At 47.2% G+C, this 224,896-nt stretch carries 180 protein-coding genes, 7 pseudogenes and 1 riboswitch (2 of these 188 only partly in view); of the genes and pseudogenes, 141 read left to right on the top strand and 46 right to left on the bottom strand.

The window, feature by feature from the left end:
• The 12 genes and pseudogenes from G7035_RS11925 to G7035_RS11975 form a co-directional block, all read left to right on the top strand.
• A protein-coding gene (locus tag G7035_RS11925) for a non-ribosomal peptide synthetase (RefSeq protein ID WP_044786320.1) crosses the window boundary here: on the top strand, window positions 1-1,896 show its 3' portion. 1,413 nt of this gene lie to the left of the window's left edge; only the last 1,896 of its 3,309 coding nucleotides appear in the window; the start codon falls outside the window, past its left edge; its stop codon occupies window positions 1,894-1,896.
• Window positions 1,886-3,712: an ABC transporter ATP-binding protein gene (locus G7035_RS11930; protein WP_019688691.1), complete on the top strand. Its 1,827-nt coding sequence runs from the start codon at window positions 1,886-1,888 to the stop codon at window positions 3,710-3,712. The genes G7035_RS11925 and G7035_RS11930 overlap by 11 nt, the downstream gene beginning before the upstream one ends.
• Window positions 3,709-5,442: an ABC transporter ATP-binding protein gene (locus G7035_RS11935; RefSeq protein ID WP_029514286.1), complete on the top strand. Its 1,734-nt coding sequence runs from the start codon at window positions 3,709-3,711 to the stop codon at window positions 5,440-5,442. Before G7035_RS11930 ends, G7035_RS11935 begins: the two co-directional genes overlap by 4 nt.
• 230 nt (window positions 5,443-5,672) lie before the next feature.
• Entirely contained in the window at window positions 5,673-18,326 is a 12,654-nt protein-coding gene (locus G7035_RS11940) for a non-ribosomal peptide synthetase (RefSeq protein ID WP_230877848.1), read from the top strand.
• Window positions 18,251-23,026 (top strand): non-ribosomal peptide synthetase, encoded by a 4,776-nt coding sequence (locus G7035_RS27905; RefSeq protein WP_230877849.1) that lies wholly within the window; start codon window positions 18,251-18,253, stop codon window positions 23,024-23,026. The genes G7035_RS11940 and G7035_RS27905 overlap by 76 nt, the downstream gene beginning before the upstream one ends.
• A 540-nt stretch (window positions 23,027-23,566) precedes the next feature.
• Complete coding sequence (locus tag G7035_RS11945; protein ID WP_017425612.1) at window positions 23,567-24,205, top strand: glycoside hydrolase family 11 protein; 639 nt, start codon at window positions 23,567-23,569, stop codon at window positions 24,203-24,205.
• 103 nt (window positions 24,206-24,308) lie between these two features.
• Window positions 24,309-24,467: pseudogene (locus tag G7035_RS11950) on the top strand (SUMF1/EgtB/PvdO family nonheme iron enzyme); the annotation flags it as partial.
• Window positions 24,468-24,598: 131 nt separating this feature from the next.
• Window positions 24,599-25,603 (top strand): LacI family DNA-binding transcriptional regulator, encoded by a 1,005-nt coding sequence (locus G7035_RS11955; protein ID WP_019688688.1) that lies wholly within the window; start codon window positions 24,599-24,601, stop codon window positions 25,601-25,603.
• 163 nt (window positions 25,604-25,766) lie between these two features.
• Window positions 25,767-27,092, top strand: a complete 1,326-nt coding sequence (locus G7035_RS11960) for an ABC transporter substrate-binding protein (RefSeq protein ID WP_016820424.1) — start codon at window positions 25,767-25,769, stop codon at window positions 27,090-27,092.
• 60 nt (window positions 27,093-27,152) lie between these two features.
• A complete protein-coding gene (locus G7035_RS11965) occupies window positions 27,153-28,037 on the top strand; it encodes a carbohydrate ABC transporter permease (RefSeq protein WP_016820423.1) in 885 nt (294 codons plus the stop codon).
• The gene (locus tag G7035_RS11970; RefSeq protein WP_019688687.1) at window positions 28,037-28,864 is read left to right on the top strand and encodes a carbohydrate ABC transporter permease; all 828 of its coding nucleotides are present in this window, start codon (window positions 28,037-28,039) and stop codon (window positions 28,862-28,864) included. The genes G7035_RS11965 and G7035_RS11970 overlap by 1 nt, the downstream gene beginning before the upstream one ends.
• Window positions 28,865-28,899: 35 nt before the next feature.
• Complete coding sequence (locus G7035_RS11975; protein ID WP_019688686.1) at window positions 28,900-30,363, top strand: glycoside hydrolase family 32 protein; 1,464 nt, start codon at window positions 28,900-28,902, stop codon at window positions 30,361-30,363.
• A gap of 75 nt (window positions 30,364-30,438) precedes the next feature.
• Here G7035_RS11975 and G7035_RS11980 read toward each other — a convergent pair whose 3' ends face one another.
• Window positions 30,439-31,638 carry a macrolide family glycosyltransferase gene (locus G7035_RS11980; protein WP_019688685.1) on the bottom strand — a complete coding sequence of 400 codons (1,200 nt, stop codon included), beginning with the start codon at window positions 31,636-31,638 and terminating at the stop codon, window positions 30,439-30,441.
• 238 nt (window positions 31,639-31,876) lie between these two features.
• On the opposite strand from G7035_RS11980, the gene G7035_RS11985 reads away from it, so the two are divergent.
• The 8 genes from G7035_RS11985 (at window position 31,877) to G7035_RS12020 (ending at window position 40,732) form a co-directional block, all read left to right on the top strand.
• Window positions 31,877-32,071, top strand: coding sequence for an H-type small acid-soluble spore protein (locus G7035_RS11985; RefSeq protein ID WP_016820419.1), 195 nt, complete (start codon window positions 31,877-31,879; stop codon window positions 32,069-32,071).
• A gap of 18 nt (window positions 32,072-32,089) precedes the next feature.
• The gene (locus G7035_RS11990; protein WP_013373210.1) at window positions 32,090-32,260 is read left to right on the top strand and encodes a hypothetical protein; all 171 of its coding nucleotides are present in this window, start codon (window positions 32,090-32,092) and stop codon (window positions 32,258-32,260) included.
• A 252-nt stretch (window positions 32,261-32,512) separates the two neighbouring features.
• Window positions 32,513-33,745, top strand: a complete 1,233-nt coding sequence (locus G7035_RS11995; protein WP_019688684.1) for a sensor histidine kinase — start codon at window positions 32,513-32,515, stop codon at window positions 33,743-33,745.
• Window positions 33,742-34,392 (top strand): response regulator, encoded by a 651-nt coding sequence (locus G7035_RS12000; protein ID WP_016820417.1) that lies wholly within the window; start codon window positions 33,742-33,744, stop codon window positions 34,390-34,392. Before G7035_RS11995 ends, G7035_RS12000 begins: the two co-directional genes overlap by 4 nt.
• 173 nt (window positions 34,393-34,565) lie before the next feature.
• Window positions 34,566-35,987 carry an efflux RND transporter periplasmic adaptor subunit gene (locus G7035_RS12005; protein WP_019688683.1) on the top strand — a complete coding sequence of 474 codons (1,422 nt, stop codon included), beginning with the start codon at window positions 34,566-34,568 and terminating at the stop codon, window positions 35,985-35,987.
• A complete protein-coding gene (locus tag G7035_RS12010) occupies window positions 35,984-39,094 on the top strand; it encodes an efflux RND transporter permease subunit (protein ID WP_019688682.1) in 3,111 nt (1,036 codons plus the stop codon). The genes G7035_RS12005 and G7035_RS12010 overlap by 4 nt, the downstream gene beginning before the upstream one ends.
• Window positions 39,095-39,246: 152 nt before the next feature.
• Window positions 39,247-39,708 (top strand): MarR family winged helix-turn-helix transcriptional regulator, encoded by a 462-nt coding sequence (locus G7035_RS12015; RefSeq protein WP_016820414.1) that lies wholly within the window; start codon window positions 39,247-39,249, stop codon window positions 39,706-39,708.
• On the top strand, window positions 39,695-40,732 hold the full coding sequence (locus G7035_RS12020) for a threonine aldolase family protein (RefSeq protein WP_019688681.1): 1,038 nt from the start codon (window positions 39,695-39,697) through the stop codon (window positions 40,730-40,732). Before G7035_RS12015 ends, G7035_RS12020 begins: the two co-directional genes overlap by 14 nt.
• 227 nt (window positions 40,733-40,959) lie before the next feature.
• Here G7035_RS12020 and G7035_RS12025 read toward each other — a convergent pair whose 3' ends face one another.
• On the bottom strand, window positions 40,960-41,799 hold the full coding sequence (locus G7035_RS12025; RefSeq protein ID WP_016820412.1) for a helix-turn-helix transcriptional regulator: 840 nt from the start codon (window positions 41,797-41,799) through the stop codon (window positions 40,960-40,962).
• Window positions 41,800-41,986: 187 nt separating this feature from the next.
• On the opposite strand from G7035_RS12025, the gene G7035_RS12030 reads away from it, so the two are divergent.
• On the top strand, window positions 41,987-45,304 hold the full coding sequence (locus G7035_RS12030; RefSeq protein ID WP_019688680.1) for a pectinesterase family protein: 3,318 nt from the start codon (window positions 41,987-41,989) through the stop codon (window positions 45,302-45,304).
• Between the two features lie 220 nt (window positions 45,305-45,524).
• Window positions 45,525-46,742, top strand: coding sequence for a macrolide family glycosyltransferase (locus G7035_RS12035; RefSeq protein WP_019688679.1), 1,218 nt, complete (start codon window positions 45,525-45,527; stop codon window positions 46,740-46,742).
• A gap of 131 nt (window positions 46,743-46,873) precedes the next feature.
• Here G7035_RS12035 and G7035_RS12040 read toward each other — a convergent pair whose 3' ends face one another.
• Entirely contained in the window at window positions 46,874-48,100 is a 1,227-nt protein-coding gene (locus G7035_RS12040) for a sugar efflux transporter (RefSeq protein WP_019688678.1), read from the bottom strand.
• A 105-nt stretch (window positions 48,101-48,205) separates the two neighbouring features.
• Entirely contained in the window at window positions 48,206-48,988 is a 783-nt protein-coding gene (locus G7035_RS12045) for an alpha/beta fold hydrolase (RefSeq protein WP_196478900.1), read from the bottom strand.
• A gap of 191 nt (window positions 48,989-49,179) precedes the next feature.
• On the opposite strand from G7035_RS12045, the gene G7035_RS12050 reads away from it, so the two are divergent.
• The 4 genes from G7035_RS12050 (at window position 49,180) to arsC (ending at window position 53,025) form a co-directional block, all read left to right on the top strand.
• Window positions 49,180-50,772, top strand: a complete 1,593-nt coding sequence (locus tag G7035_RS12050) for an alkaline phosphatase family protein (RefSeq protein WP_019688676.1) — start codon at window positions 49,180-49,182, stop codon at window positions 50,770-50,772.
• Window positions 50,773-50,852: 80 nt separating this feature from the next.
• A complete protein-coding gene (locus G7035_RS12055; RefSeq protein WP_016820406.1) occupies window positions 50,853-51,203 on the top strand; it encodes an ArsR/SmtB family transcription factor in 351 nt (116 codons plus the stop codon).
• An 87-nt stretch (window positions 51,204-51,290) separates the two neighbouring features.
• Entirely contained in the window at window positions 51,291-52,580 is a 1,290-nt protein-coding gene (locus G7035_RS12060) for an arsenical efflux pump membrane protein ArsB (RefSeq protein WP_019688675.1), read from the top strand.
• 25 nt (window positions 52,581-52,605) lie between these two features.
• Entirely contained in the window at window positions 52,606-53,025 is a 420-nt protein-coding gene (arsC, locus tag G7035_RS12065; RefSeq protein WP_019688674.1) for an arsenate reductase (thioredoxin), read from the top strand.
• A gap of 155 nt (window positions 53,026-53,180) precedes the next feature.
• On the opposite strand, the gene G7035_RS12070 is transcribed toward arsC, so the two are convergent.
• From G7035_RS12070 to G7035_RS12080, 3 genes are all read right to left on the bottom strand, one after another.
• The gene (locus tag G7035_RS12070) at window positions 53,181-54,431 is read right to left on the bottom strand and encodes an ABC transporter permease (RefSeq protein ID WP_019688673.1); all 1,251 of its coding nucleotides are present in this window, start codon (window positions 54,429-54,431) and stop codon (window positions 53,181-53,183) included.
• The gene (locus G7035_RS12075; protein WP_019688672.1) at window positions 54,415-55,734 is read right to left on the bottom strand and encodes an HlyD family secretion protein; all 1,320 of its coding nucleotides are present in this window, start codon (window positions 55,732-55,734) and stop codon (window positions 54,415-54,417) included. Before G7035_RS12075 ends, G7035_RS12070 begins: the two co-directional genes overlap by 17 nt.
• 136 nt (window positions 55,735-55,870) lie before the next feature.
• On the bottom strand, window positions 55,871-56,404 hold the full coding sequence (locus G7035_RS12080) for a MarR family winged helix-turn-helix transcriptional regulator (protein WP_019688671.1): 534 nt from the start codon (window positions 56,402-56,404) through the stop codon (window positions 55,871-55,873).
• Window positions 56,405-56,644: 240 nt separating this feature from the next.
• Here G7035_RS12080 and G7035_RS12085 point away from each other — a divergent pair, with 240 nt between their 5' ends.
• Window positions 56,645-57,820, top strand: a complete 1,176-nt coding sequence (locus G7035_RS12085; RefSeq protein WP_019688670.1) for an alanyl-tRNA editing protein — start codon at window positions 56,645-56,647, stop codon at window positions 57,818-57,820.
• A 12-nt stretch (window positions 57,821-57,832) separates the two neighbouring features.
• Here the strand turns inward: G7035_RS12085 and G7035_RS12090 are convergent, their stop codons facing one another.
• Together G7035_RS12090 and G7035_RS12095 are read right to left on the bottom strand one after the other, a co-directional pair.
• Window positions 57,833-58,534: a YoaK family protein gene (locus tag G7035_RS12090; RefSeq protein ID WP_019688669.1), complete on the bottom strand. Its 702-nt coding sequence runs from the start codon at window positions 58,532-58,534 to the stop codon at window positions 57,833-57,835.
• A 193-nt stretch (window positions 58,535-58,727) separates the two neighbouring features.
• On the bottom strand, window positions 58,728-59,246 hold the full coding sequence (locus G7035_RS12095) for a DJ-1/PfpI family protein (protein WP_017425587.1): 519 nt from the start codon (window positions 59,244-59,246) through the stop codon (window positions 58,728-58,730).
• Between the two features lie 149 nt (window positions 59,247-59,395).
• Here G7035_RS12095 and G7035_RS12100 point away from each other — a divergent pair, with 149 nt between their 5' ends.
• The gene (locus G7035_RS12100; RefSeq protein ID WP_016820397.1) at window positions 59,396-59,788 is read left to right on the top strand and encodes a winged helix-turn-helix transcriptional regulator; all 393 of its coding nucleotides are present in this window, start codon (window positions 59,396-59,398) and stop codon (window positions 59,786-59,788) included.
• Window positions 59,789-59,955: 167 nt separating this feature from the next.
• On the opposite strand, the gene G7035_RS12105 is transcribed toward G7035_RS12100, so the two are convergent.
• A complete protein-coding gene (locus G7035_RS12105; RefSeq protein WP_013312049.1) occupies window positions 59,956-60,291 on the bottom strand; it encodes a winged helix-turn-helix transcriptional regulator in 336 nt (111 codons plus the stop codon).
• A gap of 256 nt (window positions 60,292-60,547) precedes the next feature.
• On the opposite strand from G7035_RS12105, the gene G7035_RS12110 reads away from it, so the two are divergent.
• The 6 genes from G7035_RS12110 to G7035_RS12135 all read left to right on the top strand — a co-directional run bounded on the left by G7035_RS12110 (window position 60,548) and on the right by G7035_RS12135 (window position 69,672).
• A complete protein-coding gene (locus G7035_RS12110; RefSeq protein WP_019688668.1) occupies window positions 60,548-61,645 on the top strand; it encodes an FAD-dependent monooxygenase in 1,098 nt (365 codons plus the stop codon).
• Window positions 61,646-61,728: 83 nt separating this feature from the next.
• A complete protein-coding gene (locus tag G7035_RS12115) occupies window positions 61,729-62,493 on the top strand; it encodes a GTP cyclohydrolase II (protein ID WP_016820395.1) in 765 nt (254 codons plus the stop codon).
• A complete protein-coding gene (gene ribD / locus G7035_RS12120; protein ID WP_019688667.1) occupies window positions 62,490-63,590 on the top strand; it encodes a bifunctional diaminohydroxyphosphoribosylaminopyrimidine deaminase/5-amino-6-(5-phosphoribosylamino)uracil reductase RibD in 1,101 nt (366 codons plus the stop codon). Before G7035_RS12115 ends, ribD begins: the two co-directional genes overlap by 4 nt.
• Before the next feature lie 563 nt (window positions 63,591-64,153).
• Window positions 64,154-67,078 (top strand): glycosyl hydrolase, encoded by a 2,925-nt coding sequence (locus G7035_RS12125; protein ID WP_019688666.1) that lies wholly within the window; start codon window positions 64,154-64,156, stop codon window positions 67,076-67,078.
• Window positions 67,079-67,120: 42 nt separating this feature from the next.
• Complete coding sequence (locus G7035_RS12130) at window positions 67,121-67,750, top strand: class I SAM-dependent methyltransferase (RefSeq protein WP_019688665.1); 630 nt, start codon at window positions 67,121-67,123, stop codon at window positions 67,748-67,750.
• Between the two features lie 803 nt (window positions 67,751-68,553).
• Window positions 68,554-69,672, top strand: coding sequence for a slipin family protein (locus tag G7035_RS12135; RefSeq protein ID WP_016820390.1), 1,119 nt, complete (start codon window positions 68,554-68,556; stop codon window positions 69,670-69,672).
• A gap of 56 nt (window positions 69,673-69,728) precedes the next feature.
• Here G7035_RS12135 and G7035_RS12140 read toward each other — a convergent pair whose 3' ends face one another.
• A complete protein-coding gene (locus G7035_RS12140; protein ID WP_017425579.1) occupies window positions 69,729-70,142 on the bottom strand; it encodes a chemotaxis protein CheW in 414 nt (137 codons plus the stop codon).
• Between the two features lie 274 nt (window positions 70,143-70,416).
• Between G7035_RS12140 and G7035_RS12145 the strand changes: the two are divergent.
• From G7035_RS12145 to G7035_RS12210, 14 genes and pseudogenes are all read left to right on the top strand, one after another.
• Window positions 70,417-71,143, top strand: a pseudogene (locus G7035_RS12145) (sugar-binding transcriptional regulator).
• Between the two features lie 210 nt (window positions 71,144-71,353).
• Window positions 71,354-72,016: a deoxyribose-phosphate aldolase gene (deoC, locus tag G7035_RS12150; protein ID WP_016820387.1), complete on the top strand. Its 663-nt coding sequence runs from the start codon at window positions 71,354-71,356 to the stop codon at window positions 72,014-72,016.
• Window positions 72,017-72,046: 30 nt separating this feature from the next.
• Window positions 72,047-72,442, top strand: a complete 396-nt coding sequence (locus G7035_RS12155; protein ID WP_016820386.1) for a cytidine deaminase — start codon at window positions 72,047-72,049, stop codon at window positions 72,440-72,442.
• Window positions 72,443-72,517: 75 nt separating this feature from the next.
• Entirely contained in the window at window positions 72,518-73,696 is a 1,179-nt protein-coding gene (locus G7035_RS12160; RefSeq protein WP_016820385.1) for a NupC/NupG family nucleoside CNT transporter, read from the top strand.
• A 29-nt stretch (window positions 73,697-73,725) separates the two neighbouring features.
• Complete coding sequence (gene deoB / locus G7035_RS12165; protein ID WP_019688663.1) at window positions 73,726-74,910, top strand: phosphopentomutase; 1,185 nt, start codon at window positions 73,726-73,728, stop codon at window positions 74,908-74,910.
• Between the two features lie 90 nt (window positions 74,911-75,000).
• Complete coding sequence (deoD, locus tag G7035_RS12170) at window positions 75,001-75,708, top strand: purine-nucleoside phosphorylase (RefSeq protein ID WP_019688662.1); 708 nt, start codon at window positions 75,001-75,003, stop codon at window positions 75,706-75,708.
• 32 nt (window positions 75,709-75,740) lie between these two features.
• Window positions 75,741-77,042: a pyrimidine-nucleoside phosphorylase gene (locus G7035_RS12175; RefSeq protein ID WP_019688661.1), complete on the top strand. Its 1,302-nt coding sequence runs from the start codon at window positions 75,741-75,743 to the stop codon at window positions 77,040-77,042.
• Window positions 77,043-77,196: 154 nt separating this feature from the next.
• Window positions 77,197-78,246 (top strand): leucine-rich repeat domain-containing protein, encoded by a 1,050-nt coding sequence (locus G7035_RS12180; RefSeq protein WP_019688660.1) that lies wholly within the window; start codon window positions 77,197-77,199, stop codon window positions 78,244-78,246.
• Between the two features lie 47 nt (window positions 78,247-78,293).
• Window positions 78,294-78,791, top strand: coding sequence for a hypothetical protein (locus G7035_RS12185; protein WP_019688659.1), 498 nt, complete (start codon window positions 78,294-78,296; stop codon window positions 78,789-78,791).
• A gap of 116 nt (window positions 78,792-78,907) precedes the next feature.
• On the top strand, window positions 78,908-79,588 hold the full coding sequence (locus G7035_RS12190) for a hypothetical protein (RefSeq protein ID WP_016820378.1): 681 nt from the start codon (window positions 78,908-78,910) through the stop codon (window positions 79,586-79,588).
• Between the two features lie 367 nt (window positions 79,589-79,955).
• Entirely contained in the window at window positions 79,956-81,020 is a 1,065-nt protein-coding gene (locus tag G7035_RS12195) for a sulfate ABC transporter substrate-binding protein (protein WP_019688658.1), read from the top strand.
• 79 nt (window positions 81,021-81,099) lie between these two features.
• Complete coding sequence (gene cysT, locus G7035_RS12200) at window positions 81,100-81,933, top strand: sulfate ABC transporter permease subunit CysT (RefSeq protein WP_019688657.1); 834 nt, start codon at window positions 81,100-81,102, stop codon at window positions 81,931-81,933.
• Between the two features lie 73 nt (window positions 81,934-82,006).
• Entirely contained in the window at window positions 82,007-82,882 is an 876-nt protein-coding gene (gene cysW / locus G7035_RS12205; protein WP_013373166.1) for a sulfate ABC transporter permease subunit CysW, read from the top strand.
• Window positions 82,883-83,044: 162 nt separating this feature from the next.
• On the top strand, window positions 83,045-84,175 hold the full coding sequence (locus G7035_RS12210) for an aminotransferase class V-fold PLP-dependent enzyme (RefSeq protein ID WP_019688656.1): 1,131 nt from the start codon (window positions 83,045-83,047) through the stop codon (window positions 84,173-84,175).
• 85 nt (window positions 84,176-84,260) lie between these two features.
• Here the strand turns inward: G7035_RS12210 and phnE (G7035_RS12215) are convergent, their stop codons facing one another.
• The 4 genes from phnE (G7035_RS12215) to G7035_RS12230 all read right to left on the bottom strand — a co-directional run bounded on the left by phnE (G7035_RS12215) (window position 84,261) and on the right by G7035_RS12230 (window position 87,746).
• The gene (gene phnE / locus G7035_RS12215) at window positions 84,261-85,058 is read right to left on the bottom strand and encodes a phosphonate ABC transporter, permease protein PhnE (RefSeq protein ID WP_016820374.1); all 798 of its coding nucleotides are present in this window, start codon (window positions 85,056-85,058) and stop codon (window positions 84,261-84,263) included.
• Window positions 85,055-85,909: a phosphonate ABC transporter, permease protein PhnE gene (gene phnE, locus G7035_RS12220; RefSeq protein ID WP_019688655.1), complete on the bottom strand. Its 855-nt coding sequence runs from the start codon at window positions 85,907-85,909 to the stop codon at window positions 85,055-85,057. The genes phnE (G7035_RS12215) and phnE (G7035_RS12220) overlap by 4 nt, the downstream gene beginning before the upstream one ends.
• Window positions 85,906-86,676 (bottom strand): phosphonate ABC transporter ATP-binding protein, encoded by a 771-nt coding sequence (gene phnC / locus G7035_RS12225; RefSeq protein ID WP_020723499.1) that lies wholly within the window; start codon window positions 86,674-86,676, stop codon window positions 85,906-85,908. The genes phnE (G7035_RS12220) and phnC overlap by 4 nt, the downstream gene beginning before the upstream one ends.
• 101 nt (window positions 86,677-86,777) lie before the next feature.
• The gene (locus G7035_RS12230; protein WP_019688653.1) at window positions 86,778-87,746 is read right to left on the bottom strand and encodes a phosphate/phosphite/phosphonate ABC transporter substrate-binding protein; all 969 of its coding nucleotides are present in this window, start codon (window positions 87,744-87,746) and stop codon (window positions 86,778-86,780) included.
• 254 nt (window positions 87,747-88,000) lie between these two features.
• Here G7035_RS12230 and G7035_RS12235 point away from each other — a divergent pair, with 254 nt between their 5' ends.
• The 4 genes and pseudogenes from G7035_RS12235 (at window position 88,001) to G7035_RS12250 (ending at window position 94,517) form a co-directional block, all read left to right on the top strand.
• Window positions 88,001-89,908 (top strand): bifunctional 2',3'-cyclic-nucleotide 2'-phosphodiesterase/3'-nucleotidase, encoded by a 1,908-nt coding sequence (locus G7035_RS12235; protein WP_019688652.1) that lies wholly within the window; start codon window positions 88,001-88,003, stop codon window positions 89,906-89,908.
• A 246-nt stretch (window positions 89,909-90,154) separates the two neighbouring features.
• Window positions 90,155-91,561 (top strand): hypothetical protein, encoded by a 1,407-nt coding sequence (locus G7035_RS12240; RefSeq protein WP_019688651.1) that lies wholly within the window; start codon window positions 90,155-90,157, stop codon window positions 91,559-91,561.
• Window positions 91,562-91,758: 197 nt separating this feature from the next.
• Entirely contained in the window at window positions 91,759-92,568 is an 810-nt protein-coding gene (gene thiD, locus G7035_RS12245) for a bifunctional hydroxymethylpyrimidine kinase/phosphomethylpyrimidine kinase (RefSeq protein WP_017425562.1), read from the top strand.
• Between the two features lie 252 nt (window positions 92,569-92,820).
• Window positions 92,821-94,517, top strand: a pseudogene (locus tag G7035_RS12250) (M3 family oligoendopeptidase).
• Between the two features lie 159 nt (window positions 94,518-94,676).
• On the opposite strand, the gene G7035_RS12255 reads toward G7035_RS12250, so the two are convergent.
• Window positions 94,677-95,651, bottom strand: coding sequence for a ring-cleaving dioxygenase (locus G7035_RS12255; RefSeq protein WP_019688649.1), 975 nt, complete (start codon window positions 95,649-95,651; stop codon window positions 94,677-94,679).
• A gap of 262 nt (window positions 95,652-95,913) precedes the next feature.
• Between G7035_RS12255 and G7035_RS12260 the strand changes: the two genes are divergently transcribed.
• Window positions 95,914-96,453, top strand: coding sequence for a GNAT family N-acetyltransferase (locus tag G7035_RS12260; RefSeq protein ID WP_019688648.1), 540 nt, complete (start codon window positions 95,914-95,916; stop codon window positions 96,451-96,453).
• A gap of 99 nt (window positions 96,454-96,552) precedes the next feature.
• Here G7035_RS12260 and G7035_RS12265 read toward each other — a convergent pair whose 3' ends face one another.
• The 4 genes from G7035_RS12265 to G7035_RS12280 form a co-directional block, all read right to left on the bottom strand.
• The gene (locus tag G7035_RS12265; protein WP_019688647.1) at window positions 96,553-99,093 is read right to left on the bottom strand and encodes an ABC transporter permease; all 2,541 of its coding nucleotides are present in this window, start codon (window positions 99,091-99,093) and stop codon (window positions 96,553-96,555) included.
• Window positions 99,090-99,767: an ABC transporter ATP-binding protein gene (locus tag G7035_RS12270; protein WP_017425557.1), complete on the bottom strand. Its 678-nt coding sequence runs from the start codon at window positions 99,765-99,767 to the stop codon at window positions 99,090-99,092. The genes G7035_RS12265 and G7035_RS12270 overlap by 4 nt, the downstream gene beginning before the upstream one ends.
• Before the next feature lie 107 nt (window positions 99,768-99,874).
• Window positions 99,875-100,792: a sensor histidine kinase gene (locus G7035_RS12275; RefSeq protein WP_019688646.1), complete on the bottom strand. Its 918-nt coding sequence runs from the start codon at window positions 100,790-100,792 to the stop codon at window positions 99,875-99,877.
• Window positions 100,793-101,470, bottom strand: a complete 678-nt coding sequence (locus G7035_RS12280; RefSeq protein ID WP_019688645.1) for a response regulator transcription factor — start codon at window positions 101,468-101,470, stop codon at window positions 100,793-100,795. It lies immediately after the preceding gene.
• A 324-nt stretch (window positions 101,471-101,794) separates the two neighbouring features.
• On the opposite strand from G7035_RS12280, the gene G7035_RS12285 reads away from it, so the two are divergent.
• The 7 genes from G7035_RS12285 (at window position 101,795) to G7035_RS12315 (ending at window position 107,758) form a co-directional block, all read left to right on the top strand.
• Entirely contained in the window at window positions 101,795-102,748 is a 954-nt protein-coding gene (locus tag G7035_RS12285) for an ABC transporter permease (protein WP_019688644.1), read from the top strand.
• A complete protein-coding gene (locus tag G7035_RS12290) occupies window positions 102,738-103,688 on the top strand; it encodes an iron chelate uptake ABC transporter family permease subunit (RefSeq protein ID WP_019688643.1) in 951 nt (316 codons plus the stop codon). The genes G7035_RS12285 and G7035_RS12290 overlap by 11 nt, the downstream gene beginning before the upstream one ends.
• Window positions 103,682-104,440 (top strand): iron ABC transporter ATP-binding protein, encoded by a 759-nt coding sequence (locus G7035_RS12295; RefSeq protein WP_019688642.1) that lies wholly within the window; start codon window positions 103,682-103,684, stop codon window positions 104,438-104,440. The genes G7035_RS12290 and G7035_RS12295 overlap by 7 nt, the downstream gene beginning before the upstream one ends.
• A gap of 12 nt (window positions 104,441-104,452) precedes the next feature.
• Window positions 104,453-105,433 (top strand): siderophore ABC transporter substrate-binding protein, encoded by a 981-nt coding sequence (locus G7035_RS12300; protein WP_019688641.1) that lies wholly within the window; start codon window positions 104,453-104,455, stop codon window positions 105,431-105,433.
• A gap of 32 nt (window positions 105,434-105,465) precedes the next feature.
• Window positions 105,466-106,209, top strand: a complete 744-nt coding sequence (locus G7035_RS12305; RefSeq protein ID WP_019688640.1) for an alpha/beta hydrolase — start codon at window positions 105,466-105,468, stop codon at window positions 106,207-106,209.
• Window positions 106,210-106,367: 158 nt separating this feature from the next.
• The gene (locus tag G7035_RS12310) at window positions 106,368-107,279 is read left to right on the top strand and encodes an aldo/keto reductase (protein WP_019688639.1); all 912 of its coding nucleotides are present in this window, start codon (window positions 106,368-106,370) and stop codon (window positions 107,277-107,279) included.
• A 152-nt stretch (window positions 107,280-107,431) separates the two neighbouring features.
• Window positions 107,432-107,758, top strand: coding sequence for a thioredoxin family protein (locus G7035_RS12315; protein WP_019688638.1), 327 nt, complete (start codon window positions 107,432-107,434; stop codon window positions 107,756-107,758).
• A gap of 125 nt (window positions 107,759-107,883) precedes the next feature.
• On the opposite strand, the gene bacA is transcribed toward G7035_RS12315, so the two are convergent.
• Together bacA and G7035_RS12325 are read right to left on the bottom strand one after the other, a co-directional pair.
• On the bottom strand, window positions 107,884-108,657 hold the full coding sequence (bacA, locus tag G7035_RS12320; protein ID WP_031462256.1) for an undecaprenyl-diphosphate phosphatase: 774 nt from the start codon (window positions 108,655-108,657) through the stop codon (window positions 107,884-107,886).
• Between the two features lie 151 nt (window positions 108,658-108,808).
• Window positions 108,809-110,173, bottom strand: coding sequence for a hemolysin family protein (locus G7035_RS12325; RefSeq protein WP_017425547.1), 1,365 nt, complete (start codon window positions 110,171-110,173; stop codon window positions 108,809-108,811).
• Window positions 110,174-110,397: 224 nt separating this feature from the next.
• On the opposite strand from G7035_RS12325, the gene G7035_RS12330 reads away from it, so the two are divergent.
• The 28 genes and pseudogenes from G7035_RS12330 to G7035_RS12465 all read left to right on the top strand — a co-directional run bounded on the left by G7035_RS12330 (window position 110,398) and on the right by G7035_RS12465 (window position 148,435).
• On the top strand, window positions 110,398-111,198 hold the full coding sequence (locus tag G7035_RS12330) for a DUF1836 domain-containing protein (protein ID WP_017425546.1): 801 nt from the start codon (window positions 110,398-110,400) through the stop codon (window positions 111,196-111,198).
• Window positions 111,199-111,402: 204 nt separating this feature from the next.
• Window positions 111,403-112,344 (top strand): glycosyltransferase family 2 protein, encoded by a 942-nt coding sequence (locus tag G7035_RS12335; RefSeq protein WP_017425545.1) that lies wholly within the window; start codon window positions 111,403-111,405, stop codon window positions 112,342-112,344.
• A gap of 38 nt (window positions 112,345-112,382) precedes the next feature.
• A pseudogene (locus G7035_RS12340) lies at window positions 112,383-113,335 on the top strand (glycosyltransferase family 2 protein).
• Between the two features lie 73 nt (window positions 113,336-113,408).
• Window positions 113,409-114,788: a lipopolysaccharide biosynthesis protein gene (locus G7035_RS12345; RefSeq protein ID WP_013373123.1), complete on the top strand. Its 1,380-nt coding sequence runs from the start codon at window positions 113,409-113,411 to the stop codon at window positions 114,786-114,788.
• Entirely contained in the window at window positions 114,763-115,737 is a 975-nt protein-coding gene (locus G7035_RS12350) for a polysaccharide pyruvyl transferase family protein (protein WP_019688636.1), read from the top strand. Before G7035_RS12345 ends, G7035_RS12350 begins: the two co-directional genes overlap by 26 nt.
• Before the next feature lie 300 nt (window positions 115,738-116,037).
• Window positions 116,038-116,619 carry a peptide deformylase gene (gene def / locus G7035_RS12355; RefSeq protein WP_016820341.1) on the top strand — a complete coding sequence of 194 codons (582 nt, stop codon included), beginning with the start codon at window positions 116,038-116,040 and terminating at the stop codon, window positions 116,617-116,619.
• Window positions 116,620-116,744: 125 nt separating this feature from the next.
• Window positions 116,745-118,535 carry a cache domain-containing sensor histidine kinase gene (locus G7035_RS12360; RefSeq protein ID WP_019688635.1) on the top strand — a complete coding sequence of 597 codons (1,791 nt, stop codon included), beginning with the start codon at window positions 116,745-116,747 and terminating at the stop codon, window positions 118,533-118,535.
• Entirely contained in the window at window positions 118,528-120,177 is a 1,650-nt protein-coding gene (locus tag G7035_RS12365) for a response regulator transcription factor (protein ID WP_019688634.1), read from the top strand. The genes G7035_RS12360 and G7035_RS12365 overlap by 8 nt, the downstream gene beginning before the upstream one ends.
• Window positions 120,178-120,581: 404 nt before the next feature.
• Window positions 120,582-121,988 (top strand): cytochrome ubiquinol oxidase subunit I, encoded by a 1,407-nt coding sequence (locus tag G7035_RS12370; protein WP_019688632.1) that lies wholly within the window; start codon window positions 120,582-120,584, stop codon window positions 121,986-121,988.
• Window positions 121,975-122,988, top strand: coding sequence for a cytochrome d ubiquinol oxidase subunit II (gene cydB, locus G7035_RS12375; RefSeq protein ID WP_016820336.1), 1,014 nt, complete (start codon window positions 121,975-121,977; stop codon window positions 122,986-122,988). Before G7035_RS12370 ends, cydB begins: the two co-directional genes overlap by 14 nt.
• On the top strand, window positions 122,988-124,748 hold the full coding sequence (gene cydD / locus G7035_RS12380; protein ID WP_019688631.1) for a thiol reductant ABC exporter subunit CydD: 1,761 nt from the start codon (window positions 122,988-122,990) through the stop codon (window positions 124,746-124,748). Before cydB ends, cydD begins: the two co-directional genes overlap by 1 nt.
• On the top strand, window positions 124,729-126,531 hold the full coding sequence (cydC, locus tag G7035_RS12385; protein ID WP_019688630.1) for a thiol reductant ABC exporter subunit CydC: 1,803 nt from the start codon (window positions 124,729-124,731) through the stop codon (window positions 126,529-126,531). The genes cydD and cydC overlap by 20 nt, the downstream gene beginning before the upstream one ends.
• Window positions 126,532-126,672: 141 nt before the next feature.
• Window positions 126,673-127,089, top strand: coding sequence for a cupredoxin domain-containing protein (locus tag G7035_RS12390; RefSeq protein WP_016820333.1), 417 nt, complete (start codon window positions 126,673-126,675; stop codon window positions 127,087-127,089).
• 462 nt (window positions 127,090-127,551) lie between these two features.
• On the top strand, window positions 127,552-128,565 hold the full coding sequence (locus tag G7035_RS12395) for an ABC transporter permease (RefSeq protein WP_016820332.1): 1,014 nt from the start codon (window positions 127,552-127,554) through the stop codon (window positions 128,563-128,565).
• A gap of 15 nt (window positions 128,566-128,580) precedes the next feature.
• Complete coding sequence (locus G7035_RS12400; protein ID WP_016820331.1) at window positions 128,581-129,483, top strand: carbohydrate ABC transporter permease; 903 nt, start codon at window positions 128,581-128,583, stop codon at window positions 129,481-129,483.
• Between the two features lie 62 nt (window positions 129,484-129,545).
• Window positions 129,546-131,240: an ABC transporter substrate-binding protein gene (locus G7035_RS12405; RefSeq protein ID WP_016820330.1), complete on the top strand. Its 1,695-nt coding sequence runs from the start codon at window positions 129,546-129,548 to the stop codon at window positions 131,238-131,240.
• 106 nt (window positions 131,241-131,346) lie between these two features.
• A pseudogene (locus G7035_RS12410) lies at window positions 131,347-133,817 on the top strand (glycoside hydrolase family 95 protein).
• Window positions 133,814-135,160 (top strand): GH1 family beta-glucosidase, encoded by a 1,347-nt coding sequence (locus G7035_RS12415; RefSeq protein WP_019688628.1) that lies wholly within the window; start codon window positions 133,814-133,816, stop codon window positions 135,158-135,160. Before G7035_RS12410 ends, G7035_RS12415 begins: the two are co-directional and overlap by 4 nt.
• Before the next feature lie 220 nt (window positions 135,161-135,380).
• On the top strand, window positions 135,381-135,629 hold the full coding sequence (locus tag G7035_RS12420) for a hypothetical protein (protein ID WP_016820327.1): 249 nt from the start codon (window positions 135,381-135,383) through the stop codon (window positions 135,627-135,629).
• A 352-nt stretch (window positions 135,630-135,981) separates the two neighbouring features.
• Window positions 135,982-136,941: a ubiquinol oxidase subunit II gene (gene cyoA, locus G7035_RS12425; RefSeq protein ID WP_019688627.1), complete on the top strand. Its 960-nt coding sequence runs from the start codon at window positions 135,982-135,984 to the stop codon at window positions 136,939-136,941.
• Between the two features lie 26 nt (window positions 136,942-136,967).
• Complete coding sequence (locus tag G7035_RS12430) at window positions 136,968-138,944, top strand: cbb3-type cytochrome c oxidase subunit I (RefSeq protein WP_013373105.1); 1,977 nt, start codon at window positions 136,968-136,970, stop codon at window positions 138,942-138,944.
• Entirely contained in the window at window positions 138,944-139,552 is a 609-nt protein-coding gene (gene cyoC / locus G7035_RS12435) for a cytochrome o ubiquinol oxidase subunit III (RefSeq protein ID WP_016820325.1), read from the top strand. Before G7035_RS12430 ends, cyoC begins: the two co-directional genes overlap by 1 nt.
• A complete protein-coding gene (gene cyoD / locus G7035_RS12440; protein ID WP_016820324.1) occupies window positions 139,553-139,888 on the top strand; it encodes a cytochrome o ubiquinol oxidase subunit IV in 336 nt (111 codons plus the stop codon).
• A gap of 167 nt (window positions 139,889-140,055) precedes the next feature.
• Window positions 140,056-141,180, top strand: a complete 1,125-nt coding sequence (locus G7035_RS12445; protein ID WP_172494055.1) for an NADH:flavin oxidoreductase — start codon at window positions 140,056-140,058, stop codon at window positions 141,178-141,180.
• Between the two features lie 102 nt (window positions 141,181-141,282).
• A complete protein-coding gene (locus G7035_RS12450) occupies window positions 141,283-141,651 on the top strand; it encodes an ArsR/SmtB family transcription factor (protein ID WP_007432172.1) in 369 nt (122 codons plus the stop codon).
• 186 nt (window positions 141,652-141,837) lie between these two features.
• Window positions 141,838-144,267 (top strand): heavy metal translocating P-type ATPase, encoded by a 2,430-nt coding sequence (locus tag G7035_RS12455; protein ID WP_019688625.1) that lies wholly within the window; start codon window positions 141,838-141,840, stop codon window positions 144,265-144,267.
• Between the two features lie 302 nt (window positions 144,268-144,569).
• Window positions 144,570-146,018 carry a hypothetical protein gene (locus G7035_RS12460; RefSeq protein ID WP_019688624.1) on the top strand — a complete coding sequence of 483 codons (1,449 nt, stop codon included), beginning with the start codon at window positions 144,570-144,572 and terminating at the stop codon, window positions 146,016-146,018.
• A 434-nt stretch (window positions 146,019-146,452) separates the two neighbouring features.
• Window positions 146,453-148,435 carry a heavy metal translocating P-type ATPase gene (locus G7035_RS12465; RefSeq protein WP_049789366.1) on the top strand — a complete coding sequence of 661 codons (1,983 nt, stop codon included), beginning with the start codon at window positions 146,453-146,455 and terminating at the stop codon, window positions 148,433-148,435.
• Window positions 148,436-148,598: 163 nt separating this feature from the next.
• On the opposite strand, the gene G7035_RS12470 is transcribed toward G7035_RS12465, so the two are convergent.
• Both G7035_RS12470 and G7035_RS12475 read right to left on the bottom strand, forming a co-directional pair.
• Window positions 148,599-150,122: a DHA2 family efflux MFS transporter permease subunit gene (locus G7035_RS12470; protein ID WP_019688622.1), complete on the bottom strand. Its 1,524-nt coding sequence runs from the start codon at window positions 150,120-150,122 to the stop codon at window positions 148,599-148,601.
• Window positions 150,123-150,131: 9 nt separating this feature from the next.
• Entirely contained in the window at window positions 150,132-150,767 is a 636-nt protein-coding gene (locus G7035_RS12475) for an HlyD family secretion protein (protein WP_019688621.1), read from the bottom strand.
• Window positions 150,768-150,902: 135 nt separating this feature from the next.
• Here G7035_RS12475 and G7035_RS12480 point away from each other — a divergent pair, with 135 nt between their 5' ends.
• Window positions 150,903-151,457 carry an NAD(P)H-dependent oxidoreductase gene (locus G7035_RS12480; protein WP_019688620.1) on the top strand — a complete coding sequence of 185 codons (555 nt, stop codon included), beginning with the start codon at window positions 150,903-150,905 and terminating at the stop codon, window positions 151,455-151,457.
• Window positions 151,458-151,467: 10 nt separating this feature from the next.
• Complete coding sequence (locus tag G7035_RS12485) at window positions 151,468-151,929, top strand: hypothetical protein (protein WP_019688619.1); 462 nt, start codon at window positions 151,468-151,470, stop codon at window positions 151,927-151,929.
• Window positions 151,930-152,010: 81 nt separating this feature from the next.
• Here the strand turns inward: G7035_RS12485 and G7035_RS12490 are convergent, their stop codons facing one another.
• Window positions 152,011-152,742 carry a ZIP family metal transporter gene (locus G7035_RS12490; protein ID WP_013373094.1) on the bottom strand — a complete coding sequence of 244 codons (732 nt, stop codon included), beginning with the start codon at window positions 152,740-152,742 and terminating at the stop codon, window positions 152,011-152,013.
• Between the two features lie 281 nt (window positions 152,743-153,023).
• On the opposite strand from G7035_RS12490, the gene trxB reads away from it, so the two are divergent.
• Together trxB and G7035_RS12500 are read left to right on the top strand one after the other, a co-directional pair.
• Window positions 153,024-153,965, top strand: a complete 942-nt coding sequence (gene trxB / locus G7035_RS12495; RefSeq protein ID WP_016820315.1) for a thioredoxin-disulfide reductase — start codon at window positions 153,024-153,026, stop codon at window positions 153,963-153,965.
• Between the two features lie 55 nt (window positions 153,966-154,020).
• On the top strand, window positions 154,021-154,251 hold the full coding sequence (locus G7035_RS12500) for a glutaredoxin family protein (protein WP_013373091.1): 231 nt from the start codon (window positions 154,021-154,023) through the stop codon (window positions 154,249-154,251).
• Between the two features lie 99 nt (window positions 154,252-154,350).
• On the opposite strand, the gene G7035_RS12505 is transcribed toward G7035_RS12500, so the two are convergent.
• Window positions 154,351-155,520, bottom strand: coding sequence for an ROK family transcriptional regulator (locus tag G7035_RS12505; protein ID WP_019688618.1), 1,170 nt, complete (start codon window positions 155,518-155,520; stop codon window positions 154,351-154,353).
• A 135-nt stretch (window positions 155,521-155,655) separates the two neighbouring features.
• Here G7035_RS12505 and xylA point away from each other — a divergent pair, with 135 nt between their 5' ends.
• Window positions 155,656-156,972 carry a xylose isomerase gene (xylA, locus tag G7035_RS12510; RefSeq protein ID WP_016820313.1) on the top strand — a complete coding sequence of 439 codons (1,317 nt, stop codon included), beginning with the start codon at window positions 155,656-155,658 and terminating at the stop codon, window positions 156,970-156,972.
• A gap of 56 nt (window positions 156,973-157,028) precedes the next feature.
• A complete protein-coding gene (xylB, locus tag G7035_RS12515) occupies window positions 157,029-158,552 on the top strand; it encodes a xylulokinase (RefSeq protein WP_019688617.1) in 1,524 nt (507 codons plus the stop codon).
• Between the two features lie 85 nt (window positions 158,553-158,637).
• On the opposite strand, the gene G7035_RS12520 is transcribed toward xylB, so the two are convergent.
• The 3 genes and pseudogenes from G7035_RS12520 to G7035_RS12530 all read right to left on the bottom strand — a co-directional run bounded on the left by G7035_RS12520 (window position 158,638) and on the right by G7035_RS12530 (window position 161,095).
• Window positions 158,638-158,814, bottom strand: coding sequence for a FeoB-associated Cys-rich membrane protein (locus tag G7035_RS12520; RefSeq protein ID WP_019688616.1), 177 nt, complete (start codon window positions 158,812-158,814; stop codon window positions 158,638-158,640).
• A gap of 36 nt (window positions 158,815-158,850) precedes the next feature.
• Window positions 158,851-160,859: pseudogene (gene feoB, locus G7035_RS12525) on the bottom strand (ferrous iron transport protein B).
• Complete coding sequence (locus G7035_RS12530) at window positions 160,850-161,095, bottom strand: FeoA family protein (protein WP_016820309.1); 246 nt, start codon at window positions 161,093-161,095, stop codon at window positions 160,850-160,852. Before G7035_RS12530 ends, feoB begins: the two are co-directional and overlap by 10 nt.
• A 280-nt stretch (window positions 161,096-161,375) precedes the next feature.
• Between G7035_RS12530 and G7035_RS12535 the strand changes: the two genes are divergently transcribed.
• Window positions 161,376-162,503, top strand: a complete 1,128-nt coding sequence (locus G7035_RS12535) for a transglutaminase domain-containing protein (protein WP_019688614.1) — start codon at window positions 161,376-161,378, stop codon at window positions 162,501-162,503.
• Window positions 162,504-162,551: 48 nt separating this feature from the next.
• Entirely contained in the window at window positions 162,552-163,928 is a 1,377-nt protein-coding gene (locus G7035_RS12540; RefSeq protein ID WP_019688613.1) for an MFS transporter, read from the top strand.
• Window positions 163,929-164,050: 122 nt separating this feature from the next.
• Here the strand turns inward: G7035_RS12540 and G7035_RS12545 are convergent, their stop codons facing one another.
• The 4 genes from G7035_RS12545 to G7035_RS12560 form a co-directional block, all read right to left on the bottom strand.
• Window positions 164,051-165,517 (bottom strand): amino acid permease, encoded by a 1,467-nt coding sequence (locus G7035_RS12545; protein ID WP_019688612.1) that lies wholly within the window; start codon window positions 165,515-165,517, stop codon window positions 164,051-164,053.
• Window positions 165,518-165,651: 134 nt separating this feature from the next.
• A riboswitch (Lysine riboswitch) is annotated at window positions 165,652-165,854 on the bottom strand.
• A gap of 121 nt (window positions 165,855-165,975) precedes the next feature.
• Complete coding sequence (locus tag G7035_RS12550; protein WP_016820305.1) at window positions 165,976-167,109, bottom strand: virulence factor; 1,134 nt, start codon at window positions 167,107-167,109, stop codon at window positions 165,976-165,978.
• A gap of 277 nt (window positions 167,110-167,386) precedes the next feature.
• Window positions 167,387-168,619 carry an MFS transporter gene (locus G7035_RS12555; RefSeq protein WP_019688611.1) on the bottom strand — a complete coding sequence of 411 codons (1,233 nt, stop codon included), beginning with the start codon at window positions 168,617-168,619 and terminating at the stop codon, window positions 167,387-167,389.
• A gap of 89 nt (window positions 168,620-168,708) precedes the next feature.
• Window positions 168,709-169,263, bottom strand: coding sequence for a MarR family winged helix-turn-helix transcriptional regulator (locus G7035_RS12560; RefSeq protein WP_019688610.1), 555 nt, complete (start codon window positions 169,261-169,263; stop codon window positions 168,709-168,711).
• 359 nt (window positions 169,264-169,622) lie between these two features.
• Between G7035_RS12560 and G7035_RS12565 the strand changes: the two genes are divergently transcribed.
• The 4 genes from G7035_RS12565 (at window position 169,623) to G7035_RS12575 (ending at window position 173,335) form a co-directional block, all read left to right on the top strand.
• Entirely contained in the window at window positions 169,623-170,969 is a 1,347-nt protein-coding gene (locus tag G7035_RS12565) for a cytochrome ubiquinol oxidase subunit I (RefSeq protein ID WP_019688609.1), read from the top strand.
• On the top strand, window positions 170,966-171,997 hold the full coding sequence (locus tag G7035_RS12570) for a cytochrome d ubiquinol oxidase subunit II (RefSeq protein WP_019688608.1): 1,032 nt from the start codon (window positions 170,966-170,968) through the stop codon (window positions 171,995-171,997). The genes G7035_RS12565 and G7035_RS12570 overlap by 4 nt, the downstream gene beginning before the upstream one ends.
• A 6-nt stretch (window positions 171,998-172,003) precedes the next feature.
• Window positions 172,004-172,114, top strand: coding sequence for a cytochrome bd oxidase small subunit CydS family protein (gene cydS, locus G7035_RS27910; protein WP_014278118.1), 111 nt, complete (start codon window positions 172,004-172,006; stop codon window positions 172,112-172,114).
• Window positions 172,115-172,324: 210 nt separating this feature from the next.
• The gene (locus tag G7035_RS12575) at window positions 172,325-173,335 is read left to right on the top strand and encodes an MBL fold metallo-hydrolase (RefSeq protein ID WP_019688607.1); all 1,011 of its coding nucleotides are present in this window, start codon (window positions 172,325-172,327) and stop codon (window positions 173,333-173,335) included.
• Window positions 173,336-173,427: 92 nt separating this feature from the next.
• Here the strand turns inward: G7035_RS12575 and isdG are convergent, their stop codons facing one another.
• Genes isdG through G7035_RS12595 form a run of 4 tightly spaced genes read right to left on the bottom strand, consistent with a single transcriptional unit; the run spans window position 173,428 to window position 176,553 of the window.
• A complete protein-coding gene (gene isdG / locus G7035_RS12580; protein ID WP_016820299.1) occupies window positions 173,428-173,778 on the bottom strand; it encodes a heme oxygenase in 351 nt (116 codons plus the stop codon).
• A gap of 1 nt (window position 173,779) precedes the next feature.
• A complete protein-coding gene (locus G7035_RS12585; RefSeq protein ID WP_017425964.1) occupies window positions 173,780-174,571 on the bottom strand; it encodes an ABC transporter ATP-binding protein in 792 nt (263 codons plus the stop codon).
• Entirely contained in the window at window positions 174,568-175,566 is a 999-nt protein-coding gene (locus tag G7035_RS12590) for a FecCD family ABC transporter permease (RefSeq protein WP_025365838.1), read from the bottom strand. The genes G7035_RS12585 and G7035_RS12590 overlap by 4 nt, the downstream gene beginning before the upstream one ends.
• A 9-nt stretch (window positions 175,567-175,575) precedes the next feature.
• The gene (locus G7035_RS12595) at window positions 175,576-176,553 is read right to left on the bottom strand and encodes an ABC transporter substrate-binding protein (RefSeq protein WP_019688606.1); all 978 of its coding nucleotides are present in this window, start codon (window positions 176,551-176,553) and stop codon (window positions 175,576-175,578) included.
• A gap of 399 nt (window positions 176,554-176,952) precedes the next feature.
• On the opposite strand from G7035_RS12595, the gene isdC reads away from it, so the two are divergent.
• The 8 genes from isdC to G7035_RS12635 all read left to right on the top strand — a co-directional run bounded on the left by isdC (window position 176,953) and on the right by G7035_RS12635 (window position 187,809).
• Window positions 176,953-177,468 (top strand): heme uptake protein IsdC, encoded by a 516-nt coding sequence (gene isdC / locus G7035_RS12600; RefSeq protein WP_017425961.1) that lies wholly within the window; start codon window positions 176,953-176,955, stop codon window positions 177,466-177,468.
• A gap of 72 nt (window positions 177,469-177,540) precedes the next feature.
• On the top strand, window positions 177,541-178,008 hold the full coding sequence (locus tag G7035_RS12605; RefSeq protein WP_019688605.1) for an NEAT domain-containing protein: 468 nt from the start codon (window positions 177,541-177,543) through the stop codon (window positions 178,006-178,008).
• A 31-nt stretch (window positions 178,009-178,039) separates the two neighbouring features.
• Window positions 178,040-178,537, top strand: a complete 498-nt coding sequence (locus tag G7035_RS12610) for an NEAT domain-containing protein (RefSeq protein ID WP_019688604.1) — start codon at window positions 178,040-178,042, stop codon at window positions 178,535-178,537.
• 111 nt (window positions 178,538-178,648) lie between these two features.
• Window positions 178,649-183,004 carry an NEAT domain-containing protein gene (locus tag G7035_RS12615; RefSeq protein WP_230877851.1) on the top strand — a complete coding sequence of 1,452 codons (4,356 nt, stop codon included), beginning with the start codon at window positions 178,649-178,651 and terminating at the stop codon, window positions 183,002-183,004.
• Window positions 183,005-183,185: 181 nt separating this feature from the next.
• The gene (gene isdE / locus G7035_RS12620; RefSeq protein ID WP_019688603.1) at window positions 183,186-184,145 is read left to right on the top strand and encodes a heme ABC transporter substrate-binding protein IsdE; all 960 of its coding nucleotides are present in this window, start codon (window positions 183,186-183,188) and stop codon (window positions 184,143-184,145) included.
• A gap of 14 nt (window positions 184,146-184,159) precedes the next feature.
• Entirely contained in the window at window positions 184,160-185,143 is a 984-nt protein-coding gene (locus G7035_RS12625) for a FecCD family ABC transporter permease (protein ID WP_016820291.1), read from the top strand.
• Window positions 185,133-185,966: an ABC transporter ATP-binding protein gene (locus tag G7035_RS12630; protein WP_019688602.1), complete on the top strand. Its 834-nt coding sequence runs from the start codon at window positions 185,133-185,135 to the stop codon at window positions 185,964-185,966. Before G7035_RS12625 ends, G7035_RS12630 begins: the two co-directional genes overlap by 11 nt.
• 214 nt (window positions 185,967-186,180) lie before the next feature.
• Window positions 186,181-187,809: an ABC-F family ATP-binding cassette domain-containing protein gene (locus G7035_RS12635; protein WP_016820289.1), complete on the top strand. Its 1,629-nt coding sequence runs from the start codon at window positions 186,181-186,183 to the stop codon at window positions 187,807-187,809.
• Between the two features lie 181 nt (window positions 187,810-187,990).
• On the opposite strand, the gene G7035_RS12640 is transcribed toward G7035_RS12635, so the two are convergent.
• A complete protein-coding gene (locus G7035_RS12640; RefSeq protein WP_016820288.1) occupies window positions 187,991-188,176 on the bottom strand; it encodes a hypothetical protein in 186 nt (61 codons plus the stop codon).
• Between the two features lie 474 nt (window positions 188,177-188,650).
• Here G7035_RS12640 and G7035_RS12645 point away from each other — a divergent pair, with 474 nt between their 5' ends.
• Together G7035_RS12645 and G7035_RS12650 are read left to right on the top strand one after the other, a co-directional pair.
• On the top strand, window positions 188,651-189,520 hold the full coding sequence (locus tag G7035_RS12645) for a cation diffusion facilitator family transporter (RefSeq protein ID WP_019688601.1): 870 nt from the start codon (window positions 188,651-188,653) through the stop codon (window positions 189,518-189,520).
• Window positions 189,521-189,708: 188 nt separating this feature from the next.
• On the top strand, window positions 189,709-190,899 hold the full coding sequence (locus G7035_RS12650) for a C40 family peptidase (RefSeq protein ID WP_017425953.1): 1,191 nt from the start codon (window positions 189,709-189,711) through the stop codon (window positions 190,897-190,899).
• Window positions 190,900-191,028: 129 nt separating this feature from the next.
• Here the strand turns inward: G7035_RS12650 and G7035_RS12655 are convergent, their stop codons facing one another.
• On the bottom strand, window positions 191,029-191,196 hold the full coding sequence (locus G7035_RS12655; RefSeq protein ID WP_013373051.1) for a DUF1328 domain-containing protein: 168 nt from the start codon (window positions 191,194-191,196) through the stop codon (window positions 191,029-191,031).
• Window positions 191,197-191,457: 261 nt separating this feature from the next.
• Between G7035_RS12655 and G7035_RS12660 the strand changes: the two genes are divergently transcribed.
• From G7035_RS12660 to G7035_RS12710, 11 genes are all read left to right on the top strand, one after another.
• Window positions 191,458-191,979 carry a DUF948 domain-containing protein gene (locus G7035_RS12660; protein WP_016820285.1) on the top strand — a complete coding sequence of 174 codons (522 nt, stop codon included), beginning with the start codon at window positions 191,458-191,460 and terminating at the stop codon, window positions 191,977-191,979.
• 50 nt (window positions 191,980-192,029) lie between these two features.
• Window positions 192,030-192,548 carry a hypothetical protein gene (locus tag G7035_RS12665; RefSeq protein ID WP_016820284.1) on the top strand — a complete coding sequence of 173 codons (519 nt, stop codon included), beginning with the start codon at window positions 192,030-192,032 and terminating at the stop codon, window positions 192,546-192,548.
• A gap of 97 nt (window positions 192,549-192,645) precedes the next feature.
• Window positions 192,646-192,987: a YflT domain-containing protein gene (locus G7035_RS12670; RefSeq protein ID WP_013373048.1), complete on the top strand. Its 342-nt coding sequence runs from the start codon at window positions 192,646-192,648 to the stop codon at window positions 192,985-192,987.
• Between the two features lie 234 nt (window positions 192,988-193,221).
• On the top strand, window positions 193,222-194,403 hold the full coding sequence (locus G7035_RS12675) for a PP2C family protein-serine/threonine phosphatase (protein WP_016820282.1): 1,182 nt from the start codon (window positions 193,222-193,224) through the stop codon (window positions 194,401-194,403).
• A complete protein-coding gene (locus G7035_RS12680; protein ID WP_017425951.1) occupies window positions 194,387-198,103 on the top strand; it encodes a response regulator in 3,717 nt (1,238 codons plus the stop codon). The genes G7035_RS12675 and G7035_RS12680 overlap by 17 nt, the downstream gene beginning before the upstream one ends.
• Before the next feature lie 80 nt (window positions 198,104-198,183).
• Complete coding sequence (locus G7035_RS12685; protein WP_017425950.1) at window positions 198,184-199,053, top strand: CheR family methyltransferase; 870 nt, start codon at window positions 198,184-198,186, stop codon at window positions 199,051-199,053.
• Between the two features lie 19 nt (window positions 199,054-199,072).
• Window positions 199,073-200,743 carry a response regulator gene (locus G7035_RS12690; protein ID WP_017425949.1) on the top strand — a complete coding sequence of 557 codons (1,671 nt, stop codon included), beginning with the start codon at window positions 199,073-199,075 and terminating at the stop codon, window positions 200,741-200,743.
• Between the two features lie 100 nt (window positions 200,744-200,843).
• The gene (locus G7035_RS12695) at window positions 200,844-201,182 is read left to right on the top strand and encodes an STAS domain-containing protein (protein WP_013373043.1); all 339 of its coding nucleotides are present in this window, start codon (window positions 200,844-200,846) and stop codon (window positions 201,180-201,182) included.
• A gap of 18 nt (window positions 201,183-201,200) precedes the next feature.
• Window positions 201,201-201,653 (top strand): anti-sigma B factor RsbW, encoded by a 453-nt coding sequence (gene rsbW, locus G7035_RS12700; protein WP_019688600.1) that lies wholly within the window; start codon window positions 201,201-201,203, stop codon window positions 201,651-201,653.
• A complete protein-coding gene (locus G7035_RS12705; protein WP_013373041.1) occupies window positions 201,650-202,423 on the top strand; it encodes a sigma-70 family RNA polymerase sigma factor in 774 nt (257 codons plus the stop codon). Before rsbW ends, G7035_RS12705 begins: the two co-directional genes overlap by 4 nt.
• Window positions 202,424-202,541: 118 nt before the next feature.
• A complete protein-coding gene (locus tag G7035_RS12710; RefSeq protein ID WP_016820277.1) occupies window positions 202,542-203,501 on the top strand; it encodes a magnesium transporter CorA family protein in 960 nt (319 codons plus the stop codon).
• 114 nt (window positions 203,502-203,615) lie between these two features.
• Here the strand turns inward: G7035_RS12710 and G7035_RS12715 are convergent, their stop codons facing one another.
• The 4 genes from G7035_RS12715 to G7035_RS12730 form a co-directional block, all read right to left on the bottom strand.
• Window positions 203,616-204,086 (bottom strand): DUF5665 domain-containing protein, encoded by a 471-nt coding sequence (locus G7035_RS12715; protein ID WP_019688599.1) that lies wholly within the window; start codon window positions 204,084-204,086, stop codon window positions 203,616-203,618.
• 95 nt (window positions 204,087-204,181) lie between these two features.
• Window positions 204,182-204,583, bottom strand: coding sequence for a YtxH domain-containing protein (locus G7035_RS12720; RefSeq protein ID WP_016820275.1), 402 nt, complete (start codon window positions 204,581-204,583; stop codon window positions 204,182-204,184).
• A 42-nt stretch (window positions 204,584-204,625) separates the two neighbouring features.
• Window positions 204,626-204,883 (bottom strand): GlsB/YeaQ/YmgE family stress response membrane protein, encoded by a 258-nt coding sequence (locus G7035_RS12725; RefSeq protein ID WP_016820274.1) that lies wholly within the window; start codon window positions 204,881-204,883, stop codon window positions 204,626-204,628.
• Window positions 204,884-205,022: 139 nt separating this feature from the next.
• Window positions 205,023-205,736, bottom strand: coding sequence for a phosphatase PAP2 family protein (locus G7035_RS12730; protein ID WP_019688598.1), 714 nt, complete (start codon window positions 205,734-205,736; stop codon window positions 205,023-205,025).
• A gap of 231 nt (window positions 205,737-205,967) precedes the next feature.
• On the opposite strand from G7035_RS12730, the gene G7035_RS12735 reads away from it, so the two are divergent.
• Window positions 205,968-206,687, top strand: coding sequence for a pirin family protein (locus G7035_RS12735; protein ID WP_019688597.1), 720 nt, complete (start codon window positions 205,968-205,970; stop codon window positions 206,685-206,687).
• A gap of 158 nt (window positions 206,688-206,845) precedes the next feature.
• Here the strand turns inward: G7035_RS12735 and G7035_RS12740 are convergent, their stop codons facing one another.
• On the bottom strand, window positions 206,846-207,073 hold the full coding sequence (locus tag G7035_RS12740) for a DUF1128 domain-containing protein (RefSeq protein ID WP_013373034.1): 228 nt from the start codon (window positions 207,071-207,073) through the stop codon (window positions 206,846-206,848).
• A gap of 120 nt (window positions 207,074-207,193) precedes the next feature.
• Here G7035_RS12740 and yyaC point away from each other — a divergent pair, with 120 nt between their 5' ends.
• The gene (gene yyaC / locus G7035_RS12745; RefSeq protein ID WP_049789364.1) at window positions 207,194-207,787 is read left to right on the top strand and encodes a spore protease YyaC; all 594 of its coding nucleotides are present in this window, start codon (window positions 207,194-207,196) and stop codon (window positions 207,785-207,787) included.
• A gap of 88 nt (window positions 207,788-207,875) precedes the next feature.
• Window positions 207,876-208,670 (top strand): alpha/beta fold hydrolase, encoded by a 795-nt coding sequence (locus G7035_RS12750; RefSeq protein ID WP_019688595.1) that lies wholly within the window; start codon window positions 207,876-207,878, stop codon window positions 208,668-208,670.
• 99 nt (window positions 208,671-208,769) lie between these two features.
• Here the strand turns inward: G7035_RS12750 and G7035_RS12755 are convergent, their stop codons facing one another.
• Window positions 208,770-209,336 (bottom strand): pyridoxamine 5'-phosphate oxidase family protein, encoded by a 567-nt coding sequence (locus G7035_RS12755; RefSeq protein WP_016820269.1) that lies wholly within the window; start codon window positions 209,334-209,336, stop codon window positions 208,770-208,772.
• Window positions 209,337-209,732: 396 nt separating this feature from the next.
• On the opposite strand from G7035_RS12755, the gene G7035_RS12760 reads away from it, so the two are divergent.
• A complete protein-coding gene (locus G7035_RS12760; protein WP_019688594.1) occupies window positions 209,733-210,389 on the top strand; it encodes a DUF6483 family protein in 657 nt (218 codons plus the stop codon).
• Window positions 210,376-211,590 (top strand): class I SAM-dependent methyltransferase, encoded by a 1,215-nt coding sequence (locus tag G7035_RS12765; RefSeq protein ID WP_019688593.1) that lies wholly within the window; start codon window positions 210,376-210,378, stop codon window positions 211,588-211,590. The genes G7035_RS12760 and G7035_RS12765 overlap by 14 nt, the downstream gene beginning before the upstream one ends.
• An 80-nt stretch (window positions 211,591-211,670) precedes the next feature.
• On the opposite strand, the gene G7035_RS12770 is transcribed toward G7035_RS12765, so the two are convergent.
• Window positions 211,671-211,994 (bottom strand): hypothetical protein, encoded by a 324-nt coding sequence (locus tag G7035_RS12770; protein WP_017425943.1) that lies wholly within the window; start codon window positions 211,992-211,994, stop codon window positions 211,671-211,673.
• Window positions 211,995-212,139: 145 nt separating this feature from the next.
• Here G7035_RS12770 and uptA point away from each other — a divergent pair, with 145 nt between their 5' ends.
• The 15 genes and pseudogenes from uptA to G7035_RS12845 all read left to right on the top strand — a co-directional run.
• Window positions 212,140-212,754 carry an undecaprenyl phosphate transporter UptA gene (gene uptA, locus G7035_RS12775; RefSeq protein WP_013373027.1) on the top strand — a complete coding sequence of 205 codons (615 nt, stop codon included), beginning with the start codon at window positions 212,140-212,142 and terminating at the stop codon, window positions 212,752-212,754.
• Between the two features lies 1 nt (window position 212,755).
• The gene (locus G7035_RS12780; protein WP_016820264.1) at window positions 212,756-213,325 is read left to right on the top strand and encodes a thioredoxin family protein; all 570 of its coding nucleotides are present in this window, start codon (window positions 212,756-212,758) and stop codon (window positions 213,323-213,325) included.
• 3 nt (window positions 213,326-213,328) lie between these two features.
• Window positions 213,329-213,957 (top strand): annotated as a pseudogene (locus G7035_RS12785) (MBL fold metallo-hydrolase).
• A 244-nt stretch (window positions 213,958-214,201) separates the two neighbouring features.
• Window positions 214,202-214,411: a hypothetical protein gene (locus G7035_RS12790; protein WP_016820262.1), complete on the top strand. Its 210-nt coding sequence runs from the start codon at window positions 214,202-214,204 to the stop codon at window positions 214,409-214,411.
• Between the two features lie 80 nt (window positions 214,412-214,491).
• Window positions 214,492-214,878, top strand: coding sequence for a hypothetical protein (locus G7035_RS12795; protein ID WP_016324719.1), 387 nt, complete (start codon window positions 214,492-214,494; stop codon window positions 214,876-214,878).
• A gap of 293 nt (window positions 214,879-215,171) precedes the next feature.
• A complete protein-coding gene (gatC, locus tag G7035_RS12800; RefSeq protein WP_016820261.1) occupies window positions 215,172-215,459 on the top strand; it encodes an Asp-tRNA(Asn)/Glu-tRNA(Gln) amidotransferase subunit GatC in 288 nt (95 codons plus the stop codon).
• Between the two features lie 27 nt (window positions 215,460-215,486).
• The gene (gatA, locus tag G7035_RS12805; RefSeq protein WP_019688592.1) at window positions 215,487-216,944 is read left to right on the top strand and encodes an Asp-tRNA(Asn)/Glu-tRNA(Gln) amidotransferase subunit GatA; all 1,458 of its coding nucleotides are present in this window, start codon (window positions 215,487-215,489) and stop codon (window positions 216,942-216,944) included.
• A gap of 26 nt (window positions 216,945-216,970) precedes the next feature.
• Window positions 216,971-218,416, top strand: a complete 1,446-nt coding sequence (gene gatB / locus G7035_RS12810; protein ID WP_016820259.1) for an Asp-tRNA(Asn)/Glu-tRNA(Gln) amidotransferase subunit GatB — start codon at window positions 216,971-216,973, stop codon at window positions 218,414-218,416.
• 134 nt (window positions 218,417-218,550) lie between these two features.
• Window positions 218,551-219,012, top strand: coding sequence for a GNAT family N-acetyltransferase (locus G7035_RS12815; RefSeq protein WP_019688591.1), 462 nt, complete (start codon window positions 218,551-218,553; stop codon window positions 219,010-219,012).
• 59 nt (window positions 219,013-219,071) lie between these two features.
• Window positions 219,072-219,785 carry an MgtC/SapB family protein gene (locus G7035_RS12820; RefSeq protein ID WP_016820257.1) on the top strand — a complete coding sequence of 238 codons (714 nt, stop codon included), beginning with the start codon at window positions 219,072-219,074 and terminating at the stop codon, window positions 219,783-219,785.
• A gap of 83 nt (window positions 219,786-219,868) precedes the next feature.
• The gene (locus tag G7035_RS12825) at window positions 219,869-220,513 is read left to right on the top strand and encodes a hypothetical protein (RefSeq protein ID WP_019688590.1); all 645 of its coding nucleotides are present in this window, start codon (window positions 219,869-219,871) and stop codon (window positions 220,511-220,513) included.
• A gap of 7 nt (window positions 220,514-220,520) precedes the next feature.
• Window positions 220,521-221,924 carry a DUF4097 family beta strand repeat-containing protein gene (locus tag G7035_RS12830; RefSeq protein WP_019688589.1) on the top strand — a complete coding sequence of 468 codons (1,404 nt, stop codon included), beginning with the start codon at window positions 220,521-220,523 and terminating at the stop codon, window positions 221,922-221,924.
• Window positions 221,925-222,032: 108 nt separating this feature from the next.
• The gene (locus G7035_RS12835; RefSeq protein WP_013373015.1) at window positions 222,033-222,464 is read left to right on the top strand and encodes a Fur family transcriptional regulator; all 432 of its coding nucleotides are present in this window, start codon (window positions 222,033-222,035) and stop codon (window positions 222,462-222,464) included.
• 186 nt (window positions 222,465-222,650) lie between these two features.
• Window positions 222,651-224,369, top strand: coding sequence for a glycosyl hydrolase family 18 protein (locus tag G7035_RS12840; protein ID WP_019688588.1), 1,719 nt, complete (start codon window positions 222,651-222,653; stop codon window positions 224,367-224,369).
• A 56-nt stretch (window positions 224,370-224,425) separates the two neighbouring features.
• Window positions 224,426-224,896 carry the 5' portion of a nucleotidyltransferase-like protein gene (locus tag G7035_RS12845; RefSeq protein WP_019688587.1) on the top strand. 465 nt of this gene lie beyond the right edge of the window, so only the first 471 of its 936 coding nucleotides appear in the window; it begins with the start codon at window positions 224,426-224,428; its stop codon lies beyond the right edge, outside the window.

Here is a 224,896-nt window from a genome sequence, read left to right on the forward strand (position 1 = left end):
TACGGAGCGTTGCTGAACGGAGGCAAGCTGGTCATCGTGCCGCCGCTCACAGCGAAAAATCCAGCCGATTTCCTGGCGCTGCTGGGCCGCGAACAGGTTACCATTTTGAACCAGACGCCAACGTACTTCTACCAGCTGCTGCGTAAGGTCTTGGCGGACCATCCGTACGATTTGAGGATTCGCAACGTCATCTTCGGGGGCGAAGCGCTGAGTCCGCTGCTGCTCAAGGGCTTCAAGACGAAGTACCCGGAGACGAAGCTGATCAATATGTACGGCATTACCGAGACGACGGTTCACGTGACATATAAGGAAATCACGTGGGTCGAAATGGAGGCGGCGAAGAGCAATATCGGCAAGCCGATCCCGACGCTGAGGGTGTACGTCCTTGATGAAAACCGCCGGCCTGTGCCGATCGGTGTAGCGGGCGAAATGTACGTGGCCGGGGAAGGCCTTGCGAGAGGATACCTGAACCGTCCGGATCTGACGGCGGAGAAGTTCGTCGATTCCCCGTTTGCGGAGGGGGAGAAACTGTACCGCTCGGGCGACTTGGCGGCTTGGCTGCCGGACGGCAACATCGAATACCTGGGCCGGATCGATCATCAGGTGAAAATCCGCGGGTACCGGATCGAGCTGGACGAAATCGAGACGCAGCTGCTGAAGATCGCCGCCGTTCAAGAAGCCAAGGTGCTCGACCGCGACGACGCGAACGGCCAAAAGCAGCTTGTCGCTTACTACGTCGCGGAAACGAGGCTGGCGGTGCATGAACTCAAGGAGGAGCTCGCCAAGCAGCTTCCGGGGTATATGATTCCTTCGCACCTCGTGCAGCTTTCGCGGATGCCGCTGACCCCGAACGGGAAAATCGACCGCAAAGCGCTGCCCGCGCCGGAGGAAGCCGCGGCCCGAGGAGCGGAATATGTCGCGCCGAGAACGCTGCTCGAAATGAAGATCGCCCGCGTCTGGCAGGATACGCTTGGCGTTCCGCAGGTCGGCGTAAAGGATAACTTTTTTGAGTTGGGTGGCAATTCGTTAAGTCTGATGAGGCTCGTTCAAGCCGTTTACGATGAAACGGGCATTGAGATACCGCTAAACCGCCAATTCCATAATGTAACAGTTGAAGCCATGGCTTTCGGAGAGGGGGACCTGGGCCTGGATAAAGGGGGAGACTCCTTCATTAAGCTGAATAAAGTAGGAAATCTGAATGTGTTCTGCTTCCCTCCGGGCAGCGGCTTCGGCATCGGTTACCGAGAGCTCGCAAGCAGGCTCGACGGTCGGTCCGTGCTCTACAGCATTGATTTTATCGACGATGCCGTCGATTACGAGGCCATGCTGAACCGTTATGTGGACGAGATCGTCCGCATCCAGCCGGAAGGACCTTACGTGCTGCTCGGCTACTGCTTCGGAGGAAACCTGACGTTCGAGGTAGCCAAAACGATGGAGAAAAGAGGGTATTCCGTAACAGACGTGCTTATGGTGGACTCGTGGATTAAGCACACGCTGACGCCTTCCGAAACGTCGGAGAAAGAGCTTGAAGAAACGCTTGCCGATTTCGACGAAGAAGAGAAGGAACTAATGAGCAACCCGCTCGTGCGGGAGCGGGTTCATCGGAAGGTCAAAGCGACCTTGGCGTACGAAGCGCAACTCATTAATTCCGGCACGATCCCGGCCAGGATTTACGAACTGATTGCGAAGGACAGCGAAGCGTTCCGCCTGGAGCACCAATTGCCTTCCTGGCAGGGGGCAACGACGCAAGCTTACGCCGATTACCGGCTGGAGGGCGCGCACGAGGAATTGCTGGAACTCGCGCGCGTGGACGAAACGGCCGTCGTCATCCGGGACATCTTAGAGCAAGTCAAGCGGCAGATTGAAGCGGAGGCCGGTGTACTGCATGGAAGCTGACCGACAGCCGTCTGTTCAAGAACAAGGCACAGCGGCGCCTTTCAAGCGCCAAACCGCTTACGCCGCCTGGAAAGCGTTCCGCTGGCTGATGTCCTATGTAAGCCGTCACAAAGGCTGGATGATCGTCGGTGTCTTGTCCGCGATTGCCGCCGCCGTTATTGAGATATGGACGGGAGGTTTGATCGAGCAGCTGACCACCCAGGCCGAGAAGGGGGCGGGGCCAATCGTTCTGCAAATCGTGTACGCGGTCTTTGTGGTCATCTTGATCGGTGTGCCGGCGAAGTTTTTCATGAGCTTCGGCGTGGAGCGAAGCAGCGCCTCTGCGGTGCAGGATATCCGCAACCATGTCATGCGTCATATCGGTAAACTCCCGGTCTCCTATTTAGAAAAGCAGCACTCCGGCGATGTCTTGTCGCGGATCAACAACGACCTGCAGCTCATCCAGCAGTTTATGATTCGGGACCTCGCCCAGTGGTTTTATCATCCGCTGTTGTTCATCGGCTGTTTCGCTTATTTGCTCTACCTCCAATGGGAGCTGATGCTGTACAGCCTGCTGTTATTTCCCGTAGCGCTGCTGGTTTCCCAGTGGATCGGCAAGCAGTTGGAGCGGTTGACGGAGGAAGCCCAGGCGAACATGGGCCGAATGAACGTCAACCTCCAGGATACGCTTGGGGGTATGCCTATTGTGAAAAGCTACCTGCTATCCGGCATGTTATCTCGCTCCTACCAAGTGCTGCTGCAATTGACGGCCCAAAAAAAGCTGGCCGTGAAAAAGCGGGAAGCCTGGGTCAACCCGCTGCTTTCCACGTTGATGATCAGCCCGATCATTTTCGCCGTCAGTTACGGAAGCTATTTGATCTACAAAGGGCAGCTAGGTGCGGGAGAGCTGATCGCCTTCCTGTACTTGCTGAATCTGTGTCTGGAGCCGCTGGAGCATATTCCCGAGCTCATCACGCGGACGTTCGAAATGGCCGGTGCCCTGAGAAGGGTCTCCGAAATCGTCGAGCAGCCGACCGAAACGGAAAATGGCCGCTCGCTTTCGAAAGCGAGCGCCGCCCCCATCGAGTTTCAGAACGTAAACTTCGGGTATGAGGAGAGCTCCCCGATCCTGCGGAATGTTAGCTTCTCGGTGCCGGAAGGGAAGACGATCGCGCTTGTCGGAGCGAGCGGCGGAGGGAAGAGCACGGTGTTTAAGCTTGTATGCGGCTTTTATCCGCTTCCGAAGGACCAGGGCGAGATCCGCGTGTTCGGCAGCCTGATCCACGGCGCCGATCCGGAGCAGCTTCGGTCGCATTTTTCTGTGGTAACTCAGGATTCGTATTTGTTTAGCGGCACGATCGCTGAAAATATCGGCTACGGGCGGGAAGTAGCGTCGATGGACGAGATTATCGAATCCGCCAAAGCCGCTCAGGCGCATTCCTTCATTATGCAGCTTCCCGACGGCTACCAGACGTATGTCGGAGAGCGCGGAGGCTTTTTGTCCGGCGGGCAGCGCCAGCGCATTGCAATGGCCCGGGCTTTTCTGAAGGATGCTCCCGTTCTGCTGCTGGACGAGCCAACGTCGGCTCTTGATCCGGAGTCGGAAAGCGCGGTTCAGGAAGCGCTGGGCGTATTGATGAAGCAGCGAACGACGATGATTATTGCCCACCGGCTTTCTACAGTACAAAACGCCGACGAAATTTGGGTCATGGAACAGGGGAGTATTGTTGAAAAGGGCACTCATGAACAATTGCTGAAGATGAAGGGACTGTACGCCCAGTCGTACTATCAGGAATTTACCGAGTCTGCCGAACGCAGGGAGGTGGCGTACACATGAAAAAGGGCGGATGGCTCTCGCAAGTGAAAGAACTAAGCTACTTGCTGATGTTTATGAACCGCAAGCGCAAAACCCAGTACGCCATTGGCCTGGCAGTGACGGCGCTCACCCAGACATTGTTCCTGATCGCCTTCAGCTTGGTCGTACATAACTTGGTTGATTTCGCCGTGTCCCGAGATACGTCCCTGATAGTGGAAGCCTTTATTATTTTGGGCGCGGCCTTGTTCCTGGAAAATGTGATTTCTCCCTGGTTCATTTACTTATACCAGCGCAGTGTCGAGCTGACTGTGCTGAATATCCGCGAACGTCTTTATGAAAAGCTGTGCCGGGTGCGGCCGAGATTCCTGGAGCAGACGCACCATGGGGACTTGCTGTCGCGGGTGAACAACGACGTAACGACCGTTGAGTTTACATTCTCGCAGGTTTACTTTGTTTTGCTGCTTCAAGTTGTCTTTTGCATCGGCTCCATTGTCTCCATGGTGTTGATCGATTGGCGGTTTGCCGGCGTATCCTTCGTCATTCTGCTGCTGTCCTCCGTGGTCAGCCTGAAATTTGCGCGGGATATTCGCGCCTTGTCCGAACAAGGCTTGCAAACGCTCGGTAAAATGACCGAAAAATTCAAAGATTTTATGGGCGGCATTCAAATTGTGAAGCTGTTCCGCATCCGCACGATTTACGGCCAGTACGAGGCGTTGAACGAACAAATGACGCAGACGCTTCGGCAAACCGCGCAGAAGAACGGCATGCAGGCTGCGGTGAATCATTTTATCAGCTACGTCACGTTCTGCGGCATCATCGTCATCGGCAGTCTTCTTTATGCCTACGGACTGATGGGAATGGGAAGCGTCGCCGCCCTGGCGGTTTTGCAAGTGAATCTGACGCACGCCTTGTTGAACTTGGGGACGGTTCTGTCGATGACCCAAAATTCGCTCGCGGGCGCTCACCGGATTCAAGAAGTACTAAGAGAGGAAGAGGAACCGGAGCGTTTGGGATCTCCTCACAGCGAGCTCGTGTCGGAGGCTGCGGTGGAGTTTCGCGATGTGGAATTTTCCTATCAGGCGGATAAAAAGGTGCTTGTTGACATCTCCATGCAGGTGTTTCCCGGACAGGTCGCCGCTATCGTGGGGGCCAGCGGCAGCGGCAAAAGTACGCTGATCAAGCTGCTGCTCGGCTTTTATCCTGTGGACAGCGGAGAAATCCTGCTCCAAGGCAAACCGTTCGGCCATTACACGCTGGACGAAATCCGCAGGCAGATTGCATACGTTCCGCAGGAGCCGTTCTTGTTTACCGGCACAATTGAGGAAAACATCCGCTACGGCAACCTGGATGCAACGGATGAAGAAGTGATCGAAGCGGCCAAAGCGGCGTACGCTCACCATTTCATTCAGGAACTTCCTGAACAGTATAAAACGCCGGTGGGAGAGAGAGGAGCGTCGTTGTCGGGCGGACAAAGGCAGCGAATTGCGATCGCACGGGCGATTCTCAAAAACGCCCCGATTCTGCTGCTGGACGAAGCGACTTCCGCGCTGGATAACGAATCCCAGCATTGGGTACAGCAGGCCCTGAACGTATTGATGAAAGGGCGCACCACCATCCTGATCGCCCACCGTCTCAGCACCGTGGAACATGCGGATTTGATTACCGTCATGAACCAAGGGACGGTCGTCGAGCGGGGCTGCCATCAGGACCTGATTGCGCTCGGAGGTTATTACGCCCGGCTGTACGGCTAGACCCGCTTTACGGCGGGCGGCTTCTTGCTCGCGAATGCGACAGAGTCTTTTAGCAATCCAAGGTATGACTTTATAACCGGTAGTTACCAGAAAACGCAGACACGAAAAAGGAGGAAGAGTCCGAAGGAGCCGTTCCGGGAATGGCCTGCGCGGTTCTTCTAAGAGTGACTAAGTGACTTCTAGGTACAAAGCCTATCTATAAAGAATCTCTAAACCGGGAGTGTGTCGATGTGAGAGAGGATACCAACGAGCAATATGGATTAACGCAAGCCCAGCGCCGAATATGGTTCATGGAAATTATGAATCCGGGAACGTCCATCACGATGCTTTCCGCGACCTACCAGATTACGGGCGAGATCAACACACAGCTTCTGAAGCAAGCGGCGGCAGAGATCGTCAAAACCTATGACGTTTTCCGAATCCGCATTAGCGGGGATTTGCAAAATCCAACGCAGTGGTTCGAAGAGCCGGAGAATGTCCAAGCTAGGATAAGCCGCCTCGAAATAGGCACAACCGAACAATTCTATGCTTGGGTGAAAGAAGTAAGCGAAAAACCGGCCAGCGTGTTCGACGAACACCTCTACCAATTTACGATTATCCATTTTGCGAACGGCCAAGTATGGCTCAATTTGACGGTAAATCATATTATCGCCGACGGCTTGTCCGTCAATGCTTTGCTGCATGCGGTGATGGAAAAATACCTGGAACTGCGCAAAGGCATCTCCAGCAGTTACCAGCCCCCTTCCTATCTAGATTATATTTCCTCGGAGCGTGAATATGAGCAATCGCAGCGTTATCAAAAAGGCAAGGAATACTGGCTGACAAAGTACAACACTTTGCCTGAAACGACCGGCATTAAATCGTATCCGCCATTCTCGATCGGCAGCGAATCCAATAAACTGTCCATCACTTTGGACGGTTCCCGGTATGAACGCATTCTGGCCTTCAGCGAACAATATCAGGTCAGCTTATATACGTTATTTTTGTCCGCCATGTACGCCTTATTGTACAAACTGACCGACAGCACCGATGTTCCGGTCGGCACGGTTTTCGCCAATCGCACCAGCAAGAAGGAAAAAGAAACGATCGGCATGTTTGTCAGCACTGTGGCTACGCGGATTTGTCTGAATCCAGACGGGCACGTACTTTCATTGATCCAAACGGTTTCCAAGGAAAATACGGCGGATCTGCGGTATCAGAAATACCCTTATAACCAATTGATCCAGGATTTACGCGAACAACACGGCCGCAACGATCTTTCGGGGCTGTTCCGCACGTCTCTGGAATATCTGCCTTTGAAAATCGTGGAGTACGAGGAAATCAAGGTACGCTTAGAGGCTCACTTCGCTAGGCACGAGATGGACGATTTGCTGCTGCGCTTCGACCATATGCTGAATGAAGGCCATGTAATTCTCCATGCTTCCTATCGTACGGGTCTGTTCGAGAAGGCCGAGATTGATCGGATTATGGAACAGTATGTAACCGTTCTGGACCAGTTTCTTCAGAGTCCCGAACTGCCGGTACGCGAGATTTCTCTGCTGAGCGATGAGGAGAGACACCGCATTCTCAATGTTTTTAACCCGCCGGTGGCAGGGCTGAGCGAGGGAGAAGCGTTTCATCGGTATGTTGAAAAGTTTGCTCGGGAAATTCCAGATCATCCGGCAGTCGTCTACATGGACAAACAGCTGACCTACGGCGAATTGAACGAACGCGCCGAGCGGCTGGCTTCTCTCCTTCGCGAACAGGGCGTGGGAAGGGAGACGATTACGGGGATCTGGGCGGAGCGTTCGGTGGAACTGCTGGTCGGGGTGCTCGCCGTTTGGAAAGCCGGCGGAGCCTATGTACCGCTGGACCCCGATTATCCCGCGGAGCGGATTGAGTACATGCTCAGCGATAGCGATGCATCGGTGCTGCTTACGCAGCGTCATCTGTTGGAGCGGGCCGGAGGTTGGTTGGCCGATGACCGGCTGAAGCTTCAAGCTGTCTATGCCATGGATGATGAACAGATTTATAACGGGGATGCCTTAGCCGTGGAATTTGAATCTGCCGACAGCGCCCCGCAAGACTTGGCTTATGTGATTTACACCTCGGGTACGACGGGACGCCCGAAAGGCGTCATGATTGAGCACGGTAGTCTCGTGAATACGGCGGATGCGTACCGTCGCGAGTACCGGTTGGATCAGTTTCCGGTGCGGCTGCTGCAGCTGGCCAGCTTCTCGTTTGACGTGTTTGTCGGAGACATCGCGCGGACGCTGTATAACGGAGGCACGATGGTGATTGTGCCGAAGGATGACCGGATTGATCCGAACCTCTTATACGGCTGGATTCGGGACCAAAACATTACGGTATTCGAATCGACGCCTGCGCTCATCCTGCCGTTCATGCAGCATATTTATGAAGAAGGGCTGGACGTTAGCTCCATGCAGTTGCTGATTACCAGCTCGGATGCTTGCAGTGTCACCGATTACCGATTGCTACAGGAAAGATTCGGCGGACAATTCCGCATCATCAACAGCTATGGCGTTACCGAAGCGGCCATTGACAGCAGCTTTTACGGTGAGCCGCTGGATAAGTTGCCGCCGTCGGGTCATGTGCCGATCGGCAAAGCTTGGCTGAACGCCCGGTTTTACATTGTCGATGCTGCGTTAAAGCCGGTTCCTGTAGGGGTTCCGGGCGAGCTTGTCATCGGCGGCGCCGGGGTGGCGCGCGGGTACTGGAACCGTCCGGATCTAACCGCCGAGAAGTTTGCGGACAGCCCGTTTGTGCCGGGCGAACGTCTGTACCGGACAGGCGATTTGGCCCGCTGGCTAGAAGACGGGAACGTGGACTTCATCGGCCGGATCGACTATCAGGTGAAAATTCGCGGGTTCCGGATCGAACTCGGCGAAATTGAAACGGCCCTGCTGCGTTTCCCGGGCGTCAAGCAGGCTGTGGTGACCGACCGTACGGATGAGCAGGGGCAAAAGTATTTGTGCGGTTACGTGGCGGCGGATGCTTCTTTGCAGCTGAGCGATCTGCTGTCTCAATTGAAGCAAGAGCTGCCGGCTCATATGGTCCCGGCCCGGCTGGTGTCTCTTGATAAGCTTCCGCTCACGCCGAACGGCAAAATTGACCGCAAAGCGCTGCCTGAACCGACCGGAGAGATAGAAGCAGGCCGTGAGTATGTGGCTCCTCGCACAACGCTGGAAACAAGACTTGCTCTCATTTGGCAGCAGGTACTGGGTATTGCGCGAGTTGGAGTCCAAGACGATTTCTTTGACTTGGGTGGTCATTCCTTGCGGGCCTCCACGCTGGTTTCCAAGATTCGGAAAGATCTGCAAGTCGAGGTTCCGCTGCGGGAAGTTTTCCGCTACACCACGATCGAACAGCTGGCCCAAAGAATCGGCGGTTTAAGGCAGCAGGAGACGTATGAGATTACAAAGGCGGCTGAGGCCGAGTACTATCCGGTTTCATCCGAGCAAAAGCGTCTGTACGTCCTGCGCCAGCTTGACGGGGCCGAGCGCAGCTACAATATGTCGGCGGCGCTTCTTCTCGAAGGCAAGCTGGACCGCACACGCGTCGAGCACGCGTTCCGGGCGCTGATTCAGCGCCATGAGACGCTGCGTACCGGGATCGAGCAGGTTCAAGGCGAGCTTGTCCAGCGCATCTATGACGAGTTGGATTTTGCTGTAGATTATTTCCAAGCGAGCGAGCGGGAAGTGGAGCAAGTGGTGGAAGCTTACTATCACCCGTTTGATCTGACTAAGCCGCCACTTCTCCGCATCGGTTTGATCGAAGTCGCCGAGGATCGCCACATTCTGCTGTTCGATATGCACCATATCGTCTCGGACGGCATTTCGACAGCGCTGCTCTTCGACGAGTTCAGCCGCCTGTATCGGGGCGAGGAGCTGGCCCCGCTGCGCATTCAATACAAAGATTATGCCGTTTGGCAGCATTCCGAAGCTTACGGGCAGATGCTCCAGCCGCAGAAGGAGTATTGGCTAGAACAGCTGTCGGGCGAGCTGCCGGTCTTGGAGCTACCGACGGACTTCCCGCGACCTGCGGTGCAAAGCTTTGACGGCCGAACCGTGAAGTTTTATATCGAGAAAGATCGGACGGAGAAGCTGAAAGAACTAGCGGCACGGACAGGGACGACCCTGTACATGGTGCTGCTGTCGGCTTACACCATCCTTATGCATAAATATTCGGGTCAGGAAGATCTGATCGTAGGAACGCCGATTGCCGGAAGAACGCAGGAAGAAGTGCAGCCGATCGTAGGGATGTTTATCAACACTCTGGTCATTCGCAGCCGTCCGGAGCGTTCCAAGCCGTACCTTTCGTACCTGGAAGAAATCAAGGACATCACGCTCGGGGCTTTCGAACACCAAAATTATTTGTTCGAAGACTTGGTAGAAAGTCTTCACATTCCGCGCGCGACCGGCCGTAATCCGCTCTTTGACACGTTCTTCTCCCTACAAAATACGGAGAACGAGCAAATTGTCATCGAGGGGCTGGAGCAATCGTTTTATCCACTGGAAAATCAAACATCCAAGTTCGAGCTGCTCCTGGATATTTCGGAGCTGGACGGTCAGCTCGAATGCCGGTTGGAGTACGCTACGGCTTTGTATAAACAGGAGACCGCGGAGCGGTTCGCCAGACATTATGACAAGCTGCTCGAAACCATCACAGCAGCGCCGGACGGGGATATTGCCTCGCTGGAAATGCTCACGGAGGAGGAAATCCGCGAGCTGATGCGCGGTTTCAACGATTCGGAGGCGGACTACCCGCGGCAGCAGACGATTCACGGCTTGTTCGAAGAGCAGGCGGAGCTTTACCCGGACAACGTGGCCGCCGTCATGAACGAGCGGCAGCTGACCTACCGCGAGCTGAACGAGCGATCCAACCGCCTTGCGCGGAAGCTGCGGGAGACGGGAGTAGAAGCGGACCAGCTGGTAGCGATTCTGGCCGAACGCTCGCTCGATATGGTCGTCGGCATTCTGGCGATTCTCAAAGCAGGCGGAGCATACGTGCCTGTCGATCCCGACTACCCAGAGGAGCGCATTCGCTTCATGATCGAGGATTCGGGTGCGCCGTTATTGCTGATTCAAAAGCATCTGCACGAGAAGACCGACTTCGTAGGAACGCGCCTCGAATTGGACGATTTCGTTTGGGGCGACAGAGGGGCGGACTCCGAAGGTGCGCTGGACGCTTCGAACCTGGAGCCGATTTCCGGGCCGCTCAACCTGGCTTATGTCATCTACACGTCGGGAACGACCGGCAGACCAAAAGGAACGCTGATCGAGCATAAGAACGTCGTGCGCCTCCTGTTCAATGACAAAAACCTGTTCGACTTCGGGCCGTCCGACACGTGGACGCTGTTCCACTCGTTCTGCTTCGATTTCTCCGTTTGGGAAATGTACGGAGCGCTGCTGTACGGAGGGAAGCTGGTCATCGTACCGCCGTTCACGGCGAAAAATCCGGCCGATTTCCTGGCGCTGCTGGGCCGCGAACAGGTTACCATTTTGAACCAGACACCAACGTACTTCTACCAGCTGCTGCGCGAGGTCTTGACGGACCATCCGTACGATTTGCGGATTCGCAACGTCATCTTCGGGGGCGAAGCGCTGAGTCCGCTGCTGCTCAAGGGCTTCAAGACGAAGTACCCGGAGACGAAGCTGATCAATATGTACGGCATTACCGAGACGACTGTTCACGTTACGTATAAGGAAATCACGTGGGTCGAAATGGAGGCGGCGAAGAGCAATATCGGCAAGCCGATCCCGACGCTGAGGGTGTACGTCCTTGATGAAAACCGCCGACCTGTGCCGATCGGCGTAGCGGGCGAAATGTACGTGGCCGGGGAAGGCCTTGCGAGAGGATACCTGAACCGCCCGGATCTGACGGCGGAGAAGTTCGTCGATTCCCCGTTTGCGGAGGGGGAGAAACTGTACCGCTCGGGCGACTTGGCGGCTTGGCTGCCGGACGGCAACATCGAATACCTGGGCCGGATCGATCACCAGGTCAAAATCCGCGGGTACCGAATCGAGCTGGACGAAATCGAGACGCAGCTGCTGAACGTCGAGGGCGTGGAAGAAGCGGTGGTGCTTGCCCGTCAGGACGGCGGGGGCGAGAAGGCGCTTGTCGCCTACTTTGTGGCGGATCGGACACTGACGGTCAGCGAAATGAGAACCTCGCTGGCCCAGGGAATGCCGGGGTACATGATCCCGTCGTACTTCGTGCAGCTGGAGCGCATGCCGCTGACGGCCAACGGCAAAGTAGACCGCAAAGCGCTGCCGGAACCGCAAGGCAGCTTGCAGACGGGCGTCGAATATGTAGCACCGCGTAACCGGATGGAGTCCCAGCTTGTGAAGATCTGGGAGGAAGTGCTGGGCTACTCCGGCATTGGAGTCCTGGACAATTTCTTCGAGCTCGGAGGCCACTCCTTGCGGGCGACGAACCTTGTCAGCAAGATTCAGAAGGAAATGAACGTCGAACTTCCGCTGCGCGATGTGTTCCGCTATACGACGGTAGAGTCGATGGCCGGGGCTATTGCCAGCTTGGAAGAAACGCGGCACAGCTCAATTCCGAAAGCGGAAGAGAAAGCGTACTATCCGGTTTCCTCCGCGCAAAAAAGGCTGTACGTCCTGCACCAGCTGGATGGCTCGGAGCTGAATTACAACCTCCCAAGTGCCTTGCAGTTGGAAGGGGCTTTGAACGAGGCCAAAGTGGAAAAGGCGCTGACTACTTTGGTGGCCCGGCATGATATGCTGCGCACCGGTTTTGAAATCGTGAATGGGGAGCCGGTTCAGCGTATTCATCCGCTCGTAGCTTTCAAGGTCGAAAAGCTTCAAGCAAGCGAAGATCAGGTTGCGGCCATTCTTGAAGGCTTCATTCAGCCTTTTGACTTGACCCAGCCGCCTTTGCTGCGCGCCCTGCTGATCGAACTGGAGAAAGAGAAATTCCTGCTCGCGCTGGATATTCATCATATTGGTTCCGACGGCCTTTCCATGGACGTGCTGCTGCGCGAATTCGTGCGGCTTTACAATGGGGAAGAATTGCCGGAGCTGCGGATTCAATACAAGGATTACGCCGTTTGGCAGCAATCCGAGGAGCAGCGCCAGCGCATCAAACGGCAGGAGGAATACTGGCGTGGGGTATTCAGCTCCGAGCTTCCGGTTCTTGAGCTGCCTCTCGACTTCTCCCGCCCGGCCGTGCAGCAGTTTGACGGTCAAACGCTCACGTTTACGCTGGATGCGGAGAAAAGCGAAGCTCTCAAACGGCTTGCCGGCGATTCAGGGGCGACGCTGTACATGCTTCTGCTGGCTGCGTACTCCGTATTGCTTCATAAATACGCGGGACAGGAAGATATAGTGGTTGGCACTCCGATTGCCGCCCGTTCTCACGCCGACCTGCAGCCGATTATCGGCATGTTCGTCAATACGCTGGCCCTTCGCTTGGGTCCGGCGGCGGAGCGGACGTTCCTGGATTACTTGCAGGAAGTGAAGGAAACAACGCTTGGAGCCTACGAGCACCAAGACTATCCGTTCGAGGAGCTGGTGGAAGCTCTTCAGGTGAGTCGGGATTTAAGCCGGAATCCTCTGTTTGACACCATGTTTTCTTTGCAAAAGCACGAAAGCTTGGATTTAACCCTGGAAGGTTTGCAATGGTCGCTGTTCGACATCGAGGAAAAGACGGCAAAGTTTGACCTTAGCTTTGATATCGTGGAAGCCGATAACGAACTGGTTTGCAAGATCGAGTACGCTACCTCGTTGTTTAGACAGGAAACGGTGGTACGGCTGGCAGGTCATTACGAGCAGCTTTTGACGTCGATCCTGGCTCAGCCGGGTGCGCGGATTTCGGATTTGGATGTCTTGACGGACAGTGAAAAACATGATTTGCTGGTCGGGTTTGACGTGTCGTCTTCGGCTCTTGCGAAGCAACCCGCCGCAGAGGGTACAGGTTTGGAAGCGGATGAGTCGTGGAGAGAGAGAACGTTCCACGAGCTGTTCGAGGAGCAGGCGGAGCGCACTCCGGAAGCGCTGGCGGTTGTCTACGAAGACAGCAAGCTGACGTATGCGGAGCTGAACGCCAAAGCGAATCGTCTGGCGTATGCACTGCGGGCGCGCGGGGTGAAGCCGGAGCAGGTGGTCGGCATTCTGGCCGATCGTTCGGCGGAGCTGTTGATCGGGGTGCTCGCCGTATGGAAAGCGGGCGGCGCTTATGTGCCGCTCGACCCGGACTATCCGGCGGAGCGGATCGAGTATATGCTCGCGGACAGCGGGGCGTCGGTGCTGCTTACGCAGACCCGCCTGCTGGAGCAGACGGAAGCTTGGCGCAGCGACGGAGCTCTAGTGCTGCAAACGGTGCTTGCGCTTGACGACGCCGCGACGTACAGCCTCGGAGCGGCGGAAGCGGCTGTGGGTGTACAATCTTTGGGCGAAGCAGGCGCAGAGGCGGAGGCTTTGGCGCGAGCGGCTGCTGCCGAAACGTCCGCCACGGCAGAAGCCGAGAAGAACGTACTAGCGGCAGATCTCGCATCGAATCCGGCGAATGTGAACAAGCCGCGCGATTTGGCTTACGTCATCTACACCTCCGGTACGACGGGCAAGCCGAAGGGCGTGATGATCGAGCACCGCAGCCTGGTGAACACGGCGGCGGGCTACCGGCGGGAATACCGGTTGGATCAGTTCCCGGTGCGGCTGCTGCAGCTGGCAAGCTTCTCGTTCGACGTGTTCGTCGGCGACATTGCGCGGACGCTGTACAACGGCGGCACCATGGTCATCGTGCCGAAGGACGACCGGATTGATCCAACCCGCCTCTACGGCTGGATTCGCGACTACGCCGTGACGGTGTTCGAATCGACGCCGGCGCTGATCGTGCCGTTCATGGAGCATGTGCATGCCGAGGATCTGGACCTCAGCTCGATTCAGCTGCTGATCACAAGCTCGGATGCGTGCAGCGTAGCGGATTACCGCACCTTGCAGGAGCGCTTCGGCTCGCAGTTCCGTATTATTAACAGCTACGGCGTAACGGAAGCGGCGATTGACTCCAGCTTCTATGACGAGCCTCTGGAAAAGCTGCCGAAGACGGGCAGCGTGCCGATCGGGAAAGCGTGGCTGAACGCCAAGTTCTACATCGTGGATGCGCATCTGAAGCCGGTGCCGGTCGGGGTGCTAGGCGAGCTGGTCATCGGCGGAGTCGGAGTGGCGCGCGGGTACTTGAACCGTCCGGAGCTGACGGAAGAGAAGTTCGTAGACAGCCCGTTCGCCGCGGGCGAGCGGCTGTACCGCACGGGAGACTTGGCGCGGTGGATGGAAGACGGGAACGTGGACTTCATCGGCCGGATCGACAACCAGGTGAAAATCCGGGGGTACCGGATTGAGACGGGTGAAGTCGAAGCGAAGCTGCTGAGTGTAGGTGGCGTGACGGAAGCGGTCGTCATCGTCAGGGAAGATCAAGAAGGTCAGAAAGCTTTGTGCGCTTATTATACAGCGGAAGAAGACTTGACGGCGGCGGACCTGAAGCGGGCGATTGCCAGCGAGCTGCCGGGGTACATGATCCCGTCGTACTTCGTGGAGCTGGAGTGCCTGCCTCTAACGCCGAACGGAAAGATCGACCGGAAGGCGCTGCCGGCACCGGAAGGGGGAGCAGGCGGAGGCCGCGAATACGTGGCGCCGCGCACCGAACTGGAGGCGAAGCTGGCCGCCATTTGGCAGGATGTGCTTGTTCGGGAGAAGGCGGTAGGCGTAACGGACAACTTCTTCGACCTCGGCGGGCACTCCCTGCGGGCGACGACGCTGGTCAGCAAAATGCATAAGGAGCTAGGCGTTGAATTCCCGCTTCGCGACGTATTCCGCTACTCGACGGTTGAAGAAATGGCCGCGGCTATGGAGCGGCTGGAGATCGGCTCGTTCACGGCTATTCCGGCTGCGGAACCTAGCGAGTATTATCCGCTCTCTTCCGCTCAGAAACGTCTCTATATCTTGAACCAGCTGGAAGGAGCCGAGCTGAGCTACAACATACCGGGAGCTATGCTGCTCGAAGGGGAGCTCGACCGGCAGCGGTTTGAAGAAGCGTTCCGCGGGCTCGTAGCTCGTCATGAAACGCTGCGTACCGGCTTTGAGATGGTAAAAGGCGAAGCGGTTCAGCGGATTTACGAAGAAGCCGCCTTCCAGGTGGAATATGTGCAGATCAGCGAGGAGCAGGCAGAAGAAACGGTGCGTCAATTCGTTCGTCCGTTTGATCTAGCGAAGCCGCCCCTTCTGCGGGTAGGCCTTGCTGAACTGGCGCCGGACCGGCACATTCTAATGTTCGATACGCATCATATCGTATCTGACGGCGTTTCGATTGACGTACTGATCGAAGAGCTCGTCCGCTTGTACAGCGGGGAGCAGTTGGAGCCGCTCCGCATTCAGTACAAAGATTATGCGGTATGGCAGCAATCGGACGAGCAGAAAGCTCAGCTTGCCAAGCAGGAAGCCTACTGGCTCGACATGTTCCGCGGAGAGCTGCCAGTTTTGGAATTACCGACGGACTATCCGCGCCCGGCTATGCAGAGCTACGAGGGCCGCACGCTGCAATTGTTTATGGATAGCGAGAAAAGCGAGGGTCTGAAACGGCTTGCAGCCGAGAACGGCGCAACGCTTTACATGGTTCTGCTTGCTGGTTATACAATGTTATTGCATAAGTATACAGGGCAAGAAGACGTGGTGGTCGGTACGCCGATTGCGGGAAGAAATCACAGCGACGTTCAGCCGCTGATCGGGATGTTCGTCAATACCCTGGCCATCCGCAGTTATCCGGCTGCCGGTAAGACGTTCCTTGACTACTTGAAGGAAATCAGGGAGACGACGCTGGGCGCTTTTGAACATCAGAATTATCCGTTTGAGGAACTGGTGGATAAGGTGAATGTGGCTCGCGATTTAAGCCGCAATCCGCTGTTCGATACGATGTTTGCTTTGCAGAATACAGAGAATTTGGAAATCCAGCTCCCCGGACTCCATTTGTCGACGTATGCCAGCGAAGAAATTGTTTCTAAATTCGATCTCAGCTTGGACGTCACAGAGATCGAGGAAGGCTTGGAATATCTGTTTGAATACGCCACTGCTCTTTATAAAACTGAAACAGTGGAAAAATTGGCCGCTCACTACTTGCAGCTGCTTGAATCCATTCTCGGCAACCCGTCGGCGACGATTGCCGAGCTGGGCATTTTGACACCGTCGGAAAAAGAGCAAATTCTTGGCGCGTTTAACCCGGCGCAGCCGGAAGCGGCTCCTGCGGCCGCGTTCCACCGGCTGTTCGAGGAACAGGCGGAGCGCACGCCGGAAGCGGCGGCCGTCGTGTACGAGAACGACCGGCTGACGTATGCGGAGCTGAACGAGCGGGCGAACCGCTTGGCGGCTACGCTGCGCACAAGCGGCATCGGCCGGGAGACGATCGTCGGCATTCTCGCCGAGCGTTCGGTGGACTTGCTGGTGGCCGTGCTGGCCGTCTGGAAAGCAGGCGGGGCGTATGTGCCGCTCGACCCGGATTACCCGGCGGAGCGCGTGCGGTTCATGCTCGAAGACAGCGGAGCGAAGGTGCTGCTGACGCAAACGGCGCTGCGAGAGCGCGCCGAAGCCTGGCTCGGCGAAGAGGAGCTGGCGCTGGCGGCGGTGCTGTACCTGGACGACGAAACTTCGTACAGCGAGGAGCGGATGAATGCCGACAGCTTCCATGAAGCCCGTTCGGAGGATCTGGCGTACGTGATCTATACGTCGGGAACGACGGGCAAGCCGAAGGGCGTGATGATCGAGCACCGCAGCCTGGTGAATACGGCGGCGGGCTACCGGCGGGAATACCAGTTGGATCAGTTCCCGGTGCGGCTGTTGCAGCTCGCAAGCTTCTCTTTTGACGTGTTCGTGGGAGATATCGCGCGGACGCTGTACAACGGCGGCACGATGGTGATTGTGCCGAAGGACGACCGGATTGATCCGTCTCGTCTGCACCATTGGATTGAGCAGGAGCGGGTCACCATCTTCGAATCGACGCCGGCGCTGATCGTGCCGTTCCTGGAGTACGTGCACGAGCATCAACTGGATATGAGCGGGATGGAGCTGTTGATCACGAGCTCGGACAGCTGCAGCGTGGCGGATTACCGGACCTTGCAGGAACGCTTCGGCTCGTTGTTCCGGATCATCAACGCATACGGCGTGACGGAAGCGGCGATCGACTCCAGCTTCTACGACGAGGAGCTGGCGAAGCTGCCGCAGACAGGCAATGTGCCGATCGGCAAAGCGTGGCTGAACGCCAAGTTCTACATCGTGGATGCGCATCTGAATCCGGTGCCGGTCGGGGTGCTGGGCGAGCTGGTCATCGGCGGAGTCGGAGTGGCGCGCGGGTACTTGAACCGTCCGGAGCTGACGGAAGAGAAGTTCGTAGACAGCCCGTTCGCCGCGGGCGAGCGGCTGTACCGCACGGGAGACTTGGCGCGGTGGATGGAAGACGGGAACGTGGACTTCATCGGCCGGATCGACAACCAGGTGAAAATCCGGGGGTACCGGATTGAGACAGGCGAAGTCGAAGCGAAGCTGCTGAGTGTAGATGGCGTGAAGGAAGCGGTCGTCGTCGTCAGGGAAGATCAAGAAGGTCAGAAAGCTTTGTGCGCTTATTATACAGCGGAAGAAGGCTTGACAGCGGCGGATCTGAAGCGGGCGATTGCCAGCGAGCTGCCGGGGTACATGATCCCGTCGTACTTCGTGGAGCTGGAGCGCCTGCCTCTGACGCCGAACGGAAAGATCGACCGGAAGGCGCTGCCGGCACCGGAAGGGGGGCAGGAGGCCGCGAATACGTGGCGCCGCGCACCGAACTGGAGGCGAAGCTGGCCGCCATTTGGCAGGATGTGCTTGTTCGGGAGAAGGCGGTAGGCGTAACGGACAACTTCTTCGACCTCGGCGGACACTCCCTGCGGGCGACGACGCTGGTCAGCAAAATGCATAAGGAGCTAGGCGTTGAATTCCCGCTTCGCGACGTATTCCGCTACTCGACGGTTGAAGAAATGGCCGCGGCTATGGAGCGGCTGGAGATCGGCTCGTTCACGGCTATTCCGGCTGCGGAACCTAGCGAGTATTATCCGCTCTCTTCCGCTCAGAAACGTCTCTATATCTTGAACCAGCTGGAAGGAGCCGAGCTGAGCTACAACATACCAGGAGCTATGCTGCTCGAAGGGGAGCTCGACCGGCAGCGGTTTGAAGAAGCGTTCCACGGGCTCGTAGCTCGTCATGAAACGCTGCGTACCGGCTTTGAGATGGTAAAAGGCGAAGCGGTTCAGCGGATTTACGAAGAAGCCGCCTTCCAGGTGGAATATGTGCAGATCAGCGAGGAGCAGGCAGAAGAAACGGTGCGCCAATTCGTTCGTCCGTTTGATCTAGCGAAGCCGCCACTTCTGCGGGTAGGCCTTGCTGAACTGGCGCCGGACCGGCACATTCTAATGTTCGATACGCATCATATCGTATCTGACGGCGTTTCGGTTGACGTACTGATCGAAGAGTTCGTCCGCTTGTACAGCGGGGAGCAGTTGGAGCCGCTCCGCATTCAGTACAAAGATTATGCGGTATGGCAGCAATCGGACGAGCAGAAAGCTCAGCTTGCCAAGCAGGAAGCCTACTGGCTCGACATGTTCCGCGGAGAACTGCCGGTTTTGGAATTGCCGACGGACTATCCGCGCCCGGCTATGCAGAGCTACGAGGGCCGCACGCTGCAATTGTTTATGGATAGCGAGAAAAGCGAGGGTCTGAAACGGCTTGCAGCCGAGAACGGCGCAACGCTTTACATGGTTCTGCTTGCTGGTTATACAATGTTATTGCATAAGTATACAGGGCAAGAAGACGTGGTGGTCGGTACGCCGATTGCGGGAAGAAATCACAGCGACGTTCAGCCGCTGATCGGGATGTTCGTCAATACCCTGGCCATCCGCAGTTATCCGGCTGCCGGTAAGACGTTCCTTGACTACTTGAAGGAAATCAAGGAGACGACGCTGGGCGCTTTTGAACATCAGAATTATCCGTTTGAGGAACTGGTGGATAAGGTGAATGTGGCTCGCGATTTAAGCCGCAATCCGCTGTTCGATACGATGTTTGCTTTGCAGAATACAGAGAATTTGGAAATCCAGCTCCCCGGACTCCATTTGTCGACGTATGCCAGCGAAGAAATTGTTTCTAAATTCGATCTCAGCTTGGACGTCACAGAGATCGAGGAAGGCTTGGAATATCTGTTTGAATACGCCACTGCTCTTTATAAAACCGAAACGGTGGAGAAATTGGCCGCTCACTACTTGCAGTTGCTTGAATCCATTCTCCGTAACCCGTCGGCGACGATTGCCGAGCTGGGCATTTTGACACCGGCGGAAAAAGATCAAATTCTCGGCGCGTTTAACCCGGCGCAGCCGGAAGCGGCTCCTGCGGCGGCGTTCCACCAGCTGTTTGAGGAACAGGCGAAGCGCACGCCGGAAACGGCAGCTGTCGTGTACGAGAATGACCGGCTGACGTATGCAGAGCTGAACGAGCGGGCGAACCGCTTGGCGGCCACGCTGCGCACAAGCGGCATCGGCCGGGAGACGATCGTCGGCATTCTCGCCGAGCGTTCGGTGGACTTGCTGGTGGCCGTGCTGGCCGTCTGGAAAGCGGGCGGGGCGTATGTGCCGCTCGACCCGGATTACCCGGCGGAGCGCGTGCGGTTCATGCTCGAAGACAGCGGAGCGAAGGTGCTGCTGACGCAAACGCTGCTGCGAGAGCGCGCCGAAGCCTGGCTCGACGAAGAGGAGCTGGGGCTGGCGGCGGTGCTGTACCTGGACGACGAAGCGTCGTACAGCGAGGAGCGGGCGAATGCGCCGCTGGAAGCGGATGATCACTTGCACGAATGCCGTCCGGAGGACCTGGCGTACGTGATCTACACGTCGGGAACGACGGGCAAGCCAAAGGGCGTGATGATCGAGCACCGCAGCCTGGTGAACACGGCGGCGGGCTACCGGCGGGAATACCGGTTGAATCAGTTCCCGGTGCGGCTGCTGCAGCTCGCAAGCTTCTCGTTTGACGTGTTCGTGGGAGATATCGCGCGGACGCTGTACAACGGAGGCACGATGGTGATTGTGCCGAAGGACGACCGGATCGATCCGTCTCGTCTGCACTACTGGATCAGCCAGCAGCAAGTGACGATCTTCGAATCGACGCCGGCGCTGATCGTGCCGTTCCTGGAGTACGTGCACGAGCATCAACTGGATATGAGCGGGATGGAGCTGTTGATCACGAGCTCGGACAGCTGCAGCGTGGCGGATTACCGGACCTTGCAGGAACGCTTCGGCTCGTTGTTCCGGATCATCAACGCATACGGCGTGACGGAAGCGGCGATCGACTCCAGCTTCTACGACGAGGAGCTGGCGAAGCTGCCGCAGACAGGCAATGTGCCGATCGGCAAAGCGTGGCTGAACGCCAAGTTCTACATCGTGGACGCGCACCTGAATCCGGTGCCGGTCGGGGTGCTGGGCGAGCTGGTCATCGGCGGAGTCGGAGTGGCGCGCGGGTACTTGAACCGTCCGGAGCTGACGGAAGAGAAGTTCGTAGACAGTCCGTTCGCCGCGGGCGAGCGGTTGTACCGCACGGGAGACTTGGCGCGGTGGATGGAAGACGGCAACGTGGACTTCATCGGCCGGATCGACAACCAGGCGAAAATCCGGGGGTACCGGATCGAGACGGGCGAGATCGAGTCGCAGCTGCTGCGGGTGGAAGGCGTGCGCGAAGCGGTGGTGCTGGTTCGAAGTGACGCGAACGGGCAGAAAGCGCTGTGCGCGTACTACACAACGGATGGCGAACTGACGGTGGCAGACCTGAAACGGGCGATCTCCAGCGAGCTGCCGGGTTACATGATCCCGTCGTACTTCGTCGAGCTGGAGCGCCTGCCTCTGACGTCGAACGGGAAAATCGACCGGAAGGCGCTGCCGGCGCCGGAAGGGGGAGCAAGCGCAGGCCGCGAATACGTGGCGCCGCGCACCGAACTGGAGGCGAAACTGGTCGCCATCTGGCAGGATGTGCTCGGACCGGTCACGATTGGCGTGACGGACAACTTCTTCGACCTCGGCGGGCACTCCCTGCGGGCGACGACGCTAGTCAGCAAGGTGCACAAGGAACTGAGTGTGGACCTGCCACTGCGCGATGTGTTCCGGCACTCGACCATCGAAGCGATGGCCGAGGCGATCAGCCAATTGGAGCGGCAGGAACACCTCTCCATTCCGGTTCTGGATAAGAGGGATTACTATCCGCTTTCCTCCGTGCAAAAACGGCTGTACATACAGCAGCAGATGGAAGGCGCCGAGCTTAGCTACAACATGTCCGGCATGACGGTTCTCGTCGGGCGCTTGGAACGGAATCAATTCGAGGCGGCGCTCAAAGGATTGATAGCTCGTCACGAAATTTTGCGAACCGGCTTCGAAATGGTCGACGGCGAACCGGTACAACGGATTTATCCGGACTTGAAGTTTGCCGTCGAGTATACGAAAGCGACGGAAAGTGAAACGAAGAGCATCGTAGACGGCTTTGTGCGCGTCTTTGATTTGGAGCGGCCGCCGCTGCTGCGTGTGGGCTTAGTCGAATGGGAAGCGGAACGGCATCTGCTCATGCTGGACATTCATCATATCGTCACGGATGGCATGTCGATGGGCATCTTCGTCGAAGAGCTGCTGCGCCTGTATAACGGTGAGACTCTGGAGCCGCTTCGGATTCAATACAAGGAATTCGCCGCTTGGCAGCAGTCAGAACCTGTAAAAGAGCGGCTGAAACGTCAGGAAGCCTACTGGCTGGACGTGCTGGAAGGCGAACTGCCGACGCTTGAACTGCCTACGGACTTTGTCAGACCTGCCGCTCGCAGCTTTGAGGGAGATGTGCTGCCCTTCAGCATCGACAAGCAGATGACCGACAGCTTGCAGCGCATCGCCGATAAGAACGGTGCTACCCTTTATATGGTGTTATTGGCGGCCTATTCAATCCTGCTCAGCAAGTACTCGGGACAAGAAGACTTCATTGTAGGCATGCCGGTTTCGGGCCGCACACATGCCGACCTGGAGCCGCTCATCGGAATGTTTGTCAACACTTTGGCGATTCGTCATTATCCGTCCGGGGAGAAGACGTTCCTCGCTTACTTGAACGAAGTCAAAGAAACGATGCTGGGGGCCTACGACCACCAGGATTATCCGTTCGAGGAGCTTGTGAAAAAGCTGCAGGCGCCGCGAGATCAAAGCCGCAATCCTGTATTCGATGTCATGTTTGCTCTGGAAACCAAGGAAGATAACGTTCAAAGCTTCGGGGATATCAAGATCGAATCTTATCCGGAAACTCATACGGTTTCCCAATTTGATCTTACCTTGGTCATTTCGTTGCTGGATGAGGGAATGAACGGGCAGTTTGAATATGCCACCAAGTTGTTTACGCGCAATCTGATCGACAATTTCGCTCAGGACCTGCTCGTAATCATCACCCAAATTTGCGAACAGCCTTCGGTGCTGTTGAAGGATATTTCCCTGAACGGGCAATCCGAACAGGAGCAAGATGTGCTAGAGGCCATTGATATTATTTTCTAATCCCTTACCCGGCTTGGGTGTATGCCGTATTTCTCTCGGTACACATCCTGCCGGGTGTTTTTTTCCAAATGAAAGGGAAAAAGGCGTACGCTATAGCAAACTTATAGCTCTAAATATAATTTTTAAAAACCTAAATTTCTCCAAGTTGTGGTTTAAAATGCACTGCTACTCGCGCAGATAACTAGAGCGTTTACGCAGAGTGAGGGCGCGGCGGCCAAAGAACTCTATATTCCTGTCGTTCGTTTCATGCAGTCCACGGAGCGAAAAAACTGTGTGCCAAATCCAAGATGGCATGTACACATCATGAGCCGCTACGCTGGCGCTGCACTATTTTAAAACTTAAGGAAATCTAAACATAATAGAGTTTAATGTTTAATTTGTCGAGTTTTTATGTAAATGCTATCATTATATAATTTTACTTAGAAAGGAGGTGAAAGTAAGAAAACACGGAATATGGTACACATAAGCGATGTACTGCAACAGAGAATCGACTGAAAAGCAGGTGTAGAATGCAAATATAAAAATTTCAGGAGGTAAAGTATGTTTAAGTTTAGTAAGAAAATGTTAACAGTAGTTCTTGCAGCTTCCATGAGTTTTGGGGTGTTTGCAACAACCTCAAGTGCAGCGACAGACTATTGGCAAAATTGGACCGATGGCGGTGGGACGGTCAATGCTGTTAATGGATCAGGCGGTAATTACAGCGTAACATGGAAGGATACCGGGAATTTTGTTGTCGGTAAAGGCTGGACTACTGGATCGCCCAACAGAACGATTAACTACAATGCCGGTGTCTGGGCGCCGTCTGGTAATGGATATTTGGCTCTCTACGGGTGGACGAGAAACTCACTCATCGAATACTACGTCGTGGATAGCTGGGGAACTTATCGACCTACCGGAACGTATAAAGGTACGGTGACCAGTGATGGAGGCACATATGACATCTACACAACAATGCGATACGACGCACCTTCCATTGAAGGCCAAAAAACGACGTTTATTCAGTACTGGAGTGTTCGACAGACGAAGAGACCGACCGGGGGCAACTCCACGATCACTTTCAGCAACCACGTGAACGCATGGGCGAGCAAAGGAATGCATCTGGGGAACAACTGGTCTTACCAAGTGTTAGCAACAGAAGGATATCAGAGTAGTGGAAGCTCTAACGTAACGGTGTGGTAACCACTCAACTGCAAACGGTTCAACGAACGGGAGCGATTGGCATTTCGTCACGGGGAAAGCAGGATGAGGGCTCATAAACGTATTACAACATAAACAAGGTAATAACGCCGGAGACAAATACTTATCTGGAAACTGGAACTGGGCTATCATAGAGAGCAACAATAATAAAACAAAATCGATCGGTACACGAAAACCCAACGAATTAGGAATTTGCGATATGTCTGGCAATGTAAAGGAATGGTGTTGGGATTGTTACGGAGACTAAAGGGATACGGTAGTTAATGAAACAGCGACAGTTGAGGACGAGTTCTCAACTGTCGCTGTTTTCATGTCTGAGAAGCACATAATACCTAAGGTTGTCGAAATGGTGAGGAGAGGGTATAGTTTACATGTATGTATTTTGTTCGGGAAGAGGTTCATATGGCAACAATTCATGATGTGGCGTTAAAAGCGGGCGTGTCGGTCACTACAGTATCCCGTGTAATGAATAACCGGGGCTATATCAGCGAAGTTACACGCAAAAAAGTGTTCGATGCAATGGAAGAGCTTAATTATCAACCAAATGAAATAGCACGATCCCTGCTACGCAAGCAGTCCAATATCATCGGTCTTATTATTCCCAATGTCTCGCATCCTTTCTTTAGTGAGCTTGCTAATCAGGTGGAGTATTATGCCTATCAGCAGGGGTGCAAGGTTCTACTCTGCAATTCGCATATGGACCCTGTGAAGGAAAAAGTGTATATCGATATGTTAAAACGAAACCGGGTAGACGGCATCATTATGGGTAGCCATACCTTGGAAGTAGAAGAGTACCGACATTTGAATTCACCAATTGTGACATTTGACAGACAGATTGATCCACAAATCCCGTACATATCTTCGGAAAATTATCGCGGAGGTGAGCTGGCTACGGAACTGCTCATTCGCAAAGGGTGCCAGAAAATTGCGCATATATGTGGAAATCTGGAGCTGAACATGCTGTCCAATGAGCGGACCACAGCTTTCCGGGATGTCGTGAACAGGAATAGTGTCGAGCATGTAATCGTTCAAACAGACCTGAATGTGTTCGACCAAAAGGAGTACGAGCGATTGATTTCCAAACTCGTTCATGAACATCCAGATGTGGATGGGGTGTTTGCAACAAGCGATATTATTGCAGCTTTTGCGCTGAAAGAATATATCCGCGCCGGACGGCATGTACCGGAGAATGTGCGTATTGTAGGCTTCGATGACGTGAGCGCTGCTTCCTGGCTGACGCCTGAACTTACATCGGTAAGACAGCCAATTGCAGAGATCGGCAGGTTGGCGGTCGAGCTGATTCGTAGACAGGCAGAGGGAAAGCAGGTACAGCCTGTTAATCGGCTGCCTGTTGAACTGATTGAGCGTGCAACGACCTGAATGAAATCTGTTCCTCTAACAAGGGGAACAGATTTTTTTTAGAAAATGTTAAAGGTTTAACATGTCAAACGATTGACATAGAATGATTCTTTGACATATAATCCGTTTGTAAGCGTTTTATTTAAGCGTTCAGAGCCATTACAGAAATAGGGGGATGACAACAGTGAGGAAATTCAAAAGAGTTCAATGGATGGTAATGCTGCTTCTTTTGGTTATGGTGGTGTCTGCATGCGGCGGCTCCGGAGGAGAAGGCAATTCAGCTTCTGGAGGGGGATCAGCGGATTCAGGAAATGTGAAAATTACACTTTTGAACTCTAAGGGTGAAATCCTTTCACAACTTGAGGATGCCGCCAAGGCGTTCCAGAAAGACAATCCCGGCATTACTGTTGAAATCCAGCCGGTTCCGGCCGGTGGATCGCCTTTTGAGCGTGCCTCTGCATTGTATGCATCCGGAAACCCGCCGACCATGATCATGCTTGATACAGGTGATGTGGAGAAATTCAAGGATCGTATCCTCGATCTAAGCGGAGAAAAGTGGAATGCGGACACTGTTGAAAACGCTACCACAACGACGACGTTTGACGGTAAAAATTACGCGTTTCCGCTGGCTGTTGAAGGCTACGGATTCATCTACAACAAAGCGGTTGTTGATAAAGCGGTAGGCGGAAGCTTTGACCCCACCACAATTAAAACCCGAAATGATCTTGAAAAGCTGTTTCAGCAAATCGAGGCATCTGGGAAGAAAGCATTGGTGATTTCACCAATGGATTGGTCCCTAGGCGCTCATTATTTGCCACTTGCTTATGCAGGCCAGAACAAAGACATGGCTGAAGTGGACAAATTTATGGCATCACTGAAAGCGGGCCAGGCTAACTTGGCTACCAATCCAGTATTTAACGGACTTATGGATACATTCGACGTCATGATGAAATACAATATCGATCAGGCTTCCCCACTGGCAGGCGCTTATGAGCGTGGACCAGAACTGCTTGGCAAAGGCGAAGTTGGTATTTGGTTCATGGGCAACTGGGCATGGCCGCAAATCAGCGGTTTTGATACGGCTAACAAAGAATATGGTTTCTTGCCTGTACCCATCAGCAACAATGCTGATGACTACGGTAATCAGGAAATTTCATCCGCTGTTTCCAAACGTATTGTCATTGACAAGGAGAAGAGTACGCCGGAGCAGCAAGAGGCAGCGAAGAAGTTCCTGAACTGGATCGTCTATGATGCGAAAGGTCAGGATTTCCTCGTAAACAAAGCGAACATTATCCCAGCGTTCAAAAATATTACACTGCCTGCGGCCGATCCACTTGGCAAATCCATTCAGGATTATATTGCAAAAGGCAAGTCAGAGCAGTCGATGAGCTTGCTGCCGGCCGATCACTGGTCTAAGCTAGGATCTTCCATGCAAAAATATCTGGCGAAGCAGGGCGATCGCGCAACACTGGCTAAGGAAATCGAAAACTACTGGAAAAGCGTAAAATAAGGCTTATTTCAAATTACCCGGAAATAGAGAGAGAAATCCGAAACAAAGAGAGGGATCACCATGATTGCGGAAAAAGGAGTATGGAACCGGCTACGGACACGGCTGCTGTTCACCGGACCAACCTTGTTTGCCTTCATAACGGTAATGATCATTCCATTTTTGTACGGCATTTATCTGACGTTCACAAATTGGGATGGTATTTCCACGACACTAACGCTGGTTGGCATCCAAAACTATCTGGCCGTTTTTCGGGATATTGAGTTTTGGAAATCGTTCGCCTTGACGCTCAAATATGTATTTTATACCGTTGTTCTTATCAATGTTATCGCTTTTATGCTGGCTTATGTGCTGACTAAAGGGTTAAAAGGACAGAGTATTTTCCGGGCAGGATTTTTCCTGCCCAACCTTGTCGGCGGTATTGTACTCGGTTTTATCTGGCAGTTCATCTTCAACAACGTGCTTGTCTATTTGGGACAACATGCCGACATTCAGGCGCTCAGCACGACTTGGCTGGCTGATCCTGACAAAGCGTTCTGGACACTCGTGATTGTAACCGTGTGGCAGAACGCGGGTTACATGATGGTCATTTATATTGCAGGTTTGACGGGTGTGCCGAATGATATTATGGAGGCTGCAAGCATTGACGGGGCGAGCAGCTGGACTAGACTGCGGAAAATGGTGCTGCCCTTGATGGTTCCTTCTTTCATCGTATGTATATTTTTGTCCCTGCAGCGTGGATTTATGGTCTATGACGTCAACCTTGCGCTCACGAAAGGCGGGCCGTTCAGTAGTACTCAAATGGTGTCGATGCATGTGTATGAAAAGGCATTCCTTTCCCGTGACTATGGTGTGGGGCAGGCAGAAGCATTCGTACTGTTCCTGATGGTTGCTCTCATCACTCTGCTCCAGGTTTATTTTAGCAAGAAGTTGGAGGTGGAGGCGTAATGGCAAGCAAAAAAATCGCTTCCTCCATGATCAAATTCATTGTGCTAACAGTCCTACTCATATTATTCATCGTACCGTTCGTCTTTCTGCTGATCAATTCGTTCAAGGAAAATATAGCGATTACCTCGAATCCGTTATCGCTTCCAGAGAGCTTCAATATGACCAACTATATGAATGCATTTGATAAAATGAATTATATCACTGCATTCACTAACTCATTGGTCATAACGGTGTTAAGTGTCTTGTTTATCTCCCTGTTCGCGGCGATGACGGCTCATTATTTTGTCAGAAACAATACCAAGTTCAACCAATATACATTTATGCTGATGGTAGCTTCCATGATTATTCCATTCCAGGCCATCATGATTCCATTGGTGAAAATTTACGGCTCACTTGATCTGCTGAACAGCAAATGGTCGCTGATTTACATGTATATCGGTTTTGGTAGCTCGCTGGCCGTCTTCATTTATCATGGATTCGTAAAGAGTATTCCGAAGGAACTGGAGGAAGCGGCGCTGATTGACGGCTGCACGCGAATTCAAACCTTCTTCCGAATCGTGTTTCCGGTATTGATGCCTACGACGGCCACTATTTCCATTCTCAATGTACTGTGGATCTGGAATGATTTTCTGCTGCCTTCGCTCATTCTGGTCGATCCTGAGCAAAGGACACTTCCGCTGTCCACATACAACTTTTATGGAACCTACACAGTGGATTATGGGCCATTGATGGCAAGTTTGGTACTCACGATATTTCCGATCATTATCATCTATCTGTTTGCCCAAAAATATATTATTCAGGGTGTTATGCAAGGTTCGATTAAATAACTGTAGGAGTAGGATGCCTTATCAAACATACTAGAGTGTATACGAGAGAAAATGCTGATCAATTTATTTCCCAATCCAAGCATATGCTTCGGCCGGATTATCGGCTGAACTATCATTTAATGGCTGAATTTGGCTGGATGAATGATCCGAACGGTTTCATTCAATATAACGGGCAGTATCACTTGTTCTATCAACATTATCCGTATAAATCGGTGTGGGGACCGATGCACTGGGGACACGCAGTCAGCCGCGATCTTATGAAGTGGGACTATCTACCGGTTGCTTTGGCTCCGGACGGTGAGTTCGACCGGGATGGCTGCTTCTCCGGCAGTGCGGTTGAGCAGGACGGGAAGCTTGTCCTGATGTATACCGGACATGTTGTAACCGGCCCCGACAAAGATCAGGATTACAAGCAGTCACAGGGAATTGCAGTATCAGAAGACGGAGTGACATTCGAAAAGTGGGAGGGCAACCCGGTCATCGGTTATGACGCCATACCGGACACGGTCAGCCGCAAAGATTTTCGTGACCCCAAGGTGTTCAGGCATGAGGACCAATACTACGTCGTTCTTGGTTCTAATGACGCCCAAGGGAACGGGCTTGTACTGCTTTACCGATCTGAAGACCTGAGAAACTGGACGTATGTCAATGTGCTGGCTGTGAGTGACGGACGCTACGGCGATAATTGGGAGTGTCCGGATTTGTTCCCGCTCGGCGATCGGCACGTATTCATGCTGTCTCCACAGCGCATGCCTGCTCAGGGAGAAGCATACCGTAATCTGCATTCCACCATGTACGGTATAGGTGATTTCAATGCGGAGGCTGGAACATTTACGGCAGAGCGGTATGCTCAGGTAGATCACGGATTCGATTTCTATGCCCCGCAGTCAACCTTGGATGATCAAGGGCGGCGTATCATCATCGGATGGATGGATATGTGGGAGTCGGAGATGCCAACCCAGCAGGGACATCATTGGGCAGGTGCGATGAGTCTTCCGCGGGAAGCGGTGATCGACCACGACAGATTGCTGTTCCGTCCGCTTGAAGAGGTGGAGAATTACCGATCCAATCTGTTCGAGCAGCATGATATCTTACTGACAGGCGAGCATATTATGGAAACGTCCGGAGATAGCTACGAGCTGAAGGCGGTATTTGAGTTCGAGGCTGGCCATACGGAGGAATTCGGCTTGAAGCTGAGAGTGGGCGACGAAGAGGAGACGGTACTGTCGTATCGTCCCGATGACGGTCTATTCCGTTTTAACCGTGAGCGTGCCGGTATCGGACCGGGCGGAGAGAGAAGAGTACCCTTGGGCTTACAAGAGGGACGTTTGGAGCTTCGGATTTTCGTCGATAAAAGCTCTGTGGAAATATTCATCGGTGACGGTGAATACGTCCTCACAGGAAGAGTGTATCCCGGAATGGAATCAACAGGTATTCGTGCATTTGCAAGCGGAAAATGTACGTTGGCCTCGTTCCAGAAGTGGGATATTCTCACATAGAATCGCATCACAAACAGGAGCCTGACCGTTGATGGTCAGGTTCCTGTTTTTTGTGGCCATTTTGCTTGTGTAATTTTAGGCGCGCTTATTTTGCAGATAAGCATCAAGATAAGCATCAATTTTGGTGAGGGCTTCTTCTGTACCGCCGGATTGCTGGAAGCTATTATTTATTTTTTGTACGCCCTCTTTATAGGCTGCGTTTGACACGACCTCATGTACGGCATCTCTTAACGATTGTGCATTGATTTGATCTTTAGTTATTCGATAGCCAGCCTGAAGTTCAGTTAACCGCTGTGCGACCATGGGCTGATCTTTGTCCTGAGGCAGCACCACCAAGGGGACATTAAAGTGAATTCCTTCATTCACACTGTTCATTCCACCATGAGTAATAAATACATCTGTATGACGTAATACCTCCAATTGAGGTACATAGGGTGAGATGATAAAGTGCTCAGGGGCTGGATTAATTTTGGTAAAGTCAGCTTTTTCGCCAGCCGCAATCACGACGATGCCTTCAAAATCGGAAAAAGCCTCAATGCAGGTGTTAAAAAAGTCCTCAGTATGGTCTAGAACAGTTCCCATCGAAATATACAAAACCTTTTTACCCTGTAGTCTGTCTAGCGGGTATGAATTTTCTCTTTTGCGCTCCGGGAAGCTGGGGCCAATAAAAAGATGCTCGTCCCCAAATTGTTCACCATTCGGTTGAAAATATCTGCTCGTATATACGACATTCAAAGCTCCTGAATTGTTCATAAATTGAACCAGATCTTTGGGAGCAACACCGAACCTTTCTTTCATGAGATGCAGTGAAGATGTGACTTGTTCATCAGGCTGAAACGGTACTTTAGCGTCGGAGCGGAAGAGATTGGCAGCCATCAGATGATTTGAAATGAGAAAAGATGGGGATGAAGAGATGCCTGGGATATTCAAATAATCTCTTACTAATTCACCAGCTCCGAATCGATCATAGAACACCAAGTCAAATTGAATACGCTCGGACATCTCCTGAGTGATGGCTAAGATGTCCATCGAAGTCTGGATATGAATATTCAAAAATGCGTTCAGTCCTGCCGGAGTGTTGGTATCAATGGAAGCAGTCCTGACCAGATCAGGATGCAGGTGAACCTTCGCTCCAACTGCTTCGAGTCTATTCTTGTATTTCTCAGTTGTAATGTAATGAACCTGGTCCCCTCGTGCTGCAAAGGCTTGCGTGATCCCAAGCGTGGGGTTTACATGTCCTTCTGCCGGAAAATTAACCATTAATACATTTAACATCCATCCTTACTCCTTTCCTTCTCTTTCATTTAAGATGCAGTTTTAACTGAATCTCTCAATCCATAATAACAATAATATTTATTTTTTCAAATGATATCCTTTCATGATTGCGTTTTAAAACAGTCAATATAATTCAAAAGAATAAGGACTAGGGCATGTTAGCATGAAATGTGTATAACAAATATTTACCTCGTGCATAGTAAAGACGAACCTATTTAGCGAGGGAGGTTTTTTCTAAATGAATGTCCAAAGAGCACAAGAAATAGCGTCCTCTTCCATCATGGCAAATGTGTTGTGCGATGGGTTACCCATCTACATTCAGCATGTGAACGAACAACGTGAGACGGCACGGATCTATGCGCTGAACAATCCGGAAGAGGAACGGGAAGTGCCATTGTACGCGTTAACAGAACGAGATCAAACCCTTGAATAGAAAGGAGCGACATGAAAAGTGAAACCCAATCAACAGAAAGAGATCGAGGCAGATCGTTTGAATTTTCGTGATCAGACGGACGATGTGGTCAGAGAAGTACCGGCCACAACAGATGCCAGTGAAGCTGTTGCAGCAATGACCTCGCATATCAATAAATATGATGTACCAGATGAGTTGGAAGAAGAATAGGGAGTGGACAAGCGCGCACAGGATAACCTGTTGCGTGCTTTTTATATGACGTATAATTGGATCGTATCGAACAAAAAGTATTCAATGCCCAAACGTACAAGTGAAGCTGCCCGTGTGTACGTTTTTTTCTTTTCGTTTTTTTGTAAAATAAGTTATACATGATTTCTGTTCAAACGAAATGGACCCGCTGCTTATAGCGGCATTGTCTCTAATAAGTTGAAAAGCATGAATTCAGAATTGTAGGAGGGAATTATGAACGATGAATTCAATGTACAGGTTCAAAATCTAGATCCGGAAATAAGTGCAGGTGAAGTTGAGAACAAGGACATTTCGAAAATATTAACTATTATATGGATTTTTATAATTTATAGTGAGTCTGTCATTCTTCAACATTTGTTCGGTGGTTTATATCTGTTGCAAAGTTCCTTGTTTACTGTAATCATCATATTGCACATCCTCTTGTACTTGCATGCTCATAGAGTTGCAAAATATTTTTCATGGGCTTATTTTGTTGTACAAGGGGGATTGATCTTTGCAAGTGCATTTCTTCTACCTGACAGTTTCTCCATAGTACTGGTGGGGCTAATGCCCGTTTTGGTGGGTCAGAGTATAGGTATTTATTATAAGCCGCTCAAGGTTATTCTTGTATTTTTGATCTCCTATGTGCTTTTTTGTGTGGCTGTGGTCTCTCACAATGAGGGCAGGCAATTTGTGTTGTTCATCCCATTATTTTTTCTAATTGTCGTTGTTATAGTAGCTTATGCGGTTCTTTTTCTCAAACAAGTCAAAGCACGAATCCGCACGCAAAATGTTCTGAAAGAGCTTGAAGCCGCACATCAAAAGGTGGAAGAACTTACAATTGCCAATGAACGACAACGTATGGCTCGTGATCTGCATGATACGCTGGCTCAAGGGCTTGCTGGGCTAATCATGCAGCTTGAAGCTATTGATGCTCATCTGACAAAAGGAAGTACGCAAAGGGCTCAGGAGATCGTCCAACAATCGATGTCACAAGTGCGAAGAACATTGTCTGATTCGAGACGAGCTATAGACAATCTGCGTTCGAAAACCATCTCGGAAGTTGATTTTGTAGAGGCCGTGGAGGAAGAAATACAGCGATTTACTATGGCTACGAGCATTCGAGTAATACGCAACATCAAAATTAAAGCTTCCGTCCCCAGACTGTTGTTCGAACATGGATTGTTTATAATAAGCGAATGTTTAACCAATGTAGCGAAGCATTCACATGCGAATACCGTATGGATTCATATTTTAGATAACGAAGGCAAGATTGAAATCGAGATTCGCGATGATGGCAAAGGATTTGATAAGGATATTATTGCCAAGCAGACAGGACATTACGGAATTATAGGTATGCATGAACGTGTACGGATGCTGGGTGGAAACATAAATATCAACAGTATAGTTCAAGAAGGTACAGCTATAAAAATAGAGGCGCCTCTTACTAAAGGAGACCTATCATGAAATACAAGATTTTAATCGTCGATGATCATTGGGTCGTTAGAGAAGGGTTAAAGCTGGTGTTGGAGACCAATGACAGCTATGAAGTTATTGGTGAAGCCGGAGAAGGTACAACAGCTCTTAAACTGATCGAAGAACTCCAACCGGATGTCATATTGTTGGATTTATATATGCCACAAATGAGTGGTTTGGAAACTATGAAAGCCCTCAGAGAAAAACAAAATGAAACGCCAGTCATTATCCTGACTACCTATAACGAAGATGATCTCATGATTAAAGGACTTTCTTTAGGGGCAAAGGGATATTTGTTAAAAGATACCAGTCGGGAAAACTTATTTCGCACGATTGAGTCAGCACTTAGAGGCGAAACGTTGCTTCAGCCAGAAATAACAGCTAGGGTGTTCGCTGCAACGAATAAGAAAGAAGCCAAGCCAGAGCCGCACGAAAGCAGCTTAGTTCTTACTGATAAGGAAAGGCACATATTAAAGTCGGTTGCACACGGTTTTAAAAGCAAAGAAATTGCCTTTGATATGGGGATTTCCGAGCGTACCGTCAAAGCGCATTTAACGAATATTTATAACAAGCTTGGTGTTGATTCTAGATCCGAAGCCGTTGCTGTTTCGTTGGAGCGTGGTATTTTACAGCTTTAGAGATGTTAACTAAATATATGTTATTTCATTGCCCAGTCGTACATAAGGTGCTTGCCCCTTTGTACGATTTTTTTGTGTGTTCATTGTTATAACATGAAACAAGAAATGAAAAAGTTTACTTGACCCACGGGTTGCTGATAGCACCTTTAGAAGAGAGAATCAGGGAGGATGACATGAAGTTGAAGAGAAAAGGAATCAGGATCATGATTACAGGGATTGCATTAGCTATAGTAGCTTCCGGTTGCTCCAGTGCAACGGAGAACTCTGTAACACAAGCCAGTCACCCGGTAAAAGTAGAGAAGCTTGTAATGAAACCTTTGGCCAATGATTTTAATTTGGCAGGAACATTGCAGGCAAGTAATGAAGCTAGTGTTTCCTTTGAAGCGGATGGACGTATATTGAACACTATGGTTGAGGTAGGGGATTCCGTAGAAAAAGGGAGCGTCCTTGCGAAGTTGGATACATCTGCTTACCAGTTGCAGCTGGATCGGGCCAAGGCAACCATGGAGAAGGCAAAGGCCGGTCTTAGCCAAGCGGAGGCTTCTGTTCAATCGGCACAGGCGGGTATTCATAGTTCGCAATCCCAGGTCGATGCGGCCCAATCGAAATTGCAGGAATTGAACAATGGCGCCAAAAAACAGGAAATTGCCCAGTCACAAAATGCGGTTACTGCGGCAACCAATGCTTACAATAAGAAAAAGGCGGATGCCGCACGGACACAGAGCCTGTTCCAGGCAGGCGCAGCATCATTGTCGGAAAATGAGAATGCACAGCTGGAATTAACGAATGCACAAAAAAGTTTAAGTGACGCACAAGAGCAGCTGTCTCTCTTGCTTGCAGGCGCCTCGCAGGAACAACGTACCCAGGCTTCAGCTGGTATAGAGCAGGCCAGAGCAGGGCTGGAGACCGCTATTGCTACGAAACAGCAAGGGCTAGCCAGTAAAGCTCAGGCGCAAGCTACCTACGAGGATGCATTGGCTGCTTATGAACAGTCATCCTTGTCACTTAAAAAAGCGACTTTAACCTCCCCGATCACGGGCGTGGTCATTGAAAAAAAAGTAGCCGATGGTCAACTGGGCTCCAGTGGAAGTGAGGCATTCATTGTCGGGAATATCAAGACCTTAAAAGTACTTCTGCCCGTACCGGATAGCGAAATCTTATCATGGAAGAAAAACCAAAAAGTAAATATTTCTCTCTATGATGAAATTAGAACAGGGACTGTTACTCAGATCTATCCATCCACGAATACCAAAACGGGCAGTATTAATGTGGAAGTTAGCATTCCTAATCCTGAACTGAATTGGAAACCTGGTCAAGTCATCAGCGCATCTAAAAGTGTGAATCAAGCGGAAGCACTGTTAGTGCCTGTGGAAGCCGTGATTAGCAATGGAAGTGACCCTTATATATTTAAAGCTGTGAATGGTAAGGCTGTTAAAACCACGATTAAAGTGGGAAAAGTGACGAATAATCAATTCGAAGTTCTCTCCGGACTACAGGCAGGCGATCAAATCGTTACACAAGGAGCAGGAACCTTATTTAATGGCGATTTAATTGGGAATGATGTGCTTGGGAAATCGGAGGAGTCGTCCGAATGATTAAATATATTGTTAAAAAGCAGAAAATTACGCTTATTTTCTTTGGCATGTGCATACTGCTAGGGCTCTTCAATTTTACATCATTACCCAAACAGGAGCAGCCTGATGTTATTCCTATGACAGCTAGTGTTACAACGATCTATCCGGGTGCCTCACCTGAAAGAATCGAGCAAACCATTACTAAGATCATGGAACAGAAAATTAAAGCTGTGCAAGGTGTCAAAACGATTTCCTCTACTTCATCGAAAGGCCAATCCAGTATCATCATAGAAGCTTTGAATGATGCGGACCCGACCAAAGTATGGGCTGATCTTCGTACGAAGGTAGAGGATGCACAATCTGAGCTTCCAGAGGATGCGATGCAGCCTATGATCAATGATAGCATGACTAGCTCTTTCATTGGTTCATATGCGATTACTTCTGATAAGGTTGAGGATTTATATTCGTTAAATGAATTAATGAACAAATGGAAAGATCAATTAAAAACAGTCCCTGGTATTTCGCAGGTCAATATTCAAGGAGTACCCGAGCAAGAGGTACGAGTTAGTTTAGACACGCAAAAGATGCAACAATATAACCTCTCCTGGGAGCAGGTTGTCCAAGCGATCAAGGATGAGAATGATAGAGTACCTACAGGAAGTATGGATTTCAATGAGCGTACTTATCAGCTGACGGTAAATGCCTCAACGGACCCATCGATTCTGAATAACGTCCAGATTTCAAGCAATGACGATGGATTTCCGATATCTTTGAAGGATATAGGTACTGCCTCGCTTGTTTTTAAAAAAGCAGCTAGTTATACGTATGTGAATACCAAGCCTGCTATTTCGATCAGTGTAAGCGGGGATATAGGAACGGATGTGCCGACGGTATCCAAAGCAACAACAGCTAAAATCAATCAGCTTGCGAGCAGTTTGCCGAAGAATGTACATTTTGAACTGCTTTTTGCACAAAATGATCGAGTGAGTGATATATTTGGAAACCTGACCAAAGAGATGATTATTGCTATTTTATCGGTCATTGTGATATGTACTTTAGGTTTGAATTTGCTAACTTCTGCATTTGTAGCGTTGGCCATTCCTGTTTCCATCGCCATCGGCTTTATTTTCTTGCCCATGACAGGAACTACGCTGAATCAAATATCAGTCATCGGACTCATCATCGTGCTAGGGATATTGGTTGATGATGCGGTCGTGGTCAATGACAACATTGAACGCCGACGCTCTGAATTTGGGGAAAATGCTACGGAGGCAGCCATTAAAGGAACCAAAGAGGTATCCTTATCGATCGTTACAGCTACGCTAGCTACGGTTGCAGCATTTGCCCCGCTGTTATTCCTGCCGGGTAATATCGGAGACTTTATTAAACCGATCCCTACCGTTATTTCGTTAACCATGCTGGCTTCCATGATTATGTCGCTAACGATTATTCCTATTTTCCGCCAATGGTATGATCAACGTCGTAAAGGAAAAGAGAGGAACCAAACCGTTAAGCCACCTGGGCTTCTGGGGCATCAAATCCAGTCTCTATCCAATGTGTACTCTAAAAACTGGATGCCAAAAATACTACGGCGTCCACTTTTAACAGCGCTGGTTGGTCTTATGATGGGTACAGCCGCTTATGGACTACTTGCGGTTGTTCCCATTCAACTATTCCCAGAATCCGATCAAGCAGATGCCACCATCAGCGTAACGATGCCAGAAGGAACGTCGTTGCAGGCAACCAATCGGGTTATTAACGAGATTGGCATGTGGGTCAAAAAACAACCAGAAACAGAACGGCTGTCGGCAACGGCAGGTGGAGGAGCGCCTCAGATGTATAGCGATGTTGCAGGCGGTCACGGCTCCGGGGGAGCGGTCAACGGTCAACTTGCTGTCGTTGGAAAAGAGGGGCTATTCGATCTCCAAAAAACAGTGGATAGCTGGACTCATACGCTTCAAGCCAAATATCCATCTGCATTGATCAGCATTCGGGTTCCTCAATTAGGCATCCCGGTCGGCAGTGCGGTGTCTATCCGTATGAAGGGAGAAGACATTGATAAACTGCAAAACATGACAGCTAAAGTCAAAGAAATGGTTGCGGCGACCCCCGGAGCTGTAGATGTGACCGATAATATGGGAATGCAAAGCTATAATCTGAATTTCCAAGTCAATCCACAAGCATTGGATAAATATCGGGTTAGCTATTCCAATTTGACACGTACGCTGCTGTTAATGGGTGACGGAGTTAATGTAACGGATTTTGATACAGGTAAGGAACTACTGGATATCAATATATACATGAATAAACCAAACGATGATCCTGAGGTATTGTTCCAGCAATTAAGTGTAACCAATGCGGCAAAAGAGCAAATTCCCTTATCCCAGTTAGTCACGATGAAACCGGACTTTTCCATTCAGCAAATCCACCGCTATGATTTGGAGCGGACAGTAACGATCTCAGCCAATGCAAATGGGCGTACGGCTACAGAACTTACTAATGACATCCGTAGCAAACTAACCCATACACAGTTTGAACCAGGCTATACCTGGGAGATGGGCGGAGAAACATCCGCGCAATCTGATATTTTTACAGATCTGGGCAAGTTAGCTATTATTGTTGTGTTTCTCATCCTGCTCTTGATCACGATGCAGTTTTACTCCGTCTCCACACCGTTCATTATTATGACCACTGTGTATCTGGCAGCGGCAGGCGGAATTCTTGGAAGCTTTATTTCAGGCATGCCAATTGGATTCATGAGTATTATGGGTATCATTTCACTGGCCGGTATCGTCGTGCGCAACGGTATTGTGTTGATAGAGTTTATTGAAGATGCGCGGCGTGAAGGAGCCGAACTGACAGACGCAATTCTTATGGCATGTTCTGCCCGTTTCCGTCCGATCTTGCTTACTTCGCTAACTGCGATTGTGGGTATGATCCCTATTGCCACAATAGGGGAAATCCTCTTCAAACCGTTGGCAACGACCATTATTTTTGGACTGATCTTTTCGACCATTTTAACCTTGTTTGTTGTACCGACTCTGTATATGGTCGTAGCTCATCTGAAGCTGAAGCGGAAGCAGAAGCAGGAAAAGTCTATAAATACCGATAGCTCATTGACCATGTAGGTAAATACAGATAAGAATATACTGCAATTTTTCTTATAAATACGGATCGTACATGAGGCGAATGTCTTTATGTACGATCTTTTTATTTGTTGACAGAGTCAACAAATATCATTACTATAATTGTTGCAAAAGTCCACTAAATAGGGGGAGTTATGGTCAATATCGATGCTAATATCATAGCGGATATGAGGCGTTTTAATCGGTTCTATACGAATTTACTTGGTGTTTTAGACAGACATGTGCTGGATAGCGGATATTCCTTTACCGAGGCACGTGTCATTATAGAGATCGGGTTGATCGAACCGTGTATTGCGAATACTCTGGTCGAATCTCTTCAAATTGATCGCAGCTATATGAGCAGGATCATTGCTAAATTTTGCAAAGAGGGCTTTCTTGTTAAGGAAAATTCAACGTTGGATAATAGAACAAATCTAATTCGTCTGACACCCAAAGGAAAAACGTTCTACAACCAATTGAATGAAAGATCTGATGAACAAATTCTAAGATTAGTTCAAGGACTTTCAGAAGAAGAGATTACAGAATTACATGCATCTATGTTGTTAATTCAGAAGAAATTGGATATTTCGGAGAGGATACAGAATGATACGATTTGAATGCGACTATACCGAAGGTGCTCATGAGCGTATTTTAAAGCGACTACTGGAGACGAATGAGGAACAAACCCCAGGCTATGGTGTGGACGATCATTGTGAAAAAGCCAAATCTTATATTAAAAAAGCATGTGACTCCGAAAATGCGGATGTACACTTTTTGGTTGGAGGTACACAGACCAATACAACGGTCATTTCTTCGATTTTGCGTCCGCATCAAGGTGTCATTGCGGCAACTTCTGGGCATATTGCTGTGCATGAGACCGGAGCAATTGAGGCTACTGGACATAAAGTACTGACATTGCCAAGCGAGGATGGGAAAATCCGGGGTGAACAGGTAAAGGAACTGTACGACGCTCACTGGAGTGATTCTGCTCCTGAGCATTGTGTACAGCCCGGGATGGTTTATATTTCTCAACCGACCGAGAATGGAACGATCTATAGCCGATCGGAGCTGGAAGTGTTAAGTAAAGTCTGTCGTGAATATGGTTTACCGCTGTTTATAGATGGAGCCCGCTTAGGCTATGGTTTGGTTGCAGAGGATAGTGATGCATCTTTGGCAGATATAGCCAAGCTGTGCGATGTGTTTTATATAGGCGGCACTAAAATTGGAGCAATGATGGGCGAAGCCGTAGTTATCCTAAATGATGCTTTGAAACAAGATTTCAGATACATGATCAAGCAAAAAGGAGGGCTGCTGGCTAAGGGGAGAATGCTGGGCATTCAGTTTGAAACGCTGTTTGAAGACGGTTTATACTTTGAGATTTCCAAACACGCCATAGATATGGCCATGCTGCTGCAAAAAGGATTATCCGAGCAAGGATTTTCTTTCCAATATCATTCAACAACCAATCAGCAGTTTCCGATTATTGCAGATCGTATATTACAGGCATTGAGCGAAAAATATACTTACTCCTTTTGGGAAAAGACTGATGATACCCATACTGCTGTTCGATTCTGCACCAGTTGGGCCACAAAGAAAGAAAATATTGAAATGCTGCTACAGGATATCAAAGCATTACAATAAAGGTCATGGATAAACGATGAATATCATCTTGAAATTATAGAATGGATGATGTAATAGGCCATACTTCGTTGCATACATTGCAGCGAAGTATGGCTTTTTTGTTATGTAATTTACCTAATCCAAGTGGCTTGTCTTTAGTTCCATGAAAGAGCAAGCAGATATAAAAATGGAAAAACAAGACAAGAGTGGATGTATAAAATTAACGCCTAATTATTTACACTGAATACCTATCGAACCTGTTTACGGTATTGAAGAGGGGAGAGTCCGGTTATTTTTTTAAAGATTTTATTAAAATGTGAGGCATGACCGAAGCCGACATCCTCCGCAATGTGCTGGATTTTGTCTTTGGTAGTTCGCAGTCTGGTTTGAGCCGCCCTGACCCTCACTACGCGGATGTACTCGCTGAAATGAAAGCCAGTCAATTTCAGAAAGATGCGGCTTAGGTAAGCCGGACTAATAAAAAAGCAGGCGGCCACTTGTTCGAGAGTTAACGGCTCATTGAAATGGTCCTGAATAAAAGACGAGATTTCTGTGATTTTCTGATGCATGGGATGAGAGGAAACAAGTTCACTACGCTCGGCCGCTTCCGATCGGTGCACCAGGATAAGCATTTCCAGCAGCAAATGCTGTACACAGCGGTCATGCAGAGGCTGCTTATTCCTACATTCGGTATTCATTTGTAGGAACAGCCGTTCAACTTCGACTTGCTCTCTAGCCGGTAAGCGAAGCAATGCAGATTGCTGGTACGGCGGTAGATCCAGAATGTCATGATCCTGCTGTGGGAGAAACGTCGGGGAAAAATGAATCAAAATGCGTTCTGTTTCCTCCAATTGTGTACTGGCGGTAGAGTGTAAGTCATGAGGGAGGATGAATATCAGATCGCCCTTGCGAGCGGTGTATACCTTGCCGTTCATAAAGTAGATGCGTTCGCCCTGCAGCAAAAAATACAGCTCATAATTGTCATGAACATGAGGTCTGGGCATAACGGTGAAGCCGGTACGGTAGATGTGATGAATGGAGAATTGTTGTTCTCCGATGACATATTTGTCTTCCTTCATTTCATTCATGTGCTTCTTCCTTTGCCAATTAAGATAAGTAAGCGCATTCATATATCCATAGTATATATGACACCTGCCCACGGTAAAAGCGGAAAAGATTGATGAAAGGAGGTGAAGACACTTCTGAACGTCTCGGATCATTCTTTTATAAAAGTATGCGCTGATGTGAAAGAAAATCTTAGGGAGGAAACAGAATATGAGCAAGCAGCGTACATGGAGAAAGGTGCTATGTAATGTGGTTGTGGGTTCAATGTTGTTGACCTTGTGCCCACCATTGATCCAAGCAGAGACTGCGGTAGGGACAGAGATGGGGAAAGTGGAGAAAGTAGAAAATATAGCGACGAATATCCCGGCGTTTCCGGGGGCTGAAGGTGGCGGTAAATATGTTACCGGTGGACGCGGAGGTGAAGTATACGAAGTTACCACGCTGGCAGACTACGGCAAAGGTGAGCAGGTGATCCCCGGATCTCTTCGTGCAGCGGTCAGCTCCGATAATCGGACGGTCGTATTCCGGGTGGGTGGAACCATTCATCTGAAGGAGCCACTTAAAATCCTGGGCAACAACCTGACGGTTGCAGGTCAGACAGCTCCTGGCGATGGTATAACTGTAAGCGATTACACGACAGGGATTGATGCAGATAACGTTATTCTCCGTTACCTGCGTTTTCGATTAACCGACCGTTATCCCAGTGAGGATGACGCATTAGGATCCAGATATCATAAAAACATTATGATTGATCACTGTTCCTTTAGCTGGTCTGTGGATGAGGTACTGAGTCTGTACGATAACGTAAATACGACGGTACAATGGTCCATTGCGTCCGAAAGTATGCTAATGACCACGCACCAAAAAGGTCGCCACGGCTATGGCGGCATATGGGGTGGTCGAAATTCCACCTATCATCATAACTTGTTGGCACACAATGCAAGCCGCAACCCGCGTTTCCCAACCGATAAAAAACAAATCGACGCTGTGGAAATGACCAATAATGTCATTTATAACTGGGGATTTTTCTCTTCCTATGGCGGCGGTGAAGGATCGTATAATGTGCTGAATAACTATTATAAGTATGGCCCCAACACATATAAAGACGTTCGCGGTCAAATCTTTGTAGACGTGGGAAGTAAAAAATATAAAACACGCATGTTTATTGGTGGCAACTACATGTACGGCAACGAATCGGTTACTAAGGACAACTGGCAGCTTGGAACATCCATTGGATCGATTATTGACCCTTCCACTCGTTTGGCAGAGCCGATTGAAGTCAGAGGGGAATACGACAACGGAATTTCACCAGATGCGTATGGACCATATCAGGCGGCAGATGCGCAGACCGCATATACTGAGGTGCTCGCCGGCTCAGGAGCCACACTGCCAAGAAGAGATGCGGTGGACGCTCGAATTATGAATGATGTGAAGAATGGAACGGGTGCGTTTATCAACTCCCCGCGTGAAGCAGGCTGGATTTACGATGATTATAGCGTAACCACCACGGAGCTTACTGACAGTGATCATGATGGTATACCGGATGAATGGGAACGCGCTCATGGGCTGGACCCCAATAATGCTGACGACCGCAACGGTCAGGAGCTTGCCGGTACAGGCGAGTATGCTCATTTTGCCAAGGGCTATACGAATTTAGAGGTTTATTTAAATGATCTCATTGAGAAGCTGTCCAATGGCAGTGAGGTGGATAATCCGGAGGCCTTCGTTCAGGTATCGGATGAAGGTGGACGTTCACTGAAGCATAACGATATTTTGGAAGCCGGACGTGATGCGACCATAACTGCAACGGCCAAGGATCAAGATGGCATTGCTCACGTTGAATTTGTCATTGACGGTAAACTTGCTGGAAAAGTAGAGGGTGCGCCTTATCAAATCAGTTGGAATCATGTGACGGACGGCACCCATTACATTATTGCACGGGTGACAGACCGCAAGGGGACTGCTACATTTTCCAATCCTGTCACCATCCATGTCAACACGACTGCACCAACGGGGAACTGGCTCAGCGAAGAGGTTGGCTCTGATGGTAACGATGGCTATATCAAAGGGCATACTCAGGTATTAAAAGAAGATGCAAACAGCAGCAGTATCCGACTGAAATCGGCGGGGGATATTGACGGAAAAGCTGATCTTTTCCATTATGCTTATCAGAAATGGGAGGGAGACGGTGAAATTACAGCTCGTGTGGAGAAGATTACCCCTGTGGATGATAATGCCGAGGCAGGGGTAATGATTCGTGAATCGCTGAAGCCTGGATCAAAAATGGCCTTTATGTCTTTAGCATTTGTTAAATATGGTAAACAGGGGATTCTTATCAGTCGTGATCAAACAGATGGTAAAACCACGCGTGCGTCAATGGAGACGTTTATTCCAACGCCATATTCGGTTCGTCTTGTGCGACAGGGGCAAAAGCTTACCGGATGGGTATCCGCAGACGGTGTGACGAACTGGGAGAAGGTTGGTGAAACCGTTATAGATTTGCCGGATTATCAACCGCTATTGTTCGGGTTAGCTACTGATGCATCCAAACAACAAAATGAAGTGTGGAATTACAATACGTCGGAATTCAGCAATGTTAAGGTCCGCAAGCTAACAGACTCAGGAGGAACTTCTCCCACTAGTGTGGTTGTATCGACCTATGGCCCTGCTGACTACATCTCTCTCCAGGCAGCTATTGATGCAGTCCCTGACAACAGCAACACAAGGACTGTTATCCATCTCAAAAACGGTACGTACCGTGAAAAAATAAAGGTGAATTCCTCCAAAAAAAATCTGAGTATTATCGGGGAAGATCGGGATAAAACGATCATTGCTTTTGATGATACGGCCAAGACCGTAGTGGACGGAAAAGAATTAGGAACGAGCAATAGCTATACTATGCGTGTGCAAAGTCCTGACTTTGTGTTGGAAAATGTGACGGTCGCCAACACAGAAGGGACCGGGCAGGTGCAGGCTGTAGCGTTATATGCCGAAGGTGATCGTGGAAAGTATCACAATGTCAAAATTACTGGCCTACAGGATACACTGCTCGTGAACCGTGGCAGACAATATTTTAAGGACAGTTACATCAGTGGCAGTGTAGATTTTATATTTGGCAATGCCCCTGCCGTGTTTGATAATTCGATCATACACAGCCTGCGTGCCGGATACGTAACAGCCGCTTCAACGGAAGAGAACCAGCCAGGTTTTGTATTTACTCAGTGTCGTCTGACAACCGAAGCTGGCTTGACAGGCAAGGTGGATCTTGGGCGACCATGGCGTCCTTACGCACATGTTACTTTTTTGAAAACCTATATGGATGACCATATCAAGCCAGGTGGTTGGAACAATTGGGGTAAGGAATCCAATGAGCAGACTGCAAGATTTGGAGAGTACGATAACTTTGGACCAGGTGCAGAAAGCAGCGGGCGTGTACCTTGGGCCAAACAGCTTACGGCTGACGAAGCAAACCAGTACACTGTTGAAGCTGTTCTGAGCGGGACAGATCATTGGAATTGGCGTCTATAATTGTATATTCAATAGATAAGCGGGGGATGCGCTTCAAGTGTTTTCCCCCGCTTATGTGCGTGTTTGTGAGCAATTTTGGATGTGATCCATACATAATCTAAAATTGAAACCATTTGTTTTTATGGTAAATATTTTATATATTGAATGAGGGAAGTGTGTAAATCATCATGGACAAAACTAACATTTTTTCTTAAATACATTATGTTGTCGGAGGTGTAGGATGGCACGTGTGTTGGTTGTGATCACGCCTGCTGAAGGCCATGTTAACCCGTCATTAGGATTAATTAAGCAATTGGTCGATAGGGGAGAGGAAGTAGATTATGTGTGTTCAGAGGAATTTGGTACGAGAATTCAACAAACGGGAGCAAACCTGATCACCTATCCATTTAGTGTGGATGCATTTATTCACAATCCTGTATTAAAGCCGGCTGAATATAAACATCATTATCAATTCGTGAATATGATCGTTAAAGGTTTGATTGAACCGATTATTCCAAAGGTTATGAAAGCAATTGAAAATAAGGTATATGATTATTTGATTTATGACTATTTGATGGGGTGGGGAGGCAAAATTATAGCAGAGAGGCTGGGAATACCTGCGGTATGTACGGTCTGTTCGTTTGCTTTCGTAGAGCCTCTGGGTTCTGATCAAGGCGGGGATGATCATGACATAAAAGTGAGAGCGCTTTATGATGATACGATGAAAGTAGTACATCAATTAGCTGAGGAGTTTCAGGTTACCGTCCCTGCTATTGATGAACTCGATTCACATTCCCACAGCCTAAAGGTCGTATATACAAGCCGTTATTTTCAACCGCAAGCTGAAAAGCTGGATGACAGCTATATTTTTGCAGGTCCATCTATTGTACCACGTAAAGATGCGCCCTCTTTTCCGTTCGACCAGCTTCGTGCTTTGTATCCGCAGGTTGTTTATATATCATTGGGAACCATTCTTAATAGAGATTTGGAATTTTACAAGCTTTGCTTTGAAGCATTTCGTGATTTGCCTGTGCAATTTGTACTTTCATCAGGCCAATATGCGGAGATGGAGTTATTGGCGGATGGTATCCCGGACAATTTTATGATCAAGCCCTATATTCCGCAGTTGGAAATGCTCCAGCGTGTAGATGCATTTATCACACATGGGGGAATGAACAGTGCAAGCGAAGCCTTGTATTACAACGTGCCGATGGTTCTGGTTCCCATGACATCGGATCAGCCGCTTGTGGCCAATCGGGTCCAAGAACTGGGAGCAGGGATTGCTGTGAATAAAAATGAGCTTACTCCTGCTATCTTAAAAGCTGCTTTGGTAGAGGTTTTAAATCAAGCCATCTATAAACAACAGGCGCATGTAATTGGCGAATCACTCCGTAAGGCTGGCGGTTATACGTATGCGGTCGATGCAATTATGAGTCGTTTCTCTACTATAAAAAAATAGGGTGCGTGTGCGTCAGCTCCTGATTATAACCAATTCGGGCTACGCATGGCAGGGTAGCATAATAAAGCAGCACGTAATCGGACTTTAGGTTCTCGTCCAGATTACGTGCTGTTTCTTTTATTGATGGTGCTCTATAGGCTGTGATTTCTTTCTTGTAGAGCAGCCGATTGGTCAAACTCTAATTTTTTTGATATCGCCAGCAGACCAAGGCAACAGAGAATCAGGAATAAGCATATCCAATAGGAGTTTCGATAACCCATCCATTGAGCAAACAATCCGCCCATCAAGCTCCCCGCCAATCTTCCGATCGTTGTCGCATTGGAATACAGTGTCGAGGCGTATCCGGGCAGGGATGGCAACAAATCCTGCATATAGCTGATACCAATGGCTGATATCACTGCAACAAAGAAGGCTAGGAGAAGCTGTCCCGTAAATAGTTGCCACATCTCCGTAGACATAAGAACGAGGAGGTAATAGACAACGCCTGTTAAAGCCCCTAAAAATATAAGCAAACGGTTGGAGTATTTGGCTGCTAGTACGCCCAGCATGAGCATCAGGGGTATTTCTAAGATTGCGCAAATACTGGATACGAGGGCAACGTCATTCGTGTCACCTTTTAAATTGTGAATGATGAACAAGGAAATATTTAAACTATTCATCCAGTGAGACGTATAAAGCAGAGTAAGAACTACAAAAGGGATCAGGATTTTCATGTTTTTATGTAATGTAATGTGATGAAGTGAAAGTTGATCCTTATTTTTAGCCTGAACAGGACGCTGCTTGATAAAAAAGAATAGAAGAACGGCAATAAGTACAAAAATAGAGGTCGTACCGACAAAAATACCTTTAAAGCCCGTATGTGCAATCAAGAAGGAACCCAAGAGCGGCCCGGTAATAAAGCCAAGAGAAAACATAGAACGAAGCGTTGAATTCGCAAAGGCATGATCCGCAGATTTACTGCGATCTACCGCTTCACGTGCACTGGCAAATAACTGCGGCATCCCAGGGGCGCCAATCGCTGTAAAGACAGTCATATAAATGAAAAGTACATAAAAGTTTTGGATTACAAGATATCCTGCAAAGGCGACAGCATTAAATAACGTACAAATCACTAAAATTTGTTTGCGATCCAATCCGGTATCGGAGCGTTTGGCAATAAGGGAGCTGATCCATATACCACAAATCAAAGTCACCGCTGTAAACACACCAAAGGTCCCCACCGATACGCCAAGTGTACTTGTAAAATATACAGCTAAAAAAGGTGCGCTTATGGAAATAGCCATACCTTGCAATAACATACAGATCATGAATAGTGGGTAGTTAGGGATAAAGAAAAGATTTTGAATACGCTTTAGCATTTCATTTTTACACCCCTTTAGATTTAGAAGCAGAACTTACATACCTATCCAACCTAAACTATATATGACTTTAGCATAATTTGTATATTTACATTGTATAAAATATTATAAATTATTTTCACCCCAGCGATCTATGAACTGCTTGATCAGTTCATTCAATGATCCAGCGGCCTTCGTAGGAAGGCGGTGATCGGCTTTTTTAATGAAAACAAGCTCGCTCTTCGGTAAATGCTGATGCAATATGTTGGCATATGGATGAAAGTGTTTATCCTCTTCACCATAAACGAGCAGAACAGGAAGAATGATTTCTCCCAGCCGTGAGGTACAGTTATACTTCAAGCTATAGCGGTAATATTGTTCGACATTCCTGGGATTTCCCTGCTTCGCATCGTTGAATAACTTACGGAACAAAGATAATTGTTTCGTTTGTGACCAAGCATTAGAAAGCGCAATCGTACCGACTGCGCCGATTTTGGATAGCGCAATGCCCAAAGAAATTTTGTTTCTTAGTCGCCATTCGTTTACCTCCGACATTCCACTGACAACAATCCCTCCCCATGCCCGATCCGGATAAGTCAAGAGAAATTCAAGTACTATTGAACCTCCGGTAGAATATCCACACAAAAATACTTTATCCAAGCTCAATCGGTCCATCAAATGCTTAATATCCTGGGCGATGAGAGGGTAAGTAACCGTTTGTTCGGAAGTCTGACTTTTACCGTGTCCTCTGATGTCAAAAGCTATAGTACGAAAATAAGGCGATAGCCCTTTGATTTGGTATGTGAAATTTGAGCTTGTGAGTACCGGAGGGTGAATGAATAGGATGGCCGTTCCTTCTCCGGAATCTATATAGTGCATGAAATATTCGTGTATGTTTGTTGTGGTCATTGCTATGCTCTCTCCCTGAATGGTTTTGATCTTAAATTTGGCTTATTAAATTCAAAAAATTCATGGAGTTGTAACTTTGAATGCAGGAGTTCTCTCTTTTCCCGAAGATCCAATGTAGGAATAATTTTTTTTGTATATGAAAAAATAAGAAGATCAAGGGCAGTGTTTTTTTCTAAGAAGGGGACACACACATGGGCATGAAAAATAAAGTTACCGTTGTACTAATGTTAAGTTTATTGTTGTTGATCTTGGGCTGTAGAGCGGACTCCAGTCAACAGCTAAAGCAACAGAGCGTGAACCCACATCACACAGCAAATCAAATGGGCAAAAAACCTGTCATTGTAATCTTGATTGATTCTTTAATGGATAAGCCTTTGCAAGAAGCGATTCAAGAAGGCCGTGCCCCCGCAATGCGATTTCTCCTTCATCAAGGGCAATATTTCCCGCAGGTAGTCAGCTCATTTCCCACAATGTCTGTGACCATCGACAGCACATTATTAACGGGGACGTATGCAGACCAACATCATGTGCCTGGACTCGTTTGGTACAGCGACCCAAAGAAACGCATGATTCTCTACGGCAATGGTGCCAAAGAAGCCTTGAAAATCGACCAACTGCAAGTATTTAATGACGCTATTTACCAATTAAATCAAGTTCAATTGAACAAAAAAACGAAAACAATACATGAAGCATTAGCTGACAAAGGGAAAGAATCTGCATCCATCAATGCTATTGTTTTTAGAGGAAGAACGGAACATTCCTTAAAGGTGCCTCGTTTTATTGCAAACAGTAACCGTGTGCCAGAACAAGTGAAAATAACAGGACCTAAATGGTTTTCATATGCAACTTTTGCTCAACTGGATCCGGGGAATAGCTGGAATACTTCTCCGTGGAAAAAACTTGGGATGAACGACGAATTTTCTGCAAAAGAAACCGCTTTTCTAATCAATCAAAAAAAACTTCCAAACCTAACCATCACATACTTTCCAGGGAATGATAATTTGGCGCATAGAAAAGGCCCGACTCAACTGGAGGGAATTGAAAAAGCCGATCAAGCACTGCAAACTGTGTTGAACGCATACGGTTCTTGGGAAGAGGCTGTACAAAATGCTACATGGATCGTCTTGGGGGACAGTGGGCAAAGCGCGGTTTATAATGATCGACAGGCAGCCACTGTTGATATAAGGCCTCTTTTGGGCCATTACCGGATTGCAAAATTAAATCAACCCGTAAGAAGTGATGACCAAATCGTGATTGCCGCTAATGAACGGATGGCCTATATTTATGCAATTGACAATAACGTAGATTTGTCTGACGTGGTGAAGCTTTTACAGCATGAGAAGAAGCTCGACATTATTGCTATGAAAGACGGTAAAAATAATATCCAGGTTACAAAGGGGAGAAATGGTAGCCTGTTTTCTTATCATCCCGGTGGGAAATTTACCGATGAATATGGACAATCATGGACATTATCGGGCGAAACGAATCTTGTGGATATTACGATCAATAACAACCGGATCAAATATGGAAAATATCCAGACGTTTTGGCGAGGCTGTATGGAGCAATGAATTCCCATGAAGGAAGATATGTTGTCGTTACGGTTCAACCTGGATATGAACTGGTCGGTGAAAGTTCCCCTACCCACATCGGAGGGGGAGCCCATGGATCGCTGCATGAACAAGATTCCCTTGTTCCACTAATTATTTCTGGAACGAATACACGACCCAAAACACTGCGAATTGTGGATATAAAAGATTGGCTCCTGCAATTGGTGAATGAATAAGTATTGATCGTTCTTGATATTAAAATTGAGCTATATTAGTATATAAACATGTAGTTATATAGGTGGAAGGGGGGCATATATTGGATCAACTAGGTTATGTAGCTGATCATTTAAAGCTATTAGGGGATAAAACCCGATTGATCATGTTATCCCTGCTAAGAGAAAGAGAATGGTGTGTTTGCGAATTTGTAGATATCTTTAATATGTCGCAGCCAGCAATTAGCCAACATTTGAGAAAATTAAAGTCGCAAGGAATTGTAAAAGAAGAACGACGAAGTCAGTGGGTATACTATTCCTTAAACGTAGACGACAAACCGCATATACAAGCTGTTCTTGAGAGCATGCCAGGCTCCAAGCATATTTTGAAATCGCTAAATAAAGAGGAACCGATCGCATCTTGTGGGCCGGATTCCTCAGCTTGTTCATCCTAAAGCCTATTCCGTTTATCTCTTTGTGGAATAACGGTGTTTTTAATATAAGTATATGTTTATAAGGTAATGTAATGGAGGTTTAGAACATTGATTTTGTTGGCATGCATTATATTCTTAGTTACTTTAGTATTGGTGATCTGGCAGCCTAAACATCTGTCCATTGGATGGTCTGCCTGCGGCGGTGCCTTACTCGCCTTGCTGGTAGGTGTAGTGGATTTGCATGATGTTTGGGAAGTTACTCAAATTGTCTGGAATGCCACACTAGCTTTTGTCGCCATTATTCTGATTTCGTTAGTCCTTGATAAAATCGGCTTCTTCGAATGGGCAGCACTTCACATGGCACGGATAGCCCGTGGAAGCGGAACCCGGATGTTTGTCTATGTGAGCCTGCTGGGTGCCGTAGTTGCTGCCTTTTTTGCCAATGACGGTGCGGCCTTAATTTTGACACCAATTGTACTGGCGATGGTTCGGGCACTGAAATTGGATGAGAAAATGGTATTTCCTTTTATCATTGCGAGCGGATTTATTGCAGATACGACGTCGCTTCCGCTTGTAGTCAGCAACCTCGTTAATATTGTGTCAGCCGACTTTTTTGGAATCAGTTTTATGGAATATGCGAGTCGTATGATTGTACCTAATCTGTTTTCCTTATTGGCTAGTATCGTGGTACTGTATCTCTTTTTTCGCAAAAGAATTCCTAAAACGTTTGATACGACACAGTTAATCACGCCTGCAAATGCGATAAAAGATCCAAAGATGTTCCGTATGTCCTGGGTTGTTCTCACAATATTGTTGGTTGGCTACTTTGCAAGCGAATTTTTAGACATTCCCGTCTCGGTGGTGGCCGGTATCATTGCCATCTTTTTCTTGCTGATGGCTAGAAGAAGCCCTGTGGTACCCATGAAAGAAGTCATCAAGGGCGCTCCATGGGCCATCGTGTTTTTCTCTATCGGAATGTATGTGGTGGTGTATGGTGTGCGTAATGCCGGTTTGACGGATCTGCTGTCCCAGGTGATTCAAGCGACTGCTGATCAAGGTATGTTTGTGGCCACCATGGTCATGGGATTTATTGCGGCGATTATCTCGTCGGGTATGAATAACTTGCCTACGGTCATGATTAATGCGCTTGCCATTGATGCCACCCATACAACTGGCATAGTCAAAGAGGCACTGATTTATGCTAACGTTATAGGGTCGGATCTCGGACCGAAGATAACCCCAATTGGTTCGTTAGCCACCTTATTGTGGTTGCATGTGCTTCGTTCGAAAAACGTGAAAATTTCATGGGGGACTTATTTTAAAACAGGCATCGTCTTAACTATTCCTACACTTTTTATTACCCTACTGGGCTTATATCTGTGGTTAATCATTTCATAATGGACAATTGAAGGAGACGCTGATGATGGACAAGAAGATAATTTATTTTTTGTGCACTGGTAATTCTTGCCGCAGTCAAATGGCAGAAGGCTGGGCTAAACAATACTTGGGAGACCGTTGGAATGTATACAGTGCGGGCATTGAAGCACACGGCCTCAACCCTAAAGCGGTGCAAGCGATGAATGAAGTTGGGATGGATATTTCCGGTCAAACTTCAGATATTATTGATTCTGTTTTGCTGAATAGTGCGGATTTAGTTGTGACCTTATGCGGAGATGCTGCCGATAAATGTCCTATCACACCTCCGCACGTTCGTCGTGAACATTGGGGATTTGACGATCCGGCTAAAGCACAAGGAACAGAAGAAGAGAAATGGAGCGTATTCCAGCGTGTACGGGATGAAGTAGGGGCTCGTATTCGCAAATTTGCGGAGACCGGTGAATAAACCAGTACACGGCTTAGGAAGGGCGAACTCAGGCATACTTCCTTAAAAGGGCGGTGTTTGTTTGGCATTTTTGAAATAGAAGATCTTCATGTTAATGAAAAAGGGTTAAAGCTCGTTAGACGACACTTAACCCTTTTTATTTTACAGACGAGACTCTATCCTTTTATAGGCTCGTGCATAGGTGCTGATGGTGCCCCTTGCATAGATAACCCGCCGCCAGTTGAGCTTGCTGGAATAACGGGATGTGGCGATCCCTTTTCAGAAGCAGCGCCTGCAGTCTGATTGGTCAGCTTCTGTTTTTCCCACAGTGCTCTGGCGATCACCAGCATGGAGAGTACACCGACATATAGTAACAAAGATCCGAGTTCCGGAAGCATCTCCTGAAAAGATGCACCGCGCAGTCCCATGGTGCGGAGGAATTTGTACATCCATACGAAGGGAAAGAAATCACCGATTTGAATCGCTAAAGGTGGAAACAGTGATCTGGAAAGAACAGCCCCTGATAAAACAAAAGCAGGCATGAGTATCATCACCATTCTGCCGATGGCTATTCCCGGATGTGCAGCACCCCATGCAACCAGAACATTGATACAAACGGTACCGAATACATACAGGACAACCGGAATCATGAAGAGGATCGGATTGGCTTCGAAACGACCTCCCCCAAACATTTTAAGCATCCCGAGAGAGAAGATTAAGCCAGCCGTCGAAAACAGCGTATAAGGAAGAATACGCAGTAGGATGTTGAACGGATTTTGCAGTTCGGCAGCCAGTCTCTTGGAAACCCTTAGTCTGGCGACGATAGGTAAGCTATTGATATTGAGTATCATAAAAGAGAACATACAAGTGAATGCAAGTATCGTCGTATTCTGATAATCATTGGTTGGGTTAAACAGGGAACGCACCTCCAAGGCAATACCATTGAGAGCTCCCTGAGCCTGTTCGGCGTTCATCCCCGTTCTCAACATAGCTGGAACAGACAGTTCCATATTCTCAGAAACGCTAATTTCCTGCATAGCTGTACGAATGGAAGTAATAGATTGAACGTTGGTATTATCAAGAATGAGACCCACGCGGCTGGAAAGGGAACGATGGTGATTGTCCTCTAAACCGTGCGGCAGGGAAATAACGGCTAAATATTTTTCGTGATAGAAATACTGCTCAGGATTGTCCGTAAACGAAACAATCTCTGCTACGTTCATATATGGAGAAGCATCTATCTTCTGGATCAACTCACGGCTGTAGGCTGTGTTGTCCTGATCCACTACTACCACGTTAGCATCGTTAATTTGGCTGCTTGGGAGCAGCAGGGAGTACCCCAGCACTGCAATCAGAGGGAAGATGATAGCTATGATCGGATACTTGGAGTGAACCAGATACGTCCATTCATCACGAAGTGATTTCATTCGTATTCACCTCAACTGTCATGCCTGGTAGCAAAGCGGCTTCTCTTGTTACATATACACGTACTTGGAATGTGGCGGTGTCTGCCTCACCTTTTTCACGGGACATCTTTACATTAGCGAATTGCGGCGCAGCGGTCACATAACGTACGGTACCTTTCAAGTCCTTGTTGAGAGCAGATACTCGGGTTTTAACTTCTTGATTGGCCTTGAATTTACCCGCTTGTTCCTCATTGACATACAGATCGTAATATAAATCATTGGTTTCCAGGGTAATCACAGGCGCTCCTTGCGCGACATTTTCCCCGACTTTTGTACTAATCGAAGTAACCTTGCCATCCTGTGGTGCCTTTAATACCAGTCGCTCTTTTTTGAGCAGCAATGTTTTAAGCTGAACTTCCTGTGTGTCTTTTTGTTGCTTTAAAAGGTCGATAGCCAACTTCTGATCTGCCAGCTGTTGACGGCTTTGCTGAATGGTTTCCAGTTGGGTTCTGGAACGATCGACGGACAATTGGGCACCACGGATTTCCTCCTCGGCTTGTTTTACCGCAACCGCTGCTTGTGTGGTCTGTTCACTGGCCTGCATACGTTCTTCAGGAGTAGCGCCATGGAGCAGCTTTTGAAGAGACTCCTTTTGCTGGCTCAACTGATTTGTCGCTAAAGTCAATGAGGATTCAGCATCATCCAACACTGCTTTGGATGCACTTCCTGCATCATAAAGTGCTTTATTACGTTTGTAGTTAGTCTGAGACGTCTGAACGTTTTTGGTGGCAGAAGCTACGGCAATTCGTTGCTGCTGAACATCTTCATCCCGAGCACCATTATTGACCTGTTGTTCCGCAGCAGTGGCTTGACGCTCAGCTGCCTGTGCCCGCAGCAGTGCCGCTTGGCTTTTGCTCTCAGTGACTTGAGCTTGCGCGATATCCAGCTGTGCTTGTTTTTCCTGAGTTGTTGCTCGTGTGTACCCTAATTGGATGGATTGTTGCTGTTGGCTGATCTGTGTATTGAACTGCGCGATTTGTGTCCGCAGCTGCTCAATTTGCAAATCCACATCTTTGGAATCCAAAGCCATAAGGACAGTTCCTTTTTTCACTTTCGTTTCTTCTGTTACCGGGATGTTTAGGACTTTGCCGCCTACTTGTTCAAAAGATACATGAATGCTATCAGCATTGAGCGTTGTGCCTTTAACGGATCGCGAAGCAGTGACTTGATCTTGTCCGTTAGTCTGAAGCAGGAACCCCCCGCCGATCAGACAGGCAATAGAAATGACAGGGATGATAAGGCTGGTGACTTGTGTGCGATTCATGGGTAATATGCTCCTTAAGTTCATAAAATGGATTCAACCTAGACTCGAATAAATATCCTGATTATGTACATTTTATTTATTCTATTATTTAATAATTTAGATGTTAGCCGGCTAACTAAAATGCAAAAATTAAAACTTACTCTGGCTTTGCTGCTTCATATATCTCTTTTGCTTGAGGGATGCCGCTTTCTATTTTTTTCAGTAATGTCAGGAGCAGTTCTTTTTCATCGTTGGATAGATGGCTCATCAGTGTGGAAGTGCATGTAAAATGTACAGGCAGCAGTCTCTCCATCATTTCTGTTCCTTGTTCGGTCAGTTTAACAATACTCATACGGCGGTCGGAAGGGTGAACGGATCTCATAATAAGCCCATCGCGTTCCAGACGGTCAAGCAGACCGGTAACGGTAGGCTTGCTAACCCCTACTTTCTCCGCAAGCTCTGTAGCCAGCAACCCTGTTTGAATGTTGCGATACAGGAGAATTAATATTGAAAATTTTCCGTGAGATATACCAAACTTCTCAAAGCCTTCAAAGCTCACTTTAAAAAGACTGGAGGATACGCGCATAAAAAATAGCATCGCTTCTGTCGCTCTTACATCAATCTCTGGGATACGCATAGAAAATTCTTGCAGCGCTTCACGAGTGGGCAAATCCCGTAAATCAAAATCCATAAGGTTCTCCTTTCTTCTTACATTGTGTTCCAGTCGACAAATTAGTTAGCCGACTAATCTTAATCGATTCAAAAATGAATTTCAAGCTAAATTTTGTTAATCGTCATGCAGATTTTTCACTATATGGAGGTTGTCCGTGCAGTAGTTTAAGCTATTCACTACATTGATATTTACAGTGAAGTGCTTGATAATAAGTGGATATCGCACGAGACAAAGATACCCAAAAGTGAGGGACCTGACATGGCGACAAAATTATATTACACCGCTCCAAATCTTACGGAGTGGGACACTCATATTACACAGAGCATGGAAAGAGACGAAGCATTTTTTGTTATGCTCAAGGAAACGGCCTTTTATCCGCATGGTGGAGGTCAGCCATGTGATACAGGAACGATTCAGGGCATCCGTGTATTAGATGTGGTTCTTGAGGATGGGGACATTTGGCATCAGGTAGAACGTTTGCCGGAGGAGGAGAAAGTGGCCTGCCAATTGGATTGGGAGCGCAGATTTGATCATATGCAGCAGCATAGCGGGCAGCATTTGCTGTCAGCGATTTGTCTGGAACTGTTAGGTGCGCGTACAGAAAGCTTTCATTTGGGACAAGAGTACGCCACAATTGATGTCAACTGTTCTGATATAACATCCGCGCAGCTATCGGCAATCGAGCAGGAAGCAAATCGGCAAATCTACAATAACCGCAGCATAAAAAGTTATTTTGTAACCCATGAGCAATTGAAGGACATTCCGCTTGTGAAAATGCCTAAAGTAACAGAAAATATTCGGATTGTTGAGATCGAAGGCATTGAATATAATGCTTGCGGCGGTACACATGTGGCTCAAACCGGGGAAATTGGAATGATTAAATGCTTGAAATGGGAAAAGCAAAAAGGGATGGCGAGAATCCATTTCAAATGTGGTGCTCGCGCACTCCAAGACTTTAATGAGAGTGCTCGGATTTTGGACGTGTTATCTACGAAGTTCAATACTGGGCGAAAGGATATTTTGACTCGATTCGAAAAGTGGGAGCAGGAGCATAAGCAGCTCAAGGCGCAAGTGGAGTTTCTACAAGAGGAAAATGCATCGTACCAAGCGAAAGAGCTGCTGTCTGCTGTACAGGGGCATGTTCTTGCTCATGTATTTGAACAAAAATCCATTCAGGAGATGCAGCAATTGGCTGCCAAGCTGACAGCTGAGCATGATTTGCTTGTTTTATTTGCCACAACAGCCGAAAACAAAATCATTCTGGCACATAATGGTAGCCAATCCGTTAGCTGCGGAGCGTTTTTGAAAGAGAATCTGGGCGCGTTTCAGGGCAAGGGGGGCGGTAGCAACCAATCTGCTCAGGCAGCATTTTCGTCCCGCGAGAACCTCTTGAATTTCTTTGAAACGGCCCAGCGGCAGTTCATTCAGGGCTAATATAATGGAGGATTAGTGACGCAGCGGTAGCTTCCACTTTTCCTCTTCTGTAAATAAAATAAAAGAAAAAATAAGTGCAACAACAGCGCCCCAAACGGCTTTATCCCCAATCGTCAAAGTCAGAAATCCCCCCAGCAAGGCTCCTACCAAGAAGGCAGCCAGGATGACACCATAACGCATCGCTCGAATGGCAGCGTTCGTGTCCTTAGTCGTTATGGCGACATACATAGCCTCTGTAGCTGATCGGAGATTACCGGTGCTGACCGTGGAGGTGTACGGCACATCAATGAGCTTGCGGAAGGAAGTCATTTGTACGGAAGCGACGAACGAGACGATCACCACCACTACCGTATTGGGAACTCCTTGCGGAATCAGTCCCACGATGAAAAAAATTGCGATTTCCAGTAAAAGAATAGCGCGGGTCCAGTCCGGAGTTAAACGGTGGGTTGATTTGCGTTTAATCCCTTCAGCAACAAAAACCCCCAGTGAAAAGGCGATCAGAGGCGGGATATAGGATAATGCCTGAACCCAGTGCCCCTGAATGACTTTGACAGCCAGCAGGACGATATTGCCTGTCTGTGCGTTGGCGAAAACACCGCCTCTTCCAACAAAGGTATATGTGTCCAAAAAGCCCCCTACTAATGATAGTAAGGCGCCCAGTCGCAACGATTCGGACGTTACCTGATGTAAATGGATTTTGCCTTTCATAAACACGGCATATAAGCCTCCTATACTAAACGTCGATTCTTTAAAGCTAACACGAAAATCCAGGACCATACAATTAAATTAATCACTTAAGCATGAAAATGACACAAAGAAGCCACATCAGGTCCCATACAATAGAAAGGACGCGATGCGGCTTGTTGGAGTGCTGCTTAAAGTGCCATCTGGAACTTCGAGAATATGCTTATTGCAGAGCTTGAACGAGTGCTTTACCAAACTCCTGTGCACCATCTGGGCCGTCGGCTGTAATAATATCGCTATGAGCGACGACATGCTGAGCGACATAGTCGGCTTGATGCGATTGGAGCTGATCCTTTTGCACATCCACGGGGTAGCATGTAGCCGTTCTGCCAGAGAGCAGGCCGGTTTGAGCCACAGCTACAGAGCCTGCGCAGATGCCAGCCACTAAAGTCTTTTGCTCATGAGCTTGTTTCAGCAGAGCTTGGAGATCCGCGTTATTCCACAGATGATCATTTGTTCCTGATCCGCCGATTACAGATACCACATCATACTCAGCCGGCACAGCGTCTGTAAAGACAAGATCAGCCGTCGCTTTACCGTTGTAGTCACCCATGATTTCGCCTGTTTTTGTACTGGCTAATGTTACAGTAACACCTGCTTGCTCCAGCGCTTCTTTTGGTTTAAATAATTCATCCTCATTAAAGCGCTCTGGGGGTATAATAAAAAGAGCTTTTTTACTCATACTCTATTCCTCCTTGAGTGTGTAACGTTATTTACTATTGTAGGGTGGCTTCGTCGGGCTGTGAAGAATGCACTTTCAAGTACGGAGGTTACCTGCAGGTTACTATTCATGTGGAAGATCATGATGATTTCGAAGGAGTTAATTGATATATGTCTGATACGCTGAGAGAAGAAATACGGGAGAAAATTGTAAACGGAGACTACAACTGCGAAAAGGAATTAACGCTATCTGTGCTGAGCGGGAAATGGAAGGTCGTTATTTTATGGCATCTGGGTGTCGAAGGGCCGCACCGGTTCAGTGACCTGCAAAGGTTGTTTCCGAAGCTGTCGCATAAAGTGCTGACCAACCAGCTACGGGAGTTGATGGAGGACGGTATTGTACACCGGGAAGTGTATCCCGAAGTGCCTCCAAAGGTGGAGTATTCGATGACTGAGCTGGGGATGACGATTTTACCGATTGTGGAGATGATGTATGACTGGGGGAAAAAACGGGTGCAATCCATCCGTGAGGAAATGCAACGCAGCAGTGAGGGAAATGTTTAAATCTTGGATGCGATCTTAGATGGACCTTTAACACTCCGTCATATAAAAAAATAGAACGCCTTGCACGATGAGTACGAATTGTACCTAGAGCAAAGGCGTTCTTTGGCATGTTAGCAGTCTGTGTGTGGATCATGTTAGCTAGGAAAAATAGCTGTAGCCCATATGGATCATTGCTGTTCAAGTGCTGGTAAAACCTCAATCCAGCGTGTAGCCCAAGTACCAATATGGTCAAATAAAGGAGCTAAATCGCGTCCCTTATCCGTAAGGGAGTATTCAATCCGCACAGGCTTTTCAGGATAAACCATACGTTGAATGATTCCTTCTTCCTCCAGCTCTTTCAAACGGTCCGAAAGGACTTTTCCACTTAAGTTAGGAATTGAATTCTCAATAGCGACGAAACGTTGCGGACCATTCGTTAGTTGAAATACGATCAACACCGTCCAACGCTTGCTCAGTAGCTCCATAGCCTTTTCAAACCGTGGGCACATCTGCGGAATATTCATGTGATCACCTCATGCTCCTATTATTAACGATTCACTGTTAAAAGTAAATGATTTTACTTTACATAAATTTATTACTTGACGAAATCGAATGATATAAATATACTTTGTTACATAAAGTAACTTGTTAGCTTTGATACGGAGTTTAAGATGTAAATGCTTAAAATTTGAACTTAATTTGATATGATTAATGATGTAATTAAATGAACAGATACGGACGAATCGTTGAGGTTATGGTTTGGGTGCAGGGGGAAGTCGGATGAAGCTAGAATGTGAAGTGTGCGTAGTTGGAGGGGGACCCGCAGGGACTTTGTTATCCTGTCTACTGGCGGAGCAGGGTGTTTCAACGATATTGGTTGAGCGGCAGAGCGTGCCCGGAAAGGCTTTCCGCGGTGAAATTTTAAACGATGAGGGTCAGGAAGTGATCCGCAAACATAAACTGCTCGAACAAATTCATGAGGATCATATTCTCGCCTCCACAAGAATCGAATATTGGCAGCATCAGCAGCAGGTCAAGACGGTTGAGCCAGCTTCAATCCATGGTAATGTAGGGGTGCATATTCCACAACCTCGATTTTTGGATGCTCTGCTCAAGCAGGCGTCCACCTACGAGTCTTTCCGTTACCTGGCAGGTACAACTGTGACTGCGTTGGAGGGTGACAGCGAGCAGGGGTACACGGGCTTGACCGCCCGCGATAAGAACGGTCATGAGATTACAATTCATAGTTCTTTGATTGTGGGGGCAGACGGACGCTATTCGACTGTGCGCAAGCTGGCGCAGATGCTTGTGACTAACATTCGCCACGGCTATGATCTGCTATGGGCCAAAATCACGGCACCTACCGGGTGGGAGCCCGTCACTCGTCTAGCCCTGGTCAACGGAGGTCAGTTGGCTTTATTCTCGCAGGCTGAGGGCTATATCCAAATTGGCTGGAATGTGGAGGAGGGGAGCTTTTCCACCCTGTTTAAGCAATCTTTTGAACCATTTATACAGCTGTTTACGGAGGCTTTTCCAGATTTAGAGCATAGTGTGCATGATCACATTCGTTCATGGAAGGACTTCGTACCGTTGGATATTTTCAGCAGCCGTAGTGACACATGGGCACAGAATGGACTGGTCCTGATTGGAGATGCGGCGCATACCATGACACCTACGGGAGCTTTTGGTTTGAACGCTGCTTTGAAGGATGCCGATGTGCTGGCCAGTGAGCTTCTTCGTTTACGCCAGCAGGTATATACCGCAGAAGACCTGAAGGCTTTCGAAGATGGACGACGGCAGGCTGTCACCGAGCTTCAGGAGCGTCAACTAATCTTGGAGTCCACGTTTCATGAACATTTCTTACACATAGTTAAATGATATAAAACCCCGACAACAACGATTAGCCTGAGAAATGTGAGGCATTTCATATATAGAGTTTATATAAAGGATGGTGCAGAGAGATGAATATTAAAGATGTAGCTACGCTACTTAACGATAAAATTCAAACTGTTCGTGGAGAGCAATCCTCGACAATTTTGGTAGGACCGATCAAGCTGCCAGTTAATTTAGAAGGGGAAACGGTTGTTTTTCAATGGTATTGCTGGCTACCTGTACGGGACGAGGAAGATCGCCAGAACTTACTGAATGCCAATGCTGAGACGATCGTGAAGCGATTGTCCACACTGAACTTGGCGGAGGGACAACAATCAAGTGTATTGGTGTACGGGGATCTCCAACAGTCCGAAAATGCATTAGTTCGCATGCATAGTATTTGTCATACTGGAGATATTTTTGGTAGCAAGCGTTGTGATTGCGGATTTCAACTCCATCAGTCGATGAAAATGATTGTGGAACATGGAACAGGTGCATTGTTCTATCTGGCAAATCATGAAGGTCGCGGAATCGGTTTGTTTAGTAAAGCCATGGCTTATATTCTACAAGAAGAAGGCATGGATACCGTCGAAGCCAACCATCAGTTGGGTTTTGAAGATGATACACGCAATTATGCGGATGCCATTAGTGTGCTTCAACATCTGAGACAAAAACCAGTAACTCTGATTACAAATAACCCTAAAAAGCTGGATGCCTTGAAGAAGTCGGGTATGAATGTGGCGGGACGTATGCCGCTCTGGGGCGATGTGTCACAATATAATGAACGGTACTTGAATACAAAAGTAGAACGATCCGGCCATTTGCGGGATTCCGATCTCAGGGAGGTTCTATGAACACTCACGAAAAATATATGCGCCTGGCACTGGAAAATGCCAGAAGTGCCAAAGGGCAAACAGAACCGAATCCGCTCGTCGGATCAGTCATTGTTAACAATGGCCGTATCGTTGGGATCGGCGCTCATTTGAAGCCTGGTGAGCCCCATGCCGAGATTCATGCCTTGCGTATGGCGGGGGAACACGCTCAGGGAGCGACGATCTACGTAACGCTGGAGCCGTGTTCTCATCACGGCCGGACAGGCCCGTGCGCGGAAGCGATTGTGAAGGCAGGCATTCGCCGGGTGGTGATTGCAGCACTGGACCCGAACCCGCTGGTTTCCGGCAGAGGGGTACAGATTTTGAAAGATGCGGGCATTGAGGTCATTGTCGGCGTATGTGAGCAGGAATCGATCCGCATGAATGAAGTGTTCAATCAATATATCGTGAGCAAGCGACCTTTTATTACAATCAAATCGGCAGTAACGCTGGACGGTAAAATTGCAACTCGAACCTCTGAAAGCAAGTGGATCACATCTGAGGCTGCACGGGAGGATGTGCATCGTCTTCGTCACGAGCATGTAGGCATCCTGGTCGGTGTACAGACCGTGATTCATGATAATCCTCAGCTTACGACTCGTCTACCAGAAGGACGGAATCCGATTCGTATCATTCTGGATAGTAAGCTTCGTATTCCATTGGATGCTCGTGTCATTACAGATGGAGAGGCGCCGACCTGGATATTCACAGGGCGGGCTTATGATGAAGGCAAGCGAAGCCAGCTGGAACAGCTCGGTATAAAGGTTTATCCGACACAGGATGAAAACAGTGAGCGGGTCAACTTTCCGCAAATGCTGGACATTCTGGGGGCGGAGGAGGTCTCGTCCGTATTCGTGGAAGGTGGGGCCGAGGTGAACGCTTCGTTCGTGCAGCAAGGCCTGGCAGACAAGCTGGTGCTGTATATGGCGCCGAAGCTGGTTGGAGGGCGCGCAGCCCCGGGCTTTCTCGGGGGAGAGGGCGTGTCTGCGATGAGCGATGCAGTGGCCTTGCAGGATTTGAGCGTAACACAGGTTGGCGTGGACTGGAAAATAGAAGGGTATTTTGGGCGAGGAAAATGAGTGAGTTGTTTCGGGTGGAGAAGGAGGCTCCGCGAAGGGGTTGATCTTCCGATCGCTGTTGCAGTGGGATTCTTCGGATTGTATAAGATATTTAAAGGTAAGAATCCCACCGCAAAGTCACTCATTTTTCGAAATGGTGTGGAGCATGGGAAGGGCAGGAGAAACTAAACACTTAAAAGCTCAAACTCATTGATTCAAAAACTTATAAATTCAAAAGAACAGAGGATCTGAAGGGCTAAAAAGGCCTGGAGGATTCTTTTTTTATATACTAAACGTTTATTAGGGTGAATGGTTAATGGGGTGAATAACTCATAAGGTGAACGTCTTATGGGGTGAAATCAAAATGACATAATTACTTAATACAAAATGACATGATTTTTGGGTTTTTCGTCCTGGTTTCTTGTGTATTTTTAGAGACTTTCGCCTCGTTTAGTTAGATTTTAGAAATATAAGGATTGACCTGGAAATAGAGATCAAGCACAATGAAGTTGAATTCAGCTTGGAAGAAAAGGGAAAAGCCTTGCAGGGAAAGGGATAAGAGAATTCAAAGGAGGATGTTGGTTGTGAAAAAAATGATATTATGCTTGTTAAGTGCCAGTCTGATATGTTTAGCTGCACCGGTTTCTACTAAAGCCTTTTCGGGTGAGGTCACACAAGGCACAGGCTCCTATTCAACCACACTACCTGCCGGAGCAGCTACACCGCAAAACGAAATTTATAAGACAGCGAATGTAACTAGCCCAATGCCTACTAACGACTGGTGGAGCAGTCTGGCCTGGGTGCCCTACTCCGAGGCTCAATATCCGCATCCACTTGCCTTGAAAAATCAGCAAAACGGTCTGCGCATCTTTAACCCAAGCGGTAAAATTACGGTGAATCCGGGATACATTGCAGGCTGGATGGATGATGTGAATGATTTTACCATCGGACATTCTGAAAGCGCTTCATTTCCGGATGCCAAGGTGGATGGCTTCAGTGACTGGTTTGTCAAATCGTTATTTCAAAGCGGCAGCAACAAAATGAGTGCTACCTATGGGCATGGCTCTCCTTATGTTTTTTTCGAGTTTGGCGGCGGTAATCCCAAGCTCTCGTTCAATGAGGTACCCAAGGTCTGGTCTGGCTCCGCTACCTCCCCTGTGCTTGGCATTACGATCAATGGCTCACACTATGGTCTGTTTGGTCCTTCCGGCAGCACTTGGTCTGGTCTCGGAACGAGCACTCTGATCAATCAATTGAACGGGAAAAACTATTTTACAGTGGCGGCTTTGCCTGACAATACAACGGCGACCTTGGACAAATTTCAGCAATATGCCTATTCTTTTGTTACAGACTCCAAAGCACAGTACAGCTACAACGAAGCCTCTTCCGAGGTAACAACCACCTTTACCGTTACAACAACCGCAAAACAAGGTACACAAGCGGGTACTATTTTTGCCTTATATCCACATCAGTGGAAAAACTCATCACAATCTCTACTGGGCTATACGTACAATTCTGTACGTGGTCTGATGAAAACAGCGGAAGGGGCTTCTTTTCAAACGAAGATGAAGTTTACAGGCGTGCTCCCTTCTTTGCCCGATTTGGGGTCTTATGATAAAAATAAGCTGAATAGTTATATAGACGAAGCGAAAGCGGAAGTATATTCTGGCGATGGTGACACGTACTGGACTGGAAAACGTTTGGGCAAGCTGGCAGCCTTGGCGCCAATTGCTGACCAGGTGGGCAATACCGCAGCAGCGAGCCAGTTCCGCAATGAGATTAAAAGTCGGCTACAGGACTGGTTTAAGGCCAGCGACAGCTCAGGAAACCTGAAAAGCTCGAACCTATTTGTGTACAATAGCAATTGGGGGACATTAATCGGTTATCCCGACAGCTTTGGCAGTGCGGTAGAATTAAACGACCATCATTTCCATTATGGATACTTTATTAAGGCTGCGGCCGAAATTGCACGGTTGGACAAGAGCTGGGCATCCAATTCACAATGGGGGCAGATGGTGCAGCTGCTCATTCGCGACATTGCCAATACAGACAGGTCTGATTCTAAATTTCCGTATTTACGTAATTTTGATCCCTATGCCGGTCACACCTGGGCTTCCGGTCATGCCAAATTTGGCGACGGCAACAACAATGAATCCTCCTCGGAAGCGATGAATGCTTGGGCCGGTCTGATTTTATGGGGCGAGGCGACGGAAAATACCCAAACTCGTGATCTGGGCATCTATCTATATACAACGGAAATGAATGCGATTAACGAATACTGGTTTGATGAACAAGGTACAAACACCCCTTCAGGGATGCAAAGTGCGACGGCAAGTATGATCTGGGGTGGTAAAACGGTCGGGAATGCTACATGGTGGACCAATAACCCCGCAGAGGTGCATGGCATCAACTGGCTGCCGATTACTTCTGCTTCCTTGTATCTGACACAATATCCGGAATATGCGGCTAAAAATTTTAGCAATCTGCTGCAAAAAAGTGGTGGGAATTTCAGTCCGTGGGAAGATATCGTGTATATGTACAGAGCGATTTCGGACCCGTCCGATGCCAAGGCCAAATTCAGTGCACGCGTAGCGGCGATGACACCGGAAGCTGGGAATTCCAAGGCGAATGCCTACCACTGGATTTATAACTTGGATGCTGTTGGCAACATCGACCGTAGCGTCACTGCCAATTCACCTATTTATGCCGTATTTCATAAGAACGGTGTAAAAACCTATGTGGCCTACAACTTTACCAACCAAGAGAAAATAGTAACCTTTTCAGATGGACATAGTATTACCGTGCAGCCGAACAGCTTTAATATCGGAAATGGAAACGGCGGCGGCAATCCACAACCTGATATAGAGGCCCCAACCAGCCCCGCCAATGTGCGAGCTACGGCCAAAACGGCTTCGGCGGTTACACTGGAGTGGGAGGCAGCTACAGACAATGTTGGCGTTACGGGATATATCGTGTATAAGGACGGGACTCAGGAGGCTGAGATAAACGGCACTTCCGCTTCAATTACAGGACTGAATGCAGCGACCGCTTATAGCTTTACCGTCAAGTCTCGTGATGCAGCCGGTAACCTGTCTGCGGCAAGTCGTGCTGTATCGGTAACTACGGAGGCAGCATCTGGCGGCAATGAGGGTGGCGGAGAAACGGAGGATTACACCGTACGGGCCCGCTTTGTCAGCGATCGTGAAGCACTGCTTCAATTTACCCCCAAAACAGCCTCAGCCTATGTTGACGTGCATTATACTTTATTAGGTGGGCAACAGCTCAACTACCGGATGACCAACAACGCCGGTGTTTGGGAGCAGCGGGTTAAAGACCTCACCATCGGAAAGGCCGTCAGCAATTGGTTCACCTATGAAAAGGCGGGATTGCAATATGAGACGCCTTCATTCAGCTATACCCACCAGACGGCCTCTACAACGACAGGGGTTTCCGAAATTTCCGCGATCGAGGCGTTAGACACGTTCCAGCCCGGGCTTGCTCCTGAATAAATTCGAAATTATGGATATGATAATTATAGAGGAGATAAAAGTATGACAGAATTTTGGGAATCAAGCTTTATAGAAAATCAAATGATGTGGGGCTTTGAACCTTCAGACTCAGCAATTCTGACCAAGGACTTTTTCATTGAAAAGAACGTTAAGAATATATTGATACCTGGTATTGGATATGGTAGAAATGCCAAGGTTTTTATGGACAACGGAATACATGTTACAGGTATTGAGATTTCAAAAACAGCGATTGATTTGGCAAGACAAAAAGGGCTCAATATCAGTATTTTTCATGGCTCCGTAATGGATATGCCTTTTGATAACAAGCTTTATGACGGCATATTTTGTTATGCGCTTATTCACTTATTGAATAAAAGTGAGAGAGAGAAATTTATTAAGGATTGCTATCATCAGCTAAAGCCAAATGGATATATGGTTTTTACTACTATTTCAAAGGAAGCTCCGATGTTTGGAAAGGGAAAGCAGCTAGGTAAAGACTATTTCGAGATCATGGAAGGGGTAAACATGTTTTTTTATAATGCTGACTCGATAGAACAAGAATTCGGAAAATATGGATTAACAGAAATTTCGGAAATTGTTGAGCCACATAAAAATATGGAAAGCAAACCTCCATTCAAATTTATCATGGTCAAATGTCACAAAGAGCTGTAAGTGAATGGTGAGAGAACGACATGAGGGAAGCACATATGCTTCCTCCGTGTCTTTTTTTGTTTTTTATGGGGTCGTAATACTTTCGCCATGTTCGTGAGTGCAAGGGTGCGCAATAATGATAAAGGCTGATACGGAAGATATTACCGAGGCGAGGATTTCCAAAGGTCCCGCAGTGCCTGCCCTAATCGGATCAGGTATCCTGTAAATCTGATGTATCCACCAACAATTAGGGTTCGATTCCCAATCGCCTTCCAAGCGACTTTTGGTAGAGTATTCGAATGGACGAATAAAACAATGAAAAGACCCCGATAAGAGCATCCCATGTCTGGTCTTGATGACAGATGCTGGAGCGATGGCTATGCGGTCAGCGGATACCGGAGAGAGCAAGCGCCGACAGGACCAGAGGCTACGGGAATACAGATTCACAGTCGATGTTGGGCTGGTGAATTCAATCCCCGAAACACGGGAACAGGCGGCTCCTTTCTTTTTCCTTAAGCTTGGCCCCGCCTTTCACACGGAGGGATGCTCTGCAAGGGTCCTACCCCTGCTATAACAAATAAAAATAAAGAATCCTCATTTTAAAAATGTGTTTTGACTCAACGTGCGAATAAGCGGAGCGGTCCGTTCGAATCTGGAGAAGCGAAGCGTTCGCCTTTGCACCTGAATTTTAACCCTATAAGGGGTTCATCAAATCCAAAAATTCAGGAGCAACAGCGATCGGAAGATCAAATGGAACGTGGAGCCGCTACACGCGGAAAATGTACATTTTTAAGTTGAGGATTTTTAACACTAGGAGTGATACGATGTTTAAGAAGATAACGATTAAAGCCGATGAGCGCGGACTGCTGTTCAAAAAAGGAAGCTACCACAAGTTGTTGCTCCCAGGTACCTACCTATTGAAGACATTTCAGCAGGAAGCTGTTGAAATTTTGAATGTAGCCGAATCATTTTTTGTACCAGATCATGATATTCGTTTGTTTTTGACAGATCCTCTATTGCTGGAGCAATTGACTGTCATCGATGTAGAGGATCATGAATATGTGCTGCATTATGAGGATAATCGGTTTGTAGAACTGCTGACAGCAGGGAAATATGCATTTTGGAACATGCTTAAGGAGCATCGTTTTGTTCGAGCAGATACCCGGCAGCCTGCAATTGATAAGGCTTTGGGGCAAGCATTCTTGTCCAAGACACCGGGCTTCTGGAAAGCCCTTCAGGTGGCCAGTCATGAATTGGGGTTTTTGTATTACGATAATGTGCTGCAAGGTGAACTGAAACCGGGCAAATATTATTTCTGGTTGTCCACGGTGAATACAGAGATCAAAACATTAGATATGCGACAGCAGCAGATGGACCTGATGGGGCAGGAAATCATGACTGAAGACAAAATCACGCTGCGCCTTAACTTCGTCTGTCAGTACCGGATCATCGAGCCGCTACGGGCGTTGGAATTCAGAGCATACGAGGAACAAATATACATTATGCTTCAACTGCTGCTGCGTGAATACGTGGGCACAATGAAGCTGGATGATTTGCTGAAAATGAAGCAGGAGATCGCGGAATATGTCTTGACACGACTGAATGAGCAGAGCGGTGAATATGGGGTTACTTTTACATCCGCAGGGGTGAAGGATATTATTTTGCCGGGGGATATCAAGGATATTCTGAATACGGTGCTATTGGCAGAGAAGAAGGCACAAGCCAACCTCATCACACGACGTGAAGAGACGGCATCCACTCGTAGTTTGCTCAATACGGCCAAGCTGATGGACGAAAACTCCACCCTCTATCGTCTCAAAGAGCTGGAATTCATGGAAAAAATCTGCGAGAAGATTGGTACGATATCGCTGACTGGCGGAAATACGCTGCTGGAGCAGCTAAACACGTTGGTTCATATGAAAGAGGGGCAGGGACTCCAATAACGGAAAATACTCCCGAACGATGAGTGCAAGCTGGCTCAAGGTTCGGGAGTATTTTTTTAATTCGTCTTGGTGGATGCGAGAAAAGCGTCCATATCGATCACCGGAATGAGAGTACCCCGATGCTCCATCACAGTAGGAAACAATTCGCGTTGCCATTCTTCCTCATTGCTTTGTAGCTGACTGTCTTCAGCAGATGCCGTATCCTCCACCTGATCGACAAGCAGGGCAATCTTCGCACGACTGAGCAAAATCATTTTGTCCTCGGAGGAGTCGCTCGATGCGGGAAGAAACAGTTTTTTGCGAAGATTAAGGATTGTAAATACATCGCCACGAATGGTCACCATTCCTTCATGCCATGCTTCGGAAAAGGGGAGCGGTGTCCCTTTTTTGGCATTCATAACTTCTTCGACTTCCAGAAAGTTTAACGCGAACTTCTTGTCCGCCAGACTGCACACAATATATTCAGACATAACAATTCTCCTTACATATTCAGATAAGTCCATCACAAGTTGTGAACTAGCGGTAAATTGGGTTAACTATTGCGTTTTGACAGATGGAACGATAAAGTGGAGGATGCGGTAAAATGGTTTTAGTTAATCACAGAATATCACAAACGAGCAGTTAAATCTTCCAAAATAACAACCAACCGGACAAGGCGGGCTTCGAGTTTCCCTTCATATATAATGTTTGGAGCTGAGGTCGTGTCCGATGCACTACATTTTAAGATAAGCGGGTTGAGGTAGAATGGATCATGAAAAGCAGCGGTTAAGTATCGAGGCAGCCAGATTATACTATCTGAACGACTATAGCCAGCAGGATATCGCGGTCAGACTCGGAGTTTCGCGGCCTACGGTATCGCGGTTACTTCAGGCTGCCAAGGAACAGGGATACGTGCGGATCAGTATTGTGGACCCCATGGAGGATATGGACGCGCTCGGAGAGCAGGTGAAAAAGAAATACGGGCTGGATACCGTGCTGGTCTGTTATTCGCCATTAAATGAATATCAGGAGATCAAGAAGCATATTAGCAAAAAAGCAGCCGACTATTTGCATGAAACGGTACAGGATGCTGATATTATTGGAGTGACATGGGGAACAACCATGCATGCGGTGGCGCTTCATCTCCAGCAAAAGCAGGTCAAGGGAGTTGAGGTGGTTCAGCTCAAAGGAGGCGTAAGCCATTCGCATGTCAACACTTATGCCGTGGAAACCGTGAATTTGTTCGCAGAAGCCTTTAACACCATAGCTCGGTATTTGCTCGCGCTTTTTTGACGATGAGGGCAACATATGCAGTCAGGAAATCAACAGCCGTACCGTTGGAATTGATTTACCTGAGCTGCGAAAGAAGGAGAAGTCCATCCTTGTAGCTGGAGGCCAGCGCAAAGTAGAGGCCATTCGGGCATCACTGCGCGGCAAGTATGCGAATATCTTGGTGACGGATCAGTTTACAGCACAAGCACTTTTGCAATAGAACCTGTGGGTCTCAATTTCAATTAAACATGGTTACGGTGTGTGCCTACAGGGTAACATGAATTGTAGGTGAACGGCCTGTGTACAAGCGTGAACATAATTTCAAAATGTGTTTTACATATGTTCAGAGCCGTGCTATGATGATCTCATCACAGAGAAATAAATGATTCATTTTCTTCACACTATTTATTAAATGAAGGAGCCTTTAGATATGAACATTGCAGCATTAATCGACCATACATTGTTGCGTGCAGATGCGACGAAGGATGAAATTACAAAACTGACTGCTGAGGCAAAAAAATACCAGTTTGCTTCTGTATGTGTGAATCCGGCGTGGGTAGCTTATGCAGCCGAACAGCTCGCAGGCACAGGCGTGGCTATCTGTACGGTTATCGGATTTCCACTGGGAGCCAATACATCGGCAACGAAAGCGTTTGAAACCAAAGATGCTATTGCTAACGGTGCAACTGAAATTGATATGGTAATTAACATAGGCGCTTTGAAGGCGCGTGATGTACAGCTTGTCGAGCAGGATATCCGTGCAGTTGTGGAAGCGGCTGCGGGTACACTGGTAAAAGTAATTATCGAAACCTGCCTGCTGACAGACGAAGAGAAGGTACTGGCGTGTGAGCTGTCCGTCAAAGCCGGAGCAAATTTTGTGAAAACTTCGACGGGTTTCTCTACAGGTGGAGCTACTGTGGAAGACGTAGCGTTGATGCGCAAGACAGTAGGACCTGATATTGGTGTTAAAGCTTCTGGCGGCGTACGCAGCCTGGAGGACGTACAAAAATTAGTAGAAGCTGGCGCAAGTCGGATCGGTGCAAGTTCCGGTGTGAAAATCATCGAGGGCGAGCAATCTACATCTTCCTACTAAGTTTATTTTAAAGTCATGGAGGGATTCGCGATGAAGGATCAATTGATTCAGAAAGCGCTTGAGGCGCGTAATCAGGCATATGTTCCGTATTCGAATTTTCAAGTGGGTGCTGCGGTTCTTGGGAGCGATGGCACGATTTATCACGGATGCAATGTGGAAAATGCCTCCTACGGCTTATGTAATTGTGCAGAGCGGACAGCGATTTTCAAAATGGTATCCGAAGGCTGCCGAAAAATTGATTCGATTGCGGTAGCAGCTGATACGGAAGGTCCTGTGTCTCCATGTGGGGCCTGTCGTCAGGTCATTTCCGAATTTGCTCATCAAGATACCAAAATTTATCTGACAAACCTTCATGGCAATACGGAAGAGTGGACGGTGGATCAATTACTGCCGGGTGCCTTTCGACCTGCGGATCTGGGGAAATAAAAAAAAGAATGCCTCTTTGGGGCGCATTCTTTTTATGGGCAATGTAAGCGCTTAATGTAATGAGGGGGAATTGAAATGAAATATGTAATCGCTTTGGTGGGATTGCTCGTTGTATTTGCACTTACTTACGTTGCCAGCAGTGACAAGCGTAAAATCAGGTATCGTCCGCTGATAGTTATGGTTGTTCTGCAAGCAGCGCTTGCTTTCGTATTGCTGAACACAGAGATTGGTGAAATTCTAGTCAAAGGTTTTGCAAAAGGTTTTAATAGTCTGATTGGTTATGCTATGGAAGGGATTAACTTCGTTTTTGGCGGAATTGCGAATGAAGGAGCAGCACCGTTCTTTATCGGTGTACTGCTGCCAATCGTGTTCATATCCGCACTGATTGGGATTTTACAATATGTAAAAGTGCTGCCTTTCATTATTAAATATATCGGACTTGTCTTGAGCAAAGTAAACGGAATGGGTAAACTGGAATCCTACAACGCTGTAGCTTCGGCTATCTTGGGTCAATCCGAGGTGTTTATTTCCGTTAAGAAACAAATTGGTCTGCTGCCAAAACATCGGCTGTATACATTGTGTGCATCTGCGATGTCTACGGTGTCCATGTCGATTGTGGGAGCCTACATGCAAATGTTGAACCCCAAATATGTAGTTACCGCATTGGTGCTGAACCTGTTTGGCGGCTTTATTATCGCTTCCATTATTAATCCGTACAAGATTGAGAAGGAAGACGATTTACTGGAGGTTCAAGAGGAAGAGAAGCAGTCCTTCTTCGAAATGCTCGGGGAATATATTATGGATGGTTTCAAGGTTGCTATTACGGTAGCTGCGATGCTGATCGGTTTTGTGGCGCTGATTGCCATGGTTAACGGTATTTTCTCATGGTTGTTTGGAATCAGCTTTCAGGCGCTGCTTGGTTATGTGTTTGCGCCGTTCGCCTTTGTTATGGGGATTCCGTGGAATGAGGCAGTGCAGGCGGGCAGCATTATGGCTACTAAGCTCGTATCCAACGAATTTGTGGCCATGCTGGATCTGACCAAACAAACAGGCTTGTCCGAGCGTACGGTCGGAATCGTATCGGTATTCCTCGTATCTTTTGCAAACTTCTCATCCATCGGTATCATTTCTGGGGCTGTGAAGGGTCTGCATGAAAAACAGGGAAATGTAGTGGCCCGTTTTGGTCTGAAGCTGTTGTACGGAGCGACGCTGGTTAGCGTGCTGTCGGCAACGATTGCAGGGTTGTTTTTGTAAAAAAAACAGCGAATCAGGAAAGGATTTTTATGATGTCTAAATTTAAACGGATTCACTTGGTCGTTATGGACTCGGTTGGTATCGGCGAAGCACCGGATGCTGCCCAGTTTGATGATTATGATGTAGATACACTTGGTCATATTGCGCGCGAACGCGGCGGTCTGAACATGCCGAATATGGGTAAGCTCGGTCTGTCCAACATTCGTCACATAGAAGGGGTACCGGTGGCCGATAAGCCACTCGCATATTACACCAAAATGCAGGAAGCCTCCAACGGCAAGGACACAATGACAGGTCATTGGGAAATCATGGGGTTGAATATTGCAGTTCCTTTCCGTGTATTCCCGGATGGATTTCCAGATGAGCTGATCCAGCGCATTGAGGAGCATACAGGTCGTAAAGTTATTGGCAACAAGCCAGCCAGTGGCACGGAAATCATTGACGAACTGGGCGAAGAACACGTCAAAACAGGTGCACTCATCATCTATACCTCAGCAGATTCAGTGTTGCAAATTGCGGCACACGAGGAAGTTGTACCTTTGAAGGAGCTCTATGAGATTTGTGAGTTCTGTCGTAAAATCACGCTGGAAGATCCGTACATGCTGGGTCGCATTATTGCCCGTCCGTTCGTAGGTGAAGCAGGGAACTTCTCTCGTACCTCCAATCGACATGACTATGCGCTCAAGCCATTTGGTCGTACCACAATGAACGAGCTGAAGGATGCAGGTCTGGATGTAATCGCCTTGGGTAAAATCTCTGACATTTATGACGGCGAGGGTGTAACGAAAGCAGTGCGCACAGTGTCCAACATGGACGGCATGGATAAGCTAGTGGCTACGCTGGACGAGGAATTCACCGGATTAAGCTTCTTAAATTTGGTGGACTTTGATGCTGTATACGGCCACCGCCGTGATCCGCAGGGGTACGGTCAAGCCTTGGACGATTACGATGCCCGTCTGCCCGAGGTATTCGCCAAAATGAATGATGACGATCTGCTGATCATCACCGCAGACCATGGGAATGACCCAACATATCGCGGAACGGATCATACTCGCGAATATGTGCCTTTGCTGGCATATTCCCCTCGTTTTGCTGCTGGAGGCAAGGAACTGGCGGTTCGCAAGACGTTTGCGGATATTGGGGCGACCGTAGCGGATAACTTTGGTGTAAAACTGCCTGAACACGGAACTAGCTTTTTGGCAGAGCTTCAGTAATCTAGACGCCAGCAAGAGTGCAGGCAGGATGATTAGTAACGATATGAGTAACAATATGAGCATGGACAAATGGGACGGAGGAATAAAAACATGAGTGTACACATTGGAGCCAAACCTGGAGAAATTGCAGAAACGATTTTGCTACCAGGAGACCCGCTACGGGCGAAATTTATCGCTGAAACGTATCTGGAGGATGTGACCTGCTACAACGAGGTACGCGGAATGCTCGGATTCACGGGAACGTACCAAGGCAAACGTCTGTCTGTACAGGGAACCGGGATGGGGCTGCCTTCCATCAGTATTTATGTCAACGAACTGATTAGCGAGTATGGTGTGAAAAACTTGTTCCGTGTGGGTACTTGCGGCGGAATGAAGGAGCATGTGCACGTTCGTGACGTCATTTTGGCACAGGCATCCTGTACAGATTCCGGCATGAACCGCCATATCTTTGGCGGCTATGATTTCTCACCGATTGCCAGCTTCCCTCTCTTAAAGGGCGCTTATGATCGCGGTGTTGCCAAAGGCTTGAACATGCATGTCGGCAACGTATTCAGCTCAGACAGCTTCTACCGTGATGACAAATCAGTGGTACAAAAGATGATGGAATACGGCGTGCTGGGTGTGGAGATGGAGACTTCGGCTTTATACACGCTGGCAGCCAAGTTTGGTGTAAACGCACTGACCATTCTGACGGTAAGTGATCATTTGCTGACAGGTGAAGAAACGACGGCAGAGGAACGGCAAACCACGTTTAAAGAAATGATGGAAGTTGCACTGGATACAGCAGTATCCCTGTAAACGATCATACGCACAGTGAGGAGAAATGACATATGAGAATGGTAGACTTGATTGAAAAAAAACGTGACGGAAAAGAACTGAGCACTGAGGAAATTAACTTTATTATCCAAGGCTATACTCAGGGTGAAATTCCTGATTATCAGGTCAGTGCATTGGCGATGTCTATTTTCTTCAAAGATATGAACGAACGGGAACGTGCTGATTTGACCATGGCAATGGTTCATTCAGGAGATACGATTGATTTGTCCGCAATTGAAGGTGTAAAGGTCGATAAGCACTCCACTGGTGGTGTGGGTGATACGACCACACTGGTACTGGCTCCGCTTGTAGCAGCCTTAGACATTCCAGTAGCGAAAATGTCAGGTCGCGGCCTTGGGCACACGGGCGGAACGATCGACAAGCTGGAGGCCATTGCAGGCTTTCACGTGGAGATCACTAAGGATGAATTCGTAGATTTGGTGAATCGCAGCAAAATTGCGGTCGTCGGACAAAGTGGCAACCTAACTCCTGCGGATAAAAAATTGTATGCTTTGCGTGATGTTACAGCAACGGTAAATTCGATTCCGCTGATTGCCAGCTCGATTATGAGTAAGAAAATCGCTGCCGGCTCTGATGCCATCGTACTGGATGTCAAGACAGGTGCGGGGGCATTCATGAAAACAGTAGAAGATGCCAAAGAACTGGCACATGCCATGGTAAGCATCGGGAACAATGTGGGTCGCAAGACTATGGCGGTTATTTCCGACATGAGCCAACCGTTAGGGCTGGCCATCGGGAACTCGCTGGAAGTTAAAGAAGCAATTGATACATTGCGCGGGGAAGGACCCAAAGATCTGGAAGAGTTGTGTATGGCTTTGGGCAGTCAGATGGTATTTTTGGCTGGGAAAGCAGACTCTCTCGAAGACGCTGAAGAGAAGCTCAAAGAGGTCATTCGTAACGGCAAAGCACTGGAGAAATTCAAAGAGTTTATTGCAAATCAGGGCGGCGACGCTTCTGTAGTGGATCATCCAGAACGGTTGCCACAGGCGCAGTATCTTATTGAAGTACCTGCAAAGCAGGACGGTGTGGTAGCTGAAATTGTGGCAGACGAAATCGGTACCGCTGCGATGCTGCTGGGAGCAGGTCGTGCGACCAAAGAATCCGAGATTGATTTGGCTGTCGGCTTGATGCTGAACAAAAAAGTCGGCGATGCAGTTCAAAAAGGCGATTCGCTGGTTACTATCCATGCCAACCGTGAAGACGTAGATCAAGTGCTGGAGAAAATCTACGCAAATATCCGTATTGCGGATCACGCGGAAGCACCCGTGCTGATCTACGGAACGGTGACAGAATAATATGTAAGCTGTATTTGCGGCTTATCTAGATAGAGAGCCATCGTATGGATTCCTTTGAACAAGTTTGAAAAATATGACAGCCAGACTCATAATAGATTATGAGTTTGGCTTTTTTTTATTGTCAGGGCGCAGGACAGCACAGAGGAGGAGAGACATGTTCCGATTATACAGCGATGTTCGTGGGACAGCTTATGAAAGACTGATTGATTATGCTATGGAACGGGCAGATACATTTATGCTAGGCGTACATAACTGGGTAACTGAGGATGACAATGGAGTCGCCAACAAGGATGTTTTGTTCGAGAAATTGTTACAGCAATTGAATCCTTTTTTGCTGTCCACGCACTCCTATGAGGAAATGAGGGGGGAGCTTTCCATTGCCTACACACCGGGAACCTTCTACCGGTACCAATGCACGCCTGAGGCTGGAAGAGTATTAAAGCATGCGGCGTCCAGCCTGTTTTCCTGGGTGCATCCGAAATTGCCAGAAGATTTGTGTTTCCAGAATGCCGATGGAGAGGATTGGATCATTAACATAGCTCACGAACGAATCGGTAGATTGAACATGGATAAAGAAGATGCAGATGAATTAGAAAAGCTTATCCCCGGTGTGTTTATTCACAAATCTGAACATCATGGCAATATAGATATGTTTTTGAACGATGCTATTCGGCATCAACCGGATCGAGTGGAGCTCATGCGGTTTGGCTTGACGGAGATCCCGGAACGGATTAGAAAATTGCGTTCTCTGAAGCATTTGACTATCTTTGAACAGGATGTACGAACACTACCGTCTGCATTGTTTGAATTGGAATCATTGGAGTCACTGACGATTCAAGTAGCAGATTTGGAAGAGCTACCTGCTGACATTGCCAAGTTATCCCGACTCAAAAGCCTAAGAGTCAGTTGTGGATGCTATGATCGCCCGGCACCGGACTACAAGGTGATCCCCAAGGAGGAACTGGCATTCCGAAATGTACCTCCATCAATCGGAGAGCTGCATCAACTGGAGTATCTGGATATCTCGTATAGTGGAATCCGTACACTCCCCCCTGAGATACAAAACCTGAGGAATCTGCGTTCCTTGGACATTGTGAACGGATTGATTGAATCGGCACCCGAATTTATATATACCATGACCTGGCTGGATCGCTTTCTTATAGAAGATAAGCCGTTTCATCTGTGCAATCATGGTGACGACTGAATTCATACGACGTAGCTTCAGCATATTTTGTGTAGGAGGGATATGAAATGGTGGAAAAATGGGTTTGGATGGGTGTGGCGGGGGTGATCGTAGGTTATGTCGCTTTTGCCAATATGAGCGTTCCGACGAACACCTATACATCAACGGCGGGTGCCACGCACCAGACAGCTCCGCTTAGCATGCAGAATAAGCAAGGGGAAGCAGCGAAGCGTATCGTACATGACCAAAGAATGCAATTCGGAGGACAAGGACAAACAGAATTTAGATTTGAAGAGGGGCGCAAGCTGTATATCAGTATCAAGAATACAGGAAAGCAACCCGTACAATACAAGCTCAACAGTTCGAATGGATCAGACTTGCAAGGCACAACGAGCGGGTTTTCTAGCCGAACGTTACAGCCGGGAGAACGCCACGATCTGCTGTTTATCAAGCCAGAGGGGCAGAATGAGGCTGCAAATGGCTCCTTGAAAGAGCTGATTTTGAAAGTAAGTACGGACGACGGATCACGAGGAGACATTAAAACCTTCGCATATATTACACTGTAAGCTCCTTCCAGAATGGGCACGACATGCGGTCATTAGTCTACTTATGTTACAATAGAACGGTTGAAGACTTAATGAACAGAATAGGTCAGAGTAGAAAGCAGAAAGGATGACCCGTTGTGCCCAAAAAACATGAATCCGATAATCACAAAATGTCACGGAGGCTGTCACTTACAGCCATTTTACTTACACTTACATTTGTAGCTCTTACTGGCTGCGGCCAGGATAATAATGCTGAACCGAGTGATGCGGGAAGCAGTACAAGCATGATCGAGAACAGTGCTGGAGGCAATCAGAGCAGTTCAGCACAAAATGACAAAGCAGCTAAAGAGAGCGAGAGTGCAGAAAACAGCGGTACTGATGCGAAAAAGTCACCTTCCGTCCCAGCTCCTTCAAAGGATACATCTTCTGCTCCGGCAGCCTCCAATGCATCTCAAAATCCTTTTGAGGTAGCAGGTATTCAAGATCCTAAAGCATTTTTGAACACATTCAAAGCGTTGCAGAAGGCTGTTGCCGACAATGATAAGGAGAAGGTAGCCAATTTTATTTTGTACCCTCTGCGTGTCAATGATAGTGAAAAGTCGCTAACGATTCCGAACAAGAAAGATTTTCTGGCTAAATATGATCAGATTTTTACGGACGCGATTCGTGAGGCGCTGGTGAACCAAAAGACAGATGAGTTGTTTGTTAATTATCAGGGCGTTATGGTGGGATCGGGTGAGCTGTGGCTGAGAAGAGCTACGGACAATCCGAAGCATTTTGGAGTCTTTTCGATCAATCTTGAAACGGTAGCCAACTAAGTCGTATTCCACGTGTGCCCATGCCCTCTAGGCGGTCGGAAACGTATACCATGTTTCTGACTGTCCCCCCTTGAAGAAAGCGATTTATAGATCATCCCATTCCAAAAAAAAGGTTTGACATCCCTCATAAACTCTCGTATTATATCCATATAACTCATTAAACAGGTAGGAATTAAAGAATTAAAGTAGAACCTCGCCATTCTGGCGGAGAACCTCTAGGAACAGCAGGCAGACACTGTACACGTGACAGGTTTGACCTATCAGGGCTGCATCAGGGAATTCTCCGCCCTTTTTTTTGATTGTGTCTGTAAATAACAGGCGTAAATGAATGTGTATTTACAAATTACATAGAATGAGGGGTGTCTTGATGAAGAGGAATTATAAAACTGGACTTATTCTCGGACTATCTTTGGTTTTAACGATGGTGCTAAGTGCTTGCGGGGCAAGCAAGGAAGGGATGCAAGCGGATGGTAGCTCTGCTTCCGGCTCCAAGGACGTGGAGTTGCTCAATGTTTCTTATGATCCGACCCGTGAGTTGTATGAGGCATATAATAAAGCGTTTGCCGCCCATTGGGAGAAGGAGAAAGGACAGAAGGTTACGATCAAGCAATCCCACGGGGGATCTGGCAAGCAAAGCCGCTCTGTGCAGGACGGGCTGGATGCAGACGTGGTTACACTGGCTCTGGGCTATGATATTGATGCGTTACAGGAGAAAGGGCTTGTTAAAGAGGGATGGCAAAGTAAATATGAGCATAACAGTTCCCCGTACACATCAACCATCGTGTTATTGGTACGTAAAGGGAACCCGAAGGGGATCAAGGACTGGGACGATTTAACCCGCGGCGATGTACAGGTCATTACGCCAAATCCTAAAACATCGGGCGGAGCCCGCTGGAACTATCTTGCAGCCTGGGCCTATGCGCTCAAAAAGAGCAATAACGATGAAGCCAAAGCCCAGCAGTTTGTACAGGAGCTGTATAAGCATGTGCCGGTACTGGATAGCGGAGCACGTGGAGCGACGACGACTTTCGTAGAGCGTGGAATTGGCGATGTGCTGATCGCTTGGGAAAATGAAGCACTGCTGTCTGTGAAGGAGCTAGGTGCGGATAAATTCGATATCGTATATCCGTCGATCAGTATTTTGGCTGAACCTCCGGTAGCGGTGGTTGATAAAGTGGTAGATAAAAAAGGTACACGCGAGGTGGCGGACGCGTACCTGAAATATTTGTACAGTGAAGAAGGGCAGACCATTGCTGCCGAAAATTATTATCGCCCCACATTAGAGAGTGTGACGGCAAAGTACAAGGATCAATTTCCTAATCTGGAGCTTGTAACCTTGAAGGATGTATTCGGGACATGGAAAGAGACACAGCAAAAGCATTTTAGCGACAAGGGGATTTTTGACCAGATTTATGTACCTGGTAGTTCATAACATAAGTGAAGTGTATAGGCGAGAGGATCAGTTGACGCGAGTGCCATAGTCAAAGGATGCAGAGAGGGATGGACAGAACATGAGTCAAATGCAAGCCACCCGAAAACGCGTACTTCCCGGTTTCGGGTTAACGATGGGTTATAGTGTGCTGTATCTCAGTCTGGTGGTGCTGGTGCCATTATCAGCACTGCTCCTGAATTCAACCGGGCTGACGTGGGGGAAATTTTGGGACGTGGCGACGGATGCCAGAGTGCTGGCTTCCTACAAGGTGAGCTTTTTGTGTGCCGCAGCCGCGGCGCTGATCGATCTGTTTCTCGGTTTATTGATCGCCTGGGTACTGGTGCGTTATGAGTTTCCAGGGAAACGAATGTTTGATGCGGTCATCGATCTGCCCTTTGCATTGCCCACGGCGGTGGCAGGGGTTGCGTTGACCGCTCTATATGCACAGAACGGCTGGATCGGCTCAATGTTCGAACCGCTTGGGTGGAAAATGGCATACTCACAGACAGGGATTACGCTCGCGTTGATGTTTATTGGCATTCCGTTCGTTGTACGGACAGTTCAGCCGGTGCTGGAGGAGCTGGACAAGGATGAGGAAGAGGTGGCTGCTACGCTGGGAGCGGGCAGATGGCGTACCTTCCGCAGCGTTATTGTGCCGGAGCTGGTACCCCCGCTGCTGACGGGTTTTGCGCTTGCCTTTGCCCGCGGCATTGGCGAGTACGGATCTGTCGTCTTCATTTCTGGCAATATGCCGATGAAGACCGAGATTGCTCCGCTGCTCATTATGTCCAAGCTGGAGCAAAATGACTACGCAGGGGCTACGGCGGTGGCATTGATGCTGTTGGTCATTTCGTTCGTACTGTTATTCGTGATTAACAGTTTTCAGCGCTGGTCACGGCGCCGTGCAGTCTAACGCAAATGTCTAACGTTAGCATGCAGACAGCAGAGGTCTGCGCATTAACCCCGTGTTCAAGGAGGGATACATCATGTCACAAGCGATAACTGGGCAGGAGCTTGCTTCTGCACCAGTGCCTTCATCCGCACCGCCCAATAGGGTTACAACCGAAGCCCCTTGGGTCAAGTGGACGCTCATTGGTGCTGCTTTTTTAGCTTTGCTCTGGGTGTTGGTATTGCCGCTAATCGTCGTGCTTACCGAAGCACTCAAGCAGGGATGGAGCGTATACGTTGAAGCGCTACGGGACCCGGATGCCATGTCCGCATTGCGCTTGACGCTGCTGGTGGCAGCGATAACGGTTCCGCTGAATACGGTATTTGGTGTAGCGGCCGCCTGGCTGATCACAAAATTTCATTTTCGCGGCAAAGGTGTGCTGGTCACCTTGATTGATTTACCCTTTGCGATCTCGCCTGTCGTCGGAGGACTGATGTATGTATTAGTGTTTGGCGCACAGGGCTGGCTTGGGCCGTGGCTGGACGAGCATGATATTAAAATTATATTTGCTTTGCCAGGCATTATTTTGGCAACGCTGTTCATTACATTTCCTTTTGTTGCGCGCGAGCTTATTCCGCTGATGGAAGATCAGGGGCAGCAGGAGGAGGAAGCGGCGGTCACACTGGGCGCACGCGGCTGGCGCATTTTCTGGAAAGTGACGCTGCCGAATATCAAATGGGGTTTGCTGTACGGCATTATTCTGTGTAATGCGAGAGCCATGGGCGAGTTTGGTGCAGTGTCCGTCGTCTCGGGACATATTCGGGGCGAGACGAATACACTTCCGCTGCATGTTGAGATTTTGTATAACGAGTATCAGTTCTCGGCATCTTTTGCGGTGGCCTCGTTGTTGCTGCTACTTGCTTTGGCAACCTTGGTGCTTAAAAGCTGGTTTGGACGCAAACGCGTGCATTAATTAATAATTGTGTATATGATCCAACAGGGCCTCTCTTTGTGTCTATCGTCTGTTAACGGCGAGAAGATGGGAAGAGAGGCCCTTGTTCTAAGGTGGCTTATATGGATAATAAAATGATCATATCAAGGCACGTTGGTGTGCCCAGGAGGAGCGAAGGGAAATATGAAACATCCGTTTCAGTCCTACCGTCAGTTGTTTCCGGTGCTGTCCTCACATATCCATGTAGGAAGCTGTTCCCAGGGGGCGATATCGAGACCGGTTTCCGCTGCCATTGAGGAATATCATCGAAGCTTGCTGCAACACGGTCATAACGGCGACCTATCTATGGCACGGTTGGAGGAGGCAAGAGGACATTTTGCCAAGCTCATCGGGGCGGAGCCTGACGAAATTGCGGTGCTGTCCTCAGCCTCTGAGGCGATTGCTGGCGTGGCCACTGCCCTTCCTTATGTACCGGGAAAAGAAGGGATTGTGTATGCAGACACCGACTTTCCAACGGTAGGACACATCTGGCAGGCACAGGAGATGTTCCGTGATCATATTTGCTGTATCCCTTCTACGGAGGGAGAAGTGACCCTAGAGCAGTATGAGGAGCATGTTACGGAGAATACTGCGCTCATTATGGTATCCCATGTGAATTATACCAACGGATTTCAGCAGGATCTCAAATCCATTGCACATATAGCTCATCGAAATCAGGCGTTACTATTCGTCGATGCCTATCAGTCTGCAGGAATGATTCCGATAGACGTAAAGGCGATGGGCATAGATATGCTGGTCGCGGGAGCACGCAAATATATGCTGGGGATACCGGGAGTGGCTTTTCTTTATATAAGTAAGGAGCGAATAGAACGCTTCAAGCCCCGTCTTACGGGCTGGCTTGGACAGGAGTCAGCCTCCCGGTTTGATATTGCTCATCCGGTTCCGGCGGCAGGAGCCCGGCGCTTTGAGACAGGATTACCTTCCTTCATTAGCATTTTTGCCGCCAATGCAGCCTTAAAGCTGCTGCTGGAAATTGGGGTCACGAACATTCAGACCTATATGAATGAGCTGTTGGACTTTTCTATTGAATATGGACGCAGCAAAGGGTTACACATACGTATACCTGATGGAGGAGGCACTTTACCAAGTCTGCTCGCTGTTGAAGTAGCCGACGTGTCGGCAGTAGAGAGGCGTTTGCGGAGCCGAAATATGATTGTGTCAGCACGAAAGGATGTTATTCGTGTGGCTCCGCATTTTTACAATACGGCAGAGGAAGTCCGACGGGTCCTAGATGAACTAGGTGGGAGTTGTTGAACAGCAAAAGCCTCTTCCAAGTAAATGGGAGCATAGCATTTCCCTTTTACACAGGAGAGGCTTTTGTTAGGATAGAGATGTTTAATTATACAATCCGTTTGCGCAGCCAGCCGGATATCAGATCCGTCAAAATGATCAAGACTACAATGCCGAGTAAAATGACGCCTACACGGTTCCAGTTGCGCATTTGGAGTGCAAACAGCAGCGGGGTCCCAATACCACCTGCACCAACCAGACCGAGCGTGGTTGCGGACCGGATGTTAATTTCAAAACGATAGAGCGAATAGGAAAGAAACTGTGGAATCACCTGCGGCAGCACGGCGAAGAAAATGACCTGCCAACGGTTGGCACCGCACGCGATCAAAGCTTCCTGCGGCCCGTGATCGACGCTTTCAATCGTTTCTGAGAAAAGCTTGGCCAGCATGCCGATGGAGTGAATGCCGAGGGCAAGCACACCTGCAAACGAGCCGGGACCTACGGCTTTAATGAATAGAATGGCGACGATCATTTCGGGAAATACCCGAATGACACTAAGTACAAACTTCCCGCTGCCTGATAAGGGGCGTAGACGGGTCATATTGCTCGATGCCCAAAAGGCAAACGGAAGACAGACAAATGCGGATACGAAGGTTCCGAGCACTGAAATGACCAGTGTATCCAGCAACCCACGCAGCAAGTCCTCCCCCTCAGGGATGTAGACAAATGACCAGTCGGGATGAAGAAAGCCGTCCAATATTGCGACAGAGACGCTTTTGGCCGTCCCTTGTAATCCTTCAAACTGCATCCCGCGAAAAGCCCAAATGTAAATGATAATTAGCAGAATAGCTAACGCCCAAAAGCGCAGGCGGGAGCCAATAGGTCTGCGAAGCGTAGGATCATTCATAATAACTTCCTCCGTAGCAGGTTACTGCCGTAATCAATCGCAAGGACGATGACGAGGGTCAGTAGAATAATAATGCTTGCCCGGTCATATCGGAACAGCCCAAGGGAACGGTCAAGCAGCAGACCGATGCCGCCCGCACCGACCAGTCCCAGAACAGAAGCTGCGCGCACATTAACCTCAAAGGTGTATAGCAAATACGACACAAAATAAGGCAGTGCCTGCGGAACCACACCAAAGGCGATGACTTGAATGCGGCTCGCACCAACAGCGGTCATGGCCTCCAGTGGCCCTGGATCAATGGCTTCAATCGCCTCAAAGGTCAGCTTGGCTATGATTCCGAAGGAGAAGAACAGCAGGGCAAGCATCCCTGCAAACGGACCGATGCCGAATACGGCCACAAAGATCGAGGCAAACAGCAAATCGGGAATCGTCCGTACCAGGTTCAGGATCGTGCGCATCGGCAGCGAGATTAGCTTGCGCGGCATCACATTATAGGCGCACAGCAACGCGACAGGGATTGCCAATATGGCTCCCAGTGTCGTACCGACAATAGCGATCTGGATCGTTTCCAGCATCGGTTTCCAGATGATAGGCAGGTAACTCCAGTCAGGAGGAAACATTTCTTCCAGCAATTTGCCCATCTCCGGTAAGCCAACGATCAATTGGTAAGGCGTGGCATCCGTATGAATGGAGCAGGCTATCAGCACCACGATAAAAATCATCCAGGTAGCGTAACGCTTATAACGTCCTGGCAAAGGTGGCCCTGCAGGCGGCTTGCTTGGCTGCGGTGGTCCAGCAGATGGTGACGGTTGCGTTGAAGAGAGCGGCTGGGCAGTAGAGTCGGGCTTCATGATCCCACTCCCAGCAGTTCATCATGCTTGATGGCCCGGCCGTAGATCTCCGCAAAGGCTTCATCCGTAGCCTCCTCCGGTGTGCCGTCAAAGACGACCTCTCCCGCGCGTAATCCGATGATCCGTGTTGCATATTCGCGCGCCAGATCAATGAAATGCAGATTGACAATGGTCGTAATCTGCATTTCACGGTTGATTCGCTGGAGATCGTCCATCACCTGGCGGGTGGTCAGCGGATCAAGCGACGCGACAGGCTCGTCTGCCAGAATGATTTTAGCCTCCTGCGCCAGAGCACGCGCGATGGATACACGCTGCTGTTGGCCACCGGACAATTCATCGGCGCGGCTGTAGGCCTTTTCGCGGATATTCACGCGTTCCAGCGCCGTTAGTGCCAGTTCGATGTCTTCCTTCGGGAAGAGACCAAGAATGGTCCGCAGTGTCGAATGATAACCGACGCGGCCCGAAAGTACGTTGCGAAGCACCGTCGAGCGCTTAACCAGATTGAAGCTTTGAAAGATCATGCCGATATCACGGCGAATGCGCCGCAGTTCGCTGCTTCCGGCAGATGTGACAGATCTACCATCTACAACGATGTCGCCGGACGTAATGTCATGCAGTCGGTTAATGGAACGCAGCAGGGTGGACTTACCTGCACCAGATAAGCCGACTATGACGACCATTTCTCCCTCCTGAATCGTCAAATTAATATTATTCAACCCTTTGGTGCCGTTCGGGTATGTTTTCGATACGTTTCGAAATTCAATCATATGCTCCCAACTTTCTCCCCGATGGGGTGGAATGAAAACAACACCGCCATGAATACATGGACGGTGCTGCCCTGTCATTCGTAAAGCCTGTTTCGTAGCTGTTACTTTACCGCTTGGCCGACAGCTTCGGCGTATTCACGCACAGAATCGAAGTTTTTATCGTCGCCCTTCTCATAACCTACATGGGTGTAAATTTCTTTAATGATTTCGCCGCCTTCAGGATCGTTGGCAATGTCCATAAAGGCTTGGGCGATTTTGTCTCTCCACGTTTGATCCATATCGGAACGTACGCTGACGGTGTCATTTGGAATTTTAGCTGTGTAATGAATGACACGTGTCTTTTCAAATACGTCCGGGATTTCCTTCTTCACTGTGTTACGTGCATCCTGGAAAACAGCGACAGCATCAACCTGACCGTTCAGCAGCGCCAGAATAGCAGCGTCGTGGCCTTTGATCGTCACACCCTGCACATCTGTGTCCGGGTCCACTCCAGCTTTTTTCAGCTCTGCTGCGGGGTACACATAACCTGCGGAGGAGGTTACATTTTGCCAGCCGACCTTCTTGCCTTTTAGATCAGCCAGACTTTGAATCGGAGAATCCTTTTTCACCACGATCATTGCTTTATAAAAGTTTACTTTTTCAGTCGTGTCCTTGCCTGTAGCATCTTCAATGCCATAGCGTTGAGCTTGCAGGAGCAAGTCGGCCGCTTTACGGTTATCGTGTGCCAGTACATAAGCGTTCGGCGGAAGGAATCCTACATCGACCTGTTTGGAAGACATGGCTTCCACAATCGTATTGTAATCAGGAGATACGGTTACTTTTACCGGGATTCCGAGCTTGTCCCCCAGCAGCTTTTCGAGCGGTTTTGCCTTGGCTTCGAGGGTATCTGCATTTTGAGAAGGAACGAATTGTACCTTTAGCTCCTTAGGGACATAGGCTGTGCTTTCGTTTTTAGAGCCATCTGTACCCGGAGTGGAGGCGCTGTTGTTATTGCTTGCATTTGAGCCACAAGCGGCTAAACCCGCTGCCAGTGTGAAGGTCATGCACAAGGTCAGTGCTTTTTTGAACAAAATAATTTCCCCCTAAACATCGTAATAACGAAAATTTAAAAAACCTGTAAATTCAGTGACAAACCAAATCTTAACAGCTAGTCCTGCAGCTAGGGTAAAAACCACTCCTGACTTTGGTAAAAATGATGTAAAATTTATCATTTGCTAGAGACCATAAGCGGTATTTATACGAATTGCATCTTTTAACATTCTCTTAACAGTGCTCTGTTAGACTTGTTCAAGCTCTATGACCGAAGCTGAGGGAGAGAACAAGATTGGATAATTTGGACATTAATGATAAGACAGAGCAGGAAAATGCAGGTGCTGTGAGGGCGAAATTCCGCATTATGGTTACAACCGATCTGCATGTCAGCTTGTGGAATTATGATTATTATACAGATCAGGAAACGCTGCATTACGGTCTGGCGCAAACCGCTAGTCTGATTCACACGGCTCGGGCAGAGGTGCCCAATCACCTGCTGCTGGATAACGGAGATGTGATTCAGGGAAATCCGCTGGGAGATTATGCTGTACAGCGGCTCCAACAGGACCCAAGCGAGGTGCATCCCGCCTATAAAGCCATGAATCTGCTGGGGTATGAGGCAGGCAGTATTGGTAATCATGAATTTAACTATGGGTTGGAATATTTGCAGACCTGCCTTCGAGGAGCACAGTTTCCTTATGTGAATGCCAACATCTATATAGCGGGAGAGGAAGAACAAAACTACTTTACGCCTTATCTATTGCTGGATAAGACGGTAGAGGATGAAGCAGGCCGTAAGCATCTGCTGAAGGTGGGGGTCATAGGCTTTGTGCCCCCGCAAATTATGCAATGGGACAAGGCGTGGTTGGAAGGGAAACTTATCGTCAAAGATATGCTGGAAACCGCAAGACGGTTTATCCCAGAAATGCAGGCGGAGGGAGCCGATCTCATCATTGCGATGCCCCATGCAGGCTTTGAGGATATTCCCGAAGCTCCCAATATGGAAAATGCGGTGCTGCATCTGAGCAGGGTGGAAGGGATCGATGCCATTGTGTTTGGTCATGCCCATAAAGTATTTCCCGGCCCTTCATTTATAGGTATGACAGGTGTGGATACAGAGCAGGGCACCATCCATGGCATTCCAGCAGTAGAGCCGGGCTTCTGGGGAGATCATCTGGGTATCATTGATCTGGATCTGGCCCTTATTGGAGGGAAGTGGCAAGTGACTGCATCTGCTGCCGAGGTACGCCCGGTGTATGACCCGATACGCAAGGAAGCCCTCGTCCAACCCGATACTGCTATCCAGCAGGCGGTAGCAGCTGAACATGCGGGAACCCTAGATTACATCCGTGCACCTGTAGGTCAAACGACAGTAGCAGTGAACAGCTTTTTTGCCCAGGTGATGGATGATGCTTCGGTTCAGCTCGTCAATGATACACAAATTTGGTATGTGAAGCAGCAGCTACAAGGGAGCGAGTATGAAGGGTTGCCCGTTCTGTCGGCAGCAGCTCCTTTTAAAACAGGCGGAAGATACGGTCCGGCGTATTATACCAATATTCCGGCGGGAACCCTGGCGATCAAGCATATTGCCGATCTATACAATTTTCCGAATACACTGCACGTCGTTCGGTTGAGCGGGGCAGAAATTCGGGAATGGCTTGAGTGGTCTGCTGGTCAATTCCAGCAAATTGATCCTTCGGCAGAGGAGGAACAAGAGCTTATTAATTCTGATTTTCCGAGCTTTAATTTCGATATCATCGATGGCATCACGTATCAGATTGATGTAACACAGCCAGCCAGATATGATACTGCCGGGGAATTAAAGGACCTAGAAGCGCACAGAATCGTTCATATGTCTTTTGAAGGGGAACCAATGGATATGCAGCGGAGTTATCTGGTTGTTACGAATAACTATCGCGCATTCTCCTCTGCGCTGGTTAATCCGGGTGGAGAGCGAATTATACTGGCTTCCCCGGATGAGAACCGACATGTGCTGACTGAGTATGTGCGGCATATGAAGACGTTGACGCCAAAGGCCGACGGTCACTGGTCTCTCGCCCCATGGTCAGGTCGTCCACATGTGACCTTCCTAACCTCGCCGCAAGCAACGAATGTTGCCCATGCTTATTCTGAATTGCTCTATGAAGGACTGACGGCAGAAGGATACGCTAAGTTTGCTCTTGATTTTCGTCAATTTTAAAATATTTTGCAAGTTATTGTCCTCTAAGTCCACAGCATCAAAATAATAGAAAAAGACTGTCTCTCAGAGGACGGTCTTTTTTCATAAAACAGATTTAAAATCGTACGAAACTCGTGATTTTATATGTCCTGAGTCGTGTTTAAAGTTATTGACCTCTCGTATAATTAGACATATACTTTGATTAAACAAATTTTGGTTTAAAAGGTAATGAAAAAGTCACCATCATTCGTTTGAGGGGGTGTCCCTTTGGAAAAAAACACCACGATCCGCGCAGAGATAGAAAAGTATATTCAAAGTGAAGGCATTTCGATGCAATGTTTTGCAGATGCTTCTAAGGTAAATCCGGGTACACTTAGCGGTATACTTAACCGAAACCCACCACGGCCTATTTCAGTTAATCAGCTTGATCTGATTACTGAGGCGATGGGATTGGAAGAAGGATCTTTGTTCGAGATGTATGTTGATGAGTGTTTTATTCATTCCTTGCCACACTGGAGGAGGCTGCGTCCGTTTCTTCTTCGTTGCTCAGAGTTGAACAAGCTGGACTGTATACGCAGTGTGCTTGGTTATTTGATGGACGATTTATCGAATGTTCCGGCTATTTTTGAGACTGCAGAAGCGATGTTTGAGGATGGTCGACATGAAGCCTCCATGCTTTTGTATGATTGTGTCATTGAGAGTGAGAAGTATACCCACTCCGAACGGTTGGCGATTAGCTATTTTCGCATATTCCAGATTCAGATTAAGGATAACCAACGGAACTTGAAGGCTGCTGTACAATTCCATTTGTACCGTAGTCGTCTACCGGAAATTTATGCACTGGAAGGCTTACATATGCTATCTCAAGTGTTTGCTTTAAAAATGCAATGGTCCGAGATGGAAATGTATGCGGACGAGCTAAGAGAGTTGGCGCAGGCATTGTATCGCAATCGGAACCGCTTTGGAGATGAGCACCTGGAGCTGATTAAGCCGCTCGTTTATTACTATGCTCAAGGGCATCTGCTTAAGGCCAGCTGCTATGAGTTTCAGGGTAGATATGAGGAATCCAAGCAATGGATTGAAGGTTACGCAGATTTGAGCTGGTTTGAGGGTTTGGACGAGGAAGGTTGGAAAGTGGTCAACCTGCATCGTGTATATGCACAGGGCAACCGACTTTGTATTGAAATCAAAATGGGCAACACTTCTGCAATCTATGAATATATTACTTACCTGCGCGAGCATCCGGATGAGACACTGGAAGGCCTGAATACGTTGCTCGAATCGGCGAACCGGTTTGGCTATTTCGTAGATGCCGAGCTGGAGCTGTTCAACCAGCAACTCAAGAGAATCTGGGAGCTTGCACCGGAGCAATGGGACACACATTATCGCAAGCACTTTAATGCATTTCGTTTTGCTTCTTTTTGCAAGGTGTATGCGGAATATTATTTTCGAAAAGGCGATTACCCCAAGGGCTTGGGACAAACACTGCATTGCCTGCAATTGTCTGTCGATAACAGCTATACCGAACATATCATTGGTTGTATGGCTTTATTTGAGCAGCATCGAAATTTTGCTACCCCGGAACAGCAGCAGTTGTATCAGAGTCTTTGCCTCGGCGTACGGGCAAACGAAAAAAACCATGCCTATGATCACAGTGCTGGTGGGTATTTATAATTCTAAAATTCATTCAAATTCTTCATATAACACGTACTTACGAGGATGTTCTCATTTCAAAGGGGGATATTCTCGTTTTTTAGCTGTTGCTGGTTCTTGTGACTTTTCGTATGGAAAGGACCGTTTTGCGCGTTGACAAGTTTCGCATGCAGGATTAGGATAAATGCAGCACAGAAAGTGAAGGAGAGCATGTACTAATGACGATTCCCAAAACACTAACGATAGCCGGCTCCGACACAAGCGGCGGAGCAGGTATTCAGGCGGACCTGAAAACCTTCCAGGAGCTTGGCGTATATGGCATGACTGTATTGACTACCGTAGTTGCGATGGAACCTAAAACCTGGAACCATCTTGTATATCCTGTTGCGTTGGATGTGGTTGAGGCGCAGCTGCGTACTGTATTGGAAGGTATCGGTTTTGATGCAATGAAGACCGGTATGCTGGGTTCCGTAGATATCATCGAACTGGTGGCCAGCTACTTGAAAAAGCATGATCTGAAACGGATTGTAATTGACCCGGTTATGGTCTGCAAAGGCACGGATGAAGTGCTCCAGCCAGAAAATACAGAGGCCATGCTGGAATTGTTGATTCCTGGCGCTGATCTGGTAACACCAAACCTGTTCGAGGCTTCGCAACTGGCGAAGAATGGACCGATCACGACACTGGAGCAGATGCAGGAAGCGGCTGCTATTATCCACGAGCGTGGTGCTAAGCATGTACTGATCAAGGACCGTGGCAAAGTTCGTGCAGGTAAAGCAATGGATCTGCTGTATGACGGAATCACTTTTGACTGGTTTGAAGCGGATGTTGTACAAACCAACTTTACCCACGGTGCAGGCTGTACCACTTCGGCCGCGGTAACGGCTGGTTTGGCACAAGGTCTGACTGTGCGTGAAGCTGTGGATCAGGCCAAGAAATTCATTACACAGGCCATTGAAGGTGGCTTCAAGTTAAATGAATTTGTCGGTCCGACCCTGCATGTGGCACATCGTTTGCAAAATCAATAAAGCATGAAGGGCTGCCATAGGAAGGAGACTTATAAATCTCCACCAGACTGTATATATATTACTGTATATATATTTAGGTTAATTTAGATAATGACAGCTATGATATATAGAATTAGCCTAGGCTTAAAAGCCGCAATACATGGTATTGCGGCTTTTAAGGTTGTATTATTTTGGTATTTCAGCTTCCAGTTTGGTCTAATCGTACTGTATAATAGGCATCAGATTTATTACATTAAAGGGGGAAACGAAGCAATGACATTATTCAGCGAAATGGCTTACAGCCGGCCAGAGCAACCTGAAATTGAACAGCGGTTTAAAACCCTGTTGCAGCAGTTTCGTGAAGCGGACAGTGTAGAACGTCAAAATGAAGTTATTCATGCGATTAACAAGCTGCGCAGTAACGTAGATACGCAATTGCAATTGGTGGAAGTTCGGCACTCTATTGACACGGAAGATGCGTTTTACAAAGCAGAGCAAGAGTACGCTGATGATTTCATGCCGGTTATTCAGGAGTATGTAACCGATTACTACCGTGCATTAGTAGATTCTCCATTTAGAGCCGAGTTGGAGAGCCAATGGGGCAGCCAGCTTTTCAGTATTGCCGAGGTAGCGCTCAAGTCGTTCCACCCGGATATCATTGAGGATTTGCAGCAGGAAAATAAGCTGACCTCGGAATATGCTCAATTGATTGCCTCAGCGAAGATCCCGTTCGAGGGGAAGAACGCACATTGTCTCAGCTCCTGCCTTTTGAAATGGCAACCAATCGCGAGACCCGCAAACAGGCCTCCGAGGCCAAATATCAATTTATGAGTGAGCATGAGGATGAGTTGGACCGGATTTATGATGAATTGGTGAAGGTTCGTACACGCATGGCACACAAGTTGGGCTATGACAATTTCGTAGAATTGGGCTATGCCCGCTTGGGACGTACAGATTACAATGCAGAGATGGTAGCTAATTTCCGCGAGCAGGTACTGAAGCACATCGTTCCTCTGGCGACCAAGCTGAAAGAGCGCCAACGCGAGCGGATCGGAGTAGATCAGCTTCGCTATTACGACGAGGGCTTCAACTTCTTGTCAGGCAATCCTACGCCCAAAGGCGATCCGGACTGGATTCTTCGTAATGGAGCACGTATGTATGAGGAGCTTTCACCGGAAACACATGAATTTTTCAGTTTTATGGTTGAGCGTGGACTGATGGATTTAATCAGCAAAAAGGGTAAGCAAAGCGGAGGCTACTGTACATTTTTGAGCGAATATGGCACGCCATTTATTTTCTCCAATTTCAATGGGACATCCGGTGATATCGACGTATTGACTCATGAAGCAGGTCATGCCTTCCAGGTCTATGAAAGCCGACATTTTGAAATTCCCGAGTACCACTGGCCAACCATGGAGGCGGCTGAAATCCATTCGATGAGTATGGAGTTTTTCGCATGGCCTTGGATGAAGCTGTTCTTTGAGGAAGACACGGACAAATATCACTTTGAACACCTATCTTCAGCGCTGCTGTTCGTACCTTACGGTGTAGCCGTAGATGAATTCCAGCATGCTGTATATGAACATCCAGACTGGACCCCGGTCGAACGTAAAAGTGCATGGCGTTCCATTGAACGCAAGTATAAACCGCATCTGGATTATGAAGGCAACGAGTACCTCGAAAAAGGCGGATTCTGGCACAAGCAGGGACATATTTTTCAATCTCCGTTCTATTATATTGACTATACGCTGGCACAATTATGTGCATTCCAGTTCTGGAAGCGTATGGGTGAAGACCGAGCGGCAGCGTGGGAAGATTATTTGAAGCTGTGTCGTGCCGGAGGAAGCCGATCCTTTACCGGATTAGTTGAGCTGGCTGGACTGATCTCGCCGTTCCAAGATGGCTGCATCGCCTCTGTGATCGGAGAAATTGAAGCATGGCTGAACAGTGTGGATGATAAAAAGCTGTAAGTACAGCCAAAAAGGGCATTTCGCTTGCCTCTCAAAGCTGAAAAGCTTGTAGATGAGATGCTTTTTTAAATGAAAACAGAGCAATTACACGAAAAAAGCCGGGAACCTCTACATGATGTAGAAGTCCCGGCTTTGTGTCATTTTAGAGCCAATATAACTTTATTCATGTTTGGTGTTGAGTGGTTTGAGATTGGCTTCAATCGATGCACGGCGCGACTCCAAAAATGGAGGCAGTGACAGAGATTCGCCCAAAAACTCCAATTCCTCGTCGGTGTCAAAGCCGGGTCCATCGGTAGCCAATTCAAACAGAATGCCATTTGGCTCACGGAAGTACAAGGAACGGAAATAAAAGCGATCTACAAAACCAGAGTTGGAAATTTGCAGCTGCCCAATACGGTCTACCCACTGTTTGAGCTCTTCCTCGGTTTCAACACGGAAAGCGACGTGATGCACACTGCCGCGTCCTGGTCGCTCTTGTGGCAGATCGTTGCGCTCTTCCAGATGAACTTCAGTTCCTGTACCGCCTTCACCTGTTTCGTAGATAACCACATCCGGTTGTCCGGCAACAGGGGAAGGGTAGGAGCCTTTTTTGCGGAAGCCCATAACCTGCTCAAGAATGAGAATGGTATTCTCCGCTTTGGGAATGGTCAGATGAACCGGACCAAGTCCAACGATGCCGTATTCCGCAGGAACAGGGCTTTTCTCCCAAGGCGTACCGCCGCGCACTCCGTTGTCATGCTCATCTGAAACGAGGAAGAAGCGTTGTCCTTCAAAATCCTCGAACGAAAGCGCCAAGCGTCCTGCTTGATCTATAATTTCACCATGCTTCACATCCAGCTGCTCGAAGCGGTTTTTCCAATAATTCAGAGTCTTGTCGTTCGGTACACGCAGAGAGAGCGCTGAAATACTGTTATTGCCTGTACGCGTTTGTCCCGCATGTGGAATTTCAAAGAAAGTGACTTCCGTACCCGCGGTTCCGCGTTCATCTCCATAAAAGAGGTGATACACACTAACATCGTCCTGGTTCACCGTTTTCTTGATCAACCGAAGTCCCAATACCTGAGTATAAAAATCAACATTTTTAGCCGCTGCCGCTGTAATCGCTGAAACGTGATGCAATCCTAACAGTTTCATATTATTTGCCCTCCTTGGTTTTTATATGATTAGGTTTTTCAAAGCAAAATAAACCGTCGTCGTAAATTTTCCTTTATATTTATTATCTTGATATTAAGATATATTATTTTTGATTGTTTGTCAACATGAATTGCGATCTTGCTACAATACAGTTTCTTGATGGACAAGAATTGAATTCGAAATAATGCAAAAGCAGATACAATAAAGGATCATATAACCCGACATAGAAATGGACATTTTATGATTTAAAGGGGTGTACGCGATGTATACGGATAAGGATTTAACGATTAGACCTGTTACGGAAGAAGATTTATATGCGCTTTGGACATTAACTTACAAGGAAGAAGCACCAGAATGGAAGCAATGGGATGCACCTTATTATGAACATAAGACGCTTTCTTTTGATGATTATTTAAAAGAGAAGGAAAAGCGAATCGGGCAAGATGACTTTTGGATCATTGAAGTGGAAGGCAAGGTCATTGGATCTGTGAGCTACTATTGGGAGCATAAGCCTTCGCAATGGCTTGAAATGGGAATAGCTATCTATGATTCGGGGTATTGGAGCGGTGGCTATGGTACGAGAGCACTTCGATTGTGGATCACGCATTTGTTTAATACATTGCCTTTAGTAAGAGTAGGTTTTACAACCTGGTCAGGAAACCAGCGGATGATGAAGGTTGGAGAGAAGCTGGGCATGACCCTGGAAGCCAGACTACGCAAATGCAGATATTATAATGGAAAGTATTATGATTCGATCCGAATGGGGCTTTTACGGGAAGAGTGGAGTCGTCATGTTCTGTGAAAAAGACCTTTCTAGGCATAAAAAGATGACCTCTGAATGTGATCAGGAGTCATCTTTTTGACGCTCATAGGTATTTTGCTTGCTTATTTTTAGGTGCAACTACTCTGATTCTCGAAGTCGCTCCACAATACTTTGTTTGTTATTCATAGAATAGACTGCTACTGGAATAAATATCCCCAGCAATAACAGTACAGGCAATAAGGCTAGAAGTGGCCAGATTATAAAGTGATAGCTCAAAAACCACATCATACTGCTTAGGGGTTTCACAATTGAAATAGAGAATATGATCCCTAATAAAATGGAGGATAGGGCGGTGCCGAGAACATAATATAGCCCTTCATAAATCAGCATACCCCGCAATTGCTTTTTGGTCATGCCGATACTTTGCAGCATGGCAAACTCCTGACGCCGTGTCAATATACTCGTCAGAATTGCGTTTACAAAGTTGAGGATACCAATCAGGCCGATAATCAGACTGAGTGTGCCTCCGATCATCATGATGGTGTTTTGCATACCTGAAAACTCATTCATTGAAGTAAACTTGGATGCGTAGTTCATTACTGGCTCTGTAGTTTCGGTGTAACTTTTTAAAAAGCTCTCCATGGCATCTTCCTGATCAGGGGATACATTAAAGGCGTAGCTCATCACAGCAGGCTGCTCCGCAAGCGGCTTGTAAATATTCGCCGGAAGATAGAAGTTATACTTACTTGAACGGCGATCAGAATTGGTACTATATTTAATTGCAACATGACCAAGTACTGTGAATGCATGCGTAGTATACTCTTTATCCAGCGGAGCTTCTGCTGCTCCCATATAACTGTGAAGCGTGACCTTTTCACCCACCTTATACAGAGCCTTTTCCATCTGGGGGATGTCATGGTCATCTAAATCTACCCCTTCCAATATATACTTACCGGAAGCCAGCTTCTCAAAATCAAGCTCACCGTCTAGTAATCGCAACCGGTGCAGTGGTAAATCTTCCAGCCCATATACTGCCGCGATGAAGTTGCCGCGAGAATCTGTCTCATCGTCCTCATTGGTGTATTTTTCATTCTCGACAGTAAGCACTAATCTGCCGCCGTACAAGCGACCGCCCTCTTCAAAGCCGCGCTGTGTCTGTACATCCTGAATAAAACTCTCGGAGGTCCCATTTTTAGGGCCGCTAAAATAGGGGCGATGAAAATATTCAGCATGAGCAATGAGAAAGTCAGTGTCATTGAATTTGGATACAAACTTATCCATATCAATGCTCTGAGACAGGGTGAAGGCCGTGTTAAGAAGTACAAGGCTTAACGAAAGACTGATGACTACCAACACGGTGCGTTTTTTATTGCGCCCTAAGTTGGAGCGAGCCATGTGGATCATTTTAGCGCCTTCAGTGGATTTTTTCAGCTTACGGCCGCCCTTGGTATTTCCGTCTGTGTATCTTACTGCCTCAACTGGCGAGACAGCTGCCGCAATTCTGCCTGGCTTGAAAGTGCTGATCATTACAGTAATGAGCGCGAACAGAGCAGATCCGACAAAAATCCAAGGGTTAGGGGATACCGATATCTCAGTACCGTTATATACACTCATATTTATAATAAAAGGCACGAGTGATTTACCGATAAAAAAACCTGCTATTAATCCAATCGGGATTCCTAGCGCTGATAGAATCAGTGCTTGTCTACGAATAATCCGGCGTATTTGCTTGCGGCTTGTACCGATCGTCTTTAAGAGACCGTAAAAACGGATATCTCGCATCACTGATATTTGGAATATATTATATATGATCAAATAACCGGTAAACATGATCAGTAACAGGGCAGAAGTTAACGCTATGATGGTCTCTGTATCTAGACTAAAATTGGTTGAGATGTATGCCCAATTTACATTATTCGCGATATAGTTCGGTGCATCTTCGTCAAGTGAATAACCGCTTTCGGTAATCACTTTATTGAGCTTTCCTCGCAAATCAAAACTATTATCGAACATCATATACGCACTAATGGTTCCTGTATAGAAGTGATCCTTTTTATAGTTGCTTTGTAATTCCTTGGCATGAGCATCGACATAGGCTTTAGAAGCGAATATTTGCCCTACGTTAACCACAGGATCACTTTTCCACCAGCCGGAGAGGATAAAATCACGCTGTACTTCTTTACCTCGTAAGTCAAGCTTTAGCCTCAAAGGTGCTCCAACCTCCAGTGGAACCCCCAATAGCTGTAACGTCTTGGAGTCTGCAATCACTTCGTTTTTCGCCGCAGGCTTGTTCCCTGCATTAAGTTCAATTAAACCGAGCTTCAGCCCTACATCATCGTAATACCAGAATTCCGTATGGCGTTTTAGGAATTTATCGTTTAAAACTCTGTCGCTTAATATACGGTTATAAGCTATTTCCTTGATCAACGGATGATCCTTGACATGATTAAATTCGTCATCCGTTATATATTTAAGTACGGCATGTCCATCTCCACCGACCTGGCGCATAGTTGCCCGCTGTAAGTTTTCCATAGCACCAAGCCCCAAGGTGTACAACGTCGTAAATAACAATGAAGTGAGCGCAATGGCAACAATGGCAAAGAGGTTACGGACTTTGTTTACTTTGAAGCTCTTATCTGCCAGATTACGGATCGTTTTTTTATTTCTAACCTGAATCATTTGCCTTCACCACCGACCATTTTACCGTCCTCAATCCGAATAATCCGGTCTGCCATTTGCGCAATTTCCTCGTTGTGCGTAATCATCACCATTGTTTGTTGGAACTGTTGACTGGATACTTTGATGAGTCCCATCACATCCAGACTGGTTTTACTATCCAGGTTCCCAGTGGGTTCATCTGCCAGGACAATGGCGGGTTTGGCTGCCAGTGCTCTGGCAATGGCTACACGCTGCTGCTGGCCACCTGAAAGATGGTTGGGCAGATTATTCAACTTATGGTCAAGGCCCAAGGTATGTACAATTTTATCTATGTGGGTTTTGTCTGGTTCTTTACCATCCAGTTCAATCGGAAGCACAATATTTTCGTAGACATTTAAAACAGGCACTAGGTTGTAATTTTGAAATACGAAGCCAATTTTCCGTCTGCGAAATATAGTCAATTCTTCATCTTTTAATGTGAAAATATCTTTACCGTCAATCGTAACGTTTCCACTTGTCGGACGATCGAGTCCACCCAGCATATGGAGAAGGGTAGATTTGCCGCTCCCGGACGTACCGACAATGGCCACAAATTCTCCGCTTTCCACCTCCAGGTTCACCCCATCTAGGGCATGAACAGCAGTATCCCCGTTACCATAATACTTCTTCAACTCCTGAGTTTTTAACAGAGTCATTCATTTCTCCTCCATGAAAAATAGTCTGTATCACCATACTTCGCAATACAGACTTTACCATATGAATCTTTCTACAATCTTTCTGAAATCTAACAGTGTTGTAAGAATTACTTGTCTATGGGGAGAAAAATCGAGAAGGTGGAACCACTGCCGCGGCGTGACCATAGTTTGATGTATCCGCCCCCAGCTGAAACAATTTCTCTTGCTAAAAATAGTCCAATCCCGACACCTTCTTGCGAGATTACAGTTTGTGACCGATAGAAACGCTTGAAAATCTTGCTGTGTTCTTCTTCTGCAATCCCAATGCCATTATCAGTAATATCAATCCGGCAGAATAAATCATAAGCACTCACTCTAATAAATATATTCCCGCTCATTTCTGTATATTTGACGGCGTTATCCAAAATATTATAGATTGCCTCAACCGTCCATTTTAAATCAAAAGAAGCCTGAATTTCTTTACTCTCCATAGCAATCGAAATCCCTTTAGCGTTTGCCTTCGGCATAATTTGCTCCAGTGCAGTAGTTAGTAGCCTTTGAACTGACTCCTGCCTTGACGACAATTTGATAATCCCTGTTTCAAGCCGTGATGTTTTTACTAAGGAATGGATCAGGAAATGAAGCTTTTCGGCTTGTGTGGATAAAGCTTTTACACAAGTGGAACCTTCTGGTGGCAAATCATATTCACTAAGCAGTTGTGAGTAGAGGAGGATGTTAGCAATAGGTGTTTTCGTTTGATGCGAGATGTCAGAAATAAGCTCGTTTATTTTATTTTTTTCTGCCAATAAATTTTTCGAGGAAACGGAGCAAATGGAAAGAAATTGCGCAAGCTTGGCCTCTACTGCTGATAAGACGGATTCGTCAAAAACGCGCTCTGAAAACTCGCCACTAATTGCAGCTTCAATCATATGATCCATAGTTTTCATTGTTTTATGTACGTTCTTACGATAGAGAAGAATGGTAACCCCGGCTATGAAAAGAGCAGTAATAGCAATTCCAAAACACGCATAATCCAGCATCGTCATTCATTTCACCGCCCAAGTGTAGCCGATACCGTACACAGTCTTAATGTACAGAGGAGAGGAAGGATGATCCTCCAGCTTGTCACGTAGCCTTTTTATGGTGACTGACAACGCATTTTCGCCTACATACTCAGCGCCATCTGTCCAGATGCTGTCTACCAAATGATCACGCGAAACGGTATTTCCTCGATTGTTGATTAGGATGCGCAACAATTTTTGCTCCGTTTTACTTAGTTCAATAGGTGTACCATTCTTAATAAATTCCATTCTCTCGAATGAAAAAGAAAAATTGTCTAGCTGAATGGAGTCCGCAAGCGAGTATCTGGATTTCTTTAGCTGAACACCAACCCTTGCTCTCAGTACCATCAGACTGAAAGGCTTGGTGATGTAGTCGTCAGCACCCAGCTCAAGACCAGTGACAATATCTGTTTCCATATCATTTGCAGTCAGAACGATGACGGGTATCATTGTTTTTTTTCGTATATGGGTTAAAAGGTCAAGTCCATTCCCATCCGGCAAGTTTACATCAAGAATCACCAGGTCAAAGGCAGTGACGTTCAATTGCTCTTTTGCAGCAGCTATGTCATACGTTTGCACAAATACGTTGTTAGGTTCTTTGAGGGCAAGAACAATACCGTTACTCAAGGCGATATCATCCTCGACAATTAATATGTGATTCATCATTCTCCTCCTATTTTTTTAATTCATCAAGTTAATGAATCTCGAATTCCAAGAATTGCTTACAGTAAAAATGAGAAACGGGTAATCCTAAATCTTCCATCCCTATTTTACAGGATATTGCTCTTATTTGCTCATTCACTCTTCAGACTATTCAGGTTTTGCTAACACCTTTTTTGACATGGCTTATTCATTGCAAAAAATTTGACAGATACAATATCACTGATATAATTTATCCTAGTTGTTTTGATAATGATTATCATTATTGGAGGGGAGGACAGGGCCGAAGCTTGGTACAGGTTATTGGACAGGCTCCCTTAGTTAGAAATGAAATTGCGCTATTTAATACTGGCTTTTATCGTACTGGCCTTCGCCTCGGTGTTTATCGGTGTGCATGATGTAACTCCACTTGATTTGTTCCACTTATCCAACGATCAAGCGCAGGTGCTCCTGATTAGCAGATTCCCACGTTTGGTCAGCATCATTATCGCAGGGGCGAGTATGAGTATCTGCGGGCTCATCATGCAGCAGCTTACTCGGAACCGGTTTGTTTCGCCGACCACCGCAGGCACGATGGATGCGGCACGATTAGGTGTGCTGATGGCTATTATGGTATTTGGAGCGGCAGGATTTTGGACGAAGATGCTGACGGCTTTTGGATTTGCTCTAGGGGGAACCCTGGTTTTCATGAAGATACTGGATAAAATCCGTTTTAAGGACCCGGTATTTATCCCGCTTGTCGGTTTGATGTTTGGAGGCATTTTAAATTCGGTGACGACTTTTTTTGCTTACAAATACAATCTGATTCAGGGCATTTCTTCGTGGATGCAGGGGGATTTTTCTCTAATTATGAGTGGTCGCTACGAAATGCTGTATCTCAGTGTTCCTTTGGTCGCGTTGGCGTACATATATGCGAATCGTTTTACAATTGCAGGCATGGGTGAGGATTTTGCGGCTAATTTAGGCGTACATTACAAGCGCACTGTCAATGTTGGTTTGGTGATCGTGGCTTTGGTGTCCTCTGTTGTCATCTTAACCGTCGGGACGATTCCCTTTTTAGGACTGGTTGTACCCAATCTGGTCAGTATGTACATGGGGGATAATCTGAAAAAAAGCCTAGCACATACAGCGATCTTGGGCGCCGTTTTTGTGCTGTTTTGCGATATTTTGGGACGGGTGATCATTTACCCATATGAGATTTCTGTAGGGCTTACGGTTGGTGTAATCGGGAGCGCGTTGTTCTTGTATTTGCTGCTGAGGAGAAGGGCTTATGAATCCTAAATTAAAAATTGGAATATTAGCCGCTGCCGCGCTTGTGTTGATTGCTGCTTTTGTGTTTATAGATCTTCCGCACACCTGGCATTACGCGCTGCCACGACGATTGAAAAAGGTCGCAGCCTTCATTCTGACAGGTGGCTCCATTGCTTTTGCAACTGTTATTTTCCAAACGGTCACGAATAACAAGATTTTGACCCCGGGTATTATCGGGCTGGATTCACTATATATGTTAATTCAGACGACAATAATTTTTGCATTTGGTTCTGTACCGCTTATTTCGACCAGCAAAGAATTAAACTTTTTGCTGTCAGTAGGGATGATGGTGCTGTTCGCGGGATTGCTATACAAGTTAATTTTCCACAAAGATGGACGGGGAATTTATGTGCTTTTACTGATCGGTCTGGTGTTTGGTACATTGTTCAACAGCCTGTCTACCTTTATGGAGGTGCTAATTGATCCGAACGAATTTGCGAAAATTCAGGACAAGAGCTTTGCCAGCTTTAGTAATGTAAACACCGAACTGTTATGGCTTTCTGTATTCGTGCTCGTGCTCGTATTTGCTTATGCATGGAGATTCATTAAGTACCTGGACGTGCTGTCGCTCGGACGGGAGCATGCGATTAATTTAGGGCTTCCTTACAGTTATATCATCAAAAGATTGCTGATTATTGTAGCGATTCTCATCTCCATATCCACGGCACTTGTTGGACCGATCACATTTCTTGGATTAATTGTGGCCAATGTGGCTTATCAGGTGATGAAGACGTATCAGCACCGTTATATCATCCCGGCCTCCATCTGTGTTAGTGTCATCGCATTGGCAGGATGCCAACTGCTGGCAGAGAGAGTATTCGACTTGTCGACGACAGTCAGCGTCATTATTAACTTTATCGGGGGGGTGTACTTCCTGTACCTTTTGCTGCGGGAAAATAAATCATGGTAGAAGTCAAAAACGTAACCAAACGCTACGGGAATAAAAATGTGGTGGAGCAGGTATCCGTCACTATACCTAAAGGCACCATTACCTCCTTTATTGGACCTAACGGCGCTGGAAAAAGCACCTTGTTGTCGATGATTAGTCGCCTAACTGACAGTGATGAGGGAGAAATCCTGATTGACGGGCAGGCCTTGAACCTGACGAAAAGTGAGGAGCTGGCCCGAAAGATATCCATTTTAAAACAGACCAATGATGTCAACATCCGCTTAACCGTAAAGGAGCTGGTCAGCTTCGGCCGTTTTCCGTATTCCAAGGGCAGATTGAACAGCGAGGATCGCAAAATGGTGGAGCAGTCTATGGCTTACATGGGATTGGAGGATATGAAGGACAAGCATATTGATTTGCTCAGTGGAGGACAGCGGCAACGGGCTTTTATTGCTATGATTCTGGCACAGGACACGGAATACATCCTGCTGGATGAGCCGCTGAACAATTTGGATATGAAGCATTCGGTTCAGATTATGAAGACGCTACGCAATTTAGTGGATGATCTGGGCAAAACGATTCTGGTGGTGCTTCACGATATTAACTTTGCTTCCTGTTATTCGGACCATATTGTCGGGATGAAGAATGGCAGATTGCTAAAGCAAGGAACGGCTGACGAGATGATAGATAGTCAGGTATTAAAAGATTTGTACGATATGGATATTCCAATTCAACAGATCGGTGATCATAAAATTTGTGTGTACTTCACTTAGGGGGAATGTAAAATGAAGAAAAATTTGATGTTTTTAACGCTAATGCTGGCACTGGTACTGATCGTATCGGCCTGTGGCAAAGCGGCTCCGGCAACACAAGAAGCGACTGGCGATGGCTCATCGACTGCAACAACGGAATCCAAAACCGTCTCGGTCAAACACGCACTCGATGAGAATCCAGTCCAAGTCAAAGTTAATCCGAAAAATGTCGTTGTTTTTGATTTTGGTTCATTGGATACGTTGGATAAGCTAGGAGTAGACGTTGCGGCGGTAGCGCAGCAGGATCTTCCTACGTATTTGAGCAAATATAAAGATTCCAAATATGCAAGTGCGGGTACGCTGTTTGAGCCGGATTATGAGAAAATCAGTGATCTCTCTCCTGAACTGATCATTATCGGCGGCAGACAAGCTGATGCATATAAAGAGTTGAGCAAAATTGCACCGACTATTTCGATGGCTGTAGACACCAAGGATTATATCAATTCCTTTAAGAAAAACGTTGAAACCTTGGGTCAAATCTTCGATAAAGAGGATGCTGCCAAACAGGAACTGGCTGCGATTGATAGCTCCATTAAGGCTGTACATGACAAGGCGGTAGCGAGCAAGGCTAAAGGCTTGATCGTACTGACGAACGAAGGAAGCCTGAGCGCATATGGCTCACAATCCCGCTTCGGTATCATTCATGATGCTTTTGGCGTAACTCCTGTAGATCCTGACATTAAAGTATCCACGCATGGACAAAAGGTTTCTTTTGAATATGTACAGCAAAAAAATCCAGATTATATTTTTGTCGTTGACCGTGGGGCTGTGGTGGTCGAGGAAGGCAAGGAACAGGTTACAGGTAAACAAACCATTGAGAATGAACTGGTGAAGAAAACCAATGCATATAAAAATGGACATATTGTATACCTTGATCCTAACTACTGGTACCTTTCAGGTAATGGTCTGGAATCCGTATCTGAAATGATCAAGGAAATAGATGCTGCACTGTAATGCTACATTCACATCATGGGGGACTGCGTAAGATGAAAGGTCATGTAGATGAAATTTCATTAGATGGGTATCTTCTACACATCTATACACCTCCCGTATCTGTGAATCCTAATGAGCTGTATCCTGTGCTGTATGTGCAGGATGGCAGCTCTTTATTTCTAAGCGGGTTGGATGAACTGGAAAGAGGTTTTTCTACGGGAGAGCTGCCCCGTGTGATACTGGTGGGCATTCAGCCCGTGAATCGACTGGACGATTATACGCCTTGGAAGGCAGCTGCTTTAGTAGAGGGAAGACCTGCTTTTGGCGGTGGCGGAGATGCCTATCTGGCGTTTGTGGTTACAAAAGTAATGCCCTATGTCGAGGCAAAATATCCAGTGCAAACTGGGCTGGAGCATACCGGGCTGATCGGTGCTTCGTTGGGTGGACTGATTTCCATGTATGCGGCCTTCCAGTATAAGCACATATTTGGACGCATTGGTTCGATCTCGGGCTCATATTGGTTTCCCGGTATGATCGATTATATGCAATCTGCATCATTTGCCACTGTAATGGCTGGGACACACCGGGTATATATCTCTGTCGGGACCCGTGAAGGGGAAGGGAAGACGAATGTACAAAAAGACATGGTTCCGCTGACCCTTCAGGCACACGAGGTGCTCCTGGCACAGGGACTTGACACAAAAGATGTGCTGCTTGAGCTGGATCAAGATGCGGTGCATCGTGTGGATTGTTTTCAGCGTCAGTTTCCTAAGGCCATACAATGGCTGTTCGGATAGCTTCTAAGGGAATACGAATTTCATACAACAACTTCAAAGGATTGGAGAGCGTGGGGTCTCTATGTCTTTGGGGTTGTTTTTTTTGCATGTATTTTTCGTATAATAGAGAAATGTTAAAATTTTAAAGTTATACGTTATTGAAGTGAGGGGAGACAACGATGAAAAAAAAACGCCTGGGAGCTTCGGATTTGCTGGTAGGTGAGATTGGCTTGGGATGTATGTCGGTCGGTACGGAGGAGCAGCAAGCTGTTTACTTGATCCATGAAGCGTTAGACAGGGGCGTAAATCTGTTGGATACGGCCGATTTGTACCAGCATGGACGTAATGAAGAAATTGTGGGGGCAGCCATCCGTGGACGGCGCCAGGATGTCATCCTGGCGACCAAGGTCGGCAATCGGCGTATACCGGGGCAGGAGGGCTGGGGATGGGACCCGTCGAAGAAATATATCCTGTCAGCCGTTAAAGAGAGTCTGCGCCGCCTGAGAACGGACTATATCGATCTGTATCAGTTGCACGGAGGGACGATTGATGATCCGATCGATGAAACCATTGAGGCTTTCGAGCAACTGCAGCAGGAGGGTGTCATCCGCTACTATGGTATTTCTTCCATTCGCCCGCATGTCATCCGTGAATATGTGGAACGCTCGAATATCGTTAGTGTTATGAATCAGTATAGCTTGCTGGATCGGCGTGCAGAGGAAGAAGTATTGTCTTTGCTTCAGGAGCGGGGAATTAGTGTGATTGCACGTGGACCCGTGGCGAGCGGCGTATTGGCTGACAAGGGTGAAGAAAAGGCAGCGAAGGGATACCTAGACTACGAAGAAGCAGAGCTACTGGACGTGCGTAAGCAATTAAAGGCATTTGCAGGGGCGGACCGTAGTATGGAGCAGACAGCGATCCGTTATAGCCTGTCTCATCCGGCTGTTGCTGCTGTGATCCCGGGTGCAAGCTCTTTGGGGCAATTAGAGCATAATATTTCCGCTGCCGACATTGCGCCGCTAACTGAGCACGAGCGAGAGACGCTACAGCATATCAGCCGGGCCAATCGTTATGATGCGCAATACCGCTGATCCGAGCAAAAATAGAATAAGTACATGCTCAAACATGTACTCATTCCAGTTGCAATATATAAAAGAATCATTACAATATAGGAATAAGCCTGATTTATCATTCATATGTGAATGTGAAGATATTATCAATTCACTCTAGGAGGGACCAACGAATGGAACGTATCGAATCTGAGCAGCAATATCAGGATTTAATTAACGGTGACGGTCTAACCGTCGTGAAATTTGATACCAGCTGGTGTCCAGATTGCAAGACGCTGGATAAATTTATGGACGGCATTATGAAGGAGAACGCGGATAAGCGTTTCTTTGCGCTTGATGCCGAGAAGTTTCAGCCGATTGCTGAAGAAAATCAAGTACGCGGCATTCCGAGCCTGCTCGTGTTCCGTAATGGCGAGAAAATTGCTCATTTGCACAGCAAATATGCCAAAACGCCAGCTCAAGTTTCGGAATATCTGACTACGCTGGAATCCAAACAGTAATCAGTACGCATGGTAGATAGATCAGGACGATCTACCCAAGCCCGCAAAATAGCAAAAGGGATATCCAAGGCTGACCTTAAGGCCACTTGGATATCCCTTTTTGGTTATAGGATACCAAACAATGATTACAAAATAATGAAAAAGAACACAGCCGCCAGCACGAAACGATAGATGGCAAACGTAGTCAAACTCAAGCGTTTGAGCAGACCGAGGAACGTTTTGATTGCCAGCATCCCGACGATAAAGGCAGTAATAAAGCCGGCTGCGAACACCGGGAAATCACTCATAGATAGATGATCCATACTTTTAATCATATCAATCCCCGATGCACCCAGCATGACCGGAACAGATACGAGGAATGTAAATTCTGCGGCTGCCGTATGGCTTACACGTGCGAATAGGCCCCCAGACATAGTTGAACCTGAACGAGAGAAGCCTGGCCACAGAGCTAGGACTTGGAACACACCGATGGTAAATGCTTGTTTGTACGTGATCTCATCCAACGTATGTGATCTAATAGGCGGATGGAATTTTTCAGCAGCGATCATGAGCAAGCCCCCGATGACCAAACTGTACAAAACCGTTTCAGGACCAAACAAGTATTGCTTGATTACATCACGGAACAGTACACCAATTACTCCCGCAGGGATCATGGCTAAAATAATATGTAACAGGTTTAGACGTGGCTGGGATGAGATTTTGCGTCTGAAATCAAATAGGCTGAGGAATCTGCGCCAGTATAATACAACGACCGCCATCACAGCACCTAATTGTACGATAACCTCAAATGTTTTGACCGTATCATTCTCGGTGTTCAACCCTAGAAGATCAGCCGTAAGGATCATGTGACCCGTCGAAGAGACCGGCAAAAACTCTGTCAGCCCTTCAATAATACCCATAATAATAGATGATAAAATATCCAATTTACTAGCTCCTCCTTACACGCATGTAGGGCAAACAACCTGAGTCGTTTGCCCTAAAAATATGTCATTTCAGTAGGAGTGAACGCAAGTGCCAAGTGCAGTATGCTGGTCGCTCAGATCACAAAGTTCACTCCTGGGAAGAAGTGTCCGACTCCATTTCCGAGATCGGGGATTTGTGGTGTAAAATAATTTCCACCCGACGAATACGATTTTTACCCATTTCACGAATGATAAATTTCACATCATCTTCTATGAATTCCTTGCCCTGTCTCGGTTCCGGAACCCGGCTATACACCCACCCTCCGACAGTATCCACGTCTTCATCGTCCAATGTCAAGCCCGTCAGATCACTCAGATCGGAAAGCATCACTTTACCATCCATCAAATAACTGTTCTCCGTCAGTTTCTCGATTTCCTTCCGTTCATCCTTATCAAATTCATCCCGAATTTCGCCAACAATCTCCTCCAGAATGTCCTCAATGGTAATCAGACCAGAGGTTCCACCATATTCATCGACCAGGAGAGCGATATGAACCTGCTCCTTCTGCATACGTTTCAACAGCGTGTTGACGGGAATAACTTCCGGAACGGTCAAGATCGGTTGAATCAGGCTATCGAAAACAAGCTCGGGATTGCGATCATACTCAAGGAATAGCTGCTTGGTATTAATCATACCAATGATCTGATCCTTGCTGTCTGTCGCTACCGGAAAACGGGTATACTGTTCTTCGTGAATAGTCTGCATGTTTTCTTTGAGCGAGCGATTCGTAAACAAGCATACCATATCTGTACGTGGCACCATAATTTCTTTGGCAACGGTCTCGTCAAAAGCGAAGATACGATTTACGTAGCCATATTCGGTGTTATTGATCTTACCACTTTCCACGCTTTCGGACAAAATGATCTGAATTTCTTCCTGAGAGTGCGCTTCTTCATGCTCAGTAGCCGGTTGAAGACCGAACAGACGAACCAGGCGATTGGCCGAGCCGTTAAGGAGCCAAATAAACGGATACATAATCCGATTAAACCACACGATGACTGGAGAGGTTAACAGGCTGACAGCTTCCGCTTTGCGGATCGCCAATGTTTTGGGAGCCAGTTCGCCGATCACCACGTGCAGGTAAGTTACAATGACAAATGAAATAATAAAGGCCAGGATATGTGAAAACTCCCCATTGATGTTGAGCTGTTGAAAGAGAGGCTCCAGCAGTTTGACTACAGTTGGTTCACCGAGCCAACCGAGTCCTAACGCTGTAATCGTAATACCAAGCTGACAGGCAGACAGGTAGCCGTCCAGATTATTGACGACTTTTTGTAGCGCCAGTGCGTTTTTACGGTTCTCCACCACCAGCTGATCTACCCGGCTGGAACGGATTTTAATAATCGCAAACTCGGTAGCCACGAAGAAAGCACTAAATAAAATCAACACCGCAAACAAAAATAGACTGACACCTATACCCATATAATTTTCACTCATCCCTTTTTCGTTCAATTTTTTAAGGAACTCTATTTTGAGTTCACTTGAACTTATTTTAAGAACTTAAAAGAAAATATACAAGGTTCATATGGAATCGTAGCAGGTCACCTACCTCTAATTTACACGAAAAATAAGGCATAATAGTACCCGCACGGCTCATTGCTTCACTTTACAAGCCTAGTTTAAGGGCGTATGATGAGTTCTAATGAACTTGAAATGCAATAAAGGGAGGAAAGCAGATGGAGTCTTTTACCCTCACTCGCCGTGATATGGCCCATTTGTTGCTGGCCATGGAAGGCCGCAGCGAATTGCAGCCTTTGGCTGTTCTTCAGGACGCCTGGAGACGCACTCATAGCCATCTTGCCCGTTCCGGTAGTACCATGCCGACATTTCTATATACCGAAGTGACGCCTGTGCTGGATAAAATCATCAAGGGCAAGCACAGCGCAGCCTTTTCGCTGCAGGAGATCGTTTCTTTAGGCCAACTGGTGGAATATAGTCATGTCTCACTGGCCTCTATGCAAAATTGGGTCAAACGTGATTTCAAGGAGTTCCTCGGCGCTCCGAAAATCGGCAAAAAATACTCAGTCAACCAGGCTGCTATATTGCTCATCGTGGAAGATTTAAAATCATGTCTTGATTTTGAATCTATCCGTCAGCTATTTTATATCCTGTTCCAACAGCCAGAAGATGATACGGATGATCTGATTCAGCCGGTCGATTTGTACGCTGCATATTCAACTTTATTTGAAGAGCTGGATGCGAACGGAGACCAACTGCTTGATGTGGCAGGAGCAGGGTATGCAAAAGACAACGGAATTTCTGCTACAGGACAGAAACGTCAGGAAGCTGCGACAGAAGAACTGCTGGTACAAGCCGCAGATCAATATACTTGTCGTTTGCAGCATTTGACCCCTAACCAGTGTGAAGCAGTGCGTAATACTTTGCTGGTGGCAGCGGTATCGGTGCAAAATAGTTATTTTTTGTCGATGGCACGTCGGTATGTGAATGCCACGTTGTTTCTGGATTTTCAAGGATAGATCAGGATTGGCGCAAGAAGCCGATCCTATTTTTTTGCTCTTTTTTGAGGATTGTCTACCCTTTTGGAGACTGAAAAAGTATACAAAAGAGGTATATACACTCAAACGCTGTCAAAGATACAATAAACATATATAATCCAGCAATTGGAAAAATTTTGAATATCTCTTCCAAAGCATCTGGATACACACACAGGAGGTAATGGCATGTCCGATGTCTCCATCATCATTTGTACCCGCAACCGGATCGAAGACCTGACACGCTGTATACAATCTATTGCTGCACAGCAACAATTGGAGCATACAGCTGTAGAACTGCTGATTGTTGATGACGGCGATATTTCCGACCAACAGATTGAACAGTACCGTCACATGGTGTCCGGATTGCCTCAAGGTGTTCTCAAATATTATAAAAAAAGTCGTCCCGGCGTTTGGTTATCCCGCTATGAGGCCTTGTCTCTCGTACGGTATGATATTGTGCTGTATTTTGACGATGATGCCGAACTGGACGATAAACTCTATATCCGGCGCTTGCTCGATACCTACGAACAGGATGACACGATTGTAGGTGTTGGAGGGATTGCAAAGGGACTACATTCAAGCCGGGCAGGAAAGCTGCTTGGCGTTTTGACTTTTCAGATGTCTTCTTCCCTTGGCAAGCTCTCGCCCAGTAGTCTGGCAGGTTCTTTGCTGCGTTGGAGCGAAGCAACCGAGACTTTTGACACTGAATTTTTCCATGGCTGCAATATGTCATTTCGGAGGGATGCGCTTCGGGACATGAAGCCGTATCCGTGGATGACCAGCTATGCGGTGGCTGACGATTTGTACATGTGCCAGTTAGCGAGTCGTTACGGCAAACTGGTGATTAATCCCGACTTAATGATCATCCATCATGAATCTCCAAGCTCGCGCGATAAGGCGGGCAAAGTAGCCAAGGCCACAGCAATTAACCACTATTATTTTCTTGCCCTGAAAAAGGCAGGATTTATCCAGTATGGAGCTCTTTTATGGACCTTAACCTACTTGATGCTCAAAGAAACGCTGCGCCGTAATTTTAACGCAGCAGATGGATACAAGCAGGGGGTGTTGTTCATTCTGAACCCGCGTAAGCAAAAATATAACGAATATTTAGGCCCGGCGGTTCAGTAATCTGTTTTATACCATTGACAGGATAAAGGGGGAGTATGATGTTAAGCTTGTCCATTGCTCTGTGCACCCGCAATCGGGTTGACGATCTGACCCGATGCATCAATTCAATTGCCATGGGGGGAGCACCAGAGGCATGTGAAACCGAGCTGTGGATTATTGATGACGGAAAACTGCCAAAGCATGTGCTGGAACGTTATGAGCATCAGTTGAGCAGAGCGGGAATTGCCTACCGATATCATCGTAAGGAGCAGCCCGGACTATGGTTATCACGTGTAAAGACGGTGGAGCTTGCGCAAGGTGACATCATTTTGTTCCTTGACGATGATGTTGAGCTGCCGAGTAACTACTTGAATGAGTTAATACGCACCTATGAGGCGTACCCGCAGGCAGTTGGTGTTGGCGGCATAGCACAGGGAATGAGTAACAGCTTCATGGGTACAATTCGCTGCTTGCTTTCGTTCCAGCAATCTTTGTCCAAAGGGAGATTGTCCCTCAGCGGTCAATCCGGCTCGATGTACAACTGGCATAAGGCCAAGAAGACGTTTAAGACCCAGTTTTTTCATGGTTGTAATATGTCATTTCGCCGTGATGCGATTCTAAGTCTGGAGCCGGTACCTTGGTTGCAAAGCTATAGCGTCGGCGAGGATTTATTACTTTCCCGTATCGCCATGAAAAGCGGTCCATTGTATATTAATCCGGCCCTTACGCTGCTTCACCATGAATCGCCGTCCTCGCGCGACAATATGGAACAGGTTACTTATATGCGGGTGATGAATCATATTCATCTACTACGTGACGAGGGATCTGGGCCGATCGGTTATGCAGCACTATATTGGACGACGTTGTATCAGATTTTAAGGGAGAGACCCAAAAAAATCATAAAGCCATTCAAGGCTATAGAAGAGCACTGAAAGAGATTTTCTCAAGTACGAAGGAGCCTGTTAGTGGAGGCCAGTTGTCTGAACGCAATTCAAAAAAAACGGTAGGCTGATGGAGGTGCGTCAAAAGACGCGATGTGAGCATAGAGACGAGAGGCTTAATAAGGAACAGGAGTTGGACGTAACATGAGCACATGGACAGCAGCAAGGAAAGTATTCACGGGTGACAGTCTCGCCAAAACGATCATGCGCACGAGCTTTAACAATTTTTTTGTGCTAATCGTCACGACCCTGACTTCCATCCTGACCGCACGTATGCTCGGAGTAGAGGGGAAAGGTGAACTGGCGGCTGTTCTGTTCTGGCCTACGCTGATCGGCAGTGTATTGAGCTTCGGCTTGCCAACCTCGTTAATTTATAACCTTAAGAAGAAAACAGGCACGACGGAAGAACTGCTGGCGTTGTCGCTCTGGATTCAGTTGCCTGCCAGTCTGTTGGCGGGAGCGGTGGCCTGGATATGTATGCCGCTGTGGCTGAATGGCTATGGTGCAGACATTATCCAACTGTCGCAGATTTATTGTGCGGCAGCAGTACCGTTAGCTGTGCTTACAGCACTTACGACGGCATTATCGCAAGGACTGGATCGGTTTAGCGTATATAACGGCCTGCTGTTTTACTATCCGTTACTGAATTTCATCGGTCTAGTGACCCTGTGGCTGATGGGCTTACTCAATGTGCAACTGGCGGGGGCAGTGAATTTTGCCGCGAGTTTCCTTGCGCTCATGTGGGCGTTCCTCCGTTTGCGCAAGCATATGAACCTACGCGCATTTCGTCCGTTGACCAGCCGCCAAGTGCTGCGCCCTTATTATAGCTATGGAGCGCGGGTGTATGGGATGGAGTTGATGGGAACGCTGTCCACACAAACGGACAAAATCGTCATTGTGGCGCTGCTGTCACCCAAAGCGTTCGGTCTGTACTCTGTTGTCTACGCCTTGTCCCGTGTGTTCAATGTGGTGCAAAATGCCGTCACTAATGTAACCTTCCCGAAAGTGACAGGCATGGAACACAGCAAAATTGTCGAAACGGTGGGTCGTGCTTTTCGCATCTCCATGGCTGCGATGCTCATCGTCATTGTGCCGGCTCTCTTTATTGGTCGATACATGCTGGGTTTGCTGTACGGGCCCGCTTTTCTGGAAGCATCGCTAACGTTCTACCTGCTATCACTGGAATGTATTATCGGTGGTGGCTCATGGATTCTGGCTTCGGCTTTTAACGCACTCGGTCGTCCGGGACTGGTATTGTTCCGGCAAATTGTGGCCTATGCGATCACCGTCGGTCTGTTTTTTATTTGTACACCGATCTTCGGTTTGGACGGCATTGCTATTGCTTTGCTTGTAGGTGCTTGTGTACGTTTAGCGTTCTCGTTGTTCTCGTTCCCAATGTTTTTCAATGTTCCGCTATCCCGGATCATTTTTGATAAAAGTGATATTACATTTGTCTTGCAGACTATACAAAAGAAGCGCAGGAAGGGAGAACTGAAAGATGCCGAATTCGCATCCCATGGCTAAACTGAAAAATAAGCTGAGCGTCATTCTCGACGTAGTCCCTCAAGGTTCGAACATTATTTATGTCGATTATCCCGTCTATAATAACGGTGGGGACGTACTGATCATGAAAGGCACCGAAGCGTTCTTTAGGGATAATGGTATTCGTGTCCGTGCCCGTTATAGCGCCATGGATATTCCCGATCAGCTTCATATTCCGGGCGACTGGATTATCGTATGCCACGGCGGTGGCAACTTTGGCGATCTATATTCAAATCACCAAAATTTGCGGGAACGCATCGTTCGTGATTTCCCTAACCACCGAATTGTAATCATGCCGCAGACGATCCACTTCCAGTCTGAACAAAAGGCTAATGAGGTGGCGGCTCTGTTTAATGCCCACCCGGATCTACATATGTTTGTGCGGGATACACGCTCTTATCAGTGGGCTAAGGATAAACTGAACCAGTGCAGTATCACATTATGTCCAGATATGGCACACCAGCTTTGGCCATTGAAGCCGACTACGGAAACCGTGAAGGACGTATTGTACTTCCTGCGTACAGATATTGAAACGGTAGGAGGACAAAAGAAATTCGATGACGAGGCTGATGCCTCTCACCGTCTGGACTGGGATACTTTATTCACTCCGCTGGAAGTGAAGGGGATCGTCTATTTCCAAAAGTTTTACCGTCTGAATAAGAAAATCGGCGGCCCGTTGCCTACGCGTACATTCTGGTACAAGTACACCGACCATCTCATGAACAAGGCGGTTACGCTGTTCAGCTCTTACCGCGAGGTTCGCACTTCACGGCTGCATGGTCATATTCTGGCCTGCCTGCTTGATATGCCGCATGTTGTCATCGATAATTCTTACGGCAAGAATTCGCAATATTATAATACCTGGACACAGCCGAATCCGAAGGCGAAGCTGTTCAGTGAAGCACCCGAAGCATTAGAGCAACCGTCTTAATCGTAAGAAAAGCTATGTAAAGACCTCCTGAACACTTCAGTTTAGGAGGTTTTTGGTTCAGTGCTATAAGAACATAAGTATAATTTAATTAGATAAACAATTAAGGCAGTGAATATTTAATGGCTTTATATAGAGAGGGCGCATCATGGCTTCTCTCTCCCATACCGCTCTATTTTGACAATTCATTTCATGAATAGATATAATTTATGGGATAAAACTTGCAGAAAAGCGGGGAATTCTCCAGCTTTTGCTGTACATCACATGATCGTAATATTTATTTAAATGAATCGAGGCTGACGAATGAGCAATCAATCGATGGACATGCTTCTCACGAAGGATATCGTGCGTGAAGGGGAACCGATTTTGCGCACAAAGGTTGATCCGGTATGTCTGCCGCTGTCTGAAGAGGATCTTCAACAGATGCAATGGATGCTGGATTACCTGAAAAATAGCCAAAATGAAGAGCTGGCCACCCGCTATGAGCTGCGCCCGGGTGTAGGGCTATCCGCCAACCAGGTTGGGTTGAATAAAAGAATGTGTGCTATTTATTATGAAGATGGAGACAAAACGGTAGAATATGGCCTGTTTAATCCGAAGCTGGTCAGCCATTCTACATCCATGATTTACTTGGAACAGGGTGAGGGATGCTTGTCTGTAGATCGGTACATACCCGGATATGTACCACGTTACGAGAAGATTCGCATCAAGGCCAATTTACCGGATGGAACTCAGGAGCTGTTAACGTTTAAGGGGTATGCAGCGATTGTCGTACAGCATGAAATGGACCATCTGGATGGCATTATGTTCTATGACCGTATCAACCCGGAAGATCCGTATAAGCTGCCACAGGGAGTGCATATCGAACCTTTTGTACGTAAATAGTTCGTGATCCGTAAAGTGTGGTGACTCCGTTCACCACCTTTTTATTTGGCAAGAAAATATGGATATAAATGTTGTGAAGCTTTAAACTGAAAACATGTAAGCGCTTATCTCACAGGAGGGATGGCATGTATCGTGGAGTAAGGCATCTGATGAATAATATGCGTATGCGGAATAAGTTGCTCTTCTCCTACGTACTGATTGTCATGATCCCAGTGCTGTTGGTGGGCGGCTGCGTTATTTTTTATTTGCGGGAGCAGGCACTGGACAGTGCGATTGCCCAGACGGTAAATAATGTGGAAAAGATTAAGAGCCAGACAGCAAATTTATTACGTGTACCAACAGATATTTCAAATGGGCTAATGTTCGATAAAAGGCTAAAGGAGATGGCGAACCGCCGTTATCCCGGCATGGTGGAGCTCATGAATGCGTACCATCAGTACAAGGATTTTAATGAGTACACCCAGCAATATAGAGAGGTTGCTACTATCCGGTTCTATTCTTACAATCCGACGTTGGTCAACAATCTGGAGTTTATTCCTGTGGACGCTAACATTGAGCGGCAGCCGTGGTTCCAGGCGGCTTTGAAGGGGACGGCGATTAACTGGTTTTACATTCAGGATAAGGAGGATAACCCAGTTAATCGCCTCAGCCTGGTACGGCAAATTCCTTTTCCCGAATACAATTCCAAGGGAGTTCTGATGATTGCACTGAGTCAGACCGAGTTGAATCATATGCTGAGCAAGGAGCCCTTTGAAACCTTGATTACGGATCGTAACGGAATTGTGGTCGCAGCTACCCATCCGCAGTCAGTAGGTCGGACGTTGACGGATTTACATTTAGGCTTTGATGTCCAGCGTGCAGGTAAGGGGATATATGAAGCAAAAATTAACGGAACGCCCTCGAACATTATTGTGGATGAACTGCTGCCAACCTCAAGTGTGAGCGGATTGACGATTATTTCGGTGTTTTCAACGGAACATATCGTGCAGGGGGCAAACCGGGTCAGCCTGATTGGTGCATTATGTGTACTAGCGGTACTCATCATGGCGCTGATTCTGATTACCATCATTTCCTGGCTTATTACCAAACGGCTTCAGCGGCTGAGCTATGAGCTGGGTCAGGTAGCTGCGGGTGATTTTCATGTGGTATCAAGTGTGGAGGGAAGGGACGAGATCGGTGATTTATCCCGCCGTTTCAACTACATGGTGAGTAGTATCCGCCAGCTTATGGCCCAGGTCTATGAGACGAGTGAGCATAATAATAAGCTTGAATTGGCACAAAAGGATATCAAGTTAAAAATGATGGCAAGCCAAATTAATCCGCATTTTCTGTTTAACGCCTTAGAATCCATTCGAATGAAAGCACACCTGAATGGGGAAGCGGAGATAGCAACGACGGTTCGTTTGCTTGGCAGGCTGATGCGCAGGAATCTGGAGATTGGCAGTGGTAAAACAACCGTATTACAGGAGCTGGATATGGTGCGATCCTATTTGCAAATTCAGCAGTTCAGGTTTGGAAATCGTTTGGTCTATGAAGTGAATTTGGAAGAAAGCGCGAAGGACATGTCGATTCCTCCCTTAATCATACAACCGTTAGTGGAAAATGCAGTCATTCATGGCCTAGAAAATAAGGAAGAACCAGTTACCGTAAAGGTAGATATCACAATAGAACAAAGAGAGCTGCACATTAAAGTGGCTGATGATGGAATTGGCATGGAGGAAGAGCAACTGACCCGTCTGTTGGCTCGGATCACGGGTACGGAGGAGCCGGAAGGGAGCAGTATTGGTCTACGCAATGTTCATCAACGTCTGACATTGATGTATGGTGAACGTTATGGTCTGCATATTGAAAGCGCATTACAGGTAGGAACAACCGTATACTTTTCCATACCAAGGGAGGAAGCGCCGAATGTATAAAGCGATGATTGTAGATGATGAGCCTGCGATTCGTGAAGGACTGTCTTCCATTATTGACTGGGGAGATTGTGGCTTTCGCATCGTCGATACGGCTGAGAACGGACGCGAGGCTTTGGAAAAGTTCGGAGAGCATCGACCGGAACTGGTCATTGTAGATATTCGTATGCCTGGGATGAGTGGGTTGGAGGTTATACAAAGCATACGCCAAATGAATGGGGAGCCGTATCACTTTCTCATTTTAAGCGGATATGCAGACTTTAATTATGCTAGGCAAGCCATGGGATTCGGGGTGGATGGTTATTTATTGAAGCCCGTTGATGAGGAAGAAATGACGCTGGAGCTAAAGCGAGTACGGCAAAGCATTGAAAACGAAAAGGGAGATGGAAAGTGGGGAAGTCCGTCTTCGCATGAGCGCGATTGGATCGAAGCATTGCTGTTTCCGGTTCATGGAGAACATGCTCGTAATGCTGTAGAACCCAGCCATCGTGCATCCAAGCAAGACGAACATCAAAGTAGCGGTGAAAAACACGGACAACAGCCTGAATTACCAGCATTGGACTGGAGTAGCTATCAGGTGATTCTGCTGGATTTGCGTATACCTGACTGGGATCGGCAAGCCCGGCAGTTGGCAGCAAAGCAGCGGCTGGCCGAATTGTGTCGTAAGCAGGGTAGAGGCATTGTGTTTGAGGCTGGAATATATACGGGTCTATTGCTTCCCGCCATGTTAAAAACGGAAAAAGATGCTGTTCAGTTGCTGGCTGCATGGCGACAGGAGCTAAAACCGTGGGTAAATGAAATCTATGGGGCTGCCGGCGCTCCGGTAGACATTCTTAAGGAGATCCCCAAATCTTTTGAGCAGGCGTTACGATTATTGGAGCGTACGTTTTTGTTCCGGGCAGAAAGAGTCATGCTTCCCGGCGACCTACATGAATGGGAGACAGTCCCTGCTGAAATGGATGAAGCGTCTGACAGAGCATCAGATGATCCCATGCGTTATGCAGAAAAGCTGTACTACGCGCTGGATATGGCTAATGGTAAAGCGGCGACCCGTGTCATTAAGGACATGGAAGTCCAATTTCCCCAGATTTATCGTACAGAATCTGCAATTAAGGCGGCCTTCGCTCAGACATTCACACTCGCACTGAACAAATATGCAGCTGGACAGGAACACAGCCGGACCGTGCTGGAGGAGCATTCCAACTTGATTACCAATGTATATGCCTATTCAACATTGGGCGAGCTGGTGGATCACTCGCTCGAACATGTGTTGCAGTGGATTGGCCAGACTGATACGGGTGGCAAGGAGATCATCATGAAGCAAATGATTGACTTTATACATGGTCATTATGATGAAAATTTGCGACTGGAGTTACTGGCAGATATGTTCAATTACAATAGTGGGTATTTGGGCAAACTGTTCAAAAGTCATACAGGCGAGGCTTTTAATGCCTACCTGGATAAGGTAAGGATTGAGCGAGCAAGGGAATTGCTTGCACAGGGGATTAAGGTACACCAAGTGGCGGACCGCGTGGGGTATGCGAATGCAGATTATTTTCATAGTAAATTTAAAAAGTATGTTGGAATGTCACCTTCCTCTTACCGTAATCAGGTCCAAAAGAACGGAGGAACAGATGGCTGTTGATCGATTCCCTAGGTTTAACGTTATGAAGTCTCTCTTGCAGATGTCGGAGGTATATCCTCCGAATGAAGAGAGGCTCTTTTTTTATATATTGAAAAAAGACCGATCAATAGAAAATGTCACATTGATTATGGATTTTAGGGCATTTTCATAAAAATGCCATCGTTATGACACAACTTTGACACGATGTTCACATTTTTGATTCTATTTCATTTAAATTTATTCTATATAATGGGGATAATCTGAAGCCCGGTTATGGCAACCATGGGGAAGTTAGCTAAGTGAGTCATTTCCTAAAAAAGTGACGGTTTCATATGTAACAATGTGAATACAATCACAAATATAAAAGACTTCAGATCACAAACATTAAATCATTGTTAAGGGAAGTACAGAGGAGGAGCAGCATCATGGACGTATTGGATTTGGCACGGTTGCAGTTTGCAACCACTACGATTCTTCATTTTGTTTATGTGCCAATCTCCATTGGATTGTCATTGTTGGTGGCAATTATGGAGACTATGTATGTTATCAAGAAAAAAGACTTGTACAAAAAAATGGCTCAATTCTGGGGAACGTTTCTGCTGATTAACTTTGCGCTGGGCGTAGTTACCGGAATTTTGCAGGAGTTCCAGTTCGGAATGAATTGGTCGGACTTTTCCCGTTTTGTCGGTGATGTATTTGGTACACCGCTAGCCATTGAAGCATTGCTTGCATTTTTTCTGGAATCAACCTTTATCGGCCTATGGGTATTCGGCTGGGAAAGACTATCCAAAACTGTCCATTTAGTTTGCATGTGGCTAGTAGCGATCGGTACGATGCTCTCGGCTTTGTGGATTTTGGCTGCTAATTCATTCATGCAACGTCCCGTAGGATATGGGGTTGTAAATGGCCGGGCAGAAATGCAAGATTTTGCTGCTTTGTTAACGAACGAGCAGCTTTTGTGGGAGTATCCTCACACCATCTTTGCTGCTATTGCAACTGGAGCTTTCCTGGTAGCAGGGATTAGTGCTTGGAAGCTGATGCATAAAAAGAATATGGACTTCTTTAAACCTTCTTTTAAATTGAGCATTATTGTTGCATTAATCTGTGCCATTGCTATTCCTTTGTTTGGTCATGGACAGGCTCAATATTTGATCAAAACACAGCCCATGAAGATGGCAGCCAGTGAAGCTCTGTGGGGAGACAGTGGCGATCCAGCGCCTTGGACGATTATTGCCAATATTGATCCTGATAAGCAGGAAAATACCTTTGAGATTAAGGTTCCGTTTGCACTGAGCTTTCTGTCGTATAGCAAGTTTTCCGGCTCTGTGCCTGGTATGAAGGAGCTTCAAGCACAGTATGAAAAGACCTACGGTCCGGGTGATTATATTCCGCCTGTCCGTACGACCTTCTGGAGCTTCCGCATTATGATTGCGGCAGGATGTGCCATGATCGCACTTGCTCTGTACGGAGCTTATCTGAGTTTTCGACAAAAATTGGAGGGCTCCCATCGTTGGTTCTTCCGTCTTATGCTGTGGGGGATATCACTCCCGTTCATTGGCAATACCGCGGGCTGGATCATGACAGAAATGGGACGTCAGCCGTGGACTGTATTTGGTTTGCTGCAAACAAAAGATTCTGTTTCACCTACCGTTGTAGCAGGAGAAGTGTTGTTCTCACTGATTGCATTTACGACGTTGTATCTCATTTTAACGGGTGTATTGGCATTCCTGTTTGCTCGTACCGCTCGTAAAGGCCCAGATATGGAGCCGCATCAGCATACGGTAATTCATGATCCATTTGCTCAAGGGGGTGACAGCATTGTCGTTAAATGATTTATGGTTCTTATTGATCGCTGTGCTGTTTACAGGCTTCTTTTTTCTAGAGGGCTTTGATTTTGGCGTAGGGATGGCTACGGGATTAGTGCCGCGTAATGACCAACAAAAACGTTTGATGATCAATACGATTGGTCCATTCTGGGATGCCAACGAAGTGTGGCTGATTACAGCAGCAGGTGCGATGTTTGCCGCTTTTCCGCATTTTTATGCAACGATGTTTAGCGGATATTATCTGGTATTTGTGTTTATTTTGCTAGGTTTGATCTTGCGAGGAGTCTCCTTTGAGTTCCGGGGCAAGGCCGAAGGGAAAGGGTGGACAGGAACGTGGGATGCTTGCATTCTGATTGGCAGCTTCCTGCCGCCGATGCTGTTTGGCATGGCCTTTGCGGCTTTGGTGAAGGGTGTACCTATTCAGCAAAACATGGATCTGAAAGCCGGATTCTTGGATGTGTTCAATGGATACACCGTATGGATTGGACTGACCGTGGTCGGAATGTGCCTTATGCACGGGCTGACGTTCATTTCTCTGCGGACGATTGGTGAAGTAAGGGATCGTGCTCGTGTGATCGCGTCCAAATTTCTTCCGGTGTTGGGGATTTTGCTTGCTGGTATGGTGGTATGGACTTATTTTGCAACGGATTTATTTGCACGTCGCGGTCCCTTTATGTATGTTGCGGTTGCAGTGGGGATGGTTGCCTATGTGCTAACATGGTATTTCCTGAAGCAGCGCCGTGAAGGATGGGCTTTCGGGATGACCGGTGTCATCATTTTGCTAAGCTTCGTTTCGTTATTCGTTGGCTTGTTCCCAAGATTTATGGTGAGCTCGATCAACAGTGCTTTTGATTTGACGATATATAATGCAAGCTCCAGTCATTACACACTGAAAGCCATGACGATTGTTGCAGCAACGCTTTTACCCTTTGTGTTGGCTTATCAGGCGTGGAGCTATTTTGTTTTCCATAAGCGTCTCAGTGAAAAGGATCATCTGGAATACTAATGGATAAAGCCTGGTTTGAATTAAAGGGCATTCGGCCAGTAATGCTGCTGCTGGCCGCCCTTTCCCTGCTCCAGGGAGCAGCGGTAATTGCACAAGCCATCTTTTTGGCAAAGGCTATTACGATTTTATTTAAACAAAATCCGCTAGTAATGGCTTGGCCATCGCTGGCGTTGTTTTTCGCGGCTTTTGCAGTGAGGCATACGATGATCTGGCTGCAACGCCGGACAGCCGGTCGTTTTGCCGAAGCAGCAGGCGCTTCCTTACGGGAGCGTCTGCTTGCGCGTTTGTTCGAGCGGGGCCCGGGCTTTGCTGCGCGGGAAGGAAGCGGCAAGTTGGTGACGCTCGCGCTGGATGGCGTGGATCGATTTCGCAATTATTTGGAAATATCCATTCCTCGTATGATAGACATGATGGCTGTAACCTTACTTGTACTTGTGTATGTTTTCACATTGGATATGATTTCAGGTGTGATTTTGACGACTACGATGCCGATTCTGGTGGGCTTCTTTATTTTACTCGGCTTGGCGGCGCGAAAGCAGGCAGACAAGCAGTGGCGTTCCTATCGTCTGTTATCACATCATTTTACGGATTCGTTGCGTGGACTACAGACACTAAGGTTTTTGGGACGCAGTCGGGCGCATGGGGAAAGCGTAGGGAAGGTCAGCGACCAGTATCGTACAGCCACGATGCGTACGCTGCGGGTAGCGTTTCTTTCTTCATTTGCCCTCGATTTTTTCAGTATGCTGTCGGTCGCTTTTGTAGCGGTAGGCTTGGGTCTGCGTCTGATTAGTGGTTCAGTGGGACTGGAGGCAGCGCTTGCGGTGCTTATTCTGGCACCGGAATATTTTATGCCTATACGCCAGTTGGGATCAGACTATCACGCCTCATTGGATGGTAAAGAGGCTTGGGGAGCGATTCGCTCGATTCTCGGTGCAGAAGAAGAAGCGACGGAGACGAATGCACAGACAGTTCATGATAAAGGATTAGACATCACGGGGCAGGACATCCTCAAGCTGTCTGATGTGTGTTTACTTAATGAAGACGGCTCTGCCCGGCTAGAACATGTGTCTGCAAGTGTTGAACCGCACATGAACATGATCGGCATCGTCGGAGCGAGTGGTGCAGGCAAAACGACATTGCTTAGTCTGCTTGGCGGCTTTTCTGACCCGACTTCAGGTGAGGTGATCCTTAATGGATGCCGATTATCTGCGGATACCAAAGCTGAATGGCAGCGGCATATTGCCTATATTCCACAGCATCCTTACCTGTTTAGCGCTACTTTGGCAGATAATATTCGCTTTTATGAGCCGGAAGCATCCAACCAGCAGGTTGAGTGGGCGATTGATGCCGTCGGCCTACGTGAACTGGTGGATGGTCTTCCGGGTGGATTGAATGAGCCTATTGGGGAAGCAGGTCGGACATTGAGCGGAGGACAGGCGCAGCGGATTGCCTTGGCGCGCGCTTTGCTCAGTGACCGCCCGATTATTTTATTGGATGAGCCTACGGCACATTTGGATATTGAGACAGAATGGGAATTAAAACAGACCATTTTGTCCGTATTGAAACACAAGAGGATGTTTCTTGCCACCCATCGGCTGCATTGGATGCCGGATATGGACTGTGTCTGGATGATGAATCAAGGTCGTCTGGAAGAGGTAGGTTCCCATCAGCAACTGGTTGCCCAGAAGGGAGAATATTACAGATTGCTAACGGGAATGTCGGAAGGAGGGGGCGGGCGATATGAGAGCAACGGACAATAGTAGCCAAGGCTGGTTTTTACCTTATCTGAAACACTATTTTTGGGCCTTTCTAGCAGCAGCTCTTTTGGGGGCGCTGTCCATTGGGTGTGCAGGCGCGCTGCTCTTTACGTCCGGCCATCTGATTACTCGTTCGGCCTTAAAACCTGAAAATATATTAATGGTGTATGTGCCCATTGTGCTTGTGCGAACGTTTGGTTTTAGTAAAGCCGTTATTCAGTATCTGGAACGCTTGGTAGGTCATAATGCTGCGCTGCGGCTTGTGTCTCGTATGCGGGTACGCTTGTATCGGGCAGTGGAACCGCAGGCGCTGATGATTCGCAGCAAATTTCGTACAGGGGATCTATTGGGATTGCTGGCAGAGGATATTGAGCAGCTTCAAAATATCTATCTGAAGCTGGTTCTGCCTGCGTTATCGGCTTTGCTGATATATGCAACAGGCATCTTGGCGCTTGGCTGGATGGATGGAACATTTGCCTTGCTGATGGCGCTATATGGGGGATTTTTGCTTTTTATCGCCCCAGCTATCTCACTTTGGACCTCACTTGCCAAACGGCGTACGTTCAAGCAGGAACGGAGTAAATCTTATCAGGAACTGACGGATGCTTTGTTCGGCATGAGTGATCTGGTGCTGAGCGGACGAACTGGGCATTTCCTTAGCACCTTTACACAACGGCACAACAGGGTTGCCATGGTGGAAAATTCACTTCGCCGGAACGAGTGGCGTTCTCATTGGATCGCACAATGCTTTGTAGGTGGAGGAATTGTAATTATGACTGTGTGGGCCGGAGGACTGGTAGCACAGGGTCGCATTGAAGCGACATGGCTGGCATCCTTTGCGCTAGTAACTTTTCCGTTGCTGGATGCTTTCGTTCGCGCTGGGGAAGCGGTGGTTCATGCGCCGGAGTATCAGGATTCACTTCGACGGCTAAAGGATTCCGAGAAAGGTACATCTGCACTTGCAGTACGATCAGATGCAGGACAACTAGCAGCAGACGATGCAGCAGATACTAAAAAGGAACAGGCTACCGCTCAGCAATTAAGCCATGGGGGAGACCTTCTGCTGAACAACGTAAGCTACCGCTATGCGGCAACGCAGGAATGGAGTGTGCGTAATATCTCCCTACACGTACCGCAGGGGGGCAAGGTTGCATTGCTTGGCCGCAGTGGTGCGGGTAAGTCTACGCTGCTGAATCTGATTCAAGGAGCATTGCAGCCTGATGAAGGCAGCGTCACTGTCGCAGGAGTGCCTGTATTTACAGGTGGAGCATACTCCAGTCTATTTGCGGTGCTAAACCAGCAACCGTATTTGTTCGATACGACGGTAGCAAACAATATTCGATTGGGACGACCCGACGCCACGCTGGATGAGGTTCGTGCAGTGACGGAGCAGGTAGGGCTTGGAACCCTGATTGATTCTTTACCAGAGGGTTACGATACAAGAATGCAGGAGACGGGTCTTCGCTTTTCCGGTGGAGAAAGACAGCGCATTGCACTGGCGCGGATTTTGTTGCAAAATCACCCGATTGTTTTGCTGGATGAGCCGACCGTGGGGCTTGATCCGCTGACGGAGCATGAACTTATGCAGACGATGTTTCGCGTGCTGGAAGGCAAAACATTGATCTGGATCACTCATCATCTCACAGGAATGAAGCATATGGATGAGGTGATCTTTATGGAACAAGGCACCATCTCCATGCGAGGCAGTCATGATGAGCTGTGGCGAGATCATACCCGATACCGTAATCTGTATAAGCTGGATCATCCGGGTCTGGAAAAACAGTAATGATCACCGTGTCGGATAATATGGTTCATCTGCTATAAGCTTTGAAACAAGGTATTTAAAATTTCGATTAACTTTTATATACTGGTTAGAGTTGATGCGTCACATGCTCATTAGACATTCAACTGGAGGGGGCTGAAAGAAATGAAAACACTCATCTCTAAACATTGGCATTTGATGCTGATTGGTTTTGTAGCCCTGATCATGGGCGGGTTTGTCTTGTTTTATTTTCAAGGGAGCGTGTCGTCGTTTCCGGCCAATCAATCTCAACAAGCTCAGGAAGAGCCAGATAAAACCAAATACGAGATTGTTACAGTGGGTGTAAAAGGGGACGGTTTCTATCCTAAAAATATTGAAGTGAAAGCCGGCGTTCCAACCAAGATCAATTTCAAAAAAATGACATCCTTTACTTGCATCGATGAAGTACAGTCGTTGAAGATCGGAATGGACGTTTACCTGGATCACGAAAATAATTATTTTACCGTCAAGGATTTAAAACCGGGGGTATATGAGTACAATTGCGGCATGTATATGTACTACGGGACGATCACGGTAAAATAAATCAAAAAAGCTTTCTGGCACATGGGGACTGACCCCATGGATGCTAGAAAGCTTTTTTCTTCCAACTAGGTGAATTGCGACAGTAAGTGTATATATACCATCACCCACCTGTGGTGCAATAAGCATTATCCTTTACCTCTGATCAGCTTACATTGCTGATCTTTTGTTTTTTACAAGACTTCTCTCAGAGAATTTACATGAGAACGGAGCAGGCGGAATGGTGCTGGACAAGCGATAGCGGTCGCCTTTGTCCCTGGATTTCTACCTTTGTCTGCTTATTCAAGAAATCCGGGGACAACAGCGATGGGAAGCACCATCCGCATGTGTAGTGGCACGAGTGTAATTCTTAATCCACTCCCCATATATCTAATTTTGAACTGATTTTTCTCCTAATTCGTCGGGTACCCGCTTTTGAGCCAGCAAAGTATGATAATAGTATCTAGAGATGAGGAGGAGCTTGTTATGGGATCTTCAACTGAAACCGCTTCCAATGCTGATGCTGTGATTCCTGAATCCAATCGGGAAAGACCGCGTAAGGCTCGCGGATCGAAGCCCGAACGCGGTGAAAAAGGCCTGTGGAACAGTGTGAAACAGCAAAAGTACCTTTATTTTATGTCCATTCCTTTCGTCATATGGGTGTTTGTTTTCAGTTATTTTCCACTATGGGGATGGACAATGGCGTTTCAAAAATATAAGCCAGCCAAATCGTTTTGGGATCAAAAGTGGGTAGGGTTAGACAACTTTATTGAGCTTTTTCAGGATGAACGTTTTTATCTGGTATTACGAAATACGCTGGCAATGAGCCTGATGGGTATTGTTTTTGGTTTTGTTGTACCGATCTTTTTTGCAATTCTGCTAAATGAGTTGCGTGGTATGCTGTTCAAGCGAGTTGTGCAGACAGTATCCTACCTCCCGCATTTTGTATCCTGGGTAGTTGTGGCCGGATTGGTGACGAAAATGCTGTCCATTGACGGTGGAATTGTTAACGATATTTTGGTAGCGCTTCATATTGTGGATGAACCGATTCAGTTTATGGCTAAGGGGAGTTGGTTTTGGTACATTGTAACCGCTTCCGACATATGGAAAGAGACAGGTTGGAATACGATTATTTATTTAGCTGCCATCACCGGAATTGACCAGGAACAATATGAAGCTTCACGTGTGGATGGGGCCAGCCGCTGGAGACAGATGTGGCATATTACATTGCCAGGTATCCGCTCGACCATCGCCATTCTGTTTATTATGGCGATTGGACATCTGGTCAGCAATGGTTTTGAAAAGCAGTTCTTACTTGGCAACAGTCTCGTAACGGATTATTCGGAAGTGCTGGATTTGTATGCACTGAATTACGGGATTAATCTGGGCCGCTTCTCTTACGGGACGGCAATAGGCATTTTCAACTCACTGGTTAGCATTCTGTTGTTGTTTACGGCGAACGGTATATTCAAAAAACTGACCAAAGAAAGCATCATGTAGGGAGGGAGAAGCGAAATGACGAATAAGGCATTTAATGCTACACGGTCAGAAAAGCTGTTTGACCTGTTCAACTATATCCTCATGGCTCTGATCGTGGTGTTGACGCTGTACCCGTTTCTGAACGTACTAGCGATTTCCCTGAACAATTCGACGGACACGGTTCGTGGCGGTATTTATATATGGCCTCGTCAGTTTACACTCGAAAATTACAAAACGATTTTCCAGTACGATGGCCTGCTTCGGGGTCTGCAGGTATCGATTTTACGTACAGTAGTTGGAACGGTGCTGGGACTCATCTGTGCTTCTATGCTTGCATTTACGCTGAGTCGGGTCGATTTCCGCGCGCGCAAGTTCATATCCACGTTTCTGGCGTTGACGATGTATTTTTCCGGCGGAATGGTGCCTGTGTTTATTTTGATGCGTGATTTACATTTGCTGGGCACGTTCTGGGTGTATATTTTTCCGGGGCTGATCAGCGCGTTTAATGTTTTTGTCATTCGTTCCTTTATGGATGGTTTGCCGTATGCGCTACAAGAGTCTGCCAAGCTGGATGGAGCCAATGACTTTACGATATATTGGAAGATTATTTTACCGCTGTGCAAGCCTGTGCTGGCGACAATTGCCCTTTTTTTAGCGGTAAATCAATGGAACGCATGGTTTGATACGTACTTGTACAATGGAACCGCCGCGCAGTGGACAACGCTGCAATTTGAGCTGATGAAGATACTGCAAAGTACGCAGCAAGGCGGCGCCAATATGGCGAATAGCAACGATATGGCTAAGCAAATGGCTCAAATTTCGCCAGAGTCGATTAAAATGGCAATCACGATTACCGTCACGCTTCCGATTTTGCTCGTATATCCATTCCTACAAAAATATTTTGTAGGCGGTATGACACTGGGAGCTGTTAAATCATAACAATCCAATCGTAGCAGTCAATCCACAACGATAAAATCCTAGAAATGCAGGAGGTTTTGAACATGAAAAAACACTGGTCCAGATTTGCACTGATTCCCTTGCTCGCCGTATCGCTTGCCGCACTCGCAGGTTGCGGTGGAAGCGATAAAACAGCGAAAGAAGGCTCATCCAGCGGCACAGACCCAATTACGTTTAGCTTCTTCGGAGCAGATACAAGCCCGCAATGGAATGGAATGAAAGATGAAATAGGCAAGGAAATCACCAAGAAAACAGGTGTAACCTTGAATGCGGAATTTGATGTCAGCGGCGGAGGTGGGGATGACCGGATTGCTTTGATGGCAGCAAGTGGGGAATACCCAGACCTGGTCTCTCCTAAAGCAAATATTAGCAAGCTTGTGGATGCGGGGGCTATGATTGACCTGACCGATCTGATCAACGATCACGCACCCAATCTCAAAAAGCTATACGGCCCCTATATGGATCGGCTGAAATACAGCAATAAGGATCAAGCCATCTATGTTATTCCTACGTATGCAGGGGTGGGACAGGAGAGTTTTGACGCGACGGGGGGATTTGAAATTCAGCATAAGGTGCTCAAGGAGCTGGGATATCCCAAGGTAAGAACATTGCAGGATTTTGAAAACGTGCTCAAAACCTATGTAGCCAAACATCCGACGATTAATGGCAAAAAAACGATCCCTCTCACGCTGGATGCAGACGACTGGAGAATTATGATTACCGTAACGAACCCTGCTTTCCAGACAACTGGGGCGCCGGATGATGGTGAATATTTTATTGATCCCAAAACTTTTGAAGCCAAGCTTCATTACAAACGTCCGGAAGAAAAAGAATATTTCCGTTGGTTAAACCACATGTACAATGAAGGGCTGCTCGATAAAGATTCGTTTGTGCAAAAAAGCGATCAATACAAATCCAAAATTGCCAGCGGTCGTGTTCTGGGTCTGATCGACCAGGAGTGGGGTTATCAGGATGCCGAAAATGCATTAAAAGCGTCAGGCAAGGCTGATGCCAGCTACGCGCATTTCCCAGTTACACTCTCAGAGGAGTACAAGGATCGTTCCTTTCAGGATACAGGTTTTGCGTCCGGTTATGGTGTAGGGATTACGGAAAGTTGCAAGGACCCGGTGCGGGCTATTAAATTTCTGGATTATTTAGCTTCCGATGAAGGACAGGTGCTAGTGAACTGGGGAATCGAAGGCAAGCACTATGAAATCAAAGACGGCAAACGCGTCATTCCTGCCGATGTATTGGATCAAAAAACGAACAATACAACCAGCTTCAATAAATCCACTGGAATAGACTTGTACACATTAATGAGCGGACACTATGGTGACGGAGTGAAGGACTCTACGGGTAACTACTACACTGCCAAATTCCCGGAACAAATTATCGCGGCTTATTCGAAGCCGGAGAAAGAATCACTGAAAGCGTATGGCGTAAAAACGTGGAAGGAACTGTTTCCAGGAAAAGAAGAATTTGATGTGAAGCCTTGGGGCGCAGCCTATAACCTGACGACAGACAATGAATCCAACTATAACGTTACATTCAAAAAGACGACAGACATAATCCGCAAACGTATACCGGAAGCCATTTTAACACCAGCTTCCAATTTTGATACGGTATACGACAACATGATTAAAGAACTGGATGCCGCCGGAGCTGTCCAAATGGAACAGCAATACACGCAACTGGTGAAGGACAGAGTGGAGTTATGGAGTGGGAAGGCTGCTAAATAACGAGTCCATATTTTCCAAACTTTGAAATCTCGGAGTGACAGAGCGCATGCGCCATGGGCAATATGGGTTCAGCGCTTTGTCTGACCTTGATGAGGGAGGGTTTGAGTTGACGAAAGGCGAAAGACCACAGTCCCTACGGTTATGGTATCGCCAGCCTGCTGAGGTATGGGAGGAAGCATTGCCAGTCGGCAATGGACGGCTGGGAGCTATGGTATTTGGCGGGATCAGAGAGGAGCATTTGCAATTAAACGAGGATACGCTCTGGTCCGGATTTCCCAGAGATGGCGTTCAGTATGATGCATTGCGATATTTAGAGCCTGCCAGAAAGCTGATTGCAGATGGAAAATACAAGGAAGCAGAGCAGCTGATTAATTCGAACATGCTGGGTCGAGATACAGAAGCCTACCAGCCTTTAGGAGATTTGTGGATTACACAGGAGAACCTAGGGGAGATTGCGCATTATGAACGGGAACTGGATATGCAGACCGGAACGGCAGTGGTCACTTTTCAGAGTGATGGAGTCCACTATACTCGTGAAGTTATCGCCAGTGCACCTGATGGAGTCATTATGGTGTCACTGACTGCGAATAAGGTTGGAAAAATCCATGCATCTGTGCGTATGACTACCCCCATCCTTGTGAGGATGAAGTTGGAGAGGATGCGCTTGGTGATTCCTCCAAAGGAGCCAACGATAACGATCCATCCGAGGAACCGACCAGGGACTTCATTACGTTGACTGGACGAGCGCCCAGTCATGTGGAATCTAATTATCACGGTGATCATCCACAGTCTGTCGTTTACGAAAATGATTTGGGGATGGCTTTTGCAGTTCAGGCGAGGGTTATTCCCGAGGGAGGAACCTTGACGACGAGGGATGACGGAGCGTTGATCATCTCGGACGCGGATAAAATCACGGTGTATTTGGCAGCGGCTACCGGATTTCGGGGATTTCAGGCTATGCCGAATAGTGATGCAACAGAGTCGGCAGAAGCATGTAAAGTCATTCTAGACGGAGCGATTTCGCTAGGAAGTGAGCAGGTGCGGCAACGCCATGAGCAGGATCACCGGAAGCTGTTTGACCGTGTTGCATTAGAACTGGGAAGTGACACGCTAACTGACGAGTCCGTTCTCCCGACGGATCTGCGATTAGAACGCTATCAGAAAGGTCAGGCAGACCGGGGGCTGGAAGTGCTGTTATTCCAATATGGACGTTATTTGCTAATGGGCAGTTCACGTCCGGGCAGTCAGCCCGCCAATCTTCAGGGCATCTGGAATGACCGGGTACAGCCGCCGTGGAACAGTAACTATACAACCAATATTAATACACAGATGAACTATTGGCCCGCAGAGGTGTGTAATCTTGCCGAGTGCCATGAGCCATTGCTGCACATGATTGGAGAAGTCGGTCGTACGGGACGCAGGGTCGCTTCCATCAATTATGGGGCTCAAGGATGGACAGCTCACCACAATATTGATGTGTGGCGAAACGCCGGACCGTCAGGTGGCCATGCCAGTTGGGCATTTTGGCCGCTTGGGGGTGTATGGCTGACCGCTCACCTATGGGAGCGTTATCTGTTCACCTTGGATACAACCTATTTGGCAGAACAGGCTTATCCGCTTATGAAGGGGGCGGCGGCCTTTTGCCTAGACTGGCTTGTGGAGGGCCCGGATGGTCGGCTTGTAACGTCCCCCTCCACTTCGCCTGAAAATAAATTCATCACGCCCGAAGGCGAGGATTGCAGTATATCCATGGGCTCTACGATGGACATGACGCTGATTCGGGAGCTATTGAGCAACTGTATTCAGGCCGCGGATCTGTTGGAGTTAGACGATGAGTTCCGTAGACGCTGCGAAGAGACACGGGAACGATTAATACCCTATCAAATCGGCCGTCACGGTCAGTTACAGGAGTGGATGGTCGATTTTGAGGAAGCGGAGCCTGGGCATCGACATGTTTCGCATCTTTACGGGCTTTACCCCGGCCGACAGATCCACATCCGTGATACTCCAGAGTTGGCTGAGGCGGCCCGCATATCGCTACACCGCCGGCTCGATCATGGTGGCGGGCATACCGGGTGGAGCTGTGCCTGGTTGATTAACCTGTACGCCCGGCTGGAAGATGGCGACACTGCGCATCGGTATGTTCGCACGTTGCTGTCGCGGTCGATCTACCCTAATTTATTCGACGCTCACCCGCCTTTTCAGATCGACGGTAACTTTGGTGCGACGGCAGGCATAGCAGAAATGCTGCTGCAAAGCCGCCCGGGCGAGCTGACGCTATTGCCTGCCCTGCCATCGGCATGGCCGGAGGGACGGGTCAGCGGCTTGAAAGGGCGTGGCGGAATTACGGTCAGCATGGAATGGTCCGGTTCGCGGCTCGTCCGTGCGGAGCTTACCACATCGGTCCAGACGGGAAGCTGTACGATTCGCAGTGCACATCCGTTTAGCGTTGATGATCGTCGGGCTCAGCCTGATCCCAAGCACGGAGGATTTATTTTGTCATGGACTTTTACCAAAAAGCAGGAAACAACGAATGAATATACGATTATAATTGAGGGAGAGGAAGAGACACAATGACTATTTTTCAATTTCCGCAGGACTTTATGTGGGGTACCGCAACGGCCGCCTACCAAATCGAGGGGGCTTACCAGGAGGATGGAAGAGGGTTGTCGATCTGGGATACCTTTGCCCATACGCCTGGCAAAGTGTTCAACGGTGACAACGGCAATGTAGCTTGTGACAGCTATCATCGTTACGAAGAAGATATCCGTCTCATGAAGGAACTGGGCATTCGTACATATCGTTTCTCGGTGTCCTGGCCACGTATATTCCCTAATGGTGATGGTGAAGTCAATCAAGAGGGATTGGACTATTATCATCGTGTAGTTGATTTGTTGAATGACAACGGAATTGAACCGTTTTGTACACTGTATCACTGGGATCTGCCTCAGGCGCTACAGGATGCCGGAGGATGGGGAAATCGTCGCACAATTCAGGCATTTGTCCAGTTTGCGGAAACGATGTTCCGTGAGTTTCACGGTAAAATACAGCATTGGCTGACATTCAATGAACCGTGGTGTATCGCCTTTTTATCCAATATGCTGGGAGTTCATGCCCCGGGTCTGACGAATCTCCAGACTGCGATTGATGTAGGACATCATCTGCTGGTTGCGCATGGCCTATCTGTACGCCGATTCCGCGAGCTTGGCACCAGTGGCCAGATCGGTATCGCCCCAAATGTCTCCTGGGCTGTTCCTTACAGCACTTCTGAGGAAGATAAAGCGGCTTGTGCACGCACGATTTCCCTGCACAGTGACTGGTTTCTCCAGCCTATTTATCAAGGCTCGTATCCTCAGTTTTTGGTAGACTGGTTTGCGGAACAGGGAGCCACCGTACCTATACAAGATGGAGATATGGACATTATCGGTGAGCCAATTGATATGATTGGTATCAATTATTATAGTATGTCGGTTAATCGATTTAATCCGGAGGCAGGATTTCTTCAATCTGAAGAAATCAATATGGGACTACCTGTAACAGATATCGGCTGGCCGGTGGAGTCACGTGGGCTGTATGAGGTACTACATTATTTGCAAAAATACGGTAACATCGATATTTACATCACAGAGAACGGGGCTTGTATCAATGATGAGGTCGTAAACGGAAAGGTGCAAGATGATCGTCGAATTTCCTACATGCAGCAGCATTTGGTGCAGGTGCACCGGACAATTCATGATGGTCTTCATGTTAAAGGCTATATGGCATGGTCACTTTTGGACAATTTTGAGTGGGCAGAGGGGTATAATATGAGATTTGGCATGATTCATGTCGATTTTCGCACACAGGTCCGCACCCCCAAGGAAAGTTACTATTGGTATCGAAATGTAGTAAGTAATAACTGGTTGGAGACTAGACGCTAAACAAAGAGAAATGATCTGAATATAAAGCAAATTTAGGTCTGCCTCCGCTCCCGTTTGTTTAAATAGGAGGTCCTCTGGGGTAATAATAGCCAAGATGAATTACAGATGGTTCTAGTATATAGAGACCGGCAGGAATAAAAAAATAAAAAATGTGCATACTGAAAAAAATACTTGGCGAGGGCACTTTTTAAACCATTTTAAACTAGAGGGAGTGGAGGGTATGGCTTCGAATTTTAGAAAATCAGGATCAAGGGATAACCAAATGAGCCGTACGGTATCTGTTATTTCTTTGATCGCTTGCATTGTAGGTATTATTCTTATTTTGCTTGATATAGGAAATTTAACCGATCGTAATATCTATCTAATGACAGGCATTGGCGCCTTTGCTGCCGGAATTTTCATTTTTCTAATCGGGAAATCATTTGTCATTGCCCGCAAGAAGGAAGACCAAGAGAACGGACATCGTTAATACAATTGAAAAGATGATGTAAAATTGATAACGAAAACAACAGCGCGGGGCTTCGAGCAGTGTAGGATGATAACTGTAAGGAGTCCCGATTTTTGCTTTAGTATAGCTTTTTTAAGATACTTCAAGATGCATAATTAACGTTTTTATATGTCATTTTTGAATTAAAAAGAAATTTTGAATTTGCAAGAGAAATTTTATTTTTAGAGAGGTTTTTCACAAAAATCGGACAAATAATCGACAATTCTGTTAACAATAAAAAAAGTGGCCGCTTTTCTGCTATCTTATATAAGGGCAACATTACAGGAGTTCGTTAGTTTTGAGTAATTTACTATTTTAAGGAGAGGGGAACAACATGAACAAAAAACCAAAAGCGATTATTGCGTTGGTTTTGACCGTGCTCACGGTAGCATTGCTCATCTGGACGTGTTTTTATGCTGGCGGAAAATACGTTGTTTTCGATCCGAAAGGACCAATTGGGCAAGCACAAAAAGAGCTGATCATTCTTACAACTGCATTGTCTGCGCTTATAATTGTACCGGTTATGATTTTGACCTTCTTCATCGTTTGGCGGTATCGCGATACCCCAACAAACAAGGTGAAGTACCAACCTCACTGGGATGACAGCAAAAAGCTGGAGACCACATGGTGGGCTATTCCGATTATCGTTATCCTTATTATTGCGGTCATCACTGCGAGATATACCTACTTGCTGGAGCCTTCCAAGCCGATTGCAAGTACGCAAAAGCCAGTAACGATTCAAGTAACCTCATTGGACTGGAAATGGCTCTTTATGTACCCAGAGGAAGGTATAGCTACAGTTAACCAAGTTCACATTCCTAAAGGTGTTCCAGTCCGTTTTGAACTGACTGCTGACGCTCCGATGAACTCGTTCTGGATTCCGCAATTGGGCGGTCAAATCTACACCATGTCAGGCATGGCCATGAAACTGCATTTGCAGGCCGATCACGAAGGAACTTACTTTGGCTCGGGTGCAAACTTTAGCGGTGAGCATTTTGGACAAATGCGTTTTGATGTAGAAGTCCAGTCGGATGAAGAGTATAAAAACTGGGTCGCTGACATCAAGAAGCAGTCTAAGCCGCTGACGAAAGACGGCTATTTGGCGCTTGCAAAACCAGGTTTGTCCCAGCCTGATGAGTATTCTTCGATTCCAGACGGATTGTTCAAAGAGATTGTCAACAAGTATGTAGTGGAAGGCTCTTCTAACCCCCATGCTGGACATGGTGAAGCTACATCCACAGAAGAGCATGCCGAAATGGATATGAGTCATATGAATATGAGCGGACACAATTAAAATGATTATAGGGAAGGAGGCCCCCAATGCTTGACAAAATAAAAGAGTTTGCATCCACTTTCTTCGTTACTGGAGACCCGATGATCTATGGAGCGGACGTTTCCATCGCACTAGCAACGATCGGGATCGTGTTTGTGCTCACTTATTTCAAAAAATGGGGCTGGCTTTGGAAAAACTGGTTGACTACGGTTGACCATAAAAAAGTCGGTATTATGTATATTCTTGCGGCCATCTTGATGTTATTCCGCGGAGGCGTGGATGCATTATTGATGCGTATTCAACTTGCTACACCTGATGTGACACTCTTACATCCTGAGCATTACAACCAGATTTTTACAACTCACGGCACAATCATGATCTTGTTTATGGCGATGCCGTTGATGTTTGGTTTGTTTAACATCGCCGTACCCCTTCAAATTGGTGCGCGCGACGTTGCGTTTCCTTTCCTGAACGCATTGAGCTTCTGGCTTTTCTTTATGGGTGCGATGTTGTTCAACTTGTCCTTCGTTATTGGCGGTTCGCCAGATGCAGGCTGGTTGAGTTATCCACCGCTCTCAGAACTGCAATTTAGTCCTGGCGTCGGTCAGAACTTCTATATCTGGGGTATTCAGATTTCCGGTATAGGTTCATTGGCTACAGGGATCAACTTTATTGTTACCATCATTAAAATGCGCGCACCTGGTATGACTTGGATGAAAATGCCTGTCTTTACGTGGTCCGTATTTTCATCATGTGTTATTATCATTTTCGCGTTCCCGATTCTGACGGTTACTTTAGCTTTGCTATTCCTTGACCGCTTTGGAGGAGGACACTTCTTTACCCTTGATTTCGGCGGTAACCCGATGATGTATATCAACTTGATCTGGATGTGGGGTCACCCTGAGGTATACATTGTAGTATTGCCAGCCTTCGGTATTTATTCCGAGGTTATCAGCGTATTCTCTAAAAAGAAATTGTTTGGTTACAAATCCATGGTTTACGCCATGTTCATTATTGCGATCCTGTCCTTCTTCACGTGGGCGCATCACTTCTTCACAATGGGATCAGGCGCAGATGTTAATGCATTCTTTGCGATTTCGACGATGGTTATCGCAATACCGACAGGGGTTAAAGTATTTAACTGGCTGTTCACGATGTACCGGGGGAAACTCGAATTTAAAACTCCGATGATGTGGTCTATTGCATTTATTCCGAACTTCCTGATTGCAGGTTTGACGGGCGTCATGTTATCTGTAGCGCCTGCGGACTTCCAGTTCCATAACAGTTACTTCCTGATCGCTCACTTTCACTCCGCTCTGATTGGTGGGGTAGTGTTCGGTTACCTGGCAGGTCTGTACTACTGGTGGCCCAAAATGTTCGGTTTCACATTGCCTGAAACGCCTGGTAAATGGGCTTTCTGGTTCTGGAATATCGGGTTCTATGTATGTTTCATTCCGCAATATTCCCTCGGTCTGATGGGTATGACACGTCGTCTGAGCACTTACGGCTGGGATACTGGCTGGCAGCCGCTTAACATGGTGTCAACCGTTGGGGCATTCCTGATGGGGATTGGTTTCTTGTTCCAGGTTCTTCAAATTCTTCTGGGTATCAAAAATTACCGCAAGCTGAAGGATACAACTGGCGACCCTTGGGGTGGTCACACGTTGGAATGGTCAATTCCTTCACCTGCACCGGAATACAATTTTGCTACCATTCCGCAAGTAGAAGAACGCGATGACTGGTGGGCAGAAAAAGATAAACGTGCAAAAGGTATCTTCAGAAAGCAACCGCCAATTGAAGCGATTCATATGCCGAAAAACTCGGCGATTCCATTCATTATGTCGGTATTCTTTTTCATTGCAGGTTTCGGTTTCGTATTTGGATGGTCGTTCTTCTATATTCCAGGGCTGATCGGCGTAGCAATTTGTATGATTTGCCGTTCGTTCTTCTCTTATGATGGCGACTACTATATCCCTGCGGATGAAGTAAAACGCACGGAAGCGGCAATAAGGGGGTCTGTATAATGGCACAAGCAGCAGCACATCACAGCCATGATCATGACCACGGGCATCACGATCCGCAAGAATTGAAGATGCTTGGTTTTTGGATCTTCCTCGTAACGGACGTAATCCTGTTCAGTACCTTGTTCGCAACCTTCGTCGTCCTTCGGAACAACACAGCCGGAGGACCAGGTGGCGCAGAGCTGTTTAACATGACGGGCGTTATTATTGAAACGTTCCTCTTGCTCACAAGCAGCTTCACAAGTGGTCTGGCTGTGTTGGCTATGAACAAAGGAAGCATGAAGGGATTAATCAACTGGTTAATCGTGACGGCAATCCTGGGTCTTGGTTTTATCGGTTTTGAAGTTTACGAGTTTGTTGAAATCGTACATGAAGGTGCTAATTTTGGAACCAGTGCGTTCTTGTCGGCATTCTTCACCTTGGTCGGAACACACGGACTTCACGTTTCGTTAGGTTTGGTTTGGATGATTGGACTTATGTTCCAGTTGAAAAAACGCGGACTTACTCCAGAGACGAAGGGCAAAGTTTCGGCATTGAGCTTGTACTGGCACTTTTTGGACGCTGTCTGGATCTTCTTGCTGACAGTTGTCTATTTGATGGGGGTGATGTAGATGGCACAGCATCAATCAGGAGCAGGTTCGCATGGTCATGATGATTCTCACGGTTCAGTGAAATCCTATGTTATCGGATTTATTCTGTCCATCGTACTGACCATCATTCCTCTCGGCGTGGTTATGAATCATATGTTGAGCCGCACTTCGACGATGGTTGTTATTTTGGCCGCGGCAGTGCTGCAATTTCTGGTTCAGCTATTCTTCTTCATGCACATTCGTGAAAGCAATGGACCACGTTGGAATGTGATGACTTTAATCTTTGGTATAGTGATCCTGTTGACCGTCGTTGGCGGTTCTGTATGGATTATGGAATACAACATGGTAGCACACTAATAAATAACACAAAGAGGAAGCGGCTCTATGCCGCTTCCTCTTTTTTTGTAAAGGGCCTGCTGAAATTAAACTGTGGCTTCTTGAACTCAAGTTTGCATGTGTGTAAAATGGAATTGTATAACAGAAGAGTGAAAAAGATAATACTAATGGAGAGTGAGGAAAACGTCATGAACACCGAAATATTGTTTAAACCTTTTAAGATAGGTAACTTATCGCTTCCCAATCGGATCGTTATGGCTCCCATGACACGAAATTTTTCTCCCCAAGGTGTTCCAGGACCTGAGGTTGCTGCGTATTATCGTCGTCGTGCGGAAAATGCTGTTGGATTGATTATTACGGAGGGAACGGCTATCAATCATCCCGCAGCTGTGGAGCACACAGGCATCCCTAACTTTTATGGTGAAGGGTTAAAGGGGTGGGCCAAGGTAGTAGAGGAGGTCCATGCGGCAGGTGGCAAAATTATACCGCAGCTTTGGCATGTGGGTACGGCCCGAAAAATAGGTGCGGATAACCAACCGAATCCCGAGGCATTGCCTGTCGGTCCTTCGGGTATTTCTCCCGCCGGTGAAAAGGTAGTTGAGCCATTGACGGAGGCGGAAATTGCGGATATCATCGCAGCCTTTGCTCAGGCCGCTGCCGATGCCAAGCAGGTGGGGTTTGACGGCATTGAACTTCATGGAGCGCATGGCTATTTAATAGATCAATTTTTTTGGGATAAAACCAATAAGCGTACCGATCAATATGGAGGCGATTTGGTTCAGCGGACCCGGTTTGCGGTCGAGGTTATTGAGGCTTGTCGCCGTGCAGTGGGTCCGGATTTTCCAATTGTACTGCGATTCTCCCAGTGGAAGATGTACCATTATGGAGAAAAGCTGGCACAGACACCACAGGAACTTGAACAGTTTCTTGCTCCATTAGTGAAGGCCGGAGTGGATATATTCCATTGTTCAAGTCGCCGTTTCTGGGAACCGGAATTTGAAGGCTCAGATCTAAATCTGGCAGCTTGGACGAAAAAGATAACAGGCAAGCCAGTGATTACGGTGGGATCGGTTGGTTTGGAGAAGGCCTTTCTGAGTGATCTGGAAAAAAATAATAGTCTTCAGACTGATCAATCCAGTAGTGTAGAGGCTCGATTAGAACAACTCATGGGGCTAGTAGAACGAGAGGAATTTGATTTGGTTGCAGTTGGACGTGCATTGCTGGTTGATCCGGCATTTGCAGTAAAATTGCGTGATCAACAGATAAAAGAAATAATTCCATACAATGACGAATTATTAAAAACGTTGAATTAAGCAAATTTTGGTTACAGGGCAAGCTGTAATATAAGCTATTCGTAAATTCTACGAATTTGCTATAATAGAAGCATCAAGTCGAAATACACGGGGTGAAAAAGGATGAATTCTGAAACGGAAGCTTTGGATTGCGAGCCGGCTTGTCACGGTTCAGATCAGGAAATTGAGCGCATAAAATCTTCCCTTGTTGAGGATTCCATCGCATACAAAATGTCGGAGCTGTTTAAGGCGCTGGGTGACCCGACACGGATTAAGCTGATTTATGCCCTGGCCCAAAAGGAACTGTGTGTTCATGATTTAACACAGGTGTTGAACATGGGCCAATCTGCGGTATCCCACCAGCTTCGTTATTTGCGCAACCTGCGTATTGTCAAACGACGCAAGGAAGGCAAGACAGTGTTTTATTCACTGGATGATAATCATGTGGAGCAGATTTTTTTGCAAACCCATCAGCACATATCACATCAATGATTTTTGACAAACCAACAGCAGGGCGCCAAGCAATTGGCGCTCTTTTGGTGCTTGTCCATTGAAGTCGATTTTTTTTGTTAATAAGGGCTATGATCATTGACTTTTACCCCTAAACCTGAATATAATGACCTTAACAAATAATATATGAACAGTTGCTCATATATAGCTAATTGGAGGCCAATTATTATGGATGCTCTAAAAAGAAATGAACGACATGAATGGATTTTGGAAGGTTTGGATTGCGCCAACTGTGCTCTTAAGATTGAAAATGGAGTCAGTAAAATAGAAGGGGTTCTGGATTGCTCGGTCAATTTTGTAACAAAAACGTTGACGATGACCACAACTTCGGATCAAAAAGAAGAGGTTTTTCGCCAAACGGAACGGAAGGTTCATAGACTTGAGCCTCATGTTCGGATGGTTGCCAAAAGTGCCGGTGGACGCCTGCGCGAAGACAGCCGAAGCAGCGTTGGTGCCGCACAGGCAAGCTGCACAGAGGATTGCGCATGCGGTCATGAGCATGATGGTGAAGGACATAATCACAATGATGGACAGCATGGTGCTCACAGTCATGGTGGCCACAGCCATGAAGCACATGGCGCGCACGATGGGCACGACCACGGTAATCATACACACGTACATCACAATCACCATGCAGTGCACGATCATGGTGAAGCTACCCATGCTCACTCACATTCGCACTCGCATGATGATGATAGCCATGCCGGGCATACGCATGATCATGGTACGGACGGTATGCGCCGTATGATTGCGCGTCTGTCCATAGGAGCGGTTATTGCAGCTGTTGCCTGGTGGTTACCTGTTGAAGGTATGGGCAAGCTGGCTCTATTTTTAGTGGCATATATCATCGTTGGCGGTGATGTTGTCTTGCAGGCTGCACGTAGCTTGGTGCGTGGAATGGCCTTTGACGAGTATTTCCTGATGACGCTGGCTACGGTGGGTGCATTTGCTATTGGGGAATACCCCGAAGGCGTAGCTGTCATGTTCTTTTATCAAATCGGAGAGCTATTCCAAGGCATTGCGGTTAACCGTTCACGCAAGTCCATCAGCGATCTGATGGATATTAGACCAGACTATGCCAACCTGAAGACCGCTGAGTCCGTACGGAGGGTGTCTCCAGAAGAGGTCCGTATTGGAGATTTGATCGTAATCAAGCCGGGTGAGAAGATCCCGCTGGATGGTAAGGTTGTAGAAGGTAAATCGCATGTTGATACCTCGGCGTTGACCGGTGAATCTGTGCCTCGTACCGTTGAGCCGGGAAGCAGTGTGATGAGTGGATTTGTGAACACGAATGGACTTCTGACGGTAGAGGTCAGCAAGGAATTTAGTGAATCTGCGGTCTCCAAAATTTTGGAACTGGTGCAAAATGCGAGTGCCAAAAAAGCGCCGACTGAAAAGTTTATCACGAAATTTTCCAGATATTATACTCCTGTAGTGGTTATTGTAGCGTTGTTGTTGGCAGTTGTTCCTCCGCTTGTTGTGCCGGGTGCACAGTTTGCAGATTGGTTATATCGTGCGCTTGTTTTCCTCGTTATTTCTTGTCCGTGTGCGCTGGTGGTGTCTATTCCACTGGGCTTCTTTGGCGGAATCGGGGCAGCCTCCCGTTCAGGTGTGCTGATCAAGGGCGGTAATTATCTTGAAGCCCTGAATCATGTGAAATATGCTGTTTTTGATAAAACAGGTACGCTCACCAAAGGTGTTTTCCACGTGACAGGGATTTATCCTGCCGAAGCTTTTACGAAGGAAAGTCTGCTGGAGACTGCTGCATTGGCCGAGATGCACTCCACGCATCCTATCGCAGCTTCCTTGCGTGAAGCTTATGGCAATGAACTTCTAACGGAGCGAGTGCAGCAATATAGCGAAATATCCGGCCACGGGATTCAGGCCCAGATCGATGGGCACAAGGTATTGGCCGGAAACGCTAAGCTGATGGAGCGGGAGCGTATTGCTTTTAATGTGGCGCAGCAAGCAGGGCCAATGGATGAAGGAACGGTCGTACATGTGGCTGTAGACGGAACGTATGCTGGCTGCATTCTGATATCGGATGAGGTTAAGGAGGATGCGGCCAAAACGATTGCTTCGCTGAAAAAGCTGGGGGTGGTCAAAACCATCATGCTAACAGGTGACAATCGGACAGTTGCCGAGGCTGTAGGACGTCAGTTAGGTCTGGATGAAGTACGGGCAGAACTGTTGCCTCAGCATAAAGCCGAAGCCATTGAGCAGTTGTCTGCAAGTAAAAAACCGAGCGATAAAATCTTGTTTGTAGGCGATGGAATTAATGATACACCTGTACTTGCCTTGGCAGATGTTGGTGTAGCAATGGGCGGTTTGGGTTCGGACGCTGCGATTGAAGCAGCAGATATCGTAATCATGAACGACGAGCCTTCAAGGCTGGTGACGGCGATTCATATTGCCCAACGCACACGCCGTATCGTATGGCAAAACATTATATTTGCGCTAGGTGTCAAAGCAGTATTTCTCACATTGGGCGCATTTGGTATTGCTACTATGTGGGAGGCTGTATTCTCCGACGTAGGTGTAACACTGCTAGCCGTATTAAATGTGATGCGTGTGCTGAAGGTTGGTACTGACGAATAAAAAGGGAACCCCCGTTAACATTGGATGTAGACATCCTATGAAAACAGGGGGTGTTTTTATAGCAGCCTTTTTTGTGTAGACATGTGCTTTCAGCAGTATAGAGACCTATTTTTCTCATATGTAGTAGTTGTGCAGAGATGTATAAATGTGGGGAGGGTCTAATACGTTTAAGGTAGGGACTTTATAAGTAAGACCCATGTAACATTCGGTTAGTCAGTAATTAGTAAGCGTTTTCTTTATTGGAGGGGTACTCGAATTCGTGTGTGCCAACTTGCTGACGAAAGAAAGGATGGATTACTAGCATGGAGGCTAAACTGATGCATGTATTCGCAGAGCTGTTGGGTGGCATAAACAGCCGGAATTGCAACGTTTCAGAGCCAGGTATGGAGTCTGCTGCACGAAGATTGGCTATGGAGACGCTAAGAGCAGGAAGCCATCAAGTATCTGCTGCACAGGAGGAAGATCCATTGGGCTGGCTGGTTAGTTTAGCCGAGCAGGGTGCAATCAGTCGAGCGGAGGCACTGCTGGCTGCAAACCCGGAATTACTTGGAGAGCCGATGCTGAGTAACGGCAATGATACAGAGCAAGCCATGGACACACTACTAAAATGGAGCGATGAATACAGCGACACCTCCATACGGCTTTATGCGGATGCTCCTGCAAGTATGAGTCGTAAAAGTACAGAGGAAGCATCAGGAATAGGTAGTCTTGACGGTTATAGTCTGCTGCATGGTCCATTGTCACTGGCATCCGGCCGCGTGAGGGAATTATGCTATGCCTATTTGGAAGCGGCAGAGTCTGGACAAAAGATTCATGCCCCTGACGGGGAGCCCGATCCCATCCTTGTCCCTGGTTCCCGTGCATCCGATACGTACACATCATTTAATAAAGCATCTGGTTTGCCTGGATTGTGTGAACACCTGTCCCGACGAATCATTGGCCTGCTGGAAACAGAGTACGAGGGCTTGTTTGAGTTGCTGGACGGATTGCCGCTGACTATAGCTTTGACTCAGCAAAATAATACAGTGGGCATCGGAAGTCTGCAGGATATGCAGCTGGAGGCATTACTGCGTGCAGCGTTGCGGAGTATGCGACAGGGGGGAGAACCACGGCTGGAGATAATGGTGCGCAATCCGGCTGACGTAAACCAGTTCCAGACCATCCGGGACTGGATTGACGGCGTTGCCGAGCAAACGTTGTGTGGGCGTCTGCGATGCGTTCCATATCGGGTAGGTGTACTTTTGACGATTGATGCAAGTTTGGTGCCTAATGCAGGCCATACATGGAGTGAGCAATCCGCACAGTCGGAGAAGTCGGCCAACGCTGATAGCATGTTCGAAGTGAGCGCACGACAGACCAAGCAGGCGGCTCAAGCCGCAGATTTGGCACGATTTGCCGATACGGTCATTTTAGAAGTCATACCAGTTCCATCTGATGACAACAGAGCTGGGGGTTCGCTGATTCCATCCGTTGTTGACGGTCATGAGAATGCGAATGATACGATAAAACGCATAATGGAAGCTGTTCGGCGTGTAAAGCCCGAGCTTCCTATATGGGTGGCGATAGATGAAATTCACCAGTCCCTGGATGGGAATTGGATTTGGGAGAACGAACTGACGGGGGTCATTTGCTCGGATTCAACAGTTCCTGCTGTGCGCCTTGCGGCTGCGCGTTGGAGACTGCAACAGCAACCCAATCGTCAACACACTTCAGAAATTGCACACACCCATGCGTGGAAGTTTCCACTATAGTCTGAAGATAACCTGAATTCATGTGATAGAGGATTTTGCAAGAATCCAGTAAGCGACTTTCAATGAACAATATATAGATCGAAATGGTCTAGTTCGTCTAAATATTGCACTTTGGAGCGACTGGAATCGAATTTTGCAAATCCTGAATAGAACGCTTTGAAATATAGAGGATACCTGCGTTGTTTGCGCGGGTATCTTTTTTATTTAGGCTATTAGCAGTTTACAAGTGAAAAAGAAAGGGTATATAATAAAACAAAAGTTTATCTAAAGCAAAATAATTGTATAGATGCAAAAATGATTATCATTCTCATTGCCAAACATGCTGCTTCGGGCTTCCCGAAGCAGCATGTGCTATTTTGGGGCACTTAACAATGGATATCATTCTCAATGAGATGCAAGTACAAGGAACCAAAAATGGAAAGGAACGTGACAAGATGCAAGCAGTTCAACGATTACAAGATACGTTGTCTCCCTCTAACCGAACACTTTCAAAAAACAGTGGCAGCGGACGACCCGGTCCCAATCGCAAACCGCAATTTCAGCTCAAAAGCATGCTGAAAAATAAGGAGATGCAGGCTGCTCTAGGCAGTGGAATGCTAATGCTGATGGCATGGGGAGTCTCACATTGGTGGCAATGGCTATCCATCATTCTCTATGTAGTGTCTTATGCCCTTGGAGGCTGGTCCAAAGCCAGAGAAGGGATTGAAACCCTGATCCGAGAACATGATCTGGATGTTAATTTACTTATGATCGCTGCGTCTTTAGGAGCTGCGGCCATTGGCTACTGGAATGAAGGAGCCATGCTGATCTTTATTTTTGCACTCAGCGGTGCGCTGGAGAGCTATACTACGGAGCGTAGTAGTAAGGACATTTCCGAGCTCATGGCGTTGAAACCGGAAACGGCTTTGCGCTTGTCTCACGACGGAACAGAAACGGTTGGCATTGAGCAGCTGTTACCAGGCGACCTGCTGCTGGTTAAGCCCGGCGAACTAATTCCGGCGGACGGTCGAATCTCCAAGGGTGTGTCGGCGGTGAATCAGGCATCCATTACCGGGGAATCTGTTCCGGTAAACAAGGTAGCAGGTGACGAAGTATATGCAGGCACCATCAATGGAGAAGGCGTGCTATATGTAGAGGTCAGCCAGTCCTCGGAAGATACTTTATTTTCAAAAATTATTCGTATGGTAGAAGAGGCCCGTACCGAAGTTCCCGATTCGCAGCGGTTTATTAAAACATTTGAATCGGTATACGCCCGAATTGTTGTTGCTGTCACGCTGATCGTCATTGTGGGTGCACCCCTAGCATTAGGCTGGACGTGGGCAGCGGCTTTTTACAAGGCGATGGTGTTCCTTGTCGTAGCCTCACCTTGTGCGCTCGTGTCATCCATTATGCCGGTGATGCTATCGGCCATTTCCAATCGTGCCCGGCGGGGCATCCTGTTCAAAGGTGGCGCGCATGTGGAAAATATGGCATTAACTTCCGTTGTTGCTTTTGACAAAACGGGCACGTTAACGAAGGGCTCACCTGTGGTCACGGATTGGATTATCGCCCCAGATTACGATGCTGATGAGCTATTGCACATTGTCGCAACAATCGAGAGCTATTCCTTACATCCGCTGGCGCGAGCGATTGTAGCCAAAGCCGAAGCTGAATTGGGACAGAGAGAGCTGCTCACAGCCGAGCAAGTGCAGGCCCTTACCGGATGGGGAATGGAAGGCATCATAGGCGGGGTAAAATGGAAAATCGGTCGCACGAACGTGCTGGATGAACCTGGTCTTCTGGCTGAGCCAGAGTGGGTGGAGAGTCGAGCACGACTGGAAGCCGAGGGCAAAACCGTATCCATCATTCTCGCGAATGATCGGATTGCCGGGATGCTGGCGCTACGTGATGAGCTGCGTCCGAAGGCACGAGAGTCCGTGAAACGCCTGCAAGCACAGGGGATTCGGGTCGTCATGTTGACCGGAGACCGCCCGGAAACGGCAGCCGTGATCGCAGCACAGGCTGGAGTCGACGCCGTATATGCTAGCTTAATGCCGGAGGGCAAAGTCAGTCATATTCGCATGTTGCGGGAGCAATACGGGCATGTCGTCATGGTCGGCGACGGTGTGAACGATGCTCCGGCTTTGACCGCAGCAACCGTAGGGCTAGGCATGGGGATGCATGGCAGCGGAGCAGCCCTGGAGGTCGCAGACGTGGTACTAATGAACGACGGAATTGAGGAGATTGCTCCGACGATATCACTGGCGCGCAAGGCGCAGCGAGTGGTCAAACAAAATATGATCTTCGCGGTAAGTGTCATTGTGTTGCTGGTGATCAGTAATTTTGTGCAAAATATAGCCCTGCCATTCGGGGTCATTGGGCATGAAGGTAGTACACTGCTTGTCATTTTGAACGGCCTGCGCTTATTGCGGTCATAAGACCATAAACTAATTCACAAATCACAAGGTTACAAACAGTCAGGAGCATTCAACCCTCTTACATCCAAGGGGGATGAATGCTCCTTCTTTCTTTGGTAGTGTTAGTCTATTTTGTATGCAAGGCAAAGTTTATCTCATACTTCTAATCGCGACTGCTGTACGCCTATCTACGACGCGGTGTAGACCGCCGCAAGAACAGGGAAAACAGTAATCCCGCCAGTGCAATTCCGGTTGCAATGATGAAGGCATCATTAATACCATGGATCGTCGATTCTGTAACAGCCCTTCCGTATACCTGTTGTATCGCGAGTGCAGAGCCGCTTTCCGCAGAAATACCCGCTGTTTGTGCGAGGGTTTGTCCCAGTTGTGATACGCCTTCCGTTACAGAGGCATTGGCTGTGGTAGCGACATTCGCATAATCTGCCATATGAACCGTAGTCCGGCTGCTCATTACAGTAATGAGCCAAGCGGTACCGATAGATCCGGCGATTTGCCGTACTGTATTGGACATGGCAGTACCATGGCTGCCGAGATGTGGAGGCAACTGGTTAAGCCCTTCCGTCTGGACGGACATCATCAGCAGTGACATCCCGAAGCTGCGAATCGTATAGATGATCATAATATGTCCGTAGGTGGTGGCATCGGTCAGCAGACTGAATTCCCATGTCGTGACTGCCGTAATGATCAGCCCGATGATCGCCAACGGCCTCGCGCCAATACGATCGAATACTGCCCCTGATATCGGTGACATCACACCCATCAGCAGCGCACCCGGTAACAGCAGCAGACCCGATTGCAGCGGCGTAAAACCGCGTATATTTTGCAAATAGATCGGTAGCAACAGCATCCCGCCGAACATGGTCATATTGACCGTAGCCCCAACCAGCGTAGATACCGTAAAAATATCGTATTTAAATACGCGGAATTCCAGCATAGGCTCCAACATGTTCAGCTCACGCACGACAAAAAACACAATAAACACGATCCCGAAAGCGAGCGAGAGTATAACTGTATTGCTGTTCCAGCCCTTGTCTCCAGCTGAACTAAAGCCATACAACAGAAGGCCAAAACCAAGGGTGGAAAAAATGGTTCCCAACAGGTCAAAATGCGGTTTTGTCAGCTTGGACACATTTTTGAGCCAGCGCACAGCAAACAGAATATCAATGATCGCCAGCGGAATTACTAACAAAAATAGCAGCCGCCAACTGTAGTGCTCCACAATCCAGCCAGATAAAGTGGGTCCTACCGCCGGAGCAAACATCATGGCGATCCCCATGGTTCCCATAGCAGCCCCCCGTTTTTCGGGAGGAAATACAGTCAGGAACACGTTCATCACCACAGGCATGATGATGCCCGCACCGCTGGCTTGAATCACGCGTCCAACCAGCATAGGCGCGAAGCCGGTGCTGGCAGCGCAGACGACAGACCCGGCAGTAAATAACCCCATCGCGGATATGAACAGGGCACGTGTCCCGAATGACTCAATGAGAAAAGCGGTGATTGGAATCAAAATCCCGTTGGTCAACATATATCCGGTGGATAGCCATTGAACGGTTGTGGCAGACACATTGAAATCATTCATCAAGTGCGGAATCGCCACGTTCAGCAACGTTTGATTCAAAATCGAAATGAAGGCGCCTAGCAGCAGCACGGACAGAATGCGTCCGACGGACATTTTTTGATCCATGACAGCCTCCTACTTGTGAACTCTGATCGTCGCACTCATTCCCGGGATAATTCCCAGCCCCTTGTAACCTTGAATGGAAATGGTAACAGGCACGACCTGCGTCACCTTGGTATAGTTGGCAGTGGTATTGGAGGTGGGCAGCAGTGAAAAGGTGGATGCGGTTGCCAGACCGATCTTTTCGAGTTTACCGGTCAGGGATGTATCTGGGTAAGCATCAATATACACATCTACGGTCTGGCCTACTTGGAGATCCTGCACGGCCGTTTCGTCTATATTGGCAGTAATCCAAAGATTGTTCAGATCAAATGCTTTCGCTAAAGGTGTACCCGCCCCGACTATCGAGTTGTTGACAGCCGTTTGCTGCACAACGGTACCATCAGTTGGAATCGTAACGCTAATTCGGCTTCCGCCTCCTTCAACACTGCCCAGCGTGCTGCCAGCGGTGTACGTCTTACCAACTTCAGCATTCCAACCTGTGAGCTTGCCCGCGCTTGGAGAGGCAACGGTAACCGCTTGTCCGCTCACTTGGGCATTATCGGTTTTTATGTAGTTGGCGGACTGATTGTAGTAATAGGCGGCGGCTCCACCTCCTGCCAGAATAATGATGATTACCAGCAGGTTAACTAATATGGCGCGCGAATTCATATTGTGCATGCCTCCCTAGTATTTTTGGATGTTCAAAGTATGCGTCAAACGATTCATAATATTCAGATGGGTTTTGGGAAAGGTTAAGAGCGTATGCCAAAAGGATGATCTTGCTGACAAAGGATGATGTGCATAATGACGACCAGAATTATGATTGTATATGACAGTGAAAATGGACATACCGAACGTCTTGCTCGCTCGATCGCAGAAGGGGCACGCCTGGATCACACAGAAGTGATGCTAAAACATGTGAATGAGGCCGATGTGAATGAGCTTGTAAGCGTAGATGCGATCATATGGGGGTGCCCGGGTCATTTTGGTACCATCAGTAGCGGTCTGAAGAGTTGGATTGATAGGCTGGGGTATCTGTGGGCGCAGGGCAAGCTAGTGGACAAAATCGGGGCTGTGTTTTGCACAACCGCTACCGTTCATGGTGGATTAGAATCAACGCTGTTGAATTTGATTACTCCTATGCTTCATCAAGGTATGATTATTGTAGGCCTACCCGCTAGCATCACGGAAAATGCGCTCTACGGCTCCTATTACGGTGTAGGGGTGACATGTCCGGTGGAGACAGACCCCGATGGACCGCCCAACCTTCCAACGGGCGATGATCTTGCGTTAGGTCGCTCTTTGGGCAAACGGGTCGCTGAGATGGCGGGACGGTACCGTAACGCCGAAAGAGAATAGGAGGCCGCCGATGACCATTGCTTTTATTGTAGTAGCTGTGGTTGCCTTTATCTTTTTGCTGGTATTTAATACGAAGATGACGCGCAAGTCCTCGGCCAAGAATCGCCCCAACCAAGAGGAATCCCGTCAAAGAAGCAAACGTCCATATCCTGTGCAGGTGGAACCCAAGGCGCATGAATTGACGGAGCATACGGGAGAGATCCAGCCTAAGAATTCGAGCGTTGAAGAACATCGTGCAGAGGGGCAGCACAAATTGCCTGATATCCAAACGGATATAAAGGTGGAGAAAGATCGCGAGAATACAGAAGGTGCCTACGGGGACCAGGATTATCGTGCGGCTTTGCGTGGTTTTGCTGAAAAGGACGAAGAAAAGGATGGACATTCCCGACTCTCTAATGGAGAGAAGGAGAATTCCAAAAGTGAGGACGAGCAGTATCGTGAAGCACTGCGTTCCATGAACCGAAAAAAATGAGATCCCTTCATTTGAACATGACAAAAAGGCTGCTTTACTGTCTGGAATACAGGCAGAAGACAGCCTTTTTGTGTTGCACGGCTATAGCCATTCGGTTAGCCCGATCATCGTAATCAAGCCAAGAATAAAGGAAAATGTGGCGATTCGCTGGTTACCATCCCCGTGACTTTCGGGAATCAGTTCCTTGTAGACGATAAACATCATAGCCCCGGCAGCAAAAGCAAGACCGTACGGCACCAGTCCGTTCACCCAGCTGCTCAAGTAAAAGCCGATCAGACTGGTGATGATTTCCACAGCCCCGGTTAGGGTAGCAATGCCCAATGCCTTGAAACGCCCAATGTTTTGATTCACCAGGAATAACGCTACAATAAAGCCTTCAGGGGCATTTTGCAGACCGATAGAGAAGGCAATGAGATTGCCTAGATTCTGAGTCTCACTCGCGTAGCTGACCCCAACAGAGAGCCCTTCCGGCAAGTTGTGCAACGTAATAGCTGCGATGATGAGAAAAGATTTGGACTCCAATTGAAAAGTTTTGGAATCCGGGTCCTCCAAATCGGCATGGGGGATATACATTTCCATCACCAGTAATACGAGGCAACCGAGCAAAATCCCCGCAGTCAGCACGAACCAATTGGAATGCTGTATCGCTTCTGGAATCAGGTTATACACCGATGCAGAGGTCATAATTCCTGCGGCATAAGCCAGTAGAACATCACGAAGCCGGTGCGTGATATTACGCATAAACAGAATAGGCACGGCGCCAAGTCCAGTGGACAAGGCAGAAATTAAGCTACCTACGAAAACGTCATTCATAATCGGGATAATCCCTCCATACCTCATTTATCTTTAAGCTTCGCTTCATGAAAACTTCATTTGACTGTTTACAGCTCTTTCCGCATAATGAAATTAGGATTTAGAATCAGTCTAAGTCATAAAAAGCTATAAAACAAGTGATTCGTTTTTACAACATCCGGGTGTCCACTTTTTGGGATGAGCTTCTGCCAGCAGTACTTTTAGAGTATATGCAGCAGCCCAGCGCCCGGTACCGAAAACTCGCTATATAATACTTATGATATTTTAGGAGGAACCAAGATATGTACAAGTCCATTATTATAGGTACCGGCCCTGCCGGTTTGACCGCCGCTATTTACCTCGCACGTGCTAATATGAACCCGCTGGTGATCGAAGGACCGCAGCCAGGCGGACAATTAACCACGACTACAGAAGTTGAGAATTTTCCAGGCTTTCCTGAAGGAATCATGGGACCCGATTTGATGGATAATATGCGTAAGCAAGCGGAGCGTTTTGGCGCTGAATTCCGCACAGGCTGGGTGAACAAGGTAGACACAACTGCTCGTCCATTTACACTGGATGTAGAAGGTTTGGGTGAACTGGTTACTGATACGCTGATTATTTCCACAGGGGCGACTGCTAAATACCTGGGGATTCCCGGTGAACAGGATAACATCGGACGCGGCGTGAGCACTTGCGCTACCTGTGACGGGTTCTTCTTCCGTGGCAAAGAAATCGTTGTTATCGGTGGTGGGGACTCTGCACTGGAAGAAGCTAATTTCCTGACTCGTTTTGCCTCCAAAGTAACGTTGGTACATCGTCGTGAAGAATTGAGAGCTTCTAAAATTATGCAGGATCGTGCTCGTGCGAACAGCAAAATTGAATGGGCGCTCAATCGTACTCCTGTAGAAGTAGTTGCAGACGAAAACGGAGTAACTGGCTTGAAAGTGCTGAACAATGCAACAGGTGAAGAGGAAATCATTACAGTGAGCGGCGTATTCGTGGCGATTGGACATCATCCGAATACAGGCTTCCTTGAGGGACAAATTACAACGGATGCGAACGGTTATATCGTCGTTAATCCGGGTACTTCCGAAACAAACGTGCCTGGCGTATTCGCTTGTGGCGACGTACAGGATACACGCTACAGACAAGCGATTACCGCAGCAGGTAGTGGTTGTATGGCTGCTATGGACAGCGAGAAATACATTGAAAGTCTGGAGCACAGTGCACTGGCCCTGTAATACTTGCAAGTGTGTATAAATATGATGTAACAAAATAAATGATGAGGTGATATTCATGGAAAAAGCAATAGTTTACACATCTACAAACTGCCCCCATTGTCGTCAAGTAAAAAGCTACCTGGCTGAAAAAGGCGTCGAATACGAAGAGCGCAACATTGAAACGAATGAAGCTTTTGCTCAAGAGGTGTGGGATATGGGCATTCGTGCCGTTCCATTGACTCTGATTGGGGAAGAACGTATTTCCGGTATGAACAAAACCAAGTTTGAAAAAGTGTTGAACGCTTAATCCAGCCTAACAGCAGACGACGGTTCTGTGATCGTCATATGGTTTAAACAAGGCCCTCGCCGCAGTTACATACTGCGACGGGGGCCTGTTTTTGGTCTTTTACAAAGATACACGTACACGCCCGAGAAAAGGAGCCGTTGCCGCATAGGCAGCACCTAGCATCGTCGAACGGCTGCCAAGCGTGGAGAAACGAATCTGTAATTGCCGACGGTGATAGGGCAGGGCCCGCTCTTCGATCACTGTACGCATACTTTGCTCCAACCAAGGTCTGGCTTCCGCAAGTGGACCGCCAATGATAAGCATGCCGGGGTTGAGGCTGTTCACAATATTGGTAATACCTACACCTAAATAGCGCCCGATTTCACCAAGGACGCTTAATGTACTCGCATCACCTTGCCGGGCAAACGGGAGTAATTCCGCTGTATGTGCAGGCAATTTCAATGCGGATGCTACATACGCTTTCTCCGATGCATACAGCTCCCAGCAGCCTCGGCTGCCGCAGGAGCAGAGGCGCCCGTTCCAGTCTATGGACATATGCCCACTCTCACCCGCGTATCCCCAAGCCCCTTGATACGGCTTGCCATCAATAATAATTCCGGCCCCGATCCCGGAGCCTGCACTGATGTAGACCAGATCCCGCACAAGCTGCCGATGATCGGCGTCCATACCATAGTACAATTCACCTTGTGCACCGACGTTGGCCTCATTATCCACCACTACGGGAAGACCCAGCTCTGTCTCAAGCTGTTGCCGCAGCGGAACCTCTTCCCAGCCCAGATTGGGTGCGAATAAAACATTTCCGGTTTCATCCACCATACCGGGTACCCCCAACCCAATGCCAACAATACCGTGAGGGGAGGGAGGAGTGACCTGCATGAGTTTCTGAACGAGCTTACGGATTTGTTCGATGACAAAGTCAGGATCATGCTGGGTTAGAGAAAGGGTAAGCTCTGTTTCAATGGTACCTGCCAGATCGGTCAGAGCACCCTTGATGTACTGTACGCTAACCTCGATACCGAGCACAAAGCCTGCACGGCTGTTGAACAGCAGCATTAAAGGTTTACGTCCACCGCTGGATTCTCCTAATCCTGTCTCATACACCAATCCATCGGTGATAAGTTCTGCAACCAGGTTGGACACGGTGGCCTTGTTTAATCCGGTTTGACTGGATAACTGTGCCCGCGATAGAGGGGCATGAAGGCGGATTCGCTCCAATACAATGGATTTATTCAGCTTTTTGACAAGCGCCTGATCGCCAGTAACATTCATGGTTATTTTCACTTCCTGTTGATGTAATTCCCGTTATTATATCATAAAAATAAACTTAGTTTAAGCAATAGACAAAGTTTCTTGGCTGTGCTAGAATCGTTTTTGTAAACGTTTACTACAAAGGAGGAACTTATAATGGCTTATTTCGAACAAGTATCTAAAATTAAATTCGAGGGCAAGCAATCCGATAATCCTTTTGCATTTAAATTTTATAATCCTCAGGAAATGGTAGCGGGAAAAACGATGGAGGAGCATCTGCGTTTTAGTATGGCTTATTGGCATACGCTAGTTGCAGGTGGCTCTGATCCTTTTGGAGTAGAGACTGCGGAACGTCCATGGTCCAAGTTTACTGGACTAGATTTGGCGAAGGCACGTGTGGAAGCTGCCTTTGAACTGCTGGATAAGCTGAATTTACCTTATTTCGCCTTCCATGATGTGGATATTGCACCTGAAGGCGCGTCACTGAAGGAATTTTACAGCAATCTGGATACCATCGTGGATCTGATTGAGGAGCACATGAAGGCTACGGGGAAAAAGCTGCTGTGGAACACGGCGAACATGTTTAGCCATCCACGTTATTTGCATGGAGCTGCGACAACTTGCAATGCAGATGTATACGCACACGCAGCTGCTCAAATTAAAAAAGGACTGGAAGTGGGCAAACGTCTGGGCGCAGATAACTATGTATTCTGGGGAGGCCGTGAAGGCTACGAAACACTGCTGAATACAGATTTGAAGTTGGAACAGGACAATCTGGGACGGATGTTCCATATGGCTGTGGACTACGCGCGTGAAATCGGTTTTGACGCTCAGTTCCTGATTGAGCCAAAACCGAAGGAGCCAACCAAGCATCAGTATGACTTTGATGCGGCGACGACGATTGCCTTCCTGCAAAAATATGATCTGGATCAGCATTTCAAGCTGAATCTGGAAGCTAACCATGCAACCTTGGCGGGTCATACTTTTGATCATGAAGTACGTGTAGCACGGGTTAACGGCATGTTGGGTTCCCTAGATGCCAACCAAGGCGATTTGCTGCTGGGCTGGGATACGGATGAATTCCCGGTTGATCTGTATGATGCCACACTAACTATGTATGAAGTGTTGCAAAATGAAGGTCTGGGCCGTGGCGGTATCAACTTTGATGCCAAGGTGCGCAGAGCATCGTTTGAGCCAGAAGACTTGTTCCTCGCTCACATCGCAGGTATGGATACGTATGCGAAAGGGTTGAAGGTAGCCGCCAAACTGATCGAGGATCGTGTGTTTGAGGACTTTATTGAGAAGCGGTACAGCAGCTTTAAGGAAGGCATTGGAGCAGATATTGTATCCGGAAAAGCAACGCTTGCTTCTCTGGCTGAATATGCTCTGGCGAACGAAACACCACGCAAAAACGTATCCGGTCGTCAGGAATATCTGAAAGCAACACTAAATCAATACATTTTGGCTGATTAATGCCAGAGCTTATATATGAAATAAGGATTTCACGATAAAGGGAAGGAGGAACTCCAATGCAGGAGAAGCTAAATCAGGAGCAGGAGCGTTATGTCATCGGCGTGGATTTGGGTACCAGCGCAGTTAAAACGGTGCTGGTCAACCGCAAGGGGCAAGTGGCTTATGAAACCTCACAGTCCTATCCTCTCCATCAGCCGAAAGCAGGGTATAGCGAACAGCATCCTGAGGACTGGGTCAGTGGCACGTTAGCATCACTGAAACAGCTTGTGGAGAAGGCCGGAATCGCCGGAACAGATGCTGTGGACGGCATTAGCTTTTCGGGGCAGATGCACGGGCTTGTGCTGACTGACAAGGAAGGCCAAGTGCTTCGTCCGGCTATTCTTTGGAATGACACGCGCACAACGGCACAATGCCGCCGTATTGAAGAACAGCTCGGGCCAGCGCTGCTAAGTATCGCGCGCAACCGCGCGCTGGAAGGCTTCACGCTGCCCAAGCTGCTGTGGGTGCAGGAGCATGAGCCAGACGTGCTGGCTCGTGCGGCCCATTTTATGCTGCCTAAAGATTATGTGCGCTACTATCTCACAGGAGAACTGGCGATGGAGTATTCGGATGCGGCGGGCACATTACTGCTGGATATCGCGAACAAGCAGTGGAGCGAAGAGATCGCTGCTGCGTTTAATCTGCCGTTGTCGCTGTTCCCGCCACTGGTGGAATCCTTTGACCAGACGGGTACACTATTACCGGAGATTGCGGAGCAGAGCGGGCTTTCGCCTGAGACCAAGGTCTATGCAGGTGGAGCAGACAACGCATGTGGCGCGATTGGCGCTGGCATTTTGAGCGAAGGCCGCACCTTGTGCAGCATCGGCACCTCAGGAGTTGTACTTTCCTATGAGGAACGCAAGGATATCGACGTTCAGGGGCGAGCCCATTTTTTTAATCATAGTGAGCAGGATGCTTATTATATCATGGGAGTTACACTCGCGGCTGGATACAGCTTGACCTGGTTTAAGGATACCTTTGCGCCAGAACATTCCTTTGACGCATTGTTGGAAGATGTGAACTCGGTCGAGCCGGGCAGCCGCGGGCTGCTGTTCACGCCTTATATCGTAGGCGAACGTACGCCTCATCCGGATGCAACTATTCGAGGCAGCTTTATCGGGATGGATGCAGGGCATAAGCTTGCGCATTTTACACGAGCGGTGCTGGAGGGAATTACGTTTTCGCTCAAGGAATCCATTGATATTCTTAGAGGCACGGGAAAAACGGTGAATGAAGTGATTTCCATCGGCGGCGGAGCGCGTAATGAGGCATGGCTGCAAATGCAGGCCGATATTTTTAACGCGGATATCGTCAAGCTGGAAAGTGAGCAGGGACCTGCCTTGGGAGCAGCTATGCTGGCTGCCTATGGTAGCGGGTGGTTTGAATCGCTGCAAGCGTGCGCTGAAGCTTTTCTGCGTGAAGCAGCAAGATATACGCCAAATCCGGGACGTGTGGCACAGTATGAAGGTTTATATGAGCTATACCGTGAAGTTTATCTACACACGCGGGAGCTAAGTGAGCAATTGGTGGTCTATCGGTAATACAGTGAACTTTAAACGTAAATGAGAAGCGGCTTCGGGTTAGGAATCCCCGAAGCCGCTTATTTCATGGATGATAAGTTTTGGATTAAACACTTTTCTTCATTTTTGCATGACCTTCATTCACCGAGCTCACGGCACAGCCCGGACATGACTTGCTTGATGAACAGCCGGCACAGGCGCCTTGGCTGCTTTTTCGCAAAAATCGTACCAACACCCACGCACTATAACCGAGGATCGCCAATAAAATAATTACATTGATCATGGAATCCACTTCCTTTTATATACTCTAGGGTCTGAATTAACCCCAACCTAATAATCTGCCGCACTGATAGATCAAGACGGCGATGATATATGCAACGGTCAAAGGATAGATCACAGAAAATGCAGTCCAGCGCCAAGAGAGTGTCTCTTTGCGAATAACCGCTACCGTGGCCAGACACGGCACATACAACAGAATGAACACCATGAAGCTAAATGAGGCAAGCGGTGTAAAAGCATGACTGACTTGCAGTTCCAATCCCTGCATATCGGGAACGTGGTAAATGATATTCATAGTCGATACGACTACCTCCTTGGCCATAAAACCTGTGAGCAGGGACGCGCCTGCTTGCCAGGTACCAAAACCAAGAGGGGCCAATAGAGGTGCAAACCATCCTCCAATTGTAGCGAGCAGGCTGTCATCCATTTCTACCCCGAAGCCCTGCGGACCGAAATTGGACAAGAGCCAGATGCCAACGGAGCCTGCAAGAATAATCGTTCCGGCTTTACGGACGAAGCCTTTGACCTTTTCCCATGTGCTGCGAAATAAGGTAAGAGCCTGCGGTACCCGATAGGGAGGGAGCTCCACGATGAAGAGGGAAGGCTCACCTGATAAAATAGATACTTTGGAAAAAATTTTGGCAAGTATTAGCGATACGGTGATCCCTAACACATACATCAGCATGATAATGCTTGCCGCATGTGACGGGAAAAACACACCTGCAAACAACGCATAGACTGGCAAGCGGGCCGAGCATGACATAAAGGGTACCAGCAACGTTGTAATGAGGCGTTCTCTTGGTTGTTCGATGGTGCGTGCCGCCATAATGGCCGGAACATTACAACCAAATCCAATAATGAAGGGAATGAAGCTTTTCCCGTTCAAGCCAACAGCCTGCATCAAGCGATCCATGAGTATCGTGACCCGTGCCATATACCCAGAGTCTTCAATCACCGAGATAATCAGAAATAAAATAGCAATTTGAGGCAGAAAAACTAGCACACCCCCGACCCCAGCCACGATGCCGTCCACGACTAGACTTTGTGTAAAAGCGGACGCGTTCAGGTGAACGAGTAATTCAGAAATCCAGCTGCTGAGTGTCCCTGAAAAAAATTCATCTAGCATATCTGAAAGAATGGTACCCGCCCAATCGAAGGTAAACTTGAAAGTAGCGTACATCAGCAGTAAAAAGATCGGTATCCCCAAGTACCGATGAGTTAGCAGTGCATCCAGCTTATCCGTCAGGCTGTGAGGTCTGAGTTTGGATGTATCAATTGCCTTGGTGCACAGATCAGCAATCCATGCTGTTCGTACAGAACGAATATGCTGAGCGGGGGGATGGCATACCCTTCCCTGAGAAGCTCTTCTTCGCAACGCTGGATGCGTGCCATTACTTGTTCACGCTGTGTCTCATTCGTCATCCATTCCATGACGACCGGATTGTTTTCCAGGCATTGTAATGCGGCCCAACGGAGCTGAGGCACAGATGTATTCGGCAGCAAGTTGCAAATATCCTTAATAGCAGCTTCGACGGCGGGGCCGTAATCCAGTTGAAAAGCATTGGATGTATGTCTGACCTCTCGAAGGGAAGCAAGCATTTGCTTACTTCCGCTACCTGTACGTGCCACCATAGGAATAATGGGAACGTTCAATTGATCAGCCAACAGTTCCTTGTTTACCCGAAGACCGGTGGCATCGGCTACATCAGTCATGTTTAAGCCGAGTACAAGCGGACGACCGTATTCCAATAGCTGTACAGTCAGATAAAGATTGCGCTGGAGCTGGGAGGCATCCACGATGTTAATCAGCGCCGCAGGCGGCTCCTCCAGCAAATAACGAGTAGCGACGCCTTCATCCAGCGACAGAGGGAGTAAAGAGTAGGCACCTGGCAAATCCACCAATACGGCAGACTTGTCACGCAGAATTCCTGTTTTCTTTTCCACGGTGACGCCGGACCAGTTGCCTACTTCTGCATACGTACGAGTCAGCTTGTTGAATAATGAGGTTTTCCCTGTATTGGGATTGCCAAAAAGAGCGATCATGTCCATGTCGGAACAACCTCCAGTTGTTTCACTTGATTTTGACGGAGGCCGACCAGCTGTCCGTTGCATTCAATAACAATAGGACCGCCCAATAGACTGATTTTTTTTAAGCGTATGATGGAGCCTTCGTTGATGCCCATGTCTGTTAAGCGTCGGCGCAATGAGGGGTGAAGAGGGGCAAGAGATTGCAAACGCACAGTTTGGCCTAATGGCGTACGAAGGAGCGAGATACATTCTGGCATGGTGCTCAGCCTTTCTGATCTAGAATGAGAATCAATATCATTTACTTCCGATGCCAGTACCATATCATGAGGAGTACTAGATTGCTGTGATAAAATTCTCTGCGAACGACATGTTTGCCTAAGGTCCCAACTGTTATATAGCAGAGCATGGTGTCACAACCTGCCTTTAAATGCACTCTTACTCGCCTGCAACCGACAAAACTAGAGCGTTTGGGGCAACTGTTTTTATGGTAAGATAGAGCTGTTTACAACTATGCTAAGAAGGGCAGGAACGCTCTGTATGAACAGAAAAATCGGGGTTAGGCTTGTAAAATGTCTGGTTGCAGGTGCGGCGCTGGCTGTGTTGCTGCCGCAGGCTGTAGAGTGGGGCAGCAATGTGTATGCGTCGTCGGTCAAGCCGACTTCCTCCGTATCCTCGCAGCAGCTTCAGAACAAGCTTTTACAGGCAATGGCTACGCGGAGTGAAACGCTGACCTTTACATATCAAGGGCGAGTGAACGGTCTCAAGCAGCAGCTACAGACAGCCATCCAACAGGCGATGGAGAGCGATCCGTATGTGAATTATACGATCAAAAGCTACGCATTCAGCTATACAGGCACAACCACCTCCGCCCAGGTTACGATTCGTTTAAGCTACCGGGAGACGAAGGAACAGACGGCATATGTGGATAGCACAGTTCAAGCTGTGTTGGGGGATATCATTACGAAGGGAATGACGGATCACGAAAAGGTGAAGGCCATTCATGATTGGATCGTCGTTCGCCTGAAGTATGATGAAGCACAGCAAAAGTACACAGCCTACGATGGCCTGAAAACGGGCAGCACAGTGTGTCAGGGTTATTCGCTGTTGGCCTATAAAATGCTCGAACGAGCAGGGATTACGAATCGGATTGTGGAGGGTAGAGCAGGGGGACAGCTGCATGCATGGAATCTTGTTTTATTAGATGGCCGATGGTATCACATGGATACGACATGGGATGACCCGACCCCCGATCGCGCGAACGAGGTAAGCACTTCATATTATCTGCTGACGGATTCAGAAATGCGGCGGGATCACTCATGGGTGAAACAATACCCTCAGGCGAATACATCGTATCGGGAAACCTTATCGGCATTGATAGCTACTGGAGGATCAAAGGCTACCGTGTATCAAAAACTGTACAATAACCTGGAATATCCATTGCAAGACGGCAAGGGGCTGGTCAAATCATCCGCCGATATCAAGGAGCAGGTTCATAAGGTGATAAATAAGGGAGGAACGTCACTTACCTTCGGCTATCAGGGGACGGAACGAAGTCTCAAGGAAGATTTGCAATCCTTATATCAACTTGGCTTGAAGTCCATTTCCTATCAGATTACGGATCTTGGAAGTACCGGCAATCTTCGTGTAACCCTAAAATGGGCCTGATGATTTTGCTGTAAAAAGCTACATTAACAAAGGAGTATTCTAATTTATATGCACAAGCGTTCCTTTACCTATTTGCTTGGCACGCAGACGCTGTCCAATGCGGCCGACATTCTTTATATTATGGCACTTGTGTCTCTGGTTTTTCATGAAACAGACTCGATCTTCTCTTCGGTGCTCGTTCCGTTGCTGCGAATGGGTGCACAGATGATCAGCGGCTTTTTGGCACCGCTCATTTTGGCCCGGTTCCAGCTTCCATTTATTTTATTCGTTTCCCAGTTCGGACAACTGGCCTTCTTCGCTGTACTGCTGGGCCACTTGTGGTCAGCGGGCACGGAGCCCGTATGGGTGATTGTGTTTGCGTTGGTGACAGCCATGTCCTTTCTGGACGGCTGGACTACACCTGCGCGCAATGCGCTGATTCCCCGCCTTGCTTCTGGGGAAGGGCTCATGCGGGCAAACAGTCTGGTATCGGTCAGCGATCAGACGGTGCAATTAGCGGGGTGGGGGCTTAGTGGTGTGCTCGTAGCTATGCTGGGCTCGGAAAAAACATTGCTGGTGGCTGGCGGTCTGTATATGATAGCGCTGATCTTCACCAGCTTGATTCGAGATCCCCTAGAACGCAAAGCCCATTATTTGCTTCAGCCTGGAACAAGGGTGCAAAATGGAGATGTCTCAGCTTATGAGGCTGTAACCGAGCCGGGACAAGGGCACCATGACTTGCCTCCCGCACAGTTGGAAGATAAGCTGTATGGTCCGGAATCAGAGAGTCTGTCGGTGCCTCCTAAACGTAAAAAGGAAATACTGCGAGAAGGTTGGAGTCTCATCGGAGCCAGTCGCAGACTGAAGGCTCTTATTTTTATGGATATGATTGACCTGCTGGGGGGATCGGTTTGGGTAGGCGCGTTCACGCTTGCCTTCGCTCAGCAGGTCTTGCACAAGAGCGAGGCATGGTGGGGATACATCAATGCCGCGTATTTTGCAGGGGCGATTGGCGGTGGCATCGTAGTCCTTGCCTGCGTCAAGCTGTTGCAGCGCAGACTGCTGCCCGCCATGCTAGCAGGAATGGCAGGCTATGGACTGCTGACAGCTTGGTACGCACTGAACACATTACCGCCACTAACGCTGCTTATCGTGCTGTTGATGGGGCTACCTGCGGAAATGTCGGTCGTCTCCCGCCGCACGATGATGCAAATGAGTGTGTCGGTACATGATTTGCCTAAGGTGCTGTCCGCCCAGGCTACGCTGACAAGCCTGACGTTTTGTATTTCGCTGCTTTTAATGGGCTGGATTGCAGATCATCTGGGTATCGTTAATTTGTACTTGTTTTCTGCGGTGTTGACGCTGATTGCTGTCATATACGGTATTTTTAGTCGTCGTGCCTTATCTATGACTTTATCAGCTGAAGTAGCTGCTTCTTCCAAATAAACAGAAAAAGCCCGTCTCCGGGCATATACAGGGGAACATGCGGATAACGGTCTTGGGACCAGGTGTATCGGCGTGTTTCCCTGATATGTGGAGACGGGCTTTTTATCACACACGGTATTCTATTATTTATCCGAAGGCGGATTTGAACTCAAATCACATTCTTTTAGCGGAACGATTTTAGTACGTTTGATCCATTTGTAGCCAAGCCACAGCAGAAGGAACAGTGGTACACTCATGTACGTAGCGATCATCGTTTTCCAGTCAATCTCCTGTCCGGTGAAGGCATCCGTCCCTTGCCCGATAATGACAATGATACATAGAGCAAAGGCGAACAACGGTCCAAACGGGAACCAGCGGGCTTTGTATGGAAGCTCACTCAGACTGTGACCCTGTGCAGTAAAGGCACGGCGGAAACGATAGTGGCTGACTGCAATCCCAACCCACGTAATAAATCCGCACATTCCCGAGGCATTGAGTAGCCAGTTATAGACTACACCGTCTCCATACAGGGAGGCGAGAAAAGCCAGCATACCAACAGCAGTCGTAATCAGAAGTGCATTCATAGGAATGCCGCGTCGATTGATACGCCCAAGGAAACGGGGGGCTTTACCTTCCCGCGCCAAAGCGTACAGTACCCGAGTCGCTGCATACATACCCGAGTTGCCTGCCGACAATACGGAAGTCAAAATAACGGCGTTCATGACTGAGGCAGCAATGGCAAGCCCCGCTTTTTCAAATACGAGCGTGAACGGACTGACTCCGATATCACTGATATCTCCTCGCAACAGATTCGGATTCGTATACGGAATGATCAAACCAATAACGAGAATCGCGAGAATATAAAAGAACAAGATACGCCAGAAGATTTGACGGATGGCACGTGGCACATTGTCACGCGGATTTTCGCTCTCGCCTGCGGCTACCCCAATCAGCTCGGTTCCCTGAAAGGAAAAGCCCGCAGCCATAAATACGCCCAATACAGCGAAGAATCCACCATGGAACGGGGCATCTCCTACCGTGAAGTTGGCAAATCCTACCGCAGGACCACCCATGATGCCGAAAATCATCAGCACCCCTACGGCCAAAAAGATGATTACAGTCACAATTTTAATCATCGCGAACCAGTATTCGGACTCACCGTAGCCTTTGACCGTCAACGCGTTCAGCAAGAAGATTATGGCCAAGAATAACAGACTCCACCAGGCAGAGTGACTTTCTGGAAACCAGTATTTGATGAGCACGGTCGCTGCTGCCAATTCGGCAGCAATCGTTACTGCCCAGTTGTACCAGAAGTTCCAGCCCATGGCAAAACCAAAAGCCGGATCGACGAAGCGACCTGCATAGGTATTAAAAGAGCCGGATTCAGGCATAAACGTAGCCAACTCACCGAGGCTGGTCATTAAGAAGTAGACCATAAGGCCAACTGCTGCATAAGCCAGCAGGGCACCGCCAGGTCCAGCTTCGGCGACCGCGCCTCCACTGGCGAGGAATAGCCCTGTTCCGATCGAGCCGCCGAGGGCGATCATCGTCATATGGCGGGCTTTGAGACTTTTACGCAAGGTTGCGTCAGATGTTGCTTTGTGTTGCACGTTCAAACACTCCTTCATGAAATTGTATTTCATGTCAGGGCAAGAGCCAGAAGGAGGGGGAGTATATAAATCAAAAGACCGCAGGGAATACGCCTGCGGTCTTGTCTATGCATTCCGCACCATACCTTCTTCTATAACAAGATAGCTCAACACACGTGTCTGTGTTAGGACATCGCGTGACAGTTCTGCTCCTTTCGGTTAGCAGCCCCAGCATACGGAGTATTTACAAAGAGTCAGCTCCGCATACTTCGGCGGGTGTACCTTTCTACTGGAATCTCAGACGGCTCTTGGCGTCTCCTCCAGTGTACTGATTACATCCGCGACCTCTACCTCATCATAAAACAGGTTGATGAGGTGTATGACATGATATTATATTGTATAGCGAACTACAGTATATCGTACCTGTACACCTTCTGACAATCGACAATTTTTTGAAAATCCACTTATCGATTCTTAAATCAGGAGTTCCGTTTGGCCATCTGCTGCCAAACCGTACCTGCGGCTTGCTCGCCTGATTCGATGCGCTCCAGCGCCATTTTAGCTTGTAGACTGACCTCGAATTCGGGGTCATCGACGGCCTTCTCCAGCGCATCACGCGCATCCTCGGTTCCAACCTCGTATAGAAAACGGGCTGCACGCCAGCGAACCAGCTTGCTGCTGTCCGATAGGGCTCCGATCATAGCACTGGTAGCGACGGGATCGCCAATGTCCGACAACGTGTCGCCAGCAGTGCGGCGTACTGCCGCTGAAGGATCGCGCAGCGCCTCGAACAGCAGTTCCATCGCCTCCGGTGTACGAATATCGCCCAGATAGACGACTCCCAGCCGCCGCAGCTGCATTTTGTCGTCATGCAGCGCTTGCCGGATCAGCGGCAAATGCTCGGGCGTCGGCTCCAGCCGATCCAGTGCAGCGTAGCGTGTGCGCCAGTCCTCGTGTTGCAGGGCCTGCTTCAGCTCGGCATCGCTCCACTCGCGGCGTTCCTCCACGAATTCGCTGTTGTCCGCGCCGTGGGCAATCGCCTGCTGGATAATTTGTTCCAGCCGATCCTGCGGAAAGGCTGCCTCCAATTCCTGCTCAACCTCGCGAGCAATATCCGGCAGTTCACCGTAGCGGACGCCGTAATCACTCAGCTTACGTTCTTTGATCAGCGTTGCACTCGCTACGCGGGTAACGGCTTGCACGAAGCGGTCGGACAAGGAAATTCGTTCCTCCTGCTGACCCGCTTTAACTCGAATTTGCATGGGAAGGCCGCGAAAAAATTGTACAAAAACCTGTGCTTCACCAAACGCTTCCCCAGAGGTTTCCTCTGGTAAATCCCAATTAGCGTCAGCACCTTCCTCGCCTAGCTGATCCCGGACCTGACCCAGAATAGTAGACCAATCGGCATTTCCTTTACGGTCAAGGGCTACAAAATCAGTCGTGTGAAACACGCTTTTGACCCCTTCAATGGCCAGCATACGCCGGATAAATGGGGGAGCCGAACGCTCATTGTCCCGTGTATATGTTCTGCGGATACCCGCTTCCAGCCGCTCATCCAGATGCAGCATCATGGTGTTCGGACTGGGAGTTGGCTCGATAGATGTTATCTTCATAGCTCGGTACAGCCTCCTGTTCAAAAGTTCTCCATATATCATATATAGCTTATCTGTATTGTACCTCATTCTGCGTAGGTCTCCAAAGAGGGGGTTTTCGTTTATAGAGAAAACACAATGACATATATCACATGATTTAGATGAGTATACCTGTTAAATAGGAGTATTTCATAGGTTTTATTCTAGAAATCCGGGGGCGGTGGCGGTGGGAAGTACCATCCGACTGCGCAGTGGCACTATAGGTAACTTTTAAGTTCGGTTTTAGTCTGATGTTGTATTATGCATCCCGCTTCAGTGGAACGTTTTGACGGCGGCGAATGAGCAGGGAGGCGATAAGTCCCACAGACAGAACAGCCGCCAGCAGCATAAATGTAGTCATCTGATTGCCGCCATTCCCCATCAAACGAATGGAAAGCATAGGGGCTATACTCGTACCGGCAAACAGGATGAAGGTATATAGTGAGACCGCTATAGCCCTTGCTGCCCCGCCGAGCTGACCAACTATTGTAATGAGTGAAGGGACACTTAGGGCAATGCCGCTGACAAAACATACACTTAATACCACGATAGCTATTAGAGAATGTGTCATTCCCATCAGCGCCAAACTAAGGATGGAAAGAAGAAGAGCTGTACGTAATACAAGGTGTACATCGAATTTCAGGGCCAATTTTCCGGCGAAGGGTGAGAGAAGCATGCCGATGATGCCAGCCGACCTGACATATAGCATCTGTCTACTATTGAGGCCAAATTCGGGATTGCCAAGGTAGCTTCCCAAAACCGTATACATGCTCACAAATGACATCAGAAGAACAAAAGCAATCGTGTAGCTTAACCATAAAGGATACGAACGCAGAACGGTCCCCAACTGACCGAAGGCTGCCCAAATGCGAACCCCTCGTTGCGGGGAGGGAGCTTTAGGCAGGAAAAAAAGAACGATCAGGAAGGTGATTGCGTACAAAACACCTAGCATTCCAAATACCATATTCCATCCGATTTGTTCGCTGATGATAATACTAAATACCTGTCCGGCAATACCTGCCACTAGAAAACCGGTGCTGATAAAGCCGATGGCTGTTACCCGTTTTTCGGTTGGAAACATATCTACGGCGTATGCGAGAGCAACGGGGGAAAAGGTGGCTGCCGCCAAGCCCTGAAGTAAGCGCAGTGCAACTAATACAGAATACTGACTGGTTAAACTGAGGGAGAACGAAAGGATCGTCAATGCGAGCAATCCAGCGACGATAATCTGCTTGCGTCCAAAGCGATCAGACAATCCTCCATAAATAAGACATCCCGCCGCAAAGCCTAAGGAAAAGATACTTCCCGGCAGAGCTGCTTCAGCTAGCGTTTTTCCAAATACTTTAGCAAAGAGAGGGACCAAAGGGATCGTCACATACAGGCTGGACATGACGACAACCGCTGACCAGCATAGGATTACGGTCATCCATGCATAAGGGAGAGCAACATTTTCCTTCTGGATAACGGTATCGTTTGTTCGTAGTTTACTCATCAATAGAACACTCCTTCATCATCAAATAAGTAATTTGAAATACAAACAATTAAATATATTAGATAACCTAATTATATGTTCAAAAAAAATTACCTGCCCACCCCCAGTTTGTTTTCCATATGATGATGGATTTTTTCTATAATCCGCGAAAAAATGATCTGTTCCTCGGGCTCCAAAATACTCGCTAGGGAAGCACAGGAAGACCAAAATACAGGGAGCACTTGCTGTACAAGGTGAGAACCCGCTTCTGTAATGCGTACATGAATTTTGCGCCGATCTGTAGAACTATGTTCTCTGATAATCCAGCCTCGTTGCTCTGTCCAATCCAGGAGGGATGTTACAGATGCACGTCGGATGCCTAGACGGTCAGCAATCATAGAGGGGCTCATCTGAGCCTGGGATTGGTGCAATGTCAATAGCAACAATAAATCTAGCTTACTCTCTGTCAGGCCGTAAGCAGCTAGATCCAAATCTACCGCGTCGAGCACATTATCACCTGTCCATAGCAAGAAGAGACCAATACGGGCAAGTCGCCGGTCTGTTTCTGCAAGGGCAGTTTGATCCATTAACTTTAGATAAGGTTCTGGGCCCAGACGAGGAAGAGATTGCTGGATGAAGTCCCGCTTACTTTGTTTTGGCGGCATAAGTTCACTCTTTTCATATAATTAGGTTATCTAACTATTTATCAATATAACGTATTGTCATGAATAAAACAATATCTAGAAAGAAATACTGCTACATTCAATACAGAAGCAGGGTTAAAAATCAGCTGAATGAACCAAACTGTAAATAGGTTACCAAAATGCCCCAAAAGATAAGTGAAGGAGGCGTTCCTATGTTCCGCAAGCAGGAAAGAACGCTCATTATTGTATGTATAGTAATTGCGGCCATTATGCTATATGCCGTAATTAAAAGCATAGCTCGCTTGACTCCCTAGTTGGTAATCATGAGTGAATTCGAAGTTTTCCCTATTAAAAATGTGAAATGAAGGAGTGAAACCCATTTGTCTTCACTGGACCCTGTATTGCTAAGCCGGATGCTGACCGGAATTACCCTGTTTGTTCATATCGTATTTGCATCCATCGGCGTTGGCGTACCCTTAATGATTGCACTTGCAGAATGGCGCGGGCTGCGAACTGGTGATTCGCATTATACACTGCTGGCACGGCGGTGGGCTCGGGGGTTTGTCATTACTGTCGCCGTGGGCGTCGTGACAGGCACCTCCATTGGTCTACAGCTCAGTTTGCTTTGGCCTACCTTTATGCGGGTGGCCGGACAAGCGATTGCGCTGCCCCTGTTTTTAGAGACGTTTGCTTTCTTTATCGAAGCAATATTCCTAGGCATCTATTTGTATACCTGGGATCGGTTTAAAAGTAAATATTTTCACTTGATGCTGCTCATCCCGGTAGCGATTGCCTCGTCTGCCTCAGCGGTTTTTATTACGACTGTGAACTCGTTCATGAACCAACCTCAAGGCTTTACACTCAAAAATGGAGTCATGACCAATATTCATCCCATCGAGGCTATGCTAAACCCGGCCACGCCGACCAAAGTGTCCCATGTACTGGCTTCCTCGTATACATTGAGCGCAGGGGTGCTGATGGGGCTGGCTGCTTACAGCATGCTGCGGGGGCGTAATCACCCTTATTTTAAAAAGGCGCTGAAGCTGACGGCCACCTGTACCATTGTATTTGCCATCAGCACAGTGCTGATTGGAGACGCATCCGGCAAATTTCTGGCCAAATATCAGCCGGAGAAGCTGGCTGCTGCCGAATGGCATTTTGATACGATGACACACGCCCCCTTTGTATATGGCGGCTTTATGGACGAAAACGGTGAAATCAAATATGCCCTGAAAGTGCCTTATGCACTTAGTATCCTGGCAGGTAATTTGCCTAGTACGGAGGTTAAGGGGTTAAATGACTATCCGGTGGAGGAGCGTCCGCCGCTGTCTATTCATTATATGTTTGACCTCAAGATCACCACAGGAGTGCTGATTCTCGTCATCCCACTGCTGTATCTGATCCGTAAGCGTTTGCCAGGTCGCAAACCCTACCCCAAATGGCTGCTGCTAGCGCTCATTCTGGTCGGACCGATGGCGATGGTAGCTATTGAGCTGGGCTGGATGTTTGCAGAGGTCGGCAGACAGCCGTGGATTTTACGCGGATATATGAAGGTGTCCGAAGCAGCAACCACTTCTACAAGTGTTGGGTGGATGCTAGTGTTGTTTGTTATTTTGTATCTGGTGTTGTGCTTCTCGGCCATCAAGGTACTCAGCAAGCTATTCCGTAATAAGGATGCCGTGGAAGAGATAAGACAGCTGGGCCTGGAAGGGGCTGAAGGCAAGTGAGCTATGAAATTGTAGGTATCGCTATATTGTGGACCTTCCTGTTTGGATATTTGCTTGTGGCGTCCATTGATTTTGGTGCAGGCTTTTTCAGCTTTTACAGCGTGCTGACAGGCCACCAGAATAAAATCCACAATATCATTCAACGATATCTGTCTCCGGTGTGGGAGGTAACGAACGTATTTCTCATCTTTTTTGTGGTGGGATTAAACGGGTTCTTCCCGGATGCGGCTTATTACTATGGTACGGCGTTACTCGTTCCCGGCAGTATTGCGATTGTGCTGCTCGCGATCCGGGGAGTATATTATGCTTACAATACCTATGGGCATTCGGGTAAAAATAATATCGTCTACATGGCATTGTACGGTGCGACTGGGCTGCTGATTCCCGCGGCACTGTCGACGGTCCTCGCTATTTCAGAAGGCGGCATTATTATAGAGAACAGCACAGGTGTTCATCTGCAATGGGGCCAGCTATTAAGCAACCCTTACACGTGGGCAGTTATTATTCTGGCGCTGGTGAGTGTATTGTATATATCGGCGATGTTTTTGTCCTTTTATGCCAAAAGGGCAGGGGACAAGGTCGCTTTTGAAATCGTACGAGGGTACGCGTTACTCTGGAGTGCTCCTACGATTTTAGCGAGTTTGTTCGCATTTTTCCAGATTAACAAACAAAATCCAGACCATTTTGCCAATATGCTTAGTATGGCCTGGATGTTTGTCGCATCCTTCATATGCTTTGTGGGAGCAGTGTATCTGGTCTGGCAGCGGCGGCATTTGGGTATCTCCTTCATCCTGGTGATGCTGCAATTTGCATTTGCCTGGTATGGCTATGGCCGCTCACATCTTCCGTATGTTCTGTATCCCTACATTAATGTATATAACAGCTTTACGAACTCTACGATGGCGTATGCATTGATTACGGCGTTTGTTGCGGGTCTGCTGGTGCTGGTTCCTTCGCTGATCCTGATATTGAGATTGTTTCTGTTCGATGCAAAGTATGTACGAGGACAAGCGGGAAAGAAGGGGTGAGTTAGAGTGGTTGCTTTCGAGCATTTTACGATCATGTATGAGTCGCCGATCATTATCGTGGTGGCGATTGTGTTTTTGTTTATTTATTCGGCACGCTTTAAAAATCCACAGGACTGACAATAACATGTGGAGCAGGCCTTCTAATAGATCCGGGAGGTCTGTTTTTGCTGTATTATCGCAGAATTTCCTTTACAGATGTGATTGAATTATACTTTACATAGTTCAGGATGTTGCATCATTTCATGATCACATTTGAGTGACAATATATAGTTAAATTGAACCGTTGTGTTTTTTGGAGAACGGGTCTGTCAGGGAGGGGGCTGCATCATGCCTAAAGTGCGTTTTAACAATATGGATCATGTAAATACCGATAAAACCATTAAGCAATTCAGACAATGGCGGCAGGAGCGACGCAGCAAAATAAAGGATTACACGTTCGTTGTGCCCAACCATCTCCCGGAGCTGGAGTTTCTGCATAGTAATCGGGAAATGGCGACGGCGACCTGGGTGGGCCATTCCACCTTTTTCATTCAGTACCTTGGGCTGAATATGGTCACCGATCCGGTGTGGGCAGAGCGTATGGCTTTTGATAAAAGATTGGCTCCGCCCGGTATTCGTATTCAGGATGTGCCACCGCTAGATATCATTCTGCTGTCACATTCGCATTATGATCATTTACATTTGGCATCGTTGCGGAAGTTATATCGTGCAGATACATTGATACTCGTCCCCTCGGGGTTAAAGTCGAAAATGATCCGTAAAGGCTTTCGCAACTGCCATGAGCTGCAATGGTGGGAGCATTTTACGGTAGGTGGAGTGCGGATTACATTTGTTCCGGCACAGCACTGGACACGGCGTACGCCGTTTGATACCAATACTTCACATTGGGGTGGATACGTTCTGCAAAGTGAGCAGCAGGTGATCGGTTCTGCCACGTCTGTTGCAGGCTCAGATGCTCACGCAGAATCAGATTCAGCGGAGGCACCTACGTTGTATTTTGTGGGAGACACCGGATATTTCCGTGGGTTTAAGGAGATTGGCGAGCGCTTTGCTATTGATCTGACCTTTATGCCGATTGGTGCGTATGAACCGGAATGGTTCATGACCTCGCAGCATGTGACACCGGAGGAGGCGTTGCAGGGCTTTGTGGATTGCGGCGCAGATCAGATGATCCCGATGCACTATGGAGCCTTTAAGCTGGCGGACGATACGCCGAGAGAGGCGCTGGATCGTCTTGAAGTGGAGCGAGAGCGCTTGGGGATTGCAAAGGAACGCATCCATGTACTGGGGCACGGAGAGACGCTGAAAATTGGGCGTCGTTGCTCAACTAGAATCTGAAGGGTTCAGTAACGTATATAAAATAAGCGACTCGGTGGACAATGAATTTGCCTGCCGAGCCGCTTTTTTTAGTTTTAGGCTACCGTCCAGAATTATACGGCTTCGATATCACTCGCCAAAGAGGAATCATTGTTCGAGATGGGATGACGAACGATTTTAACCTCATAAAATGTGATTTTGTTTTCAATAATATAGTCTGGAATTTGACGGTGGTTGTGGGATTCGCGGAACGCTTCACTTTTCGTCCAGCCTTGGAAGTTCTCTTTTTCCTGCCAGCGTGTGCTAATCGTTACTTCCTCATAATCCTTCGTGTTTTCCGTCAGCAGCACTTCCAGACCGAGGAAGCCTTCCATTTTTTCAACCTGTCCTTCTTTGTTAAATCTTTCGATGAGCAGGTGGGCATTGCCCGGTGTAATTTTAGATGTATTTGTAACGATAACCATATTAAATTCCTCCTGAATGATGTGGTATGGTCGGTATAATAACCGGATAGCCATCCTCAAATTTGATGGTAGCGTTCATTTCATAAATGTCACGAAGAAAAGCAGACGTCAAAATCTGACGGGGTTCGCCAGCGACGGCGATTCGTCCCTTTTTAAGCGCAATCATATGATGACAATAGGCCGCAGCTTGCTGCAAATCATGCAGTACCATAACAATCGTCAAGCCGGACTCGTGATTGATACGCCGCAGCATATCCATAACTTCAAATTGATGGGCGATATCCAGAAAAGTGGTTGGTTCATCGAGTAAAAGAATACCCGTTTGTTGGGCCAAGGCCATTGCAATTCGCGCTTTTTGTTGTTCACCTCCCGATAGAGTATGGAACATCCGATCTGCATAGGGCTTGATGCCTGTGATTCCCATGACATGGTCGATAATATGCTGGTCTTGTCTGGTAGGACTTGTCCTCAAACCCTTGGTATGAGGGGATCTTCCGTAAGCGACCAGCTCACGGACTGTTAATAACGGCAGCATGTCCTTCATTTGCGGCAGCATGGTAATCGTCTGGGCAAAATCACGCCGTTTGTATTCCTCTACGGGCCTTCCCAGTACGGAAACCTTGCCCTGATCCTGCTTGAGCAGCCGGGTCAAAATCCGCAAAAGCGTAGACTTGCCTGAGCCATTGGGACCGACAATGGCAGTGAGTTGTCCGGCGGGCAAGGTAATGTTCACATCGTCCAACTGGAAATATCCGCGTTGTAAGGAAAGATGCTCACCCTGAATGGCTGTCATCCGAAATTCCCCCGTTTCTTGAGCAGGATTAAGAAGAACGGTGCCCCAATGACGGCCAGCAAAATACCGACAGGCAGCTCAATTGGGTCAAACCAAGAGCGTGCCACTGTATCCGCCAGGACAACCAGTGTTCCGCCGCCCACAATGGAAAGGGGGAGGAGAAAACGATAATCTTCCCCGATGAGCAGCCTTATAACATGGGGGACGACCAGTCCTACGAACCCGATCAGCCCGGCTACACTGACTGCCGTGCCAGCGAGCAGGGCAGAGAGCAAAATAATGAGCATCCGTTGAAGCTCTACCCGCTGGCCCAGCAACTGTGCTGAATCATCACCCAATAGCAACAAATTCGCAGGCTTAATGGCAAACAAAGAGGCGATTAAGCCAATGATAGCGTAAGGAGCCATGAACTCCAGATGATGCCAGCTTCGTCCATTTAACCCGCCGGATAGCCAAGGAAGTACAGCCTGTACGCGGTCGCTGTACATGACCATTACTCCGTTGGTGAGCGCGCCCAGCAACGCGTTGATTGCAACACCAGCCAGTACAATTTTGACAGGGGAAGCCCCTCGGTCCCAAGCCAGCAGGTAAATGACGATCGCACTCAGAAAGGCTCCCAAAAAGGCGGTTACCGGAAGAAGGTAACTAAGCTGTGGAAGCATCACCATCGTAATGACGGCTGCAAGCCCACCTCCAGCCGATACACCAATAATGCCTGGGTCAGCCAATGGATTTTTCATGACGCCTTGAAGAAGTGCTCCTGAAGCTGCGAGACAAGCGCCTACCAGTAAACCCACCAACACTCTGGGTAGTCGGAGATCCATTAGGATCGTGCGATATGTGGATTCATCATTATGTAGCAAAACCTGATTGATTTCTTGAAGTGGAATCGACACCGAACCGTAGGCCAGACCGTACACAGAGACAGCTAGCAGTAAGATCGGAAGGGTAATCCAGGCGATGGTGCGTCTTCTGGTGCGCTGTAGTTTGTTCATCGTCATCGCCTATTTCGCCGGATACAGCTTTTGGTGCATCAAATCCAGCGCTTTAGTGACCCGTGTCCCCGGATTCGTCCCGAACAAATCTGAAGGTAAAACTTCGACCTGATTGTTTTGGACTGCCCTGATTCCGTTCCAAGCTGCATTTTCCTGCATTTCCTTTATAAATGCGGCTTTAACCTCTTCCGTATTACCATGGGTCATGATGAAAATGTAATCGGGGTCAGCTTGTACGATGCGTTCTGTGTTCAACTGTGCATATTGCGGGAAATTTTGCAGGCCCGGAAAATCAGCGGCGATATTGGAGCCACCTGCAACTTCCAAAATATTTCCGCCTAGAGAATTCGGCAGCGCCGCCATGTACGTGGCCGGGGCTCCGTAAACCAGCAACACCTTCGGTTTGGAGGTAGAGGCTGTTTCTTTTTGCAGCTTGACTACCTGTTGGTCAATTTGTTGGTTCAGCTTTACGGCCCCGGCCTGCTTTTGCAGTAATTGTCCGAACAGGGTAATTTGTGACTGGATATCCTGAACTGAATTGGCCCCAGTCAGCAGTAGTTGTGAACCGACTCCTTCAATAGCTGGAATGTCTTTTTCATTCATAGGATAATTGCCTAGCACGACATCCGGTTTGAGCATCGTGATTTTCTCCAGATCCACTTCATGGGTGGAGCCTATTTGCTGAACGTTTTCAGCAGCAGGTACGACGGAAGGTCCATTGGAGTTGGGTCTGCCCACGGCTGTCCCGCCTAATGCGTAAATAATATCCAGATCGCCATTGCTGAGCGCAACGATATGTTGAGGGACCTTTTGAAACGCCAACGTCCGTTTTGAAAAATCAGTAACTTGAATCGTCGCGCCGCTTGTCGTGCTTGAAGCGGTAGATACGGAAGCGCTGGCTGGTTTGTGATCTGCGGAGGTACCATTACTACATCCGGTAACTGCCAATAAAAGCGCTGCGGACGACCACAACACATAAGATTTCATGTTATTCCTCCTGCAATTTTCAAGTTAAACAATAATGATAATCATTTTCATTTATGTATAAGAGAATGATAATGAATATCACTGAGTATTGTCAATTGAAAAAAAGCAATTTTTTAAATAAATTTTGAACTAAAAACAAAAGAGAGTCATTCGAATTATAGAAGAAGGAACTACAAATTTTTATTAAAAAATAGCATATATCAAGGGATTACGTACACACAAATACATATTGACATTTTCGAAAAGTGTAAGATATATTGGTGATGGGTTTACTTGATTTTGCGAAATTATGGAATAGAGAGGTGGGGAGACAAGCTCGAAAAGAGCTATTTTTTTTAAATTATCAATTGAGAATGATAATCAATTAGTTTATTCTCGTGGGGAGGGACTGCTGTCAAAATGAAGAAGGGGTATTCTGCAATTATTGCTGTGTTTCTGCTGGTGAGTGTGCTGAGCTTTTGGCCAACTTCGTCATCTGTAGGAGCCGCTGCGGCTTCTCCAAAATTGGCGGATGGTACATACACGCTCAAATACAATATTCTCAAGGCAGAAAATGATTCGGTATCCATGGCTAATGATTATTTTGAAAAACCAGCTAAGTTGTATGTAAAGAAAGGTCAAATGACCATGCAAATTAAGCTGAATCATAGCGAATGGACAACCGGGTTTAAAGTGGATTACAAAGGTAAAATCATCGATACCAAGGTCATCCAAAAGGATGCCAAAGCCGATACTCGCACCGTGCAATTTCCCATTGCGAGTGTCAACAGCCCGTTGATCTCTAAAATCCATGTTACTGTCCCTGCTTACAATTACGATCATGACTATACGATCCGCTTCGCTTTTGATTCCAAAAGCATCAAAAAAGTTGCAGCCGTCCAGTCAGCGAAATCAGCCAAATCTTCCAAAAAGTAAATTGAAGCCATCTTTATCGTTCATAAAATCAACATAAATTCAAGCATAAAAAATTGAGGAGTGTGTGTAGATATGAATATGGTAATGAATCGCTTTGAGCAATTTTCTTTCAAGAGGGCATTCGTAGCACTGATCATGACAGCACTTGTTTTTGCACTGATGGCTCCACTTTCTGCTAAAGCAGCAGCAGCCGACGGCACGTATAACGTAGATTATACCGTTCTGAAGGATCAAACCAATGAAACTTCTCGATTGGACAGCTATCTGACGAAGCCTGCTCAGGTTACGGTAGCTAATGGCAAAAATGTTGTTCGTCTGACTGTGAAAAGCAGCAATCTGATTACGGCGTTCAAAGTAGAGCAAAATGGCGTATTGCAAGATGCGACTGTAGTAAGCACAAATACGGCAAACAACACTCGTGTCGTGGAATTCGAAGTGGCTGACCTGAATGCCAAAGTAAATGCTTACGCTGAAATTACCATCCCAGTGATTGGTTACACAGGCAAGTACGATGTACAACTGCAATTCGACGAAATCTAATCCAAAATAAAACGTAAAAGGAGATTAAAACATGAACATGATTATGAATCGTATGGAGAAATTGTCTATAAAAAAAGTAATGCTCACTGTATTGATGGCTGCGCTTGTTTTTGTGGTACTAGCCCCATTCTCAGCTAATCAAGCAAACGCGGCTTTGCCTAATGGAACGTATCAATTGCCTTATACCGTTTATAAAGATGGAACCACTGAGCCTTCTTACATGGATACCAATGGTTATGTAAAAAAACCAGCCACACTGATTGTTACGAATGGTCAATACAAAGTGCGAGTAGCTATTACTAAAAGTGCTTGGGTTACTGAATTCAAAACGCAACAAAACGGCCAGTATGTGAATGCGACTGTGGTAAGTACATCAGGTGATACAAGAATAGTAGAGTTTCCTGTAAGTAATTTTGCTCAAAAATTAAACGTTAAGTTGCATGTAAGTGTACCAAAAGAATACACTGGCGGCATTCCTTACGATCACGACTATGTTGTTCAATTCCAATTCGACGACAGTGATATCTAAGGGTTTCTTTTTGAGATAATGATTTTGAACTGAATGCTCATTTGGAGCTTAGTTCCAAAGCTCCAAATGAGTATATTTTAAGTAGGGGGATACATCACCTTGAAAAGCCGATTGAACAAATATATTACGACATTCGCTGCTATTCTAATGTTGTTTTCTTTATTTTCACCATACGCAGGAGCAACACCCGAGGATGAATCCACTTCGTCGAATTTGCCTGACTCAAGCACTACAGTGACTAGTGCTACGTATGCTACTTATGAGTATCCGGTAGAACTGCCCGGTCCATATGTTGAGCCTACCAATGCTATAACTACTACTGAAGCGACTTATGCAGATGGAGAATACCTGATTGATTATAAGCCTTTACGAAAGACAGTCAGCGGAAGCACCAAGGACTCGAGTTTTAAAACAAACTATACCTATCCTGGAGACTTGATCATTAAAGATGGAAAATACCATTTTTCATTTAAATTTGCGGAGGCTCAAGGACTTTCGAAATTTTTAGTAGAACAAAACGGGGAAACGGTTCCCGCCAAAATAGAAGTAGATTCCGGAAAAGCTTCGGGAACTGTTAGCTTCGATGTTTATGATTTTCATCAAAATGTAAATACAGAGTTTGGATTTAACAGCAGTTCTCCATGGTATGTAGATACTGATCCAGACCGTTCAGTGAAGGAATGGATTGAGTTTGATCCTTCCAGTTTGAGACTTAAAAACTCAACGGAGAATCCAACCGTTCCACCAGTGACACCGCCGGTAACGCCTCCTAGCACAGGAGAAAAATTAGCTGATTTGGACTTTACGCTCTTGAAAGATGGAACAGATGAAAAGTCTATGATGGATGGGTATACAGAGAAACCAGGCTCACTAATAGAGCGTGGAGGTAAACAATATGCCCGGTTTACATTAAAGAATAGCAAGCAAATTGATGGCTTCAAAGTAGAGCAAAATGGAGTGTTAACTGACACCTCTATTGTAAATGAAGACCAGAATGCGAATACACGAGTTATCGAGTTTGAAGTAAAAGAACTACCAGCCAAGCTGAATGCATGGGTGAGCATCAACTGGCCTGAGTTGGGCTACGTGCATACTTATAATGTAGATCTGCAGTTGGCTTCTGTACCTGTACCAACAACTTTGGCGGATGGAACGTACTCTATTAACTTTGATACTTTGCATGCAACCAAAGATCAGCCATCGGCCATGGCCCAATATCTGTTGTCTCCGGCGACTTTGACGGTATTGAAGGGACAAAAAGAAGTTTCCTTCACCATTAAAGACAGCACTACCGTAACAGAATTCAAAACAGAGCAAAACGGGACACTTACGGATGCAGACATTGTAAGCGAGGACAAGACAGCCAATACGCGTGTTGTGAAATTCAAAGTAGCCGATTTGGACGCGATTTTGAATGCACAGGTCCATGTGAGCACGACTTATCCAGGTGGGGTTTATGAGATGGACCATAAACTTCGTCTTCAGTTCGATAAAAATAGTATCACAGAAAATGGAAGCTCTCCAGAAACGACATCCAATCTGGACTTCACTCTTTTGAAGGATGGAACGAATGAAGTTTCTATGATGGATGGGTATACGGGGAAACCAGGCACCTTGATTGAACGTAATGGCAAGAAGTATGTTCGTTTCACCTTGAAAAACAGTAAACAAATTGATGGTTTTAAGGTAGAACAAAACGGAGTATTAACTAATGTTGCTACAGTAAGTGAAGACAAAACTGCGAATACACGAGTTATTGAATTCGAGGTTAAAGAAATACCTGCTAAGTTAAGCGCATGGGTAAGTATCAACTGGCCTGAACTGGGCTACGTGCATACCTATAATGTAGATCTTCAATTGGCTTCTGCACCTACATCACCTAGCTTGGCAGATGGAACGTATGCTATTAACTTTAATACCCTGCATGCAACCAAAGATCAGCCATCCGCAATGGCGCAATATCTGTTGTCTCCAGCGACTTTAACGGTAGCAAAAGGACAAAAGGAAGTTTCCTTTACCATTAAAGACAGCACTACCGTAACAGAGTTCAAGACAGAACAAAACGGGACATTAACGGATGCAGATATTGTAAGCGAGGACAAGACAGCCAATACACGTGTTGTGAAATTCAAAGTAGCCGATTTGGACGCGATTTTGAATGCACAGGTCCATGTAAGCACGACCTATCCAGGTGGGGTTTATGAGATGGATCATAAGCTTCGTCTTCAATTTGACAAAAACAGCATTACGAATGCTCCAACCCCGGTTGATCCTGGGACGCCAGGTACACCAGGCACGCCTGGAAAGAATTTAGCTGATGGAACGTATTCAATCAATTTCGATGCGTTGCATGCAACCAAAGATCAAAAATCGGCCATGGCGCAATATTTATTGTCTCCGGCTACGCTGACGGTATCGAAGGGCAAGTATGAAGCCTCCTTTACGATTAAAGACAGCACCACCGTGACAGAGTTCAAAACAGAACAAAACGGGACGTTGACAGATGCAGATATCGTTAGTGAGGATAAGAATGCGAATACACGTGTTGTGAAATTCAAGGTGGCCGATTTGGACGCTATTCTGAATGCACAGGTGCATGTGAGCACGACCTATCCAGGTGGGATTTATGAGATGGATCATAAGCTTCGTCTTCAATTCGATCGCAGTAGCATTACAGCTAAAGGACCGGATAACGGAACCACAACTCCAGTTGAAAATGGCAGATACAGCATTGATTTCTCCGTATTCAAAAATGGAAGCAATGAAATATCTGTGATGGATGGATATATGCAAAAGCCAGCTACACTGTTAAAACAGTCTGGTAAAAATATCATTCAAATTAAAATGGACAAGAGCAGTTGGATTAAAACGTTTAAAGTAAATGGTTCTGAAGCTCAGGTGGTTGAACAGTCCACCTCTGCAGACACAAGAACAGTACAATTTGAAGTACCTAATCTGTCAGATAAAGTTACAGTGAACACGCATGTCATCGTACCTGGATTAGATTTGGGTGGCATCCCTTATGACCACGTATATGATGTGCAGTTCCAATTCGAGCCTGCCACCATTCGCAGCTTTGTTGAGCCTACCTCTTCAGGGGCGGCTGATCCTATCGTTAAACTGGATTTTGACAAGCTTGCCAATGGGAAATATGCATTAAAATTCACCATTGTGCTGCCAGATGGCATCACAGGATCTGAATCTCCGGCTCAACGCTTCATCACTAATGAACCAGCGCAATTGGTCGTGGAAGGCGACAAACGGTTTGTAGGTCTGAAGCTGCAAAACAGCAATGAAGTTAAGGCGCTGCGCATTTGGGATAACGCAAGTGGAGGTTATCAGGATGTAGAAGTGACCCGGGAAGATGCAGCAAGTAATACGAAGGACGTTCGTTTCAGTGTAAGTGACTTTAAGAACAACGTAAAAGGTCAACTGGTTGTCTACGAAGCTTCAAAAGTGGCAAGTAGCGCTCCGATGGTTTTCAAGGCGGAGGATCGAGTAGAAAAGGTATATGATTTTGAATTTAAATTCGATACCAGTAATGTATCTTATCACAACGAAACAAAAGCAGACGAAGTAGAACAGGGGAAAAATAACTTAGCCGATGGAGAGTACACGGCGAACTTCCGTGTGCTTGCAAACGGAACGGACAAGGATTCTTTGGTGGCTCCATTTGTACAGAGTCTGGCGAAGTTGATTGTGAAAAATGGTAAGGTCCAGGCTCATGTAACCGTAACAGACAATCAGGCTTTGAAATTATTCCAAACGGACTTTGAGGGCCGCTACGCGAATCCGACGATTGTGGGTGCCGACACAAAAGGTGATACACACACAATTGCCTTCGAAGTACCCGATCTGGATAAAAAGCTGAGTGTGTACACACAGGTATATCTGCCTGAGAAATACATTTTTAATGAGAAATTCGGCGGACAGATTCAATTTGACCGTGCATCGCTCAAAGGTGAGGGAGTTAATGCAGCTACAACTGCAACCGCTACTGAATCGGCAGCAGCTTCTACGGACAAAGCAACAGAAACGACCACCTCGGTAGCTGAAGCAAAACCAGCAGTTGAGCAACCAGTTCAACCTGCTTCCGAGAAGCAATACACGATCAATTACAACGTATTTAAAGACAAAACGAATGAAGCGTCCGTTATGGATGGTTATCTCGATAAGCCAGCCACATTGATTGAAAAGGGAGACAAGCGCTATATCCAAGTCACTTTGAAAAACAGCTCTTGGATGCCGACTCTACAAGTGGAGCAAAACGGTACCCTAAAAGATGTGGAAGTGATCTCGACATCCGGTGATACACGTATCGTTCAATTTGAGGTAGGGGACTTGTCTCAGAAAATCAGTGCTTACACACACGTTATTGTGCCTGGTTTGGTCCTTGGCGGAGTACCGTATGATCACTGGTATACGGTTCAGTTCCAATTTGATGAAGCAAGCCTAAAGGTGAAATAATCTCAGGTTATGACATCAATGAAGCCTAAATAACAGCAAAGTTTGTATGCGAGCAAGTCTTGGTGCCCCGGCATCAAGACTTGTCAGCATTTACATACCCGAGGAATTTGCAAAAATCCACCCGAAAAAATTGGGACTCACGCTGTTGCTCTATATTTTGAATTGAGGTGATTGGATTTTTATGAAACAGTATGCAGCTTTGGCTCAAAGGAAAGCGTTTGTTTTCTATGTGTTAATCGGCATCATGATCTTGTTGCTGGCCGGATGTTCCGGGGGAGCACAGGCTGGACAGAACCATAGCGATGGTTCGACTTCAACGGCAGCATCAGATGCAACCGGAAAGTCCTCTGATGATAAAACAGCAACTCCACGTATTGTGGCGACTACAGTAGCCATTTCTGAAATTACGGATGCGCTGGGCTTGGATTTGGCTGGCAAGCCAACAAGCACCAAAGTATTGCCTGATCGTTACAAGGATGTTCCTGATGTGGGAAATCCGATGAGTCCTGATATGGAAAAAGTAATGTCCTTGAAACCTACAGATGTGCTTTCGGTGACCACACTCAAATATGATTTGGAGCCTAAGTTTAAGGACCTGAACATTAATGCTGAGTTTTTGAATTTTGAAAGCCTTGCGAATATTCAAAAGGAAATTAAAAAGCTGGGAGACCGATTTGATAAAGCTGAAAAGGCGAAAGAGATTAATGGGGCCTTGGATGCCAAAGTTACTGAGATTCAGCAAAAAATTAAAGGCAAGAAGTCTCCTAAAGTACTAATTCTACTGGGTGTTCCGGGAAGCTATCTGGTGGCTACCGAACATTCCTATATTGGGGATCTGGTGAAAATTGCAGGCGGGACAAATGTGGTTCAAAGTGAGAAGGTGGAGTTCATAGCCCACAATACCGAAGCCTTGCAGCAATCCAATCCTGATATCATTTTGCGTGCTGCACACGGGATGCCGGATGAGGTCGTAAAAATGTTCGATGAAGAGTTCAAAACTAACGATATCTGGAAGCATTTCAACGCTGTGAAAAAAGGGCATGTTTATGATTTGCCTGAACCGTTGTTTGGCACCACAGGGAATTTAGCGGCAAGCTCTGCGCTGGATGAGCTGATGAAAATGCTGTATCCTTCGAATTAAAGGAAGCTGATGACATGTCCAAAAAATTATGGAGCCTTATTGTTGTAATTGTCTTACTCGTCGGTGTCATGCTGTACTCAGCGATGACAGGCAGCCTCAAGGTGAATTTGAGTCAGTTGGTGGCCGGATTGTGGACAGGCACAGATGATCAGGTGAATGTGGTCAAGGATCTTAGACTACCGAGAATTATCGTAGCTGTGATGGCGGGTGCAGCCCTTGCAGTGGCGGGTGTTTTGCTGCAAGCCGTCATGAAAAACCCGCTGGCAGATTCCGGGGTGATCGGCATTTCTTCGGGAGCGGCCTTGGTCTCGCTGATCGCGGTGACCCTCTTTCCGGCGCTTTATTTCTGGATGCCGTTCTTTTCATTTATCGGCGGTGCGTTGGCCTGCCTAATGGTCTACGGATTTTCATGGAAATCTGGCTTGCATCCCATTCGACTTATTCTGATTGGGGTGGCAGTAAACGCCATCTTTTCCGGCCTAGGTCAGTCGTTTAACTATCGGGGCAGTTATGCGGTCACCAGCATTAACCAGGTCACCACCTCAACCTTGTCTATGAAAAAATGGGTAGATGTCGAGGTGATTGTGACTTATGGCGGAATTGGTTTAATTTTGGCCATGCTTGTCTTCTCTTGGTGTAATTTCTTGTCCCTTCAAGATAAAACGGCTAAAAATTTGGGCCTTAACGTGACACGTGCACGACTTTTAATTTCTGTGATAGCAGTGCTGCTTGCAGCAACGGCTACAGCTATAGCAGGAGTAATTGCTTTTATCGGCCTGCTCGTTCCGCATTGTGCCCGCTACCTGGTTGGCTCGGATCATAAGTGGCTGATTCCGTTTTCTGCCTTATGCGGCGGTTTGCTGCTGTTGCTTGCGGATACGCTGGGGCGAACGGTGCTTGCTCCCAATGAAATTCCGGCCTCTATTATTATGGCAGTCATTGGCGGACCATTCCTGATATTCCTGATCAGAAAGGCGGATCGCACCTATGGACATTAAAAATATAACCTTCTCCTATGATCGAAAAACAGATCGTCTACATGCGATCAATGCTGTTATTGAACGGGGACGAATTACTACGATTATTGGGCCCAATGGATGCGGCAAATCGACACTGCTCAGTGTGATGTCCAACAATGCCGTTCCTCGCAAGGGCGAGGTGGTTCTGGATGGCAAGGAGATAGCCCACTACAAGCCCAAAGAACTAGCCCGTCAATTGGCGGTAGTTCATCAGCAGAACGAAGCGCCCTCTGACCTGACAGTAGAAAAACTCGTCAGCTTCGGAAGACTGCCTCATAAGAGCATGTTCACATCCAGCCGGGACGAGGACGAGGAAGCATTGGAATGGGCTATAGCCTGCACCAATCTGGAGGAACGCAGGACACATACACTGGATCAGCTCTCAGGAGGAGAACGGCAGCGTGTGTGGATTGCAATGGCCTTGGCACAGCGAACGCCGATTTTATTTTTGGATGAGCCGACCACCTATCTGGATATGTATTACCAGCTTGAGATTTTGGAGCTTATTCGGCAGCTCAATCAGGAGCACGGACTGACCATCGTGATGGTGCTGCATGATATTAATCAGGCTATTCGGTATAGTGATGTGATGATCGCTATGAAAGAAGGACGCATAATAGCGAATGGTTCGCCTATAGAGGTCGTTACATCCGAACTGATTCAGGCAGTCTATGGTGTGAAGGTAGTCATAAGACAGGACGAGGAGGCGGGCATGTATCTTATTCCGATAGGCGTCGGAGATTCCGAACATTTACACGCACAGAGAGAGTGTAAGGTATCTGTCCTTGAGTTATCTCATTGAATTTAAAACATAAAAATGGTTCTGATCCAGGTGTTTGTCAGGTGACAATCGTGAGGACAGAAGCATTTTTTTATTTTATTTATTAGATATTGGATGAGATTCAGGGGCAGTTCTGCTTAGACTACGGTTCGAATCCGATCTTTTGTGTGTTATACTATTGCCGTCGGTAATTTTGTGTTTAGCACTTTACTAATGATAAGGATGGTATGCTTATATGATCAGTACAAGCGGCGTAACGCTTCGTTATGGTAAACGCCCACTTTTTGAAGACGTAAATATCAAATTTACTCCTGGGAACTGCTATGGCCTGATTGGGGCGAATGGCGCGGGTAAATCCACCTTTTTGAAAATTCTTTCCGGTGAAATTGAAGCCAATTCAGGTGAGGTTCACATGACACCGGGCGAACGGATGGCTGTCCTCAAGCAGAACCATTATGAATACGATGAATTTCCGGTTCTGGAAACCGTTATTATGGGTCATACGCGTCTGTATGAAATCATGAAGGAAAAGGATGCACTGTACGCCAAAGCGGAGTTTTCCGAAGCAGACGGTTTACGTGCTGGTGAATTGGAAGGCGAATTTGCAGAGCTGAACGGTTGGGATGCCGAGCCGGATGCGGCTGCATTGTTGATCGGTCTGGGGATTCCGCGTGATCTGCATGACAAAAAAATGGCTGAAATGAGCGGCAACGACAAAGTGCGCGTTCTGTTGGCACAAGCGTTGTTTGGTCGTCCGAACAATTTGCTGCTTGATGAGCCTACCAACCATTTGGATCTCGAATCCATTCAGTGGCTGGAGAACTTCCTGATGGACTATGAAGGCACCGTCATCGTTGTATCCCATGACCGTCACTTCTTGAACAAGGTATGTACGCATATTGCGGATATTGATTTTGGTAAAATCCAGATGTATGTCGGCAACTATGACTTCTGGTACGAGTCCAGCCAGCTTGCACTTACACTGGCTCGCGATGCGAACAAGAAAAAGGAAGAAAAAATCAAAGAACTGCAAGCCTTTATTCAGCGCTTTTCTGCGAATGCTTCCAAGTCCAAACAAGCAACTTCGCGTAAAAAGCAACTGGATAAAATTACGCTGGACGACATCCGTCCATCGAACCGTAAATATCCGTTCATTAACTTCAAGCCTGAGCGTGAAGCGGGCAAACAATTGCTGACTGTAGATAGCCTCAGTAAAACCGTGGAAGGCGAGCAAGTGCTGAACGAGTTCAGTCTGGTCGTGAACAAAGGCGATAAAATTGCGTTTGTAGGTCCGAACGGTCTCCCTAAAACAACGCTCTTCCAGATCTTGATGAACGAACTGGAAGCGGATAATGGTGAATTTTCCTGGGGGATTACAACGAGCCAAGCGTATTTCCCGAAAGATAACTCCACTTATTTTGAAGGTGTGGATCTGAATCTGGTGGACTGGTTGCGTCAATATTCCAAGGATCAGGATGAAACGTTCCTGCGCGGCTTCTTGGGACGTATGCTTTTCTCAGGCGAAGAAGCGCTTAAGAAAGCAAGTGTGCTGTCCGGGGGAGAAAAGGTTCGCTGTATGCTGGCAAAAATGATGCTGAACGGTGCTAACGTACTGCTTCTGGAAGAACCGACCAACCACTTGGACTTGGAATCTATCACAGCGCTGAACAATGGTCTGATCGATTTTGACGGGACTATTTTGTTCACTTCTCATGACCATCAGTTCATTCAAACCATCGCGAATCGCATCGTGGAAATTACACCAAACGGCGTAATCGACCGTACGATGAGCTATGATGAATACTTGGAAAATGAAGAAATCGCTCAATTGCGTGAACGCATGTATCCGGTAGAAATCGGCTAACATCCGAACCGCTAATTTCAGCAAATAGATAAACGAAAGAGGAGCTCCATCAGGCAATTGCCTTGGCCGGGAGACTCCTCTTTTTTCGTTTTGTGCCATGACCCTTAGCTTACTTGGTTCCGAGAGTGAGTCAAGATAGATCCCGCCTGATCTCGGTACCCTATAAAGTCTATGGAGTGGCTTATGATCCGCCTGTACGACGGCGTTGGTTGTTCGGCTTCTTCGTATTTTGGCTTTTCAGTGTTTTGGTGGAACCGCCTTGAAAGCCGCCCTGCTGTGAAGCGCCGGACTGCTGTTTTTTTTGTGCCAGCTTTTCGCGAATGGCATCTGCGAGATTAATTTTACGTGGTTCCTTAGCATCGCTCATGAATAAATTCCTCCTGTTGCCGCCAGATTCATGTCAATCATGCTGGATTGAAGAAAAACGCGGCTGTGTCCTCATTTTATACGTTTTTAAAAGAAGGGACAAGGGCAACAATGATAACACATCGCTGGAGTGAGGCAAGAGGAGATATGTCTGTTTTTTGCATGAAGGAAAAATTGTTTTGTGTAACCTACAGGGATGGGGCCTGGCAATACTTTTTCATTGTTCCTACAGCGATGTAGAGTGGAAAGACTGTTTCTCTAGACCCACACAAAGTTCGTCTGTTATCCTAAAGATAACAGTTTTCCACAGGCGAATTGTTATTTTTAGGGCAGCTATGCTGCTTGTTTGAGGGGTAGTGTAAGGGCAGTTGTGCTGCTTGTTTGAGAGGGAGTGTAAGGGCAGCTATGCTGCTATTTTTATTTCTGGGCAGATCTTTACGCTGCGAACTATCTATTTGAAGGAGTGTCCTCCGTTGTGGTAAATGTCTATGATGAAATACGAAAAGGTGAGCGAGGGGCGTGGGTAAGCATTGCTGCTTATCTTTTGCTGTCCGCTTTTAAGCTGATTAGCGGATATATATTTGCCTCTAGCGCGTTGCTGGCCGATGGATTCAACAATGTCACCGATATTGTGGTGTCGATTGCTGTATTAATCGGTCTAAGAATCTCCCAGAAACCACCAGATTCCGACCATACCTATGGACATTTTCGGGCCGAAACGATCGCGGCGCTGCTGGCGTCCTTTATTATGGCTGTCGTTGGTTTGCAGGTGCTGATTGACGGAATCGGAAGCATTTTTAAGGGAGGAAAGCAAACACCGGATATTACCTCTGCGGGTGTGGCTGTGATTTGCGCAGTGATTATGTTCGGGGTGTACCTGTACAATAACAGGCTCGCTCGGCAAATCAACAACAAGGCGTTGCTGGCTGCGGCCAAGGATAATCTATCAGATGCACTCGTCAGTGTTGGAGCAGCAGTGGGCATTATTGGCGCACAGTTCGGGCTGCCGTGGTTGGATACTGTGGCGGCGATCGTGGTAGGATTCATTATTTGTAAAACGGCGTGGGAGATTTTTAGGGATTCCACACATAGCTTGACTGATGGATTTGATGAGCAAGAACTGTCCGACTTACGGAGTACGATTGCTCTTATACCTGGAGTAGAAGGAATTCGAGACGTTAAGGCACGGGTACACGGTAACCACGCACTGGTGGATGTGGTCATTGAGGTGAATCCGCAACTCAGTCTGATCGAAGGACATCGGATTAGCGACCGGATTGAGGAACGTCTACAAGAGGTTCATAATACAATGCACGTTCATGTCCATGTAGAACCTAAATTATAGATTAATTATTAAATAATTAGTATTAAAAGTGACTTTAGACCTATATCAAAAAAGGTGTACACGCTATCTTTTGTGACGTTTGGATTATATCTCTCTTCCTGCTGCTTTTACTATAATGAAGGCATGTCCGGCTATATTCGTCGGAATTATGCTCTTCAAATTCGTAAAAACAGCCAGGAGGTGCAACATTGAGAAGACGCGTGATGGGAATGCTCATGACGTCAGCCGCGCTGTTGGCAGCAATTCATGTGGCGCCGGGTCAGGTTGACGCAGCGGCATCGACTACAGCATCCACAGGACAGAAGGCGGTTATCCAGGCGGCTGTAAAGCTTAGATCTGGCCCTTCCACTACGGGCGATGTAGTCAGCTTTATGAAGCAGGGAGAGGCCGTAACGGTATTGGAGAAAACAAACAACTATTGGTATAAGGTCAAGACTTCTGATGGAGTAACCGGCTACACAAGCAGCTCTGACAAGTACATAAAAGTTGGCGCTACCAGCGTCGCTGCTGCTGTCACCCCGTCCGCCAGCCGTAAAACGGAAGCCTCAGAGTCAGCTAAAACTGTTTCAGCTTCAGTTAAAAATGTTTCAACTAAAGAGGCTCCGGCTTCAGTGAATAGTTCTGCCGGTCAAACGAAAGCTACGATTCAAACGTCCGTTCGTTTGCGGGCGGAGGCATCCACTTCTTCCGAGGTTCTGGGCTATATGAATACAGGGGATGTCGTTACGATTACCGATTCCAGTAACGCGTATTGGTTTAAGATCACCACTGCTGATGGTACAGTAGGCTATGTCAGCTCATCTCCACAATATATTCGTATTGGTGAGGGGGTTGTTGTGCAGCAGCCTGTGGCATCTTCGGCTGCACCCGCTTCAGATACTACTGCTCTACCTGCGGTAGCGTCTCCTGCTTCGACGGTTAGCTTGCTTTCTGGTGATGCAGCGGCCTCAATCGAACAGGTTATTGACACAGGTATGACTTACCTTGGAACACCTTATGAATATGGTTCTGATCGCAACAGTACGGCTACTTTTGATTGCTCGGCATTTACTCGCCAAATTTTCCGTCAGGCTGTAGGGATCCAGCTCCCGGCAGATTCTCGTTCACAGGGTGAGTGGATCAAGCAGAACAGTCAGCCGAATACAGATATGACTACACTGAAGCGTGGCGATCTGCTCTTTTTTACAAATTATAATGCATCTTCCGGGGCGTACACGTCCTTGGATAATTCCTCCCAAACGATTACGCATGTAGCTGTATACTTGGGAGACAACAAGCTTCTCCATACGTTTTCTGTAGCGGCCGGTGGTGTAAAAGTTACGGATTTCAGCAAGCCTTGGCAGGATCGTTTCCTGTTTGGGGGCAGCGTGATCCAATAAAAACGCCGTTCACTGTTAAAAGCTGCATCAAAAAAGGATGTTCCACATCTCTGTTGACCAGGGTGGGAACATCCTTTTTTGATAAGCATATGATACATATCACGTTTGGGTGTAGCTATCATCCAACGTCTATGAAGCTCGTTTTCTTCCGGTAAAAAGTGAAATAACGAATAAGACCAAAAATAGCACAAATAACATTTTGGCTATTGTAGCTGCTACGGAGACGACGATACCAAAAAAACCTAAAATCCCGGCGATCACAGCAAAAACTAAGAATAAAGCCGACCATTTCAGCATGTTCTGTATCCTCCTTTGATTGTATATAATGTGGCATACTCGCGCCCCGATAGAGCGTGGTAGCAGATGACGGTGACTTCTACAGATTAAGTGTGGCTGTGCCATCATTATACGTTGTTTTAAACGGTGCGAGGGCCCGTGAATCATAACCTTTGGAGCACAAGAAGATACCAGTCTGGACGTTGTTTCGTGTCCGAATGTAGAGGGTAACTATGCAGTAATCATAAACATCATCGTGAAAGACGAAAGAGAGGTTACGCTATGTTAACACAGGTAAGCATTTTTATTATTGCTATCGCATTTGCCGTACTCGTTATTTACCTTATTAAGACATTGAAAGCAGCTCAAGGTTCTCTAGATAAGGTAACTCAAACCTTGCAGGAAGTACAAAAGACAGTCGATGAACTAAGTTATGAAGTAAAACAAACGGTTCGACATGCAAATGACATCACCGCAGACGTTGATCATAAATTGAAGCAAGTGGAACCTGTGATGGAGTCGGTTAAAAACCTGGGGGAGGTACTCAGCGAAGTGACGCTGGCCGCCAAGCAGGCTTCAACAGCGTTAATGACACGCCTTCAGAAGTCACGTAGCACTGCGAGCAGCACTTCCGGAACGGAGAAGGCGATCAAGTCAACGGGATCGAACAGACCTTTGACTGCAACAGAGCGGACGGTTCAGAGCTACAATGCCACTTATGGGGAACCTGCGGGCAAGCCGGCTAAGAACTGGCTGGGTTATGTAGACATCGCTGCTGGGGTGTGGCAGAAAATGCGTCAGTAGTATAGTGCTGAACCGTAAACTATAGGAAATTCATTGAAAGGGTGAGAATTATGATGAAGACATTATTACTAGCCGCTGGTTTGCTCACTCCCTTTTCCGGACAGGATACGGTTCAGCAAACCGTCTCCCCGCAGACAGCGGGGCATATGGTAAGGGCTGTTCAGACGATAACTGATCCACATGCTGTGCCAACTGATTTTCATACCTTAAATGGCATATCTCTGGATGATACTCGTGCGGATGTATTGAAAAAACTGGGCAAGCCACTTCGAATTAAGAAGGATAAGCTGCTGCTTTCTACAGAATATCAATACCCGGATGTCACCGTAGGTATGCGTGAGGACGTCGTCTCCTATGTGCATGTAGATCCTGCTGCCGGTCGAATCAAAGTGAATGATAAGTGGCTGCCACTGCAACGGAAAACGCTGGATCAGGAGCTAGGCGGCTCGCAATTTACGGCAGAAGACGGAGAGGTGTATGTGCGCGGGCAGCGGGCGATCAAAGTATTTACGGATAAGACGTCTGACAAGCCAAAGTATGTTGAGTTTTTTGATGAAACGGAGTGGTAATCGATTTTTTTCGAGGCGTGACATCATATGGAAGTTTCAAATGGATGAATGAAGTGTAATAGTCAGAGAAGTCAATCCTTAAAGGAGCGTGAGAAACATGAATCAGACCAATCATAAATCTTATGCCAAGGTGGTAGAGAACGGTGTACAAGCCGTTGAAGCTGTGAATGAGTTGCGTAACACGGGCTATCGTTATGAGGATGTGTTCGTGCTCGCTCATGATCAGGATCGGACGGATCGTATCGCAGATACGGTAGCTGCCAAGGAAATCGGGATTAAAGAAGAGGGCGTTTTTGACTCCTTAGCGAATTTGTTCCGTTCTCGTGGCGATGAGCTTCGTGCTAAAATCACTTCCTTAGGTTTTACCGATACGGAAGCAGATTTTTATGAAAAAGAATTGGATCAGGGTAAAGTGCTGGTTATTGCGAAAAAAGCGTGATTTTCCAGCTCATCATAGGATTAAGCAAACTTAGATTTGAAAAAGAGGATGTTGGCCGCAGCCCAAGTGTTTCGCGTGTCCTCCAAAAACATAGATAAGGAATGGGGTTTTAGCCTCATTCCTTATCTATGTTTTTGGAATGCCTGCTTACGGAAACGCTATTTCTAATTAACAAGGGTGTTGCCCCATAAGCAGGTATAGTATAATACATGGGTTACAGATAAGGAGAGAGCAATGAGAATTCTAATTGTTGATGATAATCCAACGAATGTCATTATTATTCGTGAAATACTAAAAAAAGAAAATTATCGCGATGTGATCTCTGCCAGCTCGGCCGCAGAAATGCTGGAACATTTGGGAATCGGCGACCGTACCATTAGTCTTCGCCCCCGTCCTTCGGATATTGATTTGGTGCTGCTCGATATGATGATGCCTGAAATGGATGGCATTGAAGCTTGCAGTATTGTACAGGAATATGAACATTTAAAAGATATTCCGATTATTATGGTCACCGCTGTAGGCGATTCTAAAAAATTGGCCGAAGCTCTGGATGTGGGAGCCGTTGATTATGTCACAAAGCCGATCAACAAGGTAGAGCTAATGGCGCGAATTCGATCTGCCTTGCGTCTTAAACAGGAAAAAGACTGGCATAAGGACCGGGATCAGCGAATTCAGGATGAATTGAAACTGGCTGCGATGGTGCAGCAGGCGGTGCTGAGTCCTGCCATTCAGGACCCTATGCTGCAAGCGAATGCACTGTACCAGCCTTCCTTTGAACTGGCGGGAGATTTATATTCATGGTATCCGCTAGGAGAAGGGAGATATGCCATCATTTTGCTCGATATGATGGGCCATGGCATTTCTTCTTCTTTGTTTTGCATGTTCATTGCGTCTGTACTCAAGGATACGGTGACCACGTATGTGGAGCCGGAGAAGGTCATACAAGAGCTGAATCGTCGTTTTAATCAACTGGACCTGGGCAAGCAGCTGGTACAGTATTATTTTACGGCGATTTATATGGTGATTGATACTCGTTCACGGCGAATTGACTATGTAAATGCAGGGCATCCTCCCGGCTTGCTGTTCAATCAGGACGGTAGCATAACCAAATTAGACCGTGCGTGTAGTCCGGTCGGATTGTTTGATAAAATTGATGCAGAGATGCACACGATTTATTACGAAGGAACTGGGCATATCGCTTTGTATACAGATGGCTTGCTGGAGACGGTAGAAGGTGAATATGAGGAACAATTGGAGTATCTGACTGCCTGTCTGCGCAAGTATGAGGAATGGAATGAAGAAGCGATGCTGGATGCGTTTTTTCGTAACGAGGGGCCGCAGGATCGCGATGATGATAAGTGCCTGATCTGGATTTCATTGAAAGAGGGAGAGAGCTTGCATGAAAATCAGAAATAAACTGCTGATTGGCTTTGGATCGCTTATGGCGATCCTCCTTGTGCTGACGCTAATCAGCTATGACCGGATGGGGAGCTTGAATGAACAGCTGAACCAGGTTTACCAAGAACGATATGTGAAGGTCCGCAAAACAACGGCTATACGCGGACAGGTGAACGATATGGCTAAAGTCATGGCCAATCTGATCTTGAATCCAGGCTCCTCTGTCAGCGAGGCCAAGCGCGAGATGGATGATATTTCTGCTACTGGAACAAAAGTGCTGGCTAGTCTGCAAACGGATTCCGGTACGAGTGAAGAGCAACAGCAGATTGACCGGGTGGCTGTCGCCTGGAAAGATTATCTAAACTATGAAGAGAGACTCGTTTCCTTATTGGAGCAAGATCGTATTGAGGAAGCTAATGCTTTCCGTAATAGCACGGGTCTGCCTGCTCAAGAGGAGGCAATGGACAGCATTAATACCCTAGCTGTTTTCCAAGACCGGGAAATTGATAACGATATGAAGCAGGCCAATCAGGCTTATGAGGAATCTGTGCAGATTACCACAATCCTGATGGCGGCCGGTCTGATGATGGGCTTACTGGTTATTTTGTGGGTGCTTCCTAGCATTGCCAAAGGTCTAAATACCGTTAACCTCATGATGAACGGTTTTGGCAAGGGAAAGTACAGGGCTATCAGCCGGATGAGTGTGGCCTCCAAAGATGAAATCGGAGAGGTTGCTCGTGTGTTTCAACAATTGGCTGGAGACCTGGATGAAAAAAGGAAATTCGAGCATTCCGTCCTTCAAACGCAGAAGGACCAAACTTGGCTTAATGCCAATACTGCTCGATTGACTGAGCTGTTTCGCGGTGTGAATTCACTGGAGCAGGTTGCTCAGATGTTCATTAGTGAGTTTACACCCATTTTGGGGGGCAGCTATGGAGCCATCTACCTGCAAGGAAAAGAGGTAGAAGACAATCGATTCAAGTTATACGGCTCCTATGCAAAGGTGACTGGCGAAGGCTCGATCAGAGACGCTATCCAGGTGGGCGAAGGTTTGCTTGGACAGTGTGTTCTGGATCGTAAGCCAATCTTGATCACAGAGGCACCTGAAGGATACTTGTCCATTGGCTCCGCCTTAGGAGAAAGTAAGCCAGTTGGAATTATGATTTTCCCTATTATGTTCGATGATGAATGCATTGGTGCCGTGGAAATAGCGTCACTGGACCGCTTCAGTGATCTGGAAACGAAGCTGTTTGCTCAGTTAGTGGAGAGTTTGGGAATCATTTTGAACAATATCAAGGGACGGATGCGGGTTGAGCAACTGTTGCGCGAATCACAAGCACTTACCGAGGAATTGCAATGCCAGTCCGAAGAGTTGCAAACTCAGCAAGAAGAGCTCAAGCGTTCTAACGAGAATTTGGAGCAGCAAACAGAGGAGCTTAAGCGTTCCGAGGAATTATTACAGCGTCAACAGGAAGAATTGGAGCATTTTAATACTGAACTGATTGCTAAAACGAGAGCACTGGAAGAACAGGTTCGAGAAGTGGAAGAAAAGAACGATGAGATCGAACGTGCACGAGCCCAGTTGGAGCAACAGGCGATGCAGCTTGGGATCACAAGCAAATACAAATCCGAGTTTTTGGCCAATATGTCGCATGAATTGCGTACTCCGCTAAATAGCTTGCTTATTCTTTCTCAGCTGCTGTCTGAGAACAAGGAAGGCAATCTCAAGCCCAAACAAGTTGAATATGCACAAACCATTTATATGTCGGGCGCGGATTTGTTGAAAATGATTGATGAAATTCTGGATTTATCCAAAGTGGATGCTGGAAAAATGGATATTAACCATGAAACGGTCCATTTGAAGGAACTGGAGCTGTTTGTAGAACAGAATTTTGCTCCAGTCGCAGCCAAACGAGAGCTTCAACTGCATACCGAAATCGAAGAGAATTTGCCAGATGCTATTATAAGTGACGGTTATCGTCTCAAACAAATTTTACGTAACTTACTGTCCAATGCGTTCAAGTTCACCACGGAAGGTTCTATAAGTTTCAAGGTATCTCGGGCAAATGGAGAGCAGCTTCCGGGTATGCTAAATCCACGAAAATCCTATCTGGCTCTATCTGTACGTGATACGGGCATCGGGATTGCTTCGGATAAGACAGATCTGATCTTCGAAGCCTTCCAGCAGGTAGACGGTACGACTAGCCGAAAATACGGGGGAACAGGGCTAGGGCTGTCGATCAGTCGTGAGCTTTCCAAATTGTTGGGCGGTGCCATTACGGTGGAATCCGAGCAGGGGCAGGGCAGTTGCTTCACACTGTATTTGCCGGAACAAACGCCTACGGAAAAGAATATGGATTCTCATTCGAGAGAGGCGCTTGACAGTACAGATGTACTTCCGGATTATGAGGGTGTCGCTGCTTCAGCGGAAGCAGATCTTCCAATGATTATGCCTGCTGAACGCTTACCTGTGTATCAGATGCCTGTGAAGAGCGGAGTAGAGGACATACATCCGGGTGATGACCGAAACGAGATTACCCCGCAGGATAAAGTGCTGCTGATTATTGAGGATGATATTAATTTTGCGAATATTTTGTACGACATGGCCCGTAGTCGTGGCTTTAAGGCGTTGATTGCTCTCAAAGGAGACGATGGGCTGAACATGGCTCATTCTTATTTGCCAGACGCTATTATATTAGATATTCAGTTACCTGTGATGGATGGCTGGTCCATTTTGGGCGAGCTGAAAGGAAACTCATCGACACGTCATATTCCAGTACATGTGATTTCGGTCATTGATGATGTGAAGCAGGGCTTGATGATGGGCGCGATTGCCTATCTCAAAAAGCCTTCTTCAAAGGAAAGTCTGGATAAGGCATTTTCACATATAAAATCTTATACGGACCAAATGGTAAAACGCCTCCTTGTGGTCGAGGATGACGATAACCAGCGCAAGTCCATTATTGAGCTCATTGACCATGATGATGTGGCCATTACGGCGGTATCGACAGGTAAAGAAGCACTAAACGAGCTGGCCACCCAGCGGTATGACTGCATGGTACTGGATCTGATGCTGAGTGACATGACAGGCTTTGAATTGCTCGACCGCATTCGGGAAAATGAGCAGCTCACCGATCTGCCGATCATTATTTATACAGGCAAAGATCTGGATAGTAAGGAAGAAACACAACTTCGAAAATATGCAGAGTCCATTATTATTAAGGATGTCAAATCGCCGGAACGACTTTTGGATGAGACTACGTTGTTCCTGCATCGGGTGGAGGCAAATCTTCCTGAGGACAAACGTAAAATTTTGCAGAAGCTTTATAACAAGGAAGAGCTGTTTGAAGGCAAAAAAATATTGTTGGTAGACGATGATATTCGTAATGTATTTGCTCTGTCCAGTGTGCTGGAAAGCTATCGTATGGAGGTTACCTTTGCAGAAAATGGAAGGGAAGCTCTGGAAATGCTCGAACAGACGCCTGATTTTGATCTGGTGCTGATGGATATGATGATGCCGGAAATGGATGGATATGAAGCAATGCGACGGATTCGATTAATGCCGCAATTCGAGAAGTTGCCTATTATTGCCCTGACAGCCAAGGCGATGAAGGATGATCGTTCCAAGTGTATTGAGGCAGGCGCTTCCGATTATGTAAAAAAACCGATTCAAACCGAACAGCTTTTATCATTAATGCGGGTGTGGTTGTATTCGTAATCCAAAAAAATGGGTAATATAAATTGACACTTGATTGAGAGCGGTACAGGCAAAACCTATTTAGGAATTGGAGAGAGATTATGACATCGAAGGATATGGCGGATAATGCTGCTAATGAAGTGAAATCGAATGACAATGAGCGGGAAATGATTGAGATTGAGCTGTTGCTGGAAGGTATACATCGGCTGTACGGCTACGATTTTCGCAACTACGCTCTGCCATCGATCAAGCGGCGTATTTATTATCATGCGCAGTCCGAGAACGTAAGCACGATATCAGGACTTCAGGAGAAGGTGCTGCATGATCGCAGCGCCTTTGATAGACTGGTACAGAGTCTTTCCATTCCGGTGACCGAGATGTTTCGCGACCCGGAGCTGTTTTTAATTTTCAGGCAAAAAATCATTCCTATTTTACGGACGTATCCGTATATCCGAATATGGCATGCAGGTTGCTCCACAGGTGAGGAAGTGTATTCTATGGCAATCATGCTGCATGAGGAAGGCTTATATGACAAGGCCCGTATTTATGCGACGGATATGAATAACCTGTCTTTACAACAAGCGAAGGAAGGCGTATATGGGATTGACCGAATGAAGCTGTATACCAAAAATTATTTGGAATCTGGGGGCACACAATCGTTCTCTGAATATTATACAGCCAAGTATGATTCGGTAATGTTTCATCCCTTTTTACGAAAAAATATCATTTTTGCTGAGCACAATTTAGCGACAGACCGGTCATTTAACGAGTTCAATGTTATTTTTTGCCGGAATGTTATGATTTATTTTAACGATGAACTTCGCAACCATGTACATGGGTTGTTTTATGATAGCTTGAGTCATTTTGGTGTGTTGGTGCTTGGGGCCAAGGAATCCATACATTTCACCGATTATAGTGATTCCTACGAGCCGCTGGACCGGGTAGAGAAAATATACCGGAAGATTAAATAGAGATGCTTAGGAGGATTCCATGGGGCTTCATGAACCGATTCATATATTGCTGGTAGATGATAGACCTGAGAACCTGCTCGCTCTTGAGGCAGTGCTGGAGAGTGAACAATATAATCTGGTAAAGGCCACATCTGGGGAAGAAGCGTTGCGATGTCTGTTAAAAGATGAATTTGCACTCGTAGTCCTTGATGTGCAAATGCCGGGTATGGATGGAATTGAGACCGCAAAGTTAATCAAGGCCAGAGAGAAGACGAAGGATATTCCGATTATCTTTATTTCAGCTAACAGCAAGGAAGCGGAGCATTTGTTTGCCGGATATTCAGCGGGCGGTATTGATTATATGGTGAAGCCGTTCATCCCTCAAATTCTCAAGTCCAAAATTGAAGGCTTCGTACAAATGTATCTGACAAACAAGCGTTTGAAAACACAGTCCATGCTGCTGCACCAGAAGACGCAGGAGCTGGAAAAGATGAACAGCGAACTGATAGCCGCCAAGGAGGCGGCAGAGATTGCTGCCAATGCCAAAACCGAATTTTTGGCAATGATGAGCCATGAGATTCGCACACCTATGAACGGTGTCATTGGTATGATTGATCTGCTGATGGAGACAGAGCTGCAAAACGATCAACAGGAATATGCCGATATCATCCGCCGCAGTGCAGACGCGCTGGTCGCGGTCATTAATGATATTCTGGACTTTACCAAGCTGGAGTCAGGCAAGATGGAGGTTGAGGAATATCCATTTGATTTGGTTTCCTGTATCAAGGAAGTTTTCAGCCTGTTTACGGTAGAGGTGAACCGCAAGAATTTGGAGCTGGTTTATTTTCTCGATGAACAGTTGCCTCCCGTGTTATATGGAGATATGGGCAGATTGCGTCAAGTACTGATTAACTTGGTGTCCAATGCCGTCAAATTTACAGACCAGGGCGGGGTATATGTCTTCGCATCGGTTAAAGAGCGTAGCGACAATGGGCTTACGGTTGAGTTTTCTGTAAAGGATACAGGGATTGGTATTGATCCTGCCAAGGTTGGAAGGCTTTTTCACCCTTTTTCCCAACTGGATTCTTCAATGACACGCAAATATGGTGGGACAGGTTTAGGACTCGCTATTTGCAAAACCTTAGTGAATATGATGGGCGGAGATATCCGTGTGGATACGAGTGGAGAACAGGGTGTGGCGTTTCATTTTACAATGAAGCTTGGCTTTGCCAAGGAAAATGAACTGGAGGGGGAGTCCAGCCATGATTGGGAAATCCCACAACAGGAGCCCCCAACCCGTAGACCTGTACTGGTTGTGGATGACCATCCCATCAACCAGAAGCTAATGGTCAATATACTGGATAAGCTTGGTTTGGCTTCAGACGTGGCAGCAGATGGGCAACAGGCGCTTGATATGGTCACTGCGAATCAGGATTACGACTATATCTTTATGGACTTGCAGATGCCTGTAATGGACGGCCTGGAGTGTACGGGTAGAGTACGTGAACAGTTGGCGGGGAGATCTCAACCTGCGATTATCGCTATGACGGCTAACGTCATGGAGGGAATTCAGCCCCGATGTATTGAGGCTGGAATGAACGATTACATTAGTAAGCCCGTTAAAATCAGCAGTGTAAAACAGGCGTTGCTCCGGCATTCTCCAGACCATTTTCCAATGCAGCCAGGTAAAGATCGAATCAATGAAGCTTAGCTGGTGTTATTTGACAGGTGTATAAAAAGTTATAACGTGATTCAAACGCTCGTATATTGGGTTAGTATGTAGGGAAATCTTTTTTTGGGAGAGTAGGCCTATGAATACAAATAAAAATGAGAAGTTCAATGCGATCACAGAAACAGCTGATGGTGTAAATACCGTTTATCTGAGTGGAGAATTAGACCTTTCGGTAGCACCTGATTTCCGTCTGGTCATGGAGCCTTTAGTGGGGGAATCCAGCCAGGATTTGATTGTTAACTTGAGAGACCTTAAATACATTGACAGCACAGGCATTGGTATTTTGCTATCCATTTTAAAAGCAAGGCATGGGATGGAGTCCCGGTTTACGGTTCAAGAGGTACCGCCTCAGATTCAAAAACTGTTTGATATGACCGGTATTGCCAAATTCTTTGCCCCCCAGGAGAATTCCCAATAGGAAAGGAAAGAAAAAGAAATGAATGCTCAAATTCAAAAAGTAGTTCTTAATTTGCCGGCCACAGCTGACTTTGTTGATATTGTAAGATTAAATTTATATGGTATTGCCGCTAAAATGGGATTCTCTTATGAGGATATCGAAGACATGAAAGTGGCTGTATCGGAAGCCTGTAATAACTCTGTCCTTTATGCATATGGTCATCAGGGAGGAGTCGTGGAAGTAACATTCGAATTTGACGAAGCTTCGTTGTCCATTCGTGTCAAAGATGAAGGGGAGAGCTTTGAACGTGTGGAGGACCCGTCTCGTATCGCATCCTTGCATGACAAGGAGTTAAATGATGCGCAAATTGGCGGATTAGGCTTTTATCTCATGCAGGCGCTTATGGACGATGTTCAAATCTTGAATGAGACAGGAAAAGGTACCGAAGTGGTGTTGGTAAAGCGTCTGACCAGAAGTGAGGAAAGAGTATGAATGAAAAGGTAACTCCCCCGGAGTCGATGGATGAAGCCGTTGGTCTAATCTGGGAGTACCAGCAAACCAAAGATAACGAAATTGCTACCGTGCTGATCCGCAAGTATGAGCCTATGGTCAAGATGGCTGCCGGGAAGATATCCCGTAACCGCCCGGACTTATACGAGGATTTATATCAGACCGGTCAGATGGCTTTGATACGTCTGCTCCAGCAATACGATATCAGCTTGGGTATCCCATTTGAGCCGTACGCTATGAAAAGTATGCTGGGACATATGAAGAATTATTTACGCGATAAATCCTGGTACATACAGGTCCCTCGCCGTATCAAGGAAAAGGGAGCGCTTGTTCAACATGCGATTGATGAGCTGACCGTCAAATTAGAACGCTCACCCAATGTGAACGAGATTGCGGAGTATTTGGACCTTACCGTTGAGGAAACGATCGAGGTGCTTGCAGGTCGCGAATGCTACCACTATGTTTCACTGGACTCGCCATTATCCCAGGAAGAGAGTGCAGCTACGTTAGGTGAGCTTATTAGCTCAGATGCTAACGATTTTGACACGGTGGAAAAACGGATGGATCTTCAGCAGGCCTTAAGCCAACTGAAAGAGCAGGAACAGAAAGTGCTTCTTCTGGCATTTCAGGATGGTCAATCTCAACGTGCGATTGCGCAGACGTTGGGCGTATCGCAGATGAGCGTTTCCCGTATTCAGAAGCGGGCAACAGAAAAGTTGAAGCAGATTATGTCTAATTCCTCTATTTCATGACAAGATCGCTGAATTCATGGCTTATAATATTTGACGTCCCATCGTAAGGACACGTTATTCCAATTAGGGAAGCGTGTCCTTTTTATAAAGCGGAAAAAACAAAGAAAGGATGGAATCCATGACAGCATTTGAACAGATTTCTACCTTTCGTGGAGGATGGGAATGGTGGGACATCTGTGCTGCGGACTGGCAGGATTCGGTCATACAGCACTTGAAGGAGAAGCTCCCAGAGGCCGCAGAGTGGCTGGATAAGGTAGAGGACATTCCATCCAGCTTTATTTCTGTACGCTTTCCAGATGGTAATCAGCCGTTGATGTGCGGATCGTTGATCTACTCCGTTCAAGAGGAGATCGACAGTCAGCGCAATTGCAACAAGTTTTATTTTCTAGTTCTAAACCAGAAGCTAGTGACCTTAAATTTGGACCAAAATACCCGCGAAATTATGCATACCCCAGAACGCCAAACCATGCTGCAACAGTGTGAGGATGCGGCTGATGGCATGTTCGTATTGGCGAGAGCTGTGCTTCATTATTTTCATACGGGAATGGATAAGTTTGAGATCAACCTGAGAAGACTGGAAGAGGACATGGAGAAAAGGAACGCACGTACGCTGATGGATTCTATATTGAATGCGCGTTTCGAGCTGTTGTATTGGAGCAATATGTTCATCCCTTTTTCAGAGCTGGTCACGGCTTCCCGCGAAGCCTATCTGGATAAGCTGGAGGAAAATCGCTTTTTTAAGCAGTTACTGTACCGTGTCACTCGGATGGAGGGACTATTCCGCCATTATGAGAAGGAAATCGACACACTAATCTCCATTGATGACGCCATTTCCGCATTTAGGGGCAATGAGATTACGAAGACACTCACGATCGTGACCGCTGTATTTACGCCGGCCACTGTAGTAGGCGCTATCTGGGGCATGAACTTTGAAAATCTGCCTTGGATCAAAACAGGCTGGGGTTTTACCTTCGTGATTATGGCTACTCTGTTAAGTATGGCGGGGATGTACGGCTGGCTGATGATGAAGGGATGGACAGGAGATTTATTAAAAACAAACAAGCGTAACAAATTGTAGCGGCTGCTTACGGCAGTTACAATGTGCATTCAAAAAACGATCCATCACAACCGGGGGCATTTTAGGAGCTCATTACCGGTTCGATGGATCGTTTTTATATGAGATAGAAGACAATCACTTAGTACCTTGGCTCATTTTGATATATCCTAACAACTCGGCGATAAAATCTCCGATGACTGGAAGATTTAACTGCACCAGGAAGCTAAGCAACCAAGCGAGTAAGGCGAGTACGACCACTGTACCCAGTGTAAGGCCAAGACCCCTTGAAATCCCAGCCGTCAGATTACTAATAATTCTTCTTTTCGTACTGGAGTAGTTCTCTATAATATCTTTGAATTCTGCTTTTTCTAATGTATCTGCGATTTGATCTAGACGTTTGTTAAGCCGCTTGACCTCATGGCGTAGCTCAAAAGGATGTTCATCCACATCAAAATCTCTTTCAGGATCATGCTTTTTAACATGAGTAGGTGAGGTCTGCTTGGATGAAACCTCGTCTGGTTGATCTTGTGTCTGTAGGGGGTGAAAGGTTCTCTTGTTGTTCCGAGCAAGATCATCTCCATAGGAGCTTGGTTTGTTCATTGTCATCCCAGCCTTTCTATCATTTAAAAACAGCCAGCTTCTTGCATGCTGGCTGTTCAGTGTTTGGAGCTCATTTTGGTTGTGATCGGAACGTATTCGTATTAGGAATTTGCATTTAATTGCTTCTGAGTGTCCTTGGCTGCCTGAGCAGTTGCATCCATAACTTCTTTATCTGCTTTAGCCGCTTCATTAGCAACATCAGCAGAGGCTTTAGTTACGCTGGATACGATGTTGTCTTTGCTCTCGGCCACCGTTTTGGCTACATCTGCTGTTTTGGTAGAAACGGTTTTGGCCAAATCCGTCGCTTTACTGCTGACTACGGATGCAACATCCTTGGTTTTGTCGGAGACAACAGTCATTTTTTCGGACAGATCGCTACGCAAATCACGGCCTGGCTTTGGAGCGAACAGCAGGGCTGCCGCAGCACCAATCAAACCTCCAATGAATAAACCCTTTGCAAAACCTGAAGTGCTTGCCATATTTTGATTGTCAATGTTACTCATGATATATCACTCCTTTTATAGAATAAAAAATATATATAAATGTTAGGTAGCCCTTCTTAATAGCCTGGACACAAGTCCGAGCAAGAACACGAACAATGCGGTTCCAAGTATGGCTGGAATGACTGCAAAATCTCCGATGACTGGACCCCAGTCTCCTAGAATCATGGCACCGAGCCAAGCTCCTACAAAGCCAGCAATCATAGAGCCTGCAATGCCGCCAGGCATTTCATGACCAGCCAGTGCATCGCCAATCAATCCGATAATAATAGCCATTACAATACTTAGGACAATTCCCCACACAAGGATCGCCTCCTTTATCCTGAGTTCACACAACGATAATGTTTTTGATGAATGCTGAGCTTTCGTTATTTCTTCGCCTTGCTTACTTCGTATATAAACGTTGTGACCCTGAGTGAAACAAAAAACCATCTTAAAGCGCTTATGGTCGGGGAGGAAATGAAGGGAAGGAACGCCACAGACGCGCTCGCCAATAGACCACGGGAACGGTAAATACCAGCCAGATCATACCTGCAATATAGCCACCTACAATGTCGGTAGGAAAATGAACTCCTAAATATACACGGCTGAGGCCAATCAAGATAATGAGCAATGCACCAAGAACACACGGAAGGAAGAATGTACGCTTATGAACCTTTCGTTCTATAGCCCAAATGGCAAATATCATTCCGTAAAATCCCATGGAAATCATCGCATGACCGCTGGGAAAACTGTAACCTCCTGCTTCAACCAAATGTTGAAGAGACGGACGTTCCCGTTGTAAAAATTCTTTTATGATCGTATTTAGCACCCACATCGCCGTAAAGCTGCTTAGGATGGCAAAGGAATACGCTTTTGAGCGGAGATAGACCCAGCACAAGATTGCGGTACCGATTGCTATCAGTAATGATATGCGGAATGAGCCTAACGATGTAATGAAGATGGCGACGGGTAGCAGTTGGTAATGAGTAGCAGCTGTGTCTGGAAAAACAATATCTTGAATGCGCTCATCCCAATATAGAAAAGGAGCTGTGCCAATCCATCTTACTGAATAGGCAATGAGAAGTAAGACAGCGATCATGATCATAGATGCGGATAGACTGCGACGCAAATAGCTTGGTAAGAATCGGAATCGTTGAGGTTCATGGGATAGCATATGTAGTAAATCGCCTCCTTATGGCTGTGATAGATTGATTTTGTGTACTATTAACTTAACGAAAAATGAACTGGAGAGCAAAATCAGACAGAGACAATAGGCTGATTGACGCATATAAGTGCGGGGTAAAGGGATCGTATTACAGCGTTTGTAATGCCAGGGCCGGAAGTGGATTAGGAATCACGAAGTAAGGGCTGCTTTACGGAACTGAAATCCATGGAGGTGTTAAGGATGATTAAAATAGTGACATCAGCAGAGAGACATACCTCAAATAAAGGATGGATTCATAGTGAGTTTAGCTTTTCGTTTGCAGATTATGAAGATCCGAGCAATGCCCATTTTGGATGTATGCTGGCCCATAATGATAATGAGCTTAAACCGCAGCAAGGGTTCAAAAGACATCCGCATCATGATTTGGAAATCGTTACCTATGTAATTGAAGGTCTTCTGCATCATAGCGACAGCTTGGGCCACGAACAGGATCTGAAAAGCGGCTCGATCCAGGTTATGAGTGCAGGCACCGGGATTGAACATGAGGAGCGAAATCCTGGGGATGAAAAACCGGTTCGCTTTTTGCAAATGTGGTTTCTACCTGAGAGTCCTGGCCTTCAGCCTTCTTATCAGGTACAAAGATTCAAGCATAGTGAACGCCTAAATCGACTTCAGCCTGTAGTGTCTGGTTCAGAGGTGGAGGGAGCGCTATCCATTGCACAGGATATAAATCTGTATCTGAGTAGATTGGAAAAGGGACAGCAGCTTGAATATCCGCAGCAAGAAGAGCGCCGTACTCACATTTATATCATTAGCGGTCATGTCGAAGTTACGTGTCAGGATGGGGAATTTCAGTTAAGACCTGGTGATGCCGCGCGAATTCAAAAAAGCTGTACATTAAAGATACTAGCTACAGGGAATGAGGAAATATCTGAACTGGTATTAGTAGATTTGCCTTGAAGTGTCCATGGGTAAAGGAAGAAGTGTATGAAAATACGTATATACATCGAAAAAATAAAGCTCGTATCCCTTGTGCGTCTGTTAAGACGACTGGAGATACGAGCTTTATTTATGGTGACAAACTTAAAATAGCCAAGCTGTCTGTCCTACAAGCTGGTTTAGGAGGACTTACGCAATCTACCCAGTTCGGAGACAATGGCTTCAACCTCTGAAATGCTGAGGTTAGGCTTGCTGATCACCATATCGTAGACATCATGGATGTCCTCGTATTGCTCTAGCGAGAAAGCGGAAGCCTGCATAGCAGCACCACTCGCCATACGAAGCTTGGTTTTAATGCCCTCAATCATATACTCAATGTTGGCATGAGACGGTACAGACAAATCCATCGTTAATGTTCCATCCTTTCATAACAGGGGAAGTTGCCTGTATTGTATCATGTTTTTGTTGTAGAATGTACTGATAGCCAGATTACCGATATACAACTGAATGAAGGAGGATGGACAAAGTTGTCTTTGTATAATCGAGCTTCTACATCCGGTCGCTCACCCTTAGAACCTACTAATGTAGAGAAAACAGATCGCGACGGACTCGCACCGTTTTTCCGAGAAATTCAACATCAGCATGCTATGGATAAGTTGACTTTTGTATGTATCGGTACAGATCGCTCGTCGGGTGACTCACTCGGGCCACTGGTAGGCACCATGCTCAAGGAGCAAGGCTTTCCGAATGTGATTGGCACAATGACGGAGCCTTGTGATGCGGATCATCTGGTTTCATACTTGGAGCGTATTCCCCAAGATCATCATGTGATCGCCATAGATGCTTGTCTTGGACAGCATGGCTCAACGGGAATGTTCCTTGTTGCCCGCGAACCGCTAACCCCTGCGCGATCGGTTGGTCTGTCTCTGCCGTCTGTCGGGCATTATAGCGTTGCAGCGATTGTGAATGAGCGCAGTGCCAAACCGTACTGGACACTCCAGATGACGTCGCTTCACCTGGTCATGACGATGGCTGCATATATTGCAGATGCAGCGGCTTGTGAATTTGGCTTTAAAACAGCTTCGCAAGATTTTCCAGCGGGTTACCGTTTCAGATATTGATGGTCTGCTTAATAATATACATCAGCACGTTCTACTTACTAATATATTCAGAACGAATAGATTATATACAGAGAAAGAAGGGTTCCACATGGAAAAGGTATTATGCGAAGGAACGACGATTTGCTATGCCGAACAAGGAAAAGGAGATCCGATCATTCTATTGCACGGATTTTGCGGAAGCTCCTCCTATTGGGATGAGGTTGTTCCCTTGCTATCCCCAAGCTATCGTTGTATTGTTCCAGACTTGCGTGGACACGGACGCAGCGATGCTCCACTCGGAGCCTATACGATTGATCAAATGGCAGACGATGTGCTTAAACTTCAGGAACAATTGGACATTCCTCAGGCTGCATGGTTTGGTCACTCCCTAGGAGGCTACTTGGCCCTTTCCGCGGCCCAGAGACATGCAGAGCGTCTTACGGCCTTTGGATTGATTCATTCGACGGCTTATGCAGATACGGACGAAGGTAAAGAAAAGCGGAACAAGGCTGTATCCACCATTCAAACGGAAGGAATTACAACCTTTGTAGATGGACTCGTACCGGGGTTGTTTGCTCCTGAACATGTGGAGTCGATGCCAAACCAACTACTCAAAGTCAAAGAAATTGGCTACAAAACACCTCCACAAGGAGCCGTAGGAGCATCACTGGCTATGCGCGAGCGCCGGGACCGTCGGGATGTGCTGTCGGCTTCTGCATTGCCAGCTCTTTTAGTAGCAGGCGAGCAGGATCAGGCGGTTCCTCCAGCACGGACGTTTACAACAGATCGGGCCGGAGTAACTCAGGTTACCCTACCGCAGTCTGGACATATGAGCTTGTTCGAAGCACCACAGTTATTAGCGAATGCCATCTTGTCATTTTTGGACCAGAACTTGAAAAAGTAGAGTAGGGTAAGTCTAAAAACCGGAACCTCTGATGTGGTAACAGAAGAGATCCGGTTTTTTGCTGACTTGTTGCTTCATATCGGTTGATGTGTAAAATGCCTAAGTCATATTGTTTTTGTTCAAGGCAAACGCTGTCGGCAAACCGTCAATACTTTCTAAATTTTTTTCGTATGCATACTTTTTAAGTGCTTCTTCGCCCATCTGAATCGCTACGTCCTTCAGCTTTTCCCGTTCGCTCGTGTAAGTCATGAAGGGAACTGCAAAACCACATGAATGTTGCACCATATGAACATCTACAACAATGATTTGTCTTGCTCCAGGCAGTGGATTGAAGAGAGGATACAGCTCATTCCAACGCTTTGTGTTGGGCAGCACGACTGTGCCAGTACCAAAGAGCCTTAATACACAGGGCTCGCCTTCAAATGCACAGAACATGATGGTTACCCGTCCGTTCTCTATAATGTGTGCGCTTGTCTCGTTGCCACTTCCCGACAAGTCGAGATAGGCTACCTTATGATCTGACAATATACGAAAAGAATTATATCCCTTGGGGGAAATATTCACATGCCCCGTCTCAGATACAGGTGCTGATCCTACAAAGAAAATATGCTGCCGCTGTATGAACTCCTTATATTCCGGTAGTATCGAACTAAATTGTTTTCCCATACTTCAACATCCTTCCTGTAATTAATGCGCAATTTTGTTTCTTGAGAAAATAAATATTATATTTTATTTTTGTGATTTAATGCATTAAAACGATTATTTTTGTTTCTTATGAAACAAAAATAACATGAGGCTAACGGAGAATCAATATTAAATTTTCGAATACTTGTATTTGAAGTTGATTACATGACCGGCTACAAAACATTGTGCTACCCAAATGTTACGTGTCATACGTGATTTTCTGAGTGCCGGATCATTGATGCTATAAATGATTTGTAATTGTACTAAATAGAATTACGCCATGATGGCGGCATTTGGCTTTTAGACAAGGATGTCTTACAATCAGAAGGGACAGGGTTGCTGGTTCTCTAGGCATCAGGATGAAAGGAAGGGAACGGCTTGCTTAGAAAAGATTATTTGCTTAGTATGATGGAAGAATTGACATCAGCAGTAGCATCAGTGCTCGGTCTGAGGCGTGAAAATAAACACGTCGAAGCGCTAAAACAGCTAGATGACCTACTCAACAAGCAGTTTCGCCTTCGTTCAGATTTGCTCAGACGATTGCCGCCAGAACAAATTATTGAGCTTTTCCGAATGGGCCCTGGGATGGAAGCGGATGAGCTTCAGCAAGTGGCTCGCATTCTGGAAGAAGAAGCTGTTATATACATGGAGACCAGCAGAATAGACGAGGGCATACGAATTTTAATGAAATCTCTTCATTTATATTTGTACAGCGATCTGAATGGCGCAAATCGTGATCTACAGGTCCTGCCTGAACGAATAGCGTGTATCGTACAACTGGTTCATGAATATGAGCTTTCTCCTGAAACCAGCAAGCTACTGGCTGTTCATTATGAGCGGGAAAACAGACTGGACCAGGCCGCCGATGTCTGGTTTGGATTGGCATGGGAGCAGCCAGAGCTGGGATCGGAAGCAGAGGCATTTTACAGTCAGTTACTGGATAAGGCCGATGCAGAGCTAGAGCGGGGTGGAATTTCACGCCGGGAAATCATCGAGGGTTTGTCCGAGATCACCCAATTACATGAAAGAAAGTGAGATGTACCTTTTGGATTCACTGCGCGAACTTGTATACCAATTGACCACGGGAGGCTCCCTCATAACAGCAACGCTGAGTCAGCTGCGCAAACGTGAGGATGCTTCTTTTACTAAAGTGCAAATCAAACCTGTGGAATTGAAAAACAAACTGCATTACCAGTTTGCCTTTCATTACAGCAACAAAGTCATTCATGAAAATCTGACCCCTGATGAAGCTAATGAGCGCATGACTGCCTTGTTTGAGGACACATTCCGCCAAGGACTTCTATGTGCCAAGGATGCAGACTATCAGGTGCTGATCAGTAAAAAATATAAAGTATCCATTCTGACAAAGTCACCGAGCAAAAGTAAAGCCGATTTGTCTCATAATCGTAAAAAGCAATATGTGCTTGAGGAAGGAGAACGTATTCCTTTCCTGATTGAGCTGGGGATTATGAATGAGGACGGTAAGGTACTGGCCCGCAAATACGATAAATTCCGTCAAATCAACCGTTTTCTCGAAATGGTGCAGGATGTATTGCCCAGCCTTCCGGTAGGCCGTCCATTGACGATTGTGGATTTTGGCTGTGGCAAGTCTTATTTGACCTTTGCCTTGTATCACTATTTGGCGGTACAGCAAAAACGACCTTTGCAGATTGTCGGTTTGGACTTAAAGGCAGATGTTATTGAAACCTGTAATGTTCTGGCGCAAAAGCTGCAATATCGACAGTTGGAGTTTCTGGTCGGAGATATCGCAGACTACAATGAATTGGAGCAGGTGGATATGGTCGTTACCTTGCATGCATGCGATACAGCAACAGATGCAGCGCTGGAAAAGGCTGTCCGCTGGGGAGCGTCTGTCATTTTATCAGTTCCGTGCTGCCAGCATGAGCTGTTTAGCCAACTGGAAAACCCGGTCTTGGAGCCTTTGCTCTCCCATGGCATTTTAAAGGAGCGTTTTTCTGCACTGGCAACGGATGGAATCCGGGCCAAGCTGCTGGATATGATGGGATATCGGACACAGCTCTTGGAATTTATCGACATGGAGCATACCCCAAAAAATATTCTGATTCGTGCTGTCAAAGGCCAAGCGGGAGAACGGTCCGTTCTGTGGCGTGAGTACACAGCATTTCGGGATTTTATACATGCTGATCCTTATTTGGAACGTGCTTGTGCGGATTTGCTTCCCGAAGGAGCGGGGCAGAAGCAGACACACAGCTAAGAATATAGTGAAAGTGGAGCCACTGCGGGGTGGCTCCACTTTTTTGTAAATTACAGTTCATGGTTGCTATACGCAAACCTCTACCCGCCATAGGCACTTCTAAAAGCGGTGCACAAAACATCGCGATCCACCTTCCACAATGCCGCGAGCTCCTCGCTGACATCTTCGTCCCACCAGTCGCACAGTAGTTTGCGATTGCTATGGTTTTCCGCAATCCAGATGAGGTGGCCGACGACCTTGCGGCAATATAGCTCCTCGCCCTGCTTGACCAGATCAGGAGCAATGTGAACAGGCAGACGTTTGCAGGTTCGGTACAGCTCTTTGCAGCATGCGCGGCGGATCCCGCGAGCCGTGGGCAAACGGGATTGTGAATTGTCATGTTTGGGGAATTTGCCGGGAGGCATATTGTACCCCCTCCTCTCTCTCACAACTTATGCGGGCAGAGGAGCCGGGGTCACTGACCTCCCTATTTGAGCGAAGTGGCGGCGTGTTCTGCCGCTGTGATACACTAATGAAAATAGAGAAACAGGCAGGGAGTGGGAAGAAAAAATGGACCATATATCTAGTATCATTAATTATTTGTTTGAGATCATTCGTAGTCTTGGGTATTTTGGTATTATGCTAGGCTTGATGGTGGAGGTCATTCCAAGTGAAATTGTCCTCGCTTACGGCGGCTTTTTAGTGTCCTCAGGTCATATTAATTTTTTTGGCGCAGTCGTGTTCGGAACGATTGGCGGGGTGCTGGCCCAACTGTTCATTTACTGGATTGGACGCTATGGTGGCAGACCCGTATTAGATAAGTATGGGAAATACATACTCATCAAAAAAAGCCATGTTGACCACGCTGAAGCCTGGTTCAATAAATATGGCACGGGGGTCATTTTTACAGCTCGCTTCATCCCTGTTGTTCGTCACGCGATCTCAATCCCTGCCGGGTTGGCTCGAATGAACGTATGGCGCTTTATTATTTTGACGACGCTAGCGATTATACCTTGGTCTGTTTTGTTTATATATTTAGGTATGCTGCTGGGAGACAAGTGGGAGCAAATTGACGAAGTGGCAGCACCTTACATCAAACCCATTTTGCTAGTTGCTCTTGCGCTCTTGATCATTTATTTTGTTATCAAATGGATTGTAGCCAAAAACAAAAAAGGAAGTGTATAACATGAGCCGTACTAACGTATCGCAATATTTCGGCAAGGGCTTGAGTCCTGAACAATTTATGGAGGGCATGGAAAAGAACAAAGAAGCCTTCCGCTCCGGATACGATCAGTTTGTGTGGAGCCGCGAAGAGGATCGGGAGTTTTTTGAAAGCCTGAACCATCGTGATGATCTGCGTGTGCTTATATTGGCTGCCGACTGGTGTGGGGATGTAGTACGCAATGTGCCAGTTGTGTTCCGCGCGCTGGAGAATAGCGGTATTCCAACTGAAGTATTAATTTTGGAAAATCATCAGGCGCTGATGGACGACTTCCTGACGATGGGCGGACGTGCTGTGCCGATTGTGATTTTTGCGGATACTGGGGGCCACGTACTGGGTCACTGGGGACCACGTCCTGCACATGTCCAACAAATTATGATCGAATTCAAACGTGAAAATCCAGATCGGGAAGCCGATGATTATCAAGAAAAAATCGCAGTTGCTCGCAAAGAAATGGCTGCAAAATATGGGGAGGGAACCGAGGTTCATCCTGTGATTGTTCAGGAATTACGCGAGCTGATCTCGGGATTTTAACTTATGACCTTATCCATTCGCAGCTTTAATCTGGGTCCACTTCAAACGAATGCTTATTTGCTTCAAGGGGATGATCCACAGCGCGCCGTTATTATTGATCCAGGAATGAATCCGGGACCTTTGCTGAGAGCGATTGAATCCCTGACCATTGAAGCTATCCTGCTGACCCATGCCCATTTTGACCATATTGGAGGAGTGGAGGAGATTCGCAATGCGAAAGGATGCCCGGTGTATCTGCACGCCTTGGAGCAAGACTGGCTCACATCTCCTAAGCTGAATGGCTCCCTGATGTGGCCAGAGGCTTCTCCACCGATCTCGACAGGACCTGCCGAATATGATTTGGCGGAAGGTCAGCAATTAAATCTAATCGGGCACACGTTCAAGGTGTTCCATACACCGGGGCATTCACCCGGAAGTGTTAGCTTCTTGTGTGGCAAAGATCTTTTCTCCGGGGATGTGCTATTCCGTCAGGGTGTCGGACGTACCGACCTGCCGGGGGGCGGGAACGGGATTTGTACGATTCCATTCAGAATAAATTGTTTCCGCTTGGAGATGACGTTACGGTCTATTGTGGTCACGGACCCAAAACATCCATTGGTTATGAGAAAGCCAACAATCCGTATATCCGGTAAATTTGATAAACGTTAATTAATTGAGGCAAAATCAAAGAAGTGACAGGTTTTGCCTCAATTCGACAACAAAATATAAATTATGTATAGACAAAGGTTTTTATTTTTGTTAACATAAATTTATTGAAGTTACATACTAAACTCGCGAAGCACGCAAGCTGTGGATGAATCCCGGTTTGCGTTCTTTTTTTTGCCCATTAAGAGGATAAAGAGGCATGAAGCCGTCAGATCACAAGGGGGAGCAAGAATGAAAAGAAAACATATATATGAGGTACACCGTGAGAAAGAAGGTAGTTTCCGTCTTCCCAAAATAGTAGATATTGAAGATGTTGTGGTAGGTTCCGAACCGAAGATCATAACTTGGAAAAAGGTGAAACGGCAGGGCGGAACCCTTACGCAAAACTGGCATATACGGCTTAATGAGCATAGATTTGGACGTGGAGACGGTCGATTATGAAGATACATAGATGATATAGACAAGCTACCTTTTTTTTAGTAGACTTAGCAGATAAGTTCAGACAAACGGGGGGGCTAACGATGCATCATTTAGGAGCTAGAATTATGATCGTCGCGGATGCTTTTGAGCAGAATCTTCCTGTGGGCGAACATGGTTATATCATTGCTTACGACCGTAATGCGGACAATGCTTTTGACTATGTCATTCGCGTACCGAAGGTGAATCGCAATTTTTTCGTACCATCCGGGGACATTGAGCTGGAAGAAAGTATTCTCAAGCTGGAAGCCGAGCGGATTGAGCGTGAAGCGCTGATAGATTACGCCCTTGCTACTCATAATGAGAAGCTGTTCAGACATGTGATGAACGGTGGTCATGATTCAGTAGAGACTGAGGAAGAAGAAACCGCGGCAGAATTGTTGTCACAGGCTGATTTTATTAAACAAGTTAATTTGCGTGCTTGGATATAGGAATCGGCTGTTGCCGACTCTTTTTAACAATATATAATGGGCACGATTTCAGCTGCTATAGTTTTCTTGAAAGAGCACCGAGAGGTGCTTTTTTTATATTCTTTTAGTAACATTTACCTCATTGATGTACAGTCTGCTTCTGTACCGCGTCAAAGATTGAATTGTATAAGGTTCTATCCTATAATTAAAAACGTTATTTCAAAGTTCGGTGTAACATTTTTGATACCAGGATTTTGCAAAATCCGATTCCAGTCGCTTATTGGATTTTTATATATACATGAGGAGGGTTTTGAATGAACATTTCCAAGGAAGATGTCCGTCACGTAGCCAGGCTGTCCCGATTGAATTTGACCGAGACTGAGGAAGAAACTATGACAGGGCAATTAAACGCCATTCTCCATTATGCGGAGAAGCTGAATGAGCTGGATACGGAGCAGGTAAAACCGACCACTCATGTGCTGCACGTCAGCAATGTCATGCGAGACGACGAAGTTCGCGAAAGTTTGACGCATGAGCAAGTGATGCGTAATGCACCTGAAGAAGAAGATGGACAGTTTAAAGTTCCTGCTGTTCTGGAATAGATTTCACATTTGAAAGGAGGATGCAAATTGAGCTTGTTTAATAACACATTGCCGGAAATACATAACAAGCTGCATCAAAAGGAAATTTCCGTGAGTGATCTGGTGGGGCACGCTCTGGAGACAATTGATGCGCGGGAAGAGAAGATCAGGGCCTATATTACTGTCGACGAGGAACGGGCTCGGGCATCCGCACGTCAGCTGGATGATCAGCTGGTTTCGGGAGAGGAACGAGGGTTGTTGTTTGGTCTGCCGGTCGGTATTAAGGATAATATCGTGACGGAAGGGCTGCGCACAACATGTGGCAGTCAGTTTTTGAAAAATTTTGATCCTGTTTACGATGCCACAGTTGTCGGTAAGTTACGCGCAGCGCAAACGGTGACACTTGGTAAAATGAACATGGACGAATTCGCCATGGGTGGTTCTAACGAGAACTCCAGCTTTTTCCCTGCACGTAATCCTTGGGATTTACAACGTGTTCCCGGCGGTTCCAGTGGCGGCTCGGCTGCAGCTGTTGCGGCAGGTGAAGCTTATTTCACGCTCGGTTCCGATACAGGTGGCTCCATTCGCCAGCCCGCTTCTTATTGCGGCGTAGTTGGCTTAAAACCAACCTATGGTCTGGTATCCCGTTTTGGACTGGTGGCTTTTGCTTCATCTTTAGACCAAATCGGACCAATTACAAAAAATGTTCAGGATTCAGCCTATGTCCTGCAAGCCACTGCAGGTTATGACCAGAAGGACTCCACTTCTGCGAAGGTAGACATTCCTGATTATTTGAACGCTTTAACCGGAGATGTGAAGGGACTTCGTATCGCTGTGCCTAAAGAGTATCTTGGTGAAGGCGTAGATCCACAGGTCAAGGAAAAGGTGCTTGATGCACTGAAAACACTGGAAGGATTGGGCGCTGTATGGGAAGAGGTATCTCTTCCGCACACGGAATATGCAGTTGCAACGTACTACCTACTGGCTTCATCTGAAGCATCGTCCAATCTGGCCCGCTTTGACGGCGTGCGCTATGGTGTACGCGCAGACAATCCGGATAACCTGCTCGATCTGTACCATCAGTCCCGTACGCAAGGGTTTGGTCCTGAGGTGAAGCGTCGGATTATGCTCGGTACCTATGCACTCAGCTCCGGGTACTACGATGCTTATTATTTGAAAGCTCAAAAAGTGCGCACACTGATCAAACAGGATTTTGATCGTGTATTTGAACAATATGATGTGATTATCGGGCCTACTGCACCGACTACCGCGTTCAAAATCGGTTCCCAAGTAGACGACCCATTGACAATGTATTTGAACGATATTTTGACGATTCCAGTGAGTTTGGCTGGCGTGCCGGCGATCAGTATTCCTTGTGGTCTTGCAGATGGAATGCCAGTCGGACTACAAATTATCGGGAAAGCCTTTGACGAGTCTTCTGTACTGCGCGTAGCGCATGCATTCGAACAAAATACTGAATTTCACAAGCAGCGTCCGCAGCTGTAATTTGCCAAAAAGGAGGGAACCTATTCATGTCTACAACTACATCTAAGTATGAGACGGTCATTGGACTTGAAGTCCATGTGGAATTGCATACGAAGTCCAAAATATTTTGTGGATGCTCGACATCCTTCGGAGCGCCGCCAAACTCTCATACATGTCCGGTCTGTCTAGGACATCCGGGGGTATTGCCGGTATTGAACCGTCAAGCCGTTGATTATGCGATGAAAGCGGCAATGGCGCTCAATTGCACCATCGCTGATGTCAGCAAATTTGACCGCAAAAACTATTTCTACCCCGATTCACCGAAGGCTTACCAAATTTCGCAATATGACCAACCGATCGGTGAGCATGGCTGGATTGATATTGAAGTGAACGGTGAAACCAAGCGTATCGGCATTACCCGGTTGCATCTGGAAGAGGACGCGGGGAAATTAACCCACGTTGATGGTGGCTATGCCTCTTTGGTTGATTTTAACCGGGTCGGCACACCGTTGGTTGAAATCGTTTCGGAGCCGGATATATCTTCGCCGGAAGAAGCCAAGGCTTATCTGGAAAAAATACGTGCCATTATGCAGTATTGTGACGTATCCGATGTGAAGATGGAGGAAGGCTCGCTTCGTTGCGATGCGAATATCAGTCTTCGTCCGCATGGACAAAAAGAGCTGGGAACCAAAGCGGAACTGAAAAACATGAACTCCTTCCGTGGCGTACAGCGCGGACTGGAATATGAGCAGTTCCGGCAAGAACAGACGCTGGACGAAGGTGGAACGATCGTACAGGAAACACGTCGCTGGGATGAGGCACAGGGTAAAACACTGTCCATGCGTGGTAAGGAACAGGCGCACGACTATCGTTATTTCCCGGACCCGGATCTCGTTACACTGCATATTGATGAGGAGTGGAAAGAGCGTATCCGTGCTTCGATTCCTGAATTACCCGACCAGCGTAAAGCACGTTACACTTCGGAATATGGATTACCTGAGTATGATGCACAGGTAATTACGTCCTCCAAGCCATTGGCTGATTTGTTCGAGGATAGTCTTCAGTACACCAAGGATGCCAAAGCCGTATCCAACTGGATTATGGGGGATTTACTCGGCTATTTGAACAGTGCCAATGTAGAATTGTCGCAGGTTAAATTGACAGGTCGGGGCTTGGGTGAAATGATCGGACTACTGGAGAAGGGTACGATCAATAGTAAAATTGCCAAAACGGTCTTCAAGGAAATGCTGGAAAGTGATAAACTGCCACAGCAAATTGTTGAAGAAAAAGGGCTTGTGCAAATCAGTGATGAAGGTGCAATTCTGACAATTGTCGAACAAGTTGTAGCAGCCAACCCGCAATCGGTCGAGGATTACAAAGCTGGCAAGCAAAAGGCCATCGGCTTCTTGGTCGGTCAAGTGATGAAGGAGAGCAAGGGCAAAGCTAACCCTGGCCTCGCTAATAAGTTGCTGACAGAAGTGTTGAACCGTTAATGGCATAGTTATGACAGGGGCTTGTCTTTTAGGGACAGGCCCCTTTTGCATAGGTGCAAAGACACGAATGGGGCATCAAACACGTATTAGAAGCGTGATGACATATGATGAGTTTCCTTAGGAGGGCAAACAGCATGGTTACCCTATGTTCATTGGAAGATGATAATATTGTCAGTCAGATATGGCGTCTTCAGCATGTCGCTTATAGACTGGAAGCTGAACTGATTGGATTTGATGAGATTCCTCCACTGATGGATACATTGGAGACGCTGAGAAGCTGCGGGGAGTCTTTTTATGGGTGGCTGGAGGATGATGAACTGCTAGGAGCACTAGCTGTGCAGTCTGAGTCATCTGGTTCGCTTACCCTTACACGTATGATGGTTCATCCAGATCATTTTCGCAAAGGGATTGCGGACTCCTTAATGAAGCATGTTTTGAATGAATATCGGAATGTTCCCCTGTTTATCGTCACCACTGGAACTTTAAACACTCCTGCGGTGACGCTTTATCAAAAACATGGTTTTCGTCCTGTTTCCGCAGCAGAAGTGGCCCCAGGCGTGGAATTAACCACCTACCATTTGCATAACGTGGAATAATACTCACAAACCGCGTGCCCGGACAGGGAAGCACGACATAACCGGGAGGAGAGACTCGAATGAATAATCCGTGGATTATAGATGATTCACATATCATTTTACGGCTATTACTGTCCATGCTTCTCGGTGGATTCATTGGCTTTGAGCGAGAACGTTCCAATCATGCTGCTGGTTTACGGACTCACATTATGGTCAGTCTTGGATCGGCGCTGATTATGCTACTCTCCATTTACGGCTTTGCTGATTTTATTAAAGAAGCTAATGTGCGTATAGATCCAGCTCGTTTGGCTACGGCGGTGATTACTGGCGTAGGCTTTTTGGGCGCAGGTACGATTATGTTCACAGGTAAATCCATTACTGGACTCACAACGGCGGCTTCCATTTGGGTCGTAGCTGCCATTGGCCTTGGGGTCGGAGCAGGCTTCTATTTACCCTCTATAGCGGCAACTGTGCTCGTATTTTTAAATTTATGGGTGTTCAACAAATTAGAACTTCGGTATATGCGTGGACGCAAGCCTCATCTTATTACACTGTACGGATTGTCCTCTCACGGATTGCTCGATCAAATTTCGACTTATTTAGAGCAGGAAAAAGTGGAAATACGTAAAATCATGATTAAAGAACATGAAAATGTTCCATTTCATGAATTGCACCCGGATCGTCAGAGTATGGAGGTTTCCCTGGAGGTGCTGGCCCGACATGACTTTAATCCGGTGCGTATTGCAGCTGATTTACGACAATGGGAAGATATAGCTGCCGTCTCCGTTGAGTGATCATAACCCTTTTTTTTACAGTTACTATCAAATCTGATTGGGGTACTATGTAACCATCAAAGTATTTTACAGCGGAGCTACGTATGGAATTCAAAGGGGAGGATGGCATGAACTCGGAACAACCGTTACCGTCGGGAGAGTCCGGACAGGCTGAACAGCCACATGGACAGAAACAGCGGTGGCGTCTGCAATACGCTAAATTTCGCAAAGTAATTGCCATTATCATGGCAGCACTGATGCCTGGAATGGGACATCTTTTTTTAGGACTATTTATTAGGGGGCTTACATTTATTGTATTGCTCCTGCTAGATATTTTTGCGATGCTGTATGTTTCCTCCGATGGATTGAGGATTAACATCCCATTACTAATTTTGCTGGGCTTGTTCATACCCGTTTTATATTTTTATAATGTATATGATGTCTTACAGTCAGCGGATTACATGGTTCGTTATCGGCGCAAGCCAGATCAATATGCACGAATGGATGCTAGAGGTCAGCAAAGTAGTCCATTTTATGCGTGGGAAAGAGGCTTTGCTTTTGCTGTGCTATTGGTGGCAGGCGGTGGACTTATGATTCTGTTCCGCATGAAACCTCGCTGGTTAAGCATTTTCTTCGAAGATTATGGGTTCCTGACGCTGGCCATTATATTAATGATGATCGGTTTATTCCTTTTTCTAAGGGAAGCCTTTCTATCCTTTAAACGTAAAAAGTTGAAAGAAAGAGGGTGAAGCAGGCGTGCACCGCAAAATAAGAGTCGGCCGCTACACCTCTTCGCTTCTGTTGATGGCTGTAGGCATTTTGCTGATTGTAGATGTGCTTCAGAACACGGAATATATGCTCCAGCTCCTTGTGTGGTGGCCTGTAATCTTTGTGCTTTGGGGTCTGGAGTATCTGATTTTTTTTGGCGTGTATTATCGCAAAGAGGGCAAGCCTGACAACGGACGACGTTTCAGACCTGACTTAAAGGGGATTCTGTCCGCTTTGGTAGTGGCTGCTTCGGTTTTTATCGTGACCCAGCAAAACCATTATATGTACCTGTGGAACCGGGTTAGTCTCAATCTGACATCGGCTTCTATGGATTTTAGCCAGGCTAAAGAGAATCGGTATGATATGGGTGGTATGCTGATACCTGTAACTATGCAGACGTCCGATTTAGTAGTTGATTCAGTGAATGGGGATATAACACTAATCAGAAGGCCGGTGTCCAATATAGAGGTACGCGGGACTCTATGGGTGGATCAAGCGCCTGCTGCCGAAGCGGACAAGATTGCTCAAGCTTCTTCACTGACTTCTACCGATGGCAAGACCATCCAGATTCGTCCGGAGGTACAGTCATACGGAGCATCAAGTAAACGTCAGCCTCGAATGAACATGTTGATCACCGTGCCAGAGGATCGGCGCTTCAATATGCAGATTAGAACCTCCAACGGGAATATTACCTTAAATGGGGTTGACGCTATCGATAGCATCCGGCTTGAGAGCGGTAATGGGAATCTCACAGTTAATGACGCTATCGGCAATGTCAAAGGAGGCACCCTGAACGGTCAGATTAGATTGCATCGGATTTCTGGAGATGTGGATGTACGCACGAACCGTGGCGATATGCAGGCAGGGGATATTGAAGGGACCTTGTCACTCCACACTATGATAGGTGACATTCAGGTCGCTCGTTCGGAAGGGGATATTACCGTTGATACTCAAAATGGTGACATGAATGTGCTGAATTCTACAGCCAAGCTGAATGCAAATTCGCTTAATGGCGCTATCAAAGTGCATAGCGAGAGGGTGGGCGGAGATTGGAAAATATACAGTGCTGTCGGTGATATCGTATTGGATCTTCCATCAAATGGAGATTTTCAGTTAGAGGGTTCAAGCAGTTATGGTAATCTTCAGTCTGATTTTCCATTTAAGATAGACAGTAAAAGCATTTCAGGTCAAAACGGGGATGGCAAATATGTGATTAACGTAGAGGGGAACAGCAATTTAACCATTAAAAAGTTACTGATGCCGTCGTTACCCGACTTGGATGATTCTGGAGGATCGACTGCGCCCGATGCAACTGGAAGTTCTCCGGGTGAATCTGAAGTTCCTGCGACCGATACTTCTGTACGGACATCCGGCGACAATACGGCGCGTTGACAAGATTCTTGAGTAGACCGTACAATGTGAGTAGCTTTAGAAGTGAATTGTAAATAGATGCGTGGTAATTGATAGGATTGCAAGTAAGGGATAAGGCGGTGGACATATATGGCAGCACGCGTCCAGCATGCTTTGGAACTTCTGAAGAAGACAGGTGTACGCATAACACCCCAGCGCCATGCCATATTAAACTATTTAATGGAATCTATGGGGCATCCGACTGCAGATGAAATATATCGTGCGCTTGAGTCCAAGTTTCCAAGTATGAGTGTGGCTACGGTTTATAATAACTTAAAGATGTTTATAGAAGCGGGTATGGTACATGAGTTGACCTATGGAGATAACGCCAGTCGTTATGATGCCAATATTTCGGAGCACTATCACATCATTTGTGAAAAATGCGGAAAGATTGAAGATTTCAGTTATCCGTATTTGGCAGATGTGGAACGCCATGCCGCGTTGGAAACAGGCTTCGAGGTGCATGGACATCGTATGGAGTTACACGGAGTATGCAAAGCTTGTAGTAACAAACAATCGTAGCGAAACAAGGGATAAAAGTTTTTAGTGCGGTATGTATATATTGTAATGGATTGGAAACGTGAGGAATTCCCCATAAGTGGGGATTTACCGCGTTTTTTTGTTTAAATCACTTTGTTTTTTGTCTCAGGTAATCTGTTAAAGTTACAAAATACAGAAATCAAAATTTCTTACAATGGAGGTTCAATATTGGCCAGAAATCATTCCAGACGCCGCCGTAAACGTTCTCGATTCAAAGGAGCGGCAAGCCTGCTATTATTCGCAGCGATTATATGCGCAATTACTGTCGTATGGTATGGTAATCCTCTTCACGAGAAACCCGATTGGCAGGGGAGTGTCCGACCTATTTTTATGAAGGGCAAGTTGACCGGATATGAAGCTCAAAGCTCCGGCAAAAACATGCTGATGCCGCTTAAATTGATACAAGGTCAAATTGACCCTACCATTCGTTATGAGGATGACAGCCAAACCGTCATTATGGCAACGAGACAAAGCTTGCTCCATATGAATGTTGCAAAGACACAAGGCGAACTGAATGGTAAAACATATGCACTTAGCGCCGCCCCTCAGATAATCAGTGGAGAGGTATATATCCCCATTGAGGCTGTACGTGAAGTATATGGTATATCCATCCACGAAGACCCTGTAACAGGTGCTGTCATTCTGATGAAAGCTGGAGAGAAGGTCAGGCTAGGTAGTGTAGAAAAGAAAGATGGGCAACAGGATGCTAGAATTGCTTTACGCAAAGAAGCCTCTAGTCTATCTTTTATTTTGGCAGATGTATCACAGCAGACGAAAGTACGCATCTGGTCTCAACAGGGCGATTGGTATTTTGTGCAGTTAGACAATGGTTATGCAGGATACATGAAGTCAGACTGTATCTCTGAAGGAGAAGAACTTGTGATACCTTCGGTTAAGGACGATTTGTCAATCTCGGAGAAGCATTGGCAGGGTAAACCTGTGAATCTCGCTTGGGAAGCCGTCTATAATCGTAAGCCTGATCCTTCCAAATTTGACCCTATGCCTGGAGTAAATGTGGTGAGCCCTACATGGTTCAGCGTCGTTGATCATGAGGGTACTGTAGAAAGCAAGGCGGACCCAGCATATGTCAGTTGGGCACATCGTAAGGGCATGGAGGTATGGGGCTTGTTGAGCAACAGCTTTAACCCCGAAATAACAACAGAGGCACTATCTACCTTTGAACGTCGAAAATCGATTGTAGATCAGATAATCTCACTTGCCCAAGAAAATGATCTGGATGGTATTAATATTGACTTTGAAAATGTCCATACGAAGGATGGCCCCAATGTCACCCAATTTTTTCGGGAACTTAAACCGATGGCCCGGGAACATGATTTGATACTGTCCATTGATGTTACGCCTAAATCTCAAAGTGAGATGTGGTCTGTTTTCTTGGATCGAAAGGCATTGGGTGCTATAACAGATTATCTCATGGTAATGGCGTATGATGAGCATTGGGCGGCTAGTCCAAAAGCTGGTTCCGTCGCCTCATTACCATGGACAGAAGCGTCAATTCGGCGGATTATTCAGGAAGACGAAGTGCCGCCTCAAAAAGTGGTTTTAGGTATTCCGTTATATACCCGCGTTTGGTCCGAGACTCCCAAAGAAGGGAAGATTAAGGTCACCTCCAAATCAATTGGTATGGAGTCAGCAGCAGATATCGTAGCCCAATTTAAGTTGAAGCCCAAATTTAGAGCTTCTGAAGGTCAGAATTATGTCGAATATACCGAAGACGGTGTGGTCAAAAAGATTTGGCTAGAGGATCAGATATCCCTGAAGGCAAGAGTAGAACTTGCCAAATCACTGAACCTGGGCGGAATTGGTGTGTGGAGTCGGAGCTTTGCAGATGAAGACGCTTGGATAACACTGAAAGAAATAATTAAATAAGATAAAAAATTATACAATTGAAGAAGGAAGTCTCTTATTTATGTAGAAATGATCACATGTATCCAAATATCCAATTTAGCGGTTATAGCCGCCTTGCAGGTATGGAGGGTGAAGTGCAGCTAACCAAATTAAACCTGATGCATGATGAATTGTTGCAGGAAGATTCAATAGGTGTTATTTCGTACAGAAAACCGGGAGAATATTTTCACGGTTCGATGTTGTATGACTTTGATGAACTCATTCTAATTATTGGAGAAGGCCGGGAGCCAGTTCAATCTATACAACACTTATTTATTAATGGATTAAAATGCCAAGTGTTGTACACAACGCTTAGTTGTCTGAAGGGTTGGATTATCGCAGGTGAACAAGCCAACATTATAGATTATGTGCTAGAAGGTCGTATGGTCTGGGAACGGGATGACAGGGTACGTCTTTTAAGACAGGAAATTATTGAATTTAACGATCCACTGCGGGAGCAGAAGCGATTTCATGAGTTCTCCCGCTTTCTGGTCAATTACGTTCAGGGT

Source organism: Paenibacillus polymyxa (assembly GCF_015710975.1).
In the GTDB taxonomy this organism is placed as follows: domain Bacteria; phylum Bacillota; class Bacilli; order Paenibacillales; family Paenibacillaceae; genus Paenibacillus; species Paenibacillus polymyxa.

Excerpts from the sequence above, each read along its gene's own strand:
- G7035_RS12460 (WP_019688624.1), top strand. The coding sequence starts at position 144,570 with ATGGAGGCTAAACTGATGCATGTATTCGCAGAGCTGTTGGGTGGCATA.
- G7035_RS12780 (WP_016820264.1), top strand. The coding sequence starts at position 212,756 with ATGAGCCGTACTAACGTATCGCAATATTTCGGCAAGGGCTTGAGTCCT.
- G7035_RS12305 (WP_019688640.1), top strand. The coding sequence starts at position 105,466 with ATGAAAGGTCATGTAGATGAAATTTCATTAGATGGGTATCTTCTACAC.
- G7035_RS12710 (WP_016820277.1), top strand. The coding sequence starts at position 202,542 with ATGACAGCATTTGAACAGATTTCTACCTTTCGTGGAGGATGGGAATGG.
- G7035_RS12285 (WP_019688644.1), top strand. The coding sequence starts at position 101,795 with ATGAAATTGCGCTATTTAATACTGGCTTTTATCGTACTGGCCTTCGCC.
- cydC (WP_019688630.1), top strand. The coding sequence starts at position 124,729 with ATGAGAGCAACGGACAATAGTAGCCAAGGCTGGTTTTTACCTTATCTG.
- G7035_RS12825 (WP_019688590.1), top strand. The coding sequence starts at position 219,869 with ATGGAATTCAAAGGGGAGGATGGCATGAACTCGGAACAACCGTTACCG.
- G7035_RS12275 (WP_019688646.1), bottom strand. The coding sequence starts at position 100,792 with ATGACGATGCTGGATTATGCGTGTTTTGGAATTGCTATTACTGCTCTT.
- G7035_RS12085 (WP_019688670.1), top strand. The coding sequence starts at position 56,645 with ATGGCGACAAAATTATATTACACCGCTCCAAATCTTACGGAGTGGGAC.
- G7035_RS12765 (WP_019688593.1), top strand. The coding sequence starts at position 210,376 with ATGAAAGAAAGTGAGATGTACCTTTTGGATTCACTGCGCGAACTTGTA.
- G7035_RS12500 (WP_013373091.1), top strand. The coding sequence starts at position 154,021 with ATGGAAAAAGCAATAGTTTACACATCTACAAACTGCCCCCATTGTCGT.
- G7035_RS12035 (WP_019688679.1), top strand. The coding sequence starts at position 45,525 with ATGGCACGTGTGTTGGTTGTGATCACGCCTGCTGAAGGCCATGTTAAC.
- phnE (WP_019688655.1), bottom strand. The coding sequence starts at position 85,909 with ATGAAGCCCGACTCTACTGCCCAGCCGCTCTCTTCAACGCAACCGTCA.
- phnC (WP_020723499.1), bottom strand. The coding sequence starts at position 86,676 with ATGATTGAATTTCGAAACGTATCGAAAACATACCCGAACGGCACCAAA.
- G7035_RS12180 (WP_019688660.1), top strand. The coding sequence starts at position 77,197 with ATGTTCCGATTATACAGCGATGTTCGTGGGACAGCTTATGAAAGACTG.
- deoB (WP_019688663.1), top strand. The coding sequence starts at position 73,726 with ATGATGTCTAAATTTAAACGGATTCACTTGGTCGTTATGGACTCGGTT.
- G7035_RS11935 (WP_029514286.1), top strand. The coding sequence starts at position 3,709 with ATGAAAAAGGGCGGATGGCTCTCGCAAGTGAAAGAACTAAGCTACTTG.
- G7035_RS12455 (WP_019688625.1), top strand. The coding sequence starts at position 141,838 with ATGGATGCTCTAAAAAGAAATGAACGACATGAATGGATTTTGGAAGGT.
- G7035_RS12770 (WP_017425943.1), bottom strand. The coding sequence starts at position 211,994 with ATGCCTCCCGGCAAATTCCCCAAACATGACAATTCACAATCCCGTTTG.
- G7035_RS12520 (WP_019688616.1), bottom strand. The coding sequence starts at position 158,814 with ATGATCAATGTAATTATTTTATTGGCGATCCTCGGTTATAGTGCGTGG.
- G7035_RS12370 (WP_019688632.1), top strand. The coding sequence starts at position 120,582 with ATGGACGTATTGGATTTGGCACGGTTGCAGTTTGCAACCACTACGATT.
- cysT (WP_019688657.1), top strand. The coding sequence starts at position 81,100 with ATGAGTCAAATGCAAGCCACCCGAAAACGCGTACTTCCCGGTTTCGGG.
- G7035_RS12185 (WP_019688659.1), top strand. The coding sequence starts at position 78,294 with ATGGTGGAAAAATGGGTTTGGATGGGTGTGGCGGGGGTGATCGTAGGT.
- G7035_RS11980 (WP_019688685.1), bottom strand. The coding sequence starts at position 31,638 with ATGTTAAATGTATTAATGGTTAATTTTCCGGCAGAAGGACATGTAAAC.
- G7035_RS12610 (WP_019688604.1), top strand. The coding sequence starts at position 178,040 with ATGAACATGATTATGAATCGTATGGAGAAATTGTCTATAAAAAAAGTA.
- isdE (WP_019688603.1), top strand. The coding sequence starts at position 183,186 with ATGAAACAGTATGCAGCTTTGGCTCAAAGGAAAGCGTTTGTTTTCTAT.
- G7035_RS12790 (WP_016820262.1), top strand. The coding sequence starts at position 214,202 with ATGAAAAGAAAACATATATATGAGGTACACCGTGAGAAAGAAGGTAGT.
- G7035_RS12685 (WP_017425950.1), top strand. The coding sequence starts at position 198,184 with ATGACATCGAAGGATATGGCGGATAATGCTGCTAATGAAGTGAAATCG.
- G7035_RS12655 (WP_013373051.1), bottom strand. The coding sequence starts at position 191,196 with ATGCTGAAATGGTCGGCTTTATTCTTAGTTTTTGCTGTGATCGCCGGG.
- G7035_RS12350 (WP_019688636.1), top strand. The coding sequence starts at position 114,763 with ATGCCGAATTCGCATCCCATGGCTAAACTGAAAAATAAGCTGAGCGTC.
- G7035_RS12820 (WP_016820257.1), top strand. The coding sequence starts at position 219,072 with ATGAATAATCCGTGGATTATAGATGATTCACATATCATTTTACGGCTA.
- G7035_RS11965 (WP_016820423.1), top strand. The coding sequence starts at position 27,153 with ATGATTGCGGAAAAAGGAGTATGGAACCGGCTACGGACACGGCTGCTG.
- G7035_RS12310 (WP_019688639.1), top strand. The coding sequence starts at position 106,368 with ATGAAAAAAAAACGCCTGGGAGCTTCGGATTTGCTGGTAGGTGAGATT.
- G7035_RS12280 (WP_019688645.1), bottom strand. The coding sequence starts at position 101,470 with ATGAATCACATATTAATTGTCGAGGATGATATCGCCTTGAGTAACGGT.
- G7035_RS12750 (WP_019688595.1), top strand. The coding sequence starts at position 207,876 with ATGGAAAAGGTATTATGCGAAGGAACGACGATTTGCTATGCCGAACAA.
- G7035_RS12530 (WP_016820309.1), bottom strand. The coding sequence starts at position 161,095 with ATGCCAGAATGTATCTCGCTCCTTCGTACGCCATTAGGCCAAACTGTG.
- G7035_RS12390 (WP_016820333.1), top strand. The coding sequence starts at position 126,673 with ATGAAAACACTCATCTCTAAACATTGGCATTTGATGCTGATTGGTTTT.
- G7035_RS12115 (WP_016820395.1), top strand. The coding sequence starts at position 61,729 with ATGAATATTAAAGATGTAGCTACGCTACTTAACGATAAAATTCAAACT.
- G7035_RS12300 (WP_019688641.1), top strand. The coding sequence starts at position 104,453 with ATGAAGAAAAATTTGATGTTTTTAACGCTAATGCTGGCACTGGTACTG.
- G7035_RS12070 (WP_019688673.1), bottom strand. The coding sequence starts at position 54,431 with ATGAAATCACTTCGTGATGAATGGACGTATCTGGTTCACTCCAAGTAT.
- G7035_RS12560 (WP_019688610.1), bottom strand. The coding sequence starts at position 169,263 with ATGCCGCCAAAACAAAGTAAGCGGGACTTCATCCAGCAATCTCTTCCT.
- G7035_RS11945 (WP_017425612.1), top strand. The coding sequence starts at position 23,567 with ATGTTTAAGTTTAGTAAGAAAATGTTAACAGTAGTTCTTGCAGCTTCC.
- G7035_RS12670 (WP_013373048.1), top strand. The coding sequence starts at position 192,646 with ATGAATCAGACCAATCATAAATCTTATGCCAAGGTGGTAGAGAACGGT.
- G7035_RS12470 (WP_019688622.1), bottom strand. The coding sequence starts at position 150,122 with ATGGATCAAAAAATGTCCGTCGGACGCATTCTGTCCGTGCTGCTGCTA.
- G7035_RS12430 (WP_013373105.1), top strand. The coding sequence starts at position 136,968 with ATGCTTGACAAAATAAAAGAGTTTGCATCCACTTTCTTCGTTACTGGA.
- G7035_RS12400 (WP_016820331.1), top strand. The coding sequence starts at position 128,581 with ATGACGAATAAGGCATTTAATGCTACACGGTCAGAAAAGCTGTTTGAC.
- G7035_RS12260 (WP_019688648.1), top strand. The coding sequence starts at position 95,914 with ATGTATACGGATAAGGATTTAACGATTAGACCTGTTACGGAAGAAGAT.
- G7035_RS12720 (WP_016820275.1), bottom strand. The coding sequence starts at position 204,583 with ATGAGTAACATTGACAATCAAAATATGGCAAGCACTTCAGGTTTTGCA.
- G7035_RS12315 (WP_019688638.1), top strand. The coding sequence starts at position 107,432 with ATGGAACGTATCGAATCTGAGCAGCAATATCAGGATTTAATTAACGGT.
- G7035_RS12005 (WP_019688683.1), top strand. The coding sequence starts at position 34,566 with ATGAAGTTGAAGAGAAAAGGAATCAGGATCATGATTACAGGGATTGCA.
- G7035_RS12535 (WP_019688614.1), top strand. The coding sequence starts at position 161,376 with ATGAACAGAAAAATCGGGGTTAGGCTTGTAAAATGTCTGGTTGCAGGT.
- G7035_RS12360 (WP_019688635.1), top strand. The coding sequence starts at position 116,745 with ATGTATCGTGGAGTAAGGCATCTGATGAATAATATGCGTATGCGGAAT.
- G7035_RS12595 (WP_019688606.1), bottom strand. The coding sequence starts at position 176,553 with ATGAAATCTTATGTGTTGTGGTCGTCCGCAGCGCTTTTATTGGCAGTT.
- G7035_RS12605 (WP_019688605.1), top strand. The coding sequence starts at position 177,541 with ATGAATATGGTAATGAATCGCTTTGAGCAATTTTCTTTCAAGAGGGCA.
- G7035_RS12110 (WP_019688668.1), top strand. The coding sequence starts at position 60,548 with ATGAAGCTAGAATGTGAAGTGTGCGTAGTTGGAGGGGGACCCGCAGGG.
- G7035_RS12480 (WP_019688620.1), top strand. The coding sequence starts at position 150,903 with ATGACGACCAGAATTATGATTGTATATGACAGTGAAAATGGACATACC.
- G7035_RS12265 (WP_019688647.1), bottom strand. The coding sequence starts at position 99,093 with ATGATTCAGGTTAGAAATAAAAAAACGATCCGTAATCTGGCAGATAAG.
- isdG (WP_016820299.1), bottom strand. The coding sequence starts at position 173,778 with ATGGTTATCGTTACAAATACATCTAAAATTACACCGGGCAATGCCCAC.
- G7035_RS12100 (WP_016820397.1), top strand. The coding sequence starts at position 59,396 with ATGTCTGATACGCTGAGAGAAGAAATACGGGAGAAAATTGTAAACGGA.
- G7035_RS12015 (WP_016820414.1), top strand. The coding sequence starts at position 39,247 with ATGGTCAATATCGATGCTAATATCATAGCGGATATGAGGCGTTTTAAT.
- G7035_RS12405 (WP_016820330.1), top strand. The coding sequence starts at position 129,546 with ATGAAAAAACACTGGTCCAGATTTGCACTGATTCCCTTGCTCGCCGTA.
- uptA (WP_013373027.1), top strand. The coding sequence starts at position 212,140 with ATGGACCATATATCTAGTATCATTAATTATTTGTTTGAGATCATTCGT.
- G7035_RS12365 (WP_019688634.1), top strand. The coding sequence starts at position 118,528 with ATGTATAAAGCGATGATTGTAGATGATGAGCCTGCGATTCGTGAAGGA.
- gatB (WP_016820259.1), top strand. The coding sequence starts at position 216,971 with ATGTCTACAACTACATCTAAGTATGAGACGGTCATTGGACTTGAAGTC.
- G7035_RS12590 (WP_025365838.1), bottom strand. The coding sequence starts at position 175,566 with ATGAACAAACTACAGCGCACCAGAAGACGCACCATCGCCTGGATTACC.
- G7035_RS12475 (WP_019688621.1), bottom strand. The coding sequence starts at position 150,767 with ATGAATTCGCGCGCCATATTAGTTAACCTGCTGGTAATCATCATTATT.
- G7035_RS12155 (WP_016820386.1), top strand. The coding sequence starts at position 72,047 with ATGAAGGATCAATTGATTCAGAAAGCGCTTGAGGCGCGTAATCAGGCA.
- G7035_RS11985 (WP_016820419.1), top strand. The coding sequence starts at position 31,877 with ATGAATGTCCAAAGAGCACAAGAAATAGCGTCCTCTTCCATCATGGCA.
- G7035_RS12000 (WP_016820417.1), top strand. The coding sequence starts at position 33,742 with ATGAAATACAAGATTTTAATCGTCGATGATCATTGGGTCGTTAGAGAA.
- G7035_RS12130 (WP_019688665.1), top strand. The coding sequence starts at position 67,121 with ATGACAGAATTTTGGGAATCAAGCTTTATAGAAAATCAAATGATGTGG.
- G7035_RS12075 (WP_019688672.1), bottom strand. The coding sequence starts at position 55,734 with ATGAATCGCACACAAGTCACCAGCCTTATCATCCCTGTCATTTCTATT.
- G7035_RS12680 (WP_017425951.1), top strand. The coding sequence starts at position 194,387 with ATGAAAATCAGAAATAAACTGCTGATTGGCTTTGGATCGCTTATGGCG.
- ribD (WP_019688667.1), top strand. The coding sequence starts at position 62,490 with ATGAACACTCACGAAAAATATATGCGCCTGGCACTGGAAAATGCCAGA.
- G7035_RS12635 (WP_016820289.1), top strand. The coding sequence starts at position 186,181 with ATGATCAGTACAAGCGGCGTAACGCTTCGTTATGGTAAACGCCCACTT.
- deoC (WP_016820387.1), top strand. The coding sequence starts at position 71,354 with ATGAACATTGCAGCATTAATCGACCATACATTGTTGCGTGCAGATGCG.
- G7035_RS12465 (WP_049789366.1), top strand. The coding sequence starts at position 146,453 with ATGCAAGCAGTTCAACGATTACAAGATACGTTGTCTCCCTCTAACCGA.
- trxB (WP_016820315.1), top strand. The coding sequence starts at position 153,024 with ATGTACAAGTCCATTATTATAGGTACCGGCCCTGCCGGTTTGACCGCC.
- G7035_RS12295 (WP_019688642.1), top strand. The coding sequence starts at position 103,682 with ATGGTAGAAGTCAAAAACGTAACCAAACGCTACGGGAATAAAAATGTG.
- G7035_RS12415 (WP_019688628.1), top strand. The coding sequence starts at position 133,814 with ATGACTATTTTTCAATTTCCGCAGGACTTTATGTGGGGTACCGCAACG.
- G7035_RS12135 (WP_016820390.1), top strand. The coding sequence starts at position 68,554 with ATGTTTAAGAAGATAACGATTAAAGCCGATGAGCGCGGACTGCTGTTC.
- G7035_RS12105 (WP_013312049.1), bottom strand. The coding sequence starts at position 60,291 with ATGAATATTCCGCAGATGTGCCCACGGTTTGAAAAGGCTATGGAGCTA.
- G7035_RS12450 (WP_007432172.1), top strand. The coding sequence starts at position 141,283 with ATGAATTCTGAAACGGAAGCTTTGGATTGCGAGCCGGCTTGTCACGGT.
- G7035_RS12675 (WP_016820282.1), top strand. The coding sequence starts at position 193,222 with ATGAGAATTCTAATTGTTGATGATAATCCAACGAATGTCATTATTATT.
- xylB (WP_019688617.1), top strand. The coding sequence starts at position 157,029 with ATGCAGGAGAAGCTAAATCAGGAGCAGGAGCGTTATGTCATCGGCGTG.
- G7035_RS12755 (WP_016820269.1), bottom strand. The coding sequence starts at position 209,336 with ATGGGAAAACAATTTAGTTCGATACTACCGGAATATAAGGAGTTCATA.
- cysW (WP_013373166.1), top strand. The coding sequence starts at position 82,007 with ATGTCACAAGCGATAACTGGGCAGGAGCTTGCTTCTGCACCAGTGCCT.
- G7035_RS11970 (WP_019688687.1), top strand. The coding sequence starts at position 28,037 with ATGGCAAGCAAAAAAATCGCTTCCTCCATGATCAAATTCATTGTGCTA.
- G7035_RS12290 (WP_019688643.1), top strand. The coding sequence starts at position 102,738 with ATGAATCCTAAATTAAAAATTGGAATATTAGCCGCTGCCGCGCTTGTG.
- G7035_RS12730 (WP_019688598.1), bottom strand. The coding sequence starts at position 205,736 with ATGCTATCCCATGAACCTCAACGATTCCGATTCTTACCAAGCTATTTG.
- gatC (WP_016820261.1), top strand. The coding sequence starts at position 215,172 with ATGAACATTTCCAAGGAAGATGTCCGTCACGTAGCCAGGCTGTCCCGA.
- G7035_RS12660 (WP_016820285.1), top strand. The coding sequence starts at position 191,458 with ATGTTAACACAGGTAAGCATTTTTATTATTGCTATCGCATTTGCCGTA.
- arsC (WP_019688674.1), top strand. The coding sequence starts at position 52,606 with ATGGACAAGAAGATAATTTATTTTTTGTGCACTGGTAATTCTTGCCGC.
- cydD (WP_019688631.1), top strand. The coding sequence starts at position 122,988 with ATGGATAAAGCCTGGTTTGAATTAAAGGGCATTCGGCCAGTAATGCTG.
- G7035_RS12505 (WP_019688618.1), bottom strand. The coding sequence starts at position 155,520 with ATGAATGTTACTGGCGATCAGGCGCTTGTCAAAAAGCTGAATAAATCC.
- deoD (WP_019688662.1), top strand. The coding sequence starts at position 75,001 with ATGAGTGTACACATTGGAGCCAAACCTGGAGAAATTGCAGAAACGATT.
- G7035_RS12585 (WP_017425964.1), bottom strand. The coding sequence starts at position 174,571 with ATGACAGCCATTCAGGGTGAGCATCTTTCCTTACAACGCGGATATTTC.
- cyoC (WP_016820325.1), top strand. The coding sequence starts at position 138,944 with ATGGCACAAGCAGCAGCACATCACAGCCATGATCATGACCACGGGCAT.
- G7035_RS12395 (WP_016820332.1), top strand. The coding sequence starts at position 127,552 with ATGGGATCTTCAACTGAAACCGCTTCCAATGCTGATGCTGTGATTCCT.
- G7035_RS12690 (WP_017425949.1), top strand. The coding sequence starts at position 199,073 with ATGGGGCTTCATGAACCGATTCATATATTGCTGGTAGATGATAGACCT.
- G7035_RS12735 (WP_019688597.1), top strand. The coding sequence starts at position 205,968 with ATGATTAAAATAGTGACATCAGCAGAGAGACATACCTCAAATAAAGGA.
- G7035_RS12030 (WP_019688680.1), top strand. The coding sequence starts at position 41,987 with ATGAGCAAGCAGCGTACATGGAGAAAGGTGCTATGTAATGTGGTTGTG.
- G7035_RS12575 (WP_019688607.1), top strand. The coding sequence starts at position 172,325 with ATGCCTAAAGTGCGTTTTAACAATATGGATCATGTAAATACCGATAAA.
- G7035_RS12095 (WP_017425587.1), bottom strand. The coding sequence starts at position 59,246 with ATGAGTAAAAAAGCTCTTTTTATTATACCCCCAGAGCGCTTTAATGAG.
- G7035_RS12080 (WP_019688671.1), bottom strand. The coding sequence starts at position 56,404 with ATGGATTTTGATTTACGGGATTTGCCCACTCGTGAAGCGCTGCAAGAA.
- isdC (WP_017425961.1), top strand. The coding sequence starts at position 176,953 with ATGAAGAAGGGGTATTCTGCAATTATTGCTGTGTTTCTGCTGGTGAGT.
- G7035_RS12255 (WP_019688649.1), bottom strand. The coding sequence starts at position 95,651 with ATGAAACTGTTAGGATTGCATCACGTTTCAGCGATTACAGCGGCAGCG.
- G7035_RS12020 (WP_019688681.1), top strand. The coding sequence starts at position 39,695 with ATGATACGATTTGAATGCGACTATACCGAAGGTGCTCATGAGCGTATT.
- thiD (WP_017425562.1), top strand. The coding sequence starts at position 91,759 with ATGACGATTCCCAAAACACTAACGATAGCCGGCTCCGACACAAGCGGC.
- G7035_RS12210 (WP_019688656.1), top strand. The coding sequence starts at position 83,045 with ATGAAACATCCGTTTCAGTCCTACCGTCAGTTGTTTCCGGTGCTGTCC.
- G7035_RS12695 (WP_013373043.1), top strand. The coding sequence starts at position 200,844 with ATGAATACAAATAAAAATGAGAAGTTCAATGCGATCACAGAAACAGCT.
- G7035_RS11955 (WP_019688688.1), top strand. The coding sequence starts at position 24,599 with ATGTATTTTGTTCGGGAAGAGGTTCATATGGCAACAATTCATGATGTG.
- G7035_RS12175 (WP_019688661.1), top strand. The coding sequence starts at position 75,741 with ATGAGAATGGTAGACTTGATTGAAAAAAAACGTGACGGAAAAGAACTG.
- G7035_RS12665 (WP_016820284.1), top strand. The coding sequence starts at position 192,030 with ATGATGAAGACATTATTACTAGCCGCTGGTTTGCTCACTCCCTTTTCC.
- G7035_RS12640 (WP_016820288.1), bottom strand. The coding sequence starts at position 188,176 with ATGAGCGATGCTAAGGAACCACGTAAAATTAATCTCGCAGATGCCATT.
- G7035_RS12270 (WP_017425557.1), bottom strand. The coding sequence starts at position 99,767 with ATGACTCTGTTAAAAACTCAGGAGTTGAAGAAGTATTATGGTAACGGG.
- G7035_RS12195 (WP_019688658.1), top strand. The coding sequence starts at position 79,956 with ATGAAGAGGAATTATAAAACTGGACTTATTCTCGGACTATCTTTGGTT.
- G7035_RS12705 (WP_013373041.1), top strand. The coding sequence starts at position 201,650 with ATGAATGAAAAGGTAACTCCCCCGGAGTCGATGGATGAAGCCGTTGGT.
- G7035_RS12335 (WP_017425545.1), top strand. The coding sequence starts at position 111,403 with ATGTCCGATGTCTCCATCATCATTTGTACCCGCAACCGGATCGAAGAC.
- G7035_RS12040 (WP_019688678.1), bottom strand. The coding sequence starts at position 48,100 with ATGCTAAAGCGTATTCAAAATCTTTTCTTTATCCCTAACTACCCACTA.
- G7035_RS11995 (WP_019688684.1), top strand. The coding sequence starts at position 32,513 with ATGAACGATGAATTCAATGTACAGGTTCAAAATCTAGATCCGGAAATA.
- G7035_RS12550 (WP_016820305.1), bottom strand. The coding sequence starts at position 167,109 with ATGAAGATAACATCTATCGAGCCAACTCCCAGTCCGAACACCATGATG.
- G7035_RS12715 (WP_019688599.1), bottom strand. The coding sequence starts at position 204,086 with ATGACAATGAACAAACCAAGCTCCTATGGAGATGATCTTGCTCGGAAC.
- G7035_RS12045 (WP_196478900.1), bottom strand. The coding sequence starts at position 48,988 with ATGACCACAACAAACATACACGAATATTTCATGCACTATATAGATTCC.
- G7035_RS12330 (WP_017425546.1), top strand. The coding sequence starts at position 110,398 with ATGGAGTCTTTTACCCTCACTCGCCGTGATATGGCCCATTTGTTGCTG.
- G7035_RS12540 (WP_019688613.1), top strand. The coding sequence starts at position 162,552 with ATGCACAAGCGTTCCTTTACCTATTTGCTTGGCACGCAGACGCTGTCC.
- G7035_RS11930 (WP_019688691.1), top strand. The coding sequence starts at position 1,886 with ATGGAAGCTGACCGACAGCCGTCTGTTCAAGAACAAGGCACAGCGGCG.
- G7035_RS12025 (WP_016820412.1), bottom strand. The coding sequence starts at position 41,799 with ATGAATGAAATGAAGGAAGACAAATATGTCATCGGAGAACAACAATTC.
- G7035_RS12445 (WP_172494055.1), top strand. The coding sequence starts at position 140,056 with ATGAACACCGAAATATTGTTTAAACCTTTTAAGATAGGTAACTTATCG.
- G7035_RS12815 (WP_019688591.1), top strand. The coding sequence starts at position 218,551 with ATGGTTACCCTATGTTCATTGGAAGATGATAATATTGTCAGTCAGATA.
- G7035_RS12345 (WP_013373123.1), top strand. The coding sequence starts at position 113,409 with ATGAGCACATGGACAGCAGCAAGGAAAGTATTCACGGGTGACAGTCTC.
- G7035_RS12010 (WP_019688682.1), top strand. The coding sequence starts at position 35,984 with ATGATTAAATATATTGTTAAAAAGCAGAAAATTACGCTTATTTTCTTT.
- G7035_RS12795 (WP_016324719.1), top strand. The coding sequence starts at position 214,492 with ATGCATCATTTAGGAGCTAGAATTATGATCGTCGCGGATGCTTTTGAG.
- def (WP_016820341.1), top strand. The coding sequence starts at position 116,038 with ATGAGCAATCAATCGATGGACATGCTTCTCACGAAGGATATCGTGCGT.
- cyoA (WP_019688627.1), top strand. The coding sequence starts at position 135,982 with ATGAACAAAAAACCAAAAGCGATTATTGCGTTGGTTTTGACCGTGCTC.
- rsbW (WP_019688600.1), top strand. The coding sequence starts at position 201,201 with ATGAATGCTCAAATTCAAAAAGTAGTTCTTAATTTGCCGGCCACAGCT.
- G7035_RS12625 (WP_016820291.1), top strand. The coding sequence starts at position 184,160 with ATGTCCAAAAAATTATGGAGCCTTATTGTTGTAATTGTCTTACTCGTC.
- phnE (WP_016820374.1), bottom strand. The coding sequence starts at position 85,058 with ATGAATGATCCTACGCTTCGCAGACCTATTGGCTCCCGCCTGCGCTTT.
- G7035_RS12140 (WP_017425579.1), bottom strand. The coding sequence starts at position 70,142 with ATGTCTGAATATATTGTGTGCAGTCTGGCGGACAAGAAGTTCGCGTTA.
- G7035_RS12740 (WP_013373034.1), bottom strand. The coding sequence starts at position 207,073 with ATGGATTTGTCTGTACCGTCTCATGCCAACATTGAGTATATGATTGAG.
- G7035_RS12050 (WP_019688676.1), top strand. The coding sequence starts at position 49,180 with ATGGGCATGAAAAATAAAGTTACCGTTGTACTAATGTTAAGTTTATTG.
- G7035_RS12555 (WP_019688611.1), bottom strand. The coding sequence starts at position 168,619 with ATGAGTAAACTACGAACAAACGATACCGTTATCCAGAAGGAAAATGTT.
- G7035_RS12835 (WP_013373015.1), top strand. The coding sequence starts at position 222,033 with ATGGCAGCACGCGTCCAGCATGCTTTGGAACTTCTGAAGAAGACAGGT.
- G7035_RS12490 (WP_013373094.1), bottom strand. The coding sequence starts at position 152,742 with ATGAATGACGTTTTCGTAGGTAGCTTAATTTCTGCCTTGTCCACTGGA.
- G7035_RS12630 (WP_019688602.1), top strand. The coding sequence starts at position 185,133 with ATGGACATTAAAAATATAACCTTCTCCTATGATCGAAAAACAGATCGT.
- G7035_RS12420 (WP_016820327.1), top strand. The coding sequence starts at position 135,381 with ATGGCTTCGAATTTTAGAAAATCAGGATCAAGGGATAACCAAATGAGC.
- bacA (WP_031462256.1), bottom strand. The coding sequence starts at position 108,657 with ATGGGTATTATTGAAGGGCTGACAGAGTTTTTGCCGGTCTCTTCGACG.
- G7035_RS12485 (WP_019688619.1), top strand. The coding sequence starts at position 151,468 with ATGACCATTGCTTTTATTGTAGTAGCTGTGGTTGCCTTTATCTTTTTG.
- G7035_RS12160 (WP_016820385.1), top strand. The coding sequence starts at position 72,518 with ATGAAATATGTAATCGCTTTGGTGGGATTGCTCGTTGTATTTGCACTT.
- cyoD (WP_016820324.1), top strand. The coding sequence starts at position 139,553 with ATGGCACAGCATCAATCAGGAGCAGGTTCGCATGGTCATGATGATTCT.
- xylA (WP_016820313.1), top strand. The coding sequence starts at position 155,656 with ATGGCTTATTTCGAACAAGTATCTAAAATTAAATTCGAGGGCAAGCAA.